The sequence below is a fragment of the Acidicapsa dinghuensis genome, from assembly GCF_025685685.1.
In the GTDB taxonomy this organism is placed as follows: domain Bacteria; phylum Acidobacteriota; class Terriglobia; order Terriglobales; family Acidobacteriaceae; genus Acidicapsa; species Acidicapsa dinghuensis.
On sequence record NZ_JAGSYH010000008.1, the window covers coordinates 1 to 230,686 of the forward strand.

Annotated in this window: 186 protein-coding genes and 1 tRNA gene (1 of these 187 cut by a window edge); 107 read left to right on the forward strand and 80 right to left on the reverse strand. The window is 55.5% G+C overall.

Translation table 11 applies throughout. From position 1 onward, the window contains the following. Nucleotides 1-231: 231 nt before the first annotated feature. Nucleotides 232-1,257 (reverse strand): family 16 glycosylhydrolase, encoded by a 1,026-nt coding sequence (locus tag OHL22_RS21000; RefSeq protein ID WP_263341633.1) that lies wholly within the window; start codon nt 1,255-1,257, stop codon nt 232-234. 362 nt (nt 1,258-1,619) lie between these two features. Then, the gene (locus tag OHL22_RS21005; protein WP_263341634.1) at nt 1,620-2,450 is read right to left on the reverse strand and encodes a DUF3800 domain-containing protein; all 831 of its coding nucleotides are present in this window, start codon (nt 2,448-2,450) and stop codon (nt 1,620-1,622) included. 38 nt (nt 2,451-2,488) lie between these two features. On the opposite strand from OHL22_RS21005, the gene OHL22_RS21010 reads away from it, so the two are divergent. Next, nucleotides 2,489-3,103, forward strand: coding sequence for a class I SAM-dependent methyltransferase (locus OHL22_RS21010; RefSeq protein ID WP_263341635.1), 615 nt, complete (start codon nt 2,489-2,491; stop codon nt 3,101-3,103). Nucleotides 3,104-3,255: 152 nt separating this feature from the next. On the opposite strand, the gene OHL22_RS21015 is transcribed toward OHL22_RS21010, so the two are convergent. The 6 genes from OHL22_RS21015 to OHL22_RS21040 form a co-directional block, all read right to left on the reverse strand. Beyond that, the gene (locus OHL22_RS21015) at nt 3,256-4,161 is read right to left on the reverse strand and encodes a uracil-DNA glycosylase (RefSeq protein ID WP_263341636.1); all 906 of its coding nucleotides are present in this window, start codon (nt 4,159-4,161) and stop codon (nt 3,256-3,258) included. Nucleotides 4,162-4,163: 2 nt separating this feature from the next. Further along, nucleotides 4,164-5,477, reverse strand: a complete 1,314-nt coding sequence (gene coaBC / locus OHL22_RS21020; RefSeq protein WP_263341638.1) for a bifunctional phosphopantothenoylcysteine decarboxylase/phosphopantothenate--cysteine ligase CoaBC — start codon at nt 5,475-5,477, stop codon at nt 4,164-4,166. Between the two features lie 145 nt (nt 5,478-5,622). Next, entirely contained in the window at nt 5,623-5,877 is a 255-nt protein-coding gene (gene rpoZ, locus OHL22_RS21025) for a DNA-directed RNA polymerase subunit omega (RefSeq protein ID WP_263341640.1), read from the reverse strand. A gap of 8 nt (nt 5,878-5,885) precedes the next feature. Further along, entirely contained in the window at nt 5,886-6,608 is a 723-nt protein-coding gene (gene gmk, locus OHL22_RS21030) for a guanylate kinase (RefSeq protein WP_263341642.1), read from the reverse strand. 75 nt (nt 6,609-6,683) lie between these two features. Continuing rightward, the gene (locus OHL22_RS21035; RefSeq protein ID WP_263341644.1) at nt 6,684-7,634 is read right to left on the reverse strand and encodes a YicC/YloC family endoribonuclease; all 951 of its coding nucleotides are present in this window, start codon (nt 7,632-7,634) and stop codon (nt 6,684-6,686) included. 23 nt (nt 7,635-7,657) lie between these two features. Then, nucleotides 7,658-9,529, reverse strand: coding sequence for an ABC transporter ATP-binding protein (locus OHL22_RS21040; protein WP_263341646.1), 1,872 nt, complete (start codon nt 9,527-9,529; stop codon nt 7,658-7,660). 423 nt (nt 9,530-9,952) lie between these two features. Between OHL22_RS21040 and OHL22_RS21045 the strand changes: the two genes are divergently transcribed. From OHL22_RS21045 to OHL22_RS21055, 3 genes are all read left to right on the forward strand, one after another. Continuing rightward, nucleotides 9,953-11,896 carry an AAA family ATPase gene (locus tag OHL22_RS21045; protein WP_263341648.1) on the forward strand — a complete coding sequence of 648 codons (1,944 nt, stop codon included), beginning with the start codon at nt 9,953-9,955 and terminating at the stop codon, nt 11,894-11,896. 77 nt (nt 11,897-11,973) lie between these two features. Then, nucleotides 11,974-12,369, forward strand: coding sequence for a hypothetical protein (locus OHL22_RS21050; RefSeq protein WP_263341650.1), 396 nt, complete (start codon nt 11,974-11,976; stop codon nt 12,367-12,369). Between the two features lie 701 nt (nt 12,370-13,070). Next, complete coding sequence (locus tag OHL22_RS21055; protein ID WP_263341652.1) at nt 13,071-13,469, forward strand: hypothetical protein; 399 nt, start codon at nt 13,071-13,073, stop codon at nt 13,467-13,469. A 114-nt stretch (nt 13,470-13,583) separates the two neighbouring features. Here OHL22_RS21055 and rapZ read toward each other — a convergent pair whose 3' ends face one another. The 4 genes from rapZ to OHL22_RS21075 form a co-directional block, all read right to left on the reverse strand. Next, a complete protein-coding gene (gene rapZ / locus OHL22_RS21060; RefSeq protein ID WP_263341654.1) occupies nt 13,584-14,543 on the reverse strand; it encodes an RNase adapter RapZ in 960 nt (319 codons plus the stop codon). Nucleotides 14,544-14,634: 91 nt separating this feature from the next. Continuing rightward, on the reverse strand, nt 14,635-15,321 hold the full coding sequence (locus OHL22_RS21065) for an HPF/RaiA family ribosome-associated protein (protein ID WP_263341656.1): 687 nt from the start codon (nt 15,319-15,321) through the stop codon (nt 14,635-14,637). A gap of 189 nt (nt 15,322-15,510) precedes the next feature. Beyond that, nucleotides 15,511-15,771, reverse strand: a complete 261-nt coding sequence (locus OHL22_RS21070; RefSeq protein ID WP_263341657.1) for a hypothetical protein — start codon at nt 15,769-15,771, stop codon at nt 15,511-15,513. Between the two features lie 22 nt (nt 15,772-15,793). After that, nucleotides 15,794-17,593 (reverse strand): sodium:solute symporter family protein, encoded by a 1,800-nt coding sequence (locus tag OHL22_RS21075; RefSeq protein WP_263341956.1) that lies wholly within the window; start codon nt 17,591-17,593, stop codon nt 15,794-15,796. 273 nt (nt 17,594-17,866) lie between these two features. Between OHL22_RS21075 and mtnA the strand changes: the two genes are divergently transcribed. Then, a complete protein-coding gene (gene mtnA, locus OHL22_RS21080) occupies nt 17,867-18,919 on the forward strand; it encodes an S-methyl-5-thioribose-1-phosphate isomerase (RefSeq protein WP_263341659.1) in 1,053 nt (350 codons plus the stop codon). On the opposite strand, the gene OHL22_RS21085 is transcribed toward mtnA, so the two are convergent. Further along, the gene (locus OHL22_RS21085) at nt 18,846-22,733 is read right to left on the reverse strand and encodes an MBG domain-containing protein (RefSeq protein ID WP_263341661.1); all 3,888 of its coding nucleotides are present in this window, start codon (nt 22,731-22,733) and stop codon (nt 18,846-18,848) included. The two genes, mtnA and OHL22_RS21085, sit on opposite strands and share 74 nt — an antisense overlap. 269 nt (nt 22,734-23,002) lie before the next feature. On the opposite strand from OHL22_RS21085, the gene OHL22_RS21090 reads away from it, so the two are divergent. The 3 genes from OHL22_RS21090 (at nt 23,003) to OHL22_RS21100 (ending at nt 24,617) form a co-directional block, all read left to right on the forward strand. Continuing rightward, on the forward strand, nt 23,003-23,308 hold the full coding sequence (locus tag OHL22_RS21090) for a permease (RefSeq protein WP_263341662.1): 306 nt from the start codon (nt 23,003-23,005) through the stop codon (nt 23,306-23,308). Between the two features lie 109 nt (nt 23,309-23,417). Beyond that, nucleotides 23,418-23,876, forward strand: a complete 459-nt coding sequence (gene mscL, locus OHL22_RS21095; RefSeq protein ID WP_263341663.1) for a large conductance mechanosensitive channel protein MscL — start codon at nt 23,418-23,420, stop codon at nt 23,874-23,876. Between the two features lie 90 nt (nt 23,877-23,966). Further along, entirely contained in the window at nt 23,967-24,617 is a 651-nt protein-coding gene (locus OHL22_RS21100) for a cytochrome P460 family protein (RefSeq protein WP_263341664.1), read from the forward strand. Between the two features lie 19 nt (nt 24,618-24,636). On the opposite strand, the gene OHL22_RS21105 is transcribed toward OHL22_RS21100, so the two are convergent. Then, on the reverse strand, nt 24,637-25,191 hold the full coding sequence (locus OHL22_RS21105) for a Clp protease N-terminal domain-containing protein (protein WP_263341665.1): 555 nt from the start codon (nt 25,189-25,191) through the stop codon (nt 24,637-24,639). Nucleotides 25,192-25,487: 296 nt separating this feature from the next. Between OHL22_RS21105 and OHL22_RS21110 the strand changes: the two genes are divergently transcribed. Both OHL22_RS21110 and OHL22_RS21115 read left to right on the forward strand, forming a co-directional pair. Next, a complete protein-coding gene (locus tag OHL22_RS21110; protein ID WP_263341666.1) occupies nt 25,488-27,662 on the forward strand; it encodes a M28 family metallopeptidase in 2,175 nt (724 codons plus the stop codon). A gap of 588 nt (nt 27,663-28,250) precedes the next feature. Next, entirely contained in the window at nt 28,251-28,724 is a 474-nt protein-coding gene (locus OHL22_RS21115) for a cytochrome c maturation protein CcmE (protein ID WP_263341668.1), read from the forward strand. A 63-nt stretch (nt 28,725-28,787) separates the two neighbouring features. On the opposite strand, the gene OHL22_RS21120 is transcribed toward OHL22_RS21115, so the two are convergent. Then, the gene (locus OHL22_RS21120) at nt 28,788-30,866 is read right to left on the reverse strand and encodes a M13 family metallopeptidase (RefSeq protein WP_263341670.1); all 2,079 of its coding nucleotides are present in this window, start codon (nt 30,864-30,866) and stop codon (nt 28,788-28,790) included. A gap of 162 nt (nt 30,867-31,028) precedes the next feature. Between OHL22_RS21120 and ccmA the strand changes: the two genes are divergently transcribed. The 10 genes from ccmA to OHL22_RS21170 all read left to right on the forward strand — a co-directional run bounded on the left by ccmA (nt 31,029) and on the right by OHL22_RS21170 (nt 39,647). Next, nucleotides 31,029-31,685, forward strand: a complete 657-nt coding sequence (ccmA, locus tag OHL22_RS21125) for a heme ABC exporter ATP-binding protein CcmA (RefSeq protein ID WP_263341671.1) — start codon at nt 31,029-31,031, stop codon at nt 31,683-31,685. Continuing rightward, nucleotides 31,682-32,203, forward strand: coding sequence for a Cys-tRNA(Pro) deacylase (gene ybaK, locus OHL22_RS21130; protein ID WP_263341674.1), 522 nt, complete (start codon nt 31,682-31,684; stop codon nt 32,201-32,203). The genes ccmA and ybaK overlap by 4 nt, the downstream gene beginning before the upstream one ends. Further along, complete coding sequence (locus OHL22_RS21135) at nt 32,200-32,922, forward strand: heme exporter protein CcmB (RefSeq protein WP_263341676.1); 723 nt, start codon at nt 32,200-32,202, stop codon at nt 32,920-32,922. Before ybaK ends, OHL22_RS21135 begins: the two co-directional genes overlap by 4 nt. 81 nt (nt 32,923-33,003) lie before the next feature. Next, on the forward strand, nt 33,004-33,711 hold the full coding sequence (locus OHL22_RS21140; protein WP_263341677.1) for a cytochrome c biogenesis protein: 708 nt from the start codon (nt 33,004-33,006) through the stop codon (nt 33,709-33,711). 692 nt (nt 33,712-34,403) lie between these two features. After that, nucleotides 34,404-34,841: a cupin domain-containing protein gene (locus OHL22_RS21145; protein WP_263341678.1), complete on the forward strand. Its 438-nt coding sequence runs from the start codon at nt 34,404-34,406 to the stop codon at nt 34,839-34,841. A 456-nt stretch (nt 34,842-35,297) separates the two neighbouring features. Beyond that, the gene (locus OHL22_RS21150; RefSeq protein ID WP_263341680.1) at nt 35,298-35,621 is read left to right on the forward strand and encodes a hypothetical protein; all 324 of its coding nucleotides are present in this window, start codon (nt 35,298-35,300) and stop codon (nt 35,619-35,621) included. A gap of 456 nt (nt 35,622-36,077) precedes the next feature. Next, nucleotides 36,078-37,133 (forward strand): 3-deoxy-7-phosphoheptulonate synthase, encoded by a 1,056-nt coding sequence (gene aroF / locus OHL22_RS21155; protein WP_263341682.1) that lies wholly within the window; start codon nt 36,078-36,080, stop codon nt 37,131-37,133. A 62-nt stretch (nt 37,134-37,195) separates the two neighbouring features. After that, nucleotides 37,196-38,362, forward strand: coding sequence for a YncE family protein (locus OHL22_RS21160; protein ID WP_263341683.1), 1,167 nt, complete (start codon nt 37,196-37,198; stop codon nt 38,360-38,362). A gap of 365 nt (nt 38,363-38,727) precedes the next feature. Then, nucleotides 38,728-39,045, forward strand: a complete 318-nt coding sequence (locus OHL22_RS21165; protein WP_263341685.1) for a helix-turn-helix transcriptional regulator — start codon at nt 38,728-38,730, stop codon at nt 39,043-39,045. Nucleotides 39,046-39,308: 263 nt separating this feature from the next. Further along, nucleotides 39,309-39,647 carry a helix-turn-helix transcriptional regulator gene (locus OHL22_RS21170; protein ID WP_263341686.1) on the forward strand — a complete coding sequence of 113 codons (339 nt, stop codon included), beginning with the start codon at nt 39,309-39,311 and terminating at the stop codon, nt 39,645-39,647. An 80-nt stretch (nt 39,648-39,727) separates the two neighbouring features. Here OHL22_RS21170 and OHL22_RS21175 read toward each other — a convergent pair whose 3' ends face one another. After that, nucleotides 39,728-40,723 (reverse strand): YihY/virulence factor BrkB family protein, encoded by a 996-nt coding sequence (locus OHL22_RS21175; protein WP_263341687.1) that lies wholly within the window; start codon nt 40,721-40,723, stop codon nt 39,728-39,730. Nucleotides 40,724-41,169: 446 nt separating this feature from the next. Between OHL22_RS21175 and OHL22_RS21180 the strand changes: the two genes are divergently transcribed. After that, a complete protein-coding gene (locus OHL22_RS21180) occupies nt 41,170-41,376 on the forward strand; it encodes a cold-shock protein (RefSeq protein WP_263341689.1) in 207 nt (68 codons plus the stop codon). Between the two features lie 160 nt (nt 41,377-41,536). On the opposite strand, the gene queG is transcribed toward OHL22_RS21180, so the two are convergent. Further along, the gene (gene queG / locus OHL22_RS21185; RefSeq protein WP_263341690.1) at nt 41,537-42,820 is read right to left on the reverse strand and encodes a tRNA epoxyqueuosine(34) reductase QueG; all 1,284 of its coding nucleotides are present in this window, start codon (nt 42,818-42,820) and stop codon (nt 41,537-41,539) included. Between the two features lie 82 nt (nt 42,821-42,902). On the opposite strand from queG, the gene OHL22_RS21190 reads away from it, so the two are divergent. After that, nucleotides 42,903-43,265 carry an STAS domain-containing protein gene (locus OHL22_RS21190; protein ID WP_263341692.1) on the forward strand — a complete coding sequence of 121 codons (363 nt, stop codon included), beginning with the start codon at nt 42,903-42,905 and terminating at the stop codon, nt 43,263-43,265. Nucleotides 43,266-43,328: 63 nt separating this feature from the next. Here the strand turns inward: OHL22_RS21190 and OHL22_RS21195 are convergent, their stop codons facing one another. Then, nucleotides 43,329-44,471 (reverse strand): VWA domain-containing protein, encoded by a 1,143-nt coding sequence (locus tag OHL22_RS21195; protein ID WP_263341694.1) that lies wholly within the window; start codon nt 44,469-44,471, stop codon nt 43,329-43,331. Nucleotides 44,472-44,671: 200 nt separating this feature from the next. On the opposite strand from OHL22_RS21195, the gene OHL22_RS21200 reads away from it, so the two are divergent. Next, nucleotides 44,672-45,271 (forward strand): hypothetical protein, encoded by a 600-nt coding sequence (locus OHL22_RS21200; RefSeq protein WP_263341695.1) that lies wholly within the window; start codon nt 44,672-44,674, stop codon nt 45,269-45,271. A 9-nt stretch (nt 45,272-45,280) separates the two neighbouring features. Here the strand turns inward: OHL22_RS21200 and OHL22_RS21205 are convergent, their stop codons facing one another. Continuing rightward, nucleotides 45,281-46,495 (reverse strand): glycosyltransferase, encoded by a 1,215-nt coding sequence (locus OHL22_RS21205; RefSeq protein WP_263341697.1) that lies wholly within the window; start codon nt 46,493-46,495, stop codon nt 45,281-45,283. 83 nt (nt 46,496-46,578) lie between these two features. Then, nucleotides 46,579-47,643, reverse strand: a complete 1,065-nt coding sequence (locus OHL22_RS21210; protein WP_263341699.1) for a hypothetical protein — start codon at nt 47,641-47,643, stop codon at nt 46,579-46,581. Between the two features lie 136 nt (nt 47,644-47,779). Here OHL22_RS21210 and OHL22_RS21215 point away from each other — a divergent pair, with 136 nt between their 5' ends. From OHL22_RS21215 to OHL22_RS21225, 3 genes are all read left to right on the forward strand, one after another. Next, nucleotides 47,780-48,865, forward strand: a complete 1,086-nt coding sequence (locus OHL22_RS21215; protein WP_263341700.1) for a hypothetical protein — start codon at nt 47,780-47,782, stop codon at nt 48,863-48,865. A gap of 158 nt (nt 48,866-49,023) precedes the next feature. Next, complete coding sequence (locus tag OHL22_RS21220) at nt 49,024-49,536, forward strand: NUDIX hydrolase (RefSeq protein WP_263341701.1); 513 nt, start codon at nt 49,024-49,026, stop codon at nt 49,534-49,536. Then, nucleotides 49,529-50,488 (forward strand): alpha/beta fold hydrolase, encoded by a 960-nt coding sequence (locus OHL22_RS21225; protein ID WP_263341703.1) that lies wholly within the window; start codon nt 49,529-49,531, stop codon nt 50,486-50,488. The genes OHL22_RS21220 and OHL22_RS21225 overlap by 8 nt, the downstream gene beginning before the upstream one ends. Before the next feature lie 24 nt (nt 50,489-50,512). On the opposite strand, the gene OHL22_RS21230 is transcribed toward OHL22_RS21225, so the two are convergent. From OHL22_RS21230 to OHL22_RS21250, 5 genes are all read right to left on the reverse strand, one after another. After that, complete coding sequence (locus tag OHL22_RS21230; protein WP_263341704.1) at nt 50,513-51,103, reverse strand: UbiX family flavin prenyltransferase; 591 nt, start codon at nt 51,101-51,103, stop codon at nt 50,513-50,515. A gap of 265 nt (nt 51,104-51,368) precedes the next feature. After that, nucleotides 51,369-51,803 carry an IS200/IS605 family transposase gene (tnpA, locus tag OHL22_RS21235; protein ID WP_263341706.1) on the reverse strand — a complete coding sequence of 145 codons (435 nt, stop codon included), beginning with the start codon at nt 51,801-51,803 and terminating at the stop codon, nt 51,369-51,371. A 337-nt stretch (nt 51,804-52,140) separates the two neighbouring features. Further along, nucleotides 52,141-52,695 (reverse strand): hypothetical protein, encoded by a 555-nt coding sequence (locus OHL22_RS21240; RefSeq protein WP_263341708.1) that lies wholly within the window; start codon nt 52,693-52,695, stop codon nt 52,141-52,143. Nucleotides 52,696-52,741: 46 nt separating this feature from the next. Beyond that, a complete protein-coding gene (gene purB / locus OHL22_RS21245) occupies nt 52,742-54,064 on the reverse strand; it encodes an adenylosuccinate lyase (protein ID WP_263341709.1) in 1,323 nt (440 codons plus the stop codon). A gap of 151 nt (nt 54,065-54,215) precedes the next feature. Beyond that, nucleotides 54,216-54,476 carry a glutaredoxin family protein gene (locus tag OHL22_RS21250; RefSeq protein ID WP_263341710.1) on the reverse strand — a complete coding sequence of 87 codons (261 nt, stop codon included), beginning with the start codon at nt 54,474-54,476 and terminating at the stop codon, nt 54,216-54,218. A gap of 97 nt (nt 54,477-54,573) precedes the next feature. Between OHL22_RS21250 and OHL22_RS21255 the strand changes: the two genes are divergently transcribed. The 4 genes from OHL22_RS21255 to OHL22_RS21270 all read left to right on the forward strand — a co-directional run bounded on the left by OHL22_RS21255 (nt 54,574) and on the right by OHL22_RS21270 (nt 59,218). Continuing rightward, nucleotides 54,574-55,065, forward strand: a complete 492-nt coding sequence (locus tag OHL22_RS21255) for a cupin domain-containing protein (RefSeq protein ID WP_263341711.1) — start codon at nt 54,574-54,576, stop codon at nt 55,063-55,065. A gap of 147 nt (nt 55,066-55,212) precedes the next feature. Continuing rightward, a complete protein-coding gene (locus OHL22_RS21260; RefSeq protein WP_263341713.1) occupies nt 55,213-56,580 on the forward strand; it encodes an FAD-dependent oxidoreductase in 1,368 nt (455 codons plus the stop codon). Between the two features lie 200 nt (nt 56,581-56,780). After that, nucleotides 56,781-58,538, forward strand: a complete 1,758-nt coding sequence (locus OHL22_RS21265) for a glycoside hydrolase family 27 protein (protein ID WP_263341715.1) — start codon at nt 56,781-56,783, stop codon at nt 58,536-58,538. A 47-nt stretch (nt 58,539-58,585) separates the two neighbouring features. Then, nucleotides 58,586-59,218 (forward strand): hypothetical protein, encoded by a 633-nt coding sequence (locus tag OHL22_RS21270; RefSeq protein ID WP_263341716.1) that lies wholly within the window; start codon nt 58,586-58,588, stop codon nt 59,216-59,218. 72 nt (nt 59,219-59,290) lie between these two features. Here OHL22_RS21270 and OHL22_RS21275 read toward each other — a convergent pair whose 3' ends face one another. The 4 genes from OHL22_RS21275 to OHL22_RS21290 all read right to left on the reverse strand — a co-directional run bounded on the left by OHL22_RS21275 (nt 59,291) and on the right by OHL22_RS21290 (nt 63,000). Beyond that, on the reverse strand, nt 59,291-59,662 hold the full coding sequence (locus OHL22_RS21275) for a hypothetical protein (protein ID WP_263341717.1): 372 nt from the start codon (nt 59,660-59,662) through the stop codon (nt 59,291-59,293). Between the two features lie 578 nt (nt 59,663-60,240). Further along, a complete protein-coding gene (gene tadA / locus OHL22_RS21280) occupies nt 60,241-60,687 on the reverse strand; it encodes a tRNA adenosine(34) deaminase TadA (RefSeq protein WP_263341719.1) in 447 nt (148 codons plus the stop codon). A 268-nt stretch (nt 60,688-60,955) separates the two neighbouring features. Continuing rightward, entirely contained in the window at nt 60,956-62,056 is a 1,101-nt protein-coding gene (locus OHL22_RS21285; RefSeq protein WP_263341720.1) for an agmatine deiminase family protein, read from the reverse strand. After that, nucleotides 62,053-63,000 carry a carbon-nitrogen hydrolase gene (locus tag OHL22_RS21290; RefSeq protein ID WP_263341721.1) on the reverse strand — a complete coding sequence of 316 codons (948 nt, stop codon included), beginning with the start codon at nt 62,998-63,000 and terminating at the stop codon, nt 62,053-62,055. Before OHL22_RS21290 ends, OHL22_RS21285 begins: the two co-directional genes overlap by 4 nt. Nucleotides 63,001-63,281: 281 nt before the next feature. Between OHL22_RS21290 and OHL22_RS21295 the strand changes: the two genes are divergently transcribed. Both OHL22_RS21295 and mdh read left to right on the forward strand, forming a co-directional pair. Beyond that, on the forward strand, nt 63,282-64,682 hold the full coding sequence (locus OHL22_RS21295) for an NADP-dependent isocitrate dehydrogenase (protein ID WP_263341722.1): 1,401 nt from the start codon (nt 63,282-63,284) through the stop codon (nt 64,680-64,682). 84 nt (nt 64,683-64,766) lie between these two features. Next, nucleotides 64,767-65,693 (forward strand): malate dehydrogenase, encoded by a 927-nt coding sequence (gene mdh / locus OHL22_RS21300; RefSeq protein ID WP_263341723.1) that lies wholly within the window; start codon nt 64,767-64,769, stop codon nt 65,691-65,693. 75 nt (nt 65,694-65,768) lie between these two features. Here mdh and OHL22_RS21305 read toward each other — a convergent pair whose 3' ends face one another. Together OHL22_RS21305 and OHL22_RS21310 are read right to left on the reverse strand one after the other, a co-directional pair. Next, on the reverse strand, nt 65,769-66,299 hold the full coding sequence (locus OHL22_RS21305) for a peptidylprolyl isomerase (protein WP_263341724.1): 531 nt from the start codon (nt 66,297-66,299) through the stop codon (nt 65,769-65,771). 80 nt (nt 66,300-66,379) lie between these two features. After that, complete coding sequence (locus OHL22_RS21310) at nt 66,380-67,132, reverse strand: peptidylprolyl isomerase (protein WP_263341726.1); 753 nt, start codon at nt 67,130-67,132, stop codon at nt 66,380-66,382. Between the two features lie 197 nt (nt 67,133-67,329). Between OHL22_RS21310 and OHL22_RS21315 the strand changes: the two genes are divergently transcribed. From OHL22_RS21315 to OHL22_RS21335, 5 genes are all read left to right on the forward strand, one after another. Next, entirely contained in the window at nt 67,330-68,121 is a 792-nt protein-coding gene (locus OHL22_RS21315; RefSeq protein ID WP_263341727.1) for a GlcG/HbpS family heme-binding protein, read from the forward strand. 84 nt (nt 68,122-68,205) lie between these two features. Further along, nucleotides 68,206-68,916 carry a hypothetical protein gene (locus OHL22_RS21320; protein WP_263341728.1) on the forward strand — a complete coding sequence of 237 codons (711 nt, stop codon included), beginning with the start codon at nt 68,206-68,208 and terminating at the stop codon, nt 68,914-68,916. A gap of 137 nt (nt 68,917-69,053) precedes the next feature. Further along, nucleotides 69,054-69,830: a hypothetical protein gene (locus tag OHL22_RS21325; RefSeq protein WP_263341729.1), complete on the forward strand. Its 777-nt coding sequence runs from the start codon at nt 69,054-69,056 to the stop codon at nt 69,828-69,830. Nucleotides 69,831-69,861: 31 nt separating this feature from the next. Continuing rightward, nucleotides 69,862-70,542 carry a hypothetical protein gene (locus OHL22_RS21330; protein ID WP_263341730.1) on the forward strand — a complete coding sequence of 227 codons (681 nt, stop codon included), beginning with the start codon at nt 69,862-69,864 and terminating at the stop codon, nt 70,540-70,542. A gap of 64 nt (nt 70,543-70,606) precedes the next feature. Then, complete coding sequence (locus OHL22_RS21335; RefSeq protein ID WP_263341731.1) at nt 70,607-71,029, forward strand: DUF805 domain-containing protein; 423 nt, start codon at nt 70,607-70,609, stop codon at nt 71,027-71,029. A 77-nt stretch (nt 71,030-71,106) separates the two neighbouring features. Here OHL22_RS21335 and OHL22_RS21340 read toward each other — a convergent pair whose 3' ends face one another. The 5 genes from OHL22_RS21340 to OHL22_RS21360 all read right to left on the reverse strand — a co-directional run bounded on the left by OHL22_RS21340 (nt 71,107) and on the right by OHL22_RS21360 (nt 78,869). Further along, entirely contained in the window at nt 71,107-71,778 is a 672-nt protein-coding gene (locus OHL22_RS21340) for a zinc ribbon domain-containing protein (RefSeq protein WP_263341733.1), read from the reverse strand. 205 nt (nt 71,779-71,983) lie between these two features. Further along, nucleotides 71,984-72,883 (reverse strand): sugar phosphate isomerase/epimerase family protein, encoded by a 900-nt coding sequence (locus tag OHL22_RS21345; protein ID WP_263341735.1) that lies wholly within the window; start codon nt 72,881-72,883, stop codon nt 71,984-71,986. Between the two features lie 50 nt (nt 72,884-72,933). Beyond that, entirely contained in the window at nt 72,934-74,505 is a 1,572-nt protein-coding gene (locus tag OHL22_RS21350; RefSeq protein WP_263341737.1) for a GMC oxidoreductase, read from the reverse strand. A gap of 59 nt (nt 74,506-74,564) precedes the next feature. Continuing rightward, entirely contained in the window at nt 74,565-75,254 is a 690-nt protein-coding gene (locus OHL22_RS21355) for a gluconate 2-dehydrogenase subunit 3 family protein (RefSeq protein ID WP_263341739.1), read from the reverse strand. A 186-nt stretch (nt 75,255-75,440) separates the two neighbouring features. Continuing rightward, nucleotides 75,441-78,869 carry an alpha-L-rhamnosidase gene (locus OHL22_RS21360; protein ID WP_263341740.1) on the reverse strand — a complete coding sequence of 1,143 codons (3,429 nt, stop codon included), beginning with the start codon at nt 78,867-78,869 and terminating at the stop codon, nt 75,441-75,443. Between the two features lie 329 nt (nt 78,870-79,198). Between OHL22_RS21360 and OHL22_RS21365 the strand changes: the two genes are divergently transcribed. The 7 genes from OHL22_RS21365 to OHL22_RS21395 all read left to right on the forward strand — a co-directional run bounded on the left by OHL22_RS21365 (nt 79,199) and on the right by OHL22_RS21395 (nt 86,929). Next, a complete protein-coding gene (locus OHL22_RS21365) occupies nt 79,199-81,442 on the forward strand; it encodes a bifunctional rhamnulose-1-phosphate aldolase/short-chain dehydrogenase (RefSeq protein ID WP_263341741.1) in 2,244 nt (747 codons plus the stop codon). Next, a complete protein-coding gene (locus OHL22_RS21370; RefSeq protein ID WP_263341743.1) occupies nt 81,439-82,896 on the forward strand; it encodes a rhamnulokinase in 1,458 nt (485 codons plus the stop codon). The genes OHL22_RS21365 and OHL22_RS21370 overlap by 4 nt, the downstream gene beginning before the upstream one ends. 34 nt (nt 82,897-82,930) lie before the next feature. Beyond that, on the forward strand, nt 82,931-83,653 hold the full coding sequence (locus OHL22_RS21375) for an HAD family hydrolase (RefSeq protein ID WP_263341744.1): 723 nt from the start codon (nt 82,931-82,933) through the stop codon (nt 83,651-83,653). 251 nt (nt 83,654-83,904) lie between these two features. Further along, nucleotides 83,905-85,119, forward strand: a complete 1,215-nt coding sequence (locus OHL22_RS21380; protein ID WP_263341745.1) for a threonine ammonia-lyase — start codon at nt 83,905-83,907, stop codon at nt 85,117-85,119. 53 nt (nt 85,120-85,172) lie between these two features. Then, nucleotides 85,173-85,511, forward strand: coding sequence for an antibiotic biosynthesis monooxygenase family protein (locus OHL22_RS21385; RefSeq protein WP_263341746.1), 339 nt, complete (start codon nt 85,173-85,175; stop codon nt 85,509-85,511). A gap of 20 nt (nt 85,512-85,531) precedes the next feature. After that, nucleotides 85,532-86,176 carry an FMN-binding negative transcriptional regulator gene (locus tag OHL22_RS21390; protein ID WP_263341747.1) on the forward strand — a complete coding sequence of 215 codons (645 nt, stop codon included), beginning with the start codon at nt 85,532-85,534 and terminating at the stop codon, nt 86,174-86,176. A 48-nt stretch (nt 86,177-86,224) separates the two neighbouring features. Continuing rightward, complete coding sequence (locus tag OHL22_RS21395; protein WP_263341748.1) at nt 86,225-86,929, forward strand: GNAT family N-acetyltransferase; 705 nt, start codon at nt 86,225-86,227, stop codon at nt 86,927-86,929. Between the two features lie 13 nt (nt 86,930-86,942). On the opposite strand, the gene OHL22_RS21400 is transcribed toward OHL22_RS21395, so the two are convergent. Together OHL22_RS21400 and OHL22_RS21405 are read right to left on the reverse strand one after the other, a co-directional pair. After that, complete coding sequence (locus OHL22_RS21400; protein ID WP_263341749.1) at nt 86,943-88,058, reverse strand: glycoside hydrolase family 76 protein; 1,116 nt, start codon at nt 88,056-88,058, stop codon at nt 86,943-86,945. A 91-nt stretch (nt 88,059-88,149) separates the two neighbouring features. Then, complete coding sequence (locus OHL22_RS21405; RefSeq protein ID WP_263341750.1) at nt 88,150-88,974, reverse strand: sigma-70 family RNA polymerase sigma factor; 825 nt, start codon at nt 88,972-88,974, stop codon at nt 88,150-88,152. 244 nt (nt 88,975-89,218) lie between these two features. Here OHL22_RS21405 and OHL22_RS21410 point away from each other — a divergent pair. The 3 genes from OHL22_RS21410 to OHL22_RS21420 all read left to right on the forward strand — a co-directional run bounded on the left by OHL22_RS21410 (nt 89,219) and on the right by OHL22_RS21420 (nt 90,454). Beyond that, nucleotides 89,219-89,303: transfer RNA gene (locus tag OHL22_RS21410), tRNA-Leu, on the forward strand. A 79-nt stretch (nt 89,304-89,382) separates the two neighbouring features. After that, on the forward strand, nt 89,383-89,700 hold the full coding sequence (secG, locus tag OHL22_RS21415; protein ID WP_263341751.1) for a preprotein translocase subunit SecG: 318 nt from the start codon (nt 89,383-89,385) through the stop codon (nt 89,698-89,700). A gap of 112 nt (nt 89,701-89,812) precedes the next feature. After that, nucleotides 89,813-90,454, forward strand: a complete 642-nt coding sequence (locus OHL22_RS21420) for an MBL fold metallo-hydrolase (RefSeq protein ID WP_263341752.1) — start codon at nt 89,813-89,815, stop codon at nt 90,452-90,454. 395 nt (nt 90,455-90,849) lie between these two features. On the opposite strand, the gene OHL22_RS21425 is transcribed toward OHL22_RS21420, so the two are convergent. Next, nucleotides 90,850-93,168: a M28 family metallopeptidase gene (locus OHL22_RS21425; RefSeq protein ID WP_263341753.1), complete on the reverse strand. Its 2,319-nt coding sequence runs from the start codon at nt 93,166-93,168 to the stop codon at nt 90,850-90,852. A 704-nt stretch (nt 93,169-93,872) separates the two neighbouring features. On the opposite strand from OHL22_RS21425, the gene OHL22_RS21430 reads away from it, so the two are divergent. From OHL22_RS21430 to OHL22_RS21470, 9 genes are all read left to right on the forward strand, one after another. After that, nucleotides 93,873-94,088, forward strand: coding sequence for a hypothetical protein (locus tag OHL22_RS21430; protein ID WP_263341755.1), 216 nt, complete (start codon nt 93,873-93,875; stop codon nt 94,086-94,088). Between the two features lie 161 nt (nt 94,089-94,249). Then, nucleotides 94,250-94,840 (forward strand): RNA polymerase sigma factor, encoded by a 591-nt coding sequence (locus tag OHL22_RS21435; RefSeq protein WP_263341756.1) that lies wholly within the window; start codon nt 94,250-94,252, stop codon nt 94,838-94,840. Between the two features lie 81 nt (nt 94,841-94,921). After that, the gene (locus OHL22_RS21440; RefSeq protein ID WP_263341757.1) at nt 94,922-95,629 is read left to right on the forward strand and encodes a zf-HC2 domain-containing protein; all 708 of its coding nucleotides are present in this window, start codon (nt 94,922-94,924) and stop codon (nt 95,627-95,629) included. Nucleotides 95,630-95,665: 36 nt separating this feature from the next. Next, a complete protein-coding gene (locus OHL22_RS21445) occupies nt 95,666-96,541 on the forward strand; it encodes a hypothetical protein (RefSeq protein WP_263341759.1) in 876 nt (291 codons plus the stop codon). Nucleotides 96,542-97,291: 750 nt separating this feature from the next. Beyond that, nucleotides 97,292-99,115 (forward strand): CHAT domain-containing protein, encoded by a 1,824-nt coding sequence (locus OHL22_RS21450; protein ID WP_263341761.1) that lies wholly within the window; start codon nt 97,292-97,294, stop codon nt 99,113-99,115. Between the two features lie 290 nt (nt 99,116-99,405). Then, a complete protein-coding gene (locus OHL22_RS21455; protein ID WP_263341763.1) occupies nt 99,406-100,650 on the forward strand; it encodes an efflux RND transporter periplasmic adaptor subunit in 1,245 nt (414 codons plus the stop codon). Beyond that, on the forward strand, nt 100,647-103,976 hold the full coding sequence (locus OHL22_RS21460) for an efflux RND transporter permease subunit (RefSeq protein ID WP_263341764.1): 3,330 nt from the start codon (nt 100,647-100,649) through the stop codon (nt 103,974-103,976). The genes OHL22_RS21455 and OHL22_RS21460 overlap by 4 nt, the downstream gene beginning before the upstream one ends. Further along, nucleotides 103,973-107,098, forward strand: coding sequence for an efflux RND transporter permease subunit (locus tag OHL22_RS21465; protein WP_263341766.1), 3,126 nt, complete (start codon nt 103,973-103,975; stop codon nt 107,096-107,098). The genes OHL22_RS21460 and OHL22_RS21465 overlap by 4 nt, the downstream gene beginning before the upstream one ends. A gap of 24 nt (nt 107,099-107,122) precedes the next feature. After that, on the forward strand, nt 107,123-108,640 hold the full coding sequence (locus OHL22_RS21470; protein WP_263341768.1) for an efflux transporter outer membrane subunit: 1,518 nt from the start codon (nt 107,123-107,125) through the stop codon (nt 108,638-108,640). 62 nt (nt 108,641-108,702) lie between these two features. Here OHL22_RS21470 and OHL22_RS21475 read toward each other — a convergent pair whose 3' ends face one another. Genes OHL22_RS21475 through OHL22_RS21485 form a run of 3 tightly spaced genes read right to left on the reverse strand, consistent with a single transcriptional unit; the run spans nt 108,703 to nt 113,446 of the window. Beyond that, nucleotides 108,703-111,135, reverse strand: a complete 2,433-nt coding sequence (locus OHL22_RS21475) for an exo-beta-N-acetylmuramidase NamZ domain-containing protein (RefSeq protein WP_263341769.1) — start codon at nt 111,133-111,135, stop codon at nt 108,703-108,705. Then, nucleotides 111,119-112,600: a sodium:solute symporter gene (locus tag OHL22_RS21480; RefSeq protein ID WP_263341771.1), complete on the reverse strand. Its 1,482-nt coding sequence runs from the start codon at nt 112,598-112,600 to the stop codon at nt 111,119-111,121. Before OHL22_RS21480 ends, OHL22_RS21475 begins: the two co-directional genes overlap by 17 nt. 27 nt (nt 112,601-112,627) lie before the next feature. Continuing rightward, a complete protein-coding gene (locus tag OHL22_RS21485; protein WP_263341773.1) occupies nt 112,628-113,446 on the reverse strand; it encodes an IclR family transcriptional regulator in 819 nt (272 codons plus the stop codon). Nucleotides 113,447-113,898: 452 nt separating this feature from the next. Between OHL22_RS21485 and OHL22_RS21490 the strand changes: the two genes are divergently transcribed. The 7 genes from OHL22_RS21490 to OHL22_RS21520 all read left to right on the forward strand — a co-directional run bounded on the left by OHL22_RS21490 (nt 113,899) and on the right by OHL22_RS21520 (nt 122,894). Further along, nucleotides 113,899-114,297 carry a BlaI/MecI/CopY family transcriptional regulator gene (locus OHL22_RS21490; RefSeq protein WP_263341774.1) on the forward strand — a complete coding sequence of 133 codons (399 nt, stop codon included), beginning with the start codon at nt 113,899-113,901 and terminating at the stop codon, nt 114,295-114,297. 5 nt (nt 114,298-114,302) lie between these two features. Continuing rightward, on the forward strand, nt 114,303-115,952 hold the full coding sequence (locus OHL22_RS21495; RefSeq protein ID WP_263341776.1) for a M56 family metallopeptidase: 1,650 nt from the start codon (nt 114,303-114,305) through the stop codon (nt 115,950-115,952). Nucleotides 115,953-115,982: 30 nt separating this feature from the next. Then, entirely contained in the window at nt 115,983-117,554 is a 1,572-nt protein-coding gene (locus OHL22_RS21500; protein ID WP_263341778.1) for a Do family serine endopeptidase, read from the forward strand. A 145-nt stretch (nt 117,555-117,699) separates the two neighbouring features. Then, entirely contained in the window at nt 117,700-118,110 is a 411-nt protein-coding gene (locus tag OHL22_RS21505) for a DUF779 domain-containing protein (RefSeq protein ID WP_263341779.1), read from the forward strand. 24 nt (nt 118,111-118,134) lie between these two features. Next, a complete protein-coding gene (locus OHL22_RS21510) occupies nt 118,135-119,721 on the forward strand; it encodes a hypothetical protein (RefSeq protein WP_263341780.1) in 1,587 nt (528 codons plus the stop codon). Between the two features lie 118 nt (nt 119,722-119,839). After that, nucleotides 119,840-122,272 (forward strand): alpha-L-rhamnosidase-related protein, encoded by a 2,433-nt coding sequence (locus tag OHL22_RS21515; protein ID WP_263341781.1) that lies wholly within the window; start codon nt 119,840-119,842, stop codon nt 122,270-122,272. A 205-nt stretch (nt 122,273-122,477) separates the two neighbouring features. Then, nucleotides 122,478-122,894: a peptidase inhibitor family I36 protein gene (locus OHL22_RS21520; RefSeq protein WP_263341782.1), complete on the forward strand. Its 417-nt coding sequence runs from the start codon at nt 122,478-122,480 to the stop codon at nt 122,892-122,894. 198 nt (nt 122,895-123,092) lie between these two features. Here OHL22_RS21520 and katG read toward each other — a convergent pair whose 3' ends face one another. Continuing rightward, complete coding sequence (gene katG, locus OHL22_RS21525) at nt 123,093-125,351, reverse strand: catalase/peroxidase HPI (protein WP_263341784.1); 2,259 nt, start codon at nt 125,349-125,351, stop codon at nt 123,093-123,095. A gap of 336 nt (nt 125,352-125,687) precedes the next feature. Between katG and OHL22_RS21530 the strand changes: the two genes are divergently transcribed. Further along, nucleotides 125,688-126,575 carry a LysR substrate-binding domain-containing protein gene (locus OHL22_RS21530; protein ID WP_263341785.1) on the forward strand — a complete coding sequence of 296 codons (888 nt, stop codon included), beginning with the start codon at nt 125,688-125,690 and terminating at the stop codon, nt 126,573-126,575. Nucleotides 126,576-126,603: 28 nt separating this feature from the next. Here the strand turns inward: OHL22_RS21530 and OHL22_RS21535 are convergent, their stop codons facing one another. Beyond that, nucleotides 126,604-126,879: a DUF2164 domain-containing protein gene (locus OHL22_RS21535; protein WP_263341786.1), complete on the reverse strand. Its 276-nt coding sequence runs from the start codon at nt 126,877-126,879 to the stop codon at nt 126,604-126,606. A 310-nt stretch (nt 126,880-127,189) separates the two neighbouring features. Here OHL22_RS21535 and smc point away from each other — a divergent pair, with 310 nt between their 5' ends. After that, nucleotides 127,190-131,032 carry a chromosome segregation protein SMC gene (gene smc, locus OHL22_RS21540; RefSeq protein ID WP_263341787.1) on the forward strand — a complete coding sequence of 1,281 codons (3,843 nt, stop codon included), beginning with the start codon at nt 127,190-127,192 and terminating at the stop codon, nt 131,030-131,032. 12 nt (nt 131,033-131,044) lie between these two features. On the opposite strand, the gene OHL22_RS21545 is transcribed toward smc, so the two are convergent. Continuing rightward, nucleotides 131,045-131,236, reverse strand: coding sequence for a hypothetical protein (locus OHL22_RS21545; protein ID WP_263341788.1), 192 nt, complete (start codon nt 131,234-131,236; stop codon nt 131,045-131,047). A 195-nt stretch (nt 131,237-131,431) separates the two neighbouring features. Between OHL22_RS21545 and efp the strand changes: the two genes are divergently transcribed. Then, entirely contained in the window at nt 131,432-132,007 is a 576-nt protein-coding gene (efp, locus tag OHL22_RS21550) for an elongation factor P (RefSeq protein WP_263341789.1), read from the forward strand. A 26-nt stretch (nt 132,008-132,033) separates the two neighbouring features. On the opposite strand, the gene OHL22_RS21555 is transcribed toward efp, so the two are convergent. Then, complete coding sequence (locus OHL22_RS21555; protein WP_263341790.1) at nt 132,034-132,684, reverse strand: J domain-containing protein; 651 nt, start codon at nt 132,682-132,684, stop codon at nt 132,034-132,036. A 296-nt stretch (nt 132,685-132,980) separates the two neighbouring features. Between OHL22_RS21555 and OHL22_RS21560 the strand changes: the two genes are divergently transcribed. From OHL22_RS21560 to OHL22_RS21580, 5 genes are all read left to right on the forward strand, one after another. Next, nucleotides 132,981-133,874 (forward strand): phosphoribosylaminoimidazolesuccinocarboxamide synthase, encoded by an 894-nt coding sequence (locus OHL22_RS21560; RefSeq protein WP_263341792.1) that lies wholly within the window; start codon nt 132,981-132,983, stop codon nt 133,872-133,874. A gap of 81 nt (nt 133,875-133,955) precedes the next feature. After that, on the forward strand, nt 133,956-134,495 hold the full coding sequence (locus OHL22_RS21565) for a CvpA family protein (RefSeq protein ID WP_263341794.1): 540 nt from the start codon (nt 133,956-133,958) through the stop codon (nt 134,493-134,495). A gap of 70 nt (nt 134,496-134,565) precedes the next feature. Continuing rightward, on the forward strand, nt 134,566-134,847 hold the full coding sequence (locus OHL22_RS21570) for a helix-turn-helix domain-containing protein (RefSeq protein ID WP_263341796.1): 282 nt from the start codon (nt 134,566-134,568) through the stop codon (nt 134,845-134,847). A 167-nt stretch (nt 134,848-135,014) separates the two neighbouring features. Continuing rightward, nucleotides 135,015-135,788 carry an HAD family hydrolase gene (locus OHL22_RS21575; protein WP_263341797.1) on the forward strand — a complete coding sequence of 258 codons (774 nt, stop codon included), beginning with the start codon at nt 135,015-135,017 and terminating at the stop codon, nt 135,786-135,788. Next, complete coding sequence (locus OHL22_RS21580) at nt 135,785-137,791, forward strand: hypothetical protein (RefSeq protein ID WP_263341798.1); 2,007 nt, start codon at nt 135,785-135,787, stop codon at nt 137,789-137,791. The genes OHL22_RS21575 and OHL22_RS21580 overlap by 4 nt, the downstream gene beginning before the upstream one ends. 87 nt (nt 137,792-137,878) lie before the next feature. Here the strand turns inward: OHL22_RS21580 and OHL22_RS21585 are convergent, their stop codons facing one another. Next, nucleotides 137,879-138,898 (reverse strand): DsbA family protein, encoded by a 1,020-nt coding sequence (locus tag OHL22_RS21585; RefSeq protein ID WP_263341799.1) that lies wholly within the window; start codon nt 138,896-138,898, stop codon nt 137,879-137,881. 70 nt (nt 138,899-138,968) lie between these two features. Further along, complete coding sequence (locus OHL22_RS21590) at nt 138,969-140,627, reverse strand: NAD+ synthase (RefSeq protein WP_263341801.1); 1,659 nt, start codon at nt 140,625-140,627, stop codon at nt 138,969-138,971. Between the two features lie 101 nt (nt 140,628-140,728). Between OHL22_RS21590 and OHL22_RS21595 the strand changes: the two genes are divergently transcribed. Continuing rightward, entirely contained in the window at nt 140,729-141,451 is a 723-nt protein-coding gene (locus tag OHL22_RS21595) for a metallophosphoesterase family protein (RefSeq protein ID WP_263341802.1), read from the forward strand. A gap of 11 nt (nt 141,452-141,462) precedes the next feature. Here OHL22_RS21595 and OHL22_RS21600 read toward each other — a convergent pair whose 3' ends face one another. The 4 genes from OHL22_RS21600 to OHL22_RS21615 form a co-directional block, all read right to left on the reverse strand. After that, nucleotides 141,463-142,977: a sugar transferase gene (locus OHL22_RS21600; protein ID WP_263341804.1), complete on the reverse strand. Its 1,515-nt coding sequence runs from the start codon at nt 142,975-142,977 to the stop codon at nt 141,463-141,465. 540 nt (nt 142,978-143,517) lie between these two features. Beyond that, entirely contained in the window at nt 143,518-144,492 is a 975-nt protein-coding gene (locus OHL22_RS21605) for an ABC transporter ATP-binding protein (RefSeq protein WP_263341806.1), read from the reverse strand. 43 nt (nt 144,493-144,535) lie between these two features. Next, entirely contained in the window at nt 144,536-145,198 is a 663-nt protein-coding gene (gene mobA / locus OHL22_RS21610) for a molybdenum cofactor guanylyltransferase (protein WP_263341808.1), read from the reverse strand. After that, nucleotides 145,195-146,574 (reverse strand): dipeptidase, encoded by a 1,380-nt coding sequence (locus OHL22_RS21615; protein WP_263341809.1) that lies wholly within the window; start codon nt 146,572-146,574, stop codon nt 145,195-145,197. The genes mobA and OHL22_RS21615 overlap by 4 nt, the downstream gene beginning before the upstream one ends. 80 nt (nt 146,575-146,654) lie before the next feature. Here OHL22_RS21615 and OHL22_RS21620 point away from each other — a divergent pair, with 80 nt between their 5' ends. After that, nucleotides 146,655-147,437, forward strand: a complete 783-nt coding sequence (locus OHL22_RS21620; RefSeq protein ID WP_263341811.1) for an acyloxyacyl hydrolase — start codon at nt 146,655-146,657, stop codon at nt 147,435-147,437. A gap of 235 nt (nt 147,438-147,672) precedes the next feature. Then, nucleotides 147,673-151,494: a TonB-dependent receptor gene (locus OHL22_RS21625; protein WP_263341813.1), complete on the forward strand. Its 3,822-nt coding sequence runs from the start codon at nt 147,673-147,675 to the stop codon at nt 151,492-151,494. A 159-nt stretch (nt 151,495-151,653) separates the two neighbouring features. Here OHL22_RS21625 and OHL22_RS21630 read toward each other — a convergent pair whose 3' ends face one another. Next, a complete protein-coding gene (locus OHL22_RS21630; RefSeq protein WP_263341814.1) occupies nt 151,654-153,432 on the reverse strand; it encodes a DUF885 domain-containing protein in 1,779 nt (592 codons plus the stop codon). Between the two features lie 143 nt (nt 153,433-153,575). Here OHL22_RS21630 and OHL22_RS21635 point away from each other — a divergent pair, with 143 nt between their 5' ends. The 3 genes from OHL22_RS21635 to OHL22_RS21645 all read left to right on the forward strand — a co-directional run bounded on the left by OHL22_RS21635 (nt 153,576) and on the right by OHL22_RS21645 (nt 156,608). Next, nucleotides 153,576-154,196 carry a TetR/AcrR family transcriptional regulator gene (locus OHL22_RS21635; RefSeq protein WP_263341815.1) on the forward strand — a complete coding sequence of 207 codons (621 nt, stop codon included), beginning with the start codon at nt 153,576-153,578 and terminating at the stop codon, nt 154,194-154,196. Nucleotides 154,197-154,414: 218 nt separating this feature from the next. Next, entirely contained in the window at nt 154,415-156,076 is a 1,662-nt protein-coding gene (locus tag OHL22_RS21640; protein WP_317890916.1) for a DHA2 family efflux MFS transporter permease subunit, read from the forward strand. 43 nt (nt 156,077-156,119) lie between these two features. Continuing rightward, nucleotides 156,120-156,608, forward strand: coding sequence for a DinB family protein (locus tag OHL22_RS21645; RefSeq protein ID WP_263341817.1), 489 nt, complete (start codon nt 156,120-156,122; stop codon nt 156,606-156,608). 147 nt (nt 156,609-156,755) lie between these two features. On the opposite strand, the gene OHL22_RS21650 is transcribed toward OHL22_RS21645, so the two are convergent. Next, a complete protein-coding gene (locus tag OHL22_RS21650) occupies nt 156,756-157,586 on the reverse strand; it encodes a prolipoprotein diacylglyceryl transferase (protein WP_263341818.1) in 831 nt (276 codons plus the stop codon). Nucleotides 157,587-157,641: 55 nt separating this feature from the next. Further along, on the reverse strand, nt 157,642-159,237 hold the full coding sequence (locus OHL22_RS21655; protein ID WP_263341819.1) for a phytoene desaturase family protein: 1,596 nt from the start codon (nt 159,235-159,237) through the stop codon (nt 157,642-157,644). A gap of 113 nt (nt 159,238-159,350) precedes the next feature. On the opposite strand from OHL22_RS21655, the gene OHL22_RS21660 reads away from it, so the two are divergent. The 3 genes from OHL22_RS21660 to deoC all read left to right on the forward strand — a co-directional run bounded on the left by OHL22_RS21660 (nt 159,351) and on the right by deoC (nt 161,563). After that, nucleotides 159,351-159,974: a TetR/AcrR family transcriptional regulator gene (locus OHL22_RS21660; RefSeq protein WP_263341820.1), complete on the forward strand. Its 624-nt coding sequence runs from the start codon at nt 159,351-159,353 to the stop codon at nt 159,972-159,974. A gap of 34 nt (nt 159,975-160,008) precedes the next feature. Further along, entirely contained in the window at nt 160,009-160,554 is a 546-nt protein-coding gene (gene hpt / locus OHL22_RS21665) for a hypoxanthine phosphoribosyltransferase (RefSeq protein ID WP_263341821.1), read from the forward strand. 214 nt (nt 160,555-160,768) lie between these two features. Continuing rightward, a complete protein-coding gene (deoC, locus tag OHL22_RS21670) occupies nt 160,769-161,563 on the forward strand; it encodes a deoxyribose-phosphate aldolase (protein ID WP_263341822.1) in 795 nt (264 codons plus the stop codon). A gap of 75 nt (nt 161,564-161,638) precedes the next feature. On the opposite strand, the gene OHL22_RS21675 is transcribed toward deoC, so the two are convergent. Next, nucleotides 161,639-162,082 (reverse strand): VOC family protein, encoded by a 444-nt coding sequence (locus OHL22_RS21675; RefSeq protein WP_263341824.1) that lies wholly within the window; start codon nt 162,080-162,082, stop codon nt 161,639-161,641. 148 nt (nt 162,083-162,230) lie between these two features. On the opposite strand from OHL22_RS21675, the gene OHL22_RS21680 reads away from it, so the two are divergent. Further along, a complete protein-coding gene (locus OHL22_RS21680) occupies nt 162,231-164,084 on the forward strand; it encodes a GAF domain-containing SpoIIE family protein phosphatase (RefSeq protein ID WP_263341827.1) in 1,854 nt (617 codons plus the stop codon). A 148-nt stretch (nt 164,085-164,232) separates the two neighbouring features. Next, entirely contained in the window at nt 164,233-166,326 is a 2,094-nt protein-coding gene (locus tag OHL22_RS21685) for a phosphocholine-specific phospholipase C (protein ID WP_263341829.1), read from the forward strand. Nucleotides 166,327-166,387: 61 nt separating this feature from the next. On the opposite strand, the gene OHL22_RS21690 is transcribed toward OHL22_RS21685, so the two are convergent. After that, nucleotides 166,388-168,541: a hypothetical protein gene (locus OHL22_RS21690; RefSeq protein ID WP_263341830.1), complete on the reverse strand. Its 2,154-nt coding sequence runs from the start codon at nt 168,539-168,541 to the stop codon at nt 166,388-166,390. 227 nt (nt 168,542-168,768) lie between these two features. Between OHL22_RS21690 and OHL22_RS21695 the strand changes: the two genes are divergently transcribed. The 3 genes from OHL22_RS21695 to OHL22_RS21705 all read left to right on the forward strand — a co-directional run bounded on the left by OHL22_RS21695 (nt 168,769) and on the right by OHL22_RS21705 (nt 173,754). Next, nucleotides 168,769-169,797 carry a Gfo/Idh/MocA family protein gene (locus tag OHL22_RS21695; protein ID WP_263341832.1) on the forward strand — a complete coding sequence of 343 codons (1,029 nt, stop codon included), beginning with the start codon at nt 168,769-168,771 and terminating at the stop codon, nt 169,795-169,797. A 349-nt stretch (nt 169,798-170,146) separates the two neighbouring features. Continuing rightward, entirely contained in the window at nt 170,147-170,932 is a 786-nt protein-coding gene (locus OHL22_RS21700; protein WP_263341833.1) for an alpha/beta fold hydrolase, read from the forward strand. A 176-nt stretch (nt 170,933-171,108) separates the two neighbouring features. After that, nucleotides 171,109-173,754: a glycoside hydrolase family 38 N-terminal domain-containing protein gene (locus OHL22_RS21705; protein ID WP_263341834.1), complete on the forward strand. Its 2,646-nt coding sequence runs from the start codon at nt 171,109-171,111 to the stop codon at nt 173,752-173,754. A 45-nt stretch (nt 173,755-173,799) separates the two neighbouring features. On the opposite strand, the gene OHL22_RS21710 is transcribed toward OHL22_RS21705, so the two are convergent. Then, on the reverse strand, nt 173,800-174,360 hold the full coding sequence (locus OHL22_RS21710; protein ID WP_263341836.1) for a DJ-1/PfpI family protein: 561 nt from the start codon (nt 174,358-174,360) through the stop codon (nt 173,800-173,802). 99 nt (nt 174,361-174,459) lie between these two features. Between OHL22_RS21710 and OHL22_RS21715 the strand changes: the two genes are divergently transcribed. Beyond that, nucleotides 174,460-175,560 carry a cobalamin-independent methionine synthase II family protein gene (locus OHL22_RS21715; RefSeq protein WP_263341838.1) on the forward strand — a complete coding sequence of 367 codons (1,101 nt, stop codon included), beginning with the start codon at nt 174,460-174,462 and terminating at the stop codon, nt 175,558-175,560. Between the two features lie 13 nt (nt 175,561-175,573). On the opposite strand, the gene OHL22_RS21720 is transcribed toward OHL22_RS21715, so the two are convergent. Further along, entirely contained in the window at nt 175,574-177,340 is a 1,767-nt protein-coding gene (locus OHL22_RS21720) for an O-linked N-acetylglucosamine transferase, SPINDLY family protein (RefSeq protein WP_263341839.1), read from the reverse strand. A 530-nt stretch (nt 177,341-177,870) separates the two neighbouring features. Between OHL22_RS21720 and aroA the strand changes: the two genes are divergently transcribed. Further along, on the forward strand, nt 177,871-179,172 hold the full coding sequence (gene aroA, locus OHL22_RS21725; protein ID WP_263341840.1) for a 3-phosphoshikimate 1-carboxyvinyltransferase: 1,302 nt from the start codon (nt 177,871-177,873) through the stop codon (nt 179,170-179,172). A 75-nt stretch (nt 179,173-179,247) separates the two neighbouring features. Here aroA and OHL22_RS21730 read toward each other — a convergent pair whose 3' ends face one another. Continuing rightward, entirely contained in the window at nt 179,248-181,470 is a 2,223-nt protein-coding gene (locus OHL22_RS21730; RefSeq protein ID WP_263341842.1) for a TolC family protein, read from the reverse strand. 329 nt (nt 181,471-181,799) lie between these two features. Between OHL22_RS21730 and truA the strand changes: the two genes are divergently transcribed. Together truA and OHL22_RS21740 are read left to right on the forward strand one after the other, a co-directional pair. Further along, nucleotides 181,800-182,615 (forward strand): tRNA pseudouridine(38-40) synthase TruA, encoded by an 816-nt coding sequence (truA, locus tag OHL22_RS21735; RefSeq protein WP_263341844.1) that lies wholly within the window; start codon nt 181,800-181,802, stop codon nt 182,613-182,615. Nucleotides 182,616-182,655: 40 nt separating this feature from the next. After that, entirely contained in the window at nt 182,656-183,942 is a 1,287-nt protein-coding gene (locus OHL22_RS21740; protein ID WP_263341845.1) for a M20/M25/M40 family metallo-hydrolase, read from the forward strand. 22 nt (nt 183,943-183,964) lie between these two features. Here the strand turns inward: OHL22_RS21740 and OHL22_RS21745 are convergent, their stop codons facing one another. From OHL22_RS21745 to OHL22_RS21755, 3 genes are all read right to left on the reverse strand, one after another. Continuing rightward, nucleotides 183,965-184,912, reverse strand: coding sequence for an ABC transporter permease (locus OHL22_RS21745; protein WP_263341846.1), 948 nt, complete (start codon nt 184,910-184,912; stop codon nt 183,965-183,967). Between the two features lie 131 nt (nt 184,913-185,043). Next, on the reverse strand, nt 185,044-185,274 hold the full coding sequence (locus tag OHL22_RS21750) for a DNA-directed RNA polymerase subunit omega (protein WP_263341848.1): 231 nt from the start codon (nt 185,272-185,274) through the stop codon (nt 185,044-185,046). A 210-nt stretch (nt 185,275-185,484) separates the two neighbouring features. Beyond that, on the reverse strand, nt 185,485-186,000 hold the full coding sequence (locus OHL22_RS21755) for a hypothetical protein (RefSeq protein WP_263341851.1): 516 nt from the start codon (nt 185,998-186,000) through the stop codon (nt 185,485-185,487). A 276-nt stretch (nt 186,001-186,276) separates the two neighbouring features. Here OHL22_RS21755 and OHL22_RS21760 point away from each other — a divergent pair, with 276 nt between their 5' ends. The 5 genes from OHL22_RS21760 to OHL22_RS21780 all read left to right on the forward strand — a co-directional run bounded on the left by OHL22_RS21760 (nt 186,277) and on the right by OHL22_RS21780 (nt 191,867). Further along, nucleotides 186,277-187,416 (forward strand): YXWGXW repeat-containing protein, encoded by a 1,140-nt coding sequence (locus tag OHL22_RS21760; RefSeq protein ID WP_263341853.1) that lies wholly within the window; start codon nt 186,277-186,279, stop codon nt 187,414-187,416. Nucleotides 187,417-188,064: 648 nt separating this feature from the next. Then, a complete protein-coding gene (locus OHL22_RS21765) occupies nt 188,065-188,643 on the forward strand; it encodes a hypothetical protein (protein ID WP_263341855.1) in 579 nt (192 codons plus the stop codon). Nucleotides 188,644-188,738: 95 nt separating this feature from the next. Beyond that, nucleotides 188,739-189,494 (forward strand): hypothetical protein, encoded by a 756-nt coding sequence (locus OHL22_RS21770; RefSeq protein ID WP_263341857.1) that lies wholly within the window; start codon nt 188,739-188,741, stop codon nt 189,492-189,494. Between the two features lie 85 nt (nt 189,495-189,579). Next, on the forward strand, nt 189,580-191,208 hold the full coding sequence (locus tag OHL22_RS21775; RefSeq protein WP_263341858.1) for a carboxypeptidase-like regulatory domain-containing protein: 1,629 nt from the start codon (nt 189,580-189,582) through the stop codon (nt 191,206-191,208). Continuing rightward, nucleotides 191,205-191,867, forward strand: coding sequence for a hypothetical protein (locus OHL22_RS21780; protein ID WP_263341861.1), 663 nt, complete (start codon nt 191,205-191,207; stop codon nt 191,865-191,867). Before OHL22_RS21775 ends, OHL22_RS21780 begins: the two co-directional genes overlap by 4 nt. 60 nt (nt 191,868-191,927) lie before the next feature. Here OHL22_RS21780 and OHL22_RS21785 read toward each other — a convergent pair whose 3' ends face one another. From OHL22_RS21785 to OHL22_RS21795, 3 genes are all read right to left on the reverse strand, one after another. Further along, a complete protein-coding gene (locus tag OHL22_RS21785; protein ID WP_263341862.1) occupies nt 191,928-192,824 on the reverse strand; it encodes a TIM barrel protein in 897 nt (298 codons plus the stop codon). A gap of 176 nt (nt 192,825-193,000) precedes the next feature. Continuing rightward, complete coding sequence (locus tag OHL22_RS21790; protein WP_263341864.1) at nt 193,001-195,058, reverse strand: cell envelope integrity protein TolA; 2,058 nt, start codon at nt 195,056-195,058, stop codon at nt 193,001-193,003. A 140-nt stretch (nt 195,059-195,198) separates the two neighbouring features. Next, complete coding sequence (locus tag OHL22_RS21795; RefSeq protein WP_263341866.1) at nt 195,199-195,837, reverse strand: gamma-glutamylcyclotransferase family protein; 639 nt, start codon at nt 195,835-195,837, stop codon at nt 195,199-195,201. A gap of 250 nt (nt 195,838-196,087) precedes the next feature. Here OHL22_RS21795 and adh point away from each other — a divergent pair, with 250 nt between their 5' ends. After that, entirely contained in the window at nt 196,088-197,620 is a 1,533-nt protein-coding gene (adh, locus tag OHL22_RS21800) for an aldehyde dehydrogenase (protein ID WP_263341867.1), read from the forward strand. 149 nt (nt 197,621-197,769) lie between these two features. Here adh and OHL22_RS21805 read toward each other — a convergent pair whose 3' ends face one another. After that, the gene (locus OHL22_RS21805; RefSeq protein WP_263341868.1) at nt 197,770-201,153 is read right to left on the reverse strand and encodes a TonB-dependent receptor; all 3,384 of its coding nucleotides are present in this window, start codon (nt 201,151-201,153) and stop codon (nt 197,770-197,772) included. A gap of 495 nt (nt 201,154-201,648) precedes the next feature. On the opposite strand from OHL22_RS21805, the gene OHL22_RS21810 reads away from it, so the two are divergent. Then, complete coding sequence (locus OHL22_RS21810) at nt 201,649-202,785, forward strand: redoxin domain-containing protein (protein WP_263341869.1); 1,137 nt, start codon at nt 201,649-201,651, stop codon at nt 202,783-202,785. Here OHL22_RS21810 and OHL22_RS21815 read toward each other — a convergent pair. Then, nucleotides 202,760-203,791 carry an ROK family protein gene (locus OHL22_RS21815; protein ID WP_263341870.1) on the reverse strand — a complete coding sequence of 344 codons (1,032 nt, stop codon included), beginning with the start codon at nt 203,789-203,791 and terminating at the stop codon, nt 202,760-202,762. The genes OHL22_RS21810 and OHL22_RS21815 overlap by 26 nt on opposite strands. Before the next feature lie 54 nt (nt 203,792-203,845). Then, entirely contained in the window at nt 203,846-205,222 is a 1,377-nt protein-coding gene (locus OHL22_RS21820) for a sugar porter family MFS transporter (RefSeq protein WP_263341872.1), read from the reverse strand. Nucleotides 205,223-205,356: 134 nt separating this feature from the next. Here OHL22_RS21820 and OHL22_RS21825 point away from each other — a divergent pair, with 134 nt between their 5' ends. Beyond that, nucleotides 205,357-206,460 carry an SIS domain-containing protein gene (locus OHL22_RS21825; RefSeq protein WP_263341874.1) on the forward strand — a complete coding sequence of 368 codons (1,104 nt, stop codon included), beginning with the start codon at nt 205,357-205,359 and terminating at the stop codon, nt 206,458-206,460. Here OHL22_RS21825 and OHL22_RS21830 read toward each other — a convergent pair. Then, nucleotides 206,447-207,214 carry a ThuA domain-containing protein gene (locus OHL22_RS21830; RefSeq protein WP_263341876.1) on the reverse strand — a complete coding sequence of 256 codons (768 nt, stop codon included), beginning with the start codon at nt 207,212-207,214 and terminating at the stop codon, nt 206,447-206,449. The genes OHL22_RS21825 and OHL22_RS21830 overlap by 14 nt on opposite strands. After that, nucleotides 207,211-208,023, reverse strand: coding sequence for a ThuA domain-containing protein (locus OHL22_RS21835; RefSeq protein ID WP_263341877.1), 813 nt, complete (start codon nt 208,021-208,023; stop codon nt 207,211-207,213). Before OHL22_RS21835 ends, OHL22_RS21830 begins: the two co-directional genes overlap by 4 nt. A gap of 88 nt (nt 208,024-208,111) precedes the next feature. Between OHL22_RS21835 and OHL22_RS21840 the strand changes: the two genes are divergently transcribed. Beyond that, a complete protein-coding gene (locus OHL22_RS21840; protein ID WP_263341878.1) occupies nt 208,112-209,257 on the forward strand; it encodes a YVTN family beta-propeller repeat protein in 1,146 nt (381 codons plus the stop codon). Nucleotides 209,258-209,270: 13 nt separating this feature from the next. Here OHL22_RS21840 and OHL22_RS21845 read toward each other — a convergent pair whose 3' ends face one another. The 3 genes from OHL22_RS21845 to OHL22_RS21855 form a co-directional block, all read right to left on the reverse strand. Next, a complete protein-coding gene (locus tag OHL22_RS21845) occupies nt 209,271-211,562 on the reverse strand; it encodes a GH92 family glycosyl hydrolase (RefSeq protein ID WP_263341879.1) in 2,292 nt (763 codons plus the stop codon). Beyond that, on the reverse strand, nt 211,559-212,809 hold the full coding sequence (locus OHL22_RS21850) for an SH3 domain-containing protein (protein WP_263341880.1): 1,251 nt from the start codon (nt 212,807-212,809) through the stop codon (nt 211,559-211,561). Before OHL22_RS21850 ends, OHL22_RS21845 begins: the two co-directional genes overlap by 4 nt. Before the next feature lie 164 nt (nt 212,810-212,973). After that, complete coding sequence (locus tag OHL22_RS21855) at nt 212,974-214,155, reverse strand: lactonase family protein (protein ID WP_263341881.1); 1,182 nt, start codon at nt 214,153-214,155, stop codon at nt 212,974-212,976. Nucleotides 214,156-214,343: 188 nt separating this feature from the next. Between OHL22_RS21855 and OHL22_RS21860 the strand changes: the two genes are divergently transcribed. Beyond that, the gene (locus OHL22_RS21860) at nt 214,344-215,372 is read left to right on the forward strand and encodes a M28 family peptidase (protein WP_263341882.1); all 1,029 of its coding nucleotides are present in this window, start codon (nt 214,344-214,346) and stop codon (nt 215,370-215,372) included. Between the two features lie 673 nt (nt 215,373-216,045). Here the strand turns inward: OHL22_RS21860 and OHL22_RS21865 are convergent. The 3 genes from OHL22_RS21865 to OHL22_RS21875 all read right to left on the reverse strand — a co-directional run bounded on the left by OHL22_RS21865 (nt 216,046) and on the right by OHL22_RS21875 (nt 218,761). After that, nucleotides 216,046-216,960, reverse strand: a complete 915-nt coding sequence (locus OHL22_RS21865) for an ornithine cyclodeaminase family protein (protein WP_263341884.1) — start codon at nt 216,958-216,960, stop codon at nt 216,046-216,048. Between the two features lie 45 nt (nt 216,961-217,005). Further along, a complete protein-coding gene (locus OHL22_RS21870; protein ID WP_263341886.1) occupies nt 217,006-217,902 on the reverse strand; it encodes a creatininase family protein in 897 nt (298 codons plus the stop codon). A gap of 271 nt (nt 217,903-218,173) precedes the next feature. After that, complete coding sequence (locus OHL22_RS21875; RefSeq protein WP_263341888.1) at nt 218,174-218,761, reverse strand: hypothetical protein; 588 nt, start codon at nt 218,759-218,761, stop codon at nt 218,174-218,176. Between the two features lie 331 nt (nt 218,762-219,092). On the opposite strand from OHL22_RS21875, the gene OHL22_RS21880 reads away from it, so the two are divergent. Together OHL22_RS21880 and OHL22_RS21885 are read left to right on the forward strand one after the other, a co-directional pair. Continuing rightward, a complete protein-coding gene (locus tag OHL22_RS21880; RefSeq protein ID WP_263341890.1) occupies nt 219,093-221,561 on the forward strand; it encodes an ABC transporter permease in 2,469 nt (822 codons plus the stop codon). A gap of 188 nt (nt 221,562-221,749) precedes the next feature. Beyond that, nucleotides 221,750-223,252 (forward strand): glycosyltransferase family 39 protein, encoded by a 1,503-nt coding sequence (locus OHL22_RS21885; protein WP_263341891.1) that lies wholly within the window; start codon nt 221,750-221,752, stop codon nt 223,250-223,252. Between the two features lie 109 nt (nt 223,253-223,361). Here the strand turns inward: OHL22_RS21885 and OHL22_RS21890 are convergent, their stop codons facing one another. After that, nucleotides 223,362-223,802, reverse strand: a complete 441-nt coding sequence (locus tag OHL22_RS21890; protein ID WP_263341893.1) for a DUF2203 domain-containing protein — start codon at nt 223,800-223,802, stop codon at nt 223,362-223,364. Between the two features lie 168 nt (nt 223,803-223,970). Then, complete coding sequence (gene nadA / locus OHL22_RS21895) at nt 223,971-225,131, reverse strand: quinolinate synthase NadA (RefSeq protein WP_263341895.1); 1,161 nt, start codon at nt 225,129-225,131, stop codon at nt 223,971-223,973. 272 nt (nt 225,132-225,403) lie between these two features. On the opposite strand from nadA, the gene OHL22_RS21900 reads away from it, so the two are divergent. The 5 genes from OHL22_RS21900 (at nt 225,404) to OHL22_RS21920 (ending at nt 229,001) form a co-directional block, all read left to right on the forward strand. Then, a complete protein-coding gene (locus OHL22_RS21900) occupies nt 225,404-225,769 on the forward strand; it encodes a nuclear transport factor 2 family protein (protein ID WP_263341896.1) in 366 nt (121 codons plus the stop codon). Nucleotides 225,770-225,833: 64 nt separating this feature from the next. Continuing rightward, entirely contained in the window at nt 225,834-226,397 is a 564-nt protein-coding gene (locus tag OHL22_RS21905; RefSeq protein ID WP_263341897.1) for a YdeI/OmpD-associated family protein, read from the forward strand. Between the two features lie 198 nt (nt 226,398-226,595). Further along, entirely contained in the window at nt 226,596-227,255 is a 660-nt protein-coding gene (locus OHL22_RS21910) for a Sec-independent protein translocase subunit TatA/TatB (protein ID WP_263341898.1), read from the forward strand. Then, the gene (gene tatC / locus OHL22_RS21915) at nt 227,248-228,057 is read left to right on the forward strand and encodes a twin-arginine translocase subunit TatC (protein ID WP_263341899.1); all 810 of its coding nucleotides are present in this window, start codon (nt 227,248-227,250) and stop codon (nt 228,055-228,057) included. Before OHL22_RS21910 ends, tatC begins: the two co-directional genes overlap by 8 nt. Further along, complete coding sequence (locus OHL22_RS21920) at nt 228,054-229,001, forward strand: M28 family peptidase (RefSeq protein WP_263341901.1); 948 nt, start codon at nt 228,054-228,056, stop codon at nt 228,999-229,001. The genes tatC and OHL22_RS21920 overlap by 4 nt, the downstream gene beginning before the upstream one ends. On the opposite strand, the gene OHL22_RS21925 is transcribed toward OHL22_RS21920, so the two are convergent. After that, a complete protein-coding gene (locus OHL22_RS21925) occupies nt 228,998-229,948 on the reverse strand; it encodes a diguanylate cyclase domain-containing protein (protein WP_263341903.1) in 951 nt (316 codons plus the stop codon). The two genes, OHL22_RS21920 and OHL22_RS21925, sit on opposite strands and share 4 nt — an antisense overlap. A gap of 107 nt (nt 229,949-230,055) precedes the next feature. Between OHL22_RS21925 and OHL22_RS21930 the strand changes: the two genes are divergently transcribed. After that, nucleotides 230,056-230,686, forward strand: partial view of a TerC family protein gene (locus OHL22_RS21930; protein ID WP_263341906.1) — the 5' portion only. 287 nt of this gene lie beyond the right edge of the window; only the first 631 of its 918 coding nucleotides appear in the window; the start codon lies at nt 230,056-230,058; its stop codon lies off the right edge, out of view.

Sequence of the window (230,686 nt, forward strand, 5' to 3'; positions counted from 1 at the left end):
TCTTATGAATGTCCATTCGATCCTCCGAAGATTCCTAGTTGCTCGTCACAACCAGCTTCTCCGGTCCAAATCGAATGGACAACCTCCTGAAAGATCACAGGTGCCCCAGGTCTCGCTTCTGAGACCTGGGCCTATTCATTCGTGCAAAACACGAACCAAGCCGTGCCCAATAGTCCCGGTCAAACCGGCGATCTGCAGAAGTGAACCCAAGAAGCGGAAATGCTTCAATCGTCAATAAGCCTGCCAGACCGTAAACCGCTTGATGATCAAAGGATCTTTCGAAGAAGTAGTTGAGCTCAGTTTCGCACCCCCTCCGAACACCTCCAACTCCTGCTGCATCCATCCGGCGTAACAGTAAGCTCCGCTCTCCCAAGACGGGTCATTGATCGGCGCAGCGTGGTCGGCAATCGGCTTCCCATCGATGTACGCCTGGAACGATCCTTCCTTGCCCAGCTTATCCTTGCTCCAGAGCAACCCATAGGTATGAAATCCAGCCGACAGGTCTTCACCGCCGGGCGCGCTATAGCTCTTCTCGATTACCGTCTGTACACCTACCGGCTGGTCATGCACGACATAATTCGCCTTTGCGCTGTTCGCCTTGCTCAAAACCTTCTCCGCAACGTCCACCTCAGCGGAATCGTCGCAGCGATGACGGCTGAGCGTTGAACACCACAGATCGACATGCCAGCCATCCCCCTCGCCATTCCGGTCGGTCGGCATCTTCGCTTCCCACTCCACAAACGAGCCCGCATGAATGGTGATCTTCCCATAGCTCTGAATGTCTGCCATCTGGTTGTCGCGATATTTGGTGTCACCCGGCGGAGCATGCATAGCCTGAATGGCCAGCCCAAGTCCCCGATCGATAGCAGCATAGGGCGGCTCGGGATAAGTGCCGAAGTAACTCTGACAATCCCTGCCCGTATAGCCGCAACTGGTAGCCTCCGTCCCGCAGAAGCCAACCGGCATCCCGCCACCGGTGCCGCCATTCCATAGTGCGGAGTGAATCGAATCATCCCTGTCGAAGCGATCGTCCGCCACCACATGCCACTTCTGTCCCGTCGGTGCCGCCGCACCCAGCGGCATTGAGTCCCCACTACCGCTCGTGACGCTCTCAACCGCGGCGCCATTCTTCCCAGCCTTATCACCGGCATGAGAGGCCGCAGCCGAACCGGACGACGCACCAGTTTGTCCAAAACCGTCCCGCTCCCAGCCCAACATCGCAGTTAACGCAAAGCAGGTAACTGCGATCAGGCACATCTCTCCTGGCCCTCTGCTACGCCGCCTCGCTCTTGGTCCCATACCCTTGCACGCTGAGCTGTTTTGAGAATGATTAGTCATCGCATCTTCGGACCTGAATTATAAATATCGAACCGGAAAGCAAGAGCGAGGCCGTAGCCGCCCGGTTGCACGCCGAAACCGAATATCAAATTCGCGCAAAGCGCGAACCCAGCCGCCATCTGACAGTCCCAATAACATCCGCCTCTACGCAGAATTAAATCTCGAAGCGCATTGTGAAGACATGTCCCCGTCTCAAATAGGCGGCCATTATCAAATTTGCTATGCACTTCGCGCCTTTGTCGCCGAGCAGAGGCCATAGCATACTTGACTGGCCGCGAACATTAGCGAGGGAGCTTTTTCGGTAGCATTTTGCCATTTCTCACTTTGTTAGCTAGTGCTCTCAATTCTGCGGTCCCTATGATGGTTCCGTCTGGAGATGTGTCCGGCGAGTTGGAAAGATGAATCAACATTTTCCAGAGAGCAGGAATAACAGGAAAATATGGTTCGTTGGCTGGCGGGGCAAACCACAAATGTGAGAGCTGATAAGTGCCGTAGGCTAATAGATCTGCAGCTTGCAAAGGGGTAAATTTTCGACTGTCTGCGAATCCCTGTCCAGAAAACACATCTCCCAGGTGAAATGAATCAGCATAGTTGAGGGAGAATTCTGTAAATTTCGCTTGGGTGTCCTTGCTCTCTTCATCGAAAATCACTCCCAAAGTTTCGCCTCTTTCATGAACGCGACGAATAGACTGTTGAAGAATGCCGTGAAAGCAGACATCAAGAGGAGTACCGAGACGAGTTCTTTCTTCGGACAAAAGTGCCAAATCCTCTGAGGTAATTTCCTGAAATGCTCCCGCAACTACAGAACTGGCGATTGGCGTAAGACTGCAATTGCGTAACAGGCCACATAGTTCACCGTATAAATAGAGCCTTTGGGCAAACGACCAACCGCCTTCATTGAATTCCCTATCGCCGTGGACGCAATCGACCATGTGAAACTCGGAGAGGCGACTAGGCCATTTGGGATCATCGAGAATCTCATTCCATTTACTGTCGAAATCCTGCCAGGTAGCTTCGTCGGCCAGAAATCCAGCGACTGTAAATACGCGAGATGCGGTGTGAGTTCCACTTCCATCCAAGAATGCATAGAGCATAGAGGTTGTTCCTTCCATCCCAAATCTCGGCCATTACCGATGCTAGCCTTTGAGAGATGCCCGAGCTCACCTTGCAGGAACAATTCGGCCAGATCGACATCTATCTCTTCGACCAGCTCCTCAAAGGCCGCATCGCTCTCGGCATGACCATCCTCGACGCCGGATGCGGCGCGGGCCGCAATCTCGTCTACCTGCTTCGCCACGGCTACACCGTCTATGCCGCGGACGCCAATCCCCGCGCCGTCGAGTCGGTACGAAGCATGGCAGCCCTATTGGCGCCATCGCTCCCCGCCACAAACTTCCGCGTAGAGCCAGTCGAGCAGATGTCCTTCGCGGAAGCAATCGCCGATGTGGTCCTCAGCGGCGCCGTCCTCCACTTCGCCCGCGACGACGCCCATTTTGAAGCCATGCTCCAAGGCTCCCTGCGCCCACTGAAACCCGGCGGCCTCTTCTTCTGCCGCCTCGCCTCCAGCATCGGAATCGAAGACCAGACCCATACCATTTATGGCCGCCGCCACAGACTACCCGACGGCTCCGAGCGTTACCTCGTCGACGAAGCGCTCCTCGACTCCCTCACCCGGCAAATCGGCGAACTCGCCGACCCCATCAAGACCACCGTCGTCCAGAACCAGCGCTCCATGACCACCTGGGTCGTCCGCCGGTCACAATAAGTGCATCCTGCTGACACCGATTGCGCAACGTCGCGCACCGATTGCACTTTGCGCGACACGGATTGCGCATCGTCCGTCACGGATTGCGCAGTGCGCGACGAATATTGCGCATCGTCGCACAAACATTGCGCACCGTTTCCGGTTCTAAAGGGCTATTTTCGCGTCGGAGGCGTCAACCCAAGCTCGCGCATTGCAATCTGCAGATCGGCCCACGCATGTTTTTTCTGGTTCGGATCGCGCAAAAGAAACGCCGGATGATACGTAACAATCAGCTTCGCCCCATACCGGAACGGATGCACGTTCCCCCGCCAGCCAGACAGCGGCCGCCGCTCTCCGGTCAGATACGTTACAGCCGTTTGCCCAAGCGCTACAATCACTTGCGGCCTTATAACGTCAATCTGGTTGAACAAAAACGGCACGCAGGTATGCGCCTCATCCGGCTCCGGCGTGCGGTTATTCGGTGGCCGGCACTTCACCACGTTGGCAATGTAAACCTGTTCCCGCTTCAGTCCCATCGCGCCAATCATATTGTTTAACAATTGTCCGCCACGTCCAACAAAAGGAAGACCTTGTGCGTCTTCATCCGCCCCCGGCCCCTCGCCCACAAACATCAGTTTTGCGTTCGGGTCGCCATCACCAAAGACCAGCTTATTGCGGCCTTTGCAAAGTTCGCAGCGCGTGCAGTCGCCAATCTCTTCACGGATGAGCTTTAGCGCCGCAAAGTGCTGATCTGCAGGGACTTGATCGCGTATCGGGGGTGCGGCAGGCGTTGGCTTGCGAGGTGCGATGGCTGGCTCCGTAGATAAGTGGAATGATGAGCAGGATTCAGACGCTTGAGATTGAATTTCGGGAAAGAGTGCCGCCGGTTGCGCAACTGCTGCAGGCTCAATAATGGAAGCCTTTGCCTGCTTGGCATCCGAGCTTGATTCCGGCTCTTCGGGCAGCGCAATCGCTACATCGCGCCGGTAAAATGCTCCGATACCCAGGTCGCGATAGTAGCGGAGACGCGCTTCCAACGCCTCGCGCAGTGCTGCATCAGGCTGGCCCGCTGTGCTCATTCCTACTCGATCATAATGGCGCGGCGCGTGGAAATCGCGGCATCATCCGAAGCTTCCGCACTCTCGATTTCGTTTTCGATCCCCGAGAGTTCCACGAGCAATGACTGTGGCCTGCGCAGCCCTACCACTTCATCCAGAATGCGATCAGCCAGTTTGCGCTTCGACATCTCCGGTAGATCGATGGCCGTAGTCGCTGTCAGAAAAGTTGCTCCATTGAGATCCGAGTCAAAGCCCGCGCCCTCGCGAGAGACATCGTTGATCACGATGGCGTCGACTCCCTTGCGCAACAACTTTGCGCGGCCATTTTCGAGGCGATTTTCGGTCTCTGCGGCGAATCCCACGATTAACTGCCCTGGACGCCGCTGGCGAACTACCTCGGCCAAAATATCTTCAGTGGGCAACAGCTCCAGAGTCATCGGTCCGGTACGCTTCATCTTCTGACCGGCAACGATGCTGGGGCGATAATCGGCAACCGCCGCGGCCTTGATGACTACGGTGGCCTCGGCCATCCGGTCTAGCACCGCACCGCGCATCTCTTCCGCTGTCGTCACCTTCACCACTTCGCAATGCGCCGGTGGATACAACGCCGATGGTCCGCTGATAAGAATCACGCGCGCGCCTCGGCTCTGCGCAGCCTCGGCCAGCGCATAGCCCATCTTGCCGCTGGAGCGATTGCCGAGGAAGCGCACTGGATCGAGCGCCTCGCGAGTACCGCCTGCCGTGACAAGCACCACCTCGCCGGCAAGATCGTGGCTTCGGCCCAGAGCGTTGAGAACTGCATTAGCGATGAATTCAGGCTCTGCCATACGCCCCGGGCCGACCATGCCGCAGGCAAGATGTCCCGCATCCGGTTCAACGACGCGTACGCCTCGCTGGCGCAGCGTCTCGAGATTGGCCTGGGTTGCAGGATGCTCCCACATGTTCACATTCATCGCGGGAGCCACAAGCACTGGCGCCTGCGTTGCCAGATACATCGTTGTCAGAAAGTCATCGGCCAATCCATGTGCAAACTTGGCGAGGATGCCTGCCGTGGCAGGCGCGACAACCAGCGCATCGGCCCATTGGGCCTCGGCGATGTGCTCGATGCTTGCATCGTAACCGGACGAGTCGGCATCATCCGCTGTGGACGACTGCGGCCAAAGGCTGGTCAGGACTTTATGGCCGGTCAGTGCGGCGAAGGTGAGCGGCTGGATGAATTGCCGCGCCGCATCTGTCATCGTTACGCGGACTTCGAGATTCTGTTTTTGCAGCGCCCGAACAAGTTCAGCGGCCTTATAAGCCGCGATTCCACCCGAGACGCCAACCATCACCTTCATAGGTTGATTGTAACGCGAACGAAACTTAGCGATGGGAGGATCGAGAGGGGCAACAGATGTGATCGCAGCGTAAATAATTCAAACACATAACGCTTCGGCCGGCATTGTCGTGCCGGCCTTGCGGAATCTATCTCTACTCCGGTTGCTAGAGAGCCAGGATCGGAATTCCAGGATCTTCATTGGTCGGCTTTTCAGGCGGCGGACCGGTGTGAACGTAAGCGATCTTGCCTGCCTGAATCTCTTCCTGCGCCAGACGGCAGGCTTTGTTGGACTGGCTGCGAATCAGCGGACTCGCGCCGGATTGAATCTGCCGTGCACGTCGCGCGGCCACCATGACCTTGCGATAGTTGGAGTCGAACTTGGTCTCGATATGATTTCCATGGGTCGGTTCGTTGGTCATCCGTGTCCTCACAATAATCGTGGTTGTTGCGGGTCCTCTCCGGGATCAATACCGAACGACTCTAAAAATGGCCGCAGGCGTTCCCGGGAATTTACTACACGGCAGCTCTCAGCAATCTCGAACTCCCGCTTTGTACGATGATCCAGCGGCGTGCCTTCGCGCCGCATTCGTTCCACCGCCACAACTGCTTCCAGTTGGGCAACGGCTCTCTCCAAAACGTCGTTTACCAGAATATATCTATACCGGCGATAATTCTCAATTTCCCTCTTGGCCGCATCCAGCCGGCGATTCAAAACATCCTCGTTCACTTCCCCTTCGGCGCGGCTGCGATTGCGTAGTCGCGTCTTAAGAACCTTAGGGTTCGGGGGCATTACGAAGATGGTCACCGCCTCTGGAAGCTTGCTCATCACCTGCATTGCACCCTGTACATCGATATCGAGAATCAGATCGTGCCCTGCTGCAGTTGCTTCGTCGAGAGAACGCTGCGCCGTGCCGTAGTAGTTGCCGAAGACCTCAGCATGCTCCAGAAACTCGCCTGCGGCGATCATGCGTTCAAATTCTTCGCGCGTCGTAAAGTAATATTCGCGCCCATTCTGCTCTGAGCCGCGCGGCTGGCGGGTGGTCCATGAGACAGAAAAATCCAATCTGCCAAGTTGCGAACGCAGCGCGTTCACGAGTGTGCTCTTACCCGAACCCGAAGGCGCCGAAATGATAAAAAGAATGCCTGCCACAGTTACTCAATCTTTCCTGAACGGTGTTTTGAAAACCTTATCTGTTTTAAACCAATAACCGGCTTGGATAGCCGCTTACTCCAGATTCTGAATCTGCTCGCGGGCCTTTTCGATCTCCGCTTTCATCGCGAGACCAAGTTCCGTGATCAGGGTTCCCTTGCCTGCGACACCCGCTGTCTTTGACAGCAGTGTATTCGCCTCGCGATTCATCTCCTGCAACAGAAAATCGAGCTTCTTGCCAGTCTCACCGCCTGCAGCAAGCACCTCGCGGAAGTGCTGAATATGCGTTTCCATGCGAGCGATCTCTTCGGAAACGTCACTGCGCTCGACGAGAACGGCGACCTCTTCGACGATGCGCTGCCGGCCAACCGTCGACACGTTTTCCGGTCCTAGTGCTGCTTCCATGCGTTCGGTGAGGCGCTCCTGATACCGTGCCTCTACCTCCACGCGCAACTCGGCAACTCGGCGCACCGCATCGGTCATACGATCAAGCGTTGCTTCCAGTACCGCCGCCAACGACGCACCCTCGCGCGCACGCATTGTCTTAAGCGTGTCAATCAGTGGCACAACCTGCGTGAGCACGCTGGCAGCTATAGCCGTTGTAGCGGATTCATCCATCCGCTGCTCAGCCTGCAGCACACCTGGAATTCGCAGGATGGTGTTGAGGTCAGGGTCGCCCGGTAATGCGAACTCCGTCGCAGCGGTGCGAAACGCCTGTACGTACGACGCGACAAGCTCACGGTTCAATCCAGCAACCTGTGCGGAGTTTCGATCGACTGTGAGTGTCAGCTCAACGTGGCCGCGCAGCAGGTTTTCCTTCAACACGCGGCGCAGCTCCATTTCAAGGCCGTCGAAACTCGACGGCATTCTGAGATGTAGATCAAGGAAACGGTGATTGACGCTCTTGAGCGTTAGTGTGTAGCTGCCAAAACCCTCCACATCGACAGACGCGCGGGCAAAGCCCGTCATGGAGGAAACCGGAGAAACAGCTTTCGACGAATCAGAGAGCAAAGTATGAGAGTCCATGGGAGAGGTATGCATGTCGGCGTTTATAAGCCAGCCTCCATCGTAACGATTGGATCGGGAATCGCGCCATCCATCCCCGTTCCCAGAAATTGCAGCTCATACAGGCGCTGATAGGTCGGCGAGGTCTGCAACAGTTCCTCGTGCGTTCCAATGCCGGTGATACGTCCACTTTCGAGGATAACGGTGCGCGTGGCACGACGAACGGTGGAGAGCCGGTGCGCGATCACGACCACGGTGCGCCCTTGCATGAGGTTGCTCAGCGCGGCCTGCACCAGGGATTCGCTCTCCGTATCGAGAGCACTGGTTGCTTCGTCCAGGATGAGAATCGGCGCGTTCTTCAAGATAGCGCGAGCAATTGCGATGCGCTGGCGTTCACCGCCTGAGAGACGAAATCCCTTTTCGCCGATGACGGTGTCATAGCCCTGCGGCATGCGCATAATGAAGTCGTGTGCAAGCGCATGGCGCGCTGCCTGTTCGACCTCTGCTTTCGGAATATCGGGCTGACCGTAGGCAATGTTATTGCGAACGGTGTCGTTGAAGAGGATCGTCTCCTGCGTCACCTGCGCAATGTGCTGCCGCAGCGAAGCCAAGGTGAGGTCGCGGAGATCCGCGCCGTCGATGGCGATGCGCCCGCTACTCACGTCATAAAAACGCGGAACCAGATTCACCAGCGTACTCTTGCCTGCGCCGCTTGGCCCCACAAGCGCCAGCAATTCGCCTCGCCGGACTTCGAGATTTACATCATGCAGCACCTGCTGCTCGCCATCTTCATTGGAATAGGCAAAGCCTACGTGCTCAAAAGCAATCCTATCGCGAAAGTCGCCGAGTGTTTTGGCGCGTGAGATTTCCTGCACATCCGGCTCGATATCGAGGTAATTGAAGATCGAAACAGAAGCGCCCATCGCTTGCTGGAAGGAGTTATAGAAAAAGGCGAATTTGCGCACAGGATCGTAAAGCTTGAAAAGCAGGATCAGGAAAGCAATAAAGCCCCCGACTGTCATTCGCCCAGCAAGAATCTCGTTACGGCCGATCCAGATCAGCAGCGCAATGGCGACCGACGCGATGACATCCATTAGCGGCGAGCTGATGGACTGGATGCGTACACTGCGCAGGTTGGCGCGCAGGAGTCTTCGCGCCGCCTTCTTGAAACGCAGAATCTCCCATAGCTCGGTGCTGAAGGCCTTCACGATACGGTTACCGGTAATGGTCTCGTGAAGAATGTTCTGAATCTCGGCAACGCGATCCTGGCCGGTTCGGGTTCGCACGCGAACAGTACCGCCGATTTTGCGAGCCGACGTGATGACGACGGGAACGAAAATCAGGAGTGCCCAGCTCAGACGGCCGCCGTAGCTGATGACCAGCGCAAGGGTGAAGATAAAAGTGAATATCTGTTGGAGAAATTCGCTGAGAACTGAGCTGACCGCGGTCTGGACTCGTTCTACATCATTGATGAGCGTAGAGAGGATCGTCCCTGTCGGATGCTTATGGAAGAAGCTTGCCGAGCTACGCATGATCGTCTCGTAGAGATGATTGCGCAGGTCAGTGATCATGCCGAAGCCGGCATAGTTGACGAGATAGGTGCCAGAATAGTCACAAATCCCCTTCAGCACCGTCATAGCTATGAGCGCAAATGCGACGACTGCCCAGGCATTGTCGCCGTGCATCTGAGCCGGCACGAATTGATTCAGGTCAAAGTGCCAGCCTGCAGGCAAATTGGGCAGCAGAGGAACTTTGTCGCCTTTTGCCGAGGGATTGAGAACGGTGTTGAGAATAGGCCCGACGAGCGCGATACGCAGCGGATCAAGTAAACCGACGATTGCCAGCAGGATAACGCCGAAGAACGATTGCAGCGCATAAGGCACTACATAGCCAATGAGGCGAAAGAATCGCTTCATGCTGAGGCACTCTCCCAGGCGATGTGAGGATACGCCCCGGGCTGGAGCATTTGTGTGCGCTGCATCTACACATTGTATCCGCTAGTGCTTATCGGTGGTCTGGCAGATTGGTGAGGCGATGATCGCTCAAAAAACACATGCGGCGCTGCCATTGGCAATCGCATTACACGTCCAACTGGATATGGAACGCAATCACGTCCGAAGACGTATGATTGCGGATGGGACGCTGGTATTGTCCGTGAGCAGACACGAATGTCCGTAAGCGGACATTTCTCTTGATATATCTTCCGTGGGGCAAGGTTTCGGAAAGCCGATTGACACCATAAATTCATGCGGATATCCAGACGAACCGCAGTCTAACGCCCTGGCAGCCGGATTGCTTGAAAGACTGCAATCAGGTGGTCAGGAGGAGAACCCCGTAGCATGAAGCAGTTCGAGTCGTTCAGGCTGGACACAGCAAATGAGTGTCTATGGCACGACGGTAGTCAGATCGATCTGCCTCCAAAGCCATTCGCCGTGCTGCGGTATCTGGTCGAGAATCCTGGACGGCTGATTACACACGACGAGTTGCTGGAAGCGCTCTGGCCTGAGACCTATGTGCAGCCGCAGGTGCTGCGTACCTACATGCTTGAGCTGCGCAAGGTGCTGGGAGACGATCCCGGCCAGCCACGATTTATTCAGACATTGCCGAAGCGCGGCTATCGATTCGTTGCAACCGTGGCAGAGGCTGCAAATGTGGCCGTTGAAAAGAGAGCGAACGAGAACCCTCCAGCAAATGGCGTGAATCCAATGCGGCGCGCTACGGATCGGGTCGATGCAGCCAGTCAGCCCGAGCCGGCACAGTCACATGCTGCCGACACGCGCGCTGTCCCAGACACAGGCATTCCAACCGCGCGAATTATTGACCGGAAAGATGAGCTTGCGAATCTTGCATCGTTTGTTGACAAGCTGACGAACGGCGAGAGGCAGATGATCTTTCTTACCGGCGAAGCTGGTATCGGGAAGACTGTGCTGGTGGATGCGTTTTGTAGTCTGGCGGAATCAAAACTGCCGGGCAGCGTGGCTCGCGGCCAGTGCGTCGAGGGGTTCGGCCCAAAAGAAGAGTATTACCCCATTATGGAAGCGCTGGGCCATCTCTGCGCTTCCTCACTGGGCGAACGAGTGTGCCGCGTACTGGCTAAGGTTGCGCCAGCGTGGCTGAGCGCGTTGGGCCGCAATTCCGATTCGCCTGCGCCCGCTTCTGCTCCGGCGAGAATGCCGGGGGATCTCTGTACAGCCCTGGAAGAGATTGCGCTGCAGACGCCGCTGGTTTTGGTGCTTGAGGATCTGCACTGGGCCGATGCTTCGACGTTGCATTTGATTTCGGCTCTTGCGCGGCGGCGTGCTAAAGCGCAGCTCATGGTGCTGGCTACGTTCAATCCGCAGCATGGCTCAGCGGAGCATCCGTTGAAGGCGCTGCAGCAGGATCTGCGCATGCGGCGATTGTGCTGCGAAATTACGCTTCAGCCGCTTGAGCGCACAGCTGTCAATGAACTGCTTGCACGTGAACTGAAACAAGAGACGTTGCCGCCTGGGCTTGCGAGCTTCGTGCACCGGCATTCGGAGGGTAATCCCCTCTTCATCGCTGCGCTGCTGGAGCACTTGATCGCCGAAGGCACTCTGGTTAAGACCCATGTAGATGGGGAGCCAATCTGGCGGGTGCGCGGCACATTGGATGACGCGAGCACCGGTGTGCCTGCGGGATTAGCGCAGATGATCGAGCTCGAGATGGAACGGCTTACCGAGCGGGAACAACGCCTGCTGGAAGCCGGAAGCCTGATGCATGTGGCCTTCCCGGCCTGGGCTGTTGCCGCGGCTCTCGACGCGGATCTGGCCGAGACAGAAGAGGCCTGTGATGCGCTCGCGCGACGTTTGCATTATGTACAGCGCGCGGGCTGTGATGAGTTGCCCGACGGCAGCTCATCTGGGTTTTACTCTTTCAGTCATGGACTGTACCGTGAAGTGCTGTGCCGCCGCCAGTCTGATTCCAGGCGCTCGCGCAGCCATAAACGGATCGCCGAGCGGCTTGGCCAGATTTTTGGCGACCGCGAATCGACCGTGGCCCGCGAAATGGCCATGCACTTTGAAGCGGGACGACACTGGCATCAAGCCGTTACAGCGTTGAGCATGGCTGCTCGCCACGCCGTAGCGCGCGGAGCGGGTGCGGAAGCCTCGGAGTTGCTCGCACACGCACTCACGACAGCGGAGAATATCCCTCCGCAAGAACGAAAGATCGTCGTTTCCACTCTCCAGGACGAGCTGAGCGGGCTGGCTCATCCGTCAAGAAACGTGGAAATGATCCGTCAAGAACTGGCCGGAAAACTTTGACGAATTCTGGACGGGAACTTAACGACTTTATTTTTCAGCATCGGTAATCTCCAAACCATAGGCAGGAGGACACACCGATGCGAATCACTTTTAACAAGTTCGTTCTGGCGCCGGTCATACTGGCGACCGCAGCTTTGGCAGCAACCTCCGCGATGGCAGAAGCCCGCGTGAATGTTCCCTTCAATTTCACGGTTGGCGGCAAGGCGTTCCCCGCTGGTCAGTACAGCGTAATCGAAGATTCAACCCACAACAGTGTGATCTTGTGGGCCAAGAAGGCTCCGGTCAGCTTTACCTCACTCATCGGCGCTGGTGACCCCGCACCAACAGATTCCAAGGTCATCCTCAAGTTTGACCATCTCGGCGACCGGTTCGCTCTGCAGTCGATCCAGTATCGCTCGCTGATCACACCGCGCCTCGACAAACGCGAAAAGACAACCGAGCACACACCGGTACGGATGATCGAAGGCCAGTAATGAAGCTCGCCTGCGCCTCCCGTCAACCTACCGTCAAGCGCATGGCTGCGCATCGCACTGATCCCGGGCCCTCCCTGGATACATAAATGGATCAGTGCGATGCGCAAGCACCAGGGTCTGTTCACACTATTGGGAAGACAGTATTTCGGCAACATCTGGAGGACGGCCAGATCTGCCGCAATCCCAGGGACGGGGTCTCCTCAATGGTGTGAACAGGCCCTGTTGGTTTTTCAGCCGTTGGTCTTCCAGCATAGAGTGCGGATATATATCATAGGAAACCATCTTCTCGCATATCATGCTCCACTTTCTGCTTGTAGTCACTTCCCGATGAGCCGAAGGACAGGCTTCTATGAGCAGCTAAGTGTTGGCTATTCCTACATAGCTCAATTGGTTCCCGGCATCTAGCTGGTGGTTTTATCAACCCTCTTCGAGCCGGCTACCCCACATTTACAAAACAACACATAACTTTATGTACTGCTTCCTGAACTTATCGTCTAATCAGATGTAAGCGCTGGAGCGAATTCACACGTAAGTTTCCGAGCAGAGTAACCGCTTATCGGAATTGCGCTGTAACCAGCCGGCACCAGACAGCAGATCATGCTGCGCTGACGATAGAAAGGATCGCCATCTTACCAGGGCGCGGTCCCTGTCCCACATTTGGAGCTATTCGCAACGACAAATGCAAGGATCAGGAGGATACGATGATTTCTACCATTGGTAAACTGTTACTCGTTTCAGGCGCTCTGGCAACTGCCGGATTAACATCTATTCAGGCAGCAGCCGAAGCTAGAGTTACCATCCCTTTCAACTTCAGCGTAGGCGGCGAGCAATACCCCGCCGGACAATATCTACTCAAGCAGGAACAAATATATAACCGTGTCCTAACTATTCAAAGCAAAGACACGCCTACAGCCTTCAACTGCACGCTCACGCCAGGCGGAGACAACGACGATCCGAGTAAGGTGGCTGTAATCTTTGACGTCAGGGATGGAAGTTACGCACTCCGTAATGTCCAATACGGAACGCTCACCAGCCCGAGGTTCGACAGAGCCATCGATCGTTCAGAGCACACGCCTGTACGGGTCATCGAAGGACAGTAAGGAAATCGCAGGCGATTACAAACAGAGCACCGGGGAACCGATGCTCTGTTTGCGTATGCCAAGCTCAATCAGTTTCAACCGGTCTCGCTGCCCAATTATTTTGTAGTCTTTTCGTCATCGCGGCATGTCCCGGTGCACGGCCTTCACTCGATAGCCCGCTTTGCCGAGCCGCTTTGCCATTTCGTCTGCCATCATGACCGAACGATGCTGGCCTCCGGTGCAGCCAAATGCGATCGTCAGATAGCTCTTCCCTTCTTTTTCGTAGTGCGGCAGCAGAAACAGCATCATATCCGTCACACGCGTGAGGAATTCTGCTGTTTGCGGAAAATCCCGCACGTATTTGGCCACTTTAGGATGACGCCCAGTCAGCTTGCGAAACTCCGGTACGAAGTGCGGGTTGGGAAGAAAGCGCACATCGAAAACCATATCCGCATCCAGCGGCACGCCGTTCTTGAATCCAAAGCTCAGGCACGAGACCAGAAGCTGACTTCCTCGCTCATCTCCGTTCTGCGGTCCGAACTTAGCCTGTACGTAAGCCCGCAGCTCATGGACATTGAAGCCGGATGTATCGATGATGGAATCCGCAACATTTCGTACAGGGTCCAGAAGCTGCCGCTCAGAGGTGATGGAACGCACCACCATCTCTGACCGGCTCAGCGGGTGCGGACGCCGGGTTTCCGAGTAACGGCGAACGAGAACAGCATCCGACGCTTCCAGAAAAACAACACTGGTCCGCAGTGTCTTCTTCACGCCCAGCAAAACAGCGGGCAGCCTGTCCAGCGTCGGTCCTTCGCGGACATCCACGACGAGAACAGCCTTTTCAATTTCTGAAGAGTTCTTGACCAGCGCAGCGAATCCCGGCAGCAATTCCAATGGGAGGTTGTCTACCGCATAGTATCCAAGGTCTTCAAACGCCTTGAGAGCAGATGCTTTTCCCGCACCGGAGATTCCTGTAACAATCACCAGCTCTTTTGAGCCTGTGGGGTTTCGGGAATCTGCGACGGGATTTTCAGCAGAGCTTGCAGCCGCGCGGCCGCGCGCAACTCGATCGCCGTTTTTAGAAACGCGTGGCATGGCCCCATCCTAAACCGAAGGGAGCCATGCCATCGATCCCACATTAGTTGCGAATGCAACTCAGTTCCTTTTGAGCAAATCCCTCAAGAACTTACGGCACTTCGACCATCTCCATCTTGCCGTCCCGGCGACGATGCAGGACATACAGATCCCCAGCAGGAGTGCGGAAGATAAGAAGATCGCGATCCTGGAACTCCGCCTCTTTAACCGCCTCTTCAACGGTCATCGGGCGAATTGCCAGAGCCTCGGCTGCGCTAAGGATATGCGGCTCAACGACCATCGGCTTGCCGGGAAATGAGTGAACCGTAATTGCTGCCTTTGTTTTCTTGCCGGGTGGACGCGCGATTGGAGCGCGATGCCCGTTCCCATGGCTAAAGTGATCTTCGGGTGAGGGTTCGGTTCCATGCTCCAGCCCGACCGATCTGCGAACGCGCACTGCCTTTCGGGGTACGCGAGGCTCGGGAATCGCTGTCGCCAGCTTAGGCAGACGCTTTCGCGTGCGGGTGCGATCCCGAAACTTTTGTGCCTGCTGTTCAGCATGAACAAGAGCCTGGCGCAGCGCAGACTCCTGGGTGGCGCCTTCGCCATGAGCCACGATATTGTGATTCCGGCTTTGTAGTGAGATTTCTACGATTTGTAGATGACGTTCCGCGCGGAACGTGAATGCCGCCGAGGTGATCTTGCCCAAAATCAAGCCAATTCTGCCGATTCCCTCTTCAGCACCCGCTTTGAGTCCTTTAGAAACTTTTACCTGACGTGCAGTAATTTCAACTTCCATCCATCCCTCCCTGCAACAGTGATGGGACAGCTTCCTTCCGGATCATTCGCGCTGTTTTGCAAACCTCCGGAGGATCGTCGTGGAGAACATATTAAACCTATGCTCCCGATTGTGCTGTGATCTTAGATCCAGAGAGTAAGACAAGGGTAACGATTCGGGCTGACGATTCCTCTCGCAGGAATCTGCTAATCAGTGTCCGCGCCTCGCCGCGCCGGAATCCGTATCCGCTGGCTTCTGCGGTTCACGCTCCATGCGCCTCTGACCACGGCGGCCAAGAATATACATGCTGCCGCCGAACACCAGCAGCACCAGGCCCCAATAGAGATTGGCATTGATACCGAGCGAACTCGCATAGATTGGGCTGCCATTTGTGCCCGCGCCGTAGAGGGTGAGGATCAGACCCACGAGAGTAAACAGCAGTCCCATTGGGATGCGCAAATCAAGATTCATTGCCGTACCTCCAGCGCCATGCTCAGAAGAAGAAAATATTCAATACCACCAGCAGTACCACAAGCAAAACAGCCAGTGCCTCTGGCCGCCGCCACCATGTTGCATGTCCCGTATCCGGTTTTGGCGTAAGTGAATGCACCAGACCAACCAGCTCTGCTTCCGGCTTCGGCTTGCCCATTAGGCTCACAAGAATTGTGATGATGAGGTTTGCCGAGAAAGCCCAGATCGCCGTGTAGAAATTCTGCGCCATGTCACTCGGGTAGGTATGCAGCACGTGAATCCATCCGCCATGAATGCCAGGGTGCGCTTCCAGAGGCAATGAGAGCCCATGATGCAGCACGGCGGCGAGCGTGCCAGAGATGAGGCCGATAAAGGCTCCGTCGCCCGTTGTCCTCTTCCAGAACATACCCAGGAGGAACGTTGCGAACAACGGCGCGTTCACGAACGAGAACACCAGTTGCAGCGTATCCATGATGTTGTTGAAATTGATGGCCGCGTAAGCCGTGCAGATGGATAACAATATGCCGCCAACGGTAGCCCACCGCCCTACCGCAAGATAATGCTTGTCGCTTGCATTTTTGTGAATGTAGGACTGGTACAGGTCGTATGTGAAAACGGTGTTGAAGGCCGTAACGTTGCCCGCCATGCCGCTCATGAAGCTCGCAAGCAGGGCCGTCAATCCAAGACCGAGAATGCCGGTCGGGAAGAAGTGCAGCAGCATGTTGGGCGTGGCCATGTCGTAGTCCAGCAATGGCTTGCCGCTGGCATCAAGCATCGGCTTACCGGTAACGGGGTTAACCTTGGCCGGAACCAGTCCCCTGCCTTGCTCGACCTCAGGCGGAACGATGTTGGTCTCGTGGATGATTGCTCCGCCCTGCATGCTCACTGTTGTGGTTGTATGCGGTGTGGCGATGGAAATCGCAAGCAGTCCGGGCAAAATCACCAGAAACGGGAAGATCATCTTAGGCAGCGCGGCAATCAATGGCACCTTGCGGGCGGCGTCCATGTTATGCGAGGCCATCGCCGTTTGGATGACAAGAAAGTCAGTGCACCAATAGCCGGAGCCCAGGACAAATCCAAGACCCATCGCCAGGCCGATGATGTCGATGCCCATGGGGTTCGTCGCCGGGTGCATGATGCCTTTCCACTCATGCAGCATGCGTGGATCGATGGACGCTACCGCGGTCTTCATGCCCTGCCAACCGCCGACACTCTTCAGTCCAATCAATACCAGCGGCAGGAAGCCCGCAATGATGAGGAAGAATTGCAGCACTTCGTTGTAAATCGCACTCGTGAGGCCGCCGAGGAAGATATACAGCAGAACGATGATGGCCGAAAGGACGATCGAAAAGGTGAAGATCCATCCAAGCGGCCAGCCCATCACGAGAAACAGATGATCAAAGACATGTAGCGCCTGAATCAGGCGCGCCATAGCGTACATCGAGATGCCGGATGAGAAAACCGTCATTACGGCGAAAGAGCAGGCATTCAGAGCACGCGTCTTCTCGTCGAACCGCAGGCGTAGAAACTCCGGTACGGAACGGGCCTTGGAGCCGTAATAAAACGGCATCATAAAGATGCCGACAAAGATCATCGCGGGAATGGCGCCGATGCCGTAGAAGTGAGCGGTCTCAAGGCCATACTTGGCGCCCGACGCTCCCATTCCAATCACTTCCTGCGCGCCGAGGTTGGCGCTGATAAACGCCAGGCCACAGATCCAGGCCGGCAATGCTCGCCCGGCTTGAAAGAAGTCCTTGCTGGTCTTCATGAAGCGCTTGAGGGCAAAGCCAATGCCCAGCACAAACACGAAGTACAACAGCATGATTATCCAGTCGACATAGGTCAGTTCTGTGTGTATCAAGCAGAGCCGCTCCACCGGCCAAATTTTGGGAACACGCCGAAGTTCACTCTAATCAGACGAGAGGCACAACGTCCAGTAATAAATGTAAACATTTCCAAAGCAAAGTAGATCACTCTGAAATCTTCTAGTTGCGACGGCTTCAGCATTTTGGCAAAGCTGGCGTGTCTTGTGCGGGCGGGCGCGATGGGAGCCCATGTTTAACGTGTCAGCCGTGTTGCATTTACACTAAAAAGGATGATTCTCACTCTTGAATGGACGCCGGACGGTGTCCGCTTTATCGACCAGACGAAGCTTCCCCTCGAAGAAAGCTATGTGCTCGCCACCACCTACCAGCAGGTAGCGGATGTGATTGTAACCATGGTGGTTCGCGGAGCCCCAGCCATCGGCGTCTCCGCGGCGATGGGTGTCGCTCTCGGCGCAAAAGACACAGATGCGCTCACCACAGAAGAATTTGCTCCCGAGTTCGAGCAGATCTGCGAAAAGCTGGCTTCGACGCGCCCTACAGCCGTGAATCTGTTCTGGGCTATCGATCGCATGAAGGTCCTCTTTTTGCGGCTGCAAGGCCAGGGCGCTTCGCTTGATGAAGTCAAACAATCGCTTCTTGACGAAGCGTTGACGATGTATGACGAAGACATTGCCAGTTGCAAAGCCATCGGCGCTCACGGAGCTGATCTGATGCCCGACGACGGTGGTGTGTTGACGCACTGCAACGCTGGTGCTCTGGCTACCTGCGGCTACGGCACAGCGCTGGGGGTGATTCGCGGTGCAGTCGAGCGCGGGAAACAGATTCATGTGTATGCCGACGAAACCCGGCCCTTCCTACAAGGAGCGCGCCTCACTGCGTGGGAACTGATGGCTGACGGAATTCCTACCACGGTGCTCTGCGACAGCATGGCCGCAAGCCTAATGCGCCAGGGCAAGATCAAAGCTGTCGTGGTTGGAGCTGACCGCATTGCGGCCAACGGCGATGTCGCCAACAAGATCGGGACCTACTCCGTTGCAATCATGGCCAAAGAGCACGGCATTCCCTTCTACGTTGCCGCTCCGTGGTCAACCATTGATCGTGCTACGAAGACGGGAGAAGATATTCCGATCGAGGAGCGGCCTGCGCGCGAGGTAACGCACCATGGCGGCAAGCAGCTTACTCCCCATGGGGTCGGCATTTGCAATCCTGCCTTTGACGTGACACCGGCAAAATACGTAACCGCCATCATCACAGAACGAGGGGTGCTACGCTCGCCGTATTCCGAATCCTTGGCTGCTGGGGAGTTGGTTTCGCAATCGTAGGAGCTACAGGCGGCGCGACCGTCAGTACGCCGTTAGTAAGCGAGAACTGGTAGTTCGCGGAGGAGATCGTACCCTGCGTAATGATGATCGGGTATGATCCGGCGGCAGCCATATTTGCATTTGTGGTGAGTAGAGGTGCGCCGGTCGTTGCGTTTGCAAGCGTATCCCCGTTTACCAGGCCGGTGGCGGAATACGTCAGTGGTGGAAGCGCGCTGCCCTGCGCAGCGGAGATGTTGTTCGCTGATACGCTGAGGACCGCTTTCGTAACCGTAAGAGTGCCCGAATCGAAACTGAACGAATAGTTCTTCGCTGATAACGATCCAACGCTCGCATTAATGACATAAGATCCAGGCTTCGAATGCGAGTTTGCTGTCGTCGTAAACGAAGGCACTCCTGTTACGGCGCTCGCGAAGCTATCACCGTTCACGAATCCCGAAAAACTGTAACCGAACGCCGGTAGAGCGGAGCCATAGGCCATGCTCGCCCCATTCGGAGAAACAGTAAGCATGGCCTTTTGAATGGAGAGTGTTCCATTGACGCAGTGAAAGCTATAGTTGACGGCGGACAAAGTACCAGCAGCACAAACGATGCTGTAACTTCCTGCTACAGCGCCTTGCGTAGCCGTCGTCGATATAACCGGGGAGCCGCTCACAACGTTGGCTAGATCGCCATTTACATATCCCGAGATTGTATAACCCAGCGTTGGAATCGCCTGTCCATACGTGATGCTCGCGGAAGTAGCCGTTACAGTGAGCTGTGCGGCAGTAACTGTGAGCGTTGCGTTATGGAGCACAAACGAATAGTTCTCTGCAGACAATGACCCCGTGGAAATTGCGATGGGATACGAACCAACTGGCGAGCCAGAGTTCGCGGTTGTCGAAAGCCCAGGAGCGCCACTCACGATGCTGGCTGTGTCTCCGTTGACGAATCCGCTCATCGTCCATGCAAAAACAGGTAATGCGCTGCCATACGCCTGTGAAACGGCAACACCGCTCACCTGAAGCGCTGCTTTGGCAATAGTGAGTGTCCCTGTTGTAAACGCGAACACATAGTTGGCCCCCGAAAGCGTACCTTGCGTTGCAACGATCGCGTAGGAACCTGCAGAAGAACTACCCATCGCGGTTGTCGTGAGAACAGGCTTGCCGCTGGTCACATTGAGCGGATTGTCACCATTCACGGCTCTGGTCAGCGAATACGAGAACGACGAAGGAATCTTCCCGTATGTTGCGCTTGCATTCGCGGGAACCACTATCATCACTGCCGGATTCACCGTGACAGAAAGGATCACTAAAGCTGCAGCTTGATACTGAGCATTACCTCCCTGAGTCGCTTCGAGAAGGATTTTGCCGGCTCCGGAGAATCGCAATGAATATGTATTTCCGCTGTGCGAAATAACTCCGGGGCCACTGAGAATCTGATATTGAACGGCCAATCCCGAACTGGCAGTTGCGGTCAATATCACGGGAGCATCTCCGTACGTCTCTCCGGCTATGGCTGGAAAAGAAATCGTTTGAGACGTCTGCGGAATCGCTACGCCAGACAGGCTAAAGGACGCCTCATCGGACGCATCACTCGAACTCAGATCGCCGGAACTTAGATTGAGAGATTCCACCAGCGGGTTGCCGGTATGAGCAGGTGCAAAACTTACCGCGAGGGTGCATCCTGCAGCAGCAGCCAAAACTTCCCCAGGCGCACATGTACTTGCGGAGGTTTCAGAAAAATCAGCAGGAAAACTTACACTCTCCAATTCCAGCGAAGCGTTGCCGGTATTCTCGACAATTGCCGACTGTCCTGCACCGGAGCTCGTCGATCCTACATACGTTGTTGGAAAGGTTAATGAGCCTGGGATGGAGAGATCGATTTTAACTACCTGATTGTTTCCCGTATCCGCGACATACAACGCTCCATTGTTGTCGATTGCAAGCCCTTGCGGGGCATTGAAACCATTTGCCACGGTGATCGGCGTGCCATACGCGGTGCCCAGCCAGGGCACCATAATCACCTGATTCTTAGCCGTATCAAGAATGTAAAGGTTACTGTTTCCGTCAGTGACCATTTGCGATGGAGAGGAAGTATTGAGCCTGGTCAGATAAATTTCGTAACCATATCCGGACCCTAGCCATGGAACTTCAGCAACGTAGTTGTGATAAGGACTGTCAAACAGAACATTTCCAGTTGCTCCCACTGCTATGCCCACGGGCTCTCCCGTATAGTTTCCCACATCTGTTTCCGCGAGAAACTTATTGCCCGACCAGGGAATCCGAAGGATTGTCTGCGCAAGAGTTTGGGCAACATACACATTGCTCTGACTATCGGTTGCAACAGCCGATGGCCCATAAAGTCCAGTGCCAACCGTAGATTGAGTTCCAAACTGAGCGCCTAGCCATGGCAAACGAATCACGCGATCGTTTCCATACGAAGCTACATAGAGATTTCCGGCCCCATCGATTGCGAGACCGGCAGGAGCATTTAGTCCAGCAATGGGTAATGGAGTGAGACTTCCATAGCCAGACCCCATCGACGGCAGCTCCAGGACACGATTGTTGCCCGTATCGGAAATGAACAGATCTCCGCTGCCATCCACTGCAACCCCCGCAGGTGCATTCAGCAGTGAAGCCAATACTGTGACTCGTGCAGGAGCATACGTGAAGCGCGCGCCAATACCAGTTCCATACAAAAATGCAATAGTCGCCGGATTTCCCGTTCCATCCATAATCTCGACTGCTCCAGGGCGCATGCCTGTACCTTGGGGATGAAAGATGACCGAAACACCGCAGTCGAAAGCGACCGGAAATGTACGACCGGAGCAACTATCTGCTCCCGTTGCGACGAAATCTGCTTCCTGCATGCCTTTCATTGAGACGATGGCTTGCCCGAGTGTTGTTCCTGCGGGAATCGCGAAATTGTATGTGATCGCTGAACTGCTCGCCCCTGCCGCGATGGCTCCGAATGGGAATGCCGTAGTGACAGATTCGAGTACTGTGCCGGCTCCCGCATCAGCAATAAACATATTTCCTTTGCTATCAACCGTTATGCCTGCAGGTTCGGACAACTGACTTCCCATGGAGGCAATGCTCGTAAATCGGGAAAGCGGAGAATACCAGGTGTATGTGAGCACGCGGGAAGAGCTTGAATCACCGATGTATATGTCGCCGGTCTTGTCGCTCCAAATAGCCGTTGGGGTTATTGAGGTTATGAAGCTGCCTGGCGAGCCAAACGTGCCTGCGTTGTCGTGTTGAAGCGTGACCCTGTGATTGCCTGCATCAGCAACTAAGAGGTCGCCCTGGCCATCGAATGCAACCCCCACAGGTGCGTTGTATCCTGTGCTGACAACTACGGGTGCGCTGTAAACGCCTGCGGCCAACGAAGCTTGCATGACAACATTATTTTCGGTATCGGCAAAGTAAAGATTCCCTGCAGCATCGAATCCCATGCCTGCAGGCCGACCCAGGCCGCTGGCTACTGTTGTTATCGCGCCAAAACCGTTGCTCCTCGTAGGGAGCATGAGAATTCTTCCATTACCAGAGTCCGCTATCAGCAGATTCCCCATGCTGTCGAATGCCAGAGCCGATGGATTGGAGAGCCCTGACAACACAGTCTCTGGAGGCGCAAAGGATCCCGAAGCATTCGCCAGCTCCGCGACGGCTCCGCTGACGGCATCCGCCACGAATAGATCTCCAGAGGCATCGACCGCTATTCCTGCGGGCTTTGACCAAGCGCCCGCTGCCAACACGATCTGAGAACCGGCAAATGTTACTTGACCTATTGCTGGAGTGGCTGCGGCCACCGATAGCATCAGGAATACTCCGGTCAATCGCAAGCTCGCCTTGAGCGTACGACTCAGGGAATATTTTCTTGTGTTCGACGCCTTCATCTCCAGATCCGAAACAGAAGTTCGACCGCTGTGCTGTATCCGAGATCCAGCACACTGTCTGCTCTCTGCATCGGCAAGTGAAGCAAAATACTTAATGAAGGGTATTTATGCAGCGAACGCTCTTTTCGCAGAAAACCCGCTATTGCGATCACCGGACAGGCACATGTGACATTTCTCTATCGACCTGCTTTACCGTAGAGTAAAGTTCTGTGCTGCGTCGTTTTGCCATCTTTCATCTGAGCCGCAAATCTCTTGTGCGAGGCACTGTCATCACATTGGGCTCGCTTTGGGCCAGTCTGTGGCTTAGCGGCTATCCCGATATAAGACCCAGCATGTGGCTTATTCTGCCGTTGCTGCTGACCTGTCTTGCCACATGGGATCACGCCCGCTGTCTCCAGAAACGCTGGAGCTTTTATCACGGCGGAGTCCTCTTACTCATCTATGTCGATCTGATGGTGATGCTCACTATCGCTTTTCTTCTGGTCCTCTCATTTTCCGGTCTGCTTCAGCAGTAATCCAGTTCAGGCTTCCCTTGAGAAGCTTGAACCTGTACGATGAGCGCGACAGGACTCGAGTCCTGCGATCAGCAGATTCGGCTCACAGAATTTTGAGGAGAAAGAGAATATGCTCAAAGGATTTCGGGATTTTATTCTCCGTGGAAACGTCGTTGATCTGGCTGTCGCCGTCATCATCGGCGCGGCGTTTGGCGCTATCACGAGCTCAGTAACCGCGGATGTAATTACTCCGCTGATCTCAGCTCTCATCGGCACACCGGACTTTTCTTCGCTCGTAATCCACGTACCTGTCCTTCACTCAGTGCCTCCACCTCCCAATCCCCTTCCTGCCGGCTACATTGCGCCTGGTGTAGTTCACATCGGCAAACTTCTGAACGCTTTGATCAACTTCCTGCTGGTGGCTTCAGCGATCTATTTCGCCATCGTGCTGCCGATGCAATACATGATGAAGAGACTCCATCCGCAAGAAGCACCGGGGCCGGTCACTACGAAAAAATGCCCGGAGTGTCTGAGCGAAATTCCCCTGGAAGCCAAGCGCTGCTCGCACTGCGCGCAACTCGTAGCCTGATCCGCGAATTTCCATTTACGATCAAGTCTCCGCCGCTGTTTCACGACCGAGCGACAGCGGCGGTGTCACAGGACACGGGAGAATCTATTGGTGTCTCGAAAGTCTGTTCGACTGGTTTGCCTGGGAACATTTGCTTCGATCGTGCTGAGCATAGCTTTTGCTCCCACGCCGAAAGACGTTGACGCTAAATCCAACTCCGACACCCCAGCGAGATACAAGCTTTCCTATGCCAAAGACGGAGACCTTATTCCGCCGCTGCAGTACCGCGAATGGATCTACCTCACCAGCGGTATCGATATGAGCTACACGCCTAAGGCATCCGCCAACGATGAAGGTTCGACTTTCGATAACGTTTTTGTGAACCCAGAAGCCTATCGGGCATTCTCACAAACAGGCACCTGGCCGGATAAGACGGTTCTTGTGCTGGAATCACGTCGAGCATCGAGCAAAGGATCGATCAATCAATCCGGGCATTTTCAAAGCGGTGCGGTCATCGGGCTGGAACTTCATGTCAAGGACGAAGCACGATTTCCTGGAAAATGGGCTTTCTTCGATGTAGCGAATGAAACCAAGGCCACGCTGATCCCATCCGGAGCGCCCTGCTATTCGTGCCATGCGCAGCATGGTGCGGTAGACACAACTTTCGTTCAGTTCTATCCGACATTGCTGCCTACAGCGCAGGCAAAAGGTACGCTGAGCGTGAACTATCTTAAAGATATCCAGATTCCCGCGCCGCGTTGATTGATGACTCTGCTTAGCCCTAGTGAACTTGTGGCAGAAGGGCCGATCCTAGCCCTTCGATGAGGATATAGAGATAGCAGGCAAGTCCAATTGCCGGCGGTGCAAGCCACTCCACATACTTTCTCACCAGGTATTCTGTAATCTTTCCTTTAGGCGCATGACCGGCGGGAAACCGATCACGGTCGATGCGTGAATCATGCCGCAGACTTTGCAGATCCACCTCTGTCTTCAAAACCGCAAAGTCGGCCCGGTTGGGAAAACAGAGCAACCCTCGTAGCAGGTGATCGGTATCGATCCAATACTCACGATCTCGATCGGCCTCAAGCACCATATACGCCAATGCCTGCCGGGACTCCGCATCAAAAACTGCGGAGTTTACATCGGTAGAGGCCTCGTGCGTGCGCATAGGAAGTTGCGGCAGCTCAATGAGCCAACGTAGATAGCTGGCATTCTGTTTAAGCCTGGCAATGCGGGCGGCGCGATGTTCTTCTTCTTCCATCAGGCCGGCCAGCAGATCGGCTGGCGTCACCTGCGATTGCCCGCGTCGTAATGCCTCCTGCTTAGCGAACGTCAAAGCCCTTTGGGTATCTTCTGTATAACGCTCAATGATAGATACGTGACCATGACGAGCAGCCATCCAATCCGCGAGAATTCCCATAAATATATGACCCCCTGCGTGCACTCGTTAGGAATAAGCCGACCGGGAGAACCTAACAATCCCACATTGGAGGAGTCAATACCCTCGATCGTGGAGGAAACCTCACGCCTGCTTACATTTAATAGATGCGAGAACAGGTCCCGACGGTAAATCGCTGGTGTAATCTGGCTTTTACGTCGATCTAGGTCTTTCCAAATCAAGGATTCAGATTCATGTTCGCGTTCAGGCCCTTCCGTTTCATGGCGCTCCAGACGTGGTTTTGGGCTATCGCTTTTGCTCTAAGCAACGCCGCGCTCACATCGGGCCAGACTCCGCCCTCCGTATTCGGCTACAACGACTTCACAGCACAAGCCAAAATCGATGCGGAATTCCTTCCCGTTCCGGACGCGAGTCTGGCGGGACAGGAGCTTAAGTTCCTCACGGCTCAACCGCATCTCGCAAGCACTCCGGAGGATCATGAGACTGCGCTTTACGTCGCACGGAAATTCCGTGCAGCGGGGCTTGAAACCGAAATTGTTCCATACAAAGTGCTGATGAACCAGCCGCGCAAAGTCAGCATTGAGGCGCACTCGGACGACGGCGGGCTGCTGGTGATCGGTCCCTCATGGGAACACGTATCCGACGATGCGTTTCAGGATGATTCACGCATAGTGATGCCCTTTGCTGGTTCCTCGGGATCGGGCGATGTGACCGGCGAAGTCGTGTATGCCAACTATGGCCGGCTTGAAGACTTCGACAAACTCGCGCGCGACGGAGTAGACCTGCACGGCAAGGTCGTGCTGGTGCGATACGGCGCAAACTTCCGTGGCGTCAAGGTCTATCTTGCGGAGCAACGTGGCGCTATCGGTGTTCTCATCTACTCCGACCCCCAGGATGACGGATATTTTCAGGGCGATCCATATCCCAATGGACCGTGGCGGCCGGATACAGGCGTACAGAGAGGCTCTGTCCAATATCTGTTCAAATACCCTGGCGATCCGGAGACGCCCGGAGTTGCCTCGACCCTTGACCTGCCCGACTCGGCTCGCCTCGATCCGCTCAAGACCGGCAATCAACCCAGCATCATCGCCATACCGATCAGTTCCCACGACGCCGCGCCCATTCTTCGCGCGCTTAAAGGACCCACTGTTCCCAAGGGATGGCAGGGCGCGCTGCCGTTCAGCTATCACACAGGCGGTTCAGGCGCGTTCACCGGCGTCACTGTTCATCTTGTTTCCGACCAGGATTACGAGCTGCGAATTATCTGGGATGTGATTGGCAAAGTCCGAGGTTCGCAATTCCCTCAGGACTGGGTGATCGTCGGCAATCACCGCGACGCATGGGTGTATGGAGCGGCCGATCCATGCAGCGGAACGGCGGCGATGCTGGAAGCGGTTCATGGCATCGGTTCTTTGCTGAAGCAAGGATGGCGCCCGAAACGAACCATCCTCTTCGCCAGTTGGGATGCAGAAGAGGAGGGCCTGATTGGCTCTACCGAGTGGGTGGAGCAACATGGCCATGCTCTGGATCACGCCGTCGCCTACTTCAACACCGATGTTGCTGTCACCGGATCTGAATTTGGGGCCGAAGCTGTTCCTTCTCTCAAGCAGTTTCTTCGCGAGGTCGCGCAACAGGTGCCTAGCCCTCAGGGCGGCAGCGTGTACATGCACTGGAAGCTGGATTCAGGCAGCGAGAATCGCGAGAGCAACTCCCTGCGTGGATCAAAAAGCGGAATCGACAATTTAGGGGAAGCTCCGGTTGGCGACCTGGGCAGCGGATCGGACTATACGCCGTTTTTCCAGCATGCCGGCGTTCCTTCCACCGACATCGGTTCACGCGGCAGCTACGGTGTCTATCACTCCGTCTTCGACGATTACACCTGGTTTATTCAAAATGCCGATCCCACCTTCGAATACTTGCAGGAGATCGCCCGTGTACTTGGGCTCGAAGCCCTGCACATGGCCGATGCGGATGTCCTGCCATACGATTATGTGGCCTATGCAAGAGCCATCAACGCCTCACTCGATGCGGCGCGCCATAAAGCAGCCGCCCGATCAATCGATTTCTCAGCGGCGCAATCCGCAGGAGCGCGATTCATGAGGGCAGCAGAGGCCGCCCGGATGCTTCAGACAAACCTGCAAGGAAAATCGCAGGCCGAGCTGATGCGCTTCAATACGATTCTTCGTCAGACCGAAAACCAGTTTCTCTCGCAAGCCGGGCTACCCAACCGTCCCTGGTATAAACATTTGATCTATGCACCTGGGGAATACAGCGGATACGCTGCGGCAGTGATTCCGGGTGTAAATGAAGCGCTCGACGCCAGGAACACCGACCTCGCGGCCCAGCAGCTCGCTCTGCTCACCCAGGCCTTGAATCGCGCCGCTGGAATGCTGGAACAGGCTCGCTGATAAGGCTCTGAAGCGTTCAGCCGTTCGAAAATGGGAAACATTTGCACTAAAAATTGAGCACCATGGGCGCAGACATAAAAAATCTGTAAATCGCCAACTTTTCTCTGGACTCCAGCCAAAAAATCAGGCACAGTAACATTACTAAAGACGTCCCAACAGTACCCATCGATCAGTTACCAAGGTGCAGATCTTGGGAGAGTTCCGAGGCTCTGCGGACGGGCTGTAGTATCGGTTTCGAATGCGTTGTTACCAGTTGTGACAGTTGCCTCCCCCGCTTCTGTCACGTTCGACCACAACCGCGCAACCTGTAAGTTTGTTCTCCCAGCTTCGGTATTCACTGGCAGGACGAGAACGTTTAACACCGAAGTTTCCCTCCCCCGGACTCTTCCTCAACCTTTATCGGTTAACCAAGTTTTCGATTCCCTCCCCCAGGCTGCACGCAGAAGATCAAGCCCGATGCGTGCAGCCGGCCTTTTCTCCAGCCCTCCCCCAAAGTTTGACCCTCATTCCTTCCGCCTCGTAAAGTAGTAAGTGACGATCCACTCAAGAGAAAGATTTTTGTGGGTCAGTCGCAGGCGGTATCTTTTAATGAAATTCTCTGCGCAGCAAATTCGCATCGCGATCGCCGCTGTCATCATTCTTGGAACTATCGGCTACCTTGCCTATTCCGGCGCCGCGGCCAATCAAAGCTATTACGTTACGGTTGCCGAGATGCACAACATGGGCGACAAGGCTTACAAGACCCACCTGCGCGTCGAAGGATTCGTAAAGCCTGACACCATTCAGCAAAGCGGGACCCACGTCACCTTTGTGCTGACTGAATTTGAGAGCCACAATCCCAAGGCAACGCCAAATCCGCATTTTGTGGTTGTGAATTACCAGGGCTCCGAGCCCCCGCCGGACACCTTCAAAGGCGATGCGCAGGCCCTGGCCATTGGCACCTTCGGTAAAGACGGTGTCTTCCATGCCACGCAGCTTCAGGCTAAGTGCGCTTCCAAATACGCGCCCGCGCAGCCTAACGGCGTGCAACCAGCGAAACCTGCAGCCAATAAGACCGCATAGTTCTTCACGAAATAGCAAAAGGCCCCGAAGGCAACACTTCGGGGCCTTTTGCTTGCTTTGCTCTCACCAGACCTTGCACTCATGCTCATGCACCATCGGCTGGCCAGCCTTGCACCCGAATGCCTTCTGAAACTGCGGCATGTTACTGACCACCCCATTGATACGCGCAAAGCCAGGCGAGTGCGGATCGGTCAATGCATTCACGCGAAGATCTTCCGGCCTCACGTTCTCGCAAGCCCACTGCCCCATACCGATAAAGAATCGCTGATCCGGCGTGAATCCATCGCGTGGCGTCAATGTTTCCGTTGCGGTTTGCATCTTCCACGCAATGTAGGCCAGTAGTGTACCGCCAAGATCAGCGACATCTTCGCCGCTTGTGAGCTTGGAATTGATGTGAATGTCATCCACGATCACATACTGCGCATACTGATCGCGAACGCAGTTGATGCGGTCCTCAAACCCCTTGGCATCGGCTGGAGTCCACCAATCCTTGAGATTGCCCTTCGCATCGAATTGACGTCCCTCATCATCGAAGGCGTGCGTCAGCTCATGGCCAATCGTCGCTCCGGTGTTGCCGTAGTTGGGGGCATCATCCATCTTCGGATCGTAAAGCGGCGGCTGTAGCACGCCCGCTGGAAAGTTGATGTCGTTCATCTGCGGATTAAAGTAAGCGTTCACTGTGGGCGGAGACATGCCCCACTCATTCAGATCCACCGGCTTACCCAGCTTGTTCCAGCGCCGCGCTGTTTCAAACTGCATCGCCCGCAGTGTGTCGCCAAAGTAGTCGTCGCTTTTGACCGTCAATGCCGAGTAGTCTCGCCAACGGTCGGGATAGCCGATTTTATTGCGGATCGCGTGCAGCTTGCGTAGTGCTTCCTGCTTCGTCTCTGGACTCATCCAGTCGAGCCCTTCGATCTCCTGCTTCATAGCAGTCTCAATCTGCTCGGTCATGAGCCGGGTCTTGGCTTTCATGTCGGCAGAAAAGGTGAGGCGCACAAACTCCTGCCCCAGCGCTTCGCCCATGAAGCGATCCACCTGCCTCGTGCACTGTTTCCATCGCGGCGGCTCAACCGGAATACCGCGAAGCGTCTTCGAATAAAAATCAAACTGCGCATCGCGGAATGGCGTCGCCAGATACGGAGCAGCAGCGCTGGCAAGATGAAAGCGCAGATATGCTTTCAGATCGGCCAGGGACTCCGCGGTAAGTTCCGCATTGACTTCTTTGATGAACTCCGGCTGCGACACGTTCAACGTCTTCAGTCCCGGCGCTCCCTGTTCGGCGAAATACGCTTCCCAATGAATCGCAGGAGCCAGCGTTTGGAGCTCAGAAACCGTCATCTTGTGATAGATCTTGTGCGGGTCGCGCCGCTCCACGCGGGTCAACTGCGCCTTCGCCAGCGCGGTTTCGATCCGGACAATCGATGCAGCATCAGTCTTCGCCTGCTCCTGCGGTTCGCCGGCCATCGTCAGAATCTGCGCAACATAGTCCTGGTACTGCTTCAATAGCGTCTGGCTCTTGGCATCGGTCTTGACGTAGTAGTCGCGATCGGGCAGTCCCAGGCCACCAGCACCTAGCTCGACGATCACCAGGCTGGCGTCCATGGCGTCCTGCCCTGTGCCCGCGTTGAAAAATGTCCCGCCAGAAAACTCGTGGTGGATCGAGGCAATTGCCTGCAGCAGCGCCTCGCGCGAATTGAGCGCATCGACCTGCCGCAACATTGCCTGCAAAGGCTCGCTGCCTCGCTGATCGATAGCGGCCGTATCCATGCACGCGCCAAAGTAGTCGCCGATCTTCTGTTGTACCGGGGTCCGGTTCGTCGCCAGCGAATCGTTCTGCAGGATGCCCCAAAGGAATTCCTGATTTTCGTTGGCCAGCTTGCCATAGACGCTCCAACTGGCCTCGTCCGAGGGAATCGGATTGTTCTTCTGCCAACCTCCACAAACAAACTTGTAGAAGTCCTGGCACGGATCGACGCTGCGATCCATGCTCGTCAGATCCAGCGACGGTGAATACGGCATCGACGTCAGCGGATGAGCAGCTTCTGCGGGCGATACAGATTGTGCGGTCAAACCTTGCGGTACTACGGTCGCCACTGCCATCACCACAAACAGCACTACCGGAAAAGACCAGTTCTTTCGCATCCTATTTCTCCGTATCTGCATGCTAATCGATCAAGTCGCAATTATTCCGTCTGGAATCAACGACGCAATCAGGCTCACAACACCCACTACAATCGTTATGTGCTCCCTGTAACGGAAACTGGCATAAATAAGCCAGAGCAATCTCCGAATAACCTGACGCCATTGATCGCACACCTTGACTCGGTTTCGCGGCTTTTCGGCAGCTTTGCCGCTTTGCGTCAGGTAAGCGTTGATCTCGCACGCGGCAAATGCTATGTTCTGCTCGGGGAAAACGGAGCCGGAAAATCGACATTGCTGCGTATTCTCGCTGGACTTCTCCGCCCATCGGTTGGCGAGGTTACGGTCTTTGAAGACAGCGAACCACGCCAGGCACGTCATCGCATTGGCTACATGAGCCACGCGCCGATGCTGTACGACGAGCTTACCGGGCGGGAAAACCTGCAATACTACCGCGACCTGTATACCCGCCCAGAACGCTCAGGCTGCCTCAATCCTGACGATGCGCTCCGCCAAGTTGGCCTTGATCCGGCGCTCACTCGAACCGTCGGCCAATACTCGCAAGGCATGCGGCAGCGCACCTCGCTGGCCCGCGTGCTCATCAGTCAGCCCGAACTGCTGTTGCTCGATGAGCCGTTCTCCAATATGGATGTAGAAAGTGTCGATCAGATGGTGCGCCTGCTGGCGACCTTCCGCTCCGACAGCCGCACCATCGTCATCACAACCCACCAGCGCGAACTGGCAGCGCCCATCGCCGACTTCATCATCACGCTCAAAGCCGGGCGCCTGCATTCGCTCGATGCCGGGAGGCCGTCGCTATGAGCTCTGCGACACACAAAACCAATGGCGCGCGCTTTCTCGACTCGCTCGGAATCTCCTACTCCATCCGGGAATACGAGGTAGACCTCGAAGATCTGGCCGCTACCACGGTGGCCCGCAAGATCGGCATGCCGGCCGAACAGGTTTTCAAGACACTCCTCACCACCGACGGATCAGGCAATCACTTCTTCGCCGTAGTTCCTGGCGATGCTGAGCTCGACTTCAAAAAACTGGCTCGTGCCGCTGGTGTCCGCAAAGCGGAGATGGTTTCGCTCAAAGACGTACAACCGCTCACGGGATATATCCGTGGCGGTGTCACTGTCTTTGGCGCAAAGAAAGCCTTCCCCGTTTTTGCCGATGAAACCATCGAACTCTTCGACATCATCTCGGTCTCGGCCGGTCAGCGCGGCTCACAGTTGCTCTTGTCTCCAGCGGACTATCTCCGCGCTGCCGAGGCCACCATTGCCGACCTGGCCAAAGACATCCGCCCCGAAGAGCGGAGCAAGGCCAACGCTGGATGACGACCGAACCTTCCAATATGGCATCTCAGTCTTCCGCGCCTGCATGGACCAGCCTGGTCCTGACCCATCTGCGCAAAGACCTGCGCATCGAGTGGCGTTCCCGCGACGCCATTAATGCCATGCTTTTCTTTGCGCTGCTGGTTGTCGTGCTCTTCAGCCTGGCCTTTGATCCAAGCGCCGATACATCGCGCGAGATCGCCTCCGGCGTGCTTTGTGTCGCTACGCTTTTCGCCAGCGTCTCAGCCTTGAACCAGGCGTGGGCCCGCGAGCTGCGCCACCAGGTGCTCGACGCCCTGAGGATGACGCCCGGCGGCGGAGCTGCCATGTTCTTCGCCAAAGTGCTGGCAAACTTTTTCTACGTCACCATCGTTCAGGCAGTCCTCGGCCCAGTCTTCTTTATCTTCTACAATCTTCGCCCCTTGGGCGATGCAAGCCTGCTGCTGCTGGTCGTGCCATTGGGAACGTGGGCGCTCGTGGTCAACGGAACATTTTTTGCCGCACTGTCCATCCGCAGCCGTAATCGTGAACTGCTGTTGCCGCTGATCCTCTTCCCCATCTTCCTGCCCGCGCTCCTCGCAATGGTCTTGTCCGTCAAGACGATCCTCACCGGCGACGGAAGCGATCCCAGCTTTTTATGGATCAAGATGCTGGGCGGCTACGACATCATCTTCACCACTATCTGCCTGCTGCTTTTCGATGTGGTGCTGCAGGCAGAGTAAAACGCACCAAATCAAGAGCCGTCCGTCACGCACCCTCCAAAACCCAGCGCACTACACTAAGGAGAGAAGGTCGAATCCTGGATGAAAAAATTTGCCATTTTCCTTAGCGTTGCCGGAGTCATGGCTCTCATGGCGTGGGGTTTCTATCAAGCGATGTATGTGGCGCCCACAGAGTCCACCATGGGCGATATTCAACGAATCTTTTACTACCACGTTCCTAACGCGATCCTCTGCTATCTCTTCTTCACCATCAATTTCGTTGCTTCGTTTTTCGTTCTCATCTGGCATCGCAATCGGCCAACCATGGCTCTCAAAGCTGACGCCTGGGCGCTTTCCGGAGCGGAAGTGGGCGTCGTATTCTGCTCCGTTGTGCTGGTGACTGGCCCCATCTGGGGACGTCCGGTCTGGGGCATCTGGTGGACCTGGGATGCGCGCCTGACCTCAACCCTTGTCCTCTGGCTTATCTATGTCAGCTATCTCCTGATCCGCAGATTCGCCGCCGGCGGCGGCATGCAAGCCATCGCAGCCGTTCTTGCCGTCTTCGGCGCGGTCGATATGCCCATCAACTACCTCGCCAATCGAATCTGGCGCACCCAGCATCCTTCGCCGGTCTTTTTTGGCGGAGAAGATTCGGGCATTAAAGACCCGCACATGCTCGCCGCATTCGGCTGGAATGTGCTCGCCTGGGCGGCATGGGGTATAGCCGTCCTATGCTTCCGGGTGTACGTACAACGGCGTCAACAGATCCTGGATCAATCCGAGGCTGAAGCGGCCCTGAACAATTTTTGATGGAGATGTTTAGGAAATTGGTACCTTATCTCTTTTGAAAGCCGTTATATACGATTGCACTATTCAAGCAGTTTATGTAATCAATGAAGCAAAATACGGAGAACAATCATGAATCATAATTTCCTTGTCGCCGCCTACTGCTGCACCTGGGCCATCCATCTGGGCTACCTCGCGTGGATCGCCGCGAAATGGCAACGGCAAAAGACAAAACTTTAGCGCGGAAGCGGGCACCCATTACCACACCGAACCGCATAACACCTAAGTGGGTACTCGGGTAACACCGGTGAAGATTACTCAGCCGTCTTCGTGGGATTTAAGAATTTTCTAATCAGACCGATGATCGGTATGTGGAGAGGTTCTGCGGAACGCCACAGAGGAGATGCACCCCATGCACGATGTACTGATCGCCCTCGCCTTTATCGGAATGGTTATCGCTCCCGCCGTTGTTGCCGCCAAGTCGGGCAGCTCTGAAACCAAGTTCGACTAAGCTTGGCCCTTCCGCTGGAAAGATCGCGCGAACAGCTATAGGAAGAACGCTGATTCTTTGCCAGTTACCATAGATTAGAGCTACGGCCACTCCTTATTCCCCTCTGTCCCAGCCTGCGCATCTCCACCTCCAGACAATCGTCCATCGACATCCCAAAACCAGCGATGCGATGATTCAGATGATCAATGGTGCCTTCTGGAGGCTTATGCCGGATATTCCCCCGCAACATCAGCCCAATGCTCAACATCAGTTCGATCTGGAGCAACTGGCCGCATCGCTGCCGGAAACCTCTCAGACGATGTTGCTCGACATTCGCCTGACCGACGAGCCCGCTGCCAGCTCGCGCATCTTCCGCGTTTACCGCCCAGTGCCACGCCACTATCACAAGGGCTGCGATGAATACCTTCTCGTCGTGAAGGGGCGCGCCAGATTTGTTGTTGGCGATGAGCTGGAGGTGGAACTCCGGCCAGGTCAGCTACAGTTTTTCCGGCGAAATGTCGTCCATGGATTTCTGGAGATTCTAGAGCACCCATTTGTTATTTTGTCCGTTGATACGCCACGCCGCGAGCCCGATGACGTTCATTTCGTCGACCCCACCCAACGTACTGTAGATTCCTTTATCCGGACGCTTCCCGGTTACTGAAATTTTCCAGTAACGCGTTTTTGCATAAATGATCTGCCCCTTTCGGGGGATGTTTCCGTAACACTGTCCTGATTACGTACAGGATGGAAGTGCTATTTAAGAATCATCAAAACAAGGTCATTCTTGATTCATCAGCAAGGGCAAGTCGGAAACAGTGAACGCCCTTCAGGAGTGACCTCAATGCATGATTTTCTTATCGGTCTTTCTTTCGTCCTCATGGTAATCAGCCCTGCCATTGTCGCTGCGTTCTCCTCGGGCACATCGGAAAGCAACGCAGAGTAATCCCTCCGTTTGAGAGCGGGCCGTGTCGAATCCCGGCCTGCTACCTCCTTAACTTCCCGTCGCCTTTCTCCTCTCATTCACGACTTTCTCTTTTCATCTGGGTTCCTTTTGCAAAGGAGTGCCGGCAGAATCTCCGAGGCCGCGCTCACAGAACTCAAACCAAGGAGAAAGCTGATGCCTAGAAAGCTTTTGCTGCTGGCAGCTCTGGTGCTTCCTGTAGCGTTGACTGCGTGTTCACATCCGCAGCACATGTATTACCCTCCCCCACCACCACCGGCATGGTCTGAGATCGCCCGCCACGGATTCCATGACGGCGTGCAGGCTGCCCGCAGGGATATCTCCCATGGCTTGCCTCCGGACGTGAATCGCCATCCGAGATTCCGCAACCCTCCGGTACCGCCTCCGGCGTTTGAAGACTACAGGCATGGCTTCCGCGAAGGTTATCAGCAAACCTTCCAGCATGGCTCTGGTCCTGCACCGGGCCCGGGATATTACTGAGAATCGAATCAACAAATGGCCACTGCGCTACATTCTGCCGCCGTGGCCATTCTTTTTCCGCAACTCTATCGGTTTGCCCCCACTAAGGTGCCACCTGAGCATAGCTCCTACAGTGTCCACGAAAGGTGACAAGTGGTATTCCGAAATACGGTTACCTGCGCGATTCTTGTGTTGTGGCAAGGCGGTAACAACCAATCAGCCAAGCCCAGCAGGAGAATCCCCCAATGCATGATCTTCTTATCGGCCTTACCTTCGTACTCATGGTGATCAGCCCAGCCATTGTCGCAGCGTTCTCTTCGGGCACGTCAGAAAACAACGCCGAGTAATCCTGCCGCAGGCAGCATGGCTGCTTGCCTCACCAGTTCCCTTGACCACAGTTGCAGTACAATCTGCGACACCCCGACATTGCCCTACCCCATCCGAGACAGTACACTCAACTTTTGAGGGCATGGGCAAATGCTGGTGGTAATGAATGCGCAAGCCACGCCGGAGCAAGTCAAGGCGGTTTGCGAACACATTGAACAACTCGGGTTTAGAGCCCATCCGCTTCCCGGCGCACAGCGCACCGCCATCGGCATCACCGGCAATCAGGGCGAGGTGGATCGAGGCAATCTCGAATTTCTTCCTGGCGTCGCTGACGTCATCGCCGTTTCCAAGCCATACAAGTTAGCCAGCCGAGATGTGAAACAGGACGACACCGTCATTCGCTTCCCCGGCACCGATGCCGTTATTGGCGGCGGACATCACATTGCCATCGTTGCCGGACCATGCTCCATCGAAACACGCGAACAGGCATTTGCCATCGCCGACAAAGTGGCGGCTGCCGGAGCACAGTTCTTTCGTGGCGGCGCATTCAAGCCACGCACTTCACCCTACGCATTTCAGGGCCTCGGTCTTGAGGGTCTGCAGATCATGGCCGAAATCCGCGAACGGACAGGCATGCGTATCATCACCGAAGCCATCGACGCCGAAACGCTGGAGATGGTCGTCGAGTACGCCGACGTCATCCAGATAGGCGCGCGCAATATGCAGAACTTTTCCCTGCTCAAAAAAGCGGGAAAGACTCGCAAGCCCGTGCTGGTCAAACGCGGCATGTCCGCAACGCTCGACGAATTCCTGATGGCTGCCGAATACGTCATGAGCGAGGGCAATTACCAGGTCATCCTGTGTGAGCGCGGCATTCGCACCTTCGCCGATCACACACGCAACACTCTCGATCTCAGCATTGTTCCGGCAGTGCAGCGTCTGAGCCATCTGCCCATTCTTGTTGATCCGAGCCATGGTACCGGCAAACGGAACAAGGTCGTGCCGCTGGCACGCGCGGCCGTTGCTGTTGGTGCTGACGGCATCATGGTCGAGGTACATCACGAACCGGAAAAAGCTCTCTCCGACGGACCGCAATCCATCTACCCGGAACAGTTCGAAACCATGATGAATGAGCTCGAACAGATCGCAAAGGTACTGCACCGTGAGGTACCACGCGGAATCCATGCAGGGACCGCAACCACGTGAGAACACCAACTCCGCATCCAGAGCGGGAATACACTTCCTCACTCCACAAACAGAGTGGCAAAATGGTCTTCGCCGCTGCACTGGCAGGACTATTCCTCATTGGCTGCCGGTCGCATGACTTTCCACAGTACCCCGCCAACTACCGCGAATTTGCCTATGTAACCAATGGCGGAAGCGATACGGTATCTGTCTTCGATGTGGTAAATATCCGCCTCGATCGTCAAATTCAGGTCGGGCAAGATCCAACCGGCATCACCGCGAACCCGAAGCGCAATGAAGTTTACGTGGTCAACTCTGGCAACGGGTCATCGAACGGGTCTGTCTCGGTCATCGACACGGAAAAGAATGCTGTTGTCGCTACCATCCCAGTGCATCGCAAACCGTACTTCCTCGATGTCTCTCCCGACGGCCATCTCGCGTATGTTGCAAATTCCGGATCGAATTCGGTTTCGGTGATCGATCTCGATTCCCGGCGCGAGATCGAGGTTGTCGGTGTCGGCGAAGCACCCGGTTTGGTCCGTGTCACGCCTGACGATCGATCCCTGATCGTAACGAACCGGCTCGGAAACAGCATCAGTATTCTCGAAACAACAGCGTCTGCTCCGCCCCAGCTTCGTAAAGTCATCCCCGGTTGCCCCGGCGCCACAGACGTTGCGATTCTGCCGGACTCAAGCAAGGCATTTGTCGCCTGTTCAAGCGGACATCAGATCATGGCCATCGCTCTTGCGCAGGCTGCAGACAGCAATCACCCATCCCGGCCAGACCAACTCGAAGCGATGCTCGACGTGGGCCGGTCGCCAGTCCACCTTGCCCTTAAGCCAGATGGAGGCGAACTTTTCGTCTCCAACTTCGACTCCAACTCAATCTCCGAGATTGTCACGAGTACAGACGATGTCGGCGGTAGTTACCTGATGGGTTCCAATCCAGTTCGCGGACTCGTTACTCCCGATAACGCGCTTTTGTTTGAAAGCGACTTCAGTTCTCAAGACATATCGCTCTATTCCATCGACGATGGAAAACGCATCGCACCTGCCACCGGAGGCTTTTCTATCCATGTTGGCGACGGTCCCGACGCACTCGCGTTTTCATCCACGGGCAATCTTCTCTTCGCTGTCGACGCACGATCCGGCGACGTTGCGGTGATTCGTACAAGCTCGCAGTCTCTATTCACTCTGCTGCCCACGGGGCGGCAGCCGAATGCGATCGCGCTGAAATCGTTCCGGCTGTAGTAAAGAAATGATTCTCAGAGGCCAATACTTCCTTATCGAACATCACAAAGGTTGAACCTTCAACAGTGGTGACTGCTATGATTGCGGCAGAACCCCTACTCTCAAAGATGTATTTACTTCACCCCAATCAGTTGCAAGAATCGCCAATATCGATTGTTTTCAGATATGCCATGCTTCGAGACGAAGTTAATTTAGCCAATCTACGCAGATGCAAATCGAAACCCCGGAATGTAAACTACAACCTTCAATTTGCTTCACTTCCCCGAGCTAAAGCTCTTATCCCCAGAGATGTGCAAGCGTCACAGTTTCAGGAAGACAAAGTCGTGAATTAGAAATCGGACCTTGCCGTCGCGGAGAGCAGTTATATGTCCAACAGTTTCACCTATGACGAGCTACAAGAGCATGGGTTCACGCTCCTGACGAATCATGCTTTGGTTCTTGTCCTCATTGCTCGCATTCCCGATATTCGCATGCGCGAAATTGCGTCTCATATAGGCATCACGGAACGAGCCGTTCAGAGGATCATCGACGATCTCACCACGAACGGTTATGTCGTCATTACCAAAGATGGCCGTCGCAACCGTTATGAGATCAATCTCGAGCATCCCATTCAACATCCGCTGATAACGCACCTCAACATCGGCGATCTCGTTCGCTTTCTAGGCCCTCAGTTCCAAACTTGAGCATTCTCTGCAATTGTTGGATCTGACGTAGTTTGCACAGCATCTCACTTCCTAGTCGTACTGACGTTTTTTTAGATAGACCATTTAACGATCAAACCATTTGTTATCAATTGGGTATCCTGCGCTACAGAGCTTTGATTCGCAGTTCATGACCATGAGACAAGAAAAGCCGGCAATGACAATTCAAGACACGAAAACGCTACGTGCGGCGCAAAACGCAGTCTGCTGAACAGAAACACGAGATGATTTCAAAGGAAGAAGGAATGACAGACGCAACTTATTCAAAGCCTCAGGCAGATCATCGCTTTGGCTTCTTTACGAATCACGCCTTGGCTCTTATCACTATTGCGAATGACCCCAAAATCCGCATGCGGGAGATTGCCGAAAAAATCGGCATCACCGAACGCGCCGTTCAACGCATTATCGACGACTTGAGCACCGCTGGATACATCTCGGTGGTAAAAGATGGCCGCCGAAACTGCTATGAGATCCGTCGCGACAGCAGAGTCAGCGATCCTCTTAGAACAGAGATGAAACTTGGCGGATTGCTCGAAGCGGTTATTCCCCGGATGACACCGATCGCGGCAGCGGAGCTAGGTTAAACCCTTCTCAAACGAGGTAACATGACCTTCCAACGATCAGGTGGATTTAATCCACCTGCGATCTTGGGTGGTCTTTCCCGTTATTTTCCGCTGGTTCGCGAAGCAGTTTGCAGACCGTGACGCATCGCACTGAATTTTGCGCCGGCAAAGAGAAGCAGACCTGACACGTACCCCCACAGCAGCAATCCGACCGATACGTAAAACGGTCCATAGTACGTGCGTAAATTAAGGTGAGGAAGTACTGCAACGAAGCCATACTTTGCAGCTATCCAAAGGATCCCCGTTACGATGGAAACACGCAATACAGGGCGCGCCGGAAGCTTGCGGTTCGGCAATATCCAATAGATCGAAAAGAACAGTAGAATGCCGGCAATCGATGTCGAAATTGCAAGCCATGATTCTGAAAGAAGACGAGCGGCCCAGTTATCTGCATGCCCCAATAAGAGGACTTTGATCACCGTTCTCTCACCTGCGTTGAGCGTGATACTCAACATTCCCAGCGTGACCATCCAAAGCGCAAGCCCCAATGCGATCAGCTGGTTCATGATGTAGTTGCGGCTTTTCGCTACACCCCACGAACGGTTCAACGCGACCTCAAGCGGCAGAAAAATTCCTGTACAAGAAATCAAGATCAGCAGCAGCGAAATCACGCTTGCGCCTCGTTGTGGCGCAACTGCGGCAAGATGGGCTGCGATCCAATCCTGGTTGGATGGAAAGAGGTACTTGATGAATTCGCCGATCACGTCCGCCATCGGCTGCGAATGAAAAACACTATGCGCAATCGTATAGAGAAGAACGATGAATGGAATAAATGAGAGAATCGCGTTTGCAGCAACACTGAAGGCAAACGTGTGCACTTCGCTGTCGAGCAGATAGCGCAACAACAACTTGCCATCGCGCTGCCACTGGAAACCATAAATGGGGAGAGGAGGCTCCTCAGTGGTCTGTGCCGCTTCCTTGCTACCCGGCTGCGGGGAGACAGACGACTCTATAACCTCGCTGACGCTTGCTGGTCCGCCAACGGCCGGTACTGTTTCGGTTGATTTCTCTTCAGATGTTTGCGGGGGTAGTGGCACGTTTTATTCGCTATGGTGCTCAACCTGATGCTATCAGAGTGCGTATTTCTCATTAATCGCCAGCCCCGGTAACGTCCGGATCGTTCAACCTCTATACGATTTTTTCTTGCATTTTTGACAGAATCCTGCCATAACCAAGGGACAACCTCTGCATTATCGTCAGCAGTTCAAGACTGTTCCGGGTGGCAGTCTTCTGCTCCAGTTAAACCCTGGTTCGACTTACTCAGATAACCGCAACAGCTGGATATCGGACGCGGTCTTCATGACGGCACATCCTTTGTGTCTGCTCTCGAAGCCTGATAGAGCTACCGGTATCGGCACAACACAGTCCGCCAGCTTCCGCAGAATCGAAAGGCGGCCATCGCACTACTCATACATTGCCTTACTTTGGAATCACCTTTATCGGCAACCATCATAGGTTCTCTTAATCAACAAGGAGAGTAGCAGTGAAGGAAAAGGGTATTGTGAAGTGGTTTAACGGAGCTAAGGGCTATGGCTTTATTCAGCGATCCACAGGCGAGGACGTCTTTGTCCACTTCTCAGCGATTCAGTCCGACGGCTACCGCTCGCTGAACGAAGGTGAGTCGGTTGAGTTCGTACTACAGCAGGGCCCCAAAGGTCTGAATGCTATCGAGGTGACCCGTCCCTCCTGACCTGTGTAGCTTCTGACTCGTCCCTTGTGATCTGATCCGTCAATTCAGTTGCGTCTTGCCTGTCCGTTAACGGGAGACTCTTTATCCGCACCCCGGCGTCCGAACGGGGTGCGCAGATCAAGACGACCGACCAAACCCAACGTGCGACGGGCTCTTTAGGCTACGCCTGTTCTTCCGAGATGCGTGGCGTTTTGAGGCGATCAAGCGCCCACCGGATAGTAGACTGTAATCCCTCGCGCGCTTCGTGTACACGCGTCTCCGCTATGCCCGGCGCATCAACACCTATCCCGGTTTCGGTCTCACCCGCATCGCGCTCGCATTCCTGCATCCAGCGTTCAAGGATGGGAATGAATTCTCTCCGTCCGCTGTTGCCCATAGCCACCGCCAGGTTACGTCGAAATCCTGCATATCCCGCTCTTCGCACTGGCGAACCGTTAAACATCTGTTCGAAGGCCCTGAGATCCATCGCCGCGAGTCTCTCGATAAACGGATTGATCAGCTCACGCCGCGCCGTCATCCCTTCATCCACCACCACCGGCGCTTTACGGTTCCAGGGACACACATCCTGGCAGATATCGCATCCGAAGATCTGCCGTCCCATCCCTGGCATCAATTCTTCCGGCAACGCCCCGCGATGCTCAATCGTGAGATACGAAATACAGCGGCGCGCATCCATCCGGTACGGCTCATACAACGCATCTGTCGGGCACGCTTCAATACAACGCCTGCAACTGCCGCATCTGTCCGGAACGACAAAGCGAGCCTCGCGTTCCGGCACTTCCAGCGACAGCACCAATACTGCAAGAAAATTCCACGAGCCCAGCTTCGGATGGATCAGGCATGTATTCTTTCCCGTCCATCCCAGCCCCGCTGCCTTCGCCACCGAGCGTTCGACCACGGGCCCCGTGTCAACGTAAGCTCTCGCTTCAAACTCCCCGTATTCCGCATGCAGCGCCTCTTCCAGCTTGCGCAACCGTTTCAACAACACCTTGTGGTAATCGCTCGGCCGCAAATCGCCTGCGCCGTCTTTCCGGCCCGTCCAGGCATAACGTGCGATCCATCCGGTTCCTTCGGGCGCAGAAGCCACGGACAATGGGGCATCCGCGTTATATCCGGCAGCACAAACCACCACCGAGCGCACCCAGGGAAACGGCACATCCACCCGGCCGCGCACCAATGTCCCAGCCTCATTCTGGCGCGCCAGATAGGCCATGGAACCCGCATGCCCCGCGTCTATAAACTCTGCAAATCGTCCAGCATCCCGTTCCGCTTCCGGATATGGCAGGCTGACTACCCCAGCCTCGGTAAATCCCACCTCCAGCGCAAGTGCGCGAATCCGCTCCCGATCCGGTACCCCCTCGATGCCGCCAGATCTTGCCTCGGGCTGCGTATTAACAACAGTGATACCCACTGTCGACTCAAAGTTGGAACCACCGGTAGGCATTCCTGCGTATCCATTGATTGAGATTGGAAGAACCCTTAAGGCGCGAGCAATCCGCCAGGTTACTTCCATCTGGAGCACTTGTATGACATTATCGCTATTCTTCAACGCTTCCACTGAGATTCCAGTTGACGTCACTGCTGTAACGGTGAGCGGCAAACTCATTCGCGGCTGCGAACCGGAGTTCGTCAATCGACTCACGCCACTGGCACAAACGGGATCTATGCAGCTTAACCTCGCGGCCATCTCTCAGATCGATGCCGCCGGCATTGCTTCCCTCGTTGCCCTGTATCGCGCGTGTGACGATTCCGGGTATCGGCTCACTATTGTTGAGCCTTCGGAACACGTGCACGAACTCCTACATCTCGTAGGACTTGAGCATCTGCTTGTTGCAGCCAATCAGACCTGCGCAGCGGGCTACCAGCACGCAACGCTCACTGCCGCGTAAAAAGCCGCTGACCTTACTGGTCAGCGGCTCGCGTGTATGCCCCTGTCTTTTAGATCACAAGCTTCAGTTCTGCGAATAATACCCTTCCCGCGTAATCACTTCCAGCTTGTCGTCCTTTGCCTTCAAAGAGATTTTGTGAAAACCATCTGAATCGCTGGCTTGCCCAGCCGTCGGCGAATAGGCCAGCAGATATTGCCCATGCAGCTCGGCGCTGATGCTCTTGTAAACCTCGTCAAAGCTGTCCTTCTTTTTAGCTTCGTATAATAAACCGCCTGTGCGTGTCGAGATCTGTTGAAGAATCTTCTTTCCATCGACATGCGGCTCACTGGAGCCGGGACCTTGACCGCCTCGACGGCCACCGCCCGGATATCCACCACCCCCTCCGGGATAACCACCTCCCGGATAACCGCCGCCCATGCCGCCACGCCTCCCAAATCCTGGATTGGAATTGCCCCGCTCTTCCTCGCCCTTAAAGTAGACGCAATAGATAGTCAAATTCGCTTTCTCAGCAGCATCGATGGCGTCGTTCAGTGATTCCTTGCTTCCCCGATCCATACCATCCGAAAGAACAATCAGATATTTGCGGCCTTGCTCCTTCTGCATCAACTCGTTCGAGGCGAGATAGATCGCATCGTACAGCTGTGTTCCGCCTCGCGAACGCCGCGCTCCGCTCCCCTGATCACCACTACTCTGCGACTCGTCGTCGCGATTAGCGCCGCTCGTCGGTCCCATCTGATCCAGCTCGTGGTGCAGCTTATCCTTCGAATCGGTAAAGTCCTCCAGCAGTTCTACTTCCCTATCGAAATGCATAAGAAAAGCCTTGTCCCCCGGCTTCATCAGCATTTCATCGATGAACTTCCCGGTAGCGGTGCGCTCGTCGGGCAACGCATTTTCCTCGCTTCTGCTCGTATCCACCAATAAACCAAGGCGATACGGCAGATCTGCCTCACGCATAAAACTACGGATCGTCTGCGGCCTGCCATCCTCCTGCAGGGTAAAATCCGCTGCTGCGAGGTTGGGGACAATCTGCCCCTTCTTATCTCGAACCGTCACCGGCAAGATCACTTCATGTGCATCGACCTTGAACGTCGCAGCCGGTTTATCGCTCGGCGTGGAACTTGATTGCGCCCAGATTGGCGTTGCCGCACAAACGCCGGCAAACACGACACAAACCAGACCAGAGGAGACTTTCGATCCAGAATTCATTCCATCCAACCCGTCGGGGAATCGGCTTCGAGACAGACAACCATCAGGATTAGACGACACAAACGCATCGCCGTTGACCTGTCTCTAGCCCATCTGATCCATCTCACGCGAAACAAAAATCATGAACTCTTCTGCAATTGTGGCTGCGGCCCCATTCCCATTAGGCTAGATCAACTCTCACTTCCACTCGGAGCAGCAGCTTGATTTCCTCCCGCGTCTCTTCGTCTCCCTTTTTTGCCCTTGCGCTCGCCTTTTTTCTGCTTCTGCCCCCTGCTTGCTCACCTCAGACACAAGCCTCAACCTCACAGACTTCGGCCGGTCCTTCCGCTAGCGAACTCAATGGAAAGGCCTGCCTGTCCGTAGAGGATGCCGTCAAACAACCAAACAAAGACGTCTGCGTCTCGGCGCGCGTCTTCGATGTGGTTCAGCTTTCCGACGGTACGCGTTTCCTCGACGTCTGCCCTCCTGAAACCGCAGACGAAAACTGCCATTTCACCTTTGTCAGCCCCGAGGCAGATCGTAAAGACGTGGGCGATCTCACGCGCTATCGCGATCAGGATGTTCATGTTCGCGGCATCATTCGCGCCACTCATGGCCGCATGGGAATCGTCATCAGCCACATGCGACAGTTTCGGGGCGGCCCAGAAAAATTCCGCCCCAATCCTCGCCTTGTCCATGGATTCGAAGCCGAATCGGATCGCCCGCCAGTACGCGATCCCAACCTGTCTGGTGGTGGACACCATCGCAGCTTTATGAACACACGCGATACGGAATCCTTGCCAGTCCGCTCCTCGCATTAGCAAGAAGCCTCACCACATCGGCCCAGCTTTCGCACGCAGATCCTCAAGCGGATACAGCGTCTCCCGCCACACGACCCCACCGCGTACCAGCGTGACAGAAACAGACCGAATCAGCGCAAACAGAAAAAGCGCTGCCGCGATAGGAAAACCGAGCGCATAGACCACTGGAACACGAGTGACTCTGAGGCTGACTACAAATAGTCCGGCCACGCAGGCGTAGATCACCATAGCCCCAACCTGTGCCCAACCGCCCTCAATCAAGGCAATGATCGGCAAAAACGTCTGAATCGCCAACCCCAGTGCGGCGGCCATAGCAATCCACGTCCTGTACCGATATAACGCAAAGAAATTCTTCTCCAGATTGCGAATCACGCCCACAGCCCCACGCGACCAATGCACCGCAGCAAGCCCATGTCCAATAGCGAGCCGCTGCCGGTAGCCTTGTTTCTTCACCGTCCATCCAAGCCGCAGGTCCTCCAGAACTTCCATGCGCAGTGCTTCAAATCCGCCGAGCGCCTGATGCACATCCTTGCGGATCATGTTGAATGCGCCCACTCCCAGAAAATCTCTCGCCTTCGGGTCGGCAATGCGCCAGGGACGAAAGCCCCACGCAGTCAAAGCGTGCATCGCTCCGTGCATGGCCGCCTCGCCTGCTGAGTCAAGCGTCCAGTCCGGCATCAGCACAAAATGATCGGCACTCTCTCTTAATGCATATCGCAGCGCTCGCGACGCCGCATCCGGCGCAAACCGCACATCGCCATCGGTAAATAGAATCCAGTCCGCCTGAGCCCCGCTTGCCGCCAGCGCCAATGCGTGTGGCTTACCCAGCCAGCCATCCGGCAACTCACCCACGTGAATTACCTCATAGGAATGTCCCGCATGCTCAGAGCCTTCTTCCGCAATCCGGTCAAGAATTCTGCCCGTCGCATCGGTGGACCGGTCATCGACAGCAATCACCTGCAATCGAATCCCAGTGGATGCGAGTAAAGACCGTATCGTGGCTTCGATATCACGCTCTTCGTTGCGCGCCGGCACAATCACCGTGAGATGCGGACAGCCTTCGTCCAACATGGACAAAGCCGGAAGTTCCTGGAGATCAATTCTCGTAATATCGGGAATCTCACGTCCATGCAACAGCCACCCAAGAAAGACGCGAAGCCAGCCAATTGCCAGCAACCAAATGAATCCGACAAAGGAAAGATGAAAGGCAATCGAAAGATTCACGCAAACGCCATCCAGTCACGGCCAGCAATCAGCGCGCGAGAACAGCTAACAAACAGACAGGAAGAAATCGCCATACGCGGCTATTACTGATTGGGATCTTGCTCAGACTGAGGCGATTCAGGAGGCATTGGCCTCCGCTGCAACTGCTGTTGCATCTGCTGCAGCTGTTGTTGCTGCTGCTCCTGGGGGTTCTGCGGATTGATTTGCGGGTTTACCTGCTGTCCTTGTGGCGGCTGCAGCGGAGTCGCAAAAGGCCGCCGCCGTACCGGTTCACTGGATTCAGGCTGCTCGGCATCTTCATCGCCATCATCGTCAGAAGCTGCCGCCGAAAAGCCCGGACGTCGATTCGAAGCTACCATCTTCACTTTACGCGATAAAACCAGTTCTGTCGGAGTCCCATAGCCCGAGTCCCCGACCATGACCATGTTGTAGTCAGACCCATCCAGCAACTGATTCAGTACATCCCGCGCTGGGGCAGGTCCATACGTCCCGTACACCCGCTGATCCCCTGACTGCCCTTCGACCTTGAGCCCAGTAGCCGTCGATACATCCGCCAATATCTGGTTCAGGCTCGAATTCTTCGCGTCGATGCTGAGCTCCTTGCCATTCCAGTTCACTGCGGCCGCCACTGGCTTGTCGTTTGCCGGCCAGTCCGGTATCACCGGCATTGCCGGGAGTTGCGGAACCGCGGCAATGTGCGTCTCTACAACTGGCTTGGATGCAACATGATGACTATGGCGCCGCACCGCATGCACCCGCTCCACTCGCGGCTTGGGAGGCGCAACTCTTGCCTGCGTACGATATTTGCGCGAGCGGTGACGGCGATGGGATTTCGACGCCCTGGCGTGCGACCTGCGCTTCTTGTGCAGCTTTACTTCTTTGACGGTAGCGTGAGCCTGTGCCGCGGGCTTCGCCGCCATGGGTTTGCCCTCGCCCGCCCATGCGCTTCCTGCAATTGCCATTACCAACGGCAACACTACAATCGCCGCTGCGAGCAGGGCGCCGCAACTTCGCCGAGCAGACACGTCGCGCCATGAATCAATCCATCCGGGAATCAAACCCCTGTGCATCTCACGCCGAACCGGCGAAATCGGCACGCCACAAGGCAATGCCTGACCACCTGAACTCTCGTTTTGCTCTAGCCTCATGCACACGTCCGGGGGATTCATGCGTCTGCCATGGTAAGCAACGACGGTCTATGCACCACTGTACTAGACTAGCAATGGTTAGGAAACGCTCATTTCAGCAGCGTTAGAAGTTGGAACCTTTTCAGGAGCGGACAAAATGGCGTTGGAGCCGAAATTAGAAAACTTACCTCAGATTGCTCCTCCCATTTTGACCTTTGGCGTGGTGCGCCGACCGGTTCTATGCCGACTGATTGCATGCAGTCTTGCCTACGCGCTCGCCATAGCCATAGCTCCCACAGCCCTTGCGGTCAACTGCTCCACCGAGAGCGCCCTGAAGCAAGCAGACCGTGATGCCCTGCTGGCTGCTGCCAACGGCATCGCATCCGATATCACCGGTCAAAACTACGATCGCCTCCAAGGAACGCTGCTGCCCACGGTATCAGGCGACTGGGACGGCATCCGCGGCGTAGCCCAGGCAGCGTTACCACTGACCAAAGGCGGCTCCATCTACTGGGGTGACGGCTATCTGCTCGACGCTACCGATCTCAAAACTCCTGCCGATACACAGTTTTTCTGCACCACGGCAGACTCTCAGATCACCATCACCGTCTCATTGCACAATTTGCCCGCGGGCCGCTATGCTCTGCTACTAGGTGACTACGAAGGTGCACCTTTGCGCGGCCAACTCGCCCTGATCCTCGGCACCGATCCTACCGCCGGCAATCAATGGAAGCTCGGTGGCTTGTTCACCCACGAAGGCGCATTTGAAGGGCACGATGGCGTCTGGTTCTGGACTCATGCTCGAGCCCTGGCAGCCAAAAAGGAGACCTGGAGCGCATGGTTCTCCTACGACGCAGCCCGTTGGCTCCTGATCCCGGTTGACTTTCTTTCCTCGCCCAACCTCGAAAAGCTCAACAGAGAGCAGATGGATCTTGGGACAAGCCCCATCAACTCGCTTCCCTTCAACGTAACCGGAGCCGGACCGGACGCCGGCAAAACCTGGCAGATCACCGCGCTACGCCTCGATCCCTCGCTCCATACGGACGATCTGGCTCTCGTCTACATTGGCTCTGGCCTCACCGACCCAACCGCGCAACGCGCCGAAGCCGTCGCAGTCATGTCCGCCTTTCTACGCCTGCATCCAGAGCTTCGTGACAATTTCCACGGTCTGTGGGCCTATGCCGAACGCGACGGACGCAGAACCTACGCCATCGAACTCGCTATGGCCGATATACCGCGTTAGTTGCTGATTTCGAGGCACTTCCGTTTCTCTCTCCAAAGCTTCCGGTTTCTATCCATCCTCTGGGCCGCTCCAATAGCTTCTCGCTGTTTGTTCAAAGTCCACTTCCTGATACCATAAGGACAGGCCAGCACCGGGCAAATCCCTAATGGGGGCGGCAATTGACCCAACGGGAATTCCCTACTCAACCCCTCATCGGCGTGGGTGGCGTCGTTTTTGACGAGCTTGGCCGTGTTCTTCTGGTGCGCCGCGCCAAAGAACCGCTTCTCGGGCACTGGTCCCTGCCAGGCGGCCTGCTCGAGCTGGGTGAGACCCTCATCGAAGGTGTCCGCCGTGAAGTTGCCGAAGAAACTGGCCTCTTCGTTGCTCCCGAAGCAATCGTTGAGGTGGTTGACCGCATCTATATGCAAGACGGCTCTGAACGGAGAAATACCGATACTGAGCTGCAAATAAGCGGCCCTCAAGTGCCGCGTGTTCGATATCACTACGTAGTCATTGACTACCTGTGTCAAGTAACTGGAGGCGATCTTAGGCCTTCCAGCGACGCATCTCAAGTTGCCTGGGTGAGTCGTGTTGAGTGGAACGATCGCAATTTCTACTCACTTGAATCCATCACCGTGCAGGTCATCGAAAAAGGATGGCGCATGGCAAAAGAGGCAAACGGGAATGCTTAAGAAAAAACAATTCTGGATACCTTCCCTGATCCTGTTCGCCTGCATTTTGACGGCTGGCGCAGCATTCGTTGTTCATCCCACTTGGGTCTATGGACACATTCAGGAGTGGCGCATGCGCCATACCGGCGCTGAAAGCCACCAGGTCATGGTGGACGGTCACCGCATCCACTACTACGTCACCGGCCCTGTGAACGGTACTCCCATCGTCCTGCTGCATGGCCTGGGGGGACGTTCGGAAGATTTCGTCAATCTCACCCCGTTTCTTGAAAAGAACGGCTATCGCGTCTACACGCCCGACATGCTCGGTTTCGGCCAGTCAGAAGAGCCCACCGATGCCAGCTACTCCATTCAGGATCAGGCTGACCTCATGGCCGATTTCTTTGACGTCGTCGGCCTCAAGCGCGCCGACCTCGGCGGCTGGTCCATGGGCGGCTGGGTCGCGCAAAAAATTGCGGTCGATCACCCGGAGCGTGTAACCCGCCTCATTCTCATGGATAGCGCAGGCCTCAAGGTTCCTCCTGCATGGAACACGAGCCTGTTCACACCGCAAACCCCAGCGCAGTTAGCGGAATTAAACGCCATGCTGACCCCGCATCCACCCACGCTGCCTGGCTTCGTCGCTCAGGATGTTCTGCGCGTCTCTGCAAATTATTCGTGGGTGGTTAAGCGGGCGATGGCATCCATGCTGACTGCGCGCGACGTTATGGATGACGAGTTGTCCTCGCTGCGCATGCCCGTACTCATTCTTTGGGGAGACCTCGACCGCATCACGCCCCTCAGTGAAGGTCAGGCAATCCATCGCCTTATTCCTCAGTCGCACCTTGTCGTTGCCGAAGGCTGCGGGCACATCGCTCCCAGCAACTGCTCGCGCGACTTTGGGCCTGCAATGATCCGCTTCCTGCGCAACTCGAAACCGAGCCGCGCACCTGAACCTGTGTTGTTAGGCGAATAAGCGATCAGGGCGACCCATTTCAAGCTACTGTTCGGGCTTCCAGATATACGCGTCCTTCTGCGGAAGCCCGATATGCGCAAGCACACGATAGACAAATTGCCGCGCCATCTCCGTTGAATCGACCGGCTTGTTGTAGAAGCTCGGAATCACGGGAAAGATTACCGCACCCGCATCCGAAGCAAGCTGCATATTGCGCAGATGAATGCGGTTGAACGGCGTCTCGCGCACGCAAAGAATCAGCGGCCGCCGCTCCTTCAGCATTACATCCGCCGCGCGGTGAATCAGATTCTCCGCCAGTCCATTCGCAATCGAAGCCAGCGTGCCCATGCTGCAAGGCAAAACAACCATCGCCGTTGCCGGATAACTCCCGCTCGCAATCGACGCGCCTACATCGTTCTCCGCAAGCTGAATTGTCTTCACCGACACATGTCCCAGCAACTTCTCGGCAAGCCCGTTCCGCCCGCTTAGCTCGAGCTCTTCCGCCAGCACCCGCAGCGAATTCTCCGAAGCCACAAAATGCACACGCTCCACGCGCTCATCCGCTTCGAGCACACGCAGCATCTCCCGCGCAAACACCGCGCCCGATGCTCCGGTCATGGCCAACGTGAGATTCATAGCAGGAAAATCACCCTCTTTTCTGAAAGCTCAGTTTATAACGCGGATAGTTTAGCCCCGCAGCATCGTCAGAGCCTAGAATTCGAATGTTACGAATGCCATAAAAAACTGCGCCGCATACGCAAGACTCCTTGGCTCCCGTACTTCAGCTTGGAGCGTGGGTTTTGCGCTGTAGGCGCTAAGGTCGTTAGCCCCGCGCTTCAGCGTGGGGAACGATGCGTCCGACAATGCCCCCAAAGTCCCGTAGGGACGGCGCAATCTACGGTCATCCAAAGACAAACTGCTCGTCATACTCAATTCCGCAGCCACGAAGGAGAGCAATAAATTCCTGCTCGAAATCGCGTTTGCGGTGGTGTTCTTCCTGGTTTTGGATGTAATGCTTAACAACTTCCAGTTGTGATGGACTGACGCTGAATGCTCCGTACCCCTCTTGCCAAGAAAAACCACTTCCCATCCATCGGGAAGAACTTCCCTTGAGCTTCTGAACTGCATGGGCCAGAGAACAAGTCGCAGGCAAGACTAGCAAAAGATGGATGTGATTGGCCGTACCGCCAGCAGCGATAAGCGTCAATCCCTCGCCGCGCGCGATGCCGCCTAGATATGCGTAGAGTTCGGCGGTGCGGTTGGCTGGAATAAGCGGTCGGCGTTCCTTTGTGCTGAATACACAATGAATGTAAACGCTCGCGTATGTATGTGCCATCGTACTCCGTCCCTATAGGACTTCCAGATTACAACGAACCACGAAGGCCCCACTGAAGCGCGGGGCTAACAATCTTTGCGCCGCAGGCGCAGAACAAACTTGCGATGAACCAATCTTCGCCGATACCTTAGCCGCGCCGGAGGCGCGATGTTGGCTAGCCCGCGCTTCAGCGTGAGGATGGTGTGTTAGCAACCGAGTCGAGTCCCGTAGGGACGATGTAATCTACGTCGAACGCAGTCCATGAATATACGGCGAACACAACCAAAACTACACGCCCAAGCACTTATCTCCCGCGCAAACACCGCGCCCGATACACCTGTCATGGCTAGGGTCAGGTTCATGGCTTTACTGCCCACGTTCGCTCTCGTAAGAGTCGATACGCAATTCCGTTGTATCGATAGAGGCGTTCGGATCGGAACGCCGCAGTCCCGCCTGACTGCTTAATATCTCGGTATCCATTGGTTAACCGCTTCTGCAGCAGCAGCGAGAGACCTGGAGCGAAAAGAATCGTTTCGCCCTTCCCCTGCCGCGTTCTTACGACCCAGAACCAATTGCAATCGCCGCCAGACATCGGAAAGGTCCCGAGAACGACGTAATCGTCCTCATCGGCTTTACCCAGATTCACCCGCACAGTTTGGAAAAGCTTGCGTAAAGATCCGCGATCCTTGTTCTGAAGTTCGTCGGCAGTTTCAGCAACCTCAGGTCTGGTTAACAGAGTATCCAGCACGGCATCCGGCGGCGGCTCTGCATCGTCAAATCCCGCATTTTCATCGTCCGGCGCGAAGTAGCTTGGCCAATTTTGACTCGTGGCTTCAGGCTTTCGGGCAAAGGCGTACTCGCTTATGCAGGCGACTAGGAGCAGCCCAACAAACCATCGCCATCTTCGCTTCATACGTAACCTAATCTGTTGACGAGCGTTCTCGCGATCATAGCACTGATCAAGCCGGTGCCTGTTCCCCCAACACCCTCTCAAAAATCGCATCCACATTCCCAAGCTGCCGCGTCATATCAAACGTCCGATCCAACTGCTCCTTCGTCAGCCGAGCCGCAATCTCCGGATCGCGCTCAATCTCTTCGCGGAAATTCAGATCCTCTTTCCAAGCCTGCATCGCATGGCCCTGCACCAGCCGGTACGCATCCTCGCGCGAAATGCCCGCCTCAGCGAGATCAAGCAGTAACTGCCCTGAGAAGATCAGCCCGCTCGTGCTCTCCAGATTCTTCCGCATGCGCTCCGGATACACCAACAGCTTGTCGATCAGTGAAGTTGTTTTCGCCAGCAGATAATGCACCAGGATCGTCGAATCTGGAAAGATCACCCGCTCGACCGACGAGTGCGAAATATCTCGCTCATGCCACAGCGGCACATTCTCAAACGCCGCCTGCGCATTTCCCCGCAGCACGCGCGCCAGTCCGCTGATCTGCTCGCTCGTAATCGGATTTTTCTTATGCGGCATCGCCGATGAGCCCTTCTGCTTCTCGCTGAAGTACTCCTGTGCCTCACGCACCTCCGTACGCTGCAAATGCCGAATCTCCACCGCAATCTTATCCAGCGTCGAACCAATCAACGCCAGCACCGCGATATACGCCGCATGCCGGTCCCTCTGAATCACCTGCGTCGCAATCGGCGCCGGCTTCAACCCCAGCCGCGCACAGATGCGCTCCTCATGGCGTGGGCTCAGATGCCCAAATGTGCCCACAGCGCCCGACAACTTGCCCACGCGCATATCTTCCGCAGCGGCATCGAATCGAGCGATGTTGCGCTCCATCTCCGCATACCAATTCAGCAGCTTCAGTCCAAAGGTCGTCGGCTCTGCATGAATCCCATGCGTACGCCCAATCGTCGGCGTCAGCTTGAACTCAATCGCCCTTCGCTTCAGCACCTCAGCCAGCCCAATCAGCGCCTCGCGAATCAGCGCAGAAGCCTCCTTCACCTGTAGTGCCTGCGCCGTATCCACAATGTCATTGGAGGTAAGCCCGTAGTGCAGCCAGCGCGATTCGGCTTCAAGCTCCTGCGCCTTCAGCGTCTCCGCAACTGCGGTGGTGAAGGCAATCACATCATGCTTCACCTCAGCCTCAATCGCCTGGATACGTTCCACATCAAAGCTGGCCTTCTCGGAAATCGCCGCCGCAGCTTCTACAGGAATCACACCATCCTCAGCCAGCACGGCACTCGCAGCCGACTCCACTTGCAGCCAGCAGCGATACTTGTTTTCTTCCGTCCAGATGCGGCCCATCTCCGGCAGCGTATAACGAGCGATCAAAGCGCAAATCTCCCCTCAAACAGCAATCGGCAACCCCTTATTGTAGCTGTTGGAAAGAAAAGGAACTCCATGCCCCGGCATCAATGGGAAAGCATCGGCTGTAGAAAGGCCGACCGACAGGACCAGAGGCATTCACACCCACACTAGCCCCTTACATGCGCGCCCTGATGCCAAACTTCGCATCCAGCTCGTCGTAAAGTATCCCCCGCCCCGGTCTGTATGGCTGAAACCACTCGCCATCAATCACCAGCTGCGGAATCGCCCGCTTGCCGACATGCCGCATCACTTCATCCGCCGCGCCGGGCACAGACTCGATATCGATCTCGGAGAAAACGATGCCATGCGTCTCCAGATAGTGCTTGGCGGCGCGGCAATCACGGCACCAGAAAGCCGTATAAAGTAGGACCTGCATGGCCGGTATTGTAACGCTTTACTAAGTCCGCTGGCCCACCTTATTTCGACATCGATGAAATTATCCTGTCGGCATTTCAGCCCATTAGCATGACTTCATGCCTATCACCGCCAGCGAAATCAAGCATCTCCTTAAGCTCCAGCCCCACCCCGTCGAAGGCGGCCACTTTCGCCGCACCTACACCTCATCGCTAACGGTGCCATTGGATCGTGGTGAACGTGCAGCAGGCACCGCCATCTATTACCTTCTCGAGCCCGGCACTTTCTCCGAGATGCATGTCCTCACCTCCGACGAGCTCTTCCACTTCTACCTCGGCGACCCGGTCGAGATGCTCCAGCTCTGGCCCAACGGAGAATCGCGCGTCGTCACTCTCGGCCCCGATCTCGCTGCCGGCCAGCATGTGCAACTGCTCGTTCCCGCCGGAGTCTGGCAAGGCACTCGCTTGATCGGAGACGGCAAAGTAGCTTTGCTCGGGTGCTCCGTAGTCCCCGGCTTTGACTTCGCCGACTACACCAGCGGCAGCTTTGCAGAGTTATCCTCAACATGGCCCAATGAGGCAGATATGATCCGCCACTTGACGCGGCGTTAAGCTATCCACCAACGGCCGTTTCAGCTCTGAATCTCACGCCCAAGCTTTGATCCGCCAGCTTTCACAGACAAACCCAGTCCAGCATTGGCCGGCCTCGTAAATCCCGCATCGAATTTCTCAGGAATGACGAAATCAGTGGAGGGCACAATGACAACAACCGTTCTCGAAACAGGATGCTGCATCGCAGGTGGCGGCCCGGCTGGCATCATGCTTGGATACCTGCTCGCCCGTCAGGGCGTCGAGGTTACAGTCCTCGAAAAGCATCAGGATTTCTTCCGGGATTTTCGTGGCGACACCGTTCATCCCTCCACACTCGAAGTCCTAGGAGAACTCGGCCTGCTTGAAGATTTCCTCCAGTTGCCGCATCAGACCGTTGAGTCTGTAGGCGTCGTCGTTGGCAACTCAAGGCTTGAGGTGGCTGATTTTCGCCACGTGCCAACCCGTTGCAAGTTCGTCGCCCTCATGCCCCAGTGGGATTTCCTGAACTTTCTCACCGCCCATGCAAATAGATTTCCCACCTTCCGCCTCCTGATGCAGCATGAAGTTATTGATCTCTCAACGAAAGGCCGGCGAATCAATGGCGTCATCGCCCGCAACGCCGGCCGTCAGGTCGAGATACACGCCGATCTGGTCGTGGGCTGCGATGGCCGTCATTCCATCACGCGGCGCGCAGCAAGATTGGAAGTCATCGAACACGGCGTACCGATCGATGTCCTCTGGTTCCGAATCAGCCGGCATCCAGGCGACCCCGCGGAAGTCCTGGGCAACGTGAACTATGGCAAGGCCCTCATCCTGATCAATCGCTCCGACTACTTCCAGGCTGGCCTCATCATTCCGAAAGGCTCATTCGATCAGATCAAGGCCGAGGGGATCGATGCATTCCGCTCAACCATTCTCCAGATCGTCCCATGGCTTCATGATCGCGTTGGCGAGTTGCAAGATTGGGATCACGTAAAGATTCTGACTGTCCAGATCAACCGTCTTCGGCGCTGGCATCGGCCCGGCATGCTTTGCATCGGAGACGCAGCTCACGCCATGTCGCCCGCAGGCGGAGTCGGAATCAACCTCGCTATTCAGGACAGCATCGCTGCCGCGAATCTGCTGACTCAACCTTTACTGCAGCGAAGAGTCCGCAATCATCATCTGGCGGCAGTACAGAGCCGCCGCCTCTTCCCAACCTGGATGACGCAGTCTGTGCAGCTAGCCGCCCATCGTGGCCTTGCGCGCATCTTCGAAACCACCGGTCCCGTCCATGCTCCCTGGCAATTGAAAGCAGTGACGCACATCCCCGGCATTCACCGCGTCCTGGGATACGCTGTCGGCATGGGCGTACGACCGGAACGTATCCTTGAACCGAAGCAACCCAAGCATCGCCGCACATTGATCGCAGGCTGTATCTGCGCAGGCATCGGTGTTGCAGCAGGCGTAGCTGTTTGCGGTTGGGCAACATGGAAGATCTGTTCAGCTACACAGAAAAAAGTGCGAACGCACCTGCGCTATGGTTGGAGCTCCTGAAGCTTCACCGTTTCGCAGCAATAGCTCTGGAACGCCGCGGCAATCCCGCATCAGAATCGTCGTCGATCACGGCGGTCCTTACAATTCTTAAGATTCAGCGCACCCTCAAACGCGGCACAATCCCAGTGATTGATTCATCGACGCTAAAGCGCTCTGAAAGATACGAGTGGTTCCCGTGTCGAGAACAGAAAGGGCCTTTCGTGAAGCGCTTTTTCAAATCGACGATTTGGATTCTCCGGCTTGCGGCAATCGGCAGCATTGCCTGCACACTTCCCGGCCTTGCCGCAGCAGCTCCCGCCGCGCAGGAAAATTCAACCACTCCTCCTCAGACGCAGGACATCTCAGGCACCTGGATTGCCAAGCGGCAGTCTCCCATGGGCGAGATGGAAATCGTCTATAAGCTCAAGGTGCAGAACGGAAAAATCACCGGCACGCAAAGCCTTCCTTTCGGAGACTCACCAATCATCGATGGTCAGGTCACCGGCGACACCTTCCACTTCACCGTCGCACTAGAGTCCTTCGGCGACATTCAAAACAAAGAAGTCACCGGCAAGATCGTCGGCGACACGCTCGTGCTCACTCCTGTGATGCCCGGACCGCCGCGAGGGATGGGCGCGAACGGCCCAGGTGCTGGTCCGACACCAGGCGCTGGCCCACCACCGGGAGAAGGTGGTCCTCCGCCTGGCGACGCGGGCCCGCAACCTGGACCGCCACCAGGAACATCTGGAAACCCCGGTGCAGGATTCCCACGCTTCCAGAACGTGCCAGTCACAGCAAGGCGCGGAACTCCCACGCCCTCTTATCGAGCGCCTTCCGTTGATTACGCGACATTGCCCAAAATCTCGCTGCCATCGCTTCATCCAGTGCCAACGAATGCGCTAGCCAAAACGCCTCCAATGGGATGGAACAGTTGGAACAAGTTCCACACGCATATCGACGACGCGGCGGTTCGCGGTGTTGCCGATGCCATGGCGTCAAGCGGCATGAAAGACGCTGGATATCAATACATCATCATCGACGACGGCTGGCAGGGCTCTCGCGACAACAATGGAGTGCTATCGCCAAACCCCAACTTTCCCGACATGAAAGCACTCGCCGACTACGTCCATTCCAAGGGATTGAAGATCGGCATCTATTCGTCTCCCGGCCCGCGCACCTGCGGAGGCTTCGAAGGCAGCTATGGGCATGAAGAGCAGGACGCGAAGATGTATGCCGCATGGGGCATGGACTATCTCAAGTACGACTGGTGCAGCGCATCGCGCGTGTGGAAAGACTCCGACATGCAGGCTGCTTATCAGTTGATGGGTGACGCTCTCACAAAAACCGGCCGTCCCATCGTCTACGCGCTCTGCCAATACGGACGAGCCGAAGTACAGACATGGGGACAGCAGGTCGGAGCTAACCTGTGGCGCACAACCGGCGACATCAGAGATCAATACAACTCGATGCTAAACATCGGACTCGCGCAAAGCCGGCTCGCCTCATCCGCAGGCCCCGGTCATTGGAACGATCCCGACATGCTTGAGATCGGCAACGGCGGCATGTCTCTTGATGAATACAAAACGCACTTCAGTCTCTGGGCCATGATCGCCGCTCCGCTTATCGCAGGCAACGATTTGCGAAACATGACCCCCGACATCAAAGACATCCTGACTAATAGCGATGTCATCGCCATCGATCAGGATTCTCTCGGCGCAGGCGGTAAAGAAATCTACAGCGCAGGCGGGGCAAAGGTTTGGAGCAAATCCCTCGCCTCGGGAGACATCGCCGTCGCCGTCTTCAATCCTGGCGAGCAAAGCATACGTACCGTGCTGTCGCTCGAAAAGCTCGGCCTGAGCGGGAAATATCAAGCCCGCGATCTTTGGTCGCATACCGATCTCGGCGCTCTGCCCGAGAACTTTTCCGTAACCGTGCCGGTTCACGGCGTTGCCATGCTTCGACTGAAGAAGTCCAGTTGACGCGATCCGATGTCTGATTTGTTTCCGCCGGCTTGAGGTAACACATCATGAAACTCGCAGCCTGTCTCTTCCTATCCGCAGCCGCACTCGCGCAGCAGCCGAATAGCGCCAAGACCATCACCTTCAATCGCGCCGATACCGAACACTGCCGGGTCGTCGCCGTGAGTGGCAAGCCACTTCTGGAATCGACCTTCAACGGCACCAGCGTTGCGGTCGGCCTTCCAGTCAACCGGGGAAACGGCGACTTTGCTGTCTTTGTCGCTGTAGATCGAGTCGCAGGTAAGCCAGTACAGGTAAATCCCAAAGACTTCTATGGACTGTATTCCGATCCAGACCACACGCGGTTCGATTTCTACGACCAATCTGCCGAAATGGCAGGCCCTGGTTCTGGAATGAACGCCTCCTCAGCCCAGATAGACCCAGGATCGATCAGGCCGGGAGCAGCAATGCAGGGAGGTCCACCGCCAGGAAGCGGCTCAATTGAATCCGAGCCCCCACCGGGCGCGCAAGGCTCCACATTGCCTGCCATTTACTTTCGCCATGGAAAAATCAAGCAGGGAGAGAAGATCGTAGGCTGGGTCATTCTGCGGCAACCCAAAGGTTCAAAGCTGACAATCGCTCCAACCGACATGCTCGCCGAAATCAACATCATCGTGGACGGCACGGTCTTCCGTTTTTAGCTCCATCACTATCGCCGTGCTCGGAATGATGCCGCAACCACCTGGGTGTCTCTTGAACATATTCATGCCAGGTTAGAATCTTCGCAACACATAGAAGACCATAACTAGAGCGAGAATGATCGACCCATTGGTAGAAATCAAATACCTGATCGACTTTCGCAATTTGTAAGAGACTTCGGAGGGCACCAAAGCTGCATTTTCCCCACCAAGGATTTGATCAAATGCCTTAAACATTTTGCGCATCGCCTGCCAGCTCAATAATATGGACCCAAGAAAAACAAGGGCAATGACGATAGTAAATGCGCGCCCAATCGTCCAAGGATTTTTTGAGAAAATCTCTTCACCGATGCGAATGCCAGCCATCAAGATTGCACCCACAATAGGCACGCCAATTTGAAACTCTGAAATATGCCAGCTATTCCTGTCGTTATTTTCCTGACTCATCGCATTCATCCTCGGCAGTTTCAACTGACTGTAAATGACAAGTGAGTTTCTTGCCACTATTTGGGTTCTCCAAAAGTCGCCGCAACAACTCTCCGGACTCCTCAGTCAGTAGCCCCGAGTCCAGCTTCATCTGGTGATTAGGCGAGGCAGGCTAATCGACGAATCCGTGTTGGGGATGCCGCATAAGCCGGCAACCCAGAATCGCAGCCACGATAATTCCAGCGAATCCTCATGAATCGGCCAATCGAGAATCGCATGCGGCGGGTGGCCCTAGTCCGGGGTACCCGGCGACAGGTTTTCGTAGCTTGGTAGATATCTCGCTTTTGCGATCAGAGATTCACGTATCCTCGCGCCCCCAAATTGCTCCACAACCCCACTCGCACGCTGCCCTTACCGTTCGCTGTAACAAGGCACAAATGCCCATAATTCCCTGCAACTCGAATCGCATGAAACTACAGCACTTCCAACAAACCTCGCCAACCCCTTTGCCGTTCACCCAAAAGTGTTCTACGCAGAGCAACTCTGCTCCCCAAACCCAGCAGCGCAAATTGCTCCACGTGGAGCAATTTGGGCCGAGACTACCTGCGCTCCCGGAAAAACGCCCGCAGCAATTCGCCCGACTCTTCTGCCAGCAACCCCGAATCCAGCTTCATCTGGTGATTCAGCCGCGGATGATTAATCACCGACAATACCGACCCCGCCGCTCCGGCCTTTGGGTCCGCCGTCGCGTAAACAACACGATCCAGCCGCGCATGCACCATCGCTCCCGCACACATCGAGCACGGCTCCAGCGTCACATAGAGCGTGCAGCCATTCAGCCGGTGGTTACCCAGCGCCTTGCCGGCCATGCGCAGCGCTACTACTTCGGCATGCGCCGTCGGGTCGCTGTCGCGCAGCACGCGATTCTGCGCTCGCACCAGCACCTCGCCGTTGCAGACAATAATCGCGCCTACAGGCACCTCGCCCGCCTGTCCGGCAGCGACCGCCTCATCCAGCGCCAATTGCAGATATTCCAGGTCCGTCATTCGCTTTACTTAATCTAGCCTTATTCTTGCATCCCGCATGGCACTCAGAGCTGTGCCCCATTCGACGTAATTCAGCAACACCTTTGCGTAGAATTTCGCTTCATTCATGCACACTGGAAACAGCATGCGTGTCTGCCGCAAGACCCTATTATCCGATCGGTAAACACTGTGCCCAGATAATGTTGTCGAAATAATAATTACCCCCCTCCTCCCCATCCGTAAAGCCTTTGCTTTCAGTGAACGGGGTAGGAAGAACGGAAAAAGGCCTCTAGATCGACATATCCGCAGGCTGCTGCTGAGTCATACAGTGCAGTGCGCCAAGTCCCCAGATCAGGTCCACGGAGTGCACGCCGATCACCTCGCGGTCCGGAAACAGCTCCGCCAGAATTCCCAGCGCCACCCGATCCTTGGGATCGTGGAAAGTCGGCATCAGCACCAGCCTGTTCGCGATATAGAAATTCGCGTAGCTCGCCGGCAGCCTCTGCCCGCGAAAAACCACAGACCGCGGCAGCGGCAGCTCCACAATGGTGAACTGCTTCCCTTCCGGCGTCCGCGCAGCCTTGAGTCTTTGCAGATTTTCTTCGAGCGGAGCATGGTTGTCGTCGGAAGCATCCGGCTCAACCGCCGTCACAATCGTGTCGGCAGCAACAAACCGGGTGATGTCGTCCACATGCCCATGCGTATCGTCGCCAACCACGCCACGATCCATCCACAGCACCTGGTCGATGCCAAGGTAGTCATGAAACACCTGCTCCAACTGCTCTCGGCTCACTCCCGGATTGCGCTGCTGCACCTCACTGAGCAGACACTCTTCAGTCGTGATCAGCGTCCCCCGCCCGTTCACATCGATGCTGCCACCCTCCAGCACCAGCCGGTGCTGCGAACCGTCCGCAAGCGTCAACGACGGCTGCCAGCGTGGCAGCCCAAGCAGTCCGGCCACATGCCCCGGCACCTGGTCATCAAGACGCCAATCGTCGTACTTCGCCCATGCATTAAATCGCCAATCCGTTATCGCGACTTTTCCTTCGCTATTTCGAACGAAAATCGGCCCTGAATCACGCAGCCACACACGATCCGTCGGCCAGCGATGAAAGCTCACGCGCTCAAGCGCCACATGGGCACGCTTCAAAATTCCGATCGTCCGCTTCTCTTCAGCCTCATCCTGAACCAGAATGTGGACATTCTCATGCGCAGCCAGCAGCCGCACGATCTCCGCATACAGCCACGGAATAGCCGCGAACTTTCCCGGCCAGTCGCTGGCATTGTGGGGCCAACCAATCCATGTACCTTCATGCGGCTCCCATTCCTCAGGCATACGATAGCCCAGTTCGCGCGGAAGCTTCACTGGTGATTCGACGGATGCGCTCACTTCCACTCCGAAAGCTCTGGCGCAGGATCGAGGAAACGCTGCGTTACGCCGCCATAAGCATCGATGCGCCGGTCGCGCAGGAACGGCCAGTTGCGGCGCGTCTCTTCGATCAACGCCGGATCGATCTCCGCCATCAACACTTCTTCCGAATCATGCGAAGCCTTCGCCACAATGCGCCCAAAGGGATCGGCCAGGAACGATCCGCCCCAGAACTCAAGTCCAGCGCCTTCCGCGCGATTGCCCAACACATCGCCCTGCTCATGCCCGACGCGGTTTACGCCCGCAACATAGACACCGTTGGCAATAGCATGCGCCCGCTGGATCGTCTGCCACGCCTCATATTGTGCGTGCCCAAACTCCGCCTTCTCTGCCGGATGCCAGCCGATCGCGGTTGGATAGAACAGCGTTTCCGCCCCTTGCAGCGCCGTCAGACGAGCTCCCTCGGGATACCACTGATCCCAGCAGACCAGCGTACCAATGCGGCCAGCAGCCGTATCCACAGCCTGGAAACCGCGGTCGCCCGGCGTGAAGTAGTACTTCTCGTAGTACAGCGGATCGTCCGGAATGTGCATCTTGCGATACACGCCAGCGATCGATCCGTCGGTATGAAACGTCACAGCAGTGTTGTGATACAGACCTGCGGCACGGCGCTCGAACAGTGAAGCGATCACAACCGTCCGCGTCTCGCGAGCGACCTCGCCAATCGCAGCGGTCGTTGGCCCGGGAATCGGCTCCGCCAGATCAAAGAGGTGTGTATCCTCGCGCTGGCAGAAGTATTGAGCGCGGAAGAGTTCCGGCAGGCAGATTACATTGGCGCCAAGACGCGCAGCCTCACGGATATGCTTGATAGCCGCTTCAGTATTTGCCGCCGGATCGGCGCCCATCTTCATCTGAATCAGGCCAACGTTGTACTTGCGCGACTTCGCGCCGACTGCATGTGACATTTCCAGCATTTCTCCAGTTCTCTTGCCCGTTTTCAGGACGAAATCGGGACTGCTCCGACATAAGAGTTTATCGCACCAGCGCGTCTCGGAAGCAGTAGATAAGATGCTCCGGCTCTCGTAACGATGCGACTTTGACGCGGTATTCACACAAACCACGCCCTAACCTGAATTGCCACTCGAAAATCCCGAGTGATAGCCTTTCTTTTCGGCCCGAAATTGTCATTTCTCCACTCCGGGCCGTGCACTTCATCCGATACGTCGAAAGGAAATGGGGCATAGCAATGCAAAGCAGCTACAACGGGTTGGCCTTGCCGGCCGACGGCGCGCCAATCGAGTACAACAATGGTCAATTCACAGTTCCCGACAACCCCATCATTCCTTACATCGAAGGCGACGGTACGGGCCGCGATATCTGGAAGGCCTCACAGCGCGTCTTCGACGCAGCCGTAGAGAAGGCTTACGGCGGCAAGCGTTCAATCAAGTGGTTTGAGGTCTATGCAGGCGAAAAGGCCTTCCGCAAGTTCAACACATGGCTGCCTGATGAGACGGTGAACGCAGCACGTGATCTGCGCGTCTCTATCAAAGGACCACTGACGACGCCTGTCGGCGGAGGTATTCGTTCGCTCAACGTGGCACTTCGTCAGATCCTTGACCTTTATAGCTGCGTGCGCCCTGTGAAGTACTACTCCGGCGTTCCTTCTCCCGTAAAGCGTCCCGAGAAGCTCGACATCATCCTGTTCCGCGAGAACACTGAAGATGTTTATAGCGGCGTCGAATTCAAGCAAGGTACTGAAGATGCAGCTCGGCTGATCGCCTTCCTGAACGATGACCTGCTCTCGAAGACCAAGAAGAAGATTCGCACGGATTCGGGTGTCGGCATCAAGCCGATCTCAATCTTCGGCACCAAGCGCCTTGTCCGCTCGGCGATTCGTGAGGCTCTCAAGACTGGCCGTAAGAACGTTACGCTCGTTCACAAGGGCAACATTCAGAAGTTCACCGAAGGTGCATTCCGCGAGTGGGGTTATGAGGTAGCCACGCAGGAGTTCCGGAACGACGTCATCACTGAGCGTGAGAGCTGGATTCTCGGCAATCTGGAAGCAAATCCGAATCTGACGGTGGAAGAGAATGCTGCACTGGTTGAGCCGGGTCTGGAGTTTGCTACCGATGCCTTCCGCGAAGAAGTCTACGCTGAGATTCGCAATGTAATCGCAGCCATCGGCAACAGCCACGGCGACGGGCAGTGGAAGAAGAAGATCCTGATCAATGACCGCATCGCGGATTCTATCTTCCAGCAGATCATTATTCGCCCTGAGGACTACAGCATTCTGGCAACGAGCAACCTCAACGGAGACTACATCTCTGACGCTGCCGCGGCGCAGGTGGGCGGACTGGGCATCGCGCCCGGCGCGAACATCGGCGACGGCTTTGCGGTCTTTGAAGCGACGCACGGCACAGCGCCTAAGTACGCAGACAAGGACATGATCAATCCCGGTTCGGTGATCCTGTCGGGCGTCATGCTGCTGCAGTTCCTGGGCTGGAACGAGGCTGCCAAGCTAGTGGAAGATTCGCTCGAAAAGACGGTGATGCAGAAGACTGTCACCTATGACTTCGCGCGGCAGCTTGAGGGAGCAACGAAGGTCGGCACGAGCCAGTTTGCGACCAACATGATTGCGAATATGTAAGGGATGCGGCTCGGACAGACTCTGAGCTACAGAGAATCGGTTTCATGTGCAGGGCCACGCCCTGCAGTAGAGAAGAGGAGAATCATGCGGAAGAAAGTAAGCATTGTGGGCGCAGGCAACGTAGGCGCCACTGCCGCGCATTGGATCGCGGCCAAGGAACTTGCAGATGTTGTATTGATCGATGTTGTTGAGGGGATTCCTCAGGGCAAGGCGCTTGATCTACTGGAAGCCATGCCGATTGAGAAGCGCGATGTGCATGTGGTGGGCGCCAACGATTACGCGGCCACTGCGCATTCCGACATTGTCGTGATTACGGCAGGCATTCCCCGCAAGCCGGGCATGAGCCGTGACGATCTGTTGCACACAAACTACAAGATCATGTCGGATGTGGTTTCGAAGGTGGTCGCACAGTCGCCCGAGGCAATTCTGATCATCGTCTCGAATCCGCTGGATGCAATGGCGCAGGCTGCCTTTAAGCAGTCAGGCTTCAATCGCGAGCGGGTTATCGGTATGGCGGGCATTCTGGATTCTGCCCGATTCCGGACCTTTATTGCGGAGGAACTCAACGTCAGCGTTGAAAACGTCACGGCATTTGTCCTCGGTGGACACGGCGACACCATGGTTCCTCTGCCGCGCTATTCAACCGTGGCTGGCATTCCTATCACCGAACTGATTCCAAAGGATCGTCTGGATGCCATTGTGCAGCGTACTCGTGACGGTGGCGCAGAGATCGTGAAGCACCTGAAAACCGGCAGCGCCTACTATGCTCCTTCGGCTGCCGCGGTAGAGATGGTGGAAGCGATTCTCAAGGATAAGAAGAAGATCGTTCCCTGCGCAGTTTATTTGCAGGGTGAGTACGGAATCGATGGCTACTTCATCGGAGTTCCGGTGAAGCTTGGCGCAGCAGGCCTGGAGCAGATCATTGAGATCAAGCTCACTGCCGAAGAAGAAGCAGGGCTCAAGAAGAGCGCCGAAGCTGTCAAGGAACTCTGCGCTGTTATCGGCGTTTAAGCAATGGCAAACAAAACAAAAGGGTCGCCATCCGGCGACCCTTTTGTCTATGCAGAATTAAGTCCATGGCGGTTTTCAGGCTACGCGCTCGATAACAACCGACTCAAGCACGACGGGCTTGTGCGGCTTATCCTGCGCGTTGCGCGGAACCTGCGTAATCTTATCGGCGATATCCTGGCCTTCGACCACTTCTCCGAAGATGGTGTGCTTGCCCGTCAGCCATTCCGTATTTACGGTGGTGATGAAAAACTGGCTGCCATTGGTGTTCGGACCTGCATTGGCCATGGCGAGCTTGCCTGGCTTATCGAACTTGTGTGGAGAGCCCTTGGTTTCATCCTGGAAGCGATAGCCTGGGCCGCCCATACCAGTGCCTGCCGGATCGCCGCCCTGCACCATGAAGTTTGGAATAACGCGATGGAAGATGGTGCCGTCATACAGCTTGCTCTTTGACTTCACGCCGGTCACAGGATGGGTCCACTCCCGCGCTCCCTCGGCGAGCTCAATAAAGTTGGCTACGGTGACGGGGGCCACGTCAGGGAAAAGGCGAACGGTGATCTTACCTTCAGTCGTATTGAAGATTGCGTAAGTGCCTGGGGCGAGTGCCATATCAACTCCTGTTTTCTGAAACGGTTGACTCTGCTGATTTGGAATCATGACTCCGCAGCAGAGATATAGGATTTGTTGCGCTATTGAGCAGAACCGCTGCCTGCGGCGTCAGCACTAGAGGGCCTGGGCGGCAACGGAGCTCCGTCAGGAACAATGGTGACTTTGCGAAGAACAACTGGCGTCAATGGCTTATCGTCGGAATCACGCTGCACGCGTGCGATTGCCTTGACGACTTCAACACCAGCGTCATCGCATTGTCCGAACAAGCTGTAATGCTGGTTCAAAGTGTCGTAAGGCGCTTCCGTGATGAAGAACTGACTTCCATTTGTATTGGGGCCGGAATTTGCCATCGCCAGCCGGCCAGGAACGTCGAAGTTGAGATTTGGATCGAACTCATCGGCGAACTGATATCCGGGGTCTCCCATGCCGGTTCCGGCGGGATCGCCGCCCTGGATCATGAAGTCGGGAATGACACGATGAAAGGTCGTGCCGTCATAGAGCGGCTTGTTGTGCATGACCTTGTGCGTTGTGGGGTCGGTCCAATCTTTTGTGCCCTCTGCCAGCGCGATGAAATTGGCCACTGTCTTCGGCGCCTGTGCCTGATAGAACTGGCAAGTGATACGCCCCATCGAGGTGTCAAAAACAACTCTGGGACCATTGGGATGAATAAGTGCGGCGGCGGTCGGAGTGGGTGAATCGGGCAACTGCGCGGAACTATCCGAAGTGGCCGGCTGCGTCGTTGTTGCCGGGGTGGGAGACTGTTGGGCTGCGGCGGAGAAACCGGCTCCGATCGCCAGCGCAAATGCAAAAAGGCTACGTGCTGAAACAGGCATACATCAGCAAGGGTAAATCAGAGGAGTGAGGGTGGGCTAGACAGCATCTCCCTGCGCTTAAGTCGCCGAGATGGATTTTTATCTGAACTATCTTGCAGCTGCTTTGGTGTTGTGCTACGGTGTGGGCGGTTTTCGGCAGACAATGCGGCAAATGCTGAGCGGTGCGCATGCTCCGAACCGCAAGGAGAACCATCGTAATGAAGAAGATTGCTCTTTCCCTTCTGGCACTCGCGATCGGCGTCTGCGCCAACGGCATCGCGCAACCATCCGACTCCAACAGAATCGACGTGGATTCTGCATGCAGCCAACTTCCTGCGCACGGACAACTACAGTCAGCCCTGGCAGCGGCGCGCGCTCAAAGCAATGGCGGATTCAATCTGGATATGTGGGGAACGGTCGTTAACAGGGATGGCGTCGTTTGCGCTGTAGCCTTCACGGGTGCTAATCGTGGTTCGCAGTGGCCTGGGAGCCGGGTTATATCGGCGCAAAAGGCTAATACTGCAAATGCTTTTAGCCTGCCGCAGCTGGCGCTTTCCACCGCAAATCTGTACACGGCAGTGCAACCGGGAGGCAGTCTGTATGGCCTGCAAGCCTCGAATCCGGTCAATACAGACGTAGCCTATCGTGGCGATCCGGCTGACTATGGCCAGAAAAACGACCCTATGATTGGGGGACGCATTGGCGGAGTCAATGTGTTTGGCGGAGGGCTCGCGCTTTACAACGCCAAGGGGGTTCTTATTGGCGCCATTGGAGTCAGTGGAGACTCTTCATGCGCCGACCACAACATCGCATGGCGGACGAGACACACATTGAAACTGGACTACGTTCCGGCGGGTGTGAGCGGAGACGCGGCTCATCCCGACAACATCGTTTATGACATTACAGCCGCGCAGGGATTGCAGATCGGCGTAAGCACCAGCGGCTGGGGACATCCGGCCTGCAGCGCACTGGCAACCAGCATTGCAGCTGGTCTTCCGGCTATTCCTTAGGTTCATCACAAAGACAACACGTTAGCCTCGCAAAGCTGCCGCACGCATTGACGCATCTGCGGCAGCTTTGCGAGACTCGGCCATATGCCTTATTCGGGAAAACTGGAGTACGCGCACGAGCGGAAGATCCGCGAGCGCAACACACGTATTTATCGCCTCGCGCATTGGCCAATCTGGATCTTTGTCTTTTTCCTCGCTCCAGGCCCGCTGACGTTTTCATTGTTCGCGCATGGATTCAGTTGGGCAAATGGAACCTGGCTGGCGCTGGTGCTCATTGGTACTGGCACGGCGGGACTGTTCGGCCAGATGCCGGGCGCTGAGCCTCGGCCCTACATTCTGCGGTTTGATGAAGATAAGCCCAATCTTCTTTATCGGTGCGTCTGCTATACCTTCGCGTGGAATGCCGCGATCAACTTTGCGCTGATGAATTTAATCGGGTTGATTGTAGCCTCGGTTACTGGCCACTGGATGATGGCTCAGATTTACAGCTATGCGTATCTGCCGGTCTGCGGGTTCATTCTGCTGCTTGGTGTGCTAGGCTTCTTGCCGCGCGCGCGTCGCTCGACAAAAGGTGAGGGATATGAACGACGCTATTTTTATTGCACCGTTTGGACAGTGACGCTGGCTCAGACAGTGCTGCTGCTGCTTTGGAAGACGATGCCGATTACGCAGACTACCAGTGCTATTAAGCTGGCGATCTATGTTGTAGCGTTGGCCATCGTTGGCACTGCGGCTGTGCAGGGAAAATTGCCGCGAACGCGCCCCATCGTGCCGGGTGAACTGATCGTCGACTAGTGCATGTAATGGCGATTAGCTGGCAGTTTCATTTCTGCTTTCAGATCTTGCAACAACTTAGAGGCGTTTCCAGAAATCTGATACTAACTACAGAAATTGTTTGACTATTGGGCGCATATCCACTATTTTGATCGCCCATGGATTTATCTCCGATAACACCCAGCTCGATCGTACTTACGATCGCCTACACGATCCTCCTGTTCTGGGGCGCGTGGGTGGGTGTGCGCCAGGTCTACCAGGGGTTCTTTCGGCCTCAAGAGCTTCTAAATCCACTATTTGGCAACCGTCAGGCGATTGAGATTTTCACCTTTCATCTAATTGTGGTCTCGCTTGACTTATTTGTATGCGGGCCGATTTCGCTGCATTACAAAAGCCGTCTCTGGTACTGGGGTGGGCGTATCGCGCTGCTTTCTTCCTCGTTACCGGTGGCGACCTATTTCAATCGAAACCCCCAATCGTTTGGGCATCTGATCGGCTATTGGGTGCGGCTACGCAACTATTTTGAGATATCGCTGCACGTACTAGTCGCAGCACTCGCGTTGAACTGGTTTTATTACTACGGACTACTGTATTGGTTGGTGGCATACCGTTATCTCGACGTCGGCCCGCGACGCACGATTCAGAAGCTTTATGGAACTCCAGAACTGAAAGCCGCGCGGCCATGGGCGCCTTATCTGAACTGGGTCGTGATCGTCACCATCTATGTTTCAGCGGCTGTTGCCGTATATCACCGCAAGATCATCTTTGCAGCGCCGCCCGCAGATTCAATGCCTGTGCATGTTTCACCGACATGGGAGTACATCGTAGTCGTAGGTATCAATGTTGGAATCGGGATCATTGTCTGGAACATGATGCGCAAATATACCGGTCCTGGACCGGCTGAAGCGCTGCTCCCCGCGGGGGCAGAACCCTAATTGACGCAGCCCAGTAAGGAGAAGCAACGTCATGCCGAAATACGACATCACCAAGTCTCTGGAGCCGATCGATCAGCTTCTCGCTGTCACCACCAATCCTCGTCATCGTTATCTTCTGTTGGCTTACGCGCGCCATCTTTATCTAGAAATGTCAGGCCGCTATGATGACGTACTTGGCGACGACATGATGGTGGACAATCCCGTCTACAATCTGCACGCGCTGGGTTTTAACACGACGATCAGCGGTAAGGACAATGTACGGAATCTGTATAAGTTCTGGGCGGAGACGAACCAGAGTGTTTTCTATGGGGAGAATCTACAGGTTGCGGTCGCGGATAACTTCATCGCACTGACTGTCCTCGCACACCAGCAGGTATGGGGCGGATCCATCTTGTCGTCAAAAGCGCTCGGACTGCTGCCGAAGGGGCTTTCGTCAGAAGTGTTGTTGGAAATGTTGAAGCTGAAAGGCATGAAGGCTGAACCCGACTGCATGTATCTCTACACCAATTTCGAAGAGACGATCTGGCCTTATGATGACCGCGGACGTCTCGTTCGCGAAGATGTGCTGGAGCCGAATCCTGCCGCGGCACAGATCACGAAACTTGACCCTCAGGACGTGCTTACAACAGCTCAGGCAGCGGCGTTGCTCGCGCCGTTTATTAAGCCTTTGCCGAATTTCGACGAATACGTGTTGGGTAAGTCGGCATCGTAAAGCGGTAACGATAAAGACCCACTGAAACAGAACTCCCCCTCAAGCAAAGAGAGGAGATTGCAACATGAACTGGTATCTGGAAGTTCTGAAGAAGTATGCCGACTTTAACGGGCGCGCTCGCCGCAAAGAATACTGGATGTTTACGCTCTTCAACTGCATTTTTTGCTTCGGGTATTGTATCTTTGCGATGCTAGCTATTGTGGCCATGGGACGCAACGCTGCACCAATGGCGATGCTGATATTTGTTCCGTACTGGCTCTATACGATGGCGCTTTTGATCCCGAGCCTGGCCGTAACTGTGCGCCGACTCCATGACACCGGTCGAAGCGGTTGGTGGCTTCTGATTTCGCTTGTGCCTTTTGTCGGGGGAATTATTCTACTGGTGTTTGTCTGCAGCGATAGCCAGCCCGGCCCGAACTTGTTTGGCCCGAATCCTAAGGGTATCCAGGCGTTCGGACAATATATGCCAGCCATTCCCAGATACTGACTTTCGACGCGACGCAGCTGCCATCCAGATCGAGAACCGCAGAGGTTTTCCGAGATCTTTGCGGTTCGCACATATCGCTACTTGGTGCTCTTCGTATGCACGATCGAAATGCGCGTCTTGCCGTCATCCTGGCCTGAATTGGCATTGACGGTGACCATCACCGACTCATGCTCCCCTTTATTCACACTCAGCACGGCGCTGTTGCCCGCATCAAATGTGCTGGCCTGGCTGCCTAGCTTGTCCTTATAAAACGCGACCACCTTATCTTTTGGATCACTTGTTACGAAGACCCCGGTAATCATTGAGCCGGTAGGCAGATCCATTTTCAGGCTGCCGTGTCCGTTCTGTGCGCCCGGATAAATATCCACGCCAAGATCGGATGCGGTAAAGGTCTGGGCATCGCTTGCGGTAATGGACCCACTGCCTGTATCGACCGTGACTTTACCGTCAGGCCCGGTACTGGATACGTGGATAGTATGAGCAACCCGCCATACCGTAAAAGCGAAGATGCCTGCGCCGATGATTCCCAATCCGACGCATACCGCGACGACGATCAGGATAATCTTGACCGCACTTGGGCCGGAAGATTGCGGCACAGGCGCGGGCATCACAGTACCGGGCTGCATTGAGCTTGTATAAACGGGACCGGTTGCCGCGATAGGCTGGCTCTCGACCGGCGCGCCACAACGGGTACAGAAACGTGTATCTGGATTGAGCGTAGCTCCACACTTGGTGCAAAAGTTTGCCATAATTTCTCCTTACGAATGGCGGACTGCACGGATAGTGGTGAAGTGATAGGAGCCAATGTTACACGGAATAATAATAAGTGAGGCAAAATCTTTGATCAGCGCTGCGCTGACAGGCAATTGGGGCTGACAGAAACAGGGGAAAAATAGAAAAGGAGCCTCGAAAACGAGGCTCCCAGGATTTATTCGGCAAAGATTTCGAACGATTTTAGATCGCAGCTCCTACATGGTGCATATACTCGGCATCGATCTTGAGAGATTCCTTCCACGGCACGGTAAATGCTTCCTGTTCCACAAAGCAATGCCGGATGTGGCCTGTTGCCGCAGCGGCGCCAATGATGGGCCTGTAATCCACATCGCCGTGGCCAAGCTCCACCGGCTTTGGCTCGGTTGTTGCCGGGTGACCGCCTCCGCGAACGAAACCTGCCGGCAGCTTGAAATCCTTGACGTGAAGCATCGAGATTCGATTGCCAAAGTGTTGCAGTAGATTGACAGGATCGCCACCACCGACGATGACCCAGCCGCAGTCCATCTCCACAGTGACTTTTGCCGGATCGGTGAGGCGCATGAGCTCCGTAAACGGCAACACGCCATCGACCTGCGTGAACTCTACGGTGTGATTGTGGTAGCCGAATTTCATGCCGGCTGCTGCAATCTTTTCGCCAATTTTATTGAACTCATTGGCGTTCCACTTCCAGTCATCCATGACGAAATCATGCTTGTGCTCGTTGCCGGGCGCTTTGCCAGGAAAAGAGCAGATGATGTATTCGAGGCCGAGATCGTGGCTGAACGCAATGATCTGATCGAGATTCTTGTGCAGATCGACAGAGCTGTGATGTGCACTCACCAGCTTAAGACCCGCGCCGGCAATGGACTGCTTCACCTGCGCGGCAGAGTGATTGTAATATCCAGCCGATTCGACTTGCCGATAGCCGAGCGTGTGTAGCTCCTTCAGCGTGCCATCGTAGTCCGTTGGGAGTTGATCACGGACCGAGTAGAGCTGAATGCCGAGGGGAAGCCCCAACGATTTGGCGTAAGAACGAATAGCGGAAGCGAAGACAATCGACGCCGCGCCGGCTTTGACAAATGTTCTGCGAGAGGAATTCACTAGGGGCTCCGTTTAGCGTGGTTGAAAGTTGGCTTACATTCCGATGCGAATTATACGTTGCCTTGACGCATCTCATCGGCCAGTTTCTCACTTGCGCGCATTGATAGAGCGAGAATCGTCATCGTTGGATTCTGCCAACCAGAACTCACGAAACTGCTGGCATCCACGATCCAGAGATTCTTATGATCATGGCTTTGGTTCCACTTGTTGAGCACGCTCGTCTTGGGATCATCTCCCATGCGGCAGGTGCCCAGTTCATGAATGCTGTATCCAGGCGGGTTGGGATCGTAGTTTTTGGCGAGTATTTCGAATCCTGCCGCTTCTGCAACCGCTGTGCAGGTATCGACCATGTCGCGAGCCATGTTGAATTCGTTGTCGGTGTACTTGGTATCGATATGCAGAACGGGTATGTCCCATGCGTCCGAGACAGTCTTATCGATGGAGACGTGATTTTCGCGGCGGCCCAGCACTTCGCCCATGATGCCGCAATAGAAACCGCTGCCATGGTAGCCTTCAAGTTTCTTGTTCAGCGCATCGCCGTACTCGGCGAAGTTGCGCGGATCCACGCCACCACCGCTTGAAAACACATTCACAGCGTAACCGCGCAGGAAGTTAGAGGCTTTGCTGTTGATATTTCGGAAGCGTGGAATGAGCGCGCCACCACCCATCAACTGCGGCGTGGACTTGCCGTCGCGTGCTTCGGGAACCGAGCAGGTGATGCCAGCGCCGTATATCTGGTCCATCAGGTAGTGACCGACGACGCCGGAGGAGTTGGCTATTCCGGAGTTAAGCAACAACCGCGTCGTTTCGAGAGTACCGCAAGCAAGCACAACAACTCTGGCCTGAACAGACATCTCGCGGCGGGAGATGCGATCGACAAAATGCGCCCGGTTGATCAGGCCTGTGTTTGGATCGGCGGTAAGCGATCGCACAACGACGTTGGGAATAGCGCGCAGCTTGCCGGTAGCGAAGGCATCGGGTAGAAGCAGGTTGACGGAACTGGCAAGACCGTCAACTCCCATTGAACTGCGAGCCTTGCAGACGGTCACTCCCTTGGCTTTGCCTGCATCGACAAAGCGCTGCATGCAGCCGGTCCATGGAGAGTTGTCGGGAACGAAATTGCCATCCGGATATTGAGGTATTCCATAAGGTCGCCCACTGACCCGGAAGATGCCTTCCACTCTCGAATAGTACGGAGCTACATCGGCGAGAGAGATGGGCCAGTCATCGCCATATCCATCATGCGATTTACCTTTGAACTCGTAATCACTCAGACGAAACGACTGACGCGACCAGAAAAGCGAACGGCCGCCAAAGAGCCGAACGCGTACCCAGTTATAGCTTTGGCCCGGTTCATAGGTATAGGGGACTTCTCTCTCATCTACCCAGGTATTGGCGTTGAATTCATTGGATTGGAAGACATGAGGAAGCTGACCGGGCTGCTTGAAACCACGATAAGGTAAAGCGTATGCAGGCTTGACCTCAGTATCTTTGTGCGTGTCCGCAACAGGACCGGCATTGAGCATCAGGCAGTTGATGCCCTTTTCTGTAAGTATCTTGGCCGCCATGCCTCCTGAGTGGCCCGAGCCAATAATGAGAACGTCTACTTTTTCTTCAGGCATGATTCCTCGAAATAGGTTTGCCTTGCGTTGGATAGCGGATGCGCCGGATCGATCGGCGACTAAGATACTTGATCGCTGTGAGCGCCCGACGAGACTTGTCGCCGCAAATCGGGATCGACCGGATACCAGTAGAGATCCAAGTTCGGAGTTCCCTCGCCTGCTTTCTTCGCGGCGTCAGCCCAAGCGTGCGAATTTTCAGTTGCGGTGCGGATATCTACCTGAACCGTTGCGATGAAATGCTCGAATGGTTCGGCGGGCGGATGATCATTCATCCACGTACTCAGGCCGGGACGAATAATCTTGTCAGCCTGACTGGGATCAAGGCTCGCGAAGGACTTCGAGAATTGTTGCTGAGCATCGGACTCCAGACGCGCCAAACCTGATCGATAGATCTGCTGTTGGTCTTCAGGAGAAATTCCGGTGAGGAAATCGAGAAACTGCGGTGTACCCGCATCAATGGCGCCCGGATGGTGTTTGTATGCTGGCTGAAACAGTTCACAGAGGCGACGCAGAGTCGCTGTCTCGGTCGGATTGAAAAATTGAGTATCTGTCTGCGCAAACGCGTCGGCAGTGAGCGGCGTAATGGGTAGCGGCTTTAGTTCCATCAGCCCACGTTCCCACGGGACTGGACCAGGAGCCGGTGTTGCCTTGTGGGGAAGAACTGGTGGAGCAGCGGGCTTTTGGGCAACAGCAGAAGCAGCGGTGACGGATGCCGCCATTAGAGTTTTTACAAAGTCGCGCCTGCGCATGCTGAATGGATTCTCCTATAAGCTACGTATTGGTCTTGCGTAGGTCTTTACAAATATCCCGGTTGGTATCGATTCCATTCACGCAGCGGATTTGCACGTTGCGGTGTCGAACAACCAGATATTTGCTGGCGTCATGAGGTTACGAGGCTCGGGGTACTGAATGCAAATGGTTCTTTCTCCGCGGCCTCACTGCACTCCTGTGACTTCAAAATCGTACGTGCCCGCAGGAACGATATAGCCACGCTCGCCGTCGCGTTGCGAAGCCTTCACCAGATTACTCTTGCTGATGAAGACGCCGCTTATTTTGTACCTCGATGCATCGGATTCAGGGAGCGCCAGCCAGCCTGTTGTATTGGCTGGGACAATCAAATGCCAATCTGCCGTGTTGCCCTCGATTTTCCAGCGGGAATGGATTGCGCCGTAGGGAGATGCATAGGTGAAATCGATACTCGATAGCTTGGAATCGAACGTCGGATGCAGATAGATGGTATGGAAGCCCGGATCACCAGCCAGCGTGTCAACGCCCGCAGCATAGCGGTAAATCCAGTCAGCGACGGCTCCGTAGGCGTAGTGGTTGTACGAGTTCATACTGGGGTCGTTACGCATCTGGTCGCCGTTCCAGCGCTCCCACATCGTTGTGGCACCGTGATCGACAAGATAGCCCCACGAGGGATATTGCGTGTTGAGCAGTAGATGATAGGCCAGATCGCGATGCCCTGTTTCTGTCAGCACAGCCAGTAAATATGGGGTGCCGAGGAAGCCCGTACCAAGCAGGCCATGGTTCGTTTCGATTTTGTTCACGAGATGCTGAGCAACTGCGGGTCGCAGCGAATCAGGCACAAGGCGCATGTGCAAAGCAAGCACATAGCCAGTCTGAGTGTCACCGCCCTTGGCTCGGGCCTCTGGATTGTTGATGACACCAAACGGAGATGCGCCAGTATCTGCTCCGGCAACGAAGCCATCCGGAGCAACGAATTCTTTTTGAAACGCAGCTTTGATCTGTTCGAAGAGTTGCGCATAATGCGCTTCGGCGTCGGCTTTTCCCAGCGTATGCGCCATCTCGCGCATGAGCGAAACGTCATAGGCCCAATACGCTGTCGCGATCAATGAGAACCGTGTTGGCCCCTCCGGGGAAAGCCAGTCACCGAATGAGATTCCTGCGTTTTTACTCCAGAGATGATCGGGATTCGTGCGCTCAATGGCATCGAGATAATGGGTCATGGCATCCCAGTTTTGCTCGACAATCTTTGTATCTCCAGTCTGCATCCAGGATGTCCAAGGGATGATGACTCCGGCATCGCTCCAGCCTGCTCCGGATTGTGAACTGGTCGTAGCAATCCCTGGTGCAAAGATTCCGAAGATGTCTCCTGCCGTCGGCCCTTCTCCGCTACCCAACTGTGTTCCGCGAACATCGGCGGAGAATTTGCGGGAGAAAGTTGTGAGATCCATGTTGAATGTGGCTGCGCGCCAGAAGACCTGCGCATCGGCAGTCCAGCCGAGGCGTTCATCGCGCTGCGGGCAATCTGTTGGCACTCCAACAAAGTTGGAACGCTGGCCCCAGAGAATGTTGCCCCAAAGCTGATTGAGCATAGGGCTGGCAGTCTTCAATTCCGCTGTAAACGGCGCATCCGTATGAAAGACGACGCCTTGTATCTGATCCACTGATGGCTTGGAAGATAAGCCTGTGAGCTCGATATAGCGGAAGCCATGAAATGTAAATTGAGGCTGAAGCACCTGCACGCCTGAGCCATTGAGGATGAAGTGATCTGTGGACTTTGCTGTGCGCAAATTCTCGGTATACAGAGTCCCATCTGCATTCAGTACCTCTCCGGTACGCACCTTCACATCGTCGCCCGCTGCACCAGAAATGCGCAGCTGTTCCACACCCGAGAACTCCTGACCGAAATCTACGATATATGTACCTGGCGTTGGCTCGGTAATCGCCCTAGCCGAAAGCATGCGTTCGATGCGTATCGGCTGGAAATCCTGTGCGCTTATCTGAACCTTTGAGAGCTCAGGCGTATGCACCTCTGCGGAATGCCAGGAGTCTGCATCGAAGCTTGCAGTGTTCCATCCAGGTTGAATACGGCGCGTATCCTGCGTTTCGCCGTCATATATCTCGGACTTGAGGATCGAAGATTCCGATGCTTGCCATGAAGAGTCGGTGACAACCCAATCGACCGAGCCATCGGTGTATTGAATGCGGAGCCGCGCGTTCAGCGACGGCGGAGCTGTACCGAACACGTTAGGCTGCTGGAACCACTCAAGCGGCGACGAATACCAGCCCGGAGCCAACAACGCACCAATTGCATTTGCGCCCTGTGCAAGCTGGGTTGTTACATCGTAGGTCTGATATTTCAGGCGCTCGCGGAAATCAGTCCAACCCGGCGCGAGCACATCGTCTCCAGCGCGCTTCCCATTCACGAAGAGCTCATACGCACCAAGCGCGGTAGCGTAAACACGTGCTGAAGCTACTGGTTTATTGATGGTGAATACACGACGAAGCGCTTTGATCGATTGCGTTGGCCAGGGATTGCCAAGTGGCTCACTCATCGGTCCGGCAGCCTGCTCGTAGGAGATGGAATCTTTGAAAGAAGAATCGAGCATGGTGGAGGTCATCCAACCAGACACCGGATGAATCGACACCTTGCAATCGCCGCCGACCTTGCTGGCGAATGTCGCAATCGATCCATCGTTGTATTGGACTGTAAGCGTGGCGCTCATCGGAGGAGCTTCACTTGTTGCCATGCCATTGGGGTTTACAACGTAGTGCGTAATCTCAACAGCGAGAGCATTGATTCCTTCCTTTAGCGCCGACGTTGCATCGACCTGTACATACTTTTTCCAGGGAAGCTGCTTCCATGGCGGCAGCGGTGCACCGATGGCTATTTTCTGACCATTAATCCATGCTGACGCTACGTCTTCTCCCGTGACGAAGAGATATGCAGAGCGAACAGACTTTTCGATGGTTACAGGCAAACGATAGGCAATATGCTGCTCTGGCTGTTTCATGCCACCAAGCTCGATGCCATCTGGAGTGGTTATCCACTGCGCATCAGCCTGTCGTACAGCAGCTTCATACCAGCTTTGATAGCCGACCCATTGCACCTGAGGTGAACCAGAATTTGAGCCTGTTGTATCGGTAAAAGCCTGCGGGTTTAACAGCCCAGTCTCCCACCAGCTTGTTTCGCTTGCAGGATAAGGATTGCCACCGCTGTCCCACGCGAGAGTACGCCAGAAGTAGCGCGTGGAAGGCGTGAGAGCTGCTCCTTTGTAGACGAGTCCAATGGAATGATCCGATTGAATCTTTCCGCTGTTCCAGATATCCGGATGCCCAGCTTTCAACAGTTCTTCATTGGAAGCAACCTGAATCTCATATGCGGTTTGCCGCGCGCCGCGTCGGCCGTCGCGAAGCTGCCAAGAGAATTGTGGAGCGCGATCGTCGATTCCGAGGGGATGCTGCAAATTGTCGACTTCCAGCTGAGCCGGAGCGGTGACACTGAGATCACTGCCGGATGGTCTCTGTGAAGCTTGCGATGTCGGAGTGAATCCGATCAATGTTCCGGTCAATGTACTGGCCAAGGCAACTTGCAAAAGAGTGACTCGAAACGGCATCCGTGCCTCTTTCCTGATTAATTCGGTTTTCGCGTGTGCAGAGTCACGGCTTGGATTAAGACCCATATTCCTGCAAGGAAATAGATTCCGTATAGGTATACGGGCCTATTCATACCATGGTCAAGACGATTCAAAAGCGCCACCTGCCTATCTGACTGGAGCATTGCCTGCTGACGGGAAGAGACGAGCTTCAATTGACGCTCTCGCCTCATACGCAAGTCAGTTCAATATTTGTATAAGAAATTATTTCCCTATTGCTTTTTCAGTTATTCTTGATTAGTACACTGGACAAGATCAAGACTGCGCGTAACAGGCAAGGGGGAATCAAAATGGCTGTCGCTGAAGTTGCTTCAACACTGAAATATCTGGAAGACCGCTGGGACGATGCGGTAGCCGCCACTCTCGATGAACCGGAGCTACTGCGTTATCGGTCAAACCTGCTTGGTTCAGATCTGCGGATTACCAATTTCGCAGGCGGCAATACAAGTTCGAAGATTCGCGAGACAGATCCTCTGACCGGCGAAGCAGTAGAAGTGATTTGGGTCAAAGGCAGCGGTGGCGACCTCGGGGGCATCAAGCGCGGTGGATTTGCAACTTTATATCTGAACAAACTACTGGCGTTCGAAGCGCAATATCGAGGGGTCGAGTTTGAAGATGAAGTAGTAGCTCTTTACCCGCTGGCCGCCTTTCGCGCCAATCCCGTAGCCGCCTCGATCGATACCCCACTCCATGGTTTCCTTCCCTTCCCGCACGTGGATCACCTGCATCCCGACTGGGGCATTGCACTGGCTGCCGCCGCGAACGGCAAGGAAAAGATGGCGGAGTTTAATCGCGAATTTAACCACAAGCTAGTCTGGATCCCATGGCAGCGGCCCGGATTTGAACTTGCAATGATGATGAAGCGGGCCGTCGTGGAAAACCCCGGATGCGATGGCATTGTTCTCGGTGGACACGGCCTTTTCACATGGGGTCAGACGCAGCGCGAATGCTACCTGAACACCATCACGGTCATCGATCAGCTTGGCCAGTTCATCAACACGCATGCGATTAAAGTCGGTAGCGCAATGTTTGGCGGCCAGACTGTTGAAGTACGTGAAGACAGGCACGCCGTAGCGACCGCGATTCTGCCCTATCTGCGCGGATGTCTGGGCGCACATCGGCGATCGATTGCCAGCTATTCGGATGCGGAAGATGTGCTCGGCTTCGTGAACTCAAAGCTGGCTCAAAATATGGCGTATCTTGGCACAAGCTGTCCGGACCATTTCATCCGCACTAAGATTCGCCCCATGTTTGTGCCGTGGAACCCGCAGGCCAACAGCACTGACAACGGGGTCGCCGCGTTAAAACAGCAGATCTCCGAATCGTTGCACACGTATCGCGCTGAATATGCGGAGTACTACAAGAAGCACGCCGTTGCTGACTCGCCCGCAATGCGCGATCCAAGCCCTAGCGTAGTGCTGATTCCCGGCATCGGCATGTTCAGCTTTGGTAAGAACAAGACCGAGGCGCGCATCGTCGGCGAGTTCTATACGAACGCCATTCATGTGATGGAGGGGGCAAGCGCCCTTGGTTACGGGTCAACCGAGATCAAGTCAGGTGACGACATGCCGCAGGCTGGACCGGCAGCGCCCAGTTCCGCGTTCTCCGTATGTAGCAACTATGTCGCACTGCCGCCATTGGAAGCTTTTCGCATCGAGTACTGGTTGCTGGAAGAAGCGAAGATTCGCAGGCAGCCTCCGGAAAAAGAGCTTAGCCGCAAGATCGCACTCGTAGTTGGCGGTGGAAGCGGGATTGGCCGCGAAGTTGCGCGCATAGCTGCAGAACGCGGAGCCCACGTCATGGTGGCTGATCGCGATACTGCCGGAGCCGAACGAGTCGCCGGCGAGTTGAAGAAGATTGCGCATCCTGAATTCGCTGGCTGGACGGGCGTTGATATCTGCGACCGTGCCACGATTCGCAAAGCGCTCGAAGCCACAATCGCCGCATTCGGCGGCATCGATCTGCTGATTAACACAGCAGCGATCTTTCCTTCTTCGCCTGACGGAGTAGTTTCAGACGCAATGTGGACCACGACTCTTGATGTCAATGTGAAGGCAAATTATCTTCTCGCGGATGAAGCAGAGAAAATCTTTAAAGATCAGGATCTGGACGGCGCGGTTGTACTTACGAGCTCGGCCAATGCGGTTGTATCCAAGCGCGGCAGCGAAGCGTATGACGTAAGCAAGGCAGCGTTGAGCCATCTGGTGCGAGAGCTTGCAATTAGCCTTGCGCCGAAGGTCCGCGTAAATGGTATCAGTCCAGCAACTGTGGTGAAGGGATCGACGATGTTTCCGCGCGACCGCGTGCGGGCTTCGCTGACCAAGTACAACATCGCATTTGACGATTCGATGAGTGACGATGAACTGCGCAATCTGCTGGCGAAGTTTTATGCCAAGCGCACGCTGACTCATCAACCGATTGAGCCAGTGGATTGCGCCGAAGCGATACTCTTTCTTGCCGGAGAAAAGACACGCTGCACCTCAGGACATCTCATTCCCGTAGATGGCGGCTTGCCTGAGGCTTTTCTTCGATGAGCAACGAGGCTACGAGCTTCGACAAGCGAGCACACGTTGCAATCGATCTTGGAGCTGAAAGCTGTCGGGTTTCTCTGCTGCAATGGCGCAATGAGGAACCTGAAGTCACGATGCTGCATCGCGTGCCTAATGGCCCTGTGGAAGATATCGGCCATCTTTACTGGCCACTGAACAGAATTCTTTCCGGTGTCGAAGAGGGGTTACGCAAAGCGGCAGACGCTGCTCCGGAAGGAATTGCATCGATCGGCGTCGACGGTTGGGCCGTAGACTATGTTCGTTTGAGTGAAGATGGCAAACCAGTATCGGCGCCATTTTGCTATCGCGATGAACGCACCGTGAGCGCGAAAACTGAGGCTGAAACACGAGTCAACGCTGGAGAGATGTTTCGCCGCACCGGGGCTCAGCCTCTTCGTATCAACACCGCCTATCAGCTTATAGCGGATCTATTGGCCGGCAACGAGAGAGAGACGCCCTGGGTTTTGCTGCCGGAATATGTGCTGCACTGGCTCGGTGGCAGACGTGTTGCGGAATACACCAATGCCACACACACCGGTCTCGTAAATGTGGAAAGCGGCGATTGGTGCGAGCGGACAATCGAGCTGCTTGGACTTTCTCTCGCTGCGGTGCCTGAAATCGTTCCATCCGGTTCAGTTGTTGGCAAGCTCTCTGGAGCGCTCACTTCCCTGCCCGCATTCGCAAGCACAGAATTGATTGCCCCGGCCTGCCATGATACGGCTTCAGCTATCGCCTCAATTGATGAACCGATAGAGCACACTGCCTATATCGTGAGTGGAACCTGGTCGCTGGTGGGAACGGTCATTGAAAAACCTGTGTGCTCAACCGAAGCTCAGCAAGCAGGATTTACCAATCAGGGTGCGGTATCTGGCGGATATTGTTTTCATCGCAATGTGAATGGCATGTGGATGCTGAAACAGTGTATGGAGCATTGGGCTGCCGAAGGACGCGTGCTGGATATCGCGGAATTGATTGCGCAGGCTGGCAACGTCGATCCGATTCCTGGCCTAATTGATGTGGATCTGCCTGAACTGCTGCTGGCAGGCAATATGTCTGCGCGCATCAATGAAGCTCTGCGGCTTGCAGGCTCAAACACTATTGACGATTCGGCGGGACATGAACCCATCTTTGCACGCGTCATTTTCGCAAGCCTCGCACATGGCTACGCCAACACATTGCGCAATCTCGAGTCGCTGACTGGACGCACATTTGAGCAGATCATGATCCTCGGCGGCGGAAGCAGAAATGCGCTGTTGCGAAAACTAACCGAAAAGAGCACTGGGCTACCAGTGATTTGCGGGGAAGTTGAAGGATCCACGATCGGCAATTTCGCAGTGCAGCTTGCAACACGCGAAGCGCAGCCCGGCACTCCTGGCTTTGCTGGGAGTGTTCGCCGATGGGCTCATCGTCTGGGATCACATAAGGAAGCTTGCGCTTAACCGAACTCCACGGGCGAATCGGTATGATGACTGTATGTCATCTCCATCCGCAAACCTGCTCAAGCTGACGGGCCAAACACTGCTGATCGATGCCGACGATACTCTATGGGAAAACAACATTTACTTTGAGCGCGCAATCGCGGCTTACATCTCTTATCTGGATCATCTGCCTCACACTCCAGAACAGGTTCGAAAGACCCTCAACCAGGTTGAGCGCGAGACGATCCTGTCTCACGGTTACGGACTGACGAGCTTTGCGCAGTCGTTGATTACATGCTTCGAGAGATTGACAGAGGTACCGATAGCTGCCGAGCACGAAGGGCAGATTCGCAGCTTTGCACAGAGCATTGCAGATCACGAGATAGAGTTGTTGCCGGGCGTGTCAGAGCTGCTTCCAAAGCTTGCAGAGCGGCACCGTCTCATACTTATGACCAAGGGATCGCAGGCGGAGCAGGCAGATAAACTTGCACGCTCAGGTTTGGCGCCTCACTTCACAGGAGTAGAGATTGTAGCGGAGAAGAATCCAGCGGCCTATCGCGAGGTAATCAACCGCTACGGTTGCGAAGCAGGCTCCACATGGATGATCGGAAACAGCCCAAAGTCGGATATCAACCCTGCTCTCGCCGCTGGTTTGCATGCCGTCTTCATCTTTCACAAAGATACGTGGGTGCTTGAGCATGCTGAGCTGTCAACTGCGCCCGATGGGCAGAAGCTGCTAGAAGTCGATTCATTCAGAGGCTTGGCGAAAATATTCTGAACAGGTCTGATCGAATCCCGGGAGACAACGCAGCTCGGTGCACGGTGCTTGACTGACTTCCCGCGGCTCTGGTCTACTGGCTATAAGTTATGCAGTACGTCATCATTTGCGCGATTCGAATTAGCGGCCCCAATTTGTTGCTGGGCGTGCGCGGGAGACGCTGCCAGAAATAGCAGAAATCAAATCTGATTGAAGGAAACAGACCACCTCCCGCAGATGCGGCGGTGGTTTTCTTGCGTTAGGAGCAAATTTTGGAATCGGTCACACTTGGCACGATTGAAGCAGCACGTGAACGTATCGGCGAAGCCATTCACCTTTCGCCCTGTCAGCTCTCCCATCACCTCACGGAGCGAATTGGCCTGCCAATTTATCTGAAGCTTGAAAATCTGCAACGCACCGGCTCGTTCAAAGAGCGGGGCGCACTGAATAAGTTGCTCACGTTGAGCGAGGAAGAGCGGGCTCGCGGCGTGATCGCTGCCTCGGCCGGTAATCACGCGCAGGGAGTGGCATTTCACGCGAACCGGCTCGGAATGCGCGCACAGATCGTGATGCCCCAGGCGACCCCTCTGGTCAAAGTGGTTTCAACTCGCGGATTCGGTGCGGAAGTCATTCTGCACGGAGCCAACTACGACGAGGCCTGCGAAGAAGCCTTGAAGCGATGCGAAGAACAGGGATTGACATTCATCCATCCTTTCGATGATCCAGTGGTTATCTCCGGCCAGGGAACCATTGGGCTTGAATTACTGGAGCAGATTCCAGATCTCGAAGCGGTAGTTGTACCCATCGGAGGCGGAGGGCTGATCGGCGGTATTGCTTGTGCTTTGAAAGAGCAGACTCCGCGAATTCAAGTGGTCGGAGTGGAGCCCGAGAAGCTGCCATCCATGCTGCGCGCGCGCGAAGCAGGTGAACCGATTACACTCGCGCCGCAGGCCACTATCGCGGACGGTATCGCCGTGCGCAGAGCGGGAGACGTTACGCTACCGCTGGTTTCGCGCTATGTCGACGAGATTGTGACAGTGGATGATGAAGAGATCGCCAGTGCGATTCTGATGCTGCTGGAGCAGGAAAAAACCCTGGCCGAGGGAGCCGGAGCTGCCGCGTTGGCTGCGCTTCTGCAGGATAAGACGCGTCTTCGCAATCGGCGCACCGCAGTTTTAGTCTGTGGTGGAAACATTGATGTAACGTTGCTGGCAAAGATCATTGCCCGCGGTCTCGTAAAAGATGGAAGATTGCTGAGAATCCGGGTTTATCTACTGGACCGGCCGGGCGCATTGCTGCAACTCACTGAGGTGCTGGCGCGCGAGCGGGCAAACATCGTGGAAACAGTCCATAACCGCGCTTACTACGGGGTCAGCCTGGGAGAGACTGTGATCGATGTGACGATTGAAACTCGTGGCGCCGCCCATATCACTGCCATCAGTCACGCACTGGCCGAGGCATATTTCCGATTCGAACGAATTATGTAAGTCACTTGAACCGACGGGAGGCTTCCGGCATACTCTGCTAGCGGGGGTGAAGAATGATTGCTCGGGTATGGCATGGCGTGACGAGCCTTGAACATGCAGATGCGTACGAGAATGAACTCAAGCCGGAACTATTACCAGGAATTAGTGCTGTCCCAGGGTATCGTGGCAGTTATCTTTTGCGTCGCCCAGTAGGAGACGAAGTCGAGTTCATTACGATTGTGCTTTTCGACTCTCTGAACCACATTCGCGCCGTGGCAGGCGAAGATTATGAAAACGCAATTGTGCCGGATATTCGACGTAAATATCTGCTGCGGTGGGATGAAAAAGCCAAACATTATGAGGTATCTGCCACTCACGGGCTGCAGGCTGGACTCGGTCTTATCGGAAGTTGATATAACTCTAAGAACAGGCTATGTATATCCCGAAGTTTAACGAGGTCACGAACCGCGGCATACTGATCGAAGCCATGAAAACGTGGCCCTTCGCCACGCTCTTCGGGCCGGATGAGAATGGACAACCAACCGCAACCCATCTTCCGCTCGTTGTGCTCGATGAGGGGGTTCACGGCGTACTCGAAGGGCATTTCGCAAAGGCAAACTCGCACTGGAAAGGGCTTGTTGGCCGCGAGACGCTTGTGGTTTTCTCAGGCCCACATAGCTATGTCTCGCCCTCGTTGTACGTTGAACGAAAATCGGTCCCTACCTGGAACTACATAGCAGTGCATGCCTACGGCAAGCTCCGGATAGTCGGGGATACAGACACAGACTTACCCGACGATTTTGCAACGAAAGACGCTCTTCTCAAGCGATTGATTGCTATACATGAACCAGCCTACGCGGCCCAATGGAGCGAACTTCCAGAAAGCTATCGCACGGGGATGCTACGCGGCATCGTCGGCTTTCACATTGAAATTGAGCGGATCGAAGGCAAGTTCAAGCTAAGCCAGAATCGCCCCGAAGAGGACCGGCAAAATGTCTATGTCGCTCATCGTGCCGGCGATCTATCACAAAAGGAGCTCGCGGACTGGATGCGGCGTTTGATACCCCGACTCGAATAGGCAAAGAAATTCTGATTCGTCTGCGATTCCGATTCATCGATCTACTACATGGATCTCTCTGAAAAGTTGCTCGACAATCCCATCTGGAATTCCCTTCGCACACATCTTGCATATTTTTCCGAGGGCGGTGAGCTAGCCCGGCGTTTTCAAGCAAAGATTGGTCCGCTGGCAGGATTAAAAGAACAGAGCACTGAAGCCTATGCGGAGCTGAGGTCGCTTCTCAAATCCGGCGAATACGGAGTTCTGTTTCTTGCCGATGAGCCTCGCCTTCCGGAAGGCTGGAAGTTGCTCAAGCATGGTCGTGGAGATCAGATGATCTGTCGCAAAACCCTGCCCGTCCCTCTTACGGGTTTTGAAATTGTACCGCTTGGCCCAAATGACGTGCCGGAGATGCTATCACTCACGCAGCTAACCGATCCGGGACCATTTCGCGAAAGAACGATTGAGCTCGGCGCATTCTTTGGCGTTCGCCAAAATGGAAGGCTTGCAGCGATGGCCGGTCAGAGGCTTTCCATGCCCGGCTTTGTCGAAGTGAGCGGAGTTTGCACGCATCCTGACTTTCGCGGACACGGTTATGCGCAGGCGCTTGTCGCTTATGTAACAGCGTTGATTCAACGCAGGGGTGACACGCCGATTCTGCATGTCTACTCGAAAAATGATTCGGCTATCCGCGTATATGAGCGGCTCGGGTATACCCGAAGATGGAGCGCTCACGTTGCAGTGATAACGCCCCTTTTCGAGGGCCAGCAGTAAAGCTACTAGCCTCTTATTTCATCGAGGCCGCGGCAACCAAAGCATCCAAAGCAGCTGTCTGTCGTGTCCCGTCTCCTGAGTCAAACGGACCCTGCCATAGAGCGCCAAACTTATGGTTGGCTCCCTGATCATGCTTCCAGATGCTTTGTGCGTTGGCATCGGCAAAATGCTTATATTTCTCATCCGGCGCGGCTTTATAGAGAGCAGCCAGATTACGTAGAAATACGCCTTTGAATTGTGGCGTGTCTTTGCCGGAAACGGTCTTTTCCTGAAGAATGCCGTCGGAGTTCGACAGTCCAGCGATTGACGCATGCGCGATGGCGTTCGCTTCGGCGATCAGGCTGGCATTGGAAACTGCCTTATTCAATTCAACAAGACCGCCGAGAATTACGCCCTGGTTATAGGTCCAGGTATTTTCGCCATTGTTGACGCATGCATGTGGATTCTTTGAATTGAGGCCATCGTTGACGAGATGCTGTCCGTTAATCATTCCGGACGCCTTGAACCATTGCCATTCCCGCTGGGCCCAATCAAGATACTTGTGCTTCTCTGCTGCATTCTGAACACGGTTTGCAAGCGCCGCCGAGAGCGAAAGGAAAAGCTCGTTGGTGATGGCGTTTTTATATGTGTGTTTCTCATCCCACCAGACACCACCGTTGCAAGTCTGATCCCACTGATCGGCGATGTTGGTGAAGATCGTTTCGGCCATCTTCAGGTATTTTTGATCGCCAGTTATGTCGTAGGTATCGACCCAGGCCAGTGCCCACCACCCCTCGTCGTCGTATGAGGCATTGAGAAAGTCGTGGGTACGATAGGCGCCGTTTGCCCGGTCAAATGTATTGCTGACGACAGAAAGATATTCACGGGTATGGCTCACGCGCGAGTAATCAACCAGCACTGTCATGGCGTTGGCTGCATTCCACCAGTCGGTGGGTTGTGCATACATACCTGTATCGTTTGAATACCAATGCTGGAGCGTTTTTACTCCGTCCGTTGCCATCTGAATGTACGTGGGAGACGAGCCAATTTCGCGTGGCTTCGCCGTTTGGGCATTGAGGAGCAGTGAGGGCAACAGAAATGCCAGAGCGATCAGTGGGAATAGCGTGTTTATTCTGCCTTGAGAAGTCATCGAAATGATTTTCTCAAGCGGCATCCGCCTGACGTCAAAAAAATCCGGGCGACGATGCGGAGGATTTGTCTGTCGCCCGGTGGGATAAAAACTAAGCGGCTTTTTGAGCAGGCTGCCGGTAAGCGGACTGCTTGACGATCGAACGGCGAAATGGAATGAGAGCTTTGCGAGCTTTTGGAGATATCCCTTTCATGGCCGCGCGAAGAGAAAGAATCGCTGATGCGCGAATACGGCCAACCTCAACGGTACTTAAACCGAGGAGCTGCGCGATTTCCGTGCGGGCTTTCCCCTCATTGAAGTACAGATGAACTACCCGTTTTTCAATATCGGGAAGCTGTTCAATGGCATGGCTAAGCCGTATTTCCTGTTCGCCGCGCAGACACGCGAGAAGTGGGCTGTCCTCTTCCGGCCCGGATACATAGACAAATTCCTCGTCCCCGGAGTCATCCTGAGCCTTCCGGTGCAAAGAGCCAATCTCGAGCGACGCCAGCTGCCCTAACAAATATTGATATTCAGATAGAGGAATCTGGAGCTCCGTGGCTATCTCATCCTCAGAAGGATTGCGTCGCAACCGGGCGGAAAGAGCCCTAATCGCTTCCTGAATCTCACGAGACCGGCGGCGAAGTCCACGAGGCGCCCAATCCAGATCGCGGAGGCTATCTACGATGGCCCCCTGAATGCGCCGGTACGCATAGCTGCTGAAATCGACATTCTTGACCGGATCGAACTTTGCAGATGCCTCCAGTAATCCCAGCATGCCCGCCGAGACGAGATCATCGAACTCGACATTCTGGGGCACCCGGCGATGAATGCGCCGCGCAAGCGACTGCACAAGTGGCAGATACTGCTGGTACACATGCTCCTGGGTCTTTGTTTCCCCCGAAGCTCCTTCATTCGAAACCATCGCTGCACGCATGATCATCTTTCCCATCAGTGAGTTGCCCCAACAATCAGGACTCACAGGATCGAGGATTCCAACCGACGGGGGATGCCAAGCGCGCCCCAGAGCCGCGTTACTTTGGATTACCTTTGAATCGCTGTGTTGTTACCATTGAACAGCGAGACGAGCGGAGTCTCCGTGATGTTCGTCACCCGACTTGCTGGCCCGCGCGAGCTTGGGACGAAGCCTCACCTTTGCTATACTTGTCTGGTTGCCTCGTGCGGAGGTGGCGAAATTGGCAGACGCACAAGCTTGAGGTGCTTGCGCCGCAAGGCATAGGGGTTCAAGTCCCCTCCTCCGCACCAAGATTCTTCCGCGGCATATTCAGGCTCGGTTCTGAACAACCAGCCAGCGCGCCGTGAGACCCACGAAAGTAGTGTTCCGATGCACTTTCTGCTTTACGCCATCATCACCGTGCACATGATCGTGTGCTTCTTTCTAATCGGAGTTATTCTCCTGCAACAGGGCAAGAGCGCCGATCTGGGCGGCTTCTTCGGTGGTCAGGGTTCGCAGACCGCTTTCGGTCCCCGCGCAGCAGCGAGCCTCATGACGAAGCTGACCGGCTGGGCGGCAGCCATATTCATGGTCACCTCGATGTCACTCACTGTGCTATATCTGCGCTCGTCTGGTGAGGGATCTTCGGTGCTCTCCGGCCTCAAGGCTGGAACTCCTGTTTCCGCTCCTGCAAAGCCAGGCAAGTAATTCCGAGCATCGGGTGCCGATGCCATCGAGTTTAGAAAGGGCAGGCTACATAGCCTGCCCTTTCTTGTTGCTATGGAACAGAGTTTGTCTGACGCTCCCGTAGAATCGAGAGATGAAAACCGACAGAGTGGTTCTTGAGACCTTCCCAGTTGGACCGCTACAGTGTAACTGCACCATTCTTGGCGACCCGGTGAGCAAAGAAGCGATCGTCATTGATCCGGGAGACGACATTGCACGCATTTATCGCCGGCTGAATGAGCTCGGATTGAAACTCAAGCAAATCCTCATAACGCACGCTCACATCGACCATGTGGGTGGCGCGCTGAAATTGAAACAGCTGACCGGTGCTCCGATCCTGCTGAATGAAAACGATCTGCCACAACTGGAGATGATGGATCAACAAGCAGACTGGCTTGGAGTGGAAACGCCCGAGGTCACCACTCCAGACGAAATTCTCAAAGATGGCATGAAGGTTGGGCTGGACGACTACAAAGCCCAAGTTCTGCATACGCCTGGTCACACGCAAGGCAGCGTTTGCCTCTATTTCAAACCTCTGGAATTGCTGGTTGCCGGAGACACTCTATTCGCCGGAAGCATTGGCCGAACGGATCTTCCCGGTGGCAACGGCGAGCAGATTCTGAGATCCATCCATCACAAGTTGCTGGTGTTACCCGAAGATACCTGCGTGCTGCCAGGGCACGGACCGCTTACGACGATTGGTGAAGAGAAGCTCCGAAACCCGTTTCTTATCTGAACAGCGATCCTGTTTCGTCCTCCGAATGAGGCTAAGAATGCATTGAAGGGGAGGGGGTGTATATTTTCCCTCCAAAATTCCCCTCTAAACCTCTGTATATCAATCGGATATGAACACCATAGATAGTGCAACATGGCGCGATTAGCGCAGCTTTTGCTGCATATTTGTGCACTTAATTTTGATTCAATTGAGCCCACGGAGTGAGCGGACCGGAGATCGACTCACGCTTCAACCAGCCCCTCTTTATTTTGCAGCTTTATGGGTTAATTGAATGCAACTGGCGTGCAAAGAACTGTCGCGGTTTTCTGCCAAGAGAGTGAAGCCCACCGAGCGTCTGCTCGATGGGCTTTCCAACTTGCCAGGCTTCGCAAAACCCGCCAGATATACATCTAAGGCTAATTGCCGCCAGTTGCAGCCTCCGCTTTCAGCGCGTCGGTTGCGGAATCAATGATCTTGCTTTCGTTGTCGAGCACCTTTCCGACCGAGAGGGTGGAAGCATCGGCGATCGACCATTTGCGCTGCTCGATGGCTTCGCGAATAGCAGGCAATGTTTTCACTCCATACCCTGTATAAGCGCCCGGCGCATAGAGCTGGTGTTTAAAGTAGCTGCGTCCCGGCAGACCCTTGGGATCGAAGTAACCGCGCTCGGTCTGCATCAGGATCTGGTTGACCTTGTCGATGGACGGTAAATCAAGGGATTCGCCTCCATGCGCTTCGGCAGCCTTGAACGCAGCTTCGTACGCCTTGGCACTCGCGGTCAGGGCTGCTGAACCGTTCTCCAGCGGAGCAAAGTTCAGGAAAGGTGGCAAGTCCTCATGCTTCGGAGCGGCAATTGGATTCTTCGGGTCGCTGATGGCTGTGAAGACGCCTTCATCGATTTCCTTGTCCTTCTCTGAGATCTCATCCTGCTCACTCTTCAGAAGTGACTTCACCTGATCGACGTAAGTGCCGACGGTATCTGCGGTGTTGGCGAAGTTGTATGGCAGCAGCTCGGCATCGGCCATGCGCATCATGGCTGTGCCGGCGAACTGCGCCAGTGCCCGGCCATAAACGAAATTGGTGTCTCCGAAATGGGTGTACCAGTAGAAGTCGTCATAGATGGAGTGGTACTGGCTGCCACGGTCTTCGCCACCAAAGCCTAGATCGAGCGACGGGATACCGACAAAGTCCTGGAATGAAACGTAGTCCGATCCGTCGCCGAGAGCGCCAAGGCGCAGGTCGGGCCGGTTTCGGGCCTCTGCTCGTTCAGCACCGTGGGCCCGGGAGATTTCAAGGAGCCGACGGCGTTCGAGAATCGAAATTCCCTTCTCCGGATCTTTGACATTGGAGGCGACGCCATTGATGAAATGCTCAAGGCCGTGCGAGCCCTCAAGGAAGGCGTAACCGCGGCCATTGGAGTCGCTGTTGAGATACATCACGCCTTTTTGCCTTAGCTCATCGGCGTGGGTTTCCACCCACTCTGTCGATCCGAGCAGGCCGGGCTCTTCGCCGTCCCAGACGCAATACACAATCGTCCGACGCGGCTTCCAGCCTTGCTTAAGAAGCTCACCGAGTGAACGAGCCTCTTCGAGTTCCGCTGCGGCGCCCGATACCGGATCGGAAGCTCCGTTGACCCAGGCGTCGTGATGATTGCCGCGAATCACCCACTCATCTGGCTCGGTGCTACCAGGGATTTTCGCGATGACGTCATAGAGCGTCTTGATGTCCCAGTTGGAATACATCTTCATGTGGACCTTAGCTGTGCCGGGACCAATGTGGTAGGTGATCGGCAGTCCGCCACGCCAGTTCGCGGGAGCAACGCGGCCGGTGATGGCCTGCAGCAGCGGCGTTGCATCGGCGTACGAGATCGGGATGACTGGAATTTTGGTGATGATGGGAGTGTCTTTGATATCGAGACGTTTAGCGTCCTTCGTCGCACCCACACCCGGAGTCAAAGGATCGCCAGGAAAGTCCGTGTCGTTCACTCCGCCACGCTGTACACCGTCTTTGGGCCGGCCTGCGCCCTTTGGGTAGGAATCGGCTACACCATAACCGTCGTTTGCGGGATCGGAATAGATGATGCAGCCGACTGCTCCATGCTCTGCGGCAACCTTGGGCTTGATTCCGCGCCATGCTGCGCCATAACGGGCGATGACCACCGCTCCCTTAACGGAAATGCCGAGGCGATCGAGTTCTTCGTAGTCCTCGCGCGTGCCGTAATTCACGTAGACCAGAGGACCGGTTACATCGCCGTCGGCTGAATATGCGTTGTAGGTGGGGAGCTGCTCGGAGGTCTGGTTGGAGGTTGGATCCTCAGGGATGGGTGGCTCTTTGAGCGAAGCAGTAAACTTGGTTGGCTCAATCAGCTCAACAAGGCGCTCCTTAGGTGTTGGAAAGAGCACATAGAAGTTCTCAATCTGCGCGTCAAATCCCCACTCTTTGAATTTTGAAAGCATCCACTCAGCGTTGTCTTTGTCATAGGGAGAACCGACGTGGTGCGGGCGAGCCGAGAGGCGGCGCATGTTTTCGCGAACGTTATCCGGTTGCGGAAGTGCTTGAAATTTCTCTTCCCACGAACGCTCTGCGTCGGACGTGGTCCGCGAATATCCATCCAGCGGAGACATTGCGCGAGATGCTTCGCCGGGTTGCTGAGCTATGGCCATCATGGGTGACAGGATCAGGCCGGGAATCAGGGAAGGCGTCAAGGCGAAGGCTAGCAGCCTGGAACGGATCATCGTTTCTCCAAAGACAACTAGATTGAAGTGAAGAACGCTCCGGATAGTGCGAACGCATCGTACAGGGCAACAGGTTCTTCCGGATGGGAACCAGTATAGACGCCTCAAAACGGACGGCATTTGCCTGAAACAAGTGCCAGATCTCGCTCTCCGATTCCGCAAAGCTTTGCAAATCAATCGCTCTCTTCCATCTGCCAAAAAACTATTTTCCTTCGTTCGGTTGAAACGGACAGCGAATGCTCTGCACTACTGCAGCGTAAGTCCCAATTCTCCAGTCGCAATCGATGATGATTGCGCAGGATATTTACGATCTCCGGGTCCCGTCCAGATTTCCGGCTTTCTTAAAGGGTTGGGCTCAACACAGACCAGCGGGGCTTTCTCCGTCTAGCGGCTCCCCTAACTAAATTGCAATGAACGTTGGGTCTCATGCAAAAGATCTTGCAATCTACAGGAAACTCCCGCTCGCAAATTGATTGTGTTGACGCCGCGGAACTAACTCCAGGAAATCAGGCATACAGAAGGGCAGTTCTTTACTGCGGCTTTGCATGTCTGTGGTTGATCGTGCTGGCAGCGATCTTCACGTTGAATCAGTGGATCGGCCTCGCGATTCAGGCACTTGCCCTTTCAAGCTCGCTGCTGATTCAGCGCGAGAACACCAGCGGGTTGTCGAGCCCTCAAGTTGAATATGCGGAAGGATATGGGCCATGTCCGGCGGAGAAAATCGTGAAGCGATAAGGACCGGTAAAGCACAGGAGGATAAGACGATGAACCTGATGTATTTCGGTTTTGCGTCAGTTAACGTCCGAGGCCCGGCCACCGGCCAGCTCTACCACTTTTCCAAGACGAACCCCGTACAGGCGGTCGATGTACGCGATGCAGCACCCATCTTAAAAACCAGACTATTTCGGCGGATTCGATGATGCAGACAGGAATGCAGCCAAGAATGCAGCAGAAGCCCCGGCTTGGAGCGCACGGCCGGGGACATTGCACGATTCAAGAGGAACAGCGTAATCACGCGTACGGTACGGAGCGGGACAGCGCGATGCTATACTTGCGGCCTAACCGATATGCGGAGCCTGTCTTGGAATTTTGCACGTTCGATGCTGCATATATAGACAATCTTTGCGCGGGAGATCGCCGGACGCAGGATCACTTTGTCAGCTACTTCACAGCGCTGCTGGAGCTGAAGCTGCGCTCACGGCTTCACTCTCCGCAGGCAGTGGAAGACGTGCGGCAAGAGACGTTTGTCCGTGTGCTGCGGGTTCTGCGTAAAGACGGTGGACTGCGCCAGCCGGAGAGGCTTGGCGCGTTCGTCAATACCGTATGCAATAACGTGCTTTTTGAACACTATAGATCCTCGTCGAAAAGCCAGTCTCTCGACGAAGAAGGTCAACCGGAACTGCCCGCCGTGGGAGCGAGCGCACTCGATATAGCTTCTTCGAAGCAACTAAGCGGCAAGGTGCGGGAGATTCTGCTGGGGCTTCCACAAAAGGATCGCCGGTTGCTGAAGGCTATCTTTCTGGACGAGCGCGACCGAGATGATGTGTGCCGAGAATTTGGGGTAGATCGCGAGTATTTGCGGGTGCTTCTGCACCGGGCCAAGCAGGAATTCAAGGGTGAATATTTGAAGCGAATGGGAAATCCACTCGCACTGGGAATGAATGCATCATGAGCAGGAAACGATTTCATCACGCGGCACACTATCCAATGGAACGGGATGGAGCTGGGACAAGGTTGAGAGGTTAAAAAGCCTATGGATCACAGCGAAGCCGTAAACGCGATGATGGCAGAACGATATTTGTTGAATGAGCTGTCGGCCGATGAGCGCGACGCATTTGAAGAGCACTTTTTTGACTGCGCCGAGTGCGCAATTGACGTACGGGCAGGAGCCGCTTTTGTGCAGGAAGCAAAAGCGCAATTGCCCGGATTAACCCTGGAGGCGGCGCCGCGAGTGCGCTCCACCGAAGCACCGGCAAAGAAAGACAGTTCGTGGTTGGACCGTTTACGCCCGCTTTTTGCATCGCCGCTGATCGCTGGGCCGGTCTTTGCCGGCCTGATCGCGATTGTCGGCTATCAGAATCTGGTGACTGTACCCGGCTTGCGAACTGCTGCGACAGAGCCGCGCCTTTTGGCCCCTGTCACGCTGCACGGAGCCACCCGCGGAGAGCCCGTCACGATCGATGCGGACCTAAATGCTGGAGTAGTACTAATGGTTGATGTCCCAGTAAGGCCGGATATCACAAGCTATTCATTGGCATTAACCGATCCTCAGGGTAAACTTGCGTGGACGCGGAGTGTGACAAGCGATACTATTGCGGCTCAAGGCGATAGCTTGTCGCTGGTGATTCCGGGGTCCGGGCTGCAATCCGGCACGTATTCCCTGCAAATTTCGGGTTCTTTGCCGGCAGGAACGCAGACACAGCTCGAGCAGATGAGCCTCACGATCCGGTTAAAGAATTAATCGCCTCCGAAAAGCAAGAAGGAGATAGAACACCGTATGGCTGATTCGGTTGAACGTACCCACCTCTATCACGCCGAGGCTTCGGCCCTGAGTGGCCATCTGCAACTGCCGTTTGATTTGGAAATTGAACAACCGGCATCCGTGGAACTACCTGAGAAGGGTGGATACCTCACGCAGCGCGGACTGGACTACCGGCTAGGATCGGCCATCTCTTACAAGCATGCTTACACGCATGTTGCCGGCAACAAAGAAACGAAGCCGGGGCACGGATGGAATACGCTGGCGACCTCGGTGATCGAGGGATTCAATGTACTGGAGGTGGTGACCGCTGATCGGATTGTTGCGCAGATCGGCACAGATCATCCCCCGGAGGGGCACGTGCCCACGGTGACGTTTCTCGGCTCCCGGTTCGAAAATCTCCGGATTGCCGGTCATCCAGTCGAGCTGGACCTGAATTTCAGCATTGTCGGCGACAAGCCGGAGAGCGATGCTCCGTATACCGATCCCTCCAGTTCGGGATTATTGGGGCGCGCGGCGGCACAGCATGCGCGAGTTCGTGACCAACACAAGGATTACAAGAATCCGATCGAGGGATTGCTGGAACGCTTTCACCTATTGCCCGACAAGCCGACCCGCGGCGACGGAGATGAAGAAAGCATCGAGTGCTCCTTGGTGAACCAGGCTTCGGGGCCGTTTCCGGGGTCGTGCTTTGGGCATGTGATTCATGTGCCGCACTTCGGCACGATTTATCTGGCGGTGCTCAAGGTTCGCCATAGCAAGTTCCTTCAAAAAGGCCGCTCGCCTCAGCTCACGAATTTCGAACTCAGCATGATCGATATTGACATGGGGTGCATCGGAAGCGGGAAAACAAGCGGAGCTACGGCGAAAACGAATGGGGTATCCGGGCAGTAATCTTGACCTTGCGCTTTTAACTGAGAGCTGAAAATATGCCCTTTAGGCGCAATGAACAACACTCTCAATTTCAAAAGGTCTATCTCTGCCTTTTGGATACTTGTCCTCTTAAGCCTCATACCTCTCAATGATGTGCGCCGAAATTCTGCGCAGGCTGAATTTCAAAAAACTAGGGCGTTATTTGAGCGTGGATACTTCATTGAGAGTCAGGCGAGAGCCGAAGCGTTCTACCAACAACTGCAATACACATCTCCGACCTGGGCGAACAGTTTTCGATTGTTGCATGCCGAGATTCTTACTCGACGCGGGCTATATCCTCTTGCCGAACAACTTGTCTCCGCATTACCGCAAAGTTCTTTAACCAAAGAGCAGAATGTGGAAGCACTTGGCGTGAATGCGGTCAGTTTGACCGCACTTGGCCAATTCAAAGAAGCAGATTCCGATTTGCAAAAAGCCAGATCGCTGTGCCAACAAATCCAATCAATATATTGTGGCCAAATATTTTTATCGACAGGAGTGCTCTTAGTCGAGCAAGACCGATCATCAGAAGGCGATAGCTTTTTGCAGGAGGGTCATCGGTTTGCGATTGCTCACGCCTATCGATGGCTTCAGGCGACTGCAGACCTCGATTTAGGGTGGAGCTTACTCCAAAAGGAGCGTTATGATCAGGCGCTCGATTGGTTCCAACAAGCCAGCATTCTTGCCAGTCAAACAGGCCTACAAGATATCGCTCAACGGGCCTACGGAAACATGGGCTGGTCATATCTGCAGCTTGGCGATTCTGAACATGCTCGTGAATTGCTCATAAACGCTGAGCGTCTCGCAGATGGAATCGGAAATATCGGCAATGAAGTTAATTGGATGAAAACCCTTGGCTATCTATATAGAGATAATGGCGCGTTGGATGATGCAACTTCAACGCTGGATCGAGCACTTCTGTTTGCTACACAAATTGACAGCAAAAAAGATATTCTCGATTGTTTAGAAGATCTGGCTCATCTCTCTATCGAAACAGGCGATCTCGATTCGGCTAACAAATACATCGAAAGGGTTGCACCGATGGCTCAAGCCAGCGGCAGTGCTCTTGACATAGCCTACGTAAATCTAGCGCGTGGTAAGCTCGCTGCGGCTCGGCACGAGGATTCGCAGGCGGAATCCCTGTTTCGCCGCGTTGAGAGCGATCCGGCCAGCCAGGTGTCGATGCGGTTTGCAGCGGAGCACGAACTGGCGCTTCTCTATCAGGCTGAAAACCGTCCCGCCCAGGCGGAGCAGATGTACCGCATGGCGCTCACTACGTTTGAGGGGGCTCGGCAGCAGCTTAAAGATGACGATTCGAAGCTGCCCTTTGTGGCAAACGCCAAAGGCATCTATGACGACTATGTGCGCTTCCTGGTGAGTCAAAACAAGCCCGATCTGGCGCTGATGACCGCCGACCAGAGCCGTGCAAGAACGCTGGCCCAAGGATTGGGCATGATGAACGAAGGAAAGAATCCTCACCTTGCCACGGTTTCTGCGCAGGCGGTGGCGCGGAAAGCTGATGCGACCTTGCTCTTTTACTGGCTTGGGGAACGGCAATCGTATCTGTGGGCAGTCACGCCACACGGGACCACGATGTTTCCTTTGCCGGCAGAGAAGCAGATCACCCCACTCATTGAACGCTACAACAGGGATCTGCTTGGCACGGAAGACCCGGTTGAGTCCGGCAACACAGCGGGACAGCAACTCTACCGGCTGTTGGTAGAGCCTGCCGAAAAGCTGATCGGCCCTGACGGGCGGGTGATGCTGCTGACTGATGGACCGTTAAGCCGCCTCAATTTTGAAGCGCTTATTGTTCCAGCCAACACAGGTGGGAGCAAAGCGCATTACTGGATCGAAGACGCGACGGTGAGCTCGGCTCCTTCGATCTCAATGCTGGCCGGAGGATTGGCCGAACACGCGAACGGGCGGGAATCCAATGCAAAGCTCCTGCTTCTTGGAGATCCGCAGCCGCCAAGCGCCGACTATCCGGCACTTCCCTATGCCGGAGAGGAGATGGCGAAGATCGAAAAGCAATTTGGGCATAACGATGAGATCGTATATGCCGGGCCACTGGCAACGCCGGCGGCGTATCTCAGCAGCAAGCCCGAGGGATTTCCGTTCATTCATTTTGTTTCCCATGGAGTAGCCAGCCGGATGGATCCTCTGGACTCAGCGATCATTCTTTCGCGTCCTCAGTCTGGCGATGAAGACTCCTTCAAGCTCTACGCAAGAGAAATCATGCGGCATCCGATTCAGGCCAGGCTCGTAACCATCTCGGCCTGCTATGGGAGCGGGACGCGCGCATATACGGGGGAGGGGTTGGTAGGGCTTTCCTGGGCGTTCCTGCGTGCCGGCGCACAGCGGACTATCGGCGCGCTTTGGGAGGCCAGCGACAGATCGACACCTGAGTTGATGAGCACGCTTTATGAAGGGCTTGAAACTGGGCAGACACCGGCCTCCTCACTTCGCAACGCAAAGTTGAAGCTGCTGCACTCGGGAGGAAACTTCCGAAAGCCCTTTTACTGGGCAGCCTTTCAGCTTTACACACGTGTGTAAAGCATCTTCAGGACAAATCTGTTCGTATATGAACAGATTGTTATGTAAACTGCCTGCTTGACCCGTCAAACCTACGTACAAGTCCTCGGCAGGGAGAATTTTTACCAAATCCGCAATCTGTTCTTAAAAGTCACGGATTCAGCGATCTGGTTGATTAAGATTGCAAGTGGCCCTTCCGATGGAATTTGCAACTTTGGATGGGCATTCCTCCGTCAACAACACACAGACACTTGGTGAAATCCTAACCGCGGCATGCCGTGTCAGGGAGAGAGCACTTTTAGCCAAATCGAATGAATAATCAAGAAACTTTAGGACCCGATCATCAACTTCCCGCGCCCGACAAGGCTCCGAAACGAAGCCTGGGTGTACGCATCTTTGTATGGTTAGTCATTCTCATCATATTTGCCGCCGGTTTCGTGTGGATTCTGCGACACAAAAATGCAAGCCAGGCAACCGTTGGCCGGCGGGGCGCGGCGGGCGGGACCGTAGCTGTAACCCCAGCTACCGCCACCAACGGCGATATCGGTGTTTACATTGATGCGATTGGAACTGTGACGCCCATCTTCACGGCGACCATCACCAGCCAAGTCAACGGAATCATCACTGAGGTGCACTATCGCGAGGGTCAAATTGTACGGAAAGGCGATTCGCTGATCGATATCGATCCGCGTCCGTACCAGGCGACATTGGCGCAGGCGCAGGGAACACTTGAGCGCGATCAAAATGTGCTCGCTCAGGCCAAGATGGATCTTGCTCGATATCAAGTTGCGTGGTCGCATAATGCGATTCCGAAACAGACACTGGATGATCAAGAGAAACTTGTTCTTCAGGATGAAGGGACAGTCAAACTTGATCAGGGATCTGTAGATTATGACCAGGTGCAACTTGGCTACTGCCACATTGTTGCGCCTGTGTCGGGAAAAGCAGGCCTTCGCCTCGTTGACCCTGGCAACGTCGTGCAATCGAACAGCACGACGCCTCTGGTAGTCATTACACAAATGCAGCCAATGACGGTTGTCTTCACTATTCCTGAAGACAATCTTCCCCAAGTGCAGCCTCATCTTCGCGAACGGCAACCACTCGTCGTAACCGCTTTTGACCGTGGAGGGGATCAGCAGCTTGCAAAAGGCTCCCTGCTGACGCTGGACAACCTAATCGACACAACCACTGGAACGGTCAAGGCAAGAGCGGTCTTTGCCAATCGCGACAACGCTCTCTATCCCAACCAGTTTGTGAATACGCGGCTGCTGGTAGAGACACTCCATAATCAAACGCTGCTGCCGACATCTGCGATCCAGTACAACGGCACTACCGCATTCGTTTACGTCCTTGAGAACAATGTGGCTCACATTATCTACGTGAAGCCCGGTGTGACAGACAACAACACCACAGCAGTAGCCCCGGTAAAGCAGGGAGAACTCAAAGAAGGAGACATTGTCGCCAACAGCAGCTTTGACAAGCTGCTGGACAACGCCAAAGTCGCCATCTCCAAAGAACATCTGCCGGAAACTACTTCGGGGAGTAGCGCTCCTTGAGCCCATCGCGTCCGTTCATTCTTCGCCCGGTTGCAACTTCCCTGCTGATGGCGGCAATTCTGCTGGTGGGGCTGGTGAGCTATACCCAGCTCCCCGTATCGGCTTTGCCTGAGGTGGACTATCCCACGATTCAGGTGGTGACGTTTTATCCCGGCGCAAGCCCGTTTGTCATGGCAACGACCGTGACCGCGCCACTCGAACGGCAGTTCGGCGAATTGCAGGGGCTTAGCCAAATGACATCGACTAGCTCCGGTGGCTCGTCGATCATTGTGCTTCAATTCAACCTGTCCCTGAACATCGACATCGCTGAAGAAGAAGTCCAGTCCGCGATTAACTCCTCGACAAGCTATCTTCCGGCGAACCTGCCGGCTCCGCCAATTTACAACAAGACAAATCCTGCCGATGCCCCAATTCTGACTCTGGCAATCACGTCCAAGTCAATGCCGCTGCCGTCAGTGGAGGATCTGGTCGACACCAGGCTGGCCCCGAAAATATCGCAGCTTGCAGGCGTTGGTCTCGTCGCGATCAGTGGCGGCCAAAAGCCTGCGGTTCGGATTCAGGCGAATCCTCAGGCACTTTCGTCGTATGGATTGAACCTCGAAGATCTCCGTACAGCCCTGAGCCAGGCGAGCGTCAATGCTGCAAAAGGTAACTTCGACGGCCCGCGGCAGGATTATCAGATCGATTCGAACGATCAGTTAGTGACCAGCACCGACTACAAGGGCATTGTTGTTGCGTATCGTAATGGTTCGCCTGTCATGCTGACGGATGTTGCTCAAATTGTCGACGGTGTCGAGAACAGCACTCAGGCTGCATGGATGAACCAGACGCCTGCAGTTATTCTCAATGTCCACCGGCAACCTGGCGGCAACACAATTACAGTCGTCAGAAGCATCAAGCGGCTTCTACCGCAACTTGAAGCAAACCTGCCGCGCGGCATCGATATCACCACGCTCACCGACCTCACGACTCCTATTCAGGCATCTGTGAATGATGTCGAGTTTGAGCTGGGGCTCACTGTAGCGCTGGTTGTTCTGGTTATCTTCCTGTTTTTGCGCAGCCTCTACGCCACCATTATTCCCAGCGTCGCGGTGCCGCTGTCGCTTGTGGGTACGCTGGGCGCGATGTACGCCCTCGGCTATAGCCTGGACAATCTGTCTCTCATGGCTTTGACCATCTCTACCGGCTTCGTCGTCGACGACGCTATCGTCATGGTCGAAAACATCTCCCGGTATCTGGAAGAAGGCGATCCCCCGCTCCAGGCTGCGCTCAAGGGTGCGGAGCAGATTGGATTCACCATTCTTTCGTTGACGGTATCGCTGATAGCTGTGCTCATACCTCTGCTCTTCATGGGCGATGTTGTGGGCCGTCTGTTCCGCGAATTCGCCGTCACCCTGGCTGTCACAATCGTCGTCTCCGCCGTGGTCTCGTTGACGCTGACTCCAATGATGTCGTCGCGCATTCTGCGGCACAATCCCGAAGCCGAACAGGGCCGCTTCTATAAAGCGTCCGAACATGTCTTCGAATCGATGATTGCGTTCTACGGAAGAACCCTGAAGGTTGTCCTGGAGTTTCAGGGTACAACTCTGATCGTCGCGCTTGCCACGCTTATCCTGACCATCGTTCTATACATCATTATTCCCAAGGGCTTCTTCCCTGTTCAGGATACCGGCGTGATTCAGGGTATTTCACAGGCTACTCAAACCATTGGTCCACGAGCCATGGCAGCGAAGCAGCAGGAATTGGCCAGGATTATTCTTCAGGACCCCGCGGTTGAAAGCCTGTCGTCCTTCATAGGTGCGGATGGCACGAATACAACGCTGAACAGTGGACGTATGTCGATTAATCTGAAGCCGCTCGAAGACCGGCACATGAGCGCTTCCGACGTAATTCGCCGTTTGCAGAAAAGCCTGGCGCATGTGCAAGGGATTCAGCTCTTCATGCAGCCAGTGCAGAACATCACGATCGACGATCGGGTGAGCCGAACACAATACCAATACACTCTGGAAGATCCAGACCAGAGCGAGTTGGATGAATGGACCAGCCGCTTTCTCGCTAAGTTGAAGCAACTGCCGGAGCTTGAAGACGTGGCCACAGATCAGCAATTGGGCGGTTCGGCCATATCGCTTGTCATAGACCGTGTGACCGCATCCCGTCTTGGAATTACTCCAACGACGATCGACAATACACTCTATGACGCTTTTGGCCAACGCCAGATCAACACGATGTATACGCAGCTCAATCAGTACCATGTGATTTTGGAAAGTGAATCTAAGTTCCAGCAAGATCCGCACATCCTGGATCATCTGTATGTCCAGAGCAATTCATCCGCCGGAGTTTCCGGAGCTGCGGCTTCATCTACCTCATCGGCTGGATCAACGTCCGCTGGTTCCAATGCGCTTACTTCCACCGCGAAATACACGCCCTCTGCGCAGACACTTACGCCTCCTGCAAGCGTGTTTTCATCATCTTCCGGATCGAGTTCGGGCAGCACATCCAACACCGCCACCACCAGTTCAACGATGAGCAACGCAGTGCCGTTTAGCGCGTTCTCTCATTTCGAGAAAACAACCGAACCGCTATCCATCACACATCAGGGGCAGTTCCCTGCTATTACAGTTTCGTTCAATCTGGCACCGCACGCTTCGCTGGGAGGAGCAATTTCGGACATCACCAAGGTCCAAAAAGATATGCACATGCCGATGAGCCTCCAGGCTGATTTTGAGGGCACGGCGGCATCGTTCCGCAATTCGCTTTCGAATATGCCGATTCTGATCCTGGCTGCAGTGGTCACGGTATATATCGTGCTTGGTGTCCTGTATGAAAGCTTTATTCACCCAATCACTATTCTCTCGACGCTGCCTTCGGCGGGCGTTGGAGCCTTTCTGTCCTTGATCATTTTCGGTCAGGATCTCAGCGTCGTCGCAATCATCGGTCTGGTGCTGCTGATTGGCATTGTGAAGAAGAACGGCATCATGATGGTTGACTTTGCTCTCGAAGCGGAGCGCAAGGATGGCAAGAGCGCCACGGAAGCCATTTATGAGGCCTGCCTGTTGCGCTTCCGGCCAATCATGATGACAACGATGGCTGCTTTGCTGGGCGGAATCCCGCTGGCTTTTGGCACGGGTATCGGCTCAGAACTTCGGCGTCCATTAGGTATAGCCATGGTAGGCGGTCTGCTGGTGAGTCAGGTGCTGACGCTCTACACCACTCCTGTGATTTACATCTTCTTCGACAACCTGGCACAACGATTCGCCCGTAAGCAGCACACGGATGTGGCAGGAATCGGACCGCACGGGAACAATCCCTTGCCGGAGCAGGCATGAACCTCTCAGCAGTATTCGTACGCAGACCAGTCGCGACGACACTCCTGACGATTGCCATAGCGATTGCGGGAGCGATCGCTTTCCGGGTGCTGCCTGTTTCGCCTTTGCCACAGGTAGACTTCCCCACAATCTCAGTAGGAGCGGGACTTCCTGGAGCGAGCGCCGAGGTCATGGCATCCTCGGTCGCGACGCCATTGGAACGCCAGTTCGGTCATATCGCTGGCGTCACCGAAATGACATCGTCGAGTAGTTTAGGAACGACGTCGATCACGATTCAGTTCGATCTGAGCCGCGACATCGATGGGGCTGCTCGCGACGTAGAGGCAGCTATTAACGCTGCCCGCACTTATCTTCCTGCAAACCTGCCCTCCAATCCGACATACAGAAAGGTCAATCCAGCCGATTCGCCGATTATGATTCTGGGCCTGACATCCGATAAATACGGCCCGGATAAGATGTACGATGCTGCGTCCACGATCATTCAGCAAAAGTTGTCGCAGATATTTGGCGTCGGACAGGTCAATGTAGGAGGCGGCGCACTTCCTTCGGTACGCGTGGAGGTAAATCCTACCAAGCTGGCCAGCTATGGGTTGGCCATGTCCAATATCCAACAGGTATTGAGCGCACAGAATTCGGACCTGGCCAAAGGACAAATTTCCAACGGAGACGGCACGTCGGATATCGTTGCGAACGATCAGATTTCGCACGCTGTAGATTACAAGCCGCTCATTATCGGTTACAACAAGGGAGCAGCAATCCACCTGTCCGATGTCGCGGATGTTATCGACTCAACACAAAATGTACGGGCCGGTGGATACCTGAATGGGAAGCGCGCAGTGTTGCTCATCATCTTTCGGCAACCCGGCGCTAACATTATCGATACAGTCGATCTGATCAAATCGCAGCTGCCTTCGATCAAAGCATCCATTCCCCAGGGTATCGACATCACGCTGGTGGAAGACAGAACCGTAACCATTCGAGCCTCTGTCTCCGATGTAGAACGAACGCTGATGGTATCGATTGCTCTCGTCATCCTTGTCGTCTTTGTATTCTTGCGTCGTGTTCGAGCGACACTCATCCCTGCGGTTTCGGTTCCTGTCTCTCTCATCGGCACTTTTGCCGTCATGTACTTGCTTGGCTATAGTCTCGACAACCTGTCGCTGATGGCCCTGACCATCTCTACCGGCTTCGTCGTCGATGACGCCATTGTGGTGATGGAAAATATCACGCGCCACATCGAAGGAGGCATGGACCCGATGAGCGCGACTTTCAGGGGCGCTCGCGAGATCGGCTTCACAGTCTTTTCGATAAGCATGTCTCTGATTGCCGTCTTCATTCCAATCCTTCTCATGGGTGGCATCGTTGGCAGGCTTTTCCGCGAATTTGCCGTTACCCTTTCTACCGCGATTCTGGTCTCGATGGTGATTTCTCTCACCACGACTCCGATGATGTGCGCTTACATCCTTAAGAATGAAAAGGATCTCAAACACGGAAAGGTATATCAGTTTACCGATCGAATATTCGAGTGGCAGCTGTCGCTCTATCGCCGCACCCTGCATTGGACCCTCGATAACTCTGTACTCACGCTGGTTGTTTTGTTCCTCGTAATTTTGATGAATCTGGCCGTGGTCTTGAAGATACCCAAAGGCTTCTTCCCGCAACAAGACACGGGCATTCTGGTTGGTGGTGTTCAGGGACCTCAGGATTCCTCCTTCCCTGCCATGTATGCCGCCATAAAGCAGATTGCAGGAGTGATCAAGGCAGATCCAGCCGTGCAAAACGTAGTGGCATTCACCGGTGGCGGGGGAGCTACAAATGGTGGATTTGTCTTCCTATCCCTGAAGCCCTTGAATGTGCGCAAGGTTGGTGCGCCAGAAATTATCAATCGTATTCGCCCGAAGCTGAACCGGCTGCCGATTGCCTCAACATTCCTCCAAGCGGCACAGGATCTGCGAATTGGGGGGCGCTCTAGCAGCGCGCTATATCAATACACGATTCAAGCAGATAACCTGACCGACTTAAAGACCTGGGGTCCTCGGCTGCTTGCGGAGATGAAGCGTCTTCCGGGCTTGCAGGATGTAAATTCGGATCAGCAAAATGGCGGCCTGGATGAATATGTAACCTTCGATCGAGTGAGAGCTGCGCGACTGGGCCTCACAGCAAGCTCCATCGATAGCGCGTTATACGGAGAATTCGGTCAGTCTGAGGTCTCCGTTATCTACACCCAGCTGAATCAGTATTACGTTGTATTAGAGGTGGCTCCGAAATACTGGCAGAGCCCCGAGGGACTTCATAACGTCTATTTCCATCCATCGGGCACAAGCAGTGCTACCCCAACCGGCAATGTCCCTCTCTTCAGTCTCGCTAACACTCACGAGACAACCATTCCTCTCTCGTTGAATCACACCGGACTCTTTCCTTCGGTAACGGTCTCGTTCAATCTCGCTCCCGGCATGTCAATGAGCGACGCAACTCTCGAGGTTGAACAAATGCAGCAACGGCTGGGAACGCCTACCACGATTCACGGCTTTTTTGCTGGCACGCTGATGGCATATCAGCAATCGCTGGGCACGGAACCTCTGCTTGTGCTCACCGCTCTGCTTGCGGTTTACATTGTTCTGGGCATTCTGTATGAGAGTCTGGTGCATCCGCTCACCATCATCTCCACACTTCCCTCGGCCAGCGTAGGCGCAATGCTGGCGCTGATGGTATTCAAGGTTGATTTGAACGTCATCTCAATCATCGGCATCGTATTGCTAATTGGCATCGTGAAAAAGAATGCCATCATGATGATCGATTTTGCCCTGCAGGCTGAGCGCGAAGGTGGCAAGACACCAGACGAAGCCATCTTTGAAGCTTGCATGTTGCGATTTCGCCCGATTCTTATGACAACGACAGCAGCACTCTTTGGCGCGCTGCCTTTGGCCTTTGGAACGGGAACAGGATCTGAGCTTCGCCGTCCTCTGGGCATCACTATTGTGGGCGGTCTTATCTTCAGCCAATTGCTCACGCTGTATACCACGCCGGTGGTCTATCTCACCTTCGACAAGATTCGCCTGCGAATGCTGGGCAAGGAACGCGACACATTCCACGTGAACGTTGAGCCCTCACCTGCGGATTGATTTTTACTGACGGAAGTTAACGATATGACGAGATTTCAGAACAAACTCGCATTATTCCCTGCGGCAGCCGCGATGATTCTCGCAGGTTGCCGCGTCGGGCCACCTTACCAGCAGCCTGTGGCTACAACACAGACACCACCACCGGCCTATAAGGAGTCCCCGGATCAGCATCCAGAGGAGACGCAGGTATGGAAGACCGCGCAACCGCAAGATGCCATGCTCCGCGGAAAATGGTGGGAGATTTACAACGAGCCCGAATTAAATGATTTGGAAGAGAAGCTCATCGTTAACAACCAGACCATCAAGCAGTCGTTTGAAAACTACATGGCTGCGCGCACCCTCATCGCTCAGGCGCGGGCACAGCTTTTTCCCACCTTATCAACTGGCCCCACATGGTCACGCTCAAGGTCATCCGTGAATCTCGGCAAAGAAACCGCGGGTGCGAGCGGCGCTGGCTCCGCGAGTTCATTAGCGACGCTTCCCTTGACAGCGTCATGGGAGCCAGACCTTTGGGGGCGTGTACGAAACCTCATTCGCGAGGAACAGTTTAGCGCGCAGGCCAGCGCTGCCGACCTTGAAAACGAAAAGCTCGTGGAACAAGCCACCCTGGCGATAACCTACTTCGAGATTCGCGGACAGGACGCTCTTCGTAAGCTATATAAAGACACTGTCGATGCAGACCAGAAAGCGTACGACATAGCCAAGGCTGGATACGACGCGGGCACCGTTGACCAGATTACCGTCGTAGAAGCAGAGAGCACTCTTGAATCGGCCAAATCATCGTGGATCAACTTGGGCATAGCCCGAGCTGAAGATGAGCACGCCATTGCCATGCTCATTGGGATGCCTGCGTCTAACTTCACTCTGCCGGAGAAGCCCCTAACCACCGCGCCGCCGGCAGTCCCCGTTGGTGTACCCGCTCAATTGCTGGAACGGCGTCCCGATGTAGCTGCTGCAGAGCGAACCATGGCATCAGCCAACGCAGAAATCGGAATAGCCGTCGCAGCCTACTACCCCAATCTCACGCTCAGCGCCGAGGGTGGTTTTGAGAGCTCTACCTGGGCACATTTGCTCGACTGGCCAAGCCGTTTCTGGTCTATTGGTCCGACGATCAGCGAGACTATTTTCGATGCTGGACTGCGCCGCGCAACGGTTAATCAATACGTCGCCACCTATAACGGAGATGTAGCAAGTTATCGGCAGACCGTACTGAACGCTTTCCAACAAGTGGAAGACTACCTGGCCGCGACTCGCTTGTTGTCGCAGCAGATTGTGGAAGAAGAGAAGGCCGTCACGGCGGCACAAAAAACTCTGGAGTTAGAGCAGAATCGCTATGACACTGGCATCGATCCCTATGTCGATGTTGTGACAGCGCAAACAACCCTGCTCTCAGATCAGCAGACGCTGGCTAGTATACACATTCAAGAGATGACATCTTCCGTACAGTTGATCGAAGCGTTGGGTGGTGGATGGGACAAGTCGCAGCTTCCCTCGCCAACTGAAGTCTCACAAAAGATAGGTAAGCTGGCGATTGATAAATAGGTCTGTATACAACTCAAAGGGCGGAGCGTCTTCAGACGCTCCGCCCTTTACCTTTATTGGGTTCAGTAGAGTAAGTATTTGCTACGGATCTTCTCGAATTGCTCCAGCTTGTCCTGCCATTCTTCAGCGATCAAGCGCGGATCAGTTCCTGCGGCAACAGCATCGAGAGTCGCTTTGCTCACCATCAGCCTATCGACACCCGCGACCTTATATTGGGCTGGATAGAGTGCCTGCAGCGCGGATGCAATCTCCAATCCAAGCTCGGGAGAATCAAGAGAATCGCGGTCGGTGACGATAAGGCTCACGCCGCCGCATTGCTCATTGGCATAGACCGAACTCGAAGGCATAAAGCTCGTCGGAACAAACCGGACGCCTGAAAGCTGACGCTTGTTCAGATAGTAAGCAAGAATCTTTCCATCGATCCAGGGAGCGCCAACAACTTCAAATGGCGTATCTGTGCCTCGTCCAACAGAGATATTACTGGCCTCAATCATGCCGACGCCAGGATAGAACGTCGCTTCATTCAGATCACGCATATTCGGCGAAGGGTTGATCCAGGATACATCTGTCGAATCGAACCAATCGCCTCTCTGCCAGCCCTCCATAGGCACGACGGTCAAATGCGCATCGATGTTGCGCTCTGCGTTAAACATCCTTGCCAGTTCACCAGCAGTCATCCCGTGGCGCACAGGAATCTGCCAGTAGCTCACAAACGATTCCCTGCCCTCATCCGCGATTGGCCCCTGAACAAACGCCCCAGTGATGGGGTTGGGCCTGTCGAGCACATAGATCGTCTTCCCCGACTTTGCTGCCGCTTCAAGAAAATAGCCCAGAGTGCTTTCGTATGTGTAGAAACGCACTCCGATGTCCTGAATGTCATACACGATGGCATCTACTTGCGCCATCGCATCGGCACTGGGCCTGCGGCTTGCATCGCCTCCACCATAAACGCTGAACACTGGTACACCTGTGGCAGCATCGGTCGAGTTGCCAATTTGCGTTGTATCCAGTTTTCCGGCTATGCCGTGTTCAGGGCTGAAGATAGCGGCCAACTTCACACCAGAGGCATGCGCCAGTACATCGATAGTGCGGCGCCCTTGTGCATCCACGCCCGTTTGATTAGTAATAAGCCCGACTCGCAAGGGATGATTCGAATCAACTTTAAGCTCGCGAAAATCATGTTCTTCGAGAACATCAATACCGGTCTTCACTTCGCCATTGCGCACATCAAATCGCCGCGCCGCCATAATCGACTCGTTGTATCCTGTGATGCGCGCAAGGCGAAGTTTCTGCTGCTCCGACACTGTCAGATCGAGCGCTGCAGCCGCTGCTGTCGCCACGCGAGAGCGCAGCGAAACTACCGACTTTCCTCCACGCGGGTGGACAGCGTTCGTCAGCAGAATGACGTATGTGTCCGTCACTGGATCCATCCAGAGCGATGTCCCGGTAAAGCCGGTGTGCCCGAAAGATCCAACCGGCAACAGTTCACCCCGGTTGCTGGCAAATGGTGAATCGATATCCCACCCAAGACCGCGGAGACTTGAAGCATTGGCAGGTTGCTGCGGCGTGGACATTTTTTCTATTGAAAGCCTGCTCAGGATCGTATGGCCGGTCAACATCTCCTGCGCAAACTTAGACATATCATCTGCGGTCGAGAACAACCCGGCATGACCGGCTACGCCACCCATGCGGCGCGCTGTCGGATCATGCACTGTGCCGCGTAACATGTGACCGTTCTCGTCATACTGCGTAGGAGCGATGCGCGCTGACCAATCCGATGGCGGAAGGAAGCGCGTGTCCTTCATGCCCAGTGGCTTAAAGACATGTTCCTCGGCATATTCGTTGAGCGGCTCTCCGGTGACCTTCTCGACGAGAAAGCCAAGCGTCTCAAAATTGATGTCGCTATAGAGAAATCGCGAGCCCGGCGGATATTCGGGACGTTGCTCCATTGCCATGCGATAAGCCGCATCGCGGCCCTGCCATGGCTGCTTCAAATCAAGGTCTGGGCCAAGACCGGAGTAATGCGTAAGCAGTTCGCGTACCGTAATGTCCTGTTTGCCGTTCTGCGCAAAGTCGGGCAGATATGCGGAAACACGATCATTCAACCGAACGCGGCCTGACTCAATGAGCTGCATCATGGACGTTGCCGTTGCGATGCATTTGGTCAGAGAGGCAAGATCAAAGATCGTATCGACCGTCATTGGCTCTACGGACGGTTCCAGCGATCGATGCCCGAAGGCATGCCGATAGACCACCTTACCGTTATGACCGATCAGCACAACAGCGCCGGGGATTGTGCCCTGATCCACAGCTTCCTGCACAATTTTGGCGATAGGCTCAAAGCGAGCCTGAGAATTGGCAGCCCCCTTCGAGGGAGGAGTTGCATAGCCTTTAGGAACTATCAGGAGGCTCAGGACGGCGATAGACAGGATGCTGGAGATATATGCTCTACAATTCATGCCCTTGCGCGTGAGCATATCAGACGCTGCTGGCATCCAGCACTGCTTTCGCAGGCATAAGGGTACTGGCCAGCCACCCAATGGCGAATGTGACTATGCTGCCCATGACGACGTACCAGGGAAATGCGACTTTGGTCCCTAGCCATAGATACATGTTGAATGCAAAGCCGCATGCCATGCCAACCATCGCCCCAGATTCCGATGCCTTTCGTGTGAGCAATCCCAGCAGGAAAACTCCAAGAAGCGACCCATAAGCGACAGATGCGATGGACAGTCCCATCTCCAGGACCCTGCCTCCATTGCGTGCCCACACCGCAAGAACAAACAGAAGCACGCCCCAACAGACTGTCGCTACTCTGGACAAGCGAACACGCCGGGCTTCTGTCGAGCGCGGCCGCAGATGTGCGTAGAAATCAACAATCGTCGTCGATGAAAGCGAATTCAGCGCTGCGCTGAGATTCGACATTGCCGCAGCAAGAATCGCCGCGATCAACAGTCCACTCGTTCCGTGCGGCATGCGCGTCACGATGAAGGTCGGAAAGATGGTATCCGTGCGCGTGAATGGCTGTGCTGGTGGAGAAAGCTTGTAGTAAACGAAAAGCATCGCGCCAATCAGCAGGAAGAGTGAAAACTGCAGCAAAATCGCCAGACCGCTCGACAGCAGCGCAACCTGCGATTGCACACGGCTGCGCGCAGCCAGAAGACGCTGCACGATGAGTTGATCTGTGCCGTGGCTTGCACAGGTAAGAAATGCCCCTCCTAAGACTCCAGCCCAGAGAGTGTACGTCGTGGACAGGTTCCATGACATATCCCACAGGCGAAACTTCTGCGCGCCATTAGACATGCTCCAGACAGTGTGCCAGCCACCCGGAACCAGGTGCAGGATCGTGAAGAAACCAACGATGGTGCCCGCGACATAAATCGCGAGCTGAGTCACATCGGTCCAGATAACCGCTGCCATTCCGCCCTCGAAGGTGTAGACAAGCGTAAGCAGCGTCACAATCGCAATTGCCGAAAGATCCCTCTGAAAATCGGTGAGCCCGGATAGCAAGGCACCCAGGCCAACTCTGACAACGATCGCAACCGCAAAGACCCTGACTCCCTCGGCCGCCGCTCGCGTTACAAGAAAGATGCCTGCCGTCAATGCGCGCAAACGCTGGCCGAAGCGGCGCTCAATGAGTTGATAGGCAGTCACGAGGTCGCCGCGAAAGTATTGAGGAATGAAGATGAAGCTGACAATGACCCGACCGACGAGATATCCAATAACCAGCTGAAGAAAGCGAAAGTCGCTTGCATAGGCGAGGCCCGGCACGCTGATGACCGTGAGCGTGCTGGTTTCAGCCGCAACGATCGATAGTGAAATGGCCCACCAGGGAATGGTGTTGCCGGCGAGAAAATAGTCTTTGAGCGTTCGCTGGCTTCCGCGAAAGCGAAGGCCGAAAAGCGTGACGCCAACCAGATATGCGGCAATGATGAAGAGGTCGAGGGGGCTGAGTCCCATCCCCCTCTTATACAGAATCCAGCAGGCTTAAGCGTGAGCGTGCATGGCTGCGCGAGCGCTGCGCGCCGCCGAAACAAAGCCCATATCCATCGAAATACCGCGCACACACTGCAAGAGGTGATTGGCGATCGCAGGAAGTTTCTGAGCTGTCACACGGAACGACGGCCCTGAAATGCTGACAGCTGCAACGGGCAGACGCTGAGCGTCGAGCACCGGCACCGCGATGCAGCGCAACCCTTCTTCCAATTCCTCATCGTCCACGGCATACCCACGACGACGTGTCTTTTCAATCTCGGTGCGCAATGCCTCGGCTGAGCCAATCGTCCGATGCGTAAAGCGCTCGAACCGCGTGCGCCGAATGACATCGGCAATACGTTCTTCGGGCAGGAACGCGAGAATCGCCTTGCCTACAGAGGTGCAATGAACCGGATTGCTGGCTCCAATGCGTGTGATCATGCGCACCGACCGGGCCGGCTCAATCTTATCAAGGTAGATGATGTGAGCCTGCTCTAGTATGCAGAGGTGCGCCGTCTCTTCTGTTTCCGCCACAAGCCTGCGCAGATGCGGCTGAGCACGCTCACGCAGGTCGTACTGCTCAATAGCGCGATTGCCGAAGTCGAACAACCGCAAACCGAGGCGGAACTTGCCGTTCGCGGTGCGTTCGACCATGTGATGACGTTCCAGCACCATCAGGAACCGGTGCGCGGTGCTCTTGTGCAGTCCCAGAGAGGTTGCGACCTGGGCTAGCCCCAGCGGAACGTCGCTTTCTCCCAAAAGGTCGAGTACAGCAAAAGCCCGGTCAAGAGCCTGAACTTTATAAGTGCCTTGCGCGTGTCCGTCTCGCATTATGGTCCCCTATTTCGCTAGATGAACTTAAAAGACAAGTGTGCCTCGCAACCCTAAAGCGTGTCAAGAAGTAAGACGGAGTTTCACTAGAAGAACCACGTAAGCGCAACAAAAAGCGGCCCGCACCCAAAAATCGATCGCCTAAGCCTGGATTTCGGTCCAGAAAAGTCGTGCACAGGCAGTCTCTCAGGCCAGTTTCTCGTTCGCCAGAAAAGCACAAACTCCTACCGAAATCGCCTCGCCATCGCGCTCATGATTAGATGCGCGCGAGTACCCTGCGACACGTTCGTAGGCAATGAGATAGCTGCGGCCCAAGCGTTCCACTCGATAGCCACCGCCAAATGCATTTTAGATACGCCAGGGTTGCTAACTAATCCTTTAGTTGATAGTCTAAGAATGTGAAGGTTGAGAGATGCACCTGGACAAACGGTGTGTAATCAATGATTTGGCCTATGCCTCCCAAGAAGTCCAATACTCTGACCGCCGCCGAGTTGCGAATCATGAAGATTCTGTGGCTGCGAGGTGAGTGCGCTGTCAACGATCTTGTGGCTGCGATGCCCGATGGCGAAGTTCTTGCTTATAACTCCGTCCTGACGACAGTCCGCATCTTAGAACAGAAGGGGTATGTGGAACACCGGCAGGAAGGCCGGGCCTTCGTTTACTGGGCAGCTGTAGCGGAAAAAGAAGCGAGCCGTTCGGAAGTACGACACGTACTGAGCCGCTTCTTTGGCAATTCGCGCGAACAACTCCTGCTTTCCCTCCTGGGCGATGACGAGATTACTCCTGAAGAACTGAAGCGGTTGAAAGAAGCAGTCAAAAGCGCGCCAGAAGATGTCGGGGAGGGCGCTTAACGATCATGCACGCGTTCGTAATGCAACTCGGGATGTTGACCGCAGCGCGCGATAACTGGATGAGCTCACTTGCGGTTGGGGGAATGCACCTCTCGCAAACTGCTGCAACAGTCCTGATCACAGCCGTCTGGCAAGGCGCAATCATCGCTGTATGTTTCGGTCTGTCACTGCGCATCGGGAAGCGCATCCCGGCTGGCTTGCGTTTCGCCCTCTGGGCGGGCGGATTTTTGGCCGTGCTGGGACTTCCCTTCCTCCCTATGTTCGTGAGGACCGAGCTGTGGCACGTCGCGCCCAGTTCGTCGGCAGCGGTCACGCAGTCCTGGCTACAACTGGACGAGCGCTGGAGTATTGCCATCGCGCTCTTCTGGGCCGCGGCCTCCATGTACCGTGTTGCGGATCTCGTGATCCATTCCATCAGGCTTCGCCGCCTATGGATATCCGCGGTTCCGATGCAGGATCAGCCGGTCTCGGCTTTACGCTTGTGGGGCCGGAAGCCGATTGAAATCTGCACCAGCGACGCACTGGACCGGCCAAGCGTCATCGGATTCTTCGCCCCGCGTATTTTGATTCCGTCATGGCTTGCTCCGCAGATGTTACGCGAGGAACTGGAGCAGATCATCCTGCATGAGACTGAGCATCTGCGGCGTGGTGACGACTGGACCAACCTGCTGCAGAAGCTGAGTCTCGTAGTATTCCCTCTGAACCCGGCACTTCTTTGGATGGAGCGGCAGTTGTGTCTTGAGCGCGAGATGGCCTGCGATGAAGCTGTGATTCGCATAACCCGCGCTCCCAAAGCGTACGCAGCGTGCCTCACAAACCTCGCGGAGCGTGGACTGGAACGCCGCCTCGCCGCGCTCTCGCTCGGTGCCTGGCAACGCAAGCCGGAGCTGGTGCAGCGGGTGCACAGCATTCTGAAGCGGCGTCAGTTACTAAGCCCACTCGGTACGCGCGGTATCGTCACCTTTATGGCCGGTAGTCTGCTGATCGGAACAGTCGAGTTAGCGCGCTGCCCGCAACTGGTGACATTCACTGCTGTCTCCAGCAAGCAACTTTCAGCACGTGCCGCATCGCCTGCACTCGGTATAAGCGGAGACTCCGTCTACCGCGATTCTCCTCGCGCATTACCGGTGAACTCAACCGGCATGAGCAATGCGCATATGGTTGAGTTGCGCGCAACCATGCCAGTCCAGGCAGGAGTGCCATTCCATTCCTCAGCGAGCGCAGTGCGTAGCGCCAGTTGGAGCAGGCGAAGTGTCTCTCTGAAGGGTCATGCGCGCACGCTGCAACCGAACACAATGCGACCGAAATTGACCGCCGCGCAGCCTGCGGAACAAATGCTCAAGGCGGATCTGAACGGCAACAACCCATACTTGATGGAGACATCCAGCGTAGTGGTCTTCACAACCTGGGAAGAAGTATCTTCGCAAACAAACGGAGACCAACTCTCCACTCAAACTGAGGCGGCGGTTGATGCAAACTCTGCGGATGACCACCCCGTCGATCCGACGAAACAGGATTCAAACGCGGCTAATGCACAAAAACCTGCCAGGGTTGCGGTAACCCAGCTCGTCTTCCGCGTCGTTCCGGCCTCTTACCGTTCAACTTCTCAAGCCATCGTTCCATTCCGCAACGGTTGGCTAATCATTCAACTCTAACGAAATCTAAACCATTGCGAGGTAGTAGCCATGTCAGTAACAACTAATTCTTTAGGTGCAAAGGTGAAGCGGTACGCACTGCCCATCGGTCTTGTGGCCGCGATGGCAGTGACGATTCCCTTTGTCACATGCCATGATCGCGTTCATGCGGCCTCAGGCACTTTTAACGGAACACCATTGGATGACAACAGCGTCTCCGCCTTGGTTTCCCTGGACAACGCAATGGAAGCGATCGCGTCCAAAGTCACCCCCTCTGTGGTGAATGTCTCTGTAACCGCCAAGGTCACACCCGACCAGCAGGACGAAGACGACCAGCAAGGCGGCGGCGGAGTTCCCCCGAACGCACTGCCTCCGGGATGGCAGCAGTTCTTTGGCTTCGGTAACGGCCAGGGTATGAAGCCTCAGCCGCAGATCGAGCATGGCATCGGCAGCGGTGTCATCGTTTCGCCGGATGGATACATCGTCACCAACAATCACGTTGTGCAGGGCGCAACCGAGGTTCGCGTGACGCTGAATGATCGCCGCGTGCTCCCAGCGAAGGTCGTCGGCACCGACAAACTCACCGATCTGGCCGTCATTAAGGTCAATGAGCACAATCTGCCCGCGATCGCGTGGGGTAACTCGTCAAATCTGCATCCCGGCCAAACAGTGCTGGCTTTCGGAAGCCCATTCGGCTACTTCCAGTTCTCCGTAACGCGCGGCATCATCAGCGCCCTCAACCGGCCCAATCCTTACTCAGACGATGCACGCAAACCTGGTGATTTCATCCAGACAGATGCGGCAATCAATCCTGGCAACTCAGGCGGTCCGCTTGTCGACGCACACGGAGAACTCATCGGCATCAACACCTTCATCATCACCGGTAGCGGATCGTTCGCCGGCGCGGGCTTTGCTATTCCCTCGCAGATGGTGCGTTCTGTCGCCGATGAAATCATCAAGAACGGCGTTGTGCACCACGGCTATCTCGGCATCAGCATGAACGACGTTACGCCTGAAAACTCCAGCTTCTTCAATCTGCCTGATGCAACGGGAGCTATCGTGAGCTCGGTTACGCCTGACTCGCCGGCCAGTCAGGCTGGATTGAAACAAGGCGACGTGCTCCGCGAACTGAACGGCAAGAAGATCGATAACGGCGGTCAGCTCCAGGTTGCAGTAAGCCAGGTCTCGCCTGGCACAACGATCTCACTTGGCATCCTGCGTAATGGCAAAGCGGAAACGCTGAGCGTCAAGGTCGGTGAGTTCCATGGCGAGAAGCAGGCTGCGGGCAATAGCGGCTCGGGCGCGCAGGGCAACAACAGCGGCAAGCTGGGACTAGCAGTGCAGGATCTCAACTCTGATGCCCGTCAGCAACTGAACGTTCCTGACTCGATCCACGGGGCAGTTGTTCAGAACGTTCGCCCCGGCAGCCCGGCAGAAGATGCTGGCTTGTCACAGGGTGATGTGATCGTAGAAGTGAACCGGCATCCGGTAAGTGATGCCAACAGCTTCGTCAACGCCGTGCATGCAGCCCCCGAGGGAAAAGACATCCTGTTGCTCGTCTGGTCGCGAGGCGGCACCAGCTATCGCATCGTACATGCACCTGCCTCCGATGGCGGCATGTAATCACTAACCCTGAACACACAATCGGGCTGCCGCGTCGTAAAGATGCGGCAGCCTTCTCTTTTCCGCTCGTCCATATGAATTCGCCAATCATGCGCAGCATTGCGTAGACTGTTGCGCAACGTGAAGACTCGGAGTGAGGTGCTATATGCAGGCATCCGTAGACGCGACAACCGCCAATATAACTGCCTTGCCAGCTCAGGTGCTCACCACCGATGCGGCAATCGACCTCATACGCAAGCTGCACGCCAAGTATGGCGACCTGATGTTTCACCAATCAGGCGGCTGCTGCGACGGCAGTTCGCCCATGTGCTATCCGCGCGGCGAATTTCTGGTCGGTGACTCCGATGTAAAACTCGGCGAAGTTGACGGACAGCCGTTCTACATGAGCAAGAGCCAGTTTGAATACTGGAAGCACACGCAGCTTGTTCTGGACGTGGTTCCTGGCCGTGGCGGCATGTTTTCGCTCGAAGGCCCAGAAGGCGTACGCTTTCTGATTCGATCGCGTATCTTCACCGATGACGAAATACGTGCATTGCGGGCTGCGGGACGCATCTGAATTGGGGGAAGAGTGAAATCTCGAGTGCGGCTTGCACCCATTGTTGTTTCGATCCTCACGTTGCTCTGTTCACGAGCGAGCGTCGCACAAGGGCAACCGGCTACAGCGACGGAAAATGTTAAGACGCTTCCAAAGCTGGGCGTCGTCAATGATCGCTTCCAGTCCTACAACATCGAGATGGTCGAGGTGACTGGCGGACGGTTCTGGAAGCCCTATGCTTCAACCCAATCATTGAATAACCAGACAAACGATGCGGCGCACGGCAATCAGCCTGCCGGCCTCTCTGCAAACCTCTTCGAATACAGGCCACCTATCGACCTCAATAATCCGACGTTGCGTAAACTGGCCGCTGCGCTGGGTCCTGCATATCTTCGCGTAAGCGGCACGTGGGCGAACAGCACGTACTTCGATCCAGATGGTACAGCAGGAGAGAAGCCACCTGCCGGGTTCCAGGGCGTGCTCACTGGAACTGAGTGGCGTGGTGTCCTTGATTTTGCAAAGGCGGTTAATGCAGATCTGGTGACATCCTTCGCCGTCAGTGCTGGGACAAGAGACAAAGATGGGCTATGGACACCCGTTGAAGCGAACAAGATTGCAAGTTTCACTACGAGTGCAGGCGGACATATCTCGGCCGCAGAACTCATCAATGAGCCTACATTTCCGGAGATAGATGGATTAGGCAAAAGTTACGACGCAACAGCATTTGCTCGCGATGTGCATGCCTTCCGCGAGTTTGCGAAACACAACCTCCCCGGCATGCTTGTCGTTGGCCCTGGCGGCGTTGGCGAAGGAGCCACGCTGATGCCGGGGAATGCGACCATTCCCGGCCCGCGTATGCTCTCTACAGCCGATCTGCTGAAAGCTACCGGCCCCGCCTTCGATGCCTTCTCGTACCATTCCTACGGTGCGGTCTCTGTGCGTTGCAATCCCGGCAAGAGCACGAATATCAATGACAGTCTCTCCACGGATACGTTTAGTAAAGCGGAACAGATCGCTCGATACTACATGGCATTGCGCGATCAGTACGACCCCGGCAAACCCATGTGGAATACGGAAACAGCCGAAGCTGCCTGCGGCGGCGATAGCTGGGCATCTGAATTCGCAGACACTTTTCGCTATCTCAAACAACTTGGCGATCTTGCGCGCATCGGCGTCCGTGTCAACATGCACAACACGTTGTCATCCAGCGATTATGGGCTTCTGGACGAGAATACCTATGAGCCGAGACCCGACTACTGGGCCGCTCTGTTATGGCATCGGCTAATGGGATCAACAGTGTTGGACGCAGGTTCCTCACAAGGAGAAAATCTGTATCTGTATGCCCACTGCATGCCTCAGGTTCCAGGCGGTGTCACAGTGCTTGCCATCAACGCCGATGGACACTCAACGCCTAGGCTCAAAACCGGCCTTGACTACAACCTCTATACTCTCTCGGCTGGTTCTCTCGACTCAAAGCAGGTAATGCTGAACGGACATACCTTATCGCTGAACGCGGCAAACGACCTTCCCAGGATGGAGGGTTCCAGATTCAAGGCAGGAACGGTGGATCTGAATCCGCAGACAATTACCTTTCTTGCATTCCCTGAAGCAAACAACGCCAGCTGTCGCTGACCACGTTCGCATCTGATTCAATACGAAATTTATTTCCCGGCTATGGCCCGGTCGCATAGACTGGTGGCCGGGCATGCAAGTGCTCTTGCATGCTTCACTTCTTCTCGGGGACACTCTCTTGCATAATTCCAATCGGCATATTTGGCTGCGTCTGGTTCTGTTGTCTGTTTTCACTGCAAGCATTGGCTTAAGCGCATCGGACTTATTCGCTCAAGTTGAGGCGCCTGCTCCTCGAGAACATTGGACTGCGCAGTGGATCAGCCATCCCACCGCACCGTTGCGTGAGCCGATTACATTGCACTTCAAGAAGACCTTTGAAGTGAATCAGACGCCTCAACACTACATTGTGCATGTGAGCGCAGACAATCGCTTTGTCTTATATCTCAATGGACAAAGAGTCGGTGACGGCCCGGCGCGCGGCGACCTCTCTCACTGGCGATATGAAGACTTCGATCTTGCTCCTATGCTCAAGTCAGGATCAAACACGCTCGCGGCAATCGTATGGAATTTTGGCATCTATGCTCCCGTAGCTCAGATGACAGAACGTACAGGCTTTCTAGTGCAGGGTGATACCGATGCCGAAGCTGCCGTGAATACAAACTCCAGTTGGATGGTGGAGCGCGAGCCCGGTCAGACTCCTCTGTCGCGTAAACAGAACGGCCTCTGGGTCTACTTCGCATCGGGCCCAGGCGAGGTTTTACGCGCCGCTTCCTATGACTGGGACTGGAAGAATCCAGACGTCATCGGTTCGCACTGGGTTCATGCGATCTCGGCTCTCAGAGAAAACATCTATCAGGGTTCGGGCGTTGCTGCCTCCCGTGGAGTAACAGCGGATGTGCCATGGCAACTCGTACCGGACACACTGCCACACATGGCCTACGTCAAAGAAGATGCTGGCCATGTTGTCAGAACCGCGCTGCCGCAGGCTCAATCTTTTCCTGCGCAAGCCGTGACAATTCCGGCGAAAACCGATGTACATATTCTGCTCGACAGATCAGAGCTAACAACTGCCTATCCGCGCCTCACATTCTCCGGCGGCAACGGATCGAAGATCACTTTGATCTACGCGGAAGCTCTGTTTGACGCGAAGATGCATAAAGGCAATCGTAATGAAGTCGGTGACAGAAAGGCTGTCGGCATCACCGATGAAATCTATCCCGATGGCGGCGATCATCGCGTCTTCGAAACATTATGGTGGCGCACTTGGCGTTATCTCGATATCGAAGTGCAGACAACCGATGAGCCGCTGACACTCGATGGGCTCGATGCGTACTACTCGGCTTATCCATTCGATGTGAAGGCATCGTTTGCTTCGAGCGATCCAGATCTCGAAAAGATATGGAAAATCGGCTGGCACACCGCGCAGCTCGATGCCCACGAAACCTACATGGACACGCCGTACTACGAGCAGTTGCAGTATTCAGGCGATACACGCATTCAGGAGATGATCAGCTACGCGGTGACCGGAGACGACCGGCTCGCGCGACAAGCGATTCGCGCTCTCAATGACTCGCGCATTCCTGCGGGCATTACGGCAAGCCGCTATCCATCACAGCTGCCGCAATACATCCCGCCCTTCTCTTTGCTTTGGATCGATTCTCTGCACGACTACTACATGAACCGGCCGGATGCGTCGTTTGTGAAGGAGATTCTTCCCGGAACCAGAAGTGTACTTGAGTGGTTCGCAAGCTATCAGCATCCCGATGGACTGCTCGGCAAAACACCGTGGTGGACATTCATCGATTGGGTCGAGACCAAGAAGGATTTTCCCTCTTACGACAGCAAGGGCGAAACATGCCTGGTCACGATGCAATACATCGGTGCGCTCGAAGACGCAATCGATCTTGAGACCGCGCTCGGCTCATCTGCGTATGCAGGCATCGACAAAGAGAGACTGGCATCCGCAAAGCGTGGCGTTCTCAATGGCTGCTGGGATGCGAAGATGGGGCTCTTCGCCGATTCACCGGCTAAAGACACGTTCAGCCAACATACCAACATGCTTGCTGTGCTCCACGACGTAGCTCCGAAGAAGGACCAGCAAGCTATCTTGCACAAGATCATCGGATCAGAAATCGGAGACACTGCTCCGCCGGTCCCAAATCTCATCACAGCCAGCTACTATTTCCGCTACTATCTGGCGCGCGCGCTTGACCACGCTGGCATGGCCAATGAGTATCTGAAAACACTGGGCGATTGGCGAGGCTTTCTCAAACTGGGCTTCACCACCTGGCCCGAACAGCCAGGCGAGACACGCTCTGACTCGCATGCGTGGACAGCTCACCCAACCTACGATCTGCTCGCTCTCGTGACTGGAATCCAGCCCTCAAGCCCAGGATTCAAGACTGTACGCATTGAGCCGCACCTCGGCGACCTCACGCATCTCGAAGCTACATATCCGCATCCACTTGGTCTCATTCATGTGAAGTATGAAGTCGATGGCGGACAACTCCATGCTGATATCGAGATACCGTCAGGATTGACAGGCGAGTTTGTATGGAAAGGCAAATCCACACGCCTTGCCGGTGGAAAAGCCTCGTTCAACTTGAAGTAGGGCAATACGCATCAACTGCTCAGGCATTGCATCTGCGCTCATATTGTGCACTTCACAAGAAATGGCTGCGTCTGTCGCAGCCATTTCTCTTTGTGGTCATTTCTCTTGGTGGTGAGGAAACATCTCCCATGCGTGCAATCTTGCTCCATCAGCAAGGCCACAGACGCTACTATGTTTTCTCAGTACAACCGTAAGGAGACTTTCCATGAAAAAACTTTTGACCGTCTTGGCTCTAGCTCTCTCGCTTCCACTTTCAGTAAGTATCACTGCTATCGGGCAAGAACCTGGTCCGTGGGTGTACGGACCGCATAGTCGTTGGGACCCAAGCTGGAATCGCAGACCCGATCCACGACGAGGCGCATGCTTCTATACAACTGCGCCATTCCAAGGCAATCGCTTCTGCGTACGCGCAGGTGACCGTCTGCCTGCATTGCCCGAGAATTTCGGTGACAACATCTCTTCAATTCAAACCTTTGGCGGCGCGCGCGTGAAGATATTCAACGATCGAGGATTTTCAGGTGGAGGCCGAGTGGTTGATCGAACTGTACCCGATCTGCGTTCGCTTCCCTTCCGTGGTGGACACACGTGGAATAATCGAATCTCTTCACTGATGGTTTTCTGAGTATCAGACTACTACCGTTGCCTTCGCGGCAATCAACGGTATAGCCGGTAAAAAAGAGGCTATTCTCTTCCTATCGAGGAAAGAGAACAGCCTCTTTGGTTTCGATGTGGTTCTACGAAATGTAGGCCAACGCGACAGTCAAATCCAACAGCATTCCCGACGACATTGATCTATATTTCGCACAGTACCTATCTATAGCTATGCGAGATCAAAGCGATCCAGATTCATCACCTTGGTCCAGGCCGCAACAAAGTCACGTACAAACTTCGCCTCGGCATCTACGCTTCCATACACCTCGGCAAGAACCCGCAGTTGCGAGTTTGAACCGAAGATAAGGTCCACACGGGTTCCCGTCCACTTGACCTTACCGGTTTTGCGATCGGTTCCTTCAAACACATCTGCAGATTTTAAAACCGGTTTCCACTCCGTGCCCATATCGAGCAGGTTCACGAAGAAGTCGTTGGTCAGCGTCCCGGGCTTGCTGGTAAAGACGCCGTGCTTTGTGTTGCCGTAGTTTGCGTTGAGCATGCGCAGGCCGCCGACAAGAACTGTCATCTCAGGCGCGGTCAGTGTCAGCAGTTGTGCCCTGTCGATCAGCAATGCCTCAGCTGAGATGGTGTACTTGCCCTTGTTGTAGTTCCGGAATCCATCAGCAATCGGCTCCAACACTGCAAATGATTCCGCATCCGTCTGTTCGTGTGACGCATCGGTGCGTCCCGGAGTAAACGGAACGGCAACACTGTGACCGCCATTCGTTGCAGCCTGCTCTACGCCTGCACAGCCGCCAAGCACGATCAGGTCGGCAAGCGAAACCTTCTTGCCGTCTGAATGCGCAGCGTTGAATTCGCTCTGGATGCTTTCAAGCGTCTTCAATACCTTTGCGAGCTGCTTCGGTTCGTTGACCTCCCAGTCCTTCTGCGGCTCAAGACGGATACGTGCGCCGTTCGCACCACCGCGCTTATCCGAGCCACGGAAGGTCGAAGCCGATGCCCACGCTGTAGATACCAGCTCAGAAACAGACAAGCCAGAGGCAAGAATCTTGCTCTTGAGAGCAGCAATATCCTGCGCGTCGATCAACTCGTGATCAACCGCGGGAATGGGATCTTGCCAGATAAGATCCTCAGCAGGAACCTCAGGCCCGAGATACCGAGCGCGCGGTCCCATGTCACGATGGGTCAGCTTGAACCAGGCGCGAGCAAAGGCGTCCGCAAGCAGGTCAGGATTTTCAAAGAAACGTCTCGATACTTTTTCGTAAGCTGGATCGAAGCGCAGAGCGAGATCGGTCGTCAGCATCGATGGAGTGCGGCGCTTCGAACCATCATGCGGATCGGGAACCGTATCGACACCAGCATCTCCCTTCGGCTTCCATTGATTGGCTCCAGCAGGGCTCTTCGTCAGTTCCCACTCGTAGCCGAAGAGGTGCTCAAAGAACTGATTGCTCCACTTAGTCGGCGTGGTAGTCCAGATCACTTCCAGTCCGCTCGTGATCGCATCGCCGCCGACACCGGTTTTATAGCTGCTCTTCCAGCCAAGTCCCTGCTGTTCGATCGGCGCCCCTTCTGGCTCAGGGCCAACATGAGTAGCAGCGCCTGCACCGTGCGTTTTGCCAAAGGTGTGGCCGCCCGCGATCAGCGCAACAGTTTCTTCATCATTCATGGCCATGCGAGCAAAGGTTTCGCGGATGTCATGAGCTGCCGCAATAGGATCAGGGTTGCCATCCGGACCTTCGGGATTCACGTAGATCAGGCCCATCTGCACTGCGGCCAGCGGATTTTCGAGATTACGCTCGCTCGTACCGCCGCCGGTGCGATCTTTCTCGCTACCATGTAACTCCTTCTCGGCAACCAGCGTACCTTCGCCTGATTTCGCGTAACGCTCCTTTCCGCCCAGCCAAGTGGTCTCCGTGCCCCAATACACATCCTGATCGGGTTCCCAAACATCTTCGCGTCCACCACCGAAACCGAATGTCTTGAAGCCCATCGATTCCAGTGCGACGTTACCGGTCAGGATGATCAAATCTGCCCAGGAAATCTTGTTTCCGTACTTCTGCTTGATCGGCCAGATCAGGCGGCGCGCTTTATCCAGGCTGACATTATCAGGCCAGCTGTTGAGAGGAGCAAAGCGCTGCTGCCCCGATCCCGCTCCGCCGCGGCCATCGCCAGTGCGGTAGGTTCCTGCGCTGTGCCACGCCATGCGAATAAACAGAGGTCCGTAGTGGCCAAAGTCTGCCGGCCACCAATCCTGCGAAGTGGTCGTCAGCTCAAGAAGATCCTTTTTCACGGCTGCTAGATCAAGGCTATTGAACGCTTCAGCGTAGTTGAAATCCTTATCCATCGGATCGGACAACTCAGAGTGCTGACGCAGAACATTCACCTTCAACTGATTCGGCCACCAGTCTTGGTTCGATGTGCCTTCTCCCGCAGTGTGATGGAACGGGCACTTCGCTTCGCTCGACATACTTTCTCTCCTTTTTCTCTTTACAGTTCATGAACCGCATCTAGTGTTTTATAAACACCCGGTCAATAACGGCTCTAGATCAACATCGGAAGGAATGACAACGCGGGAAATCAACGCGCCATGCCAACATCTCTCTCAAAACACAGGCTGTACGTTAAGATCGAGTAAATTCTCAAAAAGTTCCTGTGAACTGAACGCTCTCGATTGCAACCCTCAGGTCGGGATCGTGCAGAAGTAACATTAGCCCTTCGGACCATCATTTGCAAAATCGATTGTTCCTAACGATATGATTGATATTCGCTATGATGAAATGAGCGGCATAAAACAGCCTTTTCTATGAACCTCCATGACTTGAAATACTTCGCAGCAGTCGCAGAATTCCGTCATTTTGGCCGGGCAGCCGAGGCATGCAATATTAGCCAGCCGACACTCAGCAGCCAGATTCGAAAACTTGAGGACGAGCTTGGTGTTTCCCTGCTGGAACGCAGCAACAAACGTGTCGATGTCACGCCCGTAGGACGTCAGATCCTGGATCACGTGCGACGCGCGCTCTCAGAGGCGAGTCTTATAGAGTCTGTTGCGCAAGCCGCACGGGATCCATTTGTCGGTGGGCTGCGCCTGGGGGTAATCCCTACACTTGCGCCTTACTTACTGCCCCTGATCCTCGAACCCATGCGAACGTCATATCCAAAGCTCACAATCGAGCTCTGGGAGGATCAGACAAAATTGCTGGTCGACGGCCTGCGTAACCATAAGCTCGACGCAGCATTGGTAGCTTCACCTATTGGCACACCGGAATTTGCTGAGACGATCTTGTTTGCAGAACCTCTGATCGCAGTTCTGCCCAGTAGCCACGCGTTAACGCGCTATAAGACCGTGGATGAATCAGCCCTCGCCGGCGATCTTCTCGTGATGGCTGATGGCCATTGTCTCGCTAATCACTCGCTCTCAGCGTGCGGAGCCAAGAAAGGCTTGCAGGGAGCGATGCAAGCGGCCACGCTGGAAACCCTCGTCAATCTGGTCGCGGCCGGTTACGGCACCACATTGATTCCTGCGCTGGCTTCGCCCGGTGTGGCCAATCGCAACGTAGAGCTTCGCCCGCTCCGCCAAAAGTCCAATCGAATCATCCGCCTTGCTTGCCGCCCAGGATTTCCTCGCCCGCAGGCGCTACGCGCCATCGAAAAAGTAATTCGCAAGGCTGTGCCAAAAGAATGGCTGAAATGAGCGATGGGTTGCTATTCAATGAACCGACCTAACGGCGTCCTCGCCTCTTGGCCTCCAGCCGCGGCCAGTACTGCAACTCCTCTGCGTAAAGATCCCCGGTCAGATCGGCGACAACCAACTGGAGTCTTGCCTGAGCATCCTGAATCGCCTGGTTGTAGACAATAGGGCCGATCTCTTCAAGAAAATAGTTCAGCAGTTGCCCAGTCGGTAGATCTCCTATCGGATCGAGATTCTCCTCGAAATAGCGCTTCAATGAAGCCACCGCTTCCACTCTTTGCTGCTTCGAAATCTCGACGGCGTCCATCGGTATCTCCCTCGAAGAGAGGTTATTATGCTGATTCCACCTGTGTCGCAACCCGCCTTGAGATACCCCCGAAATCTGAGGAAAACCGGGCATTAATTCAGGTTTTTCTACCGAATTCTCCGGAAATGGAGTTTCGCCCCCCTTATCCACAAAAACGTACCCTGCAGCAGTTGACCCATACCTGTGCCGACCGTAGCGTGATAACAAAGGCAAGGTCTGCAGGTGATTCTGCGGACTGCGTACGCTCCTGCAAACGCGCGTTGATAGCCGGTTGCATCTGGAGAAGAAATCGAGATTCGCCGGAGTAGGAATGCTGAAACTAAAGAAGATCCACATCCTCGGATTCAAAAGCTTTTGCGATCGTACTGAACTTGCACTGCCAGGAACAGGTATCGCGGTGGTCGTTGGTCCGAATGGATGCGGCAAATCCAACATTCTTGACGGCGTTACGTGGGTGCTGGGTGAACAGAGCGCTAAAACTTTGCGCGGCTCGCACATGATGGATGTCATCTTCGCCGGCACACGCGATCGCAAGGCGCTCGGCATGGCCGAAGTGACGATCACGATGATCGATCCGGATGCCTACGAAGGCCCAATATCCATCACTCCTGAGGTTGAAGTCGAGCCCGATCTGCCCTTTGACTGGGATGAAGAAGAGCTGCGCAAGCGGCGCGCAGCAGAGGCAGAAGAAGCTGTTTCTCATAACCAGCCAGGACAGGTCATAGAAGACGAGGAAGAAGCAGCCGAAAGCAATGAAGCGCAGGCAGCAGAAACAACCGACAGCACGCAAGCTGTTGTCCTTAAAATCAGACGCAGAAAATTCCAGCGCACCCCCGCGCAGAAGGGTGAAATCATCATCACCCGTCGGCTCTTCCGCACAGGCGAGAGCGAATATCTGCTAAACGGCAAACTCTGCCGCCTTCGCGATATTCAAGACATCTTCATGGGCACCGGACTCGGGCCGGAGAGCTACGCCATCATCGGTCAGGAGCGCATCGGCCAGCTTCTCAGCTCAAAACCACACGACCGGCGATCCATCATCGAAGAAGCGGCCGGTATCACACGCTTCAAAACAAAGAAGCGGCTCGCGGAGTTGCGCCTCGAATCTGCCAAGCAAAATCTCGCACGCGTCGACGACATCTTCGAAGAAGTCACGCGCCAGATGAACAGCCTCAAACGCCAGGCAGCAAAAGCCGAGCGCTACGGCGCTCTGCGCGACGAACTACGTGGCAAGCTTCGTGTAACGCTCGCCAGCCGCATGGCACGCATGGACGAAGAGCAAGCGCAGCTGGAAGCTGAGATCGCGGAACTCACCAGCAAAATCGATGCATCTGCAGCAGAGATTGAACAGTTGGATGCCAACCAGCACGAACTAACCGAACGCGGTTATGAACACGATCGTGCAGCGCAGGCAGCCAGTTCCCAAGCAAACGCAGCAGCCGTCGAACTGGAGCGCGCAGCAGCCCGCGAACGCAGCAACTCCGAGCGAGTCGCTGAACTGGAAGCCCGCCTCGCTGGTACAGCAGCAGAACTGGAACAGGCAAAGGCTCAGATTGCCGCAACAGCCGAAGAACGCGAACAGAATCGTTCGTTCCTTGCAACCGCAGCAGAAGAAGCGCGAGCATTCCGCCAACAAGTCGAGGCGCGTCAACAAGAGGCACGCGCAGCAGCACAACAGGTAAGCGATGCTGAGCGGCAAGTTGAAGTAAACAGGCGTCAGGCTATGCATCTTCTTACCCTGGCTGGCACCGCGCGCAATCAGACTGCTCAGGCCGAAGAATCACTGGCAGCACTGGAACGCGAAGCGCAACGGCTTGCCAGTGAAATGGGACAATCCCGTGTCGAAGCCAGCAATCTAGGCGCGGAACGCGGCCAGGCAAACCTTCGCTTTGAAAGCGCCACCGAATCACTTAAGCAACTCGAAAGCGAGATTGCCGAGCTCCGCAGCATGCTCGCAATGTGCCGCAATGAGGAGGCTCAGCTTCGCACGCGCGCGAACCAACTGCGCGGTGAGCAGGCTACTCTCTCCGGTCGGCGCAATTCACTGGATGCGGTCATTCGCAATCACAGCTATTCGACGGAAACAGTGCGCAAGCTTCTCAAGCCTGATTCACTCGGCCCCGGCATGACGCCGATCGGCACGCTTGCGGACTTTGTCGATATGGCCGGTGAGTATGAAGCCGTCGCGGACGATTTTCTGCGCGAAGAGCTCAACTACATCGTGGTCAAGGACTGGCGCGAAGCTGAGCAAGGCATCAGGTTACTGCGCTCGGGCCTCGATGGCAGAGCCACTTTTCTAGTCCATCCAGACGGGCCGATGGAAGCGCCGCGTGCAAATGAAGAATCAGCTTTGGGAGAAGGTGTCGTTTCACTGCGCAGCTCGATTCGAGTGCTCAACGGATTCGGCAATTCTCTTGATGGAATGCTCCCCAAGCTTCGCAATGGCTACCTGGCGCCTGACGCCGAAACAGCGCGAAATTTGGCGCTGAGCGAAAAGGATAAGTACTTCATCGCGCCCAGTGGCGAGTGCTTTCACAATGCGACTGTAAGCGGCGGTAAGCCTGCCGCTGAAGGCCCGCTTGCCGTCAAGCGTGAGCTGCGTGAAACGCAACGCAAGCTCGAAGCTGTCGAGACCGAACTCTCTCGAACTGAAATCGAGACCGTAACGATTGCAAAAACCATCGAAGAACTGGCTGGCAGGCTCGAAGCACTCAATGAGCAACGACGCCAGGCAGAGCGTGACGCAGCCAATCAGGGCGCGGCGTTGCGACAGATGGAATCGGAAGTACAGCGCATTGAACGCCGTCTGCAGGAATGGGTCCTGCAAGAGGGCCGTAACAAAGAGGCACGCGAGCAAAAGCAGGCTCTGATCGGACAGAAACGCGAAGAATCCCAGCGGCTTGAATCCGAACACAAAGCTGCCGAAACGAAACTCGATGAACTGCAGCAAGGCTTATCAGAGCTGCGCCAACAGCGTGAAGGACTCCAGCAGGAAGCTGCGCGTGTGACCGCAGAGCTTGCTGGCCTGGAGGAGCGGCGGCGCGGCGCAGACGCAGCCTTCCAGCGTATTGAGCGTCTCCATGCCGATCTGGAACGGCGCGCGATGGCGATTGAGCAGCAACGCGTTGCAGCAGAAGCGGAACGCGGTCAGCGCATCAGCGAAAACGAACAGCTCCAGTCGCGAGAAGCCGAGTTCAAAGCGATACAAGCAGAGGCACAAGAGCAAGCCCGTACTGCTTCCGCGCAAGCGGCGCAGCTGCGCGAACAACTCGCAGTTGCAGAGCAGCAGCTAAAGGCATTGCGAGCGGCAACAGACGCATCCCGTGAAAGACGCAGCACCCTCGCCAGCACTGCCGCCAAGCTCAAGAGCGATCTCGAACACCTTGAAGCAGGTTGTGTCAGTGAACTCGGCGTAGAACCTGCAGATCTGCGAGCCGATGAGACCATCGCTCATCTTGAGGGCGATGATCTGCTCACTGCGGAAGAAGAAATTCGCGGCATGCGTCAGCGTCTCGAAGCCATGGGACCGGTCAACATGATGGCGCTCGATGAATACAAAGAAACAGCCGAAAGGCACGCATTCCTTGAGACCCAGCGCAAGGACCTCATTGAGTCGATTGAGAATACGCAAAGCACCATCAAGGAAATCGATCAGATATCGCGGGTTAAATTCGACGAAGCATTTGCCAAAATCAACGAGAACTTTGCCCATGTGTTCAGCAAACTGTTCCATGGCGGCCAAGCATTCCTGCGTATGACCGATGCAGAGAATCAGGCAGAGAGTGGATTGGAAATTGTAGCGTCGCCACCGGGCAAGAAGCTCCAGAATGTCCTGCTTCTTTCCGGTGGCGAGAAAGCACTTACGGCGCTCAGCCTTCTGGTGGGCATCTTCCAATACCAGCCCGCTCCGTTCTGCGTCCTCGACGAAGTCGATGCTGCTCTCGACGAAACAAACGTAGGACGCCTGGCAGATTTGCTGGACGGCATGAGCCACGAGACCCAGTTCCTGCTTGTCACCCACTCCAAGCGCATGATGCAGGCTGCGGATCTCATCTACGGAGTCACCATGCAGGAGCCCGGCGTCTCCAAAGTTGTCAGCGTACACATCGGCGGTCAACAGCAGGAGCGCAACCGCGAACGCGCAACTGCCTAGATACGCTGAAAACTAGATGTGCTGAAAAACGAATGCGCCCTGCAGCTTTCGCACGTTGCAGGGCTCATCTGTTCCTATAGGCAGAGCCAGCAGCCTCGGTAGGAGGTCGGACATACGTGGCTGCTGGCCACTTGCGTTATAACGAAGTCGATGCGGCTTCCCCGACCACTTCAACTTCGCGTCGCCCGGCAAACGAGGAGACATCTTGCGCTCCCCATACCGCGTTGACAACATCAGTTTCCCTCCATAGCAAAATCGACGCTGTGATAATCATCACACCTGTAGGCATACAAAAAGCTTCGTTTTCGTAAGGCTGTTCAGCGTCTTCAGATGGCTCTGCAGGCCAGCGTTCTCCGCTGATATTCTGAATCAGTTGAATATCTCACTTTCGGAAATACTATGGCCGCGTTAATAGACGCCATCGACATTAAGCGCAAGATGGCTTTTGAATTTGAAGGCACCCCATTTACCTGCCTGGACGTCGAAGTCTCCACCCCAACTGCCCGTGGCGGCCAGACCCTCGTGCGCGTTAAGATGCGCAACCTGCTGACGCGAGCCGTCTTCGATAAGACTTTTAAGGCTGGCGAGAAATTCAAAGAGCCTGATCTGGACATGGTCGAAGCATCCTACCTCTACAGCGATGCGGATGGATCGTACTTCCTCGACCAGAGCAGTTTCGAGACGATTAACCTGCCGAAAGAGATGCTGGGCGACGCACTTCTTTTTCTGCTCGAAGGAGCCATGATCCAGGTAGAAAAATTCAACGGGAATCCGATTGGGATCGTGCTCCCTCAACAGGTCGAACTGACCGTCAGCTACACCGAGCCGGGCGTCCGAGGTGACACCGCTAGCGGTGCTGTGACCAAGCCTGCAAAACTCGAAACCGGACTGGAGATTCGAGTGCCCTTTTTTGTCAAAGAAGGCGAAACGGTCAAAGTCTATACAGAAACCCGAGAGTTTGCAGGACGTGTATAGTTCCGAAGCCTCGTCCTGCTATTTCACTATTGCGGGCGCCCGCGACGATCTGTCTTGCGGCGCTCGGGGCCAGTGTAGAAGATATTGTTCGCTCCTACGCTATGTGACCGGCCCTTGTGACTCGGAGCATTCACACCTGACCCACTGGTAAGCAGACGATTCAGCACCGGAAAACCCTGCCGCTGCGATTCGACGAAATCAACGCCGTCAGCTAAGAGCACGAAATCCGCGTTATCTGCTCGCGAAATATAGCTCTTCTTCTGCAAGTACCACAGAGTAAATTCAAGATAATCTCGCGGGAATCCCATGCGAGCCTCTATCTCAAAGAGCGACACAGCAGGGGAATCAGGGAACGTTCGGCGGCGTATATAAAGCAACGCCAGAACTCCGAGCCGGCGATTCAATTCTCCCGAAGTGCTGTCCATGAAATCGACTGATTCGGAATATGGCGTAGTCTCTCCCCCCATGGCTGCTCGTGAAGCGTCGTAAGCGGCGCGGTTCTCCGGATTGGAAAGCACCTCATACGCTTGCTGCAGCAAATGAAACTTATCCGGATCGCCAGTCTCGGGATTATCTGGATGGAAGCGTACCGCCAGAAACCGATGCACGCGATGGATAGTTTCCGGTTCTGCATTCGGACTAATTTGCAGGAACTCGTAGTAGTTGGGAAGATTCACGCGAGTCTCACGATTTGAAGTACCGGCAGCAGATAGCACCGTTATCCATCCTGTAAGAGATTAGGTTCTTAACATCCTATCTCCGCACAGCGATATCAGCCTTCCTATGTTTTGGGGATACGGGTGCAACTACCGTGGTAGTCCAGCACGTTCAGGCACGCGTCATACGAGCGCGCAAGACTCCCTACGCCGTTGACACCGCAAGGACACTAATTTGAGAATCAGATTTTGGGTCCGATCATAACGAGAATCAGCCCGTTTGCATATCTGAAAATTGAACTTCGAAGGGAACTAGTTTGAAAGTTTTACTGGAAAGCCAACTCGGCACAGTCCCGAAAATCGGGCGCGGCAAAGTTCGTGACCTGTATTCCATAGGAGATGCCCTTCTCCTCGTCGCTACAGACCGCATTTCGGCCTTCGATCACATTCTTGGCTCAGGGATTCCCGGCAAAGGAAAAATCCTCACGCAAATCTCCCTGTTCTGGTTCGAACTGCTCGCGGATATCGTGACGAATCACCTGATATCCGCAGACGTCCATGAATTCCCATCGGAACTTCAGCCCTTCGCCGACCAGCTCGAAGGCAGATCCATGCTCGTAAAACGGGCTGAGATGTTTCCCGTCGAATGCGTGGCTCGCGGATTTCTAGCCGGATCGGGATGGAAGGAATACCTGGGCTCTCAATCGGTGTGCGGCATTTCTCTTCCTGCCGGTCTGCAAGACGGTTCGCGCCTGCCTGAACCAATCTTCACACCTGCGACCAAGAGCCAGGATAGCTCTCACGACGAGAACATCTCTTTCGATGTCATGCAGTCCGCCGTCAATCGTGAAGATGCTCTTGAACTCAAGCGGCTCACACTTGCACTGTATAACCGCGCCGCTGCTCATGCAGAAAAGCAAGGCCTCATCCTTGCGGATACGAAATTCGAGTTTGGCCGTGTCAACGGAAAAATCATCCTGACCGATGAAGTTCTCACACCTGACTCTTCCCGCTTCTGGGATGCAGCTTTATGGAAGCCGGGAGGAGCGCAGCCGAGCTTCGACAAACAGTTTGTGCGCGATTATCTCGAAAGCATCCGGTGGAATAAGCAGGCTCCCGCCCCTGCTCTGCCTGACGATGTTGTCGAGCGGACTCAGGCGAAATATCTGGAAGCATTTCGCAAACTGACCGGCCGCGAACTCGTTCTATAATCGCCTTCAACGTCTCAGCATCCTACACATGGTGCGGAGCGAAATACACGTCAGGCTCCGGCTGATGAGGATTGCTTCGAGATGAACGTTGTTGACGTGGTGATACTGCTGATGTTGATCGTAAGTTCGCTGCTCGGCTTTCGCGGTGGCTTCATCAGAAGCGTCTTCTCCCTCATTGGACTGATCGCGGGCATAGCGATTGCAAGCTGGAACTACCTGTTCTTGGCCTTTCATGTGGAGCCTTTTGTCCATAGTCACGCTCTGGCGAGTGTCATTAGTTTCTGCATCATTGCTTTCCTGGTCATGATCCTGGCCGGCTTGCTGGGCATACTCATCAGGAGTATCGTCCGGGGTGTTGGGTTAGGTTGGCTCGATCACACCTTCGGCCTGATCTTCGGTATCTTGCGCGGCGCATTGCTTGCAACACTATGCGTAGTTCTGCTGGCAGCGTTCTACCCTGATGGAAATCTGTTGAAGGGCGCACGCCTCGCCCCCTACTTCCTGGGCTTCTCTCAAATCACCATCACAGTCACTCCTGGAGAATTGAAAACAAAGATCGAAAACGGGCTGCAAGTATTAGAAAAAGACTCGCCCGGATGGCTTCGGCCAGGGAATCCGTAGTTCTGCACAGGAGAATCACAGGACAGATTGACGGCAGCCATGGCAATCTATTGAGACACGAGGACGAAACGTGAAGCGCGAACTGGACAACCTAGTCACCCAGATGCATTCCACAGGCATTCGTTATGAGGATGCCGTCAAACAGTTCAAACGGCAGTACCTGCTTGAAGTCCTGCGGGCCAACCGCGGCAATCAGTGTAAAGCTGCCGAAGAACTGGGCATGCACCGCAACACGCTTAGCCGGACGATGGCCGAGCTATCTCTGGATGTGGCGGAAGTTCGTGCCGGCCTCAAGCGTCCCGTGCGCAGCGAACGTCTATTGAGTGGTGTTCTACATCAACAGGTTCGCTAACGCCGTTTGGAGGGAAATTTCACCTCTTCCACCCGGATCCGTCTCCAAACAGAACATTGCCGGCGTAAACACTCTTGCCATCTTGGCGTTAGCTCTCGTTCACTGAGGTTCTCTGCGTTCCTGTGCGGCTGAATGCAGCAACGGAGATACACTAAGGTGTGTAGATAATGGCAGATTCTATTTCCAGCACCGGTACGCCACCTCGTGTCTCGATACGCGAGGATTTCCTGTGGGATGCTCAGGATGCGTATCTCTTCGACATCGACGGCACGTTGTTGCGCAGCCGCGATCGCATTCACTTCAATTCTTTCTCAAGCAGCATCCACGAGGTCACGGGCTTTGAGGTCTCGCTGACCGGCGTGGTTCTGCACGGTGGCACCGATACCGCAATCCTTCGCGAAGCATTTGAACGCGCGGGAGTTCCTCTGGAGGCATGGGAACCACAACTGGAAGCTGTTCTCGATGTAATGCGAAGAACCGTCGAGAAACGGCGGACCGAGATGGACCTCTGGGTTATGCCCGGCGTAGAAGAAACCCTTGCGCATCTCTCACACCGAAAGGCTCTACTGGGCCTGGCTACCGGCAATCTCGAACTGATCGGCTGGATCAAAGTCGAAGAGGTTGGATTGCGCGAGTGGTTCCGCTTTGGCGGCTTCAGCGACAACTTTACGGTCCGCGCCGATATGATTGCGTATGCCGCGTCCAAGGCGAGAGAAATCAAAGGCCTGGATGCCTCCGTTTGTGTCGTAGGCGATACTCCCAGGGATATCGAGGCAGCGCGAGCAAATTCCCTGCCCGTCATCGCAGTCGCCACAGGCCATTACTCTTTTGATGAACTCGCGTCACTAAAACCAGATGTTTGCGCAACCTCCCTCAAAGCATTAATGGAAACAACGCAGTCCAGGCTCAACCTTGCATATCAAGGCGGTGTAATCGCTTGACCCGTCTGAAGCCATGGCTGTGCCTGCTCATGATGCTGCCAGCGTCATCCATGTTGTACTGCCAGGCAACAGCGACTCCCGCTCAGAGCACATCCGCACAATCAACGCCATCTGCGTCAGGTCCTTCGGCTCCCCCCTCCAAAACGAAGAAGGAAGACAAATCCACTGGAGTAAAGAACGGCAAGCCGGTAGCCACAAGCGAACTGCATGCACAACGCAAGGCTGCGAAACTATATCTGAAGGGCGTCGCTCTCCTCAAAAAGGAGCAGTCTCCCGAGCGCACGGAACAAGCATGGAAGCTGCTGCAACAGGCCGTCGAGCTTGAGCCTGATAACACTACCTACCGCGATGCTGCAGCTCTTGCCAAGCAAAGCACAGTTACCCAGCTCGTCCAGCAGGCGAGCCGCGAGCGTGACGGCGGAGCCTCCAGCGACTCGGCAAAGCTGCTGCTGCAAGCTTTAACGATCGATCCAAGCAGCCCTGAAGTCATAGAGCATCTCAACCAGCTCGCAAACTCCAAAGCTGCAATGAAGCCCGGCATTACTGCGCACGAAGCAATCAGCCTGGACTCCGGCACTCCTAAACACGAAGATACGGTAGGCTACGGCCCTGTAGTACTGAAACCTGTAGAGGCCAAACACAGCTTCCATCTGAGGGCAAGCGAACATCAGATCATTCAGGATGTTTTTCGTGCCTATGGTATCGATGCTTCCGTAGACGACAGCGTTCAAAGCCGGTCCGAAAAGCTGGATATCGATGACGCAACGTTTGCTGAGGCAACACGAGCTGTGGGCATCTTGACCGATTCATTCTATGAGCCGCTCGACCCGCACCGCGTTATCGTTGCGCGAGATACCCGCGAAAACCGCGCCACCTACGAACATCAGCAGTTGGAAACTCTATATCTGCCAGGGTTGGGTGAAAAGGATGTAACCAGCGTTACTGAGGTTGCGCACAACGTCTTCGGGGCTACTCAAGCCACCATGCAACCCAATCATGGCACGCTCACTATTCGCGCTCCGGAAAAGACTCTCGCTGCATTCAATACAACAATGCAAATGCTCGAAGATGGTAAAAGCCAGGTCGATCTGAATGTAAAGATCATCCAGCTCGCGCATATTTCGGACCGGGAGACAGGCGCAACATTTTTCCAGCAGACAAGCATTTATAACGTAGCCTCCGAGATCAATTCCGTTCTCAGTCAGAACCAGTCCGCCGTTCAGCAGATCATCTCTTCTGGACTCGTGCCCAACTCCAGCACGCTTGCTAATCAAATCGAGATACTGGCGATCCTGGTCGCATCTGGAGATTTGACCGGCACGCCGTTCAATCAGGGATTTCTTCCCTTTGGCGGCGGCTTGACGCAAAGCATTCTCTCCCCCGGTCCTGCCACGCTCACCATGAGCCTCAATAGCAGTGACACCCGCATGCTGGACGATATTCACCTGCAGTTGGAAGACGATGAACAAGGCACAATGAAAATCGGAGAACGCTATCCGATTGAGACTTCGTCTTACTCTTCCGTAGCGCTTCCCTCTTCTATCACCGGAGTCAGTTCCTCTGCGTTAAGTCAGACTGCAAATGAAACCATACCGCAGGTGCAATATGAAGACCTCGGAATGACGCTTAAGGCAACTCCGAAGGTATTGCGATCAGGTGATGTCACCATCAGCCTCGATCTCAAGATGGAATCGCTGGAGGGCTCGAGCCTCAATGACATCCCCATCTTGAACAATCAGCAGTTTACCGGCGTGCTCTCGCTGAAGGCGGGCACAACCGCTGTGTTGGTCAGCGATCTTTCTAAAACAGAATCAAGAGCACTTAATGGCCTGCCCGGCATCAGCGACATTCCAGGTCTTGAAGACGTAAGCGACATAACCCGCGATCAGAATGTCGCCCGGTTGCTGATTCTGATCACACCTACGGTAACCCGGAATCCACGGGCGACCGGCCACGGTCCCATGCTGACACTGGAAAAATCAACCGGAACAGGAGTTCGCTAAGCTCGCAACCCTTCCCGCATGCAGAAAAGAAAAGGACGTTGAGGCGAAGCCAGCCTCAACGTCCTTCGTCCTTAATCGTTTGGTTGACTACTTCGCAGGGCCGTCGTTGCTTGCGTGATAAGTAATCATCTGCTTCAACACGTTGTAGTCGGCATTTCCAAGCGGCACCAAACGCCCGTTGATCGCCAGTGTCGGCGTCTGATTTACGCTCAGATCCTTTGCAAGCTGAGCGCTTGCATCCACCGTAGCCTTGGTTTCGGGGGTCTTCGAACATGCCTCGACCTTATCCGGATCCTGGCCTGCCTTGGTAACAGCACTGTTCAGAGTCAGCGTTGCGCCGTCGTCGGTCGCCAATCCAGCCTGCCCCTCGAATACCGCGCTCGCATAATCAAAGAAGGCTTTGTTTCCGCCAAGTTTTGCTACGCACACTCCGTACGCAGCCGAACGAAATGCCTGCGGATGCTGAGCGAGCGGGAAGTTCTCGAAAACGAAATGAGCATTCGGAAAGTCCGTGAGGATCTTCTGGATCGTAGGTTGTGCCTCTTTGCAATGCGGGCACTGAAAATCGGCGAACTCGACAATCTCAAGATCCTTGCTCGCTCCGCCACTGGACGGTCCGTTCGCACGCGCTACCAGCGACGTACGATTCTCGGCATAAGGATGCTCTCCAAACGGCAGGATCTCAAGTTGCTGACCGCCGGCAACAAGGTGCTTCCCATCGGGCAGAACAATGAACTGTAACGCTCCAGTTTCCTTGCGTCCCTTCTCGCCCACCAGCACAATCACATTGCTGACACCCGGAACGTCTGTCTTCAGAATGCGCGCGACTTCATAAACCCGGTTCGTATCATAACCCCAGGACGCACGCAGAAAGCCCTCCACCTGTTCCTTGGTTGGAGAATCCGCCGTGAAATCGGAAGGATCTGTCTTCGGAAAGACCGGTTCAACACTGGTCGCTGCAGGAGGAGCTGAAGGCACCGGTGGCACATTGGTTTGCGCCATCAGACGTGAAGCTGTCGGTGCCGCCAATCCAATGGCGAATACAAAACTTGCTACCTGGCGAAACCGGTTGGCCCCGCTACGACGGCAAAATGATACTGAAGTCAATCTCAAATCTCCTTTTTGAGGACAAATTCGTTTCAATCTGTCCGATATCTCCACTCGATCATTACTGCGCTTATACCTGAGCACGCGCTGCTATGGGAAACCTGCGTCCCATTCCGAATGCCTTCGGCGTAACTTTGAGCACAGGGGCTGCCTGCTGGCGTTTGTACTCTGTTCGCTCTACAAGATGGACTACCTGTTCCACGGTTCCGACAGGAAAACCGTATTCCGCAACGATCTGCGCGCTGCCCTCATACCGTTCTACATACGCTTCAAGGATCGGATCAAGCACTTCGTAAGGCGGTAACGAGTCCGTGTCCTTCTGATCGGGCCGCAGCTCCGCCGATGGCGCCTTAGTCAATATTGCCTCTGGGATAATCCCTCTATCGCGATTCACCCACCGGCTCAAGGCATATACCCTTGTTTTCACCAGATCCCCAATCACCGCCAAAGCACCCACCATGTCCCCATAAAGAGTGCAGTAGCCTACCGACATCTCTGACTTATTACCCGTGGTCAGCACAAGGGAGCCAAACTTATTCGAGAGCGCCATCAGCAAAGTGCCGCGTATCCGCGACTGCAGATTCTCCTCCGTAATATCCGGCTGTTTTCCGGCAAAGACCGGATCGAGAGTTCGAACAAATTCCTGAAAGAGCGGTGCGATCGGCAAAATCTCAAATCGAATGCCAAGATTCTGCGCCAGCTTCCTGCTGTCGTCGACAGAACCACCCGAAGAGTATTGGCTCGGCATGCCTAGACCAATCACATTCTCAGGGCCCAGCGCATCCACGGCAATGCTCGCCACAAGCGCCGAATCGATGCCGCCACTCAAACCGACAATCGCCTTCCGGAAACCCGTCTTGTAAACATAATCGCGAGTGCCCAGCACCAGGGCTCTATACGCTTCTGAGGTCTCCTGCTCGTCACCGTTCTCCTCTTCCTCGAACGCCTGCCCGGTGACAGTCTGGCTCTCAATCGTCACAACATCCTCGGCAAACGATGCCGCTGCGCCGATAACGGTGCCGTCGGGAGCCAGGCCAAAAGACGATCCATCGAAGATAAGGCTGTCATTACCGCCGACCTGATTCGAGATGAATACGGGAATCTTATGCCGTTGCGCAATGGCAGCAAGCATGCGGTACCGCGTCTGCCGCTTGCCGTGCCAGAACGGAGAAGCGGAGATATTGATCAGGATCGTCGGCTTCTGGCGCATCAGGTCTTCAACAGGATCAACATCATAAAAACGATGCGGCCAGAAATACTTATCGTTCCACGCATCTTCGCAAATGGTTACAGCAAGGCGTTCACCTTCAAAATCGATCACATGCTGCGACCGCGCCGGGCAAAAATACCGTTGCTCATCAAAAACGTCGTAGAACGGAAGCAGCATCTTATGCTGCTCCAGCAATATTTTCCCCTTATCCAATAGAACCGCGGCATTGACCGCAGGTTTGCACGCTCCCGCTGGCGCAGGCAGCGCAACACCCACCAGCACCGCTGTCGAAAGCGATGCTGTGGCCTGCCGGAGTTCTTCCAGGGCCGTCGCACAACGCTTAAGAAAGACAGGCTTGTCCAGCAGATCCGCCGGCCAATATCCACAGATCGAGAGTTCGGAAAAAATGGTTAGCCGCGCTCCAGAATCGGCAGCGCGCCGGCTTGCAGTAACGATTTTCGAGAGGTTACCCGTGAAATCCCCAACGGTGGGATCAATCTGTGCTATCGCGACTTTCACATCTCCAGTCTAAAACAGCGAAAAAGGCGCACTCAGACCGCGTCCTTCTATTCCGCGAGGGGACTTATGTAGCATGTCTCCAATTGAAGATTCGACAACGTATGCCCCGCATCGCCATTCTTTCCGATATTCACGGCAATCTCACCGCATTTGATGCGGTTCTTAAAGACCTGCAAATAACCGCGCCCGATTTAGTGCTTCATGGTGGCGACCTTGCCGATGGCGGCAGTGCTCCAGCAGCTATCGTCGATCGAATTCAGGAGCTTGGATGGCCGGGAGTCCTGGGCAATACTGACGAGATGCTTTTTCACCCGGAAGCGCTCGAAACATTTGCGGCAGGCAAACCTGCGTTGAACGCATTGTTTGACGTTATCCGGCGTATGGCCTCGGCAACTCGCGAAGAACTCGGTGACGAACGCCTTGCGTGGTTAAGCACACTGCCTTCCACTCAGCACATCGAAGACGTCTCTTTGCTGCATGCAAGCCCGAATAGCGTTTGGCACGCACCCGCTCCCGATGTTGAAGACAAGATTCTCGAAGAGGCCTATCGACCGTTTAACAGCAAGGTCATAGTCTACGGGCACATTCACCACGCCTTTATTCGCATGACAACCACTAGGTTATATATCAATTCCGGCAGCGTAGGCCTTCCCTACGATGGCGATCCACGCGCGAGCTATGTCCTTATCGACGGCCACGAGGCGCAGATCCGGAGAGTAGAGTACGACCTGCATCGTGAGATCGCCGCTCTACGCAGAAAAGGAAATCCAGCTTGTGAGTGGATTGCCGACATGCTCTCTACTGCAAGAGCACAGATGCCGTGAAGCCGATAAGCCTATGACCCGGTTCCCGCAAAGACCACGCCGATCGTGCGCAGAATAATCTTCAAATCCAGCCAGATACTCCAATTCTCGATATACGCGACATCAAGCGAAATATAGCTGTCAAACGAAGGATCCTGACGGGCCTGCACCTGCCACAATCCGGTGATACCCGGCGTTACATCCAACCGGCGCAGATGCGACAGATTGTATTGCCGAACCTCACTGGCTATCGGGGGCCTTGGACCCACCACGCTCATGTCTCCAACAAGAACATTGAAGAACTGTGGCAGTTCATCCAGAGAGTACTTCCGCAGAATGCGCCCTACGCGCGTGATTCGCGGATCATTCTGCATCTTGAACAAAATACCCTGACGCTCGTTCATGTGCAGAATCTCCGCGCGCTTCCTGTCCGCATCGCGCACCATCGTCCGGAACTTGACACACTTGAAGACACGAGCCTTTTTGCCAATACGCTCGGAAGTATAGAAAACAGGACCGTGCGAATCGAGCTTGATCGCAATAGCAAGAATCAAAAATAGCGGCGATAGAGCGATTAAGGTCAGCGCAGCCAACGTTACATCGAGCGATCTCTTGAAGATCAGGCCGACTTCAGGTACATGCCCGCGATGAAGCGGAATCGTCGGGAACTGGCCGATGTATTCGATGGTGCTGTTCCATGCCAAGCCGTCGTACATATCGGGCACGACCCGCAGGTCGATGCCATTCGCCCGCGCCTGATCCAGAACCGCCTTGATCACACCACGTTCCACAGGAGAGGTGAAGAAAATTTCATCGACAAAGTGCTTGCGAGCCAGGCTGAAAAGATTCTCCAAAGCCCCTAAAACATCACCTGTTGTGCCCGCCAATTGTGTATCCACATCAGGCACATGCACGAAACCCTTAAAGTTATAACCGAGTTGCCGAATGCTTTGCAGATGATGCCTCAGCGCATGCGCTTCAGCTCCTGTACCAACGATGATCACGTTGCGGGTGTTCAGGCCACGCTCAAACCGTTGATACATCAACGCACGGAACACAACACGCCGCGCACTCAACGACACCGTAAGCAGGATGACCGTGAGAAGCACTACCCCTCGCGGTATCTCCTCGCCCTTGATCAGATAAAGCGTCCCTGTCAGCAATAAGCCCGAAACAAGGCAGGCTTGCACACTGAGGCGTTGCTCGTGCAAATAACTCGTAAGACGTGCTGGAGTATATAGATGAAGACTTTTACTGATAACAATCAGAGTGACCGTAAATCCTAACAGCAGGCATGTAAGGATACCCGTAGACTGTCCGTGGATCAGAGTGCCATGCCAGAAATTGCGCATGCCAGCGACAAAACTTGTGTGGAGCTCAATAATTGCGGCTACGAAAGCTGCGCCGAGAACCGTTAAAGCATCCAGCGCCATCCACATTCCTATGCTTCCGCGCGCTGTACGCTGATTTCCGGCTGCAGCGGATTCGCTCCAGTCCTGCGTCGGCGTAGAAGCAGATGCTCGTTGCCAGAACTCGGATGTTGCCATTCTTGCAGACCTCAAAAAACGCAACAGAAACAGTGGATGTGGATGATCACCAACTTGTAAAAACTAAGGAGCTTTAAACAGTCCCGCACGACATACAAATTCGCGCACGTTTTTACACTTCGATGATCAGTTTGACTCCGCCGGTTGCACAGGGGCTTATCGAATTCTGTTTTCTCTGGACCCGCGTTGCTCTGCTCAGATGCAAACAGAACAAGCGGCTCTCGTCATCGAATCAAAGCCCGACAAAGTGGTCCATCGTAAGGACCGCTGTTAGATCCACAGAATCGCCGGAAAGATGAGGAACCTTTGAGTTAACACCAGTTTACTGGCCGCTATCGCCACCCAAACGGGGTTCCGGCAACATACGAATCTACAAACTATCTGGAACCAGTCTAGCTGATTCCAATTAAGCAGGCGTGAACGAAAAGTAAATGAAAACGCCGGCCGGTAAATGCTGATTTGAAACGGCAGGCCGTAGCCTGATTGTACCAGCATGTCCACGGATTCAAAACGAAGAACATCGCCACGTTCTCCGTCGCCTCATTTCACGGCCTCGCCGACATCGGGCAGTGCATAAGCATCCAGGGTGAAAAATTGCTGCACGTGAGGATCAGTACACTCCATAAACTCACGTATGGGCCCGAAAAAACGCGCCTGCCCTGAATCCAGGAACAACACCAGATCTGCCAATCGGATTGCAAACCGCATGTCATGCGTAACCACGATGCTCGTGATTCCCAATTGCAGCTTGAGCCTCTGGATCAAATCTCCAATATTTCTTCCCATTATGGGATCGACCATAGTCGTTGGCTCGTCGTAGAGAATTGCCTCAGGTTGCGCGGCAAGAGCTCGTGCAATAGCGATGCAGCGTCGTTGGCCAGTTGAAAGGCTCGATGGCAGCAGGTTGATCGTTTCGCTGGCTTCTACCAGATTAAGCAGGCGTGTAACGAGTTGTTGTACCTGATCCTCTTGCAATCCACCCTTTTCCCGAAGCGGGAAAGCGATGTTTTCACCAACTGTCAGCGAATCGAACAACGCCCCATTCTGGAAAACCATCGTCACATGCTTCCGTACTTCTTGCAGGCCAGACTCCCCTAGCGACGTGATTTCCTGACCATTAACGTGCACGCTGCCTGAATCCGGTTTTAGAAAACCCAGCAGAATGCGCAGGGAGACAGATTTGCCCACGCCGCTCCGCCCAAGTATGCAGAGTGTCTGTCCGCGCCCGACCTGAAAACTTACCTGGTCGAGAATCTTGCGGTCTCCAAAAGAAATGGAAACACGGTCAAAATCGATAAACGGCCCTGCGATCGGCGCAGGCGTTGCGCCGGACGGCCTGTTTGCCGCAGTATCCGCAACCACCGCCTCAATCGCGGCACGTGCAGATGTCTCCGCAATCTCAAGCTCTTCAACAGATGCTGTCGATTGCAGCTCCTTCAGATCTTCCAGCAGCGAGGGCTGATCTGCCGCTGGCACTGAAGACGAATCTGGATTTATCTCAGGCGAGTCGCTCACACGTCTTAGATTACTCGAAGCGCAGATTGTTCCTGCATATTGCCTAAAAGCCTCCTCGCAAAACCAGGCGCTCCAGGTGCGCTAATTCTTCCCGCGTATTTGCTCCCTGAAACCAGTACACAGGCGGCAATCGTAGTGGATGCTCAATCGAACCGCATTGCCTCATCGATTCCACCGAAACCGCGTCAAGATGCACGCCAAATTCTGCGGGAATGCTCCTCCATGCCTGATAGCAAGCCGTCAAGCCCTGGCTCAATCTCCGCTGAACCAACGGAAGAACCGGGCGTTCCAACACAACTGGAAAAGGCTGCACCCTGCCGCCAAGCATAGCTGCCGTTATAGGTGCATTTGTAATCGCAGCGCGCTGTAGCAACGCAACCAACAGCGAATCCGGAAACAAAGGCATATCGACAGGCAAAAATACATTCCATCGAGCCGAAGAAGATATCAGCGCAGAACAAACACCACCGAGTGGCCCGAGATCTGGAACGCCGTCCGGAATTCCTTCAGCATGCCGCGACAGATCAGAGCGAAAACCAGCTATCCGCGCTGGAATGCCGGCCTGTCGCAGCAAGGAAAGCGCCGTTTCGATCAGTGGCGCGCCGGCAAATAAAGTTAGCGACTTGTCACGTCCCATCCGCGACGACCGGCCACCAGCAAGCACAAATCCAGCTGTTTGCTCTCGCTCCAACGCGAATCCACTCATTTAGAAGATTCGCCGGTTGTTTCAAGAAAGCGAATAATCGAATCGATCCCCCGATAAAAATTGGCGATTTTGAACTTCTCGTTCGGAGCATGCAGGTTATCATCCGGAAGCCCAAAGCCCATCATGACGCTGGGTAATCCCAGATGACGCGCAAAATCTCCAACAATAGGAATGGAGCCTCCCGACCGAATAAAGACAGTCTCCTTATCCCAAACTTCCCGCAAGGCCGCGGTCGCTGCACGAATGTAGGGATTGTCTACGGGTATCAGGCAGGGTTCACCTGAATGAATGAGCCGCACATCCACTTCCACACCTGCCGGAACAACTGCCAGAACATATTCGCGGAGTTTCGCGAAGGCATCCGCAGGCGTCATCCCAGGCACCAGCCGCATCGATACCTTCGCTAACGCCTTCGCCGGAATAACAGTCTTCGCTCCCGCTCCGATGAACCCACCCGGCATTCCATGCACATCCAGCGTCGGCCTGGCCCAGGTCCGCTCGAGCACGCTGAAGCCCGCTTCCCCCACCAACTCTTTCGATCCGACTTCGGTTTGCCGGTAATGCTCCTCATCAAACGGCAGTGACTTCCACGCCGCAAGCTCTTCAGAACTCGGCGGCACAATGCCGTCATAGATTCCCGGAACCAGAATCTTCCCCGACTCATCCCTGAGCTTCGCAATCAACTGCGCCAGTGCCACAAACGGATTCGGAGCAGCCCCACCGTACATACCTGAGTGCAGATCGGTCTTCGCGCCGCGCACTTCAATCTCGGTGTAGATCATGCCGCGCAGGCCCACGCAGAGCGTCGGCAGATTATCGGCAAACAGCTCCGTATCGCAGACCAGCACAAAATCGGCAGCCAGCTCTGGCGGTCGCGACGCTACAAACTCGGCTATGCCCTCGCCCCCAATCTCCTCTTCACCTTCCAAAATTACGCGAACATTGAGCGGAAGTTTACCCTCTGCTGCGAGCAGAGATTCAAGAGCTTTCACCTGCATGTAGGTCTGCCCTTTGTCGTCAACCGCGCCGCGCGCATAAAGATTGCCGTTGCGCTCAGTCGGCTCAAAGGGTGGTGAAAGCCATTCGTCTAACGGATCGGGCGGCTGCACGTCATAGTGTCCGTACAGCAAAGCGGTCGGCTTCCCTGGAGCATGCAGCCAGTCCGCATAGACAAGCGGGTGTCCGGCCGTTTCAATCAGCCGTACATTTTCCATGCCTATGCGGCGATATTCATTCGCCAGAGATTCCGCGGCGCGGCGAGTATCAGCATTGTGTTCAGGTAAGGTTGAGACGGAAGGAATGCGCAAGAGATCCTTCAGTTCGTCCAGAAACCGGACTTGATGCTTGTGCGCATAATCAATAGCAAGAGAAGACATCGGAAAGCTCCATAATCCGTAGTAACCAAGGGATGAGTATATGCCTTTACGCGGATTCGAAAACAGAAGGACTGGTGAGAATGGGACAGAGTGGGTCCTGCCAATTTCGCCTCGCGATCGGTGTGCGTACCTTCCTGCTCATCATCGCTTTGATCGGCATGTGCGCTTTCGCTTTTGCACAGGCCACCCCACCCATCACCAGAGATTTCAGCCGCAAAAATACTTTTGGATTTTCCGTCGCCTACTCAAACGACTCGAGCCCCATGATCCTCGGGGTAGCCGAAAACAGGAAGCTTCTGAACTTTGGCGTTTCCTATGCGCGCCGTCTCTGGCAAGGGAGCTTCGTCAACTGGCAATACAGCGCCGAAGCTACGCCCATCGCGCTGGAAAGTGACCCCGTCATTCACGAGGTCATCACCTTCACCTCGCCAAACAACGGTATATCCACGCAGAACTTCGAGCCCGTCAACGCGTGTAAGCCGGGCTCTGGAACCTATAGCCAGACCACAGGCGGCATCACCTACAGCTATTCCTACGTCGATACCTGTACTCGCCAATGGACCGTTGGGGAAGGACTTTCACCCATCGGGTTTCAATGGAACTTCTTTCCATCCCGCAAACTGCAGCCAGTCGTCATGGCCCATGGCGGATATCTATATACAACGCGTCCGATCCCAGACACATCCGCCGGCTCCTTCAACTTCACCTTTGATTTTGGCGCCGGTGTCGAGTTCTGGCATTCGGCTCATCATTCCATCCGAGCCGATTATCGCTATCACCACATCTCCAACGCCTACACCGCTTCCGACAATCCAGGCATCGACAGCGGCCTGTTCCAGATAACCTACGCCTTCGGAAAATAGCGGCTTACCTTCGCCTCCATACAGCCACAACCTCCGCGCCAGAAATCTTGCGCCTGCGCGCGGAAAATGGCTTATACAACCCAGAAATCCCGCTCAGATTCTCTCTAGCTCCACCCGCCCGCTACCCCACACTTCCCGACCTTGCTGATTTCTCTGGTCCCGCCGTCCGCAATTGGATATAAAAATTCATTAAGAACTAATAGAACGATCACGTCTTATTCCCTTCGAGGTCAGCATGTATCCCAAAAAACTATTCGCAGCTCTCCTCTGTTCCGTCCTCTTCTGTCTCCTAACCCCACAATCCTTCGCTCAGGCCACTACCTCCCTGGGTGGCCGCGTCACCGACAAAAGCGGAGCCATCGTTCCCGGCGCTCAACTCGAACTCACCCTCGTCTCCACCGGCGCCACACGCACTGGCACTTCCAATGCAACGGGTGAATTCCAGTTCTCTCAGCTTCAGCCTAGCCGCTACACTCTCACCGTCTCCGCAACGGGTTTTGCCACCGCCAAGCGTGAGAATATGGACCTGCTCGTAGATCAGCCAGCCACCGTCAATGTCGCGCTCGCGGTCGCCGGTGTCACTCAGCAAGTCACTGTCACCAGCGAGATCCAGCCCGTCCTGAACACAACCGACGCCACCATGGGCAACGCCTTTGACAGCCAGCAGGTGTCTACTCTGCCCATTGAAGGCCGCAACGTTCCCGACCTGCTCAGTCTCCAACCAGGCGTCACCTACCTCGGCCGCACCGATGACAACAACGGCACCAACGCCGTCGGCAACAACTCCAGCGACTCGCGCAGCGGCGCGGTCAATGGAGGTCGCAGCGACCAATCCAACATCACCCTCGACGGTGTTGACGTCAACGACGTGAACAACGGCTACGCCTTCACTAGCGTCCTCCGCGTCACCCAGGACTCTGTAGCCGAATTCCGCGTCACCACCAGCAACCCTGACGCCGACGCAGGCCGCTCCTCCGGCGCTCAGGTAGCACTCGTCACCAAGAGTGGTGGCAACCAGTACCATGGCGCTGTCTATGAATACAACCGCAGCAACTTCCTCGAAGCCAACGATTTCTTCAACAAACAACAGGAGCTTGCAGCCGGTGAGCCTAACACACCGACGAAGCTCATCCGCAACGTCTTCGGCGGAGCCGTCGACGGTCCAGTTCGCAGGGACCACATCTTCTTCTTCGCCAATTACGAGGGCCGTCGCGACGATGAAGGCACCAGCGTCAATGCCGGTACCGTACCCACCCCGCAATACCGCAACGGCGTTCTCCAGTATGACTACGTGAATGGTGGCGGTGACTCCGTCTACGCCCTCTCACCCACTGACATTAAAAACATGGACCCGCAAGGCATCGGCGAAAACGTTGCCATGATTCAGCTCTTCAATTCCTACCCTGCGGGCAATGACCCCACTCAGGGCGACGGACTTAACACCGAGGGATATCGTTTCCCGTACACGCTGAATCGCAGCTACAACACCTACATTGCCCGCCTCGACTGGAACATCGGCAACAGCGGCAAACACACTCTCTTCTGGCGCGGCAACCTGCAGAATGACAATGAGCCCACAGCTCCAGCCTTCCCCGGCCAGCCTGCCTCAACCACAACCTTGACCAATAACAAGGGCTTCGCTGCCGGTTACACCGAGATATTGACCAGTAACCTCGTCAATAACTTCCGCTACGGCCTCACACGCCAGGGTGTCGATAACGCCGGCATCTCCAATCAGCCTCAAATCGAGCTTGCTGCCATCGCGCAGCCACAGGCCTTCACTCGTTCCACCTCATACATCATCCCGGTGCAAAACATCGTCGATGACGTCTCATGGAACAAGCGCACCCACAACTTCCAGTTCGGTATGAATCTCCGCCTCATCGATGACCGCCGCGTCGGCAACGCCAGTTCCTTCCCCGACGGCCAGATGAACCAGGGCTGGCTCTCCAACGGCTCCACCGTAGCAGACAGTGGAGGTCCCTTCGACCCGCCCGTCTACGGTTATCCCACGGTAGACTTCTCCAACTACGGCAATGAATACAACAGCGCGCTGCTCGCCATCGCAGGCATCATCACCGAGGGCGACGCTATCTACAACTACGACAAGACCGGAGCCCTGCTCGCGGTCGGAGCCCCCGTCAAGCGCGACTATGGCTGGAAAGAATCTGAGTTCTACTTCCAGGACTCGTGGAAAGCCACACACAACCTGACCCTGACATACGGACTCCGCTACTCGTACCTGCAACCGCCCGCTGAAAAGTCCGGAAACCAGGTCAATCCCTGTATGTTCCAGGGCTCAGTCTGTAAACAGTACTCTCTCACCGACTACTACGAAGGCAGCGCCCAGCAGGCAGCTAGTGGAGGTGCGGCCAGCAATGTCGGCGAGCTGGCATTTGACCTTAGCGGACGCTACAACCATCGTCCCGATTTCTGGCAGGCCGAGAAGCTGGACTTCGCACCTCGCTTCGCCTTTGCTTATTCCCCAGCTCCTTCCGACGGCGCGCTCCTCAAATTACTGGGCAACGGCAAAAGTACCATCCGCGGCGGCTATTCATTGGTCTTCGACCACTTTGGCGCAGCGACCGTCAATACCTTCGACACCAACGGCTCTTTTGGCCTTTCGAGCGACCTCTCCAATACTCCCGGCACCGTTAACATCGGCTCCGCGCCACGTTTCACCAACATCACGACCATTCCCTCCGGCCTCTTGCCCTCGGCTCCAGCAGGCGGCTTCCCTGCCGTCCCGGCATCCACTCAGTTCGCCATCAGCTGGGGACTCGATTCCGCTATCAAGACCCCTTACTCGCACCTGGTCGACTTTTCGCTCGCTCGCGAACTGGGCAATGGCTCGTCAATTGAGGTTTCCTACGTAGGTCGCTACGCGCATCATCTACTCGCGCAGGAAGACGTAGCCATGCCTATCAATCTGATGTCGGGCGGCACTTCTTACTTCGCGGCTGCGCGTCAGCTCGCCATCGAGTCCCGCACAAGACACGCCGAGGGGCTTAAGCCCTATGATGTCACCGGCGTCGGAACCATCCCCTACTTCCAGCAGCTCTTCTCTGCTCTTAACGGAGTCGATCTTGGCTACGGCGCGGGCCCGGCTACCGCCACACAAAACGTCTATCAACTCTTCGCCCAAAATCTATACAACGAAACCTATGCACTCTACGAACTTGACGTGCCCGATTCTCTGAGCCAGGCTGGCGTCAATCCTAACCAGACCTACCCCTCGTTCCGCTTCTACCACGATCAATACTCAGCCCTATATGCCTGGCGCTCTGTTGCCTACTCCAATTACAACGCGCTGGAAGTTGTCTATCGCCAGCATATTGGGGCAGGCCTGCAGGCCGATTTCAACTACACTTACTCGAAGTCGATGGACATCGTCTCGCAGGCCGAGCGCCTGAACACCTCGGCTGGCACCAACTACGCCCAGATCATCAATAGCTGGGGGCCCAATCAGCTTTACGGTGTCTCCGACTACGACGCCACCCATCAGCTCAACTCCAACTACCTTTGGACACTTCCCTTCGGCCGCGGCAAACGCTTTGGCTCCTCAGTCAACCGTCTAACTGACGCTTTCATCGGCGGCTGGGAAACCACCGGCATCATTCGATGGACCAGCGGCTTCCCCTTCATCATGGACAACGGAGCATATTACCCCACCAACTGGGATATCGAAGGCTGGGCCACGCAGATCGCGAAGATACCCTCCCAGGCAGCCAAACGCGGACATCTGCAACAGCGCTTTGCACAACCAGATGCCGTTTTTGCCTCCTTTGACCATGCTTTACCCGGCGAATCCGGCACACGCAACCCAATGCGTGGCGACGGATATTTCTCCTGGGATACCGGCCTCGACAAGGAGTTTCACATTACCGAGCACGCCAAGCTGCAACTGCGCTGGGAGATGTTCAACATCACCAACAGCGTCCGCTTCGACTCTCACTCCATCAGCGCAACGCTTGACAACCCGCAGAACTTTGGCGAAGCAACCGTCGAGCTCACCAACAAGCGCCTTGCCCAGTTCTCCGGACGTATCGAGTTCTGATCCGCTTCGATCAACTTCCGGCTAGACGGCTAAACGCAAAAACAAAAGCCCCGTTCTCCTGAGTGAGGACGGGGCCTTTGTTACTTTGTCTGCCATTGCAAATAGTCATGAATTGAAAACGGATTGCGTTCTTTTTCAATCCCGTGACGATAGCCGATGTTATTCACCCAACGCAGTAACAGGTTGAGCTTTAATCCACCGGTTGATTCGCGCATCAAGCACATCGAGCGGAAGCGCGCCGCCTGAGAGAATTTCATCGTGGAATGCTTTCAGATCAAACTTAGTTCCCAACTGCTCTTTGGCCCGCTGACGCAGTTCGAGAATCTTCAGTTGGCCAAGCTTATAGCTGCACGCCTGTCCAGGACCGGCGATATAGCGGTCCGTCTCCGCCTGAATCGTAGGTTCATCCACAGCATGCGAATCGCGCATGTACTGCACCACTTGATCGCGGCTCCAGCCCATATCGTGAATGCCTGTATCGACCACGAGGCGAACAGCGCGAAACAGTTCCGAGCGCAAACGCCCGTAATCTGAGCCTGGATCCTGATAAAAGCCAATCTCTTTACCAAGCTCTTCGGCATACAGTCCCCAGCCCTCGGTATACGCCGAGTTTCCACCATGCTTGCGAAACTCTGGCAAACCGGTCAGCGATTGCTGAATCGTAATCTGCAGATGATGTCCCGGAACACCCTCGTGGTAAGCGACAGCCTCATCATTAATGAAGCTCCGATGAGTAGGATCGGAAACAGCAACGGAAACGCGGCCGGGGCGTTTTCCATCCGGCGTTCCCCCCTGATAGTGCGTCGCAGCCGCAGCCTGGAAGGGCGGAATCGGTTCGACAGTAACCGCAGTCTTCGGCAGCAGATTAAACAGTTCAGGCAAACGCGGTTGCATCTGGGCGATGTACTTGCGGAAATCATCGACGATCGCCTCTGCAGAAGCTGGCTGATACTTCGGATCATTCTCCACGTGATCGCGGAAGCTGGCTAGATCCTTATAGCCGTTCGCCTTGGCCAGAGCCGTCATCTCTCCAGTGATGCGATCAACCTCTTTCAGGCCAATCGCATGAATCTGCTCCGCCGTCAGGTCCGTCGTTGTAAAGCGGCGAAGCGTCGCCTGATAGCGGCGCTTTCCGCCTCCCAATGAATTGATCGAAAGCGTAGTACGCGCATACGGAATGTAGTTCGTGCGAATAAACTCAGCAAACTGCCTGTAAGCCGGAAACACTTCCTTATCCACCGTGGCCGTAATTTCATCACTCAACCGTTTTTTGTCGGCATCGGAAAAACTGGCGGGAAACTTTTTTAGAGGAAGAACAAATGGGTTGGCCGTGATCACTCCCTCCGCCTGCCCGGGAATCTTCTCCGCGATAAAACGTACCGGCATCAGATGATCCTTCACCCCGGCAGTCAACACATCTTCCACCTGCTGGAACGCCTGGGGAATCTGGTGAAGACGGGAAATGTAGTCCTCATAATGCTTCACCGAGTCGAATGGCATCGAAAGCGGCATGTCCGCGAGATTGGCATGAATGCCTCCACCGCCGCCCGACGAGCTAAGTGGCATCTCGAACTCTTTCAGGTCGTAATCATCCACGCGCTGCTGCAGTTGACGCTGGAAGAGGTCATGCGAAATCAGATCCTGTTCAGGAAATCCACTCGAATCGATCGCCTTGATGCGCGCGAGATCTTCAACATCGCGTTGATGACGGGCTGCGGAAGCAGCAAGCGAGTAATCGCCAAGCTGGTTGTTATACCGGTAGTCTCCCACCGCAGTCGCCAGCATCGGGCTCATCTTCAGGCTGGCCTGCCAGGCATCATCAAAGAGAGCGTTCTGTGCCGCCAGGCGCGAGGTCACAGAATCGGTTGCTTGCGTGAAAGCGACTTGAGACACAGCGGCCAGGACGAGAGCGGAGGCAACAAACAGGTTAGGACGCATGCGCACCAGCCTAGCAGAGCGGCTTGAGTTACAACCCGGAAACTTCATCACCACGCCAGAAACCTTTTCGCCTCTTCCGGAATCAGATAGGCTATGTGCGACCACTCGGTTTCTTTTCCGGGCACGTCTACCTGAAGGCAGCCATGTTAGTCAGCATCTCCAAGGGTCAGGAAACCCGTCAACGCATCATTGCTGAGGCCGCAGCCATCTTCAATCAGCGCGGCTACGAACGCTGCTCGATCCAGACCATCATGGAAGCCACCGGCCTCGAAAAAGGCGGCATTTACCGTCACTTCGAAAGCAAAGAAGAGCTTGCAGCCGAAGCCTTCGATTTTGCCTGGCGCGCAACCACGGCCAAGCGTCGCCAAGGACTTGAATCGATCGCCAACCAGGCTGATCGCATCCAACAACACATCGCCAACTTCGCACACCGCGCAGGAATTCCCGGCGGATGCCCTTTGCTGAATACCGCAGTCGACTCGGAAAATGGCAATCCCGTGCTTCGCGAACGCGTCCGCGCTGCTCTTGCTGACTGGCAGCAAATGATCGTAGACACTCTCGAATCCGGCAAAGCCGCTGGTACGATCCGCGTTTCTGTCGATTCTCTCCAGGCCGCCAATCACCTTATCGGCACGCTTGAGGGCGCCATGCTCGTCAAGCGAATCGGACGCAACGAGCAGCCAATCCGGCAAGCGATCGAGCAACTTCACGCCTGGGTTGATTCTGAACTTCGCGCAACTGACTCTTTATCTTCGACGAATTGACACATGAACGAATCGACATTCCCTCCCGACTCATCTAAGCTTCATCGGTAGTCGGGCCCATTTTTCCTTCGACAATCGCAACTGGAAGCGCAATTTCAACAAAAAGCAAGAATCGCAGCCCCTGCCTGCTGCATCTTCAACGAGACCGATTGGTCTCTTTTTAGTTTTCATCGTTCGATTCTTCTATTTCCCCGCTTCTCCGAACGAAAGGAATTTCAGTGGCAGACTCCGCCGTTCTCGATCCACCCAATCCAACGCGAATAGTCGCCAATCCCTCCGCTGCAATATCGCCTGCTGTTCCATCGGCCCGGCGCCCCATCAATCCCTGGGTCGTCGCTCTCACCGTGACACTGGCCACATTCATGGAGCTGCTCGATACCTCCATCGCCAACGTCTCGCTGCCCTACATCGCCGGCGGACTCGGCCGCAGTTTTGACGAAGTTACCTGGATCCTCACCACTTATCTCGTCGCCAACGCCGTCGTCCTGCCCATGAGCGCGTGGCTCAGCCGCGTCTTCGGCCGCAAGGCCTACTACATGGGCTGCGTTGCCCTCTTTACCGTCACCTCTCTCGGCTGTGGACTCGCCCCGAGCCTCGGCTTTCTACTTCTTTGCCGCGTCCTTCAGGGCATCGGCGGCGGCGGTCTCGCACCGGTCGAGCAAGCCATCCTGGTCGACACCTTCCCAGCCAGCAAACGAGCCTCGGCTTTCGCACTTTACACCGTCGCCATCGTCACCGCACCAGCTATCGGCCCTGTTCTCGGCGGCTGGATCACCGACAATTACAATTGGCGCTGGGTCTTCCTCATTAATATCCCCATCGGTGCGCTCTCCATTTTTCTCACCAACCGCTTTGTCTCTGATCCACCGGCATTTGAGCAGGAGCGCAAGAGTCTCCGTGCATCGGGCGGTCTTCACATCGACGGCGTCGGTATCGCCCTGGTGGGCCTCGGCTCCGCCACTCTTGAGCTCTTCCTCGATCGCGGCCAGATCGACGACTGGTTCGGCTCCAGCTTCATCACCTGGATGTTCATCATCGCCGTTGTCTCCTGGTTTGTCGCGATCTGGTGGGAGCTTAATCAGCACGACCCGATCATCGACCTGCGTCTGCTCGCCAACCGCAATTTCACCATCTCCGTGATCTTCTACTTCATCTTCGGCGTCGGCCTCTTCGCCACGACCACGATGATCCCGCAGATCCTGCAATCCCTCTACGGCTATCGCGCCATCGACGCTGGCCTTGTTCTCGGCCCCGGAGCATTCGTCATCACACTGCTTGCCCCCGTCGGTGCGCAACTCATCCAACGCGGCATCGTGCATCCAAAGACACTGCTACTATTCAGCCTTGTCGTCGTCTTCGGCGCCATGATGTTCTACGCCAGCTTCAACCTGCAAACCGACTACAACCACTACGCTCTCGCCCGCGCATTCCAGGGCCTGGGCTACGCTTTCTTCTTCGTGCCGATCTCAGTCATTGCCTATTCGCAACTTCGGCCTGACCAAAACAATCGCGCCTCCAGCCTCACCAACCTTGCCCGCAATTGGGGTGGCAGCTTCGGCATCGCCTTTGTCACCGCCGCCAGCGAACGCCGCCAAAGCCTCCACCAGACCCGCACCGGCGACACTCTCGCAGCGTCTTCGGGCGGGCTGCAGCAGGCAGTTCAGTCCACTGCGGCCTATCTGCACGCTCACGGCTATTCTCCCGCGGATTCACTCCAGGCCTCATATCTGCACTATTACCAACTGCTCGATGCCCAAACTCGTCTGCTCGGCTTCATGGATTGTTTCCGCGTCATCGGCCTGCTTACGATCGCGATGGTGCCGGTTGTCTTCTTCATCCGCAGCTTCAAGGTCAGTGGCAAACCATCGGGCGGCCATTGATCCGCTAGCAACCTCTAACCGCTCCTACCCGGAAAGGATCATCATGACCGCAACCGCCGAATCGCTCTTCGTTACCGTCGCGCTCAAGAGCTGGGATGTCTGGCTCACCCGTCTCGACAAAATCCTCGACGCTCTTACCGATGAACAGCTCGAGAGTCCGGTCGTTCCCGGCCGCAACCGCGCCTTTTACATCTACGGTCACCTCATTGCCGTCAACGACAGCATGATTCCTCAGCTTCGCCTGGGAGATCCCTTGTTCCCTGAGTTTGCCGAAACCTTCATCAAACAGCCTGACCGCGCAGCAACGATTTATCCAACCACCATTCAACTCCGTCAATCGTGGAAAGACTTGAACAGGCAACTGTCTGAGCTTCTGCCCCAGCTGTCACCCACTGCATGGCTAGAGCGCCACGCCACCGTAAGCGAAGAAGATTTCGCGAAAGAGCCTCACCGCAACCGTCTGGCAGTCCTGCTCAGTCGGACCAGCCATCTCTCCTACCACCTTGGACAGCTGCAACTGCGTGAAAAATAAGCATCAGATGACAGCAGAAGCATAACAATTGATTATCTAATTATAATTCAATTGGTTACCAACATAAATCAAAAGCATCACTTGACATGAAAACGTCAATTGTTGCTGATTATGGTTCCACGCCTCCTGCGGGGTCTCGCAAGAGACTCACGCAGGGCCGGCAGCCTCTTCCGGGCTCTCAGGAGCCGTCTTTCGACGCCGCATCGCCAGCCAGATCAGTGCCGCCCCGGCAATCACCGATCCAACACTCGCCAATTGTGCATTCGATAAGCCAAACAGAATCCGTGGATTACGCCGGATAAATTCAACTAAAAAACGAGCTAGTCCAGTCCAAAGCAAATATTCGCCTACAACTTCCCCAATAGGCAGATGCCGGCTTGCCCGTTTCCAAAGCCACCACGCGATCAGAAGCCCGACTATACATTCGTACAACGGCGTCGGATGCACCCGCACTCCCGGCGGCGTCGGATCGATTCCGTTCGGAAATCCCATCGCCCAGGGCAGCTTGCTCGGGACCCCATAATCGCCATCGCCCGAGGTCAGGCAGCCGATTCGGCCGATCGCATATCCTACCGCGGCCGCCGGCGAAGCCAGATCCAGCATCCGAAGCGCGCTCAACCCCGCTTTTTTGCCTTGAATAATCAGCGCCAGAATGCCGCCCACCAGGCCGCCAAACCAGGCAAACCCGCCAGTCGAAATCAGCGCCCGCCAGCCGTCGATCTGAAACTCCTCCGGGGTATCGATCACATGCCAGAGCTTCGCGCCGATAATTCCAGCCACCACCGACAACGCCACAATACCCAGCGCATCCGCCTCGATGTGCTCCCTCTGGAAGCTCTTGTGCAGCACCCACGCCCCACAAATCGTCGCCACCCAGAGCATCAGGCCAAAGGTCGGCACATCCCACGGTCCGACCGGGATTACACTGCTGCCAAAGTGCAGCACAAAATGAATTCCAATGTGGATATACGGCAGCATTCTCTATCGAGTATAGACGTCGCGTCCTTCCTCCCGGCTTCTCTTCATTCCTCGCTCATCCCACCCGCGATTTGTGAACTGTCGATATAAGATTCCTCCCCATGGCCACCGAGGCGCAGACCACCCCGCCATAGAGCGCTCCGACCACCCCAAGGCTCGCCACATCCTGCCCGGTCAGAAACAGCCCGCGAACCGGCGTCCGCGCTCCCAGCTCGCGCAACGCAAATCGCTCCGGTGTCGCTGCCACGCCATATATCTCACCATGCCCATAGTTCATAAAGTGCCGCGTCGTCACCGGTGTCGATAGCTCCGCATGCGTCACATTGCCCTGCACCGCTGGAACCTGCCGCTCCAGCTCAGCCATCAGCCGGTCAGCAACCCTCCGTTTCAGAGCGTCATAGTCCTCGCCACGCCGCTTCCACTTAGACTCCGCCCAGCGTGCAAACGCAGCATATGGAGCCATCGTGATCGCCTCTACCGTGCTGTGCCCCGGACACCGTTCCTGAAACGACGGATCTTTCGAGGAAGGAAACGACAAATACACCCCCGGAAACGGCGCTTCGACATCCTTCGCAAATCGCCGCACGTTCGCATCGTGATCCAGCGATGGATACACCCACAGATTCGTGCCCTTGAGCCCCAGCTCCGCGTCAGTCTTCGCAAGTCCCACATACAGACTCAAATGCGCCGTTGACGGAGCCAGCTTCCGCAACCCAGCCCGCAAACCCTCCAGCGCCAGAAGGTCGCCCGGCAGCAGCCGCTCAATGGTATTCACCGCACCCGCATCACTGATCACCAGCGGCGCAAGAAACTCCCGCCCATCTTTCATCCGCACACCGGCAGCTTTGCCTTGCTCCAGCAGAATCTCCGTAACCTCTGCCCCCGTCACCACCGCCCCGCCGCGTTGCTGAATCTGTGCAGCCATTGCCCGCGCAATCGTCCCGGCTCCGCCCACGGGATAACTCGCCCCGCCAAAATAGTGCTCTGCAATCGTGGCATGCACGGCAAAGCTGCTCTCTGCCGGAGGCAGCCCATAGTCTCCCCACTGCGCCATAAGCACCCCGGCCAACTCCGGATTCTTCGTAATCCCCGCCATCACCTCCGCTGTCGTCCGGCGAGCCCAGCGCAGATATGGCATCCGCATCAGCCCACCTGCAAGCTTCGCAATCACCCCCGGCACAGCTTTTTCCGCGTAATACAGCCCGCTCGCCCGATTGCAGGCCATCACGGCCCCGATATACCGGTCAATCGCATCTGTCTCGCCCGGGAAATAACCCTTCATCCCCTCCCGAAATCGCTCCAGTCCCGCCACAAAATCAAACCGGCGATCACTCACGATCACCCGGTCATACACTTCCGGCATCGGCTCCCATGCCACCTGCCCGGCAGTTACATGATCAAAGGCCCGCCGCACATTCGAACCACTATCCATCTGCCCGATATAGTGCAACCCCACATCCCACTCATATCCAGGCCTGTTGAAAGTATGCGTAAACCCGCCCGCCTCATAGTGCCGTTCCAGCACCAGCGCCCGTTTACCGGCATGAACAGCCAGCAGCACCGCAGCCGTAAGACCGCCAATCCCCGAACCGATAATGATTGCATCCCACGCTTCCTCCAGCTTCGCCTGCCTGTATCCGATCACAGCCATCGCCCACCTCCGCAGCAGATTTCATCGGCATCAACCGGCAATGTTGACATCGACAACATCAAGCTATTTCAGAAATGTTGCGCATGTCAACATTGATCTGTTAAAACTTTCTCGTGATCCCCAAAAAACAGATCGACACGCCCTACCACCATCCAAATCTGCGCCAGGCACTTCTCAATGCCGCCGTCACTCTCGTCGGCGAAGTCGGTCCACGCGCCTTCACTCTGCGCGAAGTCGCCCGCCGCGCTGGCGTCTCTCACAACGCTCCCTACCGTCATTTCACGAGCAAAGATGACCTCCTAACCACCGTTGCAATCGAGGGCTTCGAGCGCCTCACGCGAACTATGCTCGCCAACCAGGGCAGCACCGCATCCCCTTCAAAACGCCTCATACTCGCCGGTTGCGGATACGTGGAGTTCGCCCTGAAGTGGCCCAATCACTTTGCAATCATGTTTGACTCAGGGGCAGCTCCACCGAATGTAGACTGCACTCCAGCCAATGCAGGAGAAGAAGCCTTCCGCGTCCTCCTAGACAGCATCATCGCCGCCCAGCAATCCGGTGACCTGCCACCAGGCGATCCCATGCCCCACGCCTTCACCGCATGGTCTCTCGTTCACGGAATCGCCAAGCTCGCCATCGGCGGCAACCTGCCAATGGATCACGATGCCATCCTCAACTTCACATCCATTGCCGCCCTGCGCATGCTCACCCCGCATTCTGACCGTGCGAAAAGTTGACCTCCCCACAGCCCCGCAGGTGATACTACTTTTCATGGCAACAACCACAGCACAGGGACTCGAAGTTCTCTTCACTCGCGACCAGATCGCCGAACGCGTCCGCCAGATGGGCGAGCAGATCTCCAACGACCTCGCCGGCGAAAAACTCGTCATGATCGGTGTCCTCAAGGGCGCAGCCCCATTCCTCGCCGACCTGTCCCGCTCTGTCACAGTCGACGCCACCTTCGACTTCGTCGCAGTCAAAAGCTACGCCAAAGGCAGCCAGACCTCTTCCGGCGCCGTCAAGCTCATTAAGGATCTCGACGAGCCTATCGAAGGCAAAAACGTTCTCGTCGTCGAAGACATCCTCGACACCGGCCTTACCCTTGCTTTCCTGCGCAAGCTCTTCCTGCAGCATCGCCCCAAAAGCCTGCGCATCGCAGCGCTTCTCGACAAGCCCTCGCGCCGCGTTGAGCAGATCGACGCCGATTATGTCGGATTCTCCATCCCCAATCTCTTCGTCATCGGCTACGGCATGGACTTTTCCGAGCGCTACCGCAATCTGCCTGACATCTGCCTGATGCCGCCCGACGCCGTCTAATTCCAAGGCAAAGCCATTGCGGGCGTTGTTGTATGCGGCCGATTCAATATAGAGCTCCAGATGGTATCGGATCGAATAGGCGCAACCGCATTTTTCGAGCTATACTCCATTTCCGGCGCTCCATTTTTCGACGGATCATTTTTCCGCACTCGTAAGACCATTTCAGCAGTGCTACCAACTCCGGCCCGCTGCATCTAACAGGAGTAGAACGAACATGGCGAATGCAACCTCACTTCCCTCCAACTCCCTGGCTAATCTCCCCACCGGCGCCGACATCGATGTTGATCTTGAAATCGACAATGGGAACTTCGATTCCGCTGGCTTCGCCTCCAACACGCTATCAAGTTGGCAAAACCTCGCTGCCGTCATCGACCACACCCTGCTCAAGCCCGAAGCCACCCGCACCCAGGTCGAGAATCTCTGCGACGAAGCCATCCGCTATCGCTTCGCCTGCGCCATGATCAACCCCGTCTGGGTCTCGACCGCCGCCACCCTGCTCGCCGGAACCGGAGTTCCCGTCGGTGTCGTTCTCGGCTTCCCGCTCGGCGCAACTCTCGCTTCAACCCTCCGCCAGGAAGCTGCGGCTCTCATCCGTCTCGGTGCCCGCGAGCTTGATATGGTACTCTCTGTCGGCCAGCTCAAGAGTGGCGAATACGCCCATGTCGAGCGCAACATTCGGGGCGTAGCCGAGGTCGCCCATCATCACGGCGCCCTCGTCAAAGTAATCCTCGAAACCTGCCTGCTTTCGGTCGAAGAAAAGCTTCGCGCCTCTGAAATAGCAATCCAGGCCGGCACGGACTTTCTCAAAACCTCCACTGGCTTCTCTTCAGGCGGCGCAACTGCTGCCGATGTGGCCCTGCTGCGCGGTGTTGCCGGAGCTCGCTGCGGCGTCAAAGCCTCAGGCGGCATAGGCACCCTGGCCGACGCCAAAACCATGCTCGAAGCCGGAGCCAACCGCATTGGCGCATCCGCCTCGGTCAGCATCGTCCGCGAACTCGGAGCGGAATAAAGGGTCAGTTTCCGCAGGGCGCTCTTTCCCGCGGAGCATTCATCTGAGCAGAGCATTCGTTTCTTTGAGCGCCACTCAGGATGCCCGTCGAACCACAGCTCCCCACTGTTCTGGCGAGATATCGTGGGAGTGCTGCGAAAAAAGCCAGTGATGGCCGTCGATATCTTCGACGCCGTACTGCCGTTCTCCGTAGATGGTTTCGTGCAACGGCTCGATGATACGGGCGCCTTCCTCGCGCGTGTGTGTGTAATGCGTATCTACATCTTCGACAAATACAGTCAGCATTTGCGTGCGGAATCCAACCTGCGCCGGGGTTTCAAAGCCTTTCGCGCGTGAAATCATGATGCACGCACTACCGGCAAACACCTGCGCACCAGAAACCAGGCCTCCCGGCTCGCCGTAGCGGTAATGCTCAACAAAGCCGAAGACCCGGTTCAACCAGCAGAGCGCATCTGGGACGCACCGGTAAACTACGTGCGGCAATACGGTGTCGGTCGGAACAGAGCGATTGACAGTCATAGCCCGCCTCACAGCCCGCTATTGTATGCCCACTTCGGCATCCTGAGAATCGTCTCGTTATCCTGGACTTTTCCATGGGTCGCAAATCACTTGCAGCATTACCGCTTGACTGCGACGTATGGATTGTCATTCCGCTACAATCACCCCAATGCCCGAAGACGTGTCTCTTCCCTCAGCTGAACAAGAACCCGCTCCACAAACCAGCCGCGATGACCGCGCGCTCCCGGAGTTGGAAGGAGACTACCGTCCCACGGCAGGCACCTATCTTGACCCCGTAAACCCCCGCGTCGATCCGGCAGATTACGCATATCTCCTGCGCATGGCGGAGACGCTGAACACGACCCTCGATCTCCGCACGCTGCTCAAGCGCACCTCCGAGCTCGTCCGCGCCGTTATCCCCTACCGCATCTTTGCCATCCTCCTTCTCGACGAAAGCGGCAAAGAGCTTCGTATGCGCTTTCAGATCGGCCACACGCCCGAGGTCGAGCGCATGCGCTTCCCTTTTGGCGAAGGCGTCGTCGGTCGCGTGGCCCAGACGCGCCAGGCCATACTCATCAACGATGTCACCAAAGTCGAGAACTACATTGCTGCCAACGAACAGGTCCGCTCCGAGCTCGCCGTTCCGCTCATCAACAAAAACAAGGTCATCGGCGTCCTCGACCTCGAAAGCGAAGAAGTCAATCACTTCCGCGCCGAGCACCTTCATCTGCTCACCCTTACCGCTTCGCGCATCGGCCAGGCCATCGAAAATGCCCGCCTTTACTCCCGCGTTACCCGTCAGGCCCAGGTACTGCAGGTTTTGAACGAAATCTCCGTCGAGCTCACCTCTATCCTCGACATCGATCAGCTCTTCGAGCGCATCGGCCAGCTTCTACGCCGCGTCATCGACTACCAGATGTTCACCATCATGCTCGTCGATCCCAAAGGCGAGCTCCTCGTCACACGCTACGCCTGGCGTTTCGGACACGCCACCGCCCCCTCGCGCTCGCTGCCCATCAACACTGGAATCGTTGGCGCAGCCGTTGCCGAGTGGCGTCTCATCAATGTACCCGATGTGCGCCTCGACCCTCGTTATCACATGGTCAATCCGGAGACGCGTTCGGAAATGATTGTGCCGCTCTTCTACAAGAACCGTGTCATCGGTGTCCTCGATCTCGAACACGTCAAGCCGAACTTCTTCCACGAGCGTCACGAGCGCACCGCCACCACTCTTGCCGCACAGATCGCCATCGCCATTGAAAACGCCCGCCTCTATCAACAGGTCGTGCGCCACGAACAACAGCTGGAGCGCGATCTCGCGATGGCCCGCCAGGTTCAACTACGCCTGCTTCCCTCCGAGTGCCCAGTCCATAAGAATGCCGAGTTGGCTGCTCGCTTTCTTCCTGCGCGCTCCATCGGCGGCGACCTCTATGACTTCGCCGAATACGATGCCAACCGTTCAGCTATCATCCTCGGCGACGTCAGCGGCAAAGCCGCCCCGGCAGCCCTCTTCGCCGCACTCGTCAGCGGCATCATGCGTTCCGCCGCTCTTCACCATCCCTCGCCTGCAGAAATGCTCACGCAACTCAACGAGTCGCTGCAGGAGCGCCGCCTCGATTCGCAGTACGTCACCATGCTCTACGCCGTCTGGAACGACGACAACCGCACGCTACAGGTAGCCAATGCCGGAGCCGTACAGCCCGTCTTCTGCCGCGGCGGTGAAATCAAGACCCTCGCCGTCGAAGGCTTCCCGCTCGGTATGTTCCCCGAAGCCGAATACGAAGAGATCTCCGTCGCCACCCAGCCCGGCGACGCCTTCGTCTTCATCTCCGACGGCATCACCGACGCCGAAAACGCCCAGGGGGAGATGTATGGCACCGACCGCCTCACCAACATCCTCTGCGGCCACCGCGAGCTACCCGCCGTGCAGATAGCCGAAGCTATCTTCGCCGACGTTGCCCGATTCCAGGCCGGCAAAGCCCGCTTCGACGACGAAACCATCCTCGTCCTCCGCGTCCGCTGATCCGGCACCTAATCCTGACCCGCCGCCTCTTCTGTCCTGATCAATTTTGCTCAGTCATCGGATTGCAACACCGCTGTCACTGTCGCGCAATAACAGCCGCATACCGTCTGTCCTCGGAACCAGAACTCTTCCCCGAGGTATACAAACGATGGCCACGGATCGCCGCACCTTCCTGCAACTGCTCACCACCAGTGCCGCCGCAGCAACCTTCCCTGTTAGCATTGCCCGCGCTCTTGAGATTCCTGCCAACAACCGCACCCGCTCCATTCGCGACGTCGAACACATCGTCATCCTCATGCAGGAGAATCGCTCCTTCGATCACTACTTCGGTACCCTCCGCGGCGTCCGCGGCTTCGGAGACCCGCGAGTAGCAAAACTCCCCAACGGAGACCCGCTCTGGTATCAGCCCAATGGCTCCGACTACGTCCTTCCCTTCCATCCCGGAGCGCCCAGCCTCGGCCTGCAGTTCCTGCAAGACCTCGCCCACGACTGGACCACCACCCACGCCGCATGGAATAACGGCCAGCATGATCAGTGGGTGCCGCAAAAGGGCACCACCACCATGGCGCATCTCACCCGCAGCGACATTCCCTTCCACTATGCTCTAGCCGATGCCTTCACCATCTGTGACGCTTATCATTGCTCGCTGCTCGGCCCTACCGATCCCAACCGCTATTACATGTGGACCGGCTGGGTAGGCAATGACGGCAACTTCGGCGGTCCCGTCATCGACAACGCTGAACTCGGCTATGACTGGCACACCTATCCCGAACGCCTGCAATCGGCCGGCGTCTCTTGGAAGATTTATCAGGATCAGGGCGCAGGACTCGATGCGGCCCACTTCTGGGGATGGGGCGAAGATGCCTACATCGGCAACTACGGCGACAACTCGCTGCTCTACTTCCACCAGTACCAGAACGCGCCTGCCAACAGCCCACTCGCCAGGCGAGCCCGCACCGGAACCAACATCTCCGCCAGCGGCACACTTTTCGATCAGTTCCGCAATGATGTGCAGTCCGGCAAGCTGCCCCAGGTCTCCTGGATCGTCGCTCCCGAAGCCTATACCGAGCATCCCAACTGGCCCGCCAACTACGGCGCCTGGTATGTCTCGCAGATGCTGGACGCGCTCACCTCAAACCCTGAGGTCTGGAGCAAGACTGTCTTCCTGCTCACCTACGACGAAAACGACGGTTTCTTCGATCACGCGCTTGCTCCTACCGTTCCCACCTCACGCGCAAATGGTATCTCCACCATCGACACCGCAAACGAGATCTTCAATGGCGCGCCGTCCTATCCCACCTCTGAATACCCCGCAGGCCCCTACGGAATGGGTATCCGCGTACCTATGCTCGCCATCTCTCCCTGGAGCAAAGGCGGCTGGGTCAACTCCGAGGTCTTCGACCATACCTCTATCATCCGCTTCATCGAAGCACGCTTCGGACGCGAGTATCCCGGCATCAACGAGCCAAACATCACTCCGTGGCGCCGCGCCGTCTCGGGCGACCTGACCTCGACCTTCAACTTCCAATCACCCAACGACGCCAAGGTCAAGCTGCCCAGCACTATCGCGTACATCCCACCCGACAACAACCGCCATCCCGACTACATTCCCGCTCCACCAACCGAGCAATCTCTGCCTACGCAGGAGCCCGGAACACGTCCCGCGCGCGCCCTTCCCTATGAGCTGCACGTTCACGGAGAAGCCGATCTTTCCAGCGGTTCCTTCCGCATTCATTTTGGAAGCGCAGGTAAGACCGCCGTGTATCAGGTGCGTTCCGGTAACTCACCGCTCGGCCCCTGGACCTACACCGTAGGAACAGGCGCTGAAGTCAGCGACATCTGGCCCATTGCCGCGCAAAACCTCAGCGCATACGACCTCGCCGTCTACGGACCCAACGGCTTCCTGCGCAGCTTCAAAGGCAGCATCACCGGTAATCATCCAGCCAACCTCGACGTTCGCGCTGCCTATGACATCCACCGCAACGGCATCACACTCACGATCCGCAACCTCGCCCATGCCACCGAGGTCCGCATCGCCGACGCCTATACAGGCGACACCTTCAAAAGCAATCTCAAATCCGGTGAAATCCTCATCAACACCTGGTATCTCGACCACTCCCACGGCTGGTACGACCTCACCGTCTCAGTCGAATCTGACTCTTATTTCGCCTACCAGTTCGCAGGCCACGTAGAAACGGGCCAGGACAGCATCACCGACCCTGCCATCGCCAGGATCGAATAAACCCATCCTGATACAGGCACTCGCGTCGGGAATCCGGGTGCCTGTTTCTCTTACCAAAGAATCATTGCGAAAGCTCAACACGCCCCAATGCAAACGAGCTATCTGTTCCAATTAAGATGCCCTGAGTCGGGTCAACCAGATACAGACTGAAGCCCTGAGACAATGTCGGCGCAGACGGAGCCAGCCCCGTCAGCGTTCCAGTGAGGACGCCGTTACTTGACGGCATAAAGCTGCCCGCAATAGCAAAATCGGCGTTACCTACACCTGCATCGGCATAACCGCTCACAGCAACGCTACCACCGCCGGCAACCGCCGTGATGGGTCCAACCACGCTCATCGCCTCCACATTTTGAAGTAGATTCGTCCCATAAATCATCGCGTTCAATCCGTAGTTTCCATTGAACGATGCTGCCGTAAAGGCGGCGGATTGCTGCAGGAACGCCTCCCCATTGAAGATATCGCTACTGTCGCTGGAGAGCAGCAAAGCGCCGCCGCTGGTGAGGTAAAAACGCAGCGAATAGTTGAACGCGGAGCCATCGGAAAGGTTCGTCAGCGTCATACGGCCAGTTGGATCGACAGTGTACGAACCCGTGAATGTCTCCGGAGCCTGCGCCGCGCTGCCCGAACCATCATTCCAGTTGAGCGTACCGGTCACGCTACCGTCGGCCTTAGGCGTCAACACTCCGGCAATCTGCAGTGGCCCCCGCGCATCTGAACCTTGCGCTCCGAAGACATAACTCGATCCGGCAATCGATGCCGCGCTGAACGTTCCCGTGCTTGCACCTTGCCCAAGCGCCACGCCGCCCAACACGCCGTTGAAATTGTTCGTCTCATCCGTATCGCTGACTTCGACCAGGCGAATGTGGCTCGAATCCACAACATAGCCTGCCAGATACAGCGTCGGCAGCGGTGAGCTTGCCGATGGCTGCAAGGCGATCTGCACACGGCCGTTAGCGTCAGGAGCGGACACAGTGCTCGCACCTATCGTCTGCGTACCGCCAAAGCTGGCGTAGCTGTCGATCACATCGAGAATGCTGCCATTGCCGGAGATACCTCCAGCACTATCGACATTCAGCACACCGCCCATCCATGTCGCATCAGTGAACTTATCGCTGCCAAACAGCGATACCGCATATCCCCCCGACGGCGGAGCAATGCTTGTCTGCCGTTCAAGAGTGCCATTAGCCAAAGCGCCGTTCAATCCATTCACAAAGCCCTTCGCGCCCGAGGCCAGTGTTCCTTCGAGCGTTTCAATCTGGCCCGGCCCGACTTGCAGGCTCACTTCAAGATTCCCATCAGGCGTAGTCGCGTAGCTGCCTCCACTGATGGACTGAAACATGGTGGCGGGGATAGTGTTATCGTCCGCATCTGAAGTCAAATATGCCCAGTCCTGCTCGCCGCCCGTAACCACGCCATTACTTGCCGTGAAAACCCCGGTGATAAAGCTTGAAGTAATTCCCGTCTGTCCTGAGATCTGAAAAACATACGTTCCATTCGCCAGCGTAGACGCAGCCGGCGTAATAACAATGTTGGTCGATACCGATTTAGTCGTGTCTGTGACCGAAGTAGCCGTGACTGTAACGCTGCCGTCAGATGGAACTGTCGCAGGCGCGGTGTAGGTGGTTGCTGCTTCACTGTAAGTCGTCGCTGGTGCAAACGAACCACAAGCGATGCTGCTACAAGCTACCGTCCACTTCACCTGCGGATTCGCCGTCACATCGTTTGCAATTGCTGCATTCAATCCAAAGGAAGAGCCAACTTGCATTGACGCAGGTGGCGGAGCAAAGAAAGTGACTGAGACAGGAATAGGAGGCACGATCTTAATCGCTGTCGACACAGACTTCGAGCCGTCCGCAACCGATGTCGCCGTAACAGTGACTACCCCGCCCGAAGGAACCACCGCTGGTGCTGTATACGTGATCCCTGCCGCATCCGCGTTTGAACTGAAAGCTCCACATGCACCCGCACTGCCACATGCCACCGACCAGGTCACCGCCGTATTTTCGCCAGCCACAGCGATGTTTGTATAAGTAGCCGCAGCAACCAGTGAGGCTGAGGCATTTACCGCCAGCGAGGTCGGTGGTTGTGCAACAAAGATAACCGCATTCGGACCCGGTGGCGGCGGAACACTTACCGTCCCACCTCCCGTGCATCCGATCATCCCGGCAACAGAAATGAAATAAACAACCTGCAGAATGGAACCGCTTACCTTCATCGATCTACCCCGCTTTGTCGCGGTTGGGTTACGTCTTCAATTCGAGCATGGTTGCGCCCCAACGCAATCCTGCCCAATCCAGCCAGTGCTGCAGCTTCACCATCCTGGACGCATAGACGTAGTGCAGAAAAAATTGTTCCTTACTTTATCGTTACAAGTTCAAGCGCCACGATTCATTGCGCAACCAGAGTTACCATTCGCCGATTCGAGCAAGCTATCCTATCCGCATGTCGAATCCCGAAGGTTCCTCGAAAAAGATCCGCTGGGGTGTTCTCAGCACCGCCAAAATCGGCCTGAAAAAAGTTCTGCCCGCCATGCAGCTTGGCCAGCTCACGACCGTCGACGCCATAGCCTCACGCAACCTCGCCAAAGCTCGCGAAGCGGCTGATGAGCTAGGCATCCCCAAAGCCTACGGCTCCTATGAGGAACTGCTCACCGATCCCGATATCGACGCCATCTATAACCCACTGCCCAACCAGCTTCACGTCCCCTGGACCATCAAAGCTGCCGAAGCCGGCAAGCACGTCCTCTGCGAAAAGCCCCTGAGCCTCACCGTCGCCGAAGCCAAAACCCTCCTCGACGTCCGCGCCCGCACCGGTGTCAAGATCGGCGAAGCCTTCATGATCCGCACTTACCCGCAATGGCTGCGCATCCGCGAAATTCTTGACTCAGGCCGCATCGGAGAACTGCGCTCCATCTTCGCCTTCTTCAGCTACTACAACACCAACAAGACCAACATCCGCAACAACGTCAAGTCAGGCGGCGGAGCACTCTATGACATCGGCTGCTACTGTATCCACGCCTCACGCCACGCCTTTGGTGGCTTGCCCACCCGCGTAGTCGGCTTAATCGACCGCGACCCCGAAACGGACGTTGATCGCCTCACCTCTGCCTTGCTCGACTTCCCCGTCGGCCACTCCATCTTCACCTGCTCCACTCAGCTAGTCCCTTACCAGCGCGTCCAGTTCTATGGCACCACAGGCCGCATCGAAATCGAGATCCCCTTCAACGCCCCCAAAGACCGCCCCACCCGCATCTTCATCGATATCGGCGGAGAACTCTTCGGCTCAGGCATCAGCACTGAAGTCTTCCCCGTTCAGGATCAATACACACTGCAGGGCGACGCCTTCTCCAAAGCTATCCTCGAAGACACCGAAGTTCCCGTCCCGCTCGAAGACGCCATAGCCAACATGGCCGTCATCGAAGCTATCTTCAAGTCCGCTCAAACGAACCAGTGGGAAACACCGGAACCATAGAGCCGTGCACGGCTCGGCCTTGTCATCTTGAGCAAAATGGAGAACGATGAATGCGTTGACCTGTTGGCAATAACAGATAGGGAAGCTGTACTCCTGATATCTCAACAATATTGCCAGAAGGCTCGCTCTTGGTTCTTTTAAGTAAGAAGTAGATTTAACAGTGCCTGAAGTGGATGCGGACGCCGCGTTAGCAAAATGTTCATGCGCCGTTGTCACGAACACGCGAGACGAGTTGTAGAGGAGAAAAATGCTGAGACGAGAGCTCCTTGCTATTTCTGGCGCCGGATTGAAGGCGACTGCCCTAGTCCCGATATTTCATGGACCGTCATCTTTTCTTCTGGAGACACTCATGCAAAATTCAAGCTCAGGTTACGCTCCTGTCAATGGATTAAATCTTTATTACGAGATTCATGGCGAAGGTCAACCACTCATCATGTTGCACGGCGGCGTTACAGCCAGCGAGGTATTCGGTCAGAATCTGACGGAACTGGCGAAGACGAGGAAGGTCATCATCCTTCATCAGCAAGGGCACGGACGTACGAAAGACATCGATCGTCCATTGCGGTTTGAATTCATGGCCGATGACGTAGCTGCCTTGATGGCCTGGCTGAAGATCGAGAAAGCAGATGTACTGGGTTACTCGTTAGGCGGTGGAGTGGCGCTACAAACTGCGATTCGGCATTCTGCCACCATCAATCGCCTGATCGTCGTCTCGGCTGCCATGCAACGGGACGGGTCGTTCCCGGAAGTAGCTGCGGCATTCGATCAGATGCCTGCGCACGCCGCACAGATCGCGCAAAACATTAAAGGTTCGCCGCTTGGTCAGCTCTATCCGGATGTCAACTGGGAAACGCTTCTCCGCAAAATCGCAGAGATGGAATCTCATGACTTCGACTGGTCGGAGCAGGTGAAAAAGTTTCATTTTCCCACGATGCTTGTCTTTGCCGACGCTGACTCTATTCGCCTTGAACACATAGTGGCCTTCTACGAAGCACTGGGAGGAGGTCAACGCGATGCCGGTCTTGATGGTTCGCTGCGTTCGACAGCCAGGCTTGGCATTGTGCCCGGCGCGACACACTATAACATCCTATCAACGACAGCAGTAGCTAATATGGCGTTGCCATTTCTTTCCTAGACTCGCCTGATACAGCGGTTATTTCATTGCCATATCTGGCAAAATTTACGCGCTCACGCTATCTATATAAACTTCGTTGCCTATCGGCGCCGTTGTAGAATTCACAGATCTGTTTAAAGACAGGCATTCACTGTCAAAGCCCTGATGCCGCTAATCACGCTCTAAGCGAGATGATGATGAAAAAATCGCAACATCCCAAGTGGAACCGAAGAGAGTTCGTTGCCGGCGCGGCAACACTCGTCTTTAGCCAATACGCTCCAGCGCAACTGGCCAGCAACAAAGGTGAAAACCCCCACGGCCGCGACGTCTATATCGTCTCCAATTTTCATCCAGCCAGTTGCGGCTGGCTCGCAGATTTCTCAAAAGAGCGCGTCTACTGCGTCAACAGCTATCTCTCGCATCTGGATCGTGTTCGTGATGACGCGCAATACGAGTTTGTCCTGTCCGAAATAAACAACATCATCGGCATCATGAACTTTCACCCTGAGCGCATCCCGGAGCTCAAACAGCGCGTCGCCGAAAAGCGAGTCGAACTTGTCAACGGCTTCTTCCTCGAATCCACCATCAATCTCTCCGGAGGCGAAGCGCTCGTTCGCATCGGCTCCGAAGGCCTGCGGTGGTACGAGAAAATCTTCGGCCTCAGGCCTCAGTATGCCTGGTGCATCGATACCTGCGGCGTGCATGATCAGATGGCACAGATCGCCAAAGGCCTCGAGCTGAAAGCCCTTGTCTACACCCGCAAGAATCCGACAGGCAAAACAATCTTCTGGACCGTCTCGCCCGATGGCTCGCGCATACTCACACTCTGTCCGGGCCACTACTCCGAAGCGAGCAGCATCTATGAGAGCAAAGAAGTATTGGCTGAAGCGCAACTGGACAAGCTCGAAAGCCAGTTCGCTTCGAAAGAAAGCATCACGCCAGAGGGCGCATCGATTCTCATTCTCGGCGGCGGCGGTGATTATTCGCTTGCTCCCCCGGTTAAGTCCTATCCAACTGCATTACTCGCGCAGTGGCAACAACCCGGAGCACGCCGCAAGATTCGCTTCACAACCCTGAGCAAGTACGTAGACACCATCCTTCCCGGCATTCAATCCGGAACGATCGAGATACCCACTCATGAAGGCGGTACTGCCTATGACTTTGATGCATTCTGGATGGACACCCCTAAAGTAAAAACCTTATACCGCAGCAGCGAACAAAGCCTGCAAACAGCCGAGTCGCTGGCTACTATCGCCAGCCTGAGCGGCCATTACAGCTACCCATCGCAGAGCCTCTATGAGTCATGGACATTGATGTTCCTGAACATGGATCGCAACACCCTCTGGGGATCGGCAGGAGGCATGGTCTTCGTTAGTGAAAAGTCCTGGGACGTGCAGGACAGGTTCAACTGGGTGCAGCACTCCGCTACTCAGGTGCAGTCGAGCGCTCTCAAATCTCTTACAGCTGCCGGAAAGCAAGCAGCCCTCTTCAATCCATTGAACTGGCGCCGCAATGATCCAATCACGCTCAAACTCGCTGCCGGCAAAATCATCGATGGCACGCCATGCGAACTTCTGCCTGATGGACGCGTCCTATGCAGCATTCCGATGGCATCTACGAGTTTGCATCCGTTAAAGCTGGTCCAGGGCGAGCCGCAGAAGCCGAAAGCACTCGGCTCCATCAACAAAGTTGAGACTTCGCTCTACACCTTGACCCTGGATGCGAAAACCGGTGCGATCGCCAGCCTCACAAGCCGGAAGAGCGGGCGGGAACTCCTCGGCGCACAAGCAAACACCATCATCGCGGAGAGGCCCAAAAAGAAGGCAAGCGATCCGGGAGATATTCTTCCTCCGATTCCAGGGCAGGACAGGATTGCAACTTCGAGCGACGAGCCTTCAACGATTGAGGTACACAAAGGTCCGCTGTTAATCACCATCGCAGTCACAGGCAAGTTCTACGGCGGTGGTGTCCTGCGCCGAAGCATCCGGCTTTACGAAGCCCATCCGCGCATAGACTTCGAAACCGAGCTGAACGATATTCCGGACTACACCATGGTGTATGCGAATTTCCCTCTCGCAAACGATGTCGACGAAGTGATGCGCGGCGTGCCTTTCGGCTTCTCCCATGCCGCCTGGTCAAAGCCTGACCCGAACCTGCACGGCTGGGCCAAAGGCATCGTACCCGCCGTACGTTGGAGCGCCTACGCAACCACTGGCGCAGGCGGCGCAGCTCTGTTCGATCGAGGACTAACAGGCCGCGAATTGAATGGCCGCGAGGCCTCCATCTATCTCTTCAACGCAGAAGACAAATATCAGGGCTACGACAATCCATGGATGACCGGCAAAGGCAAACATGTGCTGGAGTATGCACTGCTGCCTTACGAATCGTCGTGGAAAGAAGCACGAGTTCCACAAGCCGCATGGGAATATAACCTCGCTCCGGCCGTGTTCGATGGGTGCTCTGACTTTAGAAGCCAGAGTTATCTCGAAACATCCAATAACGTAATCGTCGAGTCTCTGCGTCGGCAGGGCAATCACATGATCTTGCGGTTTGTAGAGGCCTTCGGAATCCCCGGCGAAGCAAATATCAAGCTATCGCTCCCGCACAAGAACGCAGCGATCACAGATCTGGTTGGAAACGTGGTTACAAACCTTCCCTCCGGCGCGGAGTATCGCTTCGCGGTTCATCCTCAGCAGATCGTCACGATGTACTTTGAAACAGAATCAGCAGTGGAAGAAGAAATACCCGTGACAGCATGGGATAAGTTCGTCCCGCAGCAAAAGCTCGAAGCATTGCACGCATACAGCCCAGACGTAATCGGGCATCCACCCACCGGCGTTTGAGCAGTTGTTAGCGACCAAATTGCGATTCGATGAATGCAACAATTGTCAGGATCGCGCAGGTGCCTTCAGGCAGGCAAAGACCTCCCGATAAAACTCGGGATGCGATTGCCAGGTCTGGCCAGTGACAATGCGGCCATCGCGAACTGCCTCTTCGTCTACAAATGTTCCGCCAGCTTGTTCAGCCTCGAAGCGAACGTGTTCATAGCAGGTAATGCGCTTGCCTTTTGTAATGCCTGCAGCGGCGAGCACCTGGATACCATGGCAGATCGCAAAGATCCATTTTTGCTGCGCGTCAAATTCGCGGACAATCTCCAGCAAGCGCCGATCGTTGCGGAGATACTCAGGCGCACGGCCTCCCAGAATCAGAATGGCGTCGTAAGCACCTACATCCACTTGGTCAAACGAGATGTCTGCCTCCAGGCCGTAGCCGGGACGCTCGACGTAGGTATCCCACCCTGGCTCAAAATCGTGCATGACAAGGTGGAGCCGGCGTACCGACGGCGCAGCAACGGCAGTACGCCAGTCTTCCTCACGAAACCGATGCACAGCATAAAGTGCTTCGTAAGCTTCGCCAGCATCTCCGGTAACAATCAATATCTGTGGCATTTTTCCGGGGCCAGTCTATCATCCACGGCTCAGGTTTGGCGCAATCGAACCCTCAACCCAATCTTCCTGTCCATCCAAAGCTCCTCCATCCAAAGATGGATGAGCAATCACACAGCTCTCCCATACACTCGCCGCATGGCGATCCCCACCGAGCCCATCGGCAGCATTCCCCGCCCTGCGTCCCTGCTTCAGACAATTTCTGACTTCCACGCTGGCATCATCTCCCCTCGTGCTCTGGATGAGGCCTACACCGCCGCGCTCCACGACACCATTCGACGCTTCGAGCAAACCGGCTCACCGGTCGTCACCGACGGCGAGCAGACCAAGCCCAGCTTCGCCACCTATCCGCTGCTCGGCCTTACCAACCTCGCGCCTGACGGAGTCGTCATTCCCTTCGCCGATGGGCACACGCGTCAGCTTCCACGCTTGACCAGCGGCCCGTTTCGGTATAGCGTTCATGCCGGTTCCTTCTGCAAAACCGCAAAGAATCTCACCGTTCTCCCCATCAAACAAGCCGTCATCTCCGCGTCCGCGCTCAGCCTGCTCTATCCGCCCACCGGCATTCCCAGCTATCCTCGCGAAGCCTTTCTCGCAGATCTCCTCAACGAAGCCGAAGCTGATATTCGCAGTGCACTCCACGCCGGCGCCGCCGTCGTTCAAATCGACTTCACCGAAGCCCGCCTTTCGCTCAAGCTCGATCCTTCTGGTGGTCTGCTGCGCAGCTTCATCGATCTGAACAACTCCGTTCTCTCGCGCTTCAGCGCCGAAGATCGCAAGCGCATCGGTGTCCACGTCTGCCCTGGCGCCGATCACGACTCCACCCACAGCGCCGACGTTGATTACGCGGCACTCCTGCCCGATCTTTTCCAGCTCAACGTAGGCCGCTTCTACCTCCAGATGTCCAGCGAGCCCGACCGTAAGCGCACACTGCAAACCGTGAACTCCGTCCTCAAGCCGCATCACACCGTCTTCATCGGAGTCATCGATCCCGTTAACCCGTCTGTCGAAACTCCCGATCAGGTGCACGACCGTATCCTGGAAGCCGCATCGATCCTGCGGCCAGATCAGCTAGGAGCCACTGACGACTGCGGCTTCTCACCCTTTGCCGACGATACCTCCACAGCTCGCGACACCGCTTTCGCCAAGATCCGGTCCAGAGTTGAAGGCGTTAATCTCGCGTCGCAGACTCTAAGCCTTTAATGCCCGGCAGGCTTTATGCTTCCCTTGAGCTGGCCTGCTGCATCATCCACTCAAACGCCGCTTCTAGCTCGCGCGTAAAGCGAGGCGTGTCAAACAACGGCGTTGTCATTTTGTTCTTCTGAATCCGCGCACGCAGCGTTGCCAACTCCGCTCGAGCGCTCGCCAATCGCAACGCCGTCGCCTCATATTCATCGAGCGTCGATGTCACCAACTCCGGCAATCCAGCCGTATGCAAAATGCTCCCTGCAACACGTGACGCAAATGTCTCCCCTGTCACCGTCAACACCGGACATCCACCCCATAGCGCATCGCTCGTCAACGTATGTGCGTTATACGGCAGCGTATCCAGAAACAAATCCGCCACGGCGAATCGAGCCAGGTGTTCAGCATTCGCAAGCTGCGGCGCAAATATAAGCCGCTCGGCCCCTCCCTTCAGCCGCGCATCCGCCTCCCGCCGCAGATTCGTCATTGCAACCAGGCTCGACTCCAGCAGCCACAAAACACTTCCCGGCACCTGCTCCAGAAGCCGAATCCAGATGTCAAAAATCGCAGGCGTGATCTTGTGAGCCGAATTAAAACAACAGAACACGAATCCATCTTCAGGCAGCCCGTATTCCGCGCGGCTGCTCGCCTCTGCAACCGGACGCCGTCGATCGTTGACCAGATAGCAATGCGGCATGTGAACCAGTGTCTCAGTGAAATTCTTCTGTTGCTCCACCGGCACTACGAATCGATCCACCAGAATATAGTCAATCGCGTTCGCCCCCATGGTTCCTGGATAGCCCATGTAGCTTACCTGGATCGGAGCCGGCCGCAGCGCCATAATCTCAGGCCGCGCATCTGTTGTGTATCCCTTCAGATCCACCAGAATGTCCACCCCGTCCGCACGAATACGCGCCGCCGCGTCGGCATGCGAAACAACCTCCAAATCGACAAACAAATCGAATGACTCACGTAGTCTTTTTCGCGCAGCACTGCCGTCATCCGCTCCGTAAGAGTATCCAACGACGCGAAACCGGCTGCGATCATGCAACTCGAATAACTCCGAAATAAGATGAGCCGTCGCATGCTCCTGAAAATCAGCCGAGAGATACCCGACGGTGATGCGCTCACGATTCGTTGCAGCCTGCGCGGTGTTATTCGCCGTACCACTCACCGTCAGCCACCTTGCCTGCGCAAACTGCTCGGCACACTGCCGCTGCCGCCTGGGCGTTGTCTCCAGCGTCAGAAACACAAATGGATTCACCCCGCCCGATCCATCTTCTACTGCCCGAATCAACTGCTGCGTAAGCTCATCCACCATGCGCCAGTCGCACATTTGTTTGAGCTGGAGCACAAGCAGCGCAACCGCCTCGATATAACTTGGATTGATCGACACCGCCAACGCCAGAGCGGCGGACGCCTCTTCAATCCGTCCCAGCCGCCACAACGCACTCGCCAGATTCCGATGCCCCTCGGCATATTGCGGAGCAAGGCGCAGCGCCGTCTGGTAGCTCACCACAGCCGCATCCAGATCTCCGGTCATCTGATAAACATTCGCCAGGTTGTTATGCGCCTCGGGATACTCCGGCGCAAGTTCGATCGCGCGGCGAAATGCAGCGATCGCCTCTTCCATTCTGCCCATTTGCGCCAGTACAGAGCCCAGATCGTTCGCCACCACAGCCGACGTCGGATCAGCCTCAACAGCTTTGCAAAGCAATTCCACAGCCGCGTCTGCCTCGCCACGCTGAAACGCAGCGATGGCGCGCTGATGCAGACTATTCACCTCAGTCGAGACCATCCGTTCATCATACGGGCACGGCAAAGACCATGCGGTCTTCGCTCTGAGCACATAAGGAAAGTCAACCTTGCCGATAATTACCGCTCAAACAGGTAATATGGCTTCAGCTACGGTCTTATCGTCCCCCAAAATATAAATGTCCGCGACAAGTAGCTGTTGTCCTGAGTCATCAATTCGCAGCAAATGTTTGCCATCCTGAACAAAGTGAAGGATCTGCTTTTCCAGCGATTTGCACAGATTCACAGCGACTTGGGATACACCAGTAACTCAGACTCACCAGACTATTTACTATTAGCTTCATCTAATAGCAAATCGACAACTGTTAGCAGTTCAGCTAATGCGCAGAAAAATAATCACCCCCTCCCCCCTCCCTGGAGCTAACCTCTTTGTTTCTCTCAATCCGATATCCACACCGCAACATCTTCTGCGTTTGTGCTGCCCTGCACCGCGAATGCTCGATACACACAGCGCTCCATCCGCTCCGATAAACTAGACACATCCAAGATCGAAGCACGAACCACGGAGCCATCTTGCATACAGCCCTCGAAGAACGCCTCATCCGCCCCGCACGCAACATCAACGGCAGCCTGCGCCTTCCCGGCGACAAGTCCATCAGCCATCGCTACGGCATGCTCTCCGCCTTTGCCCAGGGCACCTCGCGCTTCACCAATTTCTCCACCGGCGCTGACTGCGCCTCCACGCTCGCCTGCATGAGTGCCCTCGGCGCCATAGTTGAGCGCAAAGAAGACGGCGTCATCGAAGTCACCGGAGTCGGCGGCAAAGTCCAGCAACCCACAGGCCCGCTCGACTGCGGCAACTCCGGCTCGACCATGCGCATGATCTCCGGCCTGCTCGCGCCGCAACAAGGTGAGTTCACCCTCATAGGCGACGCCTCGCTCTCGCGCCGCCCCATGGAGCGCATCCGCAAGCCGCTCACCGCCATGGGCGCAAAGCTAATGTTGACTGAAGGCCACGCGCCCATCACCATCCACGGCGCACCACTCACCGCGCTCGACTACACAACGCCCGTTCCCAGCGCTCAGGTCAAAACCTGTGTCCTCCTCGCCGGCCTTCAAACCCCCGGCACCACCACCGTCCGCGAAGCAGTCCGCACCCGAGACCACAGCGAACTCGCCCTCCGCGCCTTCGGAGCCAACATCGAGCGCGGACTCGACTACGTCTCCATCAGCGGCACGCAGACCCTTAGCGCCATTGAAGGCGCAGTGCCCGGAGACATCTCCTCTGCCGCTTTCTTCCTCTGCGCTGCGGCTCTCTTCCCCGGTTCACAACTCTTGCTCGACTCGCTCGGCCTCAACCCCACGCGCGCCTCTCTGCTCGATGTACTCACGTCACTCGGCACGCAGATTGCGGTCCTCAATCTTGAAGAGAAGCACTCAGAGCTGGTCGGCACCGTACAGGTCTCCGCACCAGCCGAGGGCCTCGGCAGCACCTCCGTCACCGGCGCGCTCGCCGCTCAGCTCATCGACGAGCTACCCGTCCTAGCCGCCATCGCACCCTACACACGCGGCGGCATCCGCATCCGCGACGCCAAAGAGTTGCGCGTCAAGGAAAGCGACCGCATCGCGCTCGTCGTCCAGAATCTCCGCACCATGGGTGCCGAAGTCGAAGAGTTCGAAGACGGCATGGACGTCCCGGGCGGCCAGACTCTCCATGGAGCCACCATCGACTCCGGCGGCGATCACCGCATTGCCATGGCCTTCAGCGTCGCCGCTCTTCGTGCCGAAGGAGAAACTCTCATCAGCGGCTCGGAATCGGCAGCCATCAGTTTCCCCGAGTTCTTCGATCTGCTCGATTTCATCGCCGAACGATGAGGTCGTAATCATCCTTCAAAAGCAAAAGGGCCCGGCAGAGTAATCGCATCTGCCGGGCCCTTCTTTTGTTTGAAACTACTGCTGCGGTTGTGGCTCTTGCGGTTGCGGCTTGGGCTCAGGCTGCTGTCCCTGCCGTTGGATCTGTTGCTCCTGCTGTTGCCGCTGTTCCCGGTTCGGCAGCGTCGGCTCCTTCGTCGGCTGCGCAGGCTCAATCCCCGGAATCACAGGCTCTGTGTTGACAGTACCCGTCGCAGCATCAATCAGATTGATTCCGTAATGCTGCAGCGTCGTCGCCAACAACTGGTACAGCGCTGCACGATCCTTGGCATATGCGGCGCGCGCGGCCGTCAGGTTGTTCTCAGCAGTAGCCAGATTGCGCTCCTGCTGCAATACAAGCGCCGTCGTCGAAGCACCGAGATGCAACTTCTTCTCCTCTGCATCCAGACTCTGCGCGTTGTACTTCTGCGAAGCGTCGGCTGCCAGTACCGCTGCACGGTCGTTGGTCAGCGCAAACTGCTGGTTGACCACCTGCATTTTGATCTCGGTGTAAAGCTGCTCCAGCCGCAACTGCTGCTGACGATACTCAAGCAGCGACCGCGCCCGATCAGCCTGCGCCGTACGGTTGCGCAGCGGAACGCTTAACGTAAAGCCTGCACCTTTATCCGGCGCTGTGCTGTTGAACAGGTTCTGCAGCACCTGCCCATAACCAACCGTCGGAAAAGTTCCAGGCGGATACGGCCCTGGAGTTGTGGCGAACAAATTCTCAGCATTCGGGCTCTGCGAACCACCCAGTGCGCTCGACCCGTAGAAGACATAGCCATTCAAGGTAGGCAGCAGCGCATTCTTGGTTGCCTTCAAAGTGATCTGGTCTTTCTTCAGCGACAGCGCAGCCTGCTCCAGCTCTGGACGGTTTTTAAAGGCAGCCTGCGTCAGTTCGTCCGCGGACTCGGTCTCTTCCGGCAGCTGCTCCAGGCTCACGCGATCCGTTGGAATCACTGGCGCGGCAATCAGCGCAGGATCGCTCAGATTGCGCGCGATTGCCTGCTTGATGATGAGCTGCTGATAATTCAAATTGCTCTGCGAGCTCACCAGCGCCTGCTGATCCGAAGCCACTTGCGAGTCCGCCGTCACCACATCCAACGGAGCCATGGTGCCAATCTCGAGCTGCTTGCGGTCGTCAGCCGCTACCTTTTTGCTCTGCTCGAGCGCGCGCTCCTTGGCCTGCAGGTCTTCGTATGAACTCACCAGCGCCCAATAGATGTTCTCTACCTGGTTGACGGTGTAAAGCACCTGCTGCCGGAAAGCTGAGTCGGTAATGCGCCTGTCGTAAATCGCTTCCTGAATAAACCGGCGGTTGAGCCACATGCCACCACCATTCAGGAAAGGCTGCGTAACTGTCGCCTTGAATACCGAAGAAAGCTGCGGGCTATAGTCCACAAACGGGTTGTCCGTCGTGATGCGCTCATTGGTGATCGTAGCCTGCAGTGTCGCGCCGGTGCGGAAGCCCTGGTTATACCCGAAGTTATATTGGTTCGTATTCGTTGTCAGCGAAGTCTTGCCACCCGAAAACAGCGTATTGGACTGCGGTGCGGAAGCACGCTCCCACTGCAGCGTCCCCGTAATGTAAGGATCGTAATTCGGAGGCAACGGCCCTGCACCATCGGTTGAAATCACAAGGCCAGTCGCACCGGTTGCCGCACCGGCTGAAGTTCCTCCCGGTCCGCCGCCCACCGTCAGCGTCGAAGAAGTTCCGCCCAGCGTGTTCGTAACCAGACCCGAATTGACACCGCGAAGCAGCGAGCCGGACTTCGCTCGCAAAATATCGGTGTCGGCAATATCCAGGTTGTAGCGAGCAATCGCCAGATCGTAGTTGTTTTCAAGCGCCAGAGTTAACGCATCGCTCAGGCTCAGGTAAATCTTGCCGTTCTTCACCAGATCCGTCAGGCGCAGCGAATTCATGAAATTCGCATTCGGTACATCCGCGCCTTCATAGAACTTCTTCGGATTCGTGATCACCTCATACGGCTTCAGGTAGTTCTTGCTCGTACTGCGCAGGAACAAAGGCTCCGTATCCGTCGGTGCCGGAGCGGCAGGCAGCTCATTGAACACTTTGTTGCCCGCCTGGGGAGAGGTCTGCTGCGCAAACAACCCCGGAGGCATCGCCGTCGTTAGGCCCAACAGCACCACTGCCGTCGCGCGTAGTTTTCCGGCTCCGCTCTCGCGGACCTTTACCGCGCTTGCCGCTTCCTTACGACCCGCTTTTTCCCGAGTCCGATCAAGATTCCGGTACAAATGCATGAATCCTCTCCACATGATTCTTAGAACTGAGTGGGACGCCACTGAACCAGACTCTCCAGCCTGCTCTTCCGACGCAATTTCTCATCCATCGCGCCGCGTGTCTGGAATCAGTCGAGTAAGCAACTCTTGTGCTACCGAATGGATACGCCCTGGAAGCCCAATTCGTTCCCGCAAAAGGGCCTCTGGGCAGATTAACAAGTCGATACCCCGGTAACCCGCCCACCAGCCGCCGCAATTTCCGACTACGGTAACCGAAGCAGCTCAACTGCAAGTCTAGCGGTTCCGTTGCTGATAGTCTCAACTCCAATAAAATCAGAACGAGAGCCCGGATGCAGAACTGGAAGCTAACCCTGACTTACGACGGCACTGCCTTCTACGGATGGCAGGTACAACCCAGCCTGCCCACCATTCAGGGAGAGCTGCAATCAGCCATCGGACGCATCCTCGGCTCCGGCTGGGGCGAGCCGCCTTTGCCGCAAGGCTCAGGCCGCACCGACGCCGGCGTCCACGCGCTCGGCCAGGTTGCCAGCGTTGCCCTCGAAGCGCCCGTCCCGGCCGACAACCTGCTGCGCGCCCTCAATCGCACGCTGCCGGCAGCCATTCGCGTCCTCTCCGTCGAGCCAGTTCCACCCGAATTTCACGCCCGTCACTCAGCCCGTGCCAAAACCTACGAATACCGCATCTTTCGTGGCAACCTCTGCTCGCCCTTTTTGGCTCCCTACGTTCATCCGTGCCGCTGGAAACTGGATCTCGCATCGTTGCAGGATGCCGCCCAGGCCGTAAGCGGAGAGCACGACTTCACCAGCTTCGCCGCCAGCGACTCTGACACCACAAATCGCGTTAACGATGATGAATCCGAGCCCAAATCTCCCATCCGCACCGTCTACCGCTCCGAATGGTCCACAGACGAAGGCGATCTGCTCCTCTACCGCGTTCGCGGCAACGGATTCCTCCACCACATGGTCCGCAATCTGGTCGGGACTATGCTCGAAATCGGACGCGGCCAGTTCCCTGCTGGCTCCATGGCGCGGATTCTCGAATCGCGCAACCGATCTGCGGCGGGACCTACCGCACCAGCCAAAGGGCTCTTCCTGCACTCTGTCGAATACCCGGATTTCGATCTACCAGCCGCCAATCCCTTTTGAACCCACCATCTTTGCAGCCTGTTAACCTGAAATTGTCAGTATGGCGATCGGTTCGCGCAGTTCGTTCTTTTCCCGCGTTACTTCCCTGGCAGCACAGCGCGGCTTACATGAAGCCATCCGATGGCTTCACCTGCACCGCCAGCAGATGATCGGTTGGCAAACCGAGCTCATCGCAATCCCCGCGCCGCCCTTTGGTGAAGAAGCCCGCAGCACCTGGCTTATCTCCCAATTCCAACAGTCTGGGCTCGCCGGCGTTCAGGTCGATGCAATCGGCAATGTCTTTGGAACTCTGCCGTCGCCATCTGCCGATAATCCAGAATCCCCGGTCATCCTGCTTTCCGCCCACCTGGACACGGTCTTTCCCGCCGATACACCACTCGACGTCAAGGTGCAGGACGACCGGATCGAAGCCCCCGGTGCATGCGACAACGCCGCCGGCGTCATCGGCATGCTGGCGATTGCGCGCGCCATGGTTGCCGCGCAGCTCACTCCTCCGGCAACGCTCGTCTTCTGCGGCAACGTCGGCGAAGAGGGCGAAGGCGATCTGCGCGGCGTGCGTCATCTCTACAAAAAATGGCCACTCGCCCGGCGCATCGTCGCGCACATCGTCCTCGACGGTGCAGGCAACGAAACTGCCGTCACCCAGGCACTCGGCAGCCGCCGTTATCGTGTCAGCATCACCGGTCCCGGAGGCCACAGCTTTACCGATGCCGGAACCCCCAATCCGATCATGGTGCTCAGCTCGGCATTCGCCAGCCTCACGCTTGTTCCGCTCAATCCGTACCCGAATGAGCCCCGCGTCACCCTCAACGTCGGCACCATCCAGGGCGGAACCTCGGTCAATACCATCCCCGAGAGCGTGATGGCATCCATCGAATTTCGGTCCACCGCAACGCAGGCGCTCGTCCGCATGGAAGTAGCCCTGCACCGTGCTGTTGAAGACGCCGTGGAAACAGCCAATGCTGAAGCGGCCAGTCGCGCCGCCTCGGGCAATTCTCACTCCTCGCGCACAACGCCTATGCGCTTCGCCATCGAGAAAATTGGCAATCGCCCCGCCGCCGACTCCACTCGCGACTCCGCCATGGTCGAAGCCATCAAGGCAGTCGACCGCCATCTCGGCTTGCGCAGCGACTTCCGCCTCGGCTCGACCGACGCCAACATTCCGCTTTCGCTCGGCATTCCGTCGGCTTCGCTCGGCGCAGGAGGCGACGGCGGCGGCGCACACACCCGCGCCGAGTGGTACTCCGCAGCAAACCGCGATCTAGGCCTGCGCCGCGTCCTGCTGCTGGCGCTCACGCTGCTCGACTGGGCTGCCAGCGAGAAATAATTCCCGATTAACCGACTCCGAATCAACTTCTCATCCTGGGATTGACCAAACGATACGTCAGATCCGTGAGCAGATTCACCAGCACATACGTCAGGCCAATCGTCAGCAGCGCGCCCTGCACCAGCGCGTAGTCGCGGCCTGAGATTGCCGTCACTACCAGCCGCCCCAGTCCCGGCCAACTGAAGATCGTCTCCGTCACAATCGCACCAGCCAGCAGCGTGCCGAACTGCAGGCCGACCACAGTCACAATCGGCACCAGCGCATTTGGCAGCGCATGCCTGTAGATCACTGCTCGCTCGCTCAGCCCCTTGGCCCGCGCCGTGCGGATGTAGTCGCGGTGCAACTCTTCCAACATCGCCGTACGCACCATCCGCGTAAGAATCGCAGCCAGCGAAACTCCCATCGCAAATGCGGGCAGCACCAGATATTGCCATCCATCGGTGAAGAAGCCGGCCAGCGTATTGCTTGATCCTGCACCCGAAACCGGCAGCCAGCCAAGGCCAATCGAGAAGACAAGAATCAGAATCGGACCAAGCGCGAAGGCAGGAAATGACAGCCCGGAAAGACTCACGACGCCAATCGTCTGATCCTGCCAGCGGCTGCGGTGAAGCGCCGCCGTGACGCCCGCCGGAACCGCAATCAACAGCCCCAACACCAGCGCCGCTATCGTCAACTCAATCGTGTACGGATACCGGGTCGCAATCAGATGCAGCACCGTGTCATGCAGGCGAATCGAACTGCCAAGATCGCCGTGCAGCACGCCACGCCAGTAATGCAGGTACTGCACAAGCAGCGGCTTATCAAGTTCATATTGATGGCGCAGAGTGGACAGATCTGCCGCAGTTGCACCCTCGCCCAGCATCTGCTCCACCGGGTCGCCGGGCACGATGTGGATCAGTAGAAATACCAGCGAGACCACCACCCAGACCACCGGCAGCGTCAGCGCAACTCGAGTAAAGATCGACTTCATGGGCCAGTCTTCACGATAACGTGTGAGGCTGGCGCGATTCCACAGCTCATGTCGAGCCGGCAGACTCAACCAGTGCAATGACCATTAATTGGATTTCAAGACAACCGCATGCAAGCAACCACTGCTCGCTCCTACAGAAGAGGAACGACGACTAGCGCATCAATCGTGGGTGGAGGCTCGATTTCCGGCAGAGCGCCATGAGCATAGCGGCCCTCAGCTACGTCGACCAACACCTGGTTGGAAGTGTCTTCGGTGCGAGTAGATGCAACGTGAAGCTTGCGTACAGCCTGCATGAGAGTGGTTGCCAGCAGGAACTTATTCTCGATCCTGCGTGACGCACGGTGGACCAGATCAGATCGCATATTTGCCTTGTGCTGCGGTTATGGAGAGTGGACAACAAAAGCCGAAGCGGGCTGTAGCTGAACTGAAGCCGGAGTAAGTGGCAGGAGACTGCGAGAGTGGAATCGCTACTGGCTGATGCGGCTGAATCTGGAAAGGACTGCCTCTCTGCTTTCAGTGTACGCTGAGCTACGGCGCTTTCCCGGCACGAGCGATAATAAAGTTCACGCCTCCTATGGTTGTTCCTCGTCGCCCGGTTCTTCGCCCGGCTCCAGGTTGCCTTCGACTACCGCATCGGAACTAGCAATATCGAAATTGGGATGATGACGGCGCAGAGTTTCGCTGGTGTCTTCGTTTCCCGGCTCTACGCTCTCCGCGCCCTCATCATCCAGATCAGGGCCAACCTCGGTAAATTCGGCAAGGCGCTCCTCAGCAACATCATCCACAATGCGACCCGAGCCATCGAGCGTGTTGGAGCGGCTATCCGTCTGGTAAAGATCAAGCTCAAGCGCGTCAATCTCTTCGTCAGTCGAGGCATCCAACTTGTCAGCGTCGCGGCCTGTACGGCCTTGATACAGGCGGGACTCTTCCCTTTCCTTCTCTCCGCCACGGACAGTTTCTTCAAGGCGATTGATCGAGGCTTCGGTAGCTATGTCGTCAGCACCACGCGCTGGCGTAGGTTCCGGCTCATTCCCATATACAGAACTTTCACTCAGATCAACTTGCTTGCGTTTCGGTTCAATCGGCATCTTGATCCTCGCGTTTATTTCTCGCGTACCTAAGCTGAGATGCCAATTTTCTTCAGTCGCATACATTGCAACGTTCCATACAAGTCATTTCATGGTCTCCACCATCCATGAAATGAGGAATGCGCATTCTTCTTCGCAATCTAGTCTCAACTGGCTCATACGAAACAGTCTTCAGAGCGGAAAAAGTGCTAGCATCCGTTCGTTTCTAAGCTCTCTGCACTTCTAAGTGCTTCTGTTTCACCGGAAGCTGTACGACTTTGAAAGGAGCTCGTTCCAATGAAACGGTTAGTGCAATTTCTGCTTCTGGCGCTTGTAACGCTAGTGCTCGCGCGGCCTGTCTTTGCCCAGGTCGCGGTTTCGGTGTCCTTTGGGCCGCCGGCGATTCCTGTTTATGACCAACCACTATGTCCTGGAGACGGCTATCTTTGGGTGCCCGGATACTGGGCTTATGACGATGACGACGGCTACTACTGGGTACCAGGCACCTGGGTGCTTGCTCCAGAGCCCGGTTATCTTTGGACACCCGGCTGGTGGGGATGGGAAGGAACAGGATTCTTCTTCCATGAAGGCTATTGGGCTACAGAGATAGGCTTCTACGGCGGCATCAACTACGGCTTCGGATACTACGGCACCGGATTTGTTGGCGGCAGGTGGGAGGGGCGTGAGTTCCGATACAACACGGCTGTGTTCAACGTGAACACGACCGTCATTCGCAACACCTATGTTGACCGCACAGTCATCGTGAATAACACCACCGTCAACCGCGTAAGCTACAACGGCGGGCAAGGTGGAATCATCGCGCGTGCCACGCCACAGGAAGAACGAGTAGCCCAGATGCAGCATGTTCCTCCGCCACAGGCACAGACGCAACATGTCCAGGCTGCGCGCGCTAATCCGCAGCTCCGCGCCACTAGCAATCAGGGCAAGCCCCCGATAGCCGCTACCGAACGACCCGGCTCATTTAGCGGCAGCGGAACTGTGGAAGCAAAAGAAGCCGGAGCACCTTACCATGCGCCGGAGCGCGGTGGCACACAGCCCAACAACGGCCGCCCTGCTGAAAATCCTGGAACAGCCGAGCACCCCGCCAACCCAACCCATGCTGCGGACCTGCCGCAACACCAGGTGACCACTCCCAACACAGGCGACCCCAAGCTGGACGAGAAATATCAAAAGCAACAACAGAAGCTGGTGGACCAGCAGAATAAGGAGCATCAGAAACTTGAGCAACAACAGCAGAAGGAAGACCAGAAGCTAACACAACAACAAGCTAACGAAGCAAAGAAACAACAGACCGAACAAAAACACCAGCAACAAACGCAGCAGCTTGAGCAACGGCATCAGCAGCAGACACAACAGCTACAGACACGACAAGCGCCCAGATCCGCCGCACCGCGGCCCGCACCTCGACCGCGATAAACTTTCACTTCTAGTTGATCCAGTAAGACAAAGGCCCGCCTCTCCGGCGGGCCTTACTGTATTCGTTCGTATCCCTCTCTGGCCTTGAAAATGCACTGTGATACAGACAGATGTGTTTTGCTTTGTGTCTTCGCAGTTGCCGGGCTGGTAGATCCATGTTTTTAGGTCGAATCAACACACGTGCATACAAAAAACTTTTACTTCTTCTTCCCATTTCGGAACGAGACTCGTAAATCAAAGAATTATATTTTGTGAAATGCAAGAGCTTTAAGGTGTAAAGTACTTTCGTAATCTATCCGGATCATTGCAATGAGAGCTTAATGAAACCCAACTCTCAAGGTACCGGATAGCTCACCAAGACACTTGTGTCTTAAGGAGAAGTTATGCCTCACATGCACGATCCTTGGACTATCACCTGACAATAAAAAAAACAGAAGACACGGAGAGACACGGCGTAATTTTCGAAGTTACTTATTTCTTTGCACAACACAAACAGCGCCAAGAGATGTGCCTCCGTCAAACGGATTAACTAAAACTCAGGAATTAGCTGGAGCTCGAAAAAACCGTGAAGCATGCTCATCCGTGATGCAAGCCAGGCTTCTGATGCGATAAGTCTTTTTCCAGCCTTCCTTTCAAGGAGACAGCCGCATGAAAACCTCACGCAGATTGCTTTGCCGTTTGTGCCGCATAACCACCGCTGGCCTGATGCTCTCAACAGTGTGCATGGCCTTCGGGCAGGTCAACTCGAATTCAGTCGCCATTTCACTCACTGCGACATTAGGTGAAGTGCTCAGTATTTCTGCCACTCCTTCGTCGGTCTCATTCACCTTGGTACAAGGCGCCACTGCAACCGGTTCCAGCCCCGTTGCCATTCAAACCACATGGCTCTTGCTGCCTACGCGTGCCAATCTCATTCTCGACGGATACTTTTCTTCTGCGACTGCTGCGTTGACGGACGGAGCTACGACACCTGATAACATCCCCACCTCATCAGTATTGGGAGAGGTTCCCACCGGCACGCCAACCACTTTCACAGCGTTTACCCAGAGCACCGCCCTTGGACCGACCGGAGCAGGCCTTACGCTTTTCACTCTTCCGTTGACTGCTCTCAATCGCGCCGGAACGCGCACGGATAATCTGAGCCTTGAAATTAATTTAAGTGCTTTGCCGCAACTACCCGCAGGTACTTATACCGGAACGCTTACGCTACAGGCACAAGCGCTTTAAAGCAGATTCCAATCGGCACCGTAACACAAAGAGCTTTCCGGTGCCCCTCACAGCGTATTCGCTTTGCTCAAAGCTCTCTCGTACGGAGGGGGATAATGGCAGCCGAATCCAACCCGCTTCGAACATCTCCTCATCTAGGCTGCTGCTGGCTTGGTCTTTGCCGGCTTAGTCTTTATTTGATCGCGGCATTGGCGGCCCCAAAGGTAGTGCATGCTCAATCGATCCAGCCAGTCATTGTTGAATACACAGAAAAAGCCAATGGCAAATTCGAAGTCACCAATGACACCCTGACTCCGATGGCTATCGTGCTCGAAGTGAAGAGCTTTAGCATTAAAGCCGATGGTCGCGGTGTCTTTCGTCCGCTCGATCCGGGAATACATGTCAAGCTCTCGACAACCAGTCTTCGTCTGGAGCCAAAACAGACATACTACGTCTTCTACAAAGCAACGGCCGATGCGCTTCCCGCATGGTTTACTGTCTACGCGACCTTTACTCCCATCGAAGGCAAAGAAGGGCTAAAGGTACGCATCATGCTGCCGCACACGGTCTATCTTTATCAAAAGAAGCCCCTCGGCAGAGAATCCATCCACATCGACAATGCTCTTTTCTCGGCCCCCAAAAGCACCGTTCTCTGTGATCTCGAAAACAGCAGTACCGCCCTCGTGCGCGTACAGCAGGTACGTGCCGTGGCCGGTAAGACTTCTGTTGTTGTAGCCGGGTTTCCTCTATTGCCCGGCAGCATGCGGCATCTTTCCATTGAATGGAAAGAGAGCGCCCCACCACAATACCTGTTGCTCCAATTCCCCCACTTTGAGGTCAAGGAACCGCTCAATTTTGCGGGTCCCAGATGAACTGTCGTTCTCTGAGGGGTATCCGTTGTATCCCTATGTACGCGTATTCATCATCTCGATAACCATAAGCTGCGGTGCACCCCGAATGCTTAAGGGACAGGTCTTCGAACTTTCGGGAGGCAACTCATCCCTCTATCAGGCAGGCGGGGGAGCGCTTTCCATTCATGCGCCCGACACCGAGTTCACCTTGGGAGCGGGAACAGTCGATGGTCATCTGCTCGAAGGGGCGCGCATGCTCAGATCGACTCCTCACGGAACATACATCGCTGGAGATGAACGCTTGGATTTCCGCCTGCCCACAGACATCTTCGACACGAGTCACTATCTTCAACTCCGAGGTCTTGGTTATCGCAGCCAGCACCTCGGTACAGACATGACTTTATTCGCAGGCGGACTTTCGCTTGATTACAGCAGTCCCCTCTTCGATGGAGCTAAACTCGATGCGCCAGCCGGAGTGCTCTTTCTCCGCAAGAGCCTCAACCCACACTGGCAAATCTTCTCGGATACGGTTGTTTCCAGCAAATCAACCCAGATAGAAGCATTACAGTGGACGCCAACTCCGAAGATCGAAGTTGCTGCCTCAGCGGGAATGGGCGCTAATCAGCTCTTTGGCGCGGCCAGCATCAATATGTCTCGAAAACTCTTCGACCTCAAGGCTGCATACATCGCTGCCGGCAACGAGTTCCATCGCATCACAGTTCCTTCTCCATTGCTCGCAGAGCCTGATCGCGAAAATATCCTTGCCGTTTTCAAACCGTGGAAGTTCTTGACTCTGACGGGCAGCCATCAGAACTTCCTTGTCCCTCAATATCCCAATCCCACCGATCTACGCAGCTCCATCGATCAAGGCTCAGCTTCTATACACTTCTTCGACACCCAACTCGGGGCCACTCTGTATCGCTCCACGTACACTCCCGTGCCGAACGAAGAAGAATCGAATCATGCGGCAGCACTCTCGGCAACACGTAATTTCGGAGAGCGTCTCCGCATCAACGCTGAATATCTTGCAAGCCATTCACCGGGCACAGCCGCGCAGTCCACCTTTTTCTCCACACTGACCGAAACCCTGACTGCACGCATCTCGGTCAATGAGAGCATCACCTATTCCGATGGCCATACCGGCATTAACTTCGGTGGAGAGTTTCTCTCCAATCGCCTCTCGTTCAGCTCTAGTTACGAGACGTTTTATATCCCCGCGAATAACACCAATCCTTTCGAGCAGGTACTGCTGCTGGATGTAAAGCTCCGCATGATGGGCCGTCTGCTGCTGCATGGCGCAACCTTCGTAGACCCCACCGGGCATCTTCGCTATACCGCGGATGCCAACAGTGTTTACTCGCGGTCGATGGCTTCATCGGAACAACATGAGGCTCCATTGGGAAAGTTCATCCTGCAGGGTTGCGTGGTAGATGAGCATGGATCTCCAGTGGAAGGAGCGGCAGTGCTGATCGACGAAGCTCCGGTCTATACAGACTCGGGCGGCTGTTTTTCCATGCGCGAAAATCACCAGCACACCCATCACCTGCGCGTAGTGCTCTCGCAGTTTCTCATCGGCGGAAACTGGCAGATCACCTCCGCGCCATCGACCATTACCAGCGTTCCAGAAGAACAAAGTGGACAATCCACAGTCGTCGTCTCTGTTCGTAAAGTCCGCGAGGTCTCCTCAAATGGCACAAAGTCAACACAACCCGCTACAGGGAATGAGCGCCAATGAAGAGACATATGATGCAACAGTGGAACTCTGCATCGTATCCAGTCGAGCCCAGGTTTGTGCCGCGAAAGCTCGCACACACGCCGATGAAAGCTTTGAGCGTCCTGATCGTCAGCCTGTTTTTCTCCTCTCCAAACTTTGGCCAGGCAGTCCGCGTGCAGACAAGAGCTTTTCGTGTGCGCCCTGAATTGGTCTGCTTGCTCTGCACACTTACGGTTAGTGCCACACCTGCCGCCGTCAGTTTCAATCTGGTGCAGAAAGGCATAGCGGCCGCAAGTTCTTCCATCACCGTTACTACAACGATGACTGGCATTTCCGCCCTAGGCAGCCTCAATCTCTACGGTTACTTCAGTTCTTCTTCCGCTGCACTCACCGACGGCCAGTCAACGCCGGACAACATCCCTTCTTCAGCCGTTCTCGGCAAAATGCCGACAGGTATTCCGACTAGCTTCACTCCGTTCACCGGCTCTTATGCGCTTGGCACCGCAGGAGCAACGCTGGAGCTCTTTTCTACCTCCAGTCTGCTCTCTGTGGGTTGCACTCCCAGCGGCGCAAGCTGCCGCACCGATACGCTATCGCTTGAAATCAACCTTTCAAGCCTGCCCCAGCTACCCGCAGGAACCTACCACGGAACCCTTATCTTGCAGGCAGAAGCAATGTAGTTTCGAAATTCGAACTCGTCATCAAGGCGTGAAAATATGCGGTTCCACCGATGCGGTGTTTCAGGATGACAAGGTCATAGACTTCATCGCTTCGATGGCCTCAATACGCGCCTTTTTGAGCGTAGCGACGGCATCTTCTGACGGATAGAACTCCATGGTGATGAACTTGTCATATTTGAGCTGCGCGAGTTTGCGGTAGATATTGCGATAGTCTATTTCGCCGGTACCAGGCTCATGCCGGCCGGGAACATCGGCGATGTGTACGAGAGCGACAAGATCGATGTTCTGCTCAAGCTTCTCAATGAGGTTTCCCGCTCCGCGCTGCTCGTGGTAGAAGTCGTACAGCACGCGGACATGCGGACTCGCGACCGCACGGGCAATGGCGAAGCCCTCGCTCACGCTGGTCATGTACATGGTTGGGCTTTCAAGAACATCGATCGGTTCAATGACAATCTGAACATCATTGGCGGCGGCGAGATCGGCGGCGCGCTTCAGATTCTCAACACAGGCTTCATGCTGTGCCGTGGGCGAAATCGAGTCGATGCGAGGCCCTGATTTCAGATTGACCTGCGGGCTCTCCAGCGCCTTTGCGGTTTTGAATTGCTCCGCAAGCTCGGCAAGAAGCGCGCTGGTTCCATTGGGATCGGCGAATCCTGATTTGACGCCGCTGATCATATCGAAGCGCATGTGAAGCGAGCGCATCCTGGCCATCACCCGCTGCATCTCGTCGCTCGACCATTTGTGAAACTCACCCACCAGCTCAACACCCTGATAGCCGGCCTCGGCAACGATTTCGAGACAGCGGTCGAAAGCTGCCAGCTTCTCAAGAGTCCAAAGCATGACAGAGAAGTTGGGTTGCGCCGGAAAGGGAGAAGAAGTGGTTGGTAGCTGCGCGCGAAGAAGCGATGGGCTGAGACCTGCTAGGGCAATGAACTTACTGAACTCTCGACGATTCATGACACTTCATCTTACGACGCCGATGGATGAATATCGATGAGGCTTCGAGAAACGTGGAAAGGATGCGAGGCGGGTTCGTGCAGCGCACGAATGCGGTGCCCACATCTCAAAGACGAGATGTGGGCACCGCCGTGGTTTTCATTCAAATCCGAGCACCCGCCCGCGGCCCGATAGAGTTAATCCTTCAGCAAATTTGTTTTCAAACTCTGGAGCATAGACCAGCAAGGAACCGGCATCTTTTGGATCTCTGGCCCCCAGCCTCCACGTCGCTCCCAGGGGGTGAGATCAATTCTTTGTTCCTTAAGGTTGACTTTGCAATTTGGAGTCCAGGTATTCCTATCTTGTTGCGTGCTGCAAACGACAAGAGTTCCGTCTGCACATGGAGACAAAGCATTCACATCAAAACCATCGTGCCAACCCGTGGTATAAGTGATCCACCTGGGGCTTGGAAGTTCCCTATTCTTACAGCGTATGACCGAGGTGTGTGGAGCACACGCCAGGCCTTTCGATCCGAATACCCATAAACAATACGCATCGACCGCGATACCGTTGTATCCATCCCATGGAGATGGCACATCCACCCATGAGTTATCCAATGCCACCCAGATGTTACGGCTGCTACGATATCCTCCATAAATGATTTCATGCAGACCGGAGCGCATCGCCGCTGCATCGGGATCGTCGGGTAAGGACATCCTAATATCGCGCACCAAAGCGCGAATATGCAGAAGCCCGGCAGCGGTATGAGGCTCCCAGTTAATCCTCTTCACTGTGTTGTCCGCGTTGGCCACGTGAATATTCACATAGTTATACCCTGTAGAGTGCGCGGTGTAGATTCTGGTCCTTTTTGGGTCCTCAAAATCCGGCAACGCCCAGGCGTCTACACAATTAGCAAATTGCCTTGTACCGCCTCCGATGTTGTCATATTGATGCCCCTCTTCCATCAGCCGAACCCCGTCGTAGGGGTCGCCCTTAGTCGAATGGACCCGATAGCGCGCGATTGACGTTGGGCGATCCTCACAAGCAATCATTTCGTATACCGGGGTCAATGAGCCCAATTGAGCCCTGGGAACGTTAATTGAAAAACCTTTCAGCCATCCCGTGTTTTTCTTGTAGTCCCAGCCGATTCCATTCTTTCGTCCGGAGGCAACATACAGTACGTTGCCGTAACTGGCCCAGGGCGCCATCAATACGTACAGCCCTCGCTCTTGAGCTGCCGGCGAGGTCTCCTTCGCAAGCCGAAGCGCTTCATTGTTCCAAGGCTTAAATTTGTTCGTGAGAAACTTCAGGATAGGCTTCAGTCCCTCCACGACCGCAGTGTGAACGAGTTTTCTCGTGCCCTTGCTGAGGGGACTCGCGGTATTGCTCTCTGAGGTCAACGCCTCCAGTCTGGCTATCTCTTTCGGGTTGGCCAGACAATTAAGCCTGGTATTTGCGGTCATCAAATGAATGTATTCCTGGCACCACGCACCTAAGACTTCCGGCCATCTTTCCTTCTCCTGATTTTCCGTGAGCTTGAGCCATCCTCCTACCTTCCAGTTTTCAAAAGCCGCGGCATTAAGCTGGCCCTGTTGGTCAATGACACCAATTTCGAGCGCCTTCACGTCTGTCCGGAACTTGTCAGCGTCTGCCTCTGTGTTAAGAGGCAGCGCCAGAATTGCACGAATCTCCTCCCGTGTTTTGTCCAATTCTTCTGTATAGATGTTGATGGCCGAATGAATCCCTGACAGGTTGGCCAACTCCTTTTCAGCCTCTATCGTTTCAAGCATCTTTTGGATCTGCTCGCCCAGCGACGGTTGTTTCGGCCCAAAGAATGCGAGAATCTGTCCGACGCAGGAGAAAATCGCGCCCACAACCGCCCCAACCCCTGCGCCTACAGGGCCGGCGAAACTTGCAAATATCGGGACGACACTTGCACAAATATCCATGATCGCCGCCGCGCCGGCTAAATTGTCGCCCTTTTTGAAGGCTTCGGCCGCAGAAAATGCCCCCTTCGTAATGCCAGGCAGAGCCTTGGCTATGGCGTCAGCGGTCTCTTTAAATTGCTTTCTTGTAGCGTCGTCCAGGGCCTTGTCGTCGGCTTTAGTCCGCGCATCCTTGTATTCTGCCTCAATTTTTGCAGCCTCCGACCACATGAACTGCGCTTCGGCCGGGTCCATGCCCTCGAATTGCACGTTCATTAATAACTGCAGGCTTTTTTCAAACTGAATATCCTCAGGTGTTCGCTCTGGCATGATTCAATCCCTTCTCAAAGAGAGTCCTAGGCTATACAACGAAATTTGAAAGATCCACCGTACTTGCCGGCTCACATTGAATATCCGTGAAGTCAGTAGATCGGTGTCAGATAAACCGCCTGGAATGCGTTCGCCATTGTTTACCATCGCCCGGGAGCGAGCTGGATTTCGGTGAACAACGTTGGAAGATGCTTCTGGAGCAATTTATCGATTGGCGTGAATAACGGAACGGTGGTGAATGGCCGACGAGGGTTGACGCGATCGTTCTCCCAGTACTTCGACCACTCCTGAGTAGAGGTGATGAACTCACCAGCGAAGCCAGTAGTTTCTGGAAACCCCTCCTCAATCTGAAGACAGCCGGTCAGACAGATATCGACGTAGGATTGCACGATGGGAAATTGGGCCGTTGGCAAACTTTGCTCTCGCTGCCCCGGTTTGAAATCGTTGACATACATCCAGACCCTGCCTTTCGGCGCGGGACCGCCAGTGAGCATCTCTATGGCACTCGTGATGTCTGTGGGGGTATAACCCTGCTCGCGTTTGTTACTGGCTTTCAATTCCTCTTCACTAACGGCGTAGACAACTCCGTTGATGGATGCGGAAGGCTGGGGGATGGCTCCGACAAAGGTGGTTGTGAAACCGATGGAGCCAGTTCGGGCCCACCACCCGCGGACATAACCGCGAACCCGGGCAGGTAAGACATATCTGGCTGCAGGCGTCGTCCTCATCCGCGATGCCTGTTCGATCAACGAACCTATTCCAAAGATGTATTCCTGCACAATTTCCTCCCAATCTCACGGTGCGTGGGAAATACTATTCAGAACTACTTGATAAGTGAGTTAGAACAACTCAGTACGAGAGATGAACTTATGTCTTTTGAGTGCGGGCACAATAGTAACCCATTTCCTGTGAATATTGCTTACTTCCGTGAGATTATTCCGTTTGACCGGGGTTGATGCTCGGGGTGTATGATTGCGCGCCGTGGGAGATGTGTGCGATTTTTCCGCATCTCCGGAACGAGGTGCATCCATGGCGACAATTACGTCTTTACAACCCGGACTTTTGGGTGGAAGCCGGCATGGCTTTCGCGAGCGGTATGGAAACTTCATCGGCGGCGAGTGGGTAGCCCCGGTTTCCGGCCAGTATTTTGAAAACGTCACGCCAGTAACAGGCAAAGTCTTCTGCGAGATTCCTCGCTCAAACGCAGCAGATATCGACAAGGCGCTCGATGCAGCGCACAAGGCAAAGCACGCCTGGGGACGCACCAGCGCAGCGCAACGCGCCGTAATCCTCAACCAGATTGCCCAGCGCATGGAAGACAATCTCGAAGTTCTGGCCGAGGCCGAGACCTGGGACAACGGCAAGCCAATCCGTGAGACACGCGCCGCCGATCTGCCGCTGGCCATCGACCATTGGCGTTACTTTGCCGGATGCATCCGCGCGCAGGAAGGAACGATCTCAGAAATCGACCACGACACGGTGGCGTATCACTTCCATGAGCCGCTTGGTGTGGTAGGCCAGATCATCCCCTGGAACTTCCCTCTTCTGATGGCAACGTGGAAGCTGGCTCCGGCGCTGGCCGCAGGCAACTGCGTGGTGATCAAGCCAGCGGAACAGACCCCGGCGAGCATTCTGCTATGGGCTGAGCTGATCGGCGACCTCCTGCCAGCGGGCGTGCTCAACATCGTCAACGGCTTCGGCCTCGAAGCAGGCAAACCGCTCGCATCCAGCAGCCGCATCGCCAAAATCGCCTTCACCGGCGAAACAACAACGGGTCGCCTGATCATGCAGTACGCAAGCCAGAATCTGATTCCAGTAACGCTGGAACTAGGCGGCAAGAGCCCCAATATCTTCTTCGATGACGTGACCCGCGAAGATGATGACTTCCTCGACAAAGCACTCGAAGGCTTCACAATGTTCGCGCTCAACCAGGGCGAGGTTTGCACCTGTCCGAGCCGAGCGCTGATTCAAGAAAGCATCTATGAGCGCTTCATGGAGCGGGCGCTGAAGCGTGTTGCTGCCGTGAAGCAGGGCAATCCACTGGATTCATCGACGATGATTGGCGCACAGGCCTCGAACGAACAGCTTGAGAAGATCCTGAGCTATATCGACATCGGTAAGCAGGAAGGCGCAAAGGTGCTGGCTGGTGGCGAGCGAGCAAGGCTTGAGGGTGATCTCGAAGAGGGTTACTACGTAAAGCCCACCGTCTTCGAAGGCAACAACAAGATGCGCATCTTCCAGGAAGAGATCTTCGGCCCCGTCGTTAGCGTGACCACCTTCAAGAACGAAGAGGAAGCGCTGGCAATCGCGAACGACACTCTCTACGGTCTGGGTGCCGGCATCTGGAGCCGTGATGCAAATCGCTGCTACCGTTTCGGGCGAGAGATCCAGGCAGGACGCGTGTGGACCAATTGTTATCACGCATATCCCGCGCACGCAGCGTTTGGCGGATACAAACAGAGCGGTATCGGTCGCGAGAACCATCGCATGATGCTCGACCACTACCAGCAGACCAAAAATATGCTGGTCAGCTACAGCCCCAAGGCGCTCGGATTCTTTTAGAGCCTTAACGCATCAGACAGACAAATCCCTCGGATGCGCTAGTGTCCGAGGGATTTGTGTTTTCAAGCAGAACAATTGCCAGAAAAGAAAACGCGCCGCAGTCGATCTGACTGACTGCGGCGCGGCTGAGAACCAGTTTGCTGCTTCGCTTAGAAGGCGTACTTAAGCGAGAGCTGCGTGGAGCGGTTGTTGTTCACGGTTCCGGTGATCTGGCCGAAACTACTATCCGTCATGGTGTTGTCGGGAGCGGCGTAGTCGGCAATGTTAAAGGCGTTGAAGAAATCAGCACGGAAATCGAGACGCTGCTCGTGCCAGACCTTGAAGGTCTTGGCAATTGACATATCGATGTTCTGGAAGCTGGGTCCGCGCAGAGAGCCCGGACGCAGTGCGCCAAAGCCATTGTTCGGTTGCTGTTGGTAGACACAGGTACCGTTGTCCTGGTTAGGACCGCAGGACGTTCCCTGCACCTCAGTACCGTAGTAGGCATTGATCGATTTGTTGACGACATGCAGCGGACGCAGCTGATTAGGCCTCGCAGCTCCGGTAAACGCATCAACCAGGGTTGAGTAGTTGGCCGGCGATGCAACCGTAACCGGGAAACCGGAGTAGTAAACATCCGCGCCGGACAGCTTCCAACCGCCTACTGCCTCATCAAGTACGGAGTTCATGCCGCTGCCAAACATCTTGCCTCGGCCGAATGGAAGCTCGTAAACACCGGTAACGGAAATGTTGTGACGAGTATCCATACCGGCGGGGCCCCATTCTGCGCCCATGTCGTAGATGTTCTGCTGGTAATACTGACCGCTGTTGATGTTGCTGACACCATAGAAACCGATGTCATCGGTAAGCGATTTTGAGAGAGTGTAGTTCGCCGTCAGTTCCAGGCCATTCGTCAGGCGCTGGCGGAAAACTGCCTGCAATGCGTTGTAGTTGCTCGCCGATTCGGTCTGTGTAATCTTGAGCACGCCGTCCTGACCAACGATGTTCGCATAGGGCGCAGTTGCCCCAGGAGCGGTGAGCTGGTTACCCCAGAAGGGATCGGTAAGGTGATGCCCCAGAATGCCGACATATCCAAGTTGAATCGTAGAAGCCTTCGCAACCTGATACTCGGTCGTGAGGCTGAACTCCTGCGTGATCGCCGGCTTCAGATCCTTAGGCCACACATAGAAAGTGGTCGTCGGCACCTGAGTGGTCGGGAAACCTGCTGAGGTCTGGTAGAAGGTTCCAGGTGAGTAGCTGGTAACAGCCCCACCTGCATTGGTTGTACCGGTTGGAGTCACACCCTGCTCTTCAAAGTCTGTGTGGAAGGGAGGATTCTGCGTCAGACGCAAGTTAGCGCCGGTGCCTTCGAGATAGCTCGATATACCGTAACCTGCGCGAACCACGAACCGCGGGGTCACCTGATATGCGAAGCCGATACGAGGCTGGAACTGGGTCCAGGTCGGGTCGTAGAGTGCGCGGCTGGCGCCGTTCACGCCTGCATACTCGATCTGTCCGGTATCCATGTTTACGTTGGCTTCTTTGTTGTTGACTTCATAGATTGGCTGGTCGAACTCCCAGCGCAGACCCAAGTTGATCGTGAAGTTGCTCAGGATCTTCCAGTCATCCTGCACGTAAACGCCATCGCGCCACTGACGCTGACCGGTACGACCTGTCACTGCACCAATCGCCACATCGTTGGAACGATCAAGGATGAAGTCCGCAAAGGGGTACGGTGTGGGGTTTGCCTGGAAGGGATTCTCCACATACACGCCGTTGTAGTTGAACTGGCCTAACTCGCCGTCGTTGCCAGGGTAGAAGCTGTTCTGCTGGTAACGAATGAACTCAGCACCGAACTTCAGCAGGTGCTTACCCTTTTGCCATGTAAGTGCATCGGAATATCCAAAGATATTGTCGATGAAGACTTCAGGTGTCGGGTTTGTACCGAAGCTGCTCGGATTACCAGCCGAGCCGGAAACGCTGAAGTTCTGTAGGCTGAAGCCGGCGGTCTGCTGCGGATTGCTGGGAATACCAACAACCTGATTGCCAGTGAGGCCAAAAATTCCGCTCGGGTCAGTAGAAACACCGCTGTTGAACCGAATACGGCCGTAGTTCGCGCTGAACTGGTTCACGATTGCAGGAGTGAACGAGTGTACCCAGTTGGACGCAAAGAAATGGTCTGGATAACTACTCGCGCTCGGGAACTCAACCGGAACAGGATCGGCTGTTGTTCCGTCTTCTGCATAGCCCTGAGAGTAGCGGAATGAAAGGGCATCACGGGTACCAAGATGCCAATCGACCTTTGCATCTCCTTGATCGTTCGTCGCGAAGCTGCCCGAAGGACCTACAAAATTGTTAAAGATACCGGTCGGATCGGTCGTTGGGTTATTCGGAAGTGGATAAGCGTTCGTGTTGCTAAACAGATATTGAGCAACTGGATTGTTGATCGGAATCTGGTTATTCGCATAAGGCGTAGGCTGCCCCGTCGCAGGATTTATATTCTGCGTGTCGTAGAGCTGAATTCCCTGCGAAAGAAGCGCTGAGAGATCACCAGTACGAAACGCTGCTGGAGCTATGCTGTAGTCCGTGACACCGCCGACATGGGTACGGAATCCGAGATAATCTACAAAGAAGAACAGCTTGTCCCGGAAGATTGGACCGCCGAAGGTGCCGCCGAACTGCGTGGTTGTGTAGGGATTTTTGGGAAGCGGCGTTGGGTTGTTATCGTTACTCCAACTATTAGCGTCCAGCTTGTAATCCTTGAGGAAGCCGTAAACGCTGCCGTGCCAGCTGTTGGTGCCGCTCTTGGTTACAGCGAGAACCGTGCCGCCGTTGACATTGCCGAATTCGGCGTTCGCGTTGGAAGCGATAACACGTACCTGCTCCAATGCTTCGGGGCTCGGGTTGTACCCCAGCGTGTTGTTGATGTTCTCGTTGATTTCCTGACCGTCGAGCAGGTAATTGTTTGACTGCTGACGGTTGCCGTCAACTGAAACTTCATTGCCGGCATTGGTCGACCGCTCCATCGAGTTGTTGCTGCCGTAGGAGTTGAAGCCCGTAGAAACAGCGCCCGGCGTGTACACCGTGAGCTGGCTAAAATCCAAACCGTTCAGAGGAACGTTTGCGATCGTGTTCTCAGTAAAAGTTTCACCGAGTGTGGCGCTTTCTGTATTAAGAATCGGCTCATATTGATCGGAGACCTCAACCGAGGTTGAAGCCGCACCTACCTTGAGCGCAATGTCTACCTTCGCGGTCTGATCGATTTCCAGTGGGAAGGGACCGTAGTTGGCCTTGTTGAATCCAGAGGCTTCTACTGTGATGGTGTAGTTGCCAATCTGAAGGAACCGGATGGAGTACTCACCGGCCGGGTTTGTCGTGTCTTTGGTTTGAACTCCAGTTGCTGCATTCATTGCTGTTACGGTAGCGCCCGCAACGATTGCACCACTGGAGTCTGTCACTGTGCCGCGAACTGAACCTGTTACCGTCTGTGCCATCGCTGAAAGCGAACAGCCCAGAACAATCAACGGGACGATCCAGAAACACAAGCGCTTCATAATCCATGCCCCCTTTGTTAGGTTTCAGAAAAAAGGTGTGTTCAATACTTCGCAAAGGCGTACTTAGCACCTTCGCGTGAGAGCTGCATGAGAAGGGCGCTATCTCACCGGTAGAAGCCGTAAATTCCGATGAAAAAGCGTTATGCGAACGCTACATGAATATTTGACGGAAAACAAGATCAATTTGCTTTAAAACGATCAAAAGGTAGATCGTATCCCCCTGAAACCGATTTACCCATTGAAGTTCTCGCCCGCACATTTCAAACAAAAGATTGAGTTCTGATCGCCGAGCGGGAAAATGATTGCGCGCAGTTCAATCACTGATACATACTTAACAAACATTAGTAAGGAGCTGCGAACGGCGTGCAACTGGACACAATCGCAGCGGAAACGCTTGAAATTCAGATAGATGTGTGGGCTTAACTGGTGTCCGCTTCGTCCATACTGGGACAGTCAAAATATCCGAAACTGGACAGAACAGGGAGTACATTCAAAATGCGTCGTTGGTTGCAATTTCTCGTTTTGTTGCTCGTAGCTCCGGCCTGCGTGGCCGCTGCTTCGCACCCGATCCTTCCGATCGGTTCGCCAGCGCCGGACTTTTCGCTTCCAGGCGTCGATGGCAAGATGCACCGCCTGAGCGACTACGCCTCCAGCCCTGTACTCGCCGTCGTCTTTACCTGCAACCACTGCCCTATCGCTCAGATGTACGAGCAGCGCATCCAGAAGCTCTACGATGACTACAAAAACAAAGGCGTGGCAGTCGTCGCTATCGAGCCAAACGATCCAAAGGCCATTCGCATCGACGAACTCGACTCATCCGATATGAGCGACACGCTCGCCGAGATGAAGCTGCGCGTCGCCTATAAGCACCTCACTTATCCCTACCTATATGACGGCGACACTCAACAGGTGACGCGCGCCTATGGCCCGCAGGCAACGCCGCACGTCTTCCTCTTTGATCAGCAGCGGCATCTGCGTTACGAAGGCCGCTTTGACGACAACTTCCGGATCGAAAAGGTAAAGAGCAATGACGCACGCAACGCCATTGACGCACTGCTGGCGAACAAGCAAATTGCTGTCACTCACACAGGCGTTTTCGGTTGCACTACCAAATGGAGCGAGAAGCAGGCAGGCAGTGAAGCCGCACTGCAAAAGATCGACGCTCAGCCGGTAACGCTGGATATGGTTTCCAAGGCCGGTCTCGCGAAGCTGCGCAGCAATCCAACCCACCAGCTCATGCTGATCGACTTCTGGGCAACCTGGTGCGGATCGTGCATTGCGGAATTCTCAGATCTGCAGGATACGTTGCGCATGTATCAGGATCGCGACTTTTCGCTCGTCACCGTCTCCGCCAACACGCCAGATGAGCGTGCCGCTGTATTGAAGTTCCTCGAAAAGAAACATGCCACCAGTAAAAATCTGCTTTTCGATACCGACGACACCACCGGCCACCAGACAGCCTTCGATCCCAAGTGGGACTCGGCAGTTCCCTACACCGTCCTCTTATCGGCAGACGGCAAGGTGCTCTACAAGGAACTGGGCACGGCAAATATGCTCGAACTCCGCCGTACAATCCTCGCCAATCTGCCCGCCGCATACATCGGCTTTAAGCAGTACTGGCAGGGACATTAGGCGAAATAGCCGTGCTACTGGCTATGATCTGCCGAGCTTGCTGCACTACTCCTGTCAGCTGCGCATCCCCACCCAGTTGGCTCGGCCTGAGTTCCACATCAAACCGCAGTCCAAGTTCCTCGATATGTTTTCGCGTCGCTGCGATATAAGCTGCATTCAAACCAACACTGCCGCCAAGAATGAAAAGCCGGCAATTCAAAATCATCGCGAGGTTGCAGATAGCATAAGCAAGCGTCTGCGTTGCCTGTTGAATCACCTTGCAAGCGAGCAACTCACCTGCCTGAGCATGTTCAATGATCTCTGCGGTGTTCAAATCCTGAGGCAAATCCGTCTCAGCTTTATCCCATCGGCTCGACCACAGCGAACGAATTCCCTCACCACCAGCAACAGCCTCCAGCGGCCCAGGCTCGCCAGGATCTACCGGTGCAGTCGAAGTGCCGGGCACCATCATGTAACCAACTTCACCCGCACGCCATGTATCGCCACGAATCAGTTCGCCGTTCAGCACAATGCCCGCGCCAATCCCCGTGCCGATCGCGAGAAAAACAAAATTCTTCACATCCCGACCAACACCACTACGAGCCTCACCAAACGCAGCCATGTTCACATCGTTATCGACAAACGCCGGCACATCCAGCGCAGACTCCAGCAATGCCTGCAGCGGCACATCACGCCAGCCCATCAAATAAGACGTAGCAATAACAACGCCGTGCTCCGTATCTGTCACACCCGGCGCACCCGCTGCAATCGCCTGCAACGCCTCGCGTGAAGCGGAACGCTCCGCAAGCAGCTGATCGACTCCTTTGCAGATAAGATCCACAATCTTCTGAGCATCACGAATGCCTGCCGTGGAGCATGTCCAGCGCGAAACAATCGCGCCGCTCAAGTCAGCCAGTGCAACGCGCAGATTCGTTCCACCGATGTCTACACCTGCGATATAGTGACCAACCTCAGCGGAGCTTCGCTTACCGGATGAGTCGTTGCCATTTTCATTCCATAACTGCATTCGTTCAAAGACCTCTTGTGCTTCGTGATGCAAAATCAAATCAGCGCGCAGCGTCTACGCTGTCGCCGATGAACCGGATGCACTGATGCTTTCCAGTTCAATGCCCTTTGTCTCAGGAATAACAAACCGCACAAACAACAGCGTGAGTACACAAAAACCTGCATAAATAGCGAACGTTGCACTATTCCCGGCTGCCTGGATCAGCGAGAGAAACGTCAGAGAAACAAGAAAGTTTGATGCGCCCGATCCGAGCGTCGCCGCTGCGGCTCCGCGCCCGCGCAAGCGAAGGGGGAATACCTCGGCAACCAGAATCCACGCAATCGGACCCATACTGCATGCAAAACATGCAATGTAGACCATCAGACAGCTCATCGCCACGACACCAAGCATCGGGCCGGCCATCGCCTTACTGTGGAAGGCAAATGACAGCACGACAAGCGAAAGAGTCATGCCACCGACACCGATATAAAGCAGCGGCTTGCGCCCGATCCTATCCACCAGAACCAATGCAATTACCGTAGCGAGCACATTGACTGCCGCCACAAGAAACGTCGCCCAGATTGCAGCCTTGTCCGAGCTAACCCCGGCCAGCGAAAAAATGCGCGGCCCGTAATAGATGATGGTGTTCACACCTGTCACCTGCTGCAGCACCGTAAATCCAACGGCAATCAGCAGCGAACGACGCACTGTGGGCGTAAACAGCGCGCTCCAGCGCCGCTCGACCGCAACACTTAGGCTGCGCTCAATCTCCTGCAATAGGGCTTGCGCTCCCGCAACATCCGAAACCGCGCTCAGTACGCTAAGTGCATCCTTCCGGCGTCCGTGCGCCACCAGCCAGCGAGGGCTCTCCGGCACAGTAAGCACTAAGACTAGAAAAAGCACGGCAGGCGCGGCTCCCAGACCAAACATAGTCCGCCACGCATGAGACCCCGCCAACTCATATCCCGCAAGGTCAGCCAGCGCTATGCCCAGCGTAAGCGCAAACTGATAAAGCGCGATCAGCCTTCCTCGCATATGCGGCGGTGACATCTCTGAGACATACACTGGCGCAGTGACAGAGGTGAATCCAATCGCAAGGCCAAGCAGTACGCGCGCGAAAATCAGCGTCCACACATCGGGCGAGAGTGGCGCGAGCAGCGAGCCAACCGCGAAGACCGCACCACCCCAAAGCAGAATTGCTCGCCTTCCAAATCGATCTGACGCGGCGCCTCCGGCTACCGCGCCAACCAGCGAACCGATCAGCACCACGCTGACAACGACCTCCTCCATCTGCGTTGAGAGCGCAAACGTAGAGCGCACATAAATCAACGCCGCAGCAATAATGCCCATGTCATAGCCGTAAAGAATGCCGCCGAGACCGGCGATCAACGACACCTTCCACAAAAATCCGTGGCGAATCACCGGTGCACTGATAGAGGTGGCATTCGGCAATGGACGCTCCAGGCAAAGAAAAATGGTGCTTCAGCCAGTGTAGATTCGATCCGGTCCACTTTGTAAATAAACTTGCATAAGCGGCGAGATTTTGTTCTGCTGAGCAAAGGAAGGAAATCGGGGAGGAAGCACGCATGCGGTCAGCAACGCAAACATCGCCACGATGGGTTGGAGGCGTAGAGCCGCCGAAAGAGCTGTTAAGCGCCACAGGCACCGAAATTCTGGAGCTCGAATGCCGTCAGCAGCCGGAAAAGCTGCGCACACTTATTGAGGCTTATTCGTCCGATCCCACCGTCTGTGAAGAACTCGCCCAACTGAGGCAGTTGGCACAGCAACCAGGCTCCGTCTTGTTCCTTGGCATGGGAGCATCCTACTGCTCGGCGATCGCGGGCGCGACACATCTACAGTCGCATGGCCGTTCCTCTTTCGTTCTCGATGCAGGCGAATGGCTCCATTACGGCGTCAGCACATGGAAGGAAGCATCACTCTCGATACTACTCACCACATCCGGCGAAAGCGCAGAGTTGGTCGAGTTGATGAAATCCGGCACGCTTTCCAGGCTCGGTCTCATCTGCAACAACACCGCTAGTACCTGCTGGAATCTCGCTGAACATCGGCTTCCGATCCTGGCCGGTCCTGAATACGGCAATGCCACCAAGACGTATACCAACGCCACTGCCGCCGCCATCATCACTGCTGCCGAGATACTCGGCCAGTCCTGGATAGAAGAAGCTCGGCATGCGACAAATGTTGTCACGACACATCTCGACAAAATCTTCGCGCAACGTTCAGAAATCGAAACTTTCTGCCGAGGCGCGGCAAACATCGAGATCATCGGGCGCGGCGCAGCATACGGTGCAGCCATTATGGGTGCCCTCACAATCCGCGAGATGAGCGGATTCCGCGCCGCGCCGCATACTGGCGCAGGCTTCAAGCATGGTCCCAATCTCGACGTAGACGCAACTCACGTCGCTATCATCTTTGCGCTCGGCCGGGCAGCATCGTTAGGAGTCAAGCTCGCACAGGAGTGCAATCGACGCGGTGGCAAGGTCGTACTCGTATCCGCAGAAGAGCACGAAGCAACGGCCACGCTTTATCCAATCAAGTTGGAGGCCGTCGCTGAACCGTGGGAAGGCATCACCGGGATCCTGGTCCCCCAGGCGCTCACGCTCGCCATGATCGAGCGCAACGGCTGCCGTCTCCCGCCACGTTTTCAATATGGCGTTATGGAACAGTAGAGCCAAGCCACAATAACGCATTATCGAAGAGCCGATTCTGTATCGGACTATCGAATATCTTTTCGCCATGGCCCATGTTGATATAGAGCATGCGATAGCGCGTGTTCGTCCAAACCACGGGCACATCACCGCCGCGAATTGTGTCCTTAAGGCCAAGCGGAAAATTCGATTGGTCAAGTGACAGCAGCACCTTCACATCTTTGTTGAGCCTCGGGCTCGGCTTCCAGATGTACCACTCGTTTATTGGAGAAGTGAACGTCGCTGGAAGGCCTTTCGTGACCGGACTTGCGTGATCCTCTACGTCCAGCAGCGCCGGCAGTGGAGGCCAACTGTTGCCATAGAAAACTGTCCCTCCAAGAAAATCAACAAACCACGGCCAATGCGTTCCCTCATCATTGAATGCGGCAATGTGAAACCCAAGCCATCCGCCGCCATGGTTCATGTATTCTTCGAATCCCTTGCGCTGCGCATCGGTATGCGGAAAATCATCGAGCCACAACACTACCTGCACATCCTTCAGGCGCGTCTCGTTCAGATCGTCCCAGTTGCTCGTCGTCGCAAAATCAAATTCATCTTTCTTCGCCAGCGCGGCATAGTACTTCATTGCCTGTTCAGCAAAGAGAACGTGATCCTTCTCCACATTGGTGGAGCAGAAAGCCAGCACGTGAAAATGGCGATGCTCCGCATGTGCAACAGGCAGGCAAAACGCCATCAAGAGCGCAACGGACAGATAACGAAAGAGAAGACGAATCATTTCTGGCTAGCCCACAGAATTGCATTGTGAAAGATCGTGGTGTAAGCAGCATTCTCAAACAGATCCGGATGGTGCCCCATGAAGATGTACACATTGCGAGCCTTCATGTGCTCGTTGCTCCAGATCACCGGATGATCGCCACCCATCTTGATATTCGTGTTCGGTGTGTACGAGTTCTCATCGACAGTGGCCAGCACATGCACGTTAGGCCGAGGTGATTTGTTATACGTGTACCACTCCTCATCCTTGACTACAAAGCTCTTCGGAACACCCTTCATGACAGGGTGATCTGTCGCCTCTACATGCACAGTTGCAGTCGCAAAGGTCGCGATGTACTGCGTATACCGAATGCCACCCATAAAATCCGAGAACCACTGCCACATCGGGTAGCCATCGAACTCACCGAGCAGCGTCGCATGATGAAACCCTATCCATCCGCCTCGCCCCTCTTCGATGTAACGCTTGAAAGCCTCAACCGCCGCCGGCTTCCACGCGTACGGCGGATAGTTGAGCTGGATAAAGAGTTGATAATGCGAAAGGAATTCGTCGTTGATCTTGTCCGTATTCTGGATATAGTCGATGGCAAAATTGTCAGCCGCCGCTTCCTTCGCCAGCCAGATCTTCGCCGCATCCACAAATGGCTTATGGATGCCGCCGGCTTCGGCAATTGCTATCACGCGAAACTTTGGTTTGCTCTCCTGAGACTGTGCTGTGAAAGGCATCCACAGAGCAATCGTGCAGAAAATAAGCGCGGTAACTCGACGCCACACCTTCAATCTTGCAGTTTGCACATGATTCAAAACAGACATCAGCAGGCTCGTCCTCCGTGCATCTGTGCGAATACGAAAATTCTTTCGTTGCACACTCAGGCTTCGCGACAGATACTTAGTAAACAACATGAAGTATCTCACCCACACCACGCCCTGCATAGCAGAACTTTCTCGTCAATGCCGACTTCGCGTGCGTCGCGTTGCGCGATTCGCCGTCATCGCGCCTGCGCTTCTTGTTGCTGCATCGTACGCGTTCGCAGCGCCTGGCGGTGCTCCAGACGTAGGATTGCTAAATCCCGCCGCTGCGGCATTCAACACGTCCTCCGGCAAAGCATATGTGGTTGATCAGTATGGCCGGCGCGTTACCATCACCAACGATGCAACCGGCAAAACCAGCTATGTCACGGTTGGCGCAGGCCCGGTGTCGATAGCGGCAGACACCGCCAATGGGCGCGCTTATGTACTCAACGCCGACGATGGAACTGTCAGCGTTATCGACGGACAAAACGATGCCGTTATCGCAACGCTCAAGGTCGGCGATCATCCTTACTCCATAGCCGCCGATTCAAAAACCGGAAAAATCTATGTCACGCGCACCTACAACAATCACCTGATGATCATCGATGCAGAGACAGATCAAGTGTCGAGCGTGGTCGCCGGCTCACCCGATCTGATCACTGTCGATCACACAACCGGTTCCGTCTACATGCTCAGTTACGAAGGTGGCAATCTCAAGACGATGGACGGCACCACACACGCGATAGCAGCGACCGCCGTAGGCATGCACGCATGGGGCATAGCGGTGAGCGATGCTACCGGCACACTCTACGTTACGCGCCCAAACAATGCGGAGCTTGCTATTATGCAGCGCAGCGAATCTACGATCCACCATATCAAGACCGGCAACATTCCCTGCGCTGTAGCAGTGAACACGAAGACGAATCGCGTCTACACCGCGAACTACGCCGACAACAGCATCACCGTCATAGATGGCTCAAACAATGCAGTCATCGCAACCATCCCCACAGGCCACCGTCCCGAAGCCGTTGCCGTTGACTCCCTGCACAATCGCATCTATGTCGCAAATACTCAAAGCAACAGCGTCACCATCATCGACGGCGCATCGAATCGCGCGATCGCCGCTATTGCCGCTGGGCATGCTCCGTACGCGCTTGCGGTCGATGCAGCCCGCGGCATTGTGCATATAGCGAATGCTGACCAGACCCATCCCGCAACAACCATCGACGTAAGCCCCTACAACACTGCACGATAACTGTTCCGAAAAACTACGGCTGTGGATTCGACATCGAAGGCGGCGCATCGCTCGACGCGCTGCCCCACGAGTAGTTCGGCTTGTCGCCCATCTCCAGCACCAGCGTTCCACCTTGATCGATATCCGCATGAAGGAACCACGGCTTATTGAGCGGCTCGCCATTCAATTGAGCCGACTGGACGTACTTGTTCTGCGCCGAAACATTGTGCGCTTCAATCGTGAAATCCTTCCCATTGCCCATGCGAATCACAGTCTTCTCAAAGATCGGGCTGCCGATCTCATACACCGGGCTGCCGGGACACACAGGATAAAAACCCATCGCGCTCAGCACATACCACGACGACGTTTCGCCACCATCATCATCCCCCGGAATGCCAAGCGGCCCATCACCATACCAGACATCCATCAACTGACGCACGCGCCTCTGCGTCTTCCACGGCTGGCCTGAAAAATCGTAGAGATACGGGATGTGGAAGCTAGGCTCGTTACCCTGCGCATAAAGTCCGACAAGCCCCGTCGCATCCGGAAACTGCCCAAGAAACGCAAACTTCGACGTGCCGTACTGCTCAACAAAGAGCCGGTCAAGCTTCGCATTGAACTTATCGCGTCCGCCCATTTGTTGGATCATGCCGGCAACATCATGCTGGACGCCAAACGTATAGAGCCACGCATCTACTTCCGTAAAGTAATCACGACCACCCTGCCCACCACCTAGCTTCGGATCGAAATGCACAACCCAGTTACCATCCGCACTCTTCGGAGCCATGAATCCGATTGCTGGATTATAGAGATTGGCATAGTTGTGCGCGAGCTTTGTGAAATAGGTGGCATCCTGTTCCTTACCAAGAGCTTTGGCAAGCTGCGCCACGCTCCAGTCGTCATAGCTGTTTTCAATCGTGACAGAAACAGCCTGACGCTTCTCACCCGTCACAGCCGGCACAGTCTCTTTCTCGCCCCACGCCAACGCAGGAAAGAACCCTTTATCGAAATACACCTTGTCGAGGCTTGTCAGCGGCCCGCGATTCCACGGCAGCAGCGTCGTTTCTGTCGCATTCTTCTTCATCGCCGCATAAGCCTGCTGCACATCAAAGTCGCGATAGCCCTTGTTGTAGAGATCGAGAATCATCGGCGACGCGTGATGCCCAATCATCACCTGCTGATCGCCCGCCACTGAGGGGAACGATGGCATCCATCCGCTCTGCTCATACATGCGGATATACGAGCGCACCATGTCTTCCTGCCGGTGCGCATCGAGCAATATCTGCAACGGATGCAGCGAGCGATACGTGTCCCACATACCGTCATCGATGTAAAAATCGTGCCCGTCGGCATTGTGTACCTTGTAGTCGTATCCGCTGAAATAGCGCCCATCTTCGGTGATATCAGTCATACGGCCCATCGACCGCCACAGCGCCGTGTAGAAAATCGTCCGCTGTTTTTCGGTACCTCCAACAGTATCCACTTTGCCAAGAGCGCTGTTCCATTCATCACGCGTAGCGCTTTTCAGCTTCGCAAAATCCCACGTTGGAATCTCGCGCTCCAGATTGCTCTTTGCCTGCTCCGTGCTGATGTACGAGATGCCGACCCGCACCTCGACTACATCGCCAGCCTGCGCCGTTGCATCCGAAACAAACCCGATGTGATTGCCGCTCTGTTGCGCCGCGTGAGCAAGCTGAGTTCCAGCCCACGTCTGATACGAAGCGATGGGTTTCGAAAACTCCGCATAAAAATACTGCGATGTCGTACCCGATGCATGAACGAGCTGCCCAATAGGTCCATCGAGCTCTTCACTTCCCTGCACCGCATGGTCGTTCACAACCTCAATGTGGCTTTTCTTGCCAAGGCTCAGAGCCAAATGCGCGTGCTGCGACGCCGGAAACGTAAAGCGATAGTAGACAGCTTCCCGGCTGGCCGTCAGGTCTGCGTGGATCTTCCATGTTTGCAAATCCGCCGCATACTCATACGGAGTCGCAGTCTCGAAATCATGATCGAAATCCGACGCATACGCAGCAAACGAAGTACTCGCTTCGCCGGTCGAGGCCATCAACACCGCAGGCCCTGCTGGAAATCCATAAATCTTGTCCGCAAGATAACGATCCTGGATGCCCGGCGTCGTAATCGGCGCAATGCGCGCCATGCCATGCGGCCATTGCACGTATGGCATCGTCGCGGTCAGCAGAATGCCAATGCTGCCGATATTCGGGTCTACATAATCGACAGGCTGCTTCTGAGCAAACAGCGCGGAGCATACAACGGCCATTGCGGCCACAGTCGCAATCGGAGACAGTTTCAAGGATCGGTTCATCGCCTCTTCTTTTTCGGAGCTTTAGCCTTGGCGGCATCTGCGGAGTCGTGACCCAGTATAATCGGCGCCATATCCGCACCCGTCCGCTTCACCATATTTCCCTCCAGGCGAAACGAAATAGTCCGCTCTGAAACAGGGTGCGTAACTCCCGTTTCCGAATCCACTTTCACATCCTGTCCATTTGCGATGGCGAAGCTGAAAACCGGCTCATCCTGCCCATTCACATTTTCATGCGTAATCGTTACAGGCAGGTAGCCACGCAAGCCGCGCATACGATACGCCGTCTCGTACCGGTGATGATTCAGGCTCCAGGTGAATATGCGCACCTGATCAAAGTCATACGGCAGGCCATTCTTCGGAGGAGCAAGCACCGTCACATATTCCGTCATCTTCTTCGGTGCAGCCGGCGCAGCGGAACCATCGGCAGATGCACCGTCACCGCTATCCGAGATCATGGTCTCGCGCTCTTTGCCCTTCTTGCCCCGCTTAGCCTCGCGTCCGCTGCCATCGTCAATTACGGTCGTCAGCGGATACGCGGCAATCATGCGTTGGTCTTCTGAATATTGCCCAACCTCATCGGGCACATCCACATCCACTCGATTCGCGAGCAGCCATCCCGTATGTCCGCTCGCGTCGCGCACCAGCCACCAGTCTTCCATCGGCGGTGGCGCTGGCTGTTCCGTTTCCAGGCCCGCATTCCGTGCGACAGCTTTGCCGGAAGAGGCTGTCGTCGAACCGGAGTTTGGCCGATAAGCCGACGGCGTCTTTGCGTTCACAGCAGGCAACGGCGCTCCTGGCTGCACCTTCGGCACCATCCCTCGCTCAAGCATCTGTACCTTGGCGTTACCCGGAATCAACAAAAAATGCTGTGTCTCGCGCCCCGGCAGAACGTGCATATAGAGATCGTCGCGCAGCACTCCATTCGCCACCACTGGATCGTTCGCATGCTTCTTTGCCAGATCCTCGAACTGTGCGTAGGTGCTGTCGTCAATGATGGAGTGATCCTCAAGCCAGCCGATCTCGCCCTTGGGTGTTTTCACCTTTACAAACCGCTTGCCGCGTTCCAAAACTTCGAGTGCCTCGCCATTGGTCACCAGAGCAACGCGATTCGATACGGCAGCCACGCGATCATGCAGGTACACCTGCCGCGCAGAAACGTACACATGCTCCTGCGGCTTGACATGAAAACGGGAGCAGCCGGCAAGCATCACAGTCGAGAGTGTGAGACCAGCTAGTACGTTGCGCAAACGCAGAGCGCGTGAAGCGTCGCACAGTCGTGAACGAAAGGATGGAATAAAAAACAGGGTCACGGTACCGCAGTCTGGCTTAAGGATAGCAAAGCCCCTACTTAACCGCGGCGAATCGCGGTACTACGGTCACAAGGCGCATCCCTTGAGTCAATTGCTCTTGTTTAATGCGAAAGCGCAATACCGTTCGACAGCGATGGATTGGAGGATGCTGTCGTCGCCGTCGTCTGCACATCCAGCGTTCCTGCAGTCGTCGCATCGTACTTGTACAGCCACAGGTTCGGATTCGTTCCGTAGCCGATCACTGACACGTAGCTCTCTGTACTGTCTTCGGCAATGCCCACGGGTAGCTTTCCAGTCGAGAAAGGCGATCCACTCAAAGCAGTCAAAACGCCCGCGCTGGCTGAGAAACCTGAGATTGTGCCGTCCGACTCGTTCGTCACGTACACATATGACCCGGTCGGCTCGGCAAGTATCGCCGAGGGGCCAATGCCCACGGGTACATCCTTTTCCGCGCTCGTAACCAGATTGGCAATAGGAAAGGTGCGCAGCGAGCCGGCTACCGCGGTCGTAGCCGTGCTTGCTTCGGCTATATACAGATATGTCGAAGTGGGATCGACCGCGACCGCATTGTCAGCCACGTTTATCGCCCCTGAGGTCAATGGAATCGCTACACGCGAGCCCCACGGCGTACTCGTTGTTGCCGTAGGGCTGAAGCCGAAGGCATTGACTCCACCTGTGCCCAGGGAAACAAAAACGTTCGCGTTCGCCGGTGACATAACCACCGTCGGATTTGTTGCGGCAAATGTCGATGTCGCCGGATACACGCTTCCGGTGGGCACTCCTTGCGTCGAGTCGATCGGAAGAGCATCAACTTCGGTCGACTTCTGATAGGTAATGATCAGCCACGAACTGGTAGCATCAACCGCCACGGACTGCGGAATCAGTCCATTCTGGTTAAAATACGCGACATTCCCGTTGTTTCCTTCGGTAAGCGCGCCGCCCGTTCCGATCGTATAAACGAAGACGCCAAGGCTCGTGGCGACAAAAAGAAAGTCGTTATTCGGCGCGACAACAATGGAGGTTGGTAAAGCCGGCAGCGTAATCGGACTGCCGCTTACTGCTGTCAAAACGCCGCTGGTATCCGTATATTCGGTGATCGTTCCGCCAGTCCCCGAGCTATTAACGTTTGTGACGTAGGCGTATGTAGTCGATCCGGTCGTGGTGCCGCCATTGTTGTTGACAGGCGTAAAGAAACCGCTGCAGCCCGTCAGCCCGAGAGCCATCGTTAGCGGCACAGCTACACCCAACCTGATCCACCTGCGCGGAGACAACCCGTGACTCATTCTTCAGACTCCCAGCCTGCGGCTGTAAGGAAGCGGCGCCAGGATTCTCCCGAATGCGGAAGGCGCCAACTCAGAATAGCGCAAACCTCACATCCAAAGCCTGCAATCGGCGTGGACGCTCTACGCTGCATAGATAGACGCAGAAACCATGCTAAACGCTTGCCGGAACTTGCATTTACAATCCGATCATGCGTTCCCGGCCAACCTGCGTTTTCACCCTGCTTCTCGCCGCCTTAGCAATTCTCCCATACGCCTCCGCCGCAACCAAACACAGCGATGCCATCTGCGCCCCATGCGTGCGTGCCGACCTTGGTTTTCTGGCCAGCGACGAACTGCACGGTCGCGGCTCAGGCACGCGCGACGAACACCTGGCCGCCCTTTACACCGCATCGCTCTTTCAGTCCTTTGGTCTGGAGCCGGCCGGTGAAAACAGCACCTACATCCAGCGCGCACCGCTGCCGAATCCCTTTCCGGATCGGCTGGCAGCTTATCTGAAAGCAAAAGGCTTCGACCAGAACCAGCGCACCGATACATGGAACACGCTGGCCCTGCTGCGCGGCACGGACGCGCCAGCGGCTCCGGCTCCGGCAGCCGACGTAATCCTGCTCACCGCACATCAGGATCATCTCGGTCTCGGCAATCCCGTCAACGGCGACTCCATCTATAACGGTGCAGACGATGACGCCTCCGGCACCACGGCAGTCCTTGAGCTCGCCCGCGCTCTCAGTAAAGGTCCGCGTCCCAAGCGATCTATCCTCTTTGTTCTCTTCGGATCGGAAGAACTGGGCGGCTACGGCAACCAATATTTTCTGGAACATCCTCCGGTTCCACTCACTCAGATCGTCGCCAATCTCGAATTCGAAATGATCGGCAGACCGGACCCGGCTCTGCCCAACAAGACCCTCTGGCTCACCGGCTATGAACGATCCGATCTAGGCCCGGAGTTGGCCAAGCACGGAGCGGCCATTTCTGCCGATCCACACCCGGATCAGCATTTCTTTCAGCGCTCCGACAACTACGCACTTGCGAAACGCGGCATCATCGCGCAGACCGTCTCCAGCTATGGCCTCCACAAGGATTACCACCAGCCATCCGACGATCTCTCCCACATCGACTTCGACTTCGTCACCAACTCCATCCAGTCGATGATCGAGCCAGTGCGATGGCTGGCGGACACCAATTGGCGTCCGGTCTGGAACACGGGAGGCAAGCCTTAGACTATTCCCTTGCATGCAACCGGGAAATAAGTCAGTGATAGCCCTTTGATCCAATTTGCCGTCCGTTTGCTGATACTAGGTTGCGTGTTGGCCGTGGGATTATCGTAACCCAATTTTCAGCAGCGAAACCCTCGGGCATCCTCGATGGTATGATTTCAGATTCCGGTCTCCGTCCAGCTCCGTCGCTGAGCGCAAGAAGAACGGGCTATTTCCTCTCGGTTGGTCTAGTTTTGCCCTTCCTAAATGCATTTCGAAACATTCTTCCGCCAATAAGAAAACACACAATTGCAACCACTCCAGGAGCCCAGCTGTTCCTCTCAAACCCCAATCCTGTGAAGGCTACCCCACCCAAGATGAAGAAACTACCGAATATCCCCGCACCAACGCGCTGAACCAGCGGAGCATTGGAACTTCCTTTGAATAGTGGATCTTCGACACTATGACTTCTCAGAAGCGTTTCAGCGAAAGCGAAGTTTCTTTGCTCCGCCTCGAACTCGCGGATTTTTCTCGTGCGTTTCAGCATCCCTTCACCCACATGGTTGCTTATTTTCTCCCCAAACATCCTCCAGCACTAACTAAATAATCGGCAGTCATCGCTGTATCTCCTCCCACAGTCCCTGTATGCTCAAATTCGGTGCAGTGTCCAATGGAATAGGTTTCAAGTTATCGTGAACTATCCGCACTGCAGCGTCTCCCAAGCCAGCGCCGCACCGGTCAAGTCTTCGATTGCCATGCCGAGCGACTTGAACACAAGACGGCCACGCACTGGCGGAACTGCAGTCCCAGCCAGGATCTCGCCAAGCTCGGCATAGACCTTTGCGCCCGAAAGCCGGACATCGCCAGATTCATTCTCCGATCCCTGCCGCGATTCAGCAATCAGGCATCCAGCCATCACCTCGTCATCCAGTTCGCGAAGCTGCGGCCCGACCGCTCCAACGGCAACAACCAGTGAATCCGGCCTCAGCCACTTACCCATCAGCACCGGCTGCGTAGCAGACGTTACCGTGATCACTACATCCGAATCCGCAGCGTGCTCGATCGGCACAGCCACAGCTCCCATCTCATCTGCCAACGCCTGCGCCTTATCTGCATTCCTGCTCCATACTCGAATGCTGTCTGCCTCTCGAAACGCAGGCCACACCTGCCGCAGCGCCTCGATATGCGCTCGCGCCTGTACTCCAGCACCAAGAATCCCCAGCGTCGTTGTATCGCGAGGCGCAAGCGTTTCCACTGCCACAGCCGAAACCGCCGCCGTGCGCATCTCCGTAATCAGCCGGCCATCCATTGCGGCAATCGCCTCACCCGTCGCGCGATCGAGCAATTCAATCATCGCCAGGTGAGTGTGCCTGCCAAGCGCCGCGTTGCCCGGATAAAACGTCACCGTCTTCACCGCCATATACCGGCCATGAATCACCGGCATCACGGCGAACCACCCCGTCGGTGAACCCGCTTCGTCCTTCACACGCAACACACTGCGCAGCGGCTGCTCCACCTTGCCCGTCGAATAATCGATCAATGCCCGGCGAATAGCGGGAATCAGCTCCTCGTAGCTGAGCGCACCGCGAATCTGCTCTTCAGAGATATACATTGCAGACAGTCTACGGCGTCGCGCATCCCATTTGCAGAACACGGGCTACTGCGGCGTATCAAGCGGATGCTCACTCTTCTCGAAAAACTCTTTTTGCAGCCGCGGGCTTACATCATCCGCCTGAATGCTCTTAATCGCATTCGCTACCGAATCGATCCACCAGTTCATCTGGAACTCGCCAAGCTCGCGCGTCGCCGCTGACCCATCCCCCGCATAGTGATCCGGAAATCGTGCATACCACCAGATGCCCGTATACACGCCGTCTGGAAGATTCTCGCGATGCTGATCCGCACCCGACTCCGACTGCGCACGATCCATATGCAGCAGATCAGGACGCGCAATCATCATCTTCGAGGTCTCGCTCTCACCAGCATGCGCATCCACCGTCGTCTTCTTCTTTGGACCGCCCGAGGGCGGCGTGCGCTCGTCGAAAATATAAACCATGTAATCGTGCGGCTTATCCAGCTGTGTCTGGGCAAAGTACGGCAGCAGACTGTTGTTGCCTCCATGCCCATTCACGATCAGAATCTTGCGGCAGCCATTACGCCCCATCTCGTCCGTCGTCGCCTGCAGCAAAGCCAGTTGCAGCTCTCGCGGATAAGCCATCGTCCCCGGCTCATGCCGCGCCTCGGCGATCTGGCCGAAGTAATACTCCGGAAAAACCACAGCATATTGCTTTTCAACGGCGTGCAGCACAGCATATCGAACATCCAGCAGATCGGTGCCGATCGGCATGTGAGGCCCATGTTTTTCCAGAATGCCAAACGGCAACACGCAGGTATTTTTCGCCTGCACTATAGCCTGGACAAAATCAGGCCCGGTCAGTTCTTCCCAATGAGCTGACAACTTCGAGCCCGCGGACGTCTGCGCAAGCAGGCACGGCTGGCAAAACAAAGCAGCGCAAACAGCCGCGCTCAAAACAACATCGGAAAATAGGCTCATGCGAAAGCTCTCCGAAGAGGCATAATCCTCTCGGCGGATTGTAGCGGAACCGCGTGCAAGCGATATATGGCTCCTGTCCTACAACTTGAAGATCTGTACACCGCCGCAATCATTTTTGAAGCTATATGGTGCAAGCTCGCTGGAATCGAAACCCGTAGAAGCTCTCATAAATCTGTGAATACAGAAAAGCCCTCGTGCGAGACCCGCAATCAAAGCGGGTCTCAGATCGTCTGGTGAAACCGCAAAGACATATATGAGATAGCTTCTAGTCCTACCAGACGCGATAAGCAATTCCCGCACTAAGGTAGGGTCGATTGGCGAAATTCACTGGATTCGTCTGCCCAGAGATGAAATTCAGAACCTCGGCTTCACTGTATTCCGTATCGGTGCCTCCATCTGGATTCATCGCCCAGATTTTTCCATTGTCCTTGCGCAGCAGCACTGTATGGGTCTTCAGTGCTTGGGATTCGTAGAAACCCACGATAAGAAAGACCCGCGCATCGTCCTTGAACGCCGTTGTTACATCCAAGGCTCCACTTCGCGTAATCTGCGCGCTCTTCAGGCCAGCTTTATATTCCTTATAGTCGTCCGCAGCTGCCTGCTTCAGTCCACTGGTGATCATCTTGTTCTGGTGAAGCTCGGTTTTCATTCCCTCGGAAGTCAGATACAGTATTGCGCTGTGAGGCATGATTTCTTCTTTGCCTTGTATCGCAGATCGCTTCGTCAGACCCCATATCTTCATCTCGGTAGGCTTGTTGATGTCGGTATCGGGTATCTTACCCAACTCGGCAAGGGTGACCATGATTGCGACAGCGGTGCAGGACTGCTGCTGCGATTGTGGATAGCTATGACGCGCCATTCGCTTCCTCCTAAACCAAGGTTTGAAACCAGAATTTGAAGTCAGGATTTGAAATCAGGATTTAAGTTTTCGCAAAAATTGTACTCCATGGAAGTTAACCCGAAGACATGGCTCTTATCGCCAGTAAACAATCCGCGGCCTGGCGGCGAACGTCGTAAAGCTGCGCCTGATCCCTTCGCAGGTAACGGTCTATGCAAAAAGATATTTGCCGCGCAGCTACCGGAGGATATGCTTGACCCTATCATGCATGGCGTTACTCAGGTCCTGGCATGAATTGCGCAGTAAACAGGCTCGGTTGAGGTAGTAACTATCGAGTCCAGAAGGAGCAGTGATGCAGCGTGAAAATCATACCGGCTTCGCGCAGATTCTGAAGTCGTTGCGTACCGGTCTCAGCCAGGATCTTCGCTTCGCGCGTCGCCAGTTGGCTAGAAATCCCGGTTTCGCCATCACCACCATCCTCACGCTCGCGCTCGGCATCGGTGCCACTACTGCCGTCTTCAGCGTCGCCTACGGCGTCCTCATCGATCCTTTTCCTTATAAAGATGTAAATACCCTCGCCACTCCCAAGCTCTGCCAGCCTGACCAGCCCGAATGCAACTGGCGAGCATACACGCCCGAGCAGTTTCTCGAAATTGCCAGCAAAACCGACATCTTCAACGGCGTCACCGCTTCCACCGTCGGCATGGTCACGCTCACCGGTGGCCCTGAGCCAGAGCGTATCCGTGGCAACTACATCACGCCCAACACCTTCGACGTGCTCGGCGTGCATCCCGTTGCCGGCCGCGGCACCACAGAAGACGATGTACGCCCTGGCCACGAAGAAGTCGCCCTGCTCAGCTATCGCTACTGGCAGGCGCATTACAGCGGCAGTAACGCCGTGCTGGGCCACGTGCTCGATGTCGATGGCCACCCTCGCACCATCATCGGCGTCATGCCACCGCGTTTCCTGTGGCGCGGAGCCGACGTCTACCTGCCCATCGCCATCACCAACCAATACGAGATTGAGGGCCATCGCTACTTCACCCTCGTAGGCCGCCTCAAGCCTGGAGTCACCGACGCTCAGGCTGCGGTTGAGCTCAAGCCCATCTTCGACGAATTCTCCAAAGCCGCGCCATTCCTATTCCCCAAAGACCTGCGCCTCGGCATCCTTACCTTCCCCGAGATGTTCAAGTCCAACCTCGCCAGCACGCTCTATCTGCTGCTGGGTTCAGTTTTCGTCCTCCTCTTCATCGCGTGCGTGAACGTATCGAGCCTGCTGCTCGCCCGCGCCGTCAACCGCGAACACGAATTTGTGGTCCGCGCCTCCATCGGAGCTTCGCGCGTACGGCTCGTTCGGCAGACACTCACCGAATCACTGCTGCTCGCTCTCGCCGCGATGCCGCTAGCTCTTGGCATCGCCTACGCAGGTCTGCAGGCCATGCTGAGCATCGTCCCGCGCGATACCATCCCCGACGAAGCCCACGTCGCGATGAATACTCCAGTGCTCATGGCCTCACTCGGCGTCGCGCTCCTCACGGTGCTGATCTTCGGCCTCGCGCCCGCATGGCACAGCGCCAACCCTCGCCTCGCTGCCGTGCTCAACAGCGTTCGCTCCGGAGGCAGCCGCGCGCAACGCCGCCTGCTCAGCGGCTTCGTCATCACCGAGATCGCTCTTTCGCTGGCATTGCTCATGCTCGCCGGGCTCATGATTCGCTCGCTCGTTGCTGTCGAGTCCGTTCCCGTTCCCTTTCCGCCTGACCGCACGCTCATGATGGGACTGCCGCTCGACAACACACGCTATCCCACGCCCGACAGCCAGACCGGCTTCTCGCGCCAGTTGCTCGATCGCGTCCGCACATTGCCCGGCGTGCAGGACGCAACCATAGACGCAGCCTACCCATTCATGGATATCGACGCCGAGCGCGTCCAGATCCCCGGCCAGCCCGTCGACAAACGCGTCATCTCGCTCCATCTCACCGATCCCAACTACCTCGATATCTCCGGACTGAAATTAACCGCCGGCCACTTCCTCGACGAGCGCGAAATATCAGCCAAGGCGCACGACGCCGTGGTCAGCCAGAACTTCGTCCAGCGTTACTTCAATGGAGCAAGCCCACTCGGGCGCACCATCGCATTGCCCGAGTTCAAGGCCGATGGCAAGACCGCGCTCGGACAAACACCCTTCACCATCGTCGGCGTCGTCACTGATATGCCCTTCTTCATCGGCTTCCACGAAAACTTCCCGCACGTCTTCCTGCCCTATACCGTGGCTCCAGGCAACGCCGGCACCCTAGTCGTCTCCACCAGCCTGCCTGCGGATAGCCTGCTCAACCCCGTCCGCCAGGCCGTTTACGCCATCGACAAAGACCAACCCATCGTAGACGCCATGAGCATGCGCCAGATGCTCGACATGTACGGCTACGCCGGCGCGCGCTTTGCCTTCGTCCTCTTCGGTACATTCGCCGGAGCAGCGCTCGTTCTCTCACTCGTCGGCATCTACGGCGTGCTCTCCTTCATCACCTCGCAGCGCACGCAGGAGATCGGCATTCGCATGGCCCTCGGCGCCTCACGCAGCGATGTCATGTGGATGGTTCTGCGCCAGGCCGCACTGCTCGCAGCCTTGGGCGTTGCCGTCGGTCTGCCGCTCGCATTCTTCGCTGGCCGCTTCGCGAAAGATCAGCTAGTACAGACCTCGCAGCACGATCCAGTCTCAATGGCAATCGCAGTCTGCATTCTGCCATTACTGGCGATCATCGGCACACTCATGCCCGCACGCCGCGCCGCTGCAATCGATCCGGCGCGCGCACTGCGCGCAGAGTAAGACGATCTCGAAATTTCTCGCAGTTCTACTGAACTACGTTCCTTCGAAGTACGTACCCCAGATCGAGGACATATCGATTCGTGATGATGGTACGCACGGCACCACAGCAACTTAAACCAGTGGGGCGACAAATTAAAAAAGACACGGTTTCTCAACCCAGTGCATCCTCAAATAGCTTGATATCAGGCTTGGCTATCGTCTGCTGCGTTGCGCTTGTTCGCGTTGCTATTTACATCGTGGCGGCGCGTAACTATGGATATTTCCGCGATGAACTGTACTACCTCGCTTGCGGAGAGCATCCAGCGTGGGGATACATGGATCAGCCCCCGTTGATCGCGTGGATTGCCTGGCTGTTGGAGCATACGATCGGGGTTTCGCTCTATGCGCTGCGGCTCTTACCGATGCTGGCCGATGTAGGCTCCATCGTGTTGACCGGTCTGCTGGCCCGCAAACTAGGGAGCAAGCGCTGGGCGATGTTCCTGGCCTCGCTTGCCGTACTTGTTGCGCCAATCTACCTGACGCTTTCGCATTTGTTTACGATGAATGCCTTCGATCCACTCTTATGGACGCTTATTGCATGGTTTCTTGTGGATCTTGTTCAAACAGGCAACGAAAGGAACTGGTTGTGGATCGGAGTTTTGACGGGCATTACGCTGCTCAATAAATACGGAGTGCTGTTTTTTGTCGCCGGCCTCCTTGTCGGCGTTGCGTTTTCGCAATTGCGCCGCAGTTTTGCACGGCCTTGGTTCTGGGCAGGCGCTGGTCTTGCCACGCTTATCGCTCTCCCAAATTTCCTTTGGCAACTTCATTGGAATTTCCCCTTCGTTCAATTAGTGAGCAGCGTACGGAAAAATGGACGCGATGTGATGCTGCCGCCGCTGCCTTATTTGGCGCAGCAGTCGGAGATGATGGGATTTGTCTCATCGCTTCTGGTGGTGTTGGCGCTGTGGTTTTTGATTTCTCCCCGGGGCAAGCGCTACGCGGTTCTTGCCGGAGGATTCCTGAGCGTTTTGGGATGCATGCTCCTGCTGAAGGGCAAGTTCTACTACGTTGCACCGGTCTATCCCGTTGTCTTCGCTCCCGGCGCAGTATTTTTTGAGCAGTTGACGGATGCGCGCGTGATTAAGTGGTTCCGGCCAGTCTATGCATTGATGATGCTCTTGGTTGGAGCGCTGATTGCACCGACTGCGATTCCTTTACTTTCAATAGAACAGTACATCGCGTACACAAGGAAGCTGGGAATTCAGCAACAGAAATTCGAGAACCAGCCGGAAAGCCAGCTCCCGCAGATTTATGCCGACATGATGGGGTGGGAAGAGCGGGTAAAGATAGTAGCGGCGTATGTTCACTCTCTGCCGCCCGAGGAGCAGAAAGTAACGGCAATTGGAGCCTCTAACTATGGCGACGCCGGGGCCGTCGATCTCTTTGGGCCGAAGTACGGCTTGCCCAAGGCAATCAGCACCGCCAACAACTATTGGATCTGGGGTCCGCGAGACTATACAGGCCAAAGCCTGATTCTCATGGACGAGGATTCACCGGAGAAGTACGTCAAGAGTTGCAAATCTCTAGTGCTCGTTGCGCGCCCTGACAATCCTTATGCACGGCCTGATGAAAACCAGCCAATTTATCACTGCGTTGGATTGACCCCTGACCTTCAGACGTTATGGCCAGCTCTCAAACCATGGAAATAGATTCGATCTCTTCTTGCGAGAGAGTTCTCGATTTAAGAGCAATCCATCTGCAGGAGAGACCAGCGAATCAGGCACTTCAATCACATGCCTTGAACGCTTTCATGCGAAGCTAGTTCGGCCGATTATTCGAATCCGACTTCCGCCGGAAGCGCTCATCAATCGGCTGCCGCCCTTTGAATCCCGACTCCATCGTGTGCCAGTGCTCAATCGCAGCTTCACCGCTCTTCCAGCACAGCAGCACAATCTCATCATCAATGCGGCAAGGAAAATCCAGCAATCCGGTATCCAGATCCTTGATCTGCACACCGATCTCATCGATCTCGCTTACAAGTTCACGCGCCTGGCCCACATGCTTTTCCATCAGCCCGCGCCGAACCGCAACGCTACCAACATCCACCTTCATCCCGCCGGTCAGTTGAATACGCCGCGACAGCGCGTTTAACTCTGAGTCAATCGCTTCGGCAGCTTCCTTGTTCTCCATCGCCCGCTTCAGCAGCGACTCAACAAGTGGCAGAATGGATTGCGCTTCATCGAGAGTAAAAGTCTTCATGAGAAAATCGCGGCCCGAGAGTATGGATCCTTACCTCAAGGATACGCCCCTCGCACCGCAAAAGAAAGCACCGCAACAGTGCTTGCGTGTTACCTGCGCATCACAATTCAGTAACACGTAAACACTGCACGGAAGATTCTCTTCGAGCGCGATCTAGTTGCGAAGAACCTAGTTACGCGGACCAATCTCCAGCATGCGATCCAGCGCAATGCGCGCCCAGTGCTTCACCGGCTTGCGCACCTGGATGCGATTGACCACATTGCCCTCGATCAGGTTCTCCAGCGCCCACGCCAGATGCTGTGGACTGATGCGATACATCGTCGTGCACAGACATCCCGCATCATCAAGCGTGATGATCTTCTTGCCCTCAGACGCAAAGCGCTTCGCCAGCCTGTTGACCAGATGAATCTCCGTCCCGATTGCGAAGACCGAGCCCAAAGGCGCATCCTCCACAATCTGAATCAGCCGCTCCGTCGATCCCAGCGCATCGGCCTTCTGGCAAACCTCCCAGCGGCACTCCGGATGCACAATCACCTGAATGCCCGGATACTTCGCGCGCACCTGATCCACATGCCCCGGCAAAAAACGCTGATGCACCGAGCAATGGCCTTTCCAAAGAATGATCCTGCTCGCCTCGAATGCAGCTTTCGTTTGCCCACCCTGCAGCGCCCACGGATCCCACACCGTCATCTCATCGAGCGGAATACCCATCGCATAACCAGTGTTGCGGCCCAGATGTTGATCGGGCAAAAAGAAGATCCTCTGCCCACGCACAAAGGCCCACTCAAACGCCGCCCGCGCATTCGATGAAGTACACACCAGTCCGCCACGCTCACCGCAAAACGCCTTGATCGCAGCCGACGAATTCATATACGTCAGCGGCACCAGGCCATCGGTCAAGCACAGCTTTTCCAGCACTTCCCACGCAGCTTCCACCTGCGAAATCTCTGCCATATCGGCCATCGAGCAGCCGGCGTGCAGATCAGGCAGAATCACCTGCTGAATCGTGTTGCCGTTCGCGTCCTGCCGTCCAAGCAGATCGGCGCTCTCGGCCATAAAATGCACGCCGCAAAAGATCAGATAATCCGCGTCGGTCTCCGCAGCAACCTTCGAGAGTTTGTAGCTGTCGCCGGTATAGTCAGCGAAACGGATCACTTCATCGCGTTGGTAGTGATGGCCTAGCAGCAGCACGCGAGAGCCAAGCGCGACCCGCGTAGCAGCAATGCGGTCATCCATAGTGTGATCGGGCAGGTCGAGATAATTCTCTAAACTGCAAGATAGCCGGGTATCGACTTCGATCCCGGGTACTTCCTCTAACAAAGAAGTCACCGTATATTCCGCCTTCAGTTTGTGCGCCTGAGAGACACGCAAACGGGGATGTTGAAAGCAAACGGTTGCAGTGGATTCGCTGCCAAAGGCCCAACCCACGGGGATGTTGCAACCCTTTCATCATTGGACGCGAGCATCATGTGCGCCGATGCTAAAAACCAGCGCGAACGCTCACATCCCTTCTCTCTATTGTAACGTGGATGTAGCGGTCAGCACTCGCGGACACCGTCCCTCCGCACACCTGAGCAACCTTCTCACCTTAGGAGCCGAAGATGACGAACGATCGCGAACTTCTCAACGCAGCCTACGCGCACTTCAACGCACGCGAACTCGAAGACACGCTGGCCCTCATGCAACCCGATGTGCTGTGGCCCAACGGCATGGAAGGCGGCTGGGTCCACGGTCATCAGGGAGTGCGCGACTACTGGACCCGCCAATGGGCCATCCTCGATCCCCATGTCGATCCGGTCGGCTTTCAAGCCGAGCCCGACGGACGCATCGCGGTCTCAGTGCATCAGGTCGTTCACGATAAAACCGGCGCACTTCTCATGGACCTGATGATCGAACACGTCTACCGCATCGATAACGGCCTGATTCAGAGCATGGAGATTCGCGACAAGCAACAGACGACAGAGTAGGAGCGATTCCATACCAAAGATCCTCCATCGCAGATCGCGAAGATACAAGACAGGAACACAATGTATGCAAACCTTGCATTTCAAAACAGCTGTGGATTTCCGGCATTGGTTGGAGAAAAACCATGCGGAATCAGAGGGCATATGGTTGCACATTTTCAAAAAAGATCCGCTTGAGAAACCCCTGACCTATGCTGAAGCGCTTGATCAGGCGCTTTGCTATGGCTGGATCGATGGTCAGAAGAAGTCCTTCGACAAACTGTCATGGCTCCAGAAATTCACACCAAGACGCCCCAAAAGCGGTTGGTCGAAAATAAACACTCAACATGTGGAACGCCTTATGAAAGCAGGAGAGATGACCCCTGCGGGGATGGAGGCGGTTGAAGCAGCAAAAGCTGATGGCCGATGGAAAACCGCCTATGCTTCATCCAGGAATGCTAGCCCGCCGGAAGATTTTCTGAGGGAATTGAGTAAAAGTAAAAAAGCGGAGGCGTTTTTCAAGACGCTAAACAGAGCTAATGTTTATGCGATCGTTTATCGCCTCGAAACGGCAAAGAAGCCCGAAACCAGAGAAAAACGGATGCAACTGATTCTTGCCATGATGGAGCAAGGCAAATCATTTCATCCTTGATCCTACGTTACATTTGACCCTTTCCTAACCATTTCCCATCGGGTTGCCCCCCATATCGTTAAAACCTTACTGTTACCTCATATAGCCTGAGTCTGAGCCATGCGCATGCGAGGGCTCACCCCGTTTGGTCCCCTTCACCGCCGACAGGTATCATTAGCCAAAGCCGGAATTTAGCCCGCATCAGGGCGTTAGGGATCGATGGCAGCTTTGGTACCTCCTCTTCACATTCAGACCGCGAGCATCGGCATCCCCGACACGCTGTTCCTCATGCTGCTCGCCCTCGTCGTCTTCGGACCGCGCCGCCTACCGGAGATTGGCCGACAGATCGGCAAACTCATGTATGAGTTCCGCAAGGTCTCCAACGATTTCAAATACCAGATGGAAGAAGAGTTGCGCGCCGCCGAAGAAGCCGACCGCCAGAAGAAGCTGGCCGCCGAGGCCGCAGCCAGAGCCGCCGCACCGCCTGCTCCAGAGCCGGCACCTGTTGAGCCCGCGAAGCCGGAAGCTACGCAAGAACCCGAACCAACCGCCTACGGATACGCTTCCACCGCTGCCCCGGATACCGCGGAGGCTACACCATCCGTCGAAGGCGAAGTCCGTGGCGAGCCGCGCCGCTTCCCACCCGACCAGGTCCGCATTCAACCGCCCAGCACCGGCGAAACAGTCGCAGCCAACCGTCCTTTCCGGTCTACTTCAGCAGAAGCGCCAGCCGAAACCGCCGCCGAACCGGAAAATGCAACGGTAGCCGAAAGCACGGAAGCCACGGCCTCAGAAGTCTCAGCAATTACAGAATCCTCAGAAACACCCGCCAAAACCGGCGAATCATCAGGAATGGAGCAGCCAGCACACCATGCCTGATCTATCCAACGTGCCCGACGCGATCGATCGCGCCAAGGCAGCCATCAGCGACCGCGCCGAACTCCCAGGTATGAGCCTCTTCGAACACCTCGACGAGCTCCGCCGCCGCCTCATTCACTCCATCATCTATCTCGCCGCCGGATACGTCGTCGCCGTCTTCTTCGCGCCCCAGCTTTACAAAATTGTTCAGGCCCCACTCGACGCCATCCACGTCCAGCTTAATTTCACCCATCCAGCTGACCTCGTTAACCTGCGCTACATTCAGATTCCCATCGTCGCCGGAGCCATCCTCGCCGCGCCCTTCATCCTCTTCCAGGTTTGGCTCTTCATCTCACCTGGCCTCTATCAGCGCGAAAAACGTTTCGTCGTGCCCTTCATGGCCTCGGCCATTATCCTTTTCTTCACCGGCACCTACCTCGGCTATCACTTCGTCTTTCCCGGCATGATGAAGTTCCTCATCAGCGACCTTAGCAAGCAGCTCGGCGTTCATCCCATCATCAGCATCGAGGAATACACCAGCTTCTTCATGTCGCTCATCCTCGGGATGGGCGCTGTCTTTGAGATGCCGGTCGTCATCTTCTTCCTGGCTATGTTCGGCATCGTCAGTCCGAAGTTTCTGTGGAAGAACTTCCGCTACGCTATCCTCGTCATCTTCATCATCGTCGAGATCATCACGCCCTCGCCCGACATCACCACGCAATTCGCCTTCGCCGTTCCCATGCTGCTGCTCTACATCATCAGTATCGGCGTAGCATGGTGGGTGCACCCTGACCGCAAACGTGTAAAGGAGCAGGCAGCATGAGACCGCAGCGCGCATTGTCGGCAGCACTCTTCTTAGGACTTGTCCTGCCCGCCTCCGCGCCCATCTCCGCTCTTGCCCAGCACTTCAATGGCGACCGCGCCTTCGACATCACGAAACAATTCGTCGCTATCGGCCCACGCTGGGCAGGCAGCCCCGGTCATGCCAAGGCCGAATCCTTCCTACGCAACGAATTCAAGCACGACCATCTCGAAGAAGACACCTTCACTGCCAACACCCCCATCGGCCCCGTGCCGATGCACAACTTCATCGTCAAGTTTCCCGGTAAAAAGGATGGTGTCATTGTCCTCTGCACTCACTACGAAACCAACTACCCGCTCAAAGACACCAGTTTCTTAGGCGCCAATGACGGCGGCGCAACGACGGGCCTGCTCATCGAGATCGCCAACGAGTTGCGCCCGCAAATGACCGGCGGCAAGCTCGACGGCTACAGTGTCTGGCTGCTCTTTGACGACGGCGAAGAAGCCATCGCCAACCCGCCCTACAGCGCCAACCAGTGGAGCGACTCCACAGCCATGTGGGGCACCCGCCATCTAGCCGCCAAATGGAGCCAGGACGGCACGCTGCAGCGCATCAAAGCCTTCCTGCTCGCCGACATGATCGGCGACAAAGACCTCGATGTCTTGAAGGAATCCCAATCCACACCATGGCTAACCGCTCTGGTAGCCGAAGCTGCCCGTAACACCGGCCACGCAAAATATTTCTTCGCGTCCGAAGGCGCGGAAGAAGACGACCATCTGCCTTTCCTCAAGCGTGGCGTACCATCCATCGACATCATCGACGTCAACTACGGACCGCACAACGCCCAAACCCCCGACGGCTGGCACCACACCCCGCAGGACACCATGGACAAAATCAGCGCCAAGAGCCTCACCATCTCCGGTGACGTCTTCCTCGAATCAATCAAACTCATCGATCGCCGCTAGACTTTGCCTGCGGCTCCATTCACAAACCGGCACCGGCTTCCCTCGTTGCCGCGCGCCTGGTGCATCGCTCCATCCGCCAGTCGCATCAGCGTAGCCGAATCGTTTGCATCCTGCGGATACACGCTGATACCCACACTGCAAGCTGTCTGTATCGCGTCTGCCTCTGCCATGTACGGCTTCTCGAACTCGTCGATAAGCTTGGTTGCAACAGCCTCCACATCGCTCAGCGAACGAACTCCCGGCACAAGCACCACAAACTCATCCGCGCCGAGCCTGCAAACCGTATCGGACTCGCGCATCACCGCGCCAATGCGAAACGCCGCCTCACGCACCAGCGCATCGCCGGCGGCAGCTCCAACTTCGCTGCGCACGCGCGTCAGATCATCCAGCCCAATGAAGATCACGGCAAGCTGTTCATTGTTGCGGTCGGCAAACTTCGTCGCCTGCTCCAGCCTGTCCACAAGTAGTATTCGATTCGGCAGCCCGGTCAGCGGATCATGCTGAGTTGAGTGCGAAATCCGCTCCGCCAACTCCATCACACGGCTCGTATCGTGCAGCACCAGAACACAGCCGCTGCCTGTTCCGTCGTCGGCTGAATACCGTGAAGCCAATACTTCAACAGAAATTCGCCGTCCATCCTCACCGAGCAACGTAAGCTGTTTCAGCCCGGCTGCGACTGTCTCGCCGTTGGTTCCTGCTCGCATCGCCTCTTCTGCAATAGTTTTCAGAGAGACACTCGCGTCGGCAGCCATCTGGAACACCGCATCCACTAGCTTTCCAGAGGCATCAGAACTCAGCTGCCCGCACAAAGCCTCAGCCGCCGGATTCAACGCCTGAACCCGCGCCTCTGAATCTGCCGTCACCACTGCATCGCGTATCAACTGCAGCGTCACGCACAGCAGATTGGGGGAATCCTGCATCATCGCGATACGGCTATCGTAACGCATTTTAGTCCCTATCTCTCAAAGGAACAATACGTTTATCCATCGGCAGGCTGTCTACTCCGTCTCCAACCCATATCCAGCAGCCGGACAGCATGCTCTAGCATCAAGACATGCACGTTGCGACGGCGATCCAAGCTCTCAATCCAGCCCTATGGAACCGTCAGATCGCCGGCGCCCCACTCCTGTGGTGGATCGGCTTCCACATCGCCGTCCTCGCTCTCGTCACCGCCGACGCACTGCTGCCGCATAGCCGCACCGATAAGCCCCGACCCAAGCTCGCATGGCTCTGGAGCTTGTTTGTAGCCTGTGCCGCTGGCGGATTCGCCTTCTGGCTCAACTTCGAAAAAGGCCATCAGGCAGCACTCGAATTCGCTTCCGGCTACACCATCGAGACATCGCTCAGCATCGATAATCTCTTCGTCTTTCTCATCCTCTTTCGCGGATTCCGCATCAGCCACCGCGAGCAGCACCGCGCCCTGCTCTGGGGCGTCTTCGGAGCCATCCTCCTCCGCGCTGTCTTCATTGTCCTCGGTGTCTCGCTGCTCGACCGCTTCGAATGGGTTTCCTACATCTTTGGAACCATCCTGCTCTATGCGGCCTGGCGACTACTACGCGGCCAGTCAGCCTCCGACGCGCTCCCCGGCTGGGTCATCCAGCTCCAGAAACACCAGCGCAGCCTGCTCTTCGTCATCCTGGCCGTCGAAGCCACTGACCTGCTCTTCGCCGTAGACTCCATCCCCG

Excerpts from the sequence above, each read along its gene's own strand:
- OHL22_RS21000 (WP_263341633.1), bottom strand. The coding sequence starts at position 1,257 with ATGTGCCTGATCGCAGTTACCTGCTTTGCGTTAACTGCGATGTTGGGC.
- OHL22_RS21005 (WP_263341634.1), bottom strand. The coding sequence starts at position 2,450 with ATGGAAGGAACAACCTCTATGCTCTATGCATTCTTGGATGGAAGTGGA.
- OHL22_RS21010 (WP_263341635.1), top strand. The coding sequence starts at position 2,489 with ATGCCCGAGCTCACCTTGCAGGAACAATTCGGCCAGATCGACATCTAT.
- OHL22_RS21015 (WP_263341636.1), bottom strand. The coding sequence starts at position 4,161 with ATGAGCACAGCGGGCCAGCCTGATGCAGCACTGCGCGAGGCGTTGGAA.
- coaBC (WP_263341638.1), bottom strand. The coding sequence starts at position 5,477 with ATGAAGGTGATGGTTGGCGTCTCGGGTGGAATCGCGGCTTATAAGGCC.
- rpoZ (WP_263341640.1), bottom strand. The coding sequence starts at position 5,877 with ATGACCAACGAACCGACCCATGGAAATCATATCGAGACCAAGTTCGAC.
- OHL22_RS21035 (WP_263341644.1), bottom strand. The coding sequence starts at position 7,634 with ATGGACTCTCATACTTTGCTCTCTGATTCGTCGAAAGCTGTTTCTCCG.
- OHL22_RS21040 (WP_263341646.1), bottom strand. The coding sequence starts at position 9,529 with ATGAAGCGATTCTTTCGCCTCATTGGCTATGTAGTGCCTTATGCGCTG.
- OHL22_RS21045 (WP_263341648.1), top strand. The coding sequence starts at position 9,953 with ATGAAGCAGTTCGAGTCGTTCAGGCTGGACACAGCAAATGAGTGTCTA.
- OHL22_RS21050 (WP_263341650.1), top strand. The coding sequence starts at position 11,974 with ATGCGAATCACTTTTAACAAGTTCGTTCTGGCGCCGGTCATACTGGCG.
- OHL22_RS21055 (WP_263341652.1), top strand. The coding sequence starts at position 13,071 with ATGATTTCTACCATTGGTAAACTGTTACTCGTTTCAGGCGCTCTGGCA.
- rapZ (WP_263341654.1), bottom strand. The coding sequence starts at position 14,543 with ATGCCACGCGTTTCTAAAAACGGCGATCGAGTTGCGCGCGGCCGCGCG.
- OHL22_RS21065 (WP_263341656.1), bottom strand. The coding sequence starts at position 15,321 with ATGGAAGTTGAAATTACTGCACGTCAGGTAAAAGTTTCTAAAGGACTC.
- OHL22_RS21070 (WP_263341657.1), bottom strand. The coding sequence starts at position 15,771 with ATGAATCTTGATTTGCGCATCCCAATGGGACTGCTGTTTACTCTCGTG.
- OHL22_RS21075 (WP_263341956.1), bottom strand. The coding sequence starts at position 17,593 with ATGCTGTTGTACTTCGTGTTTGTGCTGGGCATTGGCTTTGCCCTCAAG.
- mtnA (WP_263341659.1), top strand. The coding sequence starts at position 17,867 with ATGATTCTCACTCTTGAATGGACGCCGGACGGTGTCCGCTTTATCGAC.
- mscL (WP_263341663.1), top strand. The coding sequence starts at position 23,418 with ATGCTCAAAGGATTTCGGGATTTTATTCTCCGTGGAAACGTCGTTGAT.
- OHL22_RS21110 (WP_263341666.1), top strand. The coding sequence starts at position 25,488 with ATGTTCGCGTTCAGGCCCTTCCGTTTCATGGCGCTCCAGACGTGGTTT.
- OHL22_RS21115 (WP_263341668.1), top strand. The coding sequence starts at position 28,251 with ATGAAATTCTCTGCGCAGCAAATTCGCATCGCGATCGCCGCTGTCATC.
- OHL22_RS21120 (WP_263341670.1), bottom strand. The coding sequence starts at position 30,866 with ATGCGAAAGAACTGGTCTTTTCCGGTAGTGCTGTTTGTGGTGATGGCA.
- ybaK (WP_263341674.1), top strand. The coding sequence starts at position 31,682 with ATGAGCTCTGCGACACACAAAACCAATGGCGCGCGCTTTCTCGACTCG.
- OHL22_RS21135 (WP_263341676.1), top strand. The coding sequence starts at position 32,200 with ATGACGACCGAACCTTCCAATATGGCATCTCAGTCTTCCGCGCCTGCA.
- OHL22_RS21140 (WP_263341677.1), top strand. The coding sequence starts at position 33,004 with ATGAAAAAATTTGCCATTTTCCTTAGCGTTGCCGGAGTCATGGCTCTC.
- OHL22_RS21145 (WP_263341678.1), top strand. The coding sequence starts at position 34,404 with ATGCCGGATATTCCCCCGCAACATCAGCCCAATGCTCAACATCAGTTC.
- OHL22_RS21150 (WP_263341680.1), top strand. The coding sequence starts at position 35,298 with ATGCCTAGAAAGCTTTTGCTGCTGGCAGCTCTGGTGCTTCCTGTAGCG.
- aroF (WP_263341682.1), top strand. The coding sequence starts at position 36,078 with ATGCTGGTGGTAATGAATGCGCAAGCCACGCCGGAGCAAGTCAAGGCG.
- OHL22_RS21160 (WP_263341683.1), top strand. The coding sequence starts at position 37,196 with ATGGTCTTCGCCGCTGCACTGGCAGGACTATTCCTCATTGGCTGCCGG.
- OHL22_RS21165 (WP_263341685.1), top strand. The coding sequence starts at position 38,728 with ATGTCCAACAGTTTCACCTATGACGAGCTACAAGAGCATGGGTTCACG.
- OHL22_RS21170 (WP_263341686.1), top strand. The coding sequence starts at position 39,309 with ATGACAGACGCAACTTATTCAAAGCCTCAGGCAGATCATCGCTTTGGC.
- queG (WP_263341690.1), bottom strand. The coding sequence starts at position 42,820 with ATGCCTACCGGTGGTTCCAACTTTGAGTCGACAGTGGGTATCACTGTT.
- OHL22_RS21190 (WP_263341692.1), top strand. The coding sequence starts at position 42,903 with ATGACATTATCGCTATTCTTCAACGCTTCCACTGAGATTCCAGTTGAC.
- OHL22_RS21195 (WP_263341694.1), bottom strand. The coding sequence starts at position 44,471 with ATGAATTCTGGATCGAAAGTCTCCTCTGGTCTGGTTTGTGTCGTGTTT.
- OHL22_RS21210 (WP_263341699.1), bottom strand. The coding sequence starts at position 47,643 with ATGAGGCTAGAGCAAAACGAGAGTTCAGGTGGTCAGGCATTGCCTTGT.
- OHL22_RS21215 (WP_263341700.1), top strand. The coding sequence starts at position 47,780 with ATGGCGTTGGAGCCGAAATTAGAAAACTTACCTCAGATTGCTCCTCCC.
- OHL22_RS21225 (WP_263341703.1), top strand. The coding sequence starts at position 49,529 with ATGCTTAAGAAAAAACAATTCTGGATACCTTCCCTGATCCTGTTCGCC.
- OHL22_RS21230 (WP_263341704.1), bottom strand. The coding sequence starts at position 51,103 with ATGAATCTCACGTTGGCCATGACCGGAGCATCGGGCGCGGTGTTTGCG.
- tnpA (WP_263341706.1), bottom strand. The coding sequence starts at position 51,803 with ATGGCACATACATACGCGAGCGTTTACATTCATTGTGTATTCAGCACA.
- OHL22_RS21240 (WP_263341708.1), bottom strand. The coding sequence starts at position 52,695 with ATGAAGCGAAGATGGCGATGGTTTGTTGGGCTGCTCCTAGTCGCCTGC.
- OHL22_RS21250 (WP_263341710.1), bottom strand. The coding sequence starts at position 54,476 with ATGCAGGTCCTACTTTATACGGCTTTCTGGTGCCGTGATTGCCGCGCC.
- OHL22_RS21255 (WP_263341711.1), top strand. The coding sequence starts at position 54,574 with ATGCCTATCACCGCCAGCGAAATCAAGCATCTCCTTAAGCTCCAGCCC.
- OHL22_RS21260 (WP_263341713.1), top strand. The coding sequence starts at position 55,213 with ATGACAACAACCGTTCTCGAAACAGGATGCTGCATCGCAGGTGGCGGC.
- OHL22_RS21270 (WP_263341716.1), top strand. The coding sequence starts at position 58,586 with ATGAAACTCGCAGCCTGTCTCTTCCTATCCGCAGCCGCACTCGCGCAG.
- OHL22_RS21275 (WP_263341717.1), bottom strand. The coding sequence starts at position 59,662 with ATGAGTCAGGAAAATAACGACAGGAATAGCTGGCATATTTCAGAGTTT.
- tadA (WP_263341719.1), bottom strand. The coding sequence starts at position 60,687 with ATGACGGACCTGGAATATCTGCAATTGGCGCTGGATGAGGCGGTCGCT.
- OHL22_RS21290 (WP_263341721.1), bottom strand. The coding sequence starts at position 63,000 with ATGTCACATGCAGTCGGCGCGAAGTCGCGCAAGTACAACGTTGGCCTG.
- OHL22_RS21295 (WP_263341722.1), top strand. The coding sequence starts at position 63,282 with ATGCAAAGCAGCTACAACGGGTTGGCCTTGCCGGCCGACGGCGCGCCA.
- mdh (WP_263341723.1), top strand. The coding sequence starts at position 64,767 with ATGCGGAAGAAAGTAAGCATTGTGGGCGCAGGCAACGTAGGCGCCACT.
- OHL22_RS21305 (WP_263341724.1), bottom strand. The coding sequence starts at position 66,299 with ATGGCACTCGCCCCAGGCACTTACGCAATCTTCAATACGACTGAAGGT.
- OHL22_RS21310 (WP_263341726.1), bottom strand. The coding sequence starts at position 67,132 with ATGCCTGTTTCAGCACGTAGCCTTTTTGCATTTGCGCTGGCGATCGGA.
- OHL22_RS21315 (WP_263341727.1), top strand. The coding sequence starts at position 67,330 with ATGAAGAAGATTGCTCTTTCCCTTCTGGCACTCGCGATCGGCGTCTGC.
- OHL22_RS21320 (WP_263341728.1), top strand. The coding sequence starts at position 68,206 with ATGCCTTATTCGGGAAAACTGGAGTACGCGCACGAGCGGAAGATCCGC.
- OHL22_RS21325 (WP_263341729.1), top strand. The coding sequence starts at position 69,054 with ATGGATTTATCTCCGATAACACCCAGCTCGATCGTACTTACGATCGCC.
- OHL22_RS21330 (WP_263341730.1), top strand. The coding sequence starts at position 69,862 with ATGCCGAAATACGACATCACCAAGTCTCTGGAGCCGATCGATCAGCTT.
- OHL22_RS21335 (WP_263341731.1), top strand. The coding sequence starts at position 70,607 with ATGAACTGGTATCTGGAAGTTCTGAAGAAGTATGCCGACTTTAACGGG.
- OHL22_RS21340 (WP_263341733.1), bottom strand. The coding sequence starts at position 71,778 with ATGGCAAACTTTTGCACCAAGTGTGGAGCTACGCTCAATCCAGATACA.
- OHL22_RS21350 (WP_263341737.1), bottom strand. The coding sequence starts at position 74,505 with ATGCCTGAAGAAAAAGTAGACGTTCTCATTATTGGCTCGGGCCACTCA.
- OHL22_RS21355 (WP_263341739.1), bottom strand. The coding sequence starts at position 75,254 with ATGCGCAGGCGCGACTTTGTAAAAACTCTAATGGCGGCATCCGTCACC.
- OHL22_RS21360 (WP_263341740.1), bottom strand. The coding sequence starts at position 78,869 with ATGCCGTTTCGAGTCACTCTTTTGCAAGTTGCCTTGGCCAGTACATTG.
- OHL22_RS21365 (WP_263341741.1), top strand. The coding sequence starts at position 79,199 with ATGGCTGTCGCTGAAGTTGCTTCAACACTGAAATATCTGGAAGACCGC.
- OHL22_RS21370 (WP_263341743.1), top strand. The coding sequence starts at position 81,439 with ATGAGCAACGAGGCTACGAGCTTCGACAAGCGAGCACACGTTGCAATC.
- OHL22_RS21375 (WP_263341744.1), top strand. The coding sequence starts at position 82,931 with ATGTCATCTCCATCCGCAAACCTGCTCAAGCTGACGGGCCAAACACTG.
- OHL22_RS21385 (WP_263341746.1), top strand. The coding sequence starts at position 85,173 with ATGATTGCTCGGGTATGGCATGGCGTGACGAGCCTTGAACATGCAGAT.
- OHL22_RS21390 (WP_263341747.1), top strand. The coding sequence starts at position 85,532 with ATGTATATCCCGAAGTTTAACGAGGTCACGAACCGCGGCATACTGATC.
- OHL22_RS21395 (WP_263341748.1), top strand. The coding sequence starts at position 86,225 with ATGGATCTCTCTGAAAAGTTGCTCGACAATCCCATCTGGAATTCCCTT.
- OHL22_RS21400 (WP_263341749.1), bottom strand. The coding sequence starts at position 88,058 with ATGACTTCTCAAGGCAGAATAAACACGCTATTCCCACTGATCGCTCTG.
- OHL22_RS21405 (WP_263341750.1), bottom strand. The coding sequence starts at position 88,974 with ATGCGTGCAGCGATGGTTTCGAATGAAGGAGCTTCGGGGGAAACAAAG.
- secG (WP_263341751.1), top strand. The coding sequence starts at position 89,383 with ATGCACTTTCTGCTTTACGCCATCATCACCGTGCACATGATCGTGTGC.
- OHL22_RS21420 (WP_263341752.1), top strand. The coding sequence starts at position 89,813 with ATGAAAACCGACAGAGTGGTTCTTGAGACCTTCCCAGTTGGACCGCTA.
- OHL22_RS21425 (WP_263341753.1), bottom strand. The coding sequence starts at position 93,168 with ATGATCCGTTCCAGGCTGCTAGCCTTCGCCTTGACGCCTTCCCTGATT.
- OHL22_RS21430 (WP_263341755.1), top strand. The coding sequence starts at position 93,873 with ATGTCCGGCGGAGAAAATCGTGAAGCGATAAGGACCGGTAAAGCACAG.
- OHL22_RS21440 (WP_263341757.1), top strand. The coding sequence starts at position 94,922 with ATGGATCACAGCGAAGCCGTAAACGCGATGATGGCAGAACGATATTTG.
- OHL22_RS21445 (WP_263341759.1), top strand. The coding sequence starts at position 95,666 with ATGGCTGATTCGGTTGAACGTACCCACCTCTATCACGCCGAGGCTTCG.
- OHL22_RS21450 (WP_263341761.1), top strand. The coding sequence starts at position 97,292 with ATGGGCTGGTCATATCTGCAGCTTGGCGATTCTGAACATGCTCGTGAA.
- OHL22_RS21455 (WP_263341763.1), top strand. The coding sequence starts at position 99,406 with ATGAATAATCAAGAAACTTTAGGACCCGATCATCAACTTCCCGCGCCC.
- OHL22_RS21465 (WP_263341766.1), top strand. The coding sequence starts at position 103,973 with ATGAACCTCTCAGCAGTATTCGTACGCAGACCAGTCGCGACGACACTC.
- OHL22_RS21470 (WP_263341768.1), top strand. The coding sequence starts at position 107,123 with ATGACGAGATTTCAGAACAAACTCGCATTATTCCCTGCGGCAGCCGCG.
- OHL22_RS21475 (WP_263341769.1), bottom strand. The coding sequence starts at position 111,135 with ATGCCAGCAGCGTCTGATATGCTCACGCGCAAGGGCATGAATTGTAGA.
- OHL22_RS21480 (WP_263341771.1), bottom strand. The coding sequence starts at position 112,600 with ATGGGACTCAGCCCCCTCGACCTCTTCATCATTGCCGCATATCTGGTT.
- OHL22_RS21485 (WP_263341773.1), bottom strand. The coding sequence starts at position 113,446 with ATGCGAGACGGACACGCGCAAGGCACTTATAAAGTTCAGGCTCTTGAC.
- OHL22_RS21490 (WP_263341774.1), top strand. The coding sequence starts at position 113,899 with ATGCCTCCCAAGAAGTCCAATACTCTGACCGCCGCCGAGTTGCGAATC.
- OHL22_RS21495 (WP_263341776.1), top strand. The coding sequence starts at position 114,303 with ATGCACGCGTTCGTAATGCAACTCGGGATGTTGACCGCAGCGCGCGAT.
- OHL22_RS21500 (WP_263341778.1), top strand. The coding sequence starts at position 115,983 with ATGTCAGTAACAACTAATTCTTTAGGTGCAAAGGTGAAGCGGTACGCA.
- OHL22_RS21505 (WP_263341779.1), top strand. The coding sequence starts at position 117,700 with ATGCAGGCATCCGTAGACGCGACAACCGCCAATATAACTGCCTTGCCA.
- OHL22_RS21520 (WP_263341782.1), top strand. The coding sequence starts at position 122,478 with ATGAAAAAACTTTTGACCGTCTTGGCTCTAGCTCTCTCGCTTCCACTT.
- katG (WP_263341784.1), bottom strand. The coding sequence starts at position 125,351 with ATGTCGAGCGAAGCGAAGTGCCCGTTCCATCACACTGCGGGAGAAGGC.
- OHL22_RS21530 (WP_263341785.1), top strand. The coding sequence starts at position 125,688 with ATGAACCTCCATGACTTGAAATACTTCGCAGCAGTCGCAGAATTCCGT.
- OHL22_RS21535 (WP_263341786.1), bottom strand. The coding sequence starts at position 126,879 with ATGGACGCCGTCGAGATTTCGAAGCAGCAAAGAGTGGAAGCGGTGGCT.
- smc (WP_263341787.1), top strand. The coding sequence starts at position 127,190 with ATGCTGAAACTAAAGAAGATCCACATCCTCGGATTCAAAAGCTTTTGC.
- OHL22_RS21545 (WP_263341788.1), bottom strand. The coding sequence starts at position 131,236 with ATGTCTCCTCGTTTGCCGGGCGACGCGAAGTTGAAGTGGTCGGGGAAG.
- efp (WP_263341789.1), top strand. The coding sequence starts at position 131,432 with ATGGCCGCGTTAATAGACGCCATCGACATTAAGCGCAAGATGGCTTTT.
- OHL22_RS21565 (WP_263341794.1), top strand. The coding sequence starts at position 133,956 with ATGAACGTTGTTGACGTGGTGATACTGCTGATGTTGATCGTAAGTTCG.
- OHL22_RS21575 (WP_263341797.1), top strand. The coding sequence starts at position 135,015 with ATGGCAGATTCTATTTCCAGCACCGGTACGCCACCTCGTGTCTCGATA.
- OHL22_RS21595 (WP_263341802.1), top strand. The coding sequence starts at position 140,729 with ATGCCCCGCATCGCCATTCTTTCCGATATTCACGGCAATCTCACCGCA.
- OHL22_RS21600 (WP_263341804.1), bottom strand. The coding sequence starts at position 142,977 with ATGGCAACATCCGAGTTCTGGCAACGAGCATCTGCTTCTACGCCGACG.
- mobA (WP_263341808.1), bottom strand. The coding sequence starts at position 145,198 with ATGAGTGGATTCGCGTTGGAGCGAGAGCAAACAGCTGGATTTGTGCTT.
- OHL22_RS21615 (WP_263341809.1), bottom strand. The coding sequence starts at position 146,574 with ATGTCTTCTCTTGCTATTGATTATGCGCACAAGCATCAAGTCCGGTTT.
- OHL22_RS21620 (WP_263341811.1), top strand. The coding sequence starts at position 146,655 with ATGGGACAGAGTGGGTCCTGCCAATTTCGCCTCGCGATCGGTGTGCGT.
- OHL22_RS21625 (WP_263341813.1), top strand. The coding sequence starts at position 147,673 with ATGTATCCCAAAAAACTATTCGCAGCTCTCCTCTGTTCCGTCCTCTTC.
- OHL22_RS21630 (WP_263341814.1), bottom strand. The coding sequence starts at position 153,432 with ATGCGTCCTAACCTGTTTGTTGCCTCCGCTCTCGTCCTGGCCGCTGTG.
- OHL22_RS21635 (WP_263341815.1), top strand. The coding sequence starts at position 153,576 with ATGTTAGTCAGCATCTCCAAGGGTCAGGAAACCCGTCAACGCATCATT.
- OHL22_RS21645 (WP_263341817.1), top strand. The coding sequence starts at position 156,120 with ATGACCGCAACCGCCGAATCGCTCTTCGTTACCGTCGCGCTCAAGAGC.
- OHL22_RS21650 (WP_263341818.1), bottom strand. The coding sequence starts at position 157,586 with ATGCTGCCGTATATCCACATTGGAATTCATTTTGTGCTGCACTTTGGC.
- OHL22_RS21655 (WP_263341819.1), bottom strand. The coding sequence starts at position 159,237 with ATGGCTGTGATCGGATACAGGCAGGCGAAGCTGGAGGAAGCGTGGGAT.
- hpt (WP_263341821.1), top strand. The coding sequence starts at position 160,009 with ATGGCAACAACCACAGCACAGGGACTCGAAGTTCTCTTCACTCGCGAC.
- deoC (WP_263341822.1), top strand. The coding sequence starts at position 160,769 with ATGGCGAATGCAACCTCACTTCCCTCCAACTCCCTGGCTAATCTCCCC.
- OHL22_RS21675 (WP_263341824.1), bottom strand. The coding sequence starts at position 162,082 with ATGACTGTCAATCGCTCTGTTCCGACCGACACCGTATTGCCGCACGTA.
- OHL22_RS21680 (WP_263341827.1), top strand. The coding sequence starts at position 162,231 with ATGCCCGAAGACGTGTCTCTTCCCTCAGCTGAACAAGAACCCGCTCCA.
- OHL22_RS21685 (WP_263341829.1), top strand. The coding sequence starts at position 164,233 with ATGGCCACGGATCGCCGCACCTTCCTGCAACTGCTCACCACCAGTGCC.
- OHL22_RS21690 (WP_263341830.1), bottom strand. The coding sequence starts at position 168,541 with ATGAAGGTAAGCGGTTCCATTCTGCAGGTTGTTTATTTCATTTCTGTT.
- OHL22_RS21695 (WP_263341832.1), top strand. The coding sequence starts at position 168,769 with ATGTCGAATCCCGAAGGTTCCTCGAAAAAGATCCGCTGGGGTGTTCTC.
- OHL22_RS21700 (WP_263341833.1), top strand. The coding sequence starts at position 170,147 with ATGCAAAATTCAAGCTCAGGTTACGCTCCTGTCAATGGATTAAATCTT.
- OHL22_RS21705 (WP_263341834.1), top strand. The coding sequence starts at position 171,109 with ATGAAAAAATCGCAACATCCCAAGTGGAACCGAAGAGAGTTCGTTGCC.
- OHL22_RS21710 (WP_263341836.1), bottom strand. The coding sequence starts at position 174,360 with ATGCCACAGATATTGATTGTTACCGGAGATGCTGGCGAAGCTTACGAA.
- OHL22_RS21715 (WP_263341838.1), top strand. The coding sequence starts at position 174,460 with ATGAGCAATCACACAGCTCTCCCATACACTCGCCGCATGGCGATCCCC.
- OHL22_RS21720 (WP_263341839.1), bottom strand. The coding sequence starts at position 177,340 with ATGGTCTCGACTGAGGTGAATAGTCTGCATCAGCGCGCCATCGCTGCG.
- OHL22_RS21730 (WP_263341842.1), bottom strand. The coding sequence starts at position 181,470 with ATGCATTTGTACCGGAATCTTGATCGGACTCGGGAAAAAGCGGGTCGT.
- truA (WP_263341844.1), top strand. The coding sequence starts at position 181,800 with ATGCAGAACTGGAAGCTAACCCTGACTTACGACGGCACTGCCTTCTAC.
- OHL22_RS21740 (WP_263341845.1), top strand. The coding sequence starts at position 182,656 with ATGGCGATCGGTTCGCGCAGTTCGTTCTTTTCCCGCGTTACTTCCCTG.
- OHL22_RS21745 (WP_263341846.1), bottom strand. The coding sequence starts at position 184,912 with ATGAAGTCGATCTTTACTCGAGTTGCGCTGACGCTGCCGGTGGTCTGG.
- OHL22_RS21750 (WP_263341848.1), bottom strand. The coding sequence starts at position 185,274 with ATGCGATCTGATCTGGTCCACCGTGCGTCACGCAGGATCGAGAATAAG.
- OHL22_RS21755 (WP_263341851.1), bottom strand. The coding sequence starts at position 186,000 with ATGCCGATTGAACCGAAACGCAAGCAAGTTGATCTGAGTGAAAGTTCT.
- OHL22_RS21760 (WP_263341853.1), top strand. The coding sequence starts at position 186,277 with ATGAAACGGTTAGTGCAATTTCTGCTTCTGGCGCTTGTAACGCTAGTG.
- OHL22_RS21765 (WP_263341855.1), top strand. The coding sequence starts at position 188,065 with ATGAAAACCTCACGCAGATTGCTTTGCCGTTTGTGCCGCATAACCACC.
- OHL22_RS21770 (WP_263341857.1), top strand. The coding sequence starts at position 188,739 with ATGGCAGCCGAATCCAACCCGCTTCGAACATCTCCTCATCTAGGCTGC.
- OHL22_RS21775 (WP_263341858.1), top strand. The coding sequence starts at position 189,580 with ATGCTTAAGGGACAGGTCTTCGAACTTTCGGGAGGCAACTCATCCCTC.
- OHL22_RS21780 (WP_263341861.1), top strand. The coding sequence starts at position 191,205 with ATGAAGAGACATATGATGCAACAGTGGAACTCTGCATCGTATCCAGTC.
- OHL22_RS21785 (WP_263341862.1), bottom strand. The coding sequence starts at position 192,824 with ATGAATCGTCGAGAGTTCAGTAAGTTCATTGCCCTAGCAGGTCTCAGC.
- OHL22_RS21790 (WP_263341864.1), bottom strand. The coding sequence starts at position 195,058 with ATGCCAGAGCGAACACCTGAGGATATTCAGTTTGAAAAAAGCCTGCAG.
- adh (WP_263341867.1), top strand. The coding sequence starts at position 196,088 with ATGGCGACAATTACGTCTTTACAACCCGGACTTTTGGGTGGAAGCCGG.
- OHL22_RS21805 (WP_263341868.1), bottom strand. The coding sequence starts at position 201,153 with ATGAAGCGCTTGTGTTTCTGGATCGTCCCGTTGATTGTTCTGGGCTGT.
- OHL22_RS21810 (WP_263341869.1), top strand. The coding sequence starts at position 201,649 with ATGCGTCGTTGGTTGCAATTTCTCGTTTTGTTGCTCGTAGCTCCGGCC.
- OHL22_RS21815 (WP_263341870.1), bottom strand. The coding sequence starts at position 203,791 with ATGCAGTTATGGAATGAAAATGGCAACGACTCATCCGGTAAGCGAAGC.
- OHL22_RS21825 (WP_263341874.1), top strand. The coding sequence starts at position 205,357 with ATGCGGTCAGCAACGCAAACATCGCCACGATGGGTTGGAGGCGTAGAG.
- OHL22_RS21830 (WP_263341876.1), bottom strand. The coding sequence starts at position 207,214 with ATGATTCGTCTTCTCTTTCGTTATCTGTCCGTTGCGCTCTTGATGGCG.
- OHL22_RS21835 (WP_263341877.1), bottom strand. The coding sequence starts at position 208,023 with ATGTCTGTTTTGAATCATGTGCAAACTGCAAGATTGAAGGTGTGGCGT.
- OHL22_RS21840 (WP_263341878.1), top strand. The coding sequence starts at position 208,112 with ATGAAGTATCTCACCCACACCACGCCCTGCATAGCAGAACTTTCTCGT.
- OHL22_RS21845 (WP_263341879.1), bottom strand. The coding sequence starts at position 211,562 with ATGAACCGATCCTTGAAACTGTCTCCGATTGCGACTGTGGCCGCAATG.
- OHL22_RS21855 (WP_263341881.1), bottom strand. The coding sequence starts at position 214,155 with ATGAGTCACGGGTTGTCTCCGCGCAGGTGGATCAGGTTGGGTGTAGCT.
- OHL22_RS21860 (WP_263341882.1), top strand. The coding sequence starts at position 214,344 with ATGCGTTCCCGGCCAACCTGCGTTTTCACCCTGCTTCTCGCCGCCTTA.
- OHL22_RS21865 (WP_263341884.1), bottom strand. The coding sequence starts at position 216,960 with ATGTATATCTCTGAAGAGCAGATTCGCGGTGCGCTCAGCTACGAGGAG.
- OHL22_RS21870 (WP_263341886.1), bottom strand. The coding sequence starts at position 217,902 with ATGAGCCTATTTTCCGATGTTGTTTTGAGCGCGGCTGTTTGCGCTGCT.
- OHL22_RS21875 (WP_263341888.1), bottom strand. The coding sequence starts at position 218,761 with ATGGCGCGTCATAGCTATCCACAATCGCAGCAGCAGTCCTGCACCGCT.
- OHL22_RS21880 (WP_263341890.1), top strand. The coding sequence starts at position 219,093 with ATGCAGCGTGAAAATCATACCGGCTTCGCGCAGATTCTGAAGTCGTTG.
- OHL22_RS21890 (WP_263341893.1), bottom strand. The coding sequence starts at position 223,802 with ATGAAGACTTTTACTCTCGATGAAGCGCAATCCATTCTGCCACTTGTT.
- OHL22_RS21900 (WP_263341896.1), top strand. The coding sequence starts at position 225,404 with ATGACGAACGATCGCGAACTTCTCAACGCAGCCTACGCGCACTTCAAC.
- OHL22_RS21905 (WP_263341897.1), top strand. The coding sequence starts at position 225,834 with ATGCAAACCTTGCATTTCAAAACAGCTGTGGATTTCCGGCATTGGTTG.
- OHL22_RS21910 (WP_263341898.1), top strand. The coding sequence starts at position 226,596 with ATGGCAGCTTTGGTACCTCCTCTTCACATTCAGACCGCGAGCATCGGC.
- tatC (WP_263341899.1), top strand. The coding sequence starts at position 227,248 with ATGCCTGATCTATCCAACGTGCCCGACGCGATCGATCGCGCCAAGGCA.
- OHL22_RS21920 (WP_263341901.1), top strand. The coding sequence starts at position 228,054 with ATGAGACCGCAGCGCGCATTGTCGGCAGCACTCTTCTTAGGACTTGTC.
- OHL22_RS21925 (WP_263341903.1), bottom strand. The coding sequence starts at position 229,948 with ATGCGTTACGATAGCCGTATCGCGATGATGCAGGATTCCCCCAATCTG.